The sequence below is a fragment of the Luteibacter sp. 1214 genome, assembly GCF_031455395.1.
GTDB lineage: Bacteria > Pseudomonadota > Gammaproteobacteria > Xanthomonadales > Rhodanobacteraceae > Luteibacter > Luteibacter mycovicinus.
Genome location: NZ_JAVDSQ010000007.1, coordinates 1 through 230,686, shown reverse-complemented (window position 1 = coordinate 230,686; position 230,686 = coordinate 1). Strand labels below are relative to the sequence as shown.

Annotated in this window: 198 protein-coding genes, 3 tRNA genes and 1 pseudogene (1 of these 202 cut by a window edge); 99 read left to right on the top strand and 103 right to left on the bottom strand. The window is 65.2% G+C overall.

From position 1 onward, the window contains the following. The 10 genes from J2X57_RS16335 to J2X57_RS16290 form a co-directional block, all read right to left on the bottom strand. Positions 1-283: the 5' portion of a hypothetical protein gene (locus J2X57_RS16335; RefSeq protein ID WP_309868765.1), read on the bottom strand. Its footprint begins 74 nt before the window's first position; only the first 283 of its 357 coding nucleotides appear in the window; its start codon is at positions 281-283; its stop codon lies beyond the left edge, outside the window. 431 nt (positions 284-714) lie between these two features. Then, positions 715-1,980 (bottom strand): glutamate-5-semialdehyde dehydrogenase, encoded by a 1,266-nt coding sequence (locus J2X57_RS16330; RefSeq protein WP_309868761.1) that lies wholly within the window; start codon positions 1,978-1,980, stop codon positions 715-717. An 11-nt stretch (positions 1,981-1,991) separates the two neighbouring features. Continuing rightward, complete coding sequence (gene proB / locus J2X57_RS16325) at positions 1,992-3,107, bottom strand: glutamate 5-kinase (protein WP_079522911.1); 1,116 nt, start codon at positions 3,105-3,107, stop codon at positions 1,992-1,994. Positions 3,108-3,220: 113 nt separating this feature from the next. Next, a complete protein-coding gene (locus J2X57_RS16320; protein ID WP_309868757.1) occupies positions 3,221-4,513 on the bottom strand; it encodes an argininosuccinate lyase in 1,293 nt (430 codons plus the stop codon). Between the two features lie 10 nt (positions 4,514-4,523). Beyond that, a complete protein-coding gene (gene argC / locus J2X57_RS16315) occupies positions 4,524-5,471 on the bottom strand; it encodes an N-acetyl-gamma-glutamyl-phosphate reductase (protein ID WP_036111775.1) in 948 nt (315 codons plus the stop codon). Between the two features lie 6 nt (positions 5,472-5,477). Further along, entirely contained in the window at positions 5,478-6,794 is a 1,317-nt protein-coding gene (locus J2X57_RS16310) for an acetylglutamate kinase (protein ID WP_309868754.1), read from the bottom strand. Beyond that, positions 6,784-7,881, bottom strand: a complete 1,098-nt coding sequence (locus tag J2X57_RS16305; RefSeq protein WP_036111770.1) for an acetylornithine deacetylase — start codon at positions 7,879-7,881, stop codon at positions 6,784-6,786. The genes J2X57_RS16310 and J2X57_RS16305 overlap by 11 nt, the downstream gene beginning before the upstream one ends. A 9-nt stretch (positions 7,882-7,890) precedes the next feature. Next, positions 7,891-9,096: an argininosuccinate synthase gene (locus J2X57_RS16300; protein WP_036111768.1), complete on the bottom strand. Its 1,206-nt coding sequence runs from the start codon at positions 9,094-9,096 to the stop codon at positions 7,891-7,893. A 37-nt stretch (positions 9,097-9,133) separates the two neighbouring features. Then, positions 9,134-10,168 carry an N-acetylornithine carbamoyltransferase gene (locus J2X57_RS16295; protein WP_309868749.1) on the bottom strand — a complete coding sequence of 345 codons (1,035 nt, stop codon included), beginning with the start codon at positions 10,166-10,168 and terminating at the stop codon, positions 9,134-9,136. Positions 10,169-10,905: 737 nt separating this feature from the next. Beyond that, positions 10,906-11,466, bottom strand: coding sequence for a glycine zipper 2TM domain-containing protein (locus J2X57_RS16290; RefSeq protein ID WP_036111763.1), 561 nt, complete (start codon positions 11,464-11,466; stop codon positions 10,906-10,908). Positions 11,467-11,670: 204 nt separating this feature from the next. Here J2X57_RS16290 and cysS point away from each other — a divergent pair, with 204 nt between their 5' ends. After that, the gene (gene cysS, locus J2X57_RS16285) at positions 11,671-13,050 is read left to right on the top strand and encodes a cysteine--tRNA ligase (protein WP_309868746.1); all 1,380 of its coding nucleotides are present in this window, start codon (positions 11,671-11,673) and stop codon (positions 13,048-13,050) included. Continuing rightward, positions 13,047-13,565, top strand: coding sequence for a SufE family protein (locus tag J2X57_RS16280; protein ID WP_309868742.1), 519 nt, complete (start codon positions 13,047-13,049; stop codon positions 13,563-13,565). The genes cysS and J2X57_RS16280 overlap by 4 nt, the downstream gene beginning before the upstream one ends. Positions 13,566-13,662: 97 nt before the next feature. Here J2X57_RS16280 and dksA read toward each other — a convergent pair whose 3' ends face one another. Next, positions 13,663-14,679, bottom strand: a complete 1,017-nt coding sequence (dksA, locus tag J2X57_RS16275; protein WP_308847869.1) for an RNA polymerase-binding protein DksA — start codon at positions 14,677-14,679, stop codon at positions 13,663-13,665. Between the two features lie 113 nt (positions 14,680-14,792). Between dksA and yidD the strand changes: the two genes are divergently transcribed. The 3 genes and pseudogenes from yidD to J2X57_RS16260 all read left to right on the top strand — a co-directional run. Continuing rightward, positions 14,793-15,056 (top strand): membrane protein insertion efficiency factor YidD, encoded by a 264-nt coding sequence (gene yidD, locus J2X57_RS16270; protein ID WP_239709171.1) that lies wholly within the window; start codon positions 14,793-14,795, stop codon positions 15,054-15,056. Further along, positions 15,049-16,413 carry a dihydroorotase gene (locus J2X57_RS16265; protein WP_309868737.1) on the top strand — a complete coding sequence of 455 codons (1,365 nt, stop codon included), beginning with the start codon at positions 15,049-15,051 and terminating at the stop codon, positions 16,411-16,413. Before yidD ends, J2X57_RS16265 begins: the two co-directional genes overlap by 8 nt. 38 nt (positions 16,414-16,451) lie before the next feature. Continuing rightward, positions 16,452-17,201 (top strand): annotated as a pseudogene (locus J2X57_RS16260) (M23 family metallopeptidase); the annotation flags it as partial. 122 nt (positions 17,202-17,323) lie between these two features. Here J2X57_RS16260 and folE2 read toward each other — a convergent pair. From folE2 to efp, 7 genes are all read right to left on the bottom strand, one after another. Further along, entirely contained in the window at positions 17,324-18,247 is a 924-nt protein-coding gene (folE2, locus tag J2X57_RS16255; protein WP_079522921.1) for a GTP cyclohydrolase FolE2, read from the bottom strand. A 97-nt stretch (positions 18,248-18,344) separates the two neighbouring features. Beyond that, positions 18,345-19,181: a squalene/phytoene synthase family protein gene (locus J2X57_RS16250; protein WP_309868733.1), complete on the bottom strand. Its 837-nt coding sequence runs from the start codon at positions 19,179-19,181 to the stop codon at positions 18,345-18,347. After that, positions 19,178-19,858, bottom strand: a complete 681-nt coding sequence (locus J2X57_RS16245) for an HAD hydrolase-like protein (RefSeq protein ID WP_079522923.1) — start codon at positions 19,856-19,858, stop codon at positions 19,178-19,180. Before J2X57_RS16245 ends, J2X57_RS16250 begins: the two co-directional genes overlap by 4 nt. Beyond that, positions 19,855-20,568, bottom strand: a complete 714-nt coding sequence (ubiG, locus tag J2X57_RS16240) for a bifunctional 2-polyprenyl-6-hydroxyphenol methylase/3-demethylubiquinol 3-O-methyltransferase UbiG (protein ID WP_036111733.1) — start codon at positions 20,566-20,568, stop codon at positions 19,855-19,857. Before ubiG ends, J2X57_RS16245 begins: the two co-directional genes overlap by 4 nt. Positions 20,569-20,571: 3 nt before the next feature. Then, positions 20,572-20,853 (bottom strand): YciI family protein, encoded by a 282-nt coding sequence (locus tag J2X57_RS16235; protein WP_036111730.1) that lies wholly within the window; start codon positions 20,851-20,853, stop codon positions 20,572-20,574. Beyond that, on the bottom strand, positions 20,846-22,189 hold the full coding sequence (locus J2X57_RS16230; RefSeq protein WP_309868721.1) for a TRZ/ATZ family hydrolase: 1,344 nt from the start codon (positions 22,187-22,189) through the stop codon (positions 20,846-20,848). Before J2X57_RS16230 ends, J2X57_RS16235 begins: the two co-directional genes overlap by 8 nt. A 120-nt stretch (positions 22,190-22,309) precedes the next feature. Further along, the gene (gene efp, locus J2X57_RS16225; protein WP_036111726.1) at positions 22,310-22,888 is read right to left on the bottom strand and encodes an elongation factor P; all 579 of its coding nucleotides are present in this window, start codon (positions 22,886-22,888) and stop codon (positions 22,310-22,312) included. An 87-nt stretch (positions 22,889-22,975) separates the two neighbouring features. On the opposite strand from efp, the gene epmB reads away from it, so the two are divergent. Both epmB and J2X57_RS16215 read left to right on the top strand, forming a co-directional pair. After that, a complete protein-coding gene (epmB, locus tag J2X57_RS16220) occupies positions 22,976-24,001 on the top strand; it encodes an EF-P beta-lysylation protein EpmB (protein ID WP_309868718.1) in 1,026 nt (341 codons plus the stop codon). A 98-nt stretch (positions 24,002-24,099) separates the two neighbouring features. Further along, positions 24,100-26,163 (top strand): EAL domain-containing protein, encoded by a 2,064-nt coding sequence (locus J2X57_RS16215; RefSeq protein WP_309868715.1) that lies wholly within the window; start codon positions 24,100-24,102, stop codon positions 26,161-26,163. Between the two features lie 56 nt (positions 26,164-26,219). On the opposite strand, the gene rplS is transcribed toward J2X57_RS16215, so the two are convergent. The 5 genes from rplS to ffh all read right to left on the bottom strand — a co-directional run bounded on the left by rplS (position 26,220) and on the right by ffh (position 29,683). Further along, positions 26,220-26,624, bottom strand: a complete 405-nt coding sequence (gene rplS, locus J2X57_RS16210; protein WP_036111719.1) for a 50S ribosomal protein L19 — start codon at positions 26,622-26,624, stop codon at positions 26,220-26,222. Between the two features lie 10 nt (positions 26,625-26,634). Beyond that, on the bottom strand, positions 26,635-27,417 hold the full coding sequence (trmD, locus tag J2X57_RS16205) for a tRNA (guanosine(37)-N1)-methyltransferase TrmD (RefSeq protein ID WP_036111718.1): 783 nt from the start codon (positions 27,415-27,417) through the stop codon (positions 26,635-26,637). Positions 27,418-27,434: 17 nt separating this feature from the next. Further along, on the bottom strand, positions 27,435-27,950 hold the full coding sequence (rimM, locus tag J2X57_RS16200; RefSeq protein ID WP_036111715.1) for a ribosome maturation factor RimM: 516 nt from the start codon (positions 27,948-27,950) through the stop codon (positions 27,435-27,437). After that, positions 27,950-28,201 carry a 30S ribosomal protein S16 gene (rpsP, locus tag J2X57_RS16195; protein ID WP_036111712.1) on the bottom strand — a complete coding sequence of 84 codons (252 nt, stop codon included), beginning with the start codon at positions 28,199-28,201 and terminating at the stop codon, positions 27,950-27,952. Before rpsP ends, rimM begins: the two co-directional genes overlap by 1 nt. 99 nt (positions 28,202-28,300) lie before the next feature. After that, complete coding sequence (ffh, locus tag J2X57_RS16190; protein WP_036111710.1) at positions 28,301-29,683, bottom strand: signal recognition particle protein; 1,383 nt, start codon at positions 29,681-29,683, stop codon at positions 28,301-28,303. Between the two features lie 128 nt (positions 29,684-29,811). On the opposite strand from ffh, the gene ccsA reads away from it, so the two are divergent. Beyond that, the gene (gene ccsA / locus J2X57_RS16185; RefSeq protein ID WP_036111707.1) at positions 29,812-30,609 is read left to right on the top strand and encodes a cytochrome c biogenesis protein CcsA; all 798 of its coding nucleotides are present in this window, start codon (positions 29,812-29,814) and stop codon (positions 30,607-30,609) included. A gap of 27 nt (positions 30,610-30,636) precedes the next feature. On the opposite strand, the gene radA is transcribed toward ccsA, so the two are convergent. From radA to J2X57_RS16135, 10 genes are all read right to left on the bottom strand, one after another. Beyond that, positions 30,637-32,031, bottom strand: coding sequence for a DNA repair protein RadA (gene radA, locus J2X57_RS16180; protein WP_036111704.1), 1,395 nt, complete (start codon positions 32,029-32,031; stop codon positions 30,637-30,639). Between the two features lie 78 nt (positions 32,032-32,109). Further along, complete coding sequence (alr, locus tag J2X57_RS16175; protein WP_036111702.1) at positions 32,110-33,198, bottom strand: alanine racemase; 1,089 nt, start codon at positions 33,196-33,198, stop codon at positions 32,110-32,112. Positions 33,199-33,293: 95 nt separating this feature from the next. Next, the gene (locus tag J2X57_RS16170) at positions 33,294-34,262 is read right to left on the bottom strand and encodes a CsgG/HfaB family protein (RefSeq protein WP_309868704.1); all 969 of its coding nucleotides are present in this window, start codon (positions 34,260-34,262) and stop codon (positions 33,294-33,296) included. A gap of 157 nt (positions 34,263-34,419) precedes the next feature. After that, positions 34,420-35,178 carry an SGNH/GDSL hydrolase family protein gene (locus J2X57_RS16165; protein WP_309868702.1) on the bottom strand — a complete coding sequence of 253 codons (759 nt, stop codon included), beginning with the start codon at positions 35,176-35,178 and terminating at the stop codon, positions 34,420-34,422. Between the two features lie 41 nt (positions 35,179-35,219). Next, positions 35,220-36,650, bottom strand: coding sequence for a replicative DNA helicase (locus J2X57_RS16160; protein ID WP_036111694.1), 1,431 nt, complete (start codon positions 36,648-36,650; stop codon positions 35,220-35,222). A gap of 120 nt (positions 36,651-36,770) precedes the next feature. Beyond that, on the bottom strand, positions 36,771-37,997 hold the full coding sequence (locus tag J2X57_RS16155; protein ID WP_309868699.1) for an alginate export family protein: 1,227 nt from the start codon (positions 37,995-37,997) through the stop codon (positions 36,771-36,773). Between the two features lie 396 nt (positions 37,998-38,393). Next, entirely contained in the window at positions 38,394-38,840 is a 447-nt protein-coding gene (gene rplI, locus J2X57_RS16150) for a 50S ribosomal protein L9 (protein WP_036111689.1), read from the bottom strand. Between the two features lie 78 nt (positions 38,841-38,918). Beyond that, a complete protein-coding gene (rpsR, locus tag J2X57_RS16145; protein ID WP_029214018.1) occupies positions 38,919-39,149 on the bottom strand; it encodes a 30S ribosomal protein S18 in 231 nt (76 codons plus the stop codon). A 15-nt stretch (positions 39,150-39,164) separates the two neighbouring features. Further along, positions 39,165-39,587 carry a 30S ribosomal protein S6 gene (rpsF, locus tag J2X57_RS16140; RefSeq protein ID WP_036111682.1) on the bottom strand — a complete coding sequence of 141 codons (423 nt, stop codon included), beginning with the start codon at positions 39,585-39,587 and terminating at the stop codon, positions 39,165-39,167. Positions 39,588-39,847: 260 nt separating this feature from the next. Then, positions 39,848-40,174 carry an iron-sulfur cluster assembly accessory protein gene (locus J2X57_RS16135; protein ID WP_036111679.1) on the bottom strand — a complete coding sequence of 109 codons (327 nt, stop codon included), beginning with the start codon at positions 40,172-40,174 and terminating at the stop codon, positions 39,848-39,850. A gap of 124 nt (positions 40,175-40,298) precedes the next feature. Between J2X57_RS16135 and asnS the strand changes: the two genes are divergently transcribed. From asnS to J2X57_RS16105, 6 genes are read left to right on the top strand one after another with little or no spacing between them, the layout of a single operon-like run. Continuing rightward, positions 40,299-41,702, top strand: a complete 1,404-nt coding sequence (gene asnS, locus J2X57_RS16130) for an asparagine--tRNA ligase (protein WP_043694993.1) — start codon at positions 40,299-40,301, stop codon at positions 41,700-41,702. 20 nt (positions 41,703-41,722) lie between these two features. After that, on the top strand, positions 41,723-42,535 hold the full coding sequence (locus tag J2X57_RS16125) for a MalM family protein (protein WP_051943425.1): 813 nt from the start codon (positions 41,723-41,725) through the stop codon (positions 42,533-42,535). A gap of 7 nt (positions 42,536-42,542) precedes the next feature. Next, the gene (locus J2X57_RS16120) at positions 42,543-42,875 is read left to right on the top strand and encodes a hypothetical protein (RefSeq protein WP_036111675.1); all 333 of its coding nucleotides are present in this window, start codon (positions 42,543-42,545) and stop codon (positions 42,873-42,875) included. Positions 42,876-42,903: 28 nt separating this feature from the next. Further along, positions 42,904-43,692, top strand: a complete 789-nt coding sequence (locus tag J2X57_RS16115) for an SDR family oxidoreductase (protein WP_309868682.1) — start codon at positions 42,904-42,906, stop codon at positions 43,690-43,692. Positions 43,693-43,699: 7 nt separating this feature from the next. Beyond that, complete coding sequence (locus J2X57_RS16110; RefSeq protein WP_309868679.1) at positions 43,700-45,151, top strand: aldehyde dehydrogenase; 1,452 nt, start codon at positions 43,700-43,702, stop codon at positions 45,149-45,151. Continuing rightward, complete coding sequence (locus J2X57_RS16105) at positions 45,126-45,563, top strand: RidA family protein (protein WP_239739770.1); 438 nt, start codon at positions 45,126-45,128, stop codon at positions 45,561-45,563. The genes J2X57_RS16110 and J2X57_RS16105 overlap by 26 nt, the downstream gene beginning before the upstream one ends. Positions 45,564-45,579: 16 nt before the next feature. Here J2X57_RS16105 and hutG read toward each other — a convergent pair whose 3' ends face one another. From hutG to J2X57_RS16090, 3 genes are all read right to left on the bottom strand, one after another. Continuing rightward, the gene (gene hutG / locus J2X57_RS16100; RefSeq protein WP_090350909.1) at positions 45,580-46,374 is read right to left on the bottom strand and encodes an N-formylglutamate deformylase; all 795 of its coding nucleotides are present in this window, start codon (positions 46,372-46,374) and stop codon (positions 45,580-45,582) included. Between the two features lie 16 nt (positions 46,375-46,390). Next, entirely contained in the window at positions 46,391-47,752 is a 1,362-nt protein-coding gene (gene gorA / locus J2X57_RS16095; protein ID WP_309868673.1) for a glutathione-disulfide reductase, read from the bottom strand. A gap of 67 nt (positions 47,753-47,819) precedes the next feature. Continuing rightward, entirely contained in the window at positions 47,820-49,079 is a 1,260-nt protein-coding gene (locus tag J2X57_RS16090) for an FAD-dependent oxidoreductase (RefSeq protein ID WP_309868670.1), read from the bottom strand. Positions 49,080-49,207: 128 nt separating this feature from the next. Here J2X57_RS16090 and J2X57_RS16085 point away from each other — a divergent pair, with 128 nt between their 5' ends. Then, a complete protein-coding gene (locus J2X57_RS16085) occupies positions 49,208-49,789 on the top strand; it encodes a C40 family peptidase (RefSeq protein WP_052191346.1) in 582 nt (193 codons plus the stop codon). Between the two features lie 127 nt (positions 49,790-49,916). Beyond that, positions 49,917-50,369, top strand: coding sequence for an organic hydroperoxide resistance protein (locus J2X57_RS16080; protein WP_308846473.1), 453 nt, complete (start codon positions 49,917-49,919; stop codon positions 50,367-50,369). Positions 50,370-50,511: 142 nt separating this feature from the next. Here the strand turns inward: J2X57_RS16080 and J2X57_RS16075 are convergent, their stop codons facing one another. Together J2X57_RS16075 and J2X57_RS16070 are read right to left on the bottom strand one after the other, a co-directional pair. After that, a complete protein-coding gene (locus tag J2X57_RS16075; RefSeq protein ID WP_079522256.1) occupies positions 50,512-51,000 on the bottom strand; it encodes a peptidylprolyl isomerase in 489 nt (162 codons plus the stop codon). Between the two features lie 53 nt (positions 51,001-51,053). Beyond that, positions 51,054-52,289: an MFS transporter gene (locus tag J2X57_RS16070; protein WP_309868662.1), complete on the bottom strand. Its 1,236-nt coding sequence runs from the start codon at positions 52,287-52,289 to the stop codon at positions 51,054-51,056. Positions 52,290-52,417: 128 nt separating this feature from the next. Here J2X57_RS16070 and J2X57_RS16065 point away from each other — a divergent pair, with 128 nt between their 5' ends. The 3 genes from J2X57_RS16065 (at position 52,418) to J2X57_RS16055 (ending at position 55,059) form a co-directional block, all read left to right on the top strand. Then, positions 52,418-52,693, top strand: coding sequence for a hypothetical protein (locus J2X57_RS16065; protein ID WP_036111659.1), 276 nt, complete (start codon positions 52,418-52,420; stop codon positions 52,691-52,693). 62 nt (positions 52,694-52,755) lie between these two features. Continuing rightward, complete coding sequence (locus J2X57_RS16060; protein WP_036111657.1) at positions 52,756-53,418, top strand: class I SAM-dependent methyltransferase; 663 nt, start codon at positions 52,756-52,758, stop codon at positions 53,416-53,418. A 228-nt stretch (positions 53,419-53,646) separates the two neighbouring features. Then, on the top strand, positions 53,647-55,059 hold the full coding sequence (locus J2X57_RS16055) for a DEAD/DEAH box helicase (protein ID WP_036111655.1): 1,413 nt from the start codon (positions 53,647-53,649) through the stop codon (positions 55,057-55,059). A 42-nt stretch (positions 55,060-55,101) separates the two neighbouring features. On the opposite strand, the gene rimJ is transcribed toward J2X57_RS16055, so the two are convergent. Both rimJ and fghA read right to left on the bottom strand, forming a co-directional pair. Next, positions 55,102-55,656 (bottom strand): ribosomal protein S5-alanine N-acetyltransferase, encoded by a 555-nt coding sequence (gene rimJ / locus J2X57_RS16050; RefSeq protein WP_036111652.1) that lies wholly within the window; start codon positions 55,654-55,656, stop codon positions 55,102-55,104. Beyond that, positions 55,653-56,501, bottom strand: coding sequence for an S-formylglutathione hydrolase (fghA, locus tag J2X57_RS16045; protein WP_309868651.1), 849 nt, complete (start codon positions 56,499-56,501; stop codon positions 55,653-55,655). The genes rimJ and fghA overlap by 4 nt, the downstream gene beginning before the upstream one ends. A 148-nt stretch (positions 56,502-56,649) precedes the next feature. Between fghA and J2X57_RS16040 the strand changes: the two genes are divergently transcribed. Next, the gene (locus J2X57_RS16040; RefSeq protein WP_043698114.1) at positions 56,650-58,515 is read left to right on the top strand and encodes a DEAD/DEAH box helicase; all 1,866 of its coding nucleotides are present in this window, start codon (positions 56,650-56,652) and stop codon (positions 58,513-58,515) included. Positions 58,516-58,586: 71 nt separating this feature from the next. Here J2X57_RS16040 and J2X57_RS16035 read toward each other — a convergent pair whose 3' ends face one another. Then, entirely contained in the window at positions 58,587-58,931 is a 345-nt protein-coding gene (locus tag J2X57_RS16035) for a YkgJ family cysteine cluster protein (protein WP_036111645.1), read from the bottom strand. A 10-nt stretch (positions 58,932-58,941) separates the two neighbouring features. Next, on the bottom strand, positions 58,942-59,832 hold the full coding sequence (locus tag J2X57_RS16030) for a neutral zinc metallopeptidase (protein WP_036111642.1): 891 nt from the start codon (positions 59,830-59,832) through the stop codon (positions 58,942-58,944). A gap of 103 nt (positions 59,833-59,935) precedes the next feature. Here J2X57_RS16030 and J2X57_RS16025 point away from each other — a divergent pair, with 103 nt between their 5' ends. After that, positions 59,936-60,367, top strand: a complete 432-nt coding sequence (locus tag J2X57_RS16025; RefSeq protein ID WP_051943421.1) for an MAPEG family protein — start codon at positions 59,936-59,938, stop codon at positions 60,365-60,367. A gap of 43 nt (positions 60,368-60,410) precedes the next feature. Here J2X57_RS16025 and J2X57_RS16020 read toward each other — a convergent pair whose 3' ends face one another. Then, entirely contained in the window at positions 60,411-61,988 is a 1,578-nt protein-coding gene (locus J2X57_RS16020; RefSeq protein ID WP_036111640.1) for a TerC family protein, read from the bottom strand. 122 nt (positions 61,989-62,110) lie between these two features. Here J2X57_RS16020 and J2X57_RS16015 point away from each other — a divergent pair, with 122 nt between their 5' ends. Further along, positions 62,111-62,890: a CPBP family intramembrane glutamic endopeptidase gene (locus tag J2X57_RS16015; RefSeq protein ID WP_309868641.1), complete on the top strand. Its 780-nt coding sequence runs from the start codon at positions 62,111-62,113 to the stop codon at positions 62,888-62,890. Here the strand turns inward: J2X57_RS16015 and J2X57_RS16010 are convergent. Next, positions 62,887-63,483, bottom strand: coding sequence for a class I SAM-dependent methyltransferase (locus tag J2X57_RS16010; RefSeq protein WP_036117284.1), 597 nt, complete (start codon positions 63,481-63,483; stop codon positions 62,887-62,889). The two genes, J2X57_RS16015 and J2X57_RS16010, sit on opposite strands and share 4 nt — an antisense overlap. Positions 63,484-63,581: 98 nt before the next feature. Here J2X57_RS16010 and J2X57_RS16005 point away from each other — a divergent pair, with 98 nt between their 5' ends. From J2X57_RS16005 to J2X57_RS15995, 3 genes are all read left to right on the top strand, one after another. Beyond that, entirely contained in the window at positions 63,582-63,881 is a 300-nt protein-coding gene (locus tag J2X57_RS16005) for a hypothetical protein (RefSeq protein WP_036111635.1), read from the top strand. A gap of 100 nt (positions 63,882-63,981) precedes the next feature. Next, a complete protein-coding gene (locus J2X57_RS16000; protein WP_036117282.1) occupies positions 63,982-65,490 on the top strand; it encodes a DUF1800 domain-containing protein in 1,509 nt (502 codons plus the stop codon). An 8-nt stretch (positions 65,491-65,498) separates the two neighbouring features. Further along, positions 65,499-66,689 carry a DUF1501 domain-containing protein gene (locus J2X57_RS15995; protein WP_309868634.1) on the top strand — a complete coding sequence of 397 codons (1,191 nt, stop codon included), beginning with the start codon at positions 65,499-65,501 and terminating at the stop codon, positions 66,687-66,689. Here the strand turns inward: J2X57_RS15995 and J2X57_RS15990 are convergent. From J2X57_RS15990 to J2X57_RS15980, 3 genes are all read right to left on the bottom strand, one after another. Next, positions 66,686-68,488, bottom strand: a complete 1,803-nt coding sequence (locus tag J2X57_RS15990) for a glycoside hydrolase family 15 protein (RefSeq protein ID WP_036111630.1) — start codon at positions 68,486-68,488, stop codon at positions 66,686-66,688. The two genes, J2X57_RS15995 and J2X57_RS15990, sit on opposite strands and share 4 nt — an antisense overlap. Positions 68,489-68,563: 75 nt before the next feature. Beyond that, positions 68,564-70,792, bottom strand: a complete 2,229-nt coding sequence (locus J2X57_RS15985; protein ID WP_309868631.1) for a DUF5916 domain-containing protein — start codon at positions 70,790-70,792, stop codon at positions 68,564-68,566. Positions 70,793-70,873: 81 nt separating this feature from the next. Further along, the gene (locus J2X57_RS15980; RefSeq protein ID WP_309868630.1) at positions 70,874-71,761 is read right to left on the bottom strand and encodes a LysR family transcriptional regulator; all 888 of its coding nucleotides are present in this window, start codon (positions 71,759-71,761) and stop codon (positions 70,874-70,876) included. Between the two features lie 98 nt (positions 71,762-71,859). Here J2X57_RS15980 and J2X57_RS15975 point away from each other — a divergent pair, with 98 nt between their 5' ends. Both J2X57_RS15975 and J2X57_RS15970 read left to right on the top strand, forming a co-directional pair. Next, the gene (locus tag J2X57_RS15975; RefSeq protein WP_309868628.1) at positions 71,860-73,284 is read left to right on the top strand and encodes an aldehyde dehydrogenase family protein; all 1,425 of its coding nucleotides are present in this window, start codon (positions 71,860-71,862) and stop codon (positions 73,282-73,284) included. An 88-nt stretch (positions 73,285-73,372) separates the two neighbouring features. After that, entirely contained in the window at positions 73,373-74,293 is a 921-nt protein-coding gene (locus tag J2X57_RS15970) for a peptidylprolyl isomerase (RefSeq protein ID WP_043695034.1), read from the top strand. 106 nt (positions 74,294-74,399) lie between these two features. Here the strand turns inward: J2X57_RS15970 and J2X57_RS15965 are convergent, their stop codons facing one another. Beyond that, positions 74,400-75,239 (bottom strand): DUF3014 domain-containing protein, encoded by an 840-nt coding sequence (locus tag J2X57_RS15965; RefSeq protein ID WP_036111615.1) that lies wholly within the window; start codon positions 75,237-75,239, stop codon positions 74,400-74,402. Between the two features lie 221 nt (positions 75,240-75,460). Here J2X57_RS15965 and J2X57_RS15960 point away from each other — a divergent pair, with 221 nt between their 5' ends. Then, positions 75,461-75,868, top strand: a complete 408-nt coding sequence (locus J2X57_RS15960; protein ID WP_036111614.1) for a biopolymer transporter ExbD — start codon at positions 75,461-75,463, stop codon at positions 75,866-75,868. Here the strand turns inward: J2X57_RS15960 and J2X57_RS15955 are convergent. The 4 genes from J2X57_RS15955 to J2X57_RS15940 form a co-directional block, all read right to left on the bottom strand. Continuing rightward, the gene (locus J2X57_RS15955; RefSeq protein ID WP_036111611.1) at positions 75,865-76,674 is read right to left on the bottom strand and encodes an alpha/beta hydrolase-fold protein; all 810 of its coding nucleotides are present in this window, start codon (positions 76,672-76,674) and stop codon (positions 75,865-75,867) included. The two genes, J2X57_RS15960 and J2X57_RS15955, sit on opposite strands and share 4 nt — an antisense overlap. A gap of 81 nt (positions 76,675-76,755) precedes the next feature. Beyond that, the gene (locus tag J2X57_RS15950) at positions 76,756-80,208 is read right to left on the bottom strand and encodes a methylmalonyl-CoA mutase family protein (protein WP_309868619.1); all 3,453 of its coding nucleotides are present in this window, start codon (positions 80,206-80,208) and stop codon (positions 76,756-76,758) included. A 111-nt stretch (positions 80,209-80,319) separates the two neighbouring features. After that, positions 80,320-80,817: a DUF2199 domain-containing protein gene (locus J2X57_RS15945; RefSeq protein WP_036111605.1), complete on the bottom strand. Its 498-nt coding sequence runs from the start codon at positions 80,815-80,817 to the stop codon at positions 80,320-80,322. Positions 80,818-80,852: 35 nt separating this feature from the next. Continuing rightward, positions 80,853-81,731, bottom strand: a complete 879-nt coding sequence (locus J2X57_RS15940) for an alpha/beta fold hydrolase (RefSeq protein ID WP_051943413.1) — start codon at positions 81,729-81,731, stop codon at positions 80,853-80,855. Positions 81,732-81,921: 190 nt separating this feature from the next. On the opposite strand from J2X57_RS15940, the gene J2X57_RS15935 reads away from it, so the two are divergent. The 3 genes from J2X57_RS15935 (at position 81,922) to J2X57_RS15925 (ending at position 83,900) form a co-directional block, all read left to right on the top strand. Further along, positions 81,922-82,263, top strand: a complete 342-nt coding sequence (locus J2X57_RS15935) for a YXWGXW repeat-containing protein (RefSeq protein ID WP_051943411.1) — start codon at positions 81,922-81,924, stop codon at positions 82,261-82,263. Between the two features lie 191 nt (positions 82,264-82,454). Then, a complete protein-coding gene (locus J2X57_RS15930) occupies positions 82,455-83,558 on the top strand; it encodes a Glu/Leu/Phe/Val dehydrogenase dimerization domain-containing protein (RefSeq protein ID WP_036111602.1) in 1,104 nt (367 codons plus the stop codon). Positions 83,559-83,708: 150 nt separating this feature from the next. Beyond that, entirely contained in the window at positions 83,709-83,900 is a 192-nt protein-coding gene (locus J2X57_RS15925; protein WP_309868616.1) for a hypothetical protein, read from the top strand. Between the two features lie 176 nt (positions 83,901-84,076). On the opposite strand, the gene J2X57_RS15920 is transcribed toward J2X57_RS15925, so the two are convergent. After that, a complete protein-coding gene (locus J2X57_RS15920; protein WP_275041276.1) occupies positions 84,077-84,208 on the bottom strand; it encodes a hypothetical protein in 132 nt (43 codons plus the stop codon). 494 nt (positions 84,209-84,702) lie between these two features. On the opposite strand from J2X57_RS15920, the gene J2X57_RS15915 reads away from it, so the two are divergent. The 18 genes from J2X57_RS15915 to J2X57_RS15830 all read left to right on the top strand — a co-directional run bounded on the left by J2X57_RS15915 (position 84,703) and on the right by J2X57_RS15830 (position 102,041). Next, a complete protein-coding gene (locus J2X57_RS15915; RefSeq protein WP_051943409.1) occupies positions 84,703-84,972 on the top strand; it encodes an acyl carrier protein in 270 nt (89 codons plus the stop codon). A gap of 8 nt (positions 84,973-84,980) precedes the next feature. Beyond that, the gene (locus J2X57_RS15910) at positions 84,981-85,766 is read left to right on the top strand and encodes a glycosyltransferase family 2 protein (protein WP_051943407.1); all 786 of its coding nucleotides are present in this window, start codon (positions 84,981-84,983) and stop codon (positions 85,764-85,766) included. After that, entirely contained in the window at positions 85,766-86,374 is a 609-nt protein-coding gene (locus J2X57_RS15905; RefSeq protein ID WP_043695050.1) for an outer membrane lipoprotein carrier protein LolA, read from the top strand. The genes J2X57_RS15910 and J2X57_RS15905 overlap by 1 nt, the downstream gene beginning before the upstream one ends. Further along, the gene (locus J2X57_RS15900; RefSeq protein ID WP_309868614.1) at positions 86,371-88,722 is read left to right on the top strand and encodes an MMPL family transporter; all 2,352 of its coding nucleotides are present in this window, start codon (positions 86,371-86,373) and stop codon (positions 88,720-88,722) included. The genes J2X57_RS15905 and J2X57_RS15900 overlap by 4 nt, the downstream gene beginning before the upstream one ends. Further along, complete coding sequence (locus J2X57_RS15895) at positions 88,719-89,981, top strand: beta-ketoacyl-ACP synthase (RefSeq protein WP_308846492.1); 1,263 nt, start codon at positions 88,719-88,721, stop codon at positions 89,979-89,981. The genes J2X57_RS15900 and J2X57_RS15895 overlap by 4 nt, the downstream gene beginning before the upstream one ends. After that, entirely contained in the window at positions 89,981-91,207 is a 1,227-nt protein-coding gene (locus J2X57_RS15890) for a beta-ketoacyl-[acyl-carrier-protein] synthase family protein (protein ID WP_309868612.1), read from the top strand. Before J2X57_RS15895 ends, J2X57_RS15890 begins: the two co-directional genes overlap by 1 nt. Then, positions 91,204-91,938 carry a beta-ketoacyl synthase chain length factor gene (locus J2X57_RS15885; RefSeq protein WP_309868610.1) on the top strand — a complete coding sequence of 245 codons (735 nt, stop codon included), beginning with the start codon at positions 91,204-91,206 and terminating at the stop codon, positions 91,936-91,938. The genes J2X57_RS15890 and J2X57_RS15885 overlap by 4 nt, the downstream gene beginning before the upstream one ends. Continuing rightward, on the top strand, positions 91,935-92,702 hold the full coding sequence (locus J2X57_RS15880; protein ID WP_308846494.1) for a lysophospholipid acyltransferase family protein: 768 nt from the start codon (positions 91,935-91,937) through the stop codon (positions 92,700-92,702). Before J2X57_RS15885 ends, J2X57_RS15880 begins: the two co-directional genes overlap by 4 nt. Further along, entirely contained in the window at positions 92,699-92,968 is a 270-nt protein-coding gene (locus J2X57_RS15875) for a phosphopantetheine-binding protein (protein ID WP_036111583.1), read from the top strand. The genes J2X57_RS15880 and J2X57_RS15875 overlap by 4 nt, the downstream gene beginning before the upstream one ends. Beyond that, on the top strand, positions 92,956-94,128 hold the full coding sequence (locus J2X57_RS15870; protein WP_309868608.1) for a hypothetical protein: 1,173 nt from the start codon (positions 92,956-92,958) through the stop codon (positions 94,126-94,128). Before J2X57_RS15875 ends, J2X57_RS15870 begins: the two co-directional genes overlap by 13 nt. Then, complete coding sequence (locus J2X57_RS15865) at positions 94,121-95,074, top strand: glycosyl transferase (protein WP_309868606.1); 954 nt, start codon at positions 94,121-94,123, stop codon at positions 95,072-95,074. Before J2X57_RS15870 ends, J2X57_RS15865 begins: the two co-directional genes overlap by 8 nt. Further along, complete coding sequence (locus tag J2X57_RS15860; protein WP_036111577.1) at positions 95,064-95,504, top strand: acyl-CoA thioesterase; 441 nt, start codon at positions 95,064-95,066, stop codon at positions 95,502-95,504. The genes J2X57_RS15865 and J2X57_RS15860 overlap by 11 nt, the downstream gene beginning before the upstream one ends. 18 nt (positions 95,505-95,522) lie before the next feature. Next, positions 95,523-96,245 carry a class I SAM-dependent methyltransferase gene (locus J2X57_RS15855; RefSeq protein WP_036111575.1) on the top strand — a complete coding sequence of 241 codons (723 nt, stop codon included), beginning with the start codon at positions 95,523-95,525 and terminating at the stop codon, positions 96,243-96,245. Further along, the gene (locus J2X57_RS15850; RefSeq protein WP_309868604.1) at positions 96,242-97,420 is read left to right on the top strand and encodes a beta-ketoacyl-ACP synthase; all 1,179 of its coding nucleotides are present in this window, start codon (positions 96,242-96,244) and stop codon (positions 97,418-97,420) included. The genes J2X57_RS15855 and J2X57_RS15850 overlap by 4 nt, the downstream gene beginning before the upstream one ends. Continuing rightward, complete coding sequence (locus J2X57_RS15845) at positions 97,417-97,893, top strand: hotdog family protein (protein ID WP_043695068.1); 477 nt, start codon at positions 97,417-97,419, stop codon at positions 97,891-97,893. Before J2X57_RS15850 ends, J2X57_RS15845 begins: the two co-directional genes overlap by 4 nt. After that, complete coding sequence (gene fabG / locus J2X57_RS15840; RefSeq protein WP_308846499.1) at positions 97,890-98,618, top strand: 3-oxoacyl-ACP reductase FabG; 729 nt, start codon at positions 97,890-97,892, stop codon at positions 98,616-98,618. The genes J2X57_RS15845 and fabG overlap by 4 nt, the downstream gene beginning before the upstream one ends. A 70-nt stretch (positions 98,619-98,688) precedes the next feature. Then, positions 98,689-100,803, top strand: coding sequence for a YccS family putative transporter (gene yccS / locus J2X57_RS15835; RefSeq protein WP_309868601.1), 2,115 nt, complete (start codon positions 98,689-98,691; stop codon positions 100,801-100,803). An 80-nt stretch (positions 100,804-100,883) separates the two neighbouring features. After that, positions 100,884-102,041 (top strand): isovaleryl-CoA dehydrogenase, encoded by a 1,158-nt coding sequence (locus J2X57_RS15830; RefSeq protein ID WP_309868599.1) that lies wholly within the window; start codon positions 100,884-100,886, stop codon positions 102,039-102,041. A gap of 9 nt (positions 102,042-102,050) precedes the next feature. Here J2X57_RS15830 and J2X57_RS15825 read toward each other — a convergent pair whose 3' ends face one another. Further along, positions 102,051-104,885 (bottom strand): S8 family serine peptidase, encoded by a 2,835-nt coding sequence (locus J2X57_RS15825; RefSeq protein WP_309868597.1) that lies wholly within the window; start codon positions 104,883-104,885, stop codon positions 102,051-102,053. A 262-nt stretch (positions 104,886-105,147) separates the two neighbouring features. Between J2X57_RS15825 and J2X57_RS15820 the strand changes: the two genes are divergently transcribed. From J2X57_RS15820 to J2X57_RS15800, 5 genes are all read left to right on the top strand, one after another. Next, positions 105,148-106,323, top strand: coding sequence for an acetyl-CoA C-acyltransferase (locus tag J2X57_RS15820; RefSeq protein ID WP_036111556.1), 1,176 nt, complete (start codon positions 105,148-105,150; stop codon positions 106,321-106,323). 162 nt (positions 106,324-106,485) lie between these two features. Then, positions 106,486-106,872 (top strand): hypothetical protein, encoded by a 387-nt coding sequence (locus J2X57_RS15815; RefSeq protein WP_036111552.1) that lies wholly within the window; start codon positions 106,486-106,488, stop codon positions 106,870-106,872. Positions 106,873-106,996: 124 nt separating this feature from the next. After that, positions 106,997-108,604 carry a carboxyl transferase domain-containing protein gene (locus J2X57_RS15810; RefSeq protein WP_309868593.1) on the top strand — a complete coding sequence of 536 codons (1,608 nt, stop codon included), beginning with the start codon at positions 106,997-106,999 and terminating at the stop codon, positions 108,602-108,604. A 98-nt stretch (positions 108,605-108,702) separates the two neighbouring features. Then, positions 108,703-110,049, top strand: coding sequence for an exodeoxyribonuclease VII large subunit (gene xseA, locus J2X57_RS15805; RefSeq protein WP_309868591.1), 1,347 nt, complete (start codon positions 108,703-108,705; stop codon positions 110,047-110,049). 54 nt (positions 110,050-110,103) lie between these two features. Next, positions 110,104-111,534 (top strand): phospholipase, encoded by a 1,431-nt coding sequence (locus J2X57_RS15800; protein ID WP_309868589.1) that lies wholly within the window; start codon positions 110,104-110,106, stop codon positions 111,532-111,534. A 5-nt stretch (positions 111,535-111,539) separates the two neighbouring features. Here J2X57_RS15800 and J2X57_RS15795 read toward each other — a convergent pair whose 3' ends face one another. Both J2X57_RS15795 and J2X57_RS15790 read right to left on the bottom strand, forming a co-directional pair. Then, positions 111,540-112,922: an FAD-containing oxidoreductase gene (locus J2X57_RS15795; RefSeq protein WP_309868587.1), complete on the bottom strand. Its 1,383-nt coding sequence runs from the start codon at positions 112,920-112,922 to the stop codon at positions 111,540-111,542. Positions 112,923-112,949: 27 nt separating this feature from the next. Beyond that, positions 112,950-113,026: transfer RNA gene (locus tag J2X57_RS15790), tRNA-Arg, on the bottom strand. Between the two features lie 200 nt (positions 113,027-113,226). Between J2X57_RS15790 and J2X57_RS15785 the strand changes: the two genes are divergently transcribed. The 6 genes from J2X57_RS15785 (at position 113,227) to J2X57_RS15760 (ending at position 127,805) form a co-directional block, all read left to right on the top strand. Then, positions 113,227-114,243 (top strand): hypothetical protein, encoded by a 1,017-nt coding sequence (locus tag J2X57_RS15785; protein WP_309868585.1) that lies wholly within the window; start codon positions 113,227-113,229, stop codon positions 114,241-114,243. Positions 114,244-114,297: 54 nt separating this feature from the next. Beyond that, positions 114,298-119,508: an RHS repeat-associated core domain-containing protein gene (locus tag J2X57_RS15780; protein WP_309868583.1), complete on the top strand. Its 5,211-nt coding sequence runs from the start codon at positions 114,298-114,300 to the stop codon at positions 119,506-119,508. 198 nt (positions 119,509-119,706) lie between these two features. Continuing rightward, positions 119,707-120,726: a hypothetical protein gene (locus J2X57_RS15775; protein ID WP_309868581.1), complete on the top strand. Its 1,020-nt coding sequence runs from the start codon at positions 119,707-119,709 to the stop codon at positions 120,724-120,726. Positions 120,727-121,015: 289 nt separating this feature from the next. After that, positions 121,016-125,977, top strand: coding sequence for an RHS repeat-associated core domain-containing protein (locus tag J2X57_RS15770; RefSeq protein WP_309868579.1), 4,962 nt, complete (start codon positions 121,016-121,018; stop codon positions 125,975-125,977). A 75-nt stretch (positions 125,978-126,052) separates the two neighbouring features. Beyond that, the gene (locus J2X57_RS15765; protein ID WP_309868577.1) at positions 126,053-127,246 is read left to right on the top strand and encodes a hypothetical protein; all 1,194 of its coding nucleotides are present in this window, start codon (positions 126,053-126,055) and stop codon (positions 127,244-127,246) included. A 10-nt stretch (positions 127,247-127,256) separates the two neighbouring features. Beyond that, on the top strand, positions 127,257-127,805 hold the full coding sequence (locus J2X57_RS15760) for a hypothetical protein (RefSeq protein ID WP_036111527.1): 549 nt from the start codon (positions 127,257-127,259) through the stop codon (positions 127,803-127,805). An 11-nt stretch (positions 127,806-127,816) separates the two neighbouring features. On the opposite strand, the gene J2X57_RS15755 is transcribed toward J2X57_RS15760, so the two are convergent. Beyond that, a complete protein-coding gene (locus J2X57_RS15755) occupies positions 127,817-128,080 on the bottom strand; it encodes a hypothetical protein (RefSeq protein WP_309868575.1) in 264 nt (87 codons plus the stop codon). A gap of 176 nt (positions 128,081-128,256) precedes the next feature. On the opposite strand from J2X57_RS15755, the gene J2X57_RS15750 reads away from it, so the two are divergent. From J2X57_RS15750 to J2X57_RS15725, 6 genes are all read left to right on the top strand, one after another. After that, the gene (locus J2X57_RS15750; RefSeq protein WP_309868571.1) at positions 128,257-129,792 is read left to right on the top strand and encodes an aldehyde dehydrogenase family protein; all 1,536 of its coding nucleotides are present in this window, start codon (positions 128,257-128,259) and stop codon (positions 129,790-129,792) included. 15 nt (positions 129,793-129,807) lie between these two features. Further along, entirely contained in the window at positions 129,808-130,575 is a 768-nt protein-coding gene (locus J2X57_RS15745; protein ID WP_309868569.1) for a class I SAM-dependent methyltransferase, read from the top strand. Further along, the gene (locus J2X57_RS15740; RefSeq protein ID WP_309868567.1) at positions 130,575-131,603 is read left to right on the top strand and encodes a quinone-dependent dihydroorotate dehydrogenase; all 1,029 of its coding nucleotides are present in this window, start codon (positions 130,575-130,577) and stop codon (positions 131,601-131,603) included. The genes J2X57_RS15745 and J2X57_RS15740 overlap by 1 nt, the downstream gene beginning before the upstream one ends. After that, the gene (gene murB / locus J2X57_RS15735; protein ID WP_309868565.1) at positions 131,600-132,640 is read left to right on the top strand and encodes a UDP-N-acetylmuramate dehydrogenase; all 1,041 of its coding nucleotides are present in this window, start codon (positions 131,600-131,602) and stop codon (positions 132,638-132,640) included. The genes J2X57_RS15740 and murB overlap by 4 nt, the downstream gene beginning before the upstream one ends. Before the next feature lie 98 nt (positions 132,641-132,738). After that, the gene (gene ppk1 / locus J2X57_RS15730) at positions 132,739-134,898 is read left to right on the top strand and encodes a polyphosphate kinase 1 (protein WP_036111513.1); all 2,160 of its coding nucleotides are present in this window, start codon (positions 132,739-132,741) and stop codon (positions 134,896-134,898) included. Between the two features lie 155 nt (positions 134,899-135,053). Next, positions 135,054-136,775 (top strand): diguanylate cyclase, encoded by a 1,722-nt coding sequence (locus J2X57_RS15725; RefSeq protein ID WP_309868563.1) that lies wholly within the window; start codon positions 135,054-135,056, stop codon positions 136,773-136,775. 13 nt (positions 136,776-136,788) lie between these two features. Here the strand turns inward: J2X57_RS15725 and J2X57_RS15720 are convergent, their stop codons facing one another. The 3 genes from J2X57_RS15720 to J2X57_RS15710 all read right to left on the bottom strand — a co-directional run bounded on the left by J2X57_RS15720 (position 136,789) and on the right by J2X57_RS15710 (position 140,842). Further along, a complete protein-coding gene (locus J2X57_RS15720) occupies positions 136,789-139,062 on the bottom strand; it encodes a thiamine pyrophosphate-dependent enzyme (RefSeq protein WP_309868561.1) in 2,274 nt (757 codons plus the stop codon). 63 nt (positions 139,063-139,125) lie between these two features. Then, positions 139,126-139,662, bottom strand: a complete 537-nt coding sequence (locus J2X57_RS15715; protein ID WP_036111508.1) for a GNAT family N-acetyltransferase — start codon at positions 139,660-139,662, stop codon at positions 139,126-139,128. A 10-nt stretch (positions 139,663-139,672) separates the two neighbouring features. After that, the gene (locus tag J2X57_RS15710) at positions 139,673-140,842 is read right to left on the bottom strand and encodes an acyl-CoA dehydrogenase family protein (protein WP_309868553.1); all 1,170 of its coding nucleotides are present in this window, start codon (positions 140,840-140,842) and stop codon (positions 139,673-139,675) included. Positions 140,843-140,981: 139 nt separating this feature from the next. On the opposite strand from J2X57_RS15710, the gene J2X57_RS15705 reads away from it, so the two are divergent. The 3 genes from J2X57_RS15705 to J2X57_RS15695 all read left to right on the top strand — a co-directional run bounded on the left by J2X57_RS15705 (position 140,982) and on the right by J2X57_RS15695 (position 145,534). Beyond that, positions 140,982-141,857 carry a DMT family transporter gene (locus J2X57_RS15705; RefSeq protein WP_036111503.1) on the top strand — a complete coding sequence of 292 codons (876 nt, stop codon included), beginning with the start codon at positions 140,982-140,984 and terminating at the stop codon, positions 141,855-141,857. Positions 141,858-141,929: 72 nt separating this feature from the next. After that, positions 141,930-144,296 carry a hypothetical protein gene (locus J2X57_RS15700; RefSeq protein ID WP_309868550.1) on the top strand — a complete coding sequence of 789 codons (2,367 nt, stop codon included), beginning with the start codon at positions 141,930-141,932 and terminating at the stop codon, positions 144,294-144,296. 38 nt (positions 144,297-144,334) lie between these two features. After that, complete coding sequence (locus J2X57_RS15695) at positions 144,335-145,534, top strand: hypothetical protein (protein ID WP_309868549.1); 1,200 nt, start codon at positions 144,335-144,337, stop codon at positions 145,532-145,534. A 25-nt stretch (positions 145,535-145,559) separates the two neighbouring features. Here J2X57_RS15695 and J2X57_RS15690 read toward each other — a convergent pair whose 3' ends face one another. The 3 genes from J2X57_RS15690 to J2X57_RS15680 form a co-directional block, all read right to left on the bottom strand. Beyond that, positions 145,560-146,495 carry a 5'-nucleotidase gene (locus J2X57_RS15690; protein WP_036117261.1) on the bottom strand — a complete coding sequence of 312 codons (936 nt, stop codon included), beginning with the start codon at positions 146,493-146,495 and terminating at the stop codon, positions 145,560-145,562. A gap of 63 nt (positions 146,496-146,558) precedes the next feature. Next, a complete protein-coding gene (locus J2X57_RS15685) occupies positions 146,559-147,317 on the bottom strand; it encodes an NAD kinase (protein ID WP_036111490.1) in 759 nt (252 codons plus the stop codon). Positions 147,318-147,519: 202 nt separating this feature from the next. After that, on the bottom strand, positions 147,520-152,439 hold the full coding sequence (locus J2X57_RS15680; protein ID WP_309868547.1) for an NAD-glutamate dehydrogenase domain-containing protein: 4,920 nt from the start codon (positions 152,437-152,439) through the stop codon (positions 147,520-147,522). Between the two features lie 270 nt (positions 152,440-152,709). Between J2X57_RS15680 and J2X57_RS15675 the strand changes: the two genes are divergently transcribed. From J2X57_RS15675 to J2X57_RS15665, 3 genes are read left to right on the top strand one after another with little or no spacing between them, the layout of a single operon-like run. Then, entirely contained in the window at positions 152,710-153,366 is a 657-nt protein-coding gene (locus J2X57_RS15675) for a TetR/AcrR family transcriptional regulator (protein ID WP_309868545.1), read from the top strand. Continuing rightward, the gene (locus J2X57_RS15670) at positions 153,363-154,583 is read left to right on the top strand and encodes an efflux RND transporter periplasmic adaptor subunit (RefSeq protein ID WP_036111486.1); all 1,221 of its coding nucleotides are present in this window, start codon (positions 153,363-153,365) and stop codon (positions 154,581-154,583) included. The genes J2X57_RS15675 and J2X57_RS15670 overlap by 4 nt, the downstream gene beginning before the upstream one ends. A gap of 12 nt (positions 154,584-154,595) precedes the next feature. Beyond that, on the top strand, positions 154,596-157,922 hold the full coding sequence (locus tag J2X57_RS15665) for a multidrug efflux RND transporter permease subunit (protein WP_081907401.1): 3,327 nt from the start codon (positions 154,596-154,598) through the stop codon (positions 157,920-157,922). Between the two features lie 128 nt (positions 157,923-158,050). On the opposite strand, the gene J2X57_RS15660 is transcribed toward J2X57_RS15665, so the two are convergent. Next, complete coding sequence (locus J2X57_RS15660; protein WP_309868540.1) at positions 158,051-159,217, bottom strand: acyl-CoA dehydrogenase family protein; 1,167 nt, start codon at positions 159,215-159,217, stop codon at positions 158,051-158,053. A 165-nt stretch (positions 159,218-159,382) separates the two neighbouring features. Between J2X57_RS15660 and J2X57_RS15655 the strand changes: the two genes are divergently transcribed. From J2X57_RS15655 to metH, 3 genes are read left to right on the top strand one after another with little or no spacing between them, the layout of a single operon-like run. After that, positions 159,383-160,321: a metalloregulator ArsR/SmtB family transcription factor gene (locus tag J2X57_RS15655; RefSeq protein WP_036111480.1), complete on the top strand. Its 939-nt coding sequence runs from the start codon at positions 159,383-159,385 to the stop codon at positions 160,319-160,321. Beyond that, positions 160,318-161,400, top strand: a complete 1,083-nt coding sequence (locus J2X57_RS15650; protein WP_043695147.1) for a homocysteine S-methyltransferase family protein — start codon at positions 160,318-160,320, stop codon at positions 161,398-161,400. Before J2X57_RS15655 ends, J2X57_RS15650 begins: the two co-directional genes overlap by 4 nt. Continuing rightward, entirely contained in the window at positions 161,397-164,096 is a 2,700-nt protein-coding gene (metH, locus tag J2X57_RS15645) for a methionine synthase (protein WP_309868537.1), read from the top strand. Before J2X57_RS15650 ends, metH begins: the two co-directional genes overlap by 4 nt. A gap of 24 nt (positions 164,097-164,120) precedes the next feature. On the opposite strand, the gene J2X57_RS15640 is transcribed toward metH, so the two are convergent. The 9 genes from J2X57_RS15640 to pilV all read right to left on the bottom strand — a co-directional run bounded on the left by J2X57_RS15640 (position 164,121) and on the right by pilV (position 173,992). Next, on the bottom strand, positions 164,121-164,453 hold the full coding sequence (locus J2X57_RS15640) for a lipid-A-disaccharide synthase N-terminal domain-containing protein (protein WP_036111467.1): 333 nt from the start codon (positions 164,451-164,453) through the stop codon (positions 164,121-164,123). A 98-nt stretch (positions 164,454-164,551) separates the two neighbouring features. After that, positions 164,552-164,626: transfer RNA gene (locus tag J2X57_RS15635), tRNA-Val, on the bottom strand. Between the two features lie 70 nt (positions 164,627-164,696). Continuing rightward, positions 164,697-165,302 carry a GspH/FimT family pseudopilin gene (locus J2X57_RS15630; protein ID WP_051943399.1) on the bottom strand — a complete coding sequence of 202 codons (606 nt, stop codon included), beginning with the start codon at positions 165,300-165,302 and terminating at the stop codon, positions 164,697-164,699. Further along, the gene (locus J2X57_RS15625; RefSeq protein WP_036111465.1) at positions 165,302-165,736 is read right to left on the bottom strand and encodes a DUF4124 domain-containing protein; all 435 of its coding nucleotides are present in this window, start codon (positions 165,734-165,736) and stop codon (positions 165,302-165,304) included. The genes J2X57_RS15630 and J2X57_RS15625 overlap by 1 nt, the downstream gene beginning before the upstream one ends. A 1-nt stretch (position 165,737) precedes the next feature. Next, positions 165,738-166,160 (bottom strand): type IV pilin protein, encoded by a 423-nt coding sequence (locus tag J2X57_RS15620; protein ID WP_036111464.1) that lies wholly within the window; start codon positions 166,158-166,160, stop codon positions 165,738-165,740. A 2-nt stretch (positions 166,161-166,162) separates the two neighbouring features. After that, entirely contained in the window at positions 166,163-171,658 is a 5,496-nt protein-coding gene (locus J2X57_RS15615) for a PilC/PilY family type IV pilus protein (protein ID WP_309868530.1), read from the bottom strand. A gap of 20 nt (positions 171,659-171,678) precedes the next feature. Next, positions 171,679-172,359 carry a PilX N-terminal domain-containing pilus assembly protein gene (locus J2X57_RS15610; protein ID WP_036111462.1) on the bottom strand — a complete coding sequence of 227 codons (681 nt, stop codon included), beginning with the start codon at positions 172,357-172,359 and terminating at the stop codon, positions 171,679-171,681. A 5-nt stretch (positions 172,360-172,364) separates the two neighbouring features. Continuing rightward, a complete protein-coding gene (locus tag J2X57_RS15605; protein ID WP_309868528.1) occupies positions 172,365-173,498 on the bottom strand; it encodes a PilW family protein in 1,134 nt (377 codons plus the stop codon). Positions 173,499-173,509: 11 nt separating this feature from the next. Beyond that, positions 173,510-173,992, bottom strand: coding sequence for a type IV pilus modification protein PilV (pilV, locus tag J2X57_RS15600; RefSeq protein WP_255358870.1), 483 nt, complete (start codon positions 173,990-173,992; stop codon positions 173,510-173,512). Between the two features lie 207 nt (positions 173,993-174,199). On the opposite strand from pilV, the gene J2X57_RS15595 reads away from it, so the two are divergent. Then, positions 174,200-174,382, top strand: coding sequence for a hypothetical protein (locus J2X57_RS15595; protein WP_036111460.1), 183 nt, complete (start codon positions 174,200-174,202; stop codon positions 174,380-174,382). Positions 174,383-174,495: 113 nt separating this feature from the next. Next, complete coding sequence (locus J2X57_RS15590; RefSeq protein WP_051943396.1) at positions 174,496-174,756, top strand: hypothetical protein; 261 nt, start codon at positions 174,496-174,498, stop codon at positions 174,754-174,756. Positions 174,757-174,916: 160 nt separating this feature from the next. On the opposite strand, the gene J2X57_RS15585 is transcribed toward J2X57_RS15590, so the two are convergent. Together J2X57_RS15585 and J2X57_RS15580 are read right to left on the bottom strand one after the other, a co-directional pair. Next, positions 174,917-175,465: a GNAT family protein gene (locus J2X57_RS15585; RefSeq protein ID WP_309868526.1), complete on the bottom strand. Its 549-nt coding sequence runs from the start codon at positions 175,463-175,465 to the stop codon at positions 174,917-174,919. 36 nt (positions 175,466-175,501) lie between these two features. Next, the gene (locus J2X57_RS15580; protein ID WP_079522215.1) at positions 175,502-175,927 is read right to left on the bottom strand and encodes a helix-turn-helix domain-containing protein; all 426 of its coding nucleotides are present in this window, start codon (positions 175,925-175,927) and stop codon (positions 175,502-175,504) included. A 113-nt stretch (positions 175,928-176,040) separates the two neighbouring features. Between J2X57_RS15580 and J2X57_RS15575 the strand changes: the two genes are divergently transcribed. Together J2X57_RS15575 and J2X57_RS15570 are read left to right on the top strand one after the other, a co-directional pair. Beyond that, positions 176,041-176,805: an SDR family oxidoreductase gene (locus J2X57_RS15575; protein WP_309868524.1), complete on the top strand. Its 765-nt coding sequence runs from the start codon at positions 176,041-176,043 to the stop codon at positions 176,803-176,805. Between the two features lie 96 nt (positions 176,806-176,901). Continuing rightward, positions 176,902-177,339 carry a hypothetical protein gene (locus J2X57_RS15570; RefSeq protein WP_309868522.1) on the top strand — a complete coding sequence of 146 codons (438 nt, stop codon included), beginning with the start codon at positions 176,902-176,904 and terminating at the stop codon, positions 177,337-177,339. A 101-nt stretch (positions 177,340-177,440) separates the two neighbouring features. On the opposite strand, the gene J2X57_RS15565 is transcribed toward J2X57_RS15570, so the two are convergent. The 6 genes from J2X57_RS15565 to murJ form a co-directional block, all read right to left on the bottom strand. Then, a tRNA-Thr gene (locus tag J2X57_RS15565) sits at positions 177,441-177,516 on the bottom strand. 43 nt (positions 177,517-177,559) lie between these two features. Continuing rightward, positions 177,560-178,501 (bottom strand): 4-hydroxy-3-methylbut-2-enyl diphosphate reductase, encoded by a 942-nt coding sequence (gene ispH, locus J2X57_RS15560; RefSeq protein ID WP_036111451.1) that lies wholly within the window; start codon positions 178,499-178,501, stop codon positions 177,560-177,562. Positions 178,502-178,549: 48 nt separating this feature from the next. Continuing rightward, positions 178,550-179,056 carry a signal peptidase II gene (lspA, locus tag J2X57_RS15555; RefSeq protein WP_036111449.1) on the bottom strand — a complete coding sequence of 169 codons (507 nt, stop codon included), beginning with the start codon at positions 179,054-179,056 and terminating at the stop codon, positions 178,550-178,552. Positions 179,057-179,131: 75 nt separating this feature from the next. After that, on the bottom strand, positions 179,132-181,990 hold the full coding sequence (ileS, locus tag J2X57_RS15550) for an isoleucine--tRNA ligase (protein WP_043695174.1): 2,859 nt from the start codon (positions 181,988-181,990) through the stop codon (positions 179,132-179,134). Between the two features lie 48 nt (positions 181,991-182,038). Then, the gene (locus tag J2X57_RS15545; protein WP_043695177.1) at positions 182,039-182,995 is read right to left on the bottom strand and encodes a bifunctional riboflavin kinase/FAD synthetase; all 957 of its coding nucleotides are present in this window, start codon (positions 182,993-182,995) and stop codon (positions 182,039-182,041) included. Positions 182,996-183,095: 100 nt separating this feature from the next. Then, a complete protein-coding gene (gene murJ / locus J2X57_RS15540) occupies positions 183,096-184,703 on the bottom strand; it encodes a murein biosynthesis integral membrane protein MurJ (RefSeq protein WP_309868519.1) in 1,608 nt (535 codons plus the stop codon). A gap of 210 nt (positions 184,704-184,913) precedes the next feature. On the opposite strand from murJ, the gene rpsT reads away from it, so the two are divergent. After that, complete coding sequence (rpsT, locus tag J2X57_RS15535) at positions 184,914-185,177, top strand: 30S ribosomal protein S20 (protein ID WP_036111443.1); 264 nt, start codon at positions 184,914-184,916, stop codon at positions 185,175-185,177. A 212-nt stretch (positions 185,178-185,389) separates the two neighbouring features. Here the strand turns inward: rpsT and cgtA are convergent, their stop codons facing one another. The 4 genes from cgtA to J2X57_RS15515 all read right to left on the bottom strand — a co-directional run bounded on the left by cgtA (position 185,390) and on the right by J2X57_RS15515 (position 188,015). Continuing rightward, positions 185,390-186,457, bottom strand: coding sequence for an Obg family GTPase CgtA (cgtA, locus tag J2X57_RS15530; RefSeq protein WP_036111440.1), 1,068 nt, complete (start codon positions 186,455-186,457; stop codon positions 185,390-185,392). 90 nt (positions 186,458-186,547) lie between these two features. After that, positions 186,548-186,805 carry a 50S ribosomal protein L27 gene (gene rpmA, locus J2X57_RS15525; protein WP_036111438.1) on the bottom strand — a complete coding sequence of 86 codons (258 nt, stop codon included), beginning with the start codon at positions 186,803-186,805 and terminating at the stop codon, positions 186,548-186,550. A 20-nt stretch (positions 186,806-186,825) separates the two neighbouring features. Continuing rightward, on the bottom strand, positions 186,826-187,140 hold the full coding sequence (rplU, locus tag J2X57_RS15520; protein ID WP_036111437.1) for a 50S ribosomal protein L21: 315 nt from the start codon (positions 187,138-187,140) through the stop codon (positions 186,826-186,828). Between the two features lie 356 nt (positions 187,141-187,496). Further along, complete coding sequence (locus J2X57_RS15515; protein WP_309868510.1) at positions 187,497-188,015, bottom strand: DUF2059 domain-containing protein; 519 nt, start codon at positions 188,013-188,015, stop codon at positions 187,497-187,499. Positions 188,016-188,216: 201 nt separating this feature from the next. On the opposite strand from J2X57_RS15515, the gene uvrA reads away from it, so the two are divergent. From uvrA to J2X57_RS15495, 4 genes are all read left to right on the top strand, one after another. Further along, positions 188,217-191,204: an excinuclease ABC subunit UvrA gene (gene uvrA / locus J2X57_RS15510; protein WP_309868508.1), complete on the top strand. Its 2,988-nt coding sequence runs from the start codon at positions 188,217-188,219 to the stop codon at positions 191,202-191,204. Next, positions 191,201-191,626 carry a thioesterase family protein gene (locus tag J2X57_RS15505; RefSeq protein WP_090350781.1) on the top strand — a complete coding sequence of 142 codons (426 nt, stop codon included), beginning with the start codon at positions 191,201-191,203 and terminating at the stop codon, positions 191,624-191,626. The genes uvrA and J2X57_RS15505 overlap by 4 nt, the downstream gene beginning before the upstream one ends. A gap of 65 nt (positions 191,627-191,691) precedes the next feature. Continuing rightward, positions 191,692-193,152 carry a DUF4139 domain-containing protein gene (locus J2X57_RS15500; RefSeq protein ID WP_309868505.1) on the top strand — a complete coding sequence of 487 codons (1,461 nt, stop codon included), beginning with the start codon at positions 191,692-191,694 and terminating at the stop codon, positions 193,150-193,152. Positions 193,153-193,166: 14 nt separating this feature from the next. After that, positions 193,167-193,922, top strand: a complete 756-nt coding sequence (locus J2X57_RS15495) for an enoyl-CoA hydratase/isomerase family protein (protein WP_309868503.1) — start codon at positions 193,167-193,169, stop codon at positions 193,920-193,922. Positions 193,923-194,008: 86 nt separating this feature from the next. On the opposite strand, the gene J2X57_RS15490 is transcribed toward J2X57_RS15495, so the two are convergent. The 3 genes from J2X57_RS15490 to J2X57_RS15480 all read right to left on the bottom strand — a co-directional run bounded on the left by J2X57_RS15490 (position 194,009) and on the right by J2X57_RS15480 (position 195,921). After that, positions 194,009-194,941: a Nudix family hydrolase gene (locus J2X57_RS15490; RefSeq protein ID WP_309868501.1), complete on the bottom strand. Its 933-nt coding sequence runs from the start codon at positions 194,939-194,941 to the stop codon at positions 194,009-194,011. Next, positions 194,941-195,429: a dihydrofolate reductase gene (locus J2X57_RS15485; protein WP_036111413.1), complete on the bottom strand. Its 489-nt coding sequence runs from the start codon at positions 195,427-195,429 to the stop codon at positions 194,941-194,943. The genes J2X57_RS15490 and J2X57_RS15485 overlap by 1 nt, the downstream gene beginning before the upstream one ends. A 108-nt stretch (positions 195,430-195,537) precedes the next feature. After that, on the bottom strand, positions 195,538-195,921 hold the full coding sequence (locus J2X57_RS15480) for a helix-turn-helix domain-containing protein (protein ID WP_036111412.1): 384 nt from the start codon (positions 195,919-195,921) through the stop codon (positions 195,538-195,540). 83 nt (positions 195,922-196,004) lie between these two features. On the opposite strand from J2X57_RS15480, the gene J2X57_RS15475 reads away from it, so the two are divergent. Beyond that, the gene (locus J2X57_RS15475) at positions 196,005-197,063 is read left to right on the top strand and encodes an SDR family oxidoreductase (protein ID WP_309868498.1); all 1,059 of its coding nucleotides are present in this window, start codon (positions 196,005-196,007) and stop codon (positions 197,061-197,063) included. 109 nt (positions 197,064-197,172) lie between these two features. Here J2X57_RS15475 and J2X57_RS15470 read toward each other — a convergent pair whose 3' ends face one another. Together J2X57_RS15470 and J2X57_RS15465 are read right to left on the bottom strand one after the other, a co-directional pair. Further along, positions 197,173-197,388 carry a DUF2945 domain-containing protein gene (locus J2X57_RS15470; protein WP_309868497.1) on the bottom strand — a complete coding sequence of 72 codons (216 nt, stop codon included), beginning with the start codon at positions 197,386-197,388 and terminating at the stop codon, positions 197,173-197,175. Between the two features lie 87 nt (positions 197,389-197,475). Further along, the gene (locus J2X57_RS15465; protein ID WP_309868495.1) at positions 197,476-199,596 is read right to left on the bottom strand and encodes a TonB-dependent siderophore receptor; all 2,121 of its coding nucleotides are present in this window, start codon (positions 199,594-199,596) and stop codon (positions 197,476-197,478) included. 133 nt (positions 199,597-199,729) lie between these two features. Between J2X57_RS15465 and J2X57_RS15460 the strand changes: the two genes are divergently transcribed. Next, positions 199,730-200,638, top strand: coding sequence for a hypothetical protein (locus tag J2X57_RS15460; protein ID WP_309868493.1), 909 nt, complete (start codon positions 199,730-199,732; stop codon positions 200,636-200,638). 32 nt (positions 200,639-200,670) lie between these two features. Here J2X57_RS15460 and J2X57_RS15455 read toward each other — a convergent pair whose 3' ends face one another. After that, positions 200,671-201,465: a thymidylate synthase gene (locus J2X57_RS15455; RefSeq protein ID WP_309868491.1), complete on the bottom strand. Its 795-nt coding sequence runs from the start codon at positions 201,463-201,465 to the stop codon at positions 200,671-200,673. A gap of 13 nt (positions 201,466-201,478) precedes the next feature. Next, positions 201,479-202,306 carry a prolipoprotein diacylglyceryl transferase gene (gene lgt / locus J2X57_RS15450; RefSeq protein ID WP_036111397.1) on the bottom strand — a complete coding sequence of 276 codons (828 nt, stop codon included), beginning with the start codon at positions 202,304-202,306 and terminating at the stop codon, positions 201,479-201,481. 131 nt (positions 202,307-202,437) lie between these two features. Between lgt and J2X57_RS15445 the strand changes: the two genes are divergently transcribed. The 5 genes from J2X57_RS15445 (at position 202,438) to J2X57_RS15425 (ending at position 212,612) form a co-directional block, all read left to right on the top strand. Beyond that, positions 202,438-204,387 (top strand): prolyl oligopeptidase family serine peptidase, encoded by a 1,950-nt coding sequence (locus J2X57_RS15445; RefSeq protein WP_052191357.1) that lies wholly within the window; start codon positions 202,438-202,440, stop codon positions 204,385-204,387. Between the two features lie 95 nt (positions 204,388-204,482). Further along, positions 204,483-207,362: a TonB-dependent receptor gene (locus J2X57_RS15440; protein WP_309868487.1), complete on the top strand. Its 2,880-nt coding sequence runs from the start codon at positions 204,483-204,485 to the stop codon at positions 207,360-207,362. 256 nt (positions 207,363-207,618) lie between these two features. After that, complete coding sequence (locus J2X57_RS15435; protein WP_043695207.1) at positions 207,619-210,651, top strand: TonB-dependent receptor; 3,033 nt, start codon at positions 207,619-207,621, stop codon at positions 210,649-210,651. Positions 210,652-210,927: 276 nt separating this feature from the next. Continuing rightward, a complete protein-coding gene (locus tag J2X57_RS15430; RefSeq protein ID WP_309868484.1) occupies positions 210,928-211,791 on the top strand; it encodes a hypothetical protein in 864 nt (287 codons plus the stop codon). Between the two features lie 560 nt (positions 211,792-212,351). Next, complete coding sequence (locus J2X57_RS15425) at positions 212,352-212,612, top strand: hypothetical protein (protein WP_309868482.1); 261 nt, start codon at positions 212,352-212,354, stop codon at positions 212,610-212,612. Between the two features lie 336 nt (positions 212,613-212,948). Here the strand turns inward: J2X57_RS15425 and J2X57_RS15420 are convergent, their stop codons facing one another. The 4 genes from J2X57_RS15420 to J2X57_RS15405 all read right to left on the bottom strand — a co-directional run bounded on the left by J2X57_RS15420 (position 212,949) and on the right by J2X57_RS15405 (position 215,444). After that, positions 212,949-213,443, bottom strand: coding sequence for a TPM domain-containing protein (locus J2X57_RS15420; RefSeq protein WP_309868480.1), 495 nt, complete (start codon positions 213,441-213,443; stop codon positions 212,949-212,951). Between the two features lie 5 nt (positions 213,444-213,448). Beyond that, positions 213,449-214,351: a YgcG family protein gene (locus tag J2X57_RS15415; RefSeq protein ID WP_309868477.1), complete on the bottom strand. Its 903-nt coding sequence runs from the start codon at positions 214,349-214,351 to the stop codon at positions 213,449-213,451. Continuing rightward, on the bottom strand, positions 214,351-215,001 hold the full coding sequence (locus tag J2X57_RS15410) for a LemA family protein (RefSeq protein WP_036111381.1): 651 nt from the start codon (positions 214,999-215,001) through the stop codon (positions 214,351-214,353). The genes J2X57_RS15415 and J2X57_RS15410 overlap by 1 nt, the downstream gene beginning before the upstream one ends. Before the next feature lie 68 nt (positions 215,002-215,069). Next, positions 215,070-215,444, bottom strand: a complete 375-nt coding sequence (locus J2X57_RS15405; protein ID WP_036111379.1) for a diacylglycerol kinase — start codon at positions 215,442-215,444, stop codon at positions 215,070-215,072. A 285-nt stretch (positions 215,445-215,729) separates the two neighbouring features. Between J2X57_RS15405 and J2X57_RS15400 the strand changes: the two genes are divergently transcribed. From J2X57_RS15400 to J2X57_RS15390, 3 genes are read left to right on the top strand one after another with little or no spacing between them, the layout of a single operon-like run. Then, positions 215,730-217,265 carry an oligopeptide:H+ symporter gene (locus J2X57_RS15400; RefSeq protein ID WP_036111376.1) on the top strand — a complete coding sequence of 512 codons (1,536 nt, stop codon included), beginning with the start codon at positions 215,730-215,732 and terminating at the stop codon, positions 217,263-217,265. A gap of 58 nt (positions 217,266-217,323) precedes the next feature. Continuing rightward, positions 217,324-218,604 (top strand): ATP-binding protein, encoded by a 1,281-nt coding sequence (locus J2X57_RS15395; RefSeq protein ID WP_239709097.1) that lies wholly within the window; start codon positions 217,324-217,326, stop codon positions 218,602-218,604. Then, on the top strand, positions 218,601-219,182 hold the full coding sequence (locus tag J2X57_RS15390) for a response regulator transcription factor (protein WP_036111373.1): 582 nt from the start codon (positions 218,601-218,603) through the stop codon (positions 219,180-219,182). The genes J2X57_RS15395 and J2X57_RS15390 overlap by 4 nt, the downstream gene beginning before the upstream one ends. Positions 219,183-219,228: 46 nt before the next feature. Here the strand turns inward: J2X57_RS15390 and J2X57_RS15385 are convergent, their stop codons facing one another. From J2X57_RS15385 to J2X57_RS15375, 3 genes are all read right to left on the bottom strand, one after another. Then, positions 219,229-220,221, bottom strand: coding sequence for a HAMP domain-containing sensor histidine kinase (locus tag J2X57_RS15385; protein WP_309868473.1), 993 nt, complete (start codon positions 220,219-220,221; stop codon positions 219,229-219,231). A gap of 26 nt (positions 220,222-220,247) precedes the next feature. Then, on the bottom strand, positions 220,248-220,976 hold the full coding sequence (locus J2X57_RS15380) for a response regulator transcription factor (RefSeq protein ID WP_036111366.1): 729 nt from the start codon (positions 220,974-220,976) through the stop codon (positions 220,248-220,250). Between the two features lie 118 nt (positions 220,977-221,094). Further along, positions 221,095-221,706, bottom strand: coding sequence for an arylesterase (locus tag J2X57_RS15375; RefSeq protein WP_309868469.1), 612 nt, complete (start codon positions 221,704-221,706; stop codon positions 221,095-221,097). On the opposite strand from J2X57_RS15375, the gene J2X57_RS15370 reads away from it, so the two are divergent. Further along, positions 221,705-222,391 carry an ATP-binding cassette domain-containing protein gene (locus J2X57_RS15370; protein ID WP_036111359.1) on the top strand — a complete coding sequence of 229 codons (687 nt, stop codon included), beginning with the start codon at positions 221,705-221,707 and terminating at the stop codon, positions 222,389-222,391. The genes J2X57_RS15375 and J2X57_RS15370 overlap by 2 nt on opposite strands. Beyond that, positions 222,388-224,871 (top strand): FtsX-like permease family protein, encoded by a 2,484-nt coding sequence (locus J2X57_RS15365; RefSeq protein ID WP_309868467.1) that lies wholly within the window; start codon positions 222,388-222,390, stop codon positions 224,869-224,871. The genes J2X57_RS15370 and J2X57_RS15365 overlap by 4 nt, the downstream gene beginning before the upstream one ends. A 6-nt stretch (positions 224,872-224,877) precedes the next feature. On the opposite strand, the gene rimI is transcribed toward J2X57_RS15365, so the two are convergent. The 3 genes from rimI to pssA are packed head-to-tail and all read right to left on the bottom strand — an operon-like array spanning position 224,878 to position 226,614. Next, positions 224,878-225,351, bottom strand: a complete 474-nt coding sequence (gene rimI / locus J2X57_RS15360; protein ID WP_309868465.1) for a ribosomal protein S18-alanine N-acetyltransferase — start codon at positions 225,349-225,351, stop codon at positions 224,878-224,880. 7 nt (positions 225,352-225,358) lie between these two features. Continuing rightward, entirely contained in the window at positions 225,359-225,823 is a 465-nt protein-coding gene (locus J2X57_RS15355) for a hypothetical protein (protein ID WP_309868459.1), read from the bottom strand. After that, the gene (gene pssA / locus J2X57_RS15350) at positions 225,823-226,614 is read right to left on the bottom strand and encodes a CDP-diacylglycerol--serine O-phosphatidyltransferase (RefSeq protein WP_036111350.1); all 792 of its coding nucleotides are present in this window, start codon (positions 226,612-226,614) and stop codon (positions 225,823-225,825) included. Before pssA ends, J2X57_RS15355 begins: the two co-directional genes overlap by 1 nt. 159 nt (positions 226,615-226,773) lie before the next feature. On the opposite strand from pssA, the gene J2X57_RS15345 reads away from it, so the two are divergent. Both J2X57_RS15345 and J2X57_RS15340 read left to right on the top strand, forming a co-directional pair. Further along, a complete protein-coding gene (locus tag J2X57_RS15345) occupies positions 226,774-227,187 on the top strand; it encodes a DUF4124 domain-containing protein (RefSeq protein ID WP_036111348.1) in 414 nt (137 codons plus the stop codon). 59 nt (positions 227,188-227,246) lie between these two features. Continuing rightward, positions 227,247-228,947 carry a proline--tRNA ligase gene (locus J2X57_RS15340; protein ID WP_079521101.1) on the top strand — a complete coding sequence of 567 codons (1,701 nt, stop codon included), beginning with the start codon at positions 227,247-227,249 and terminating at the stop codon, positions 228,945-228,947. Positions 228,948-229,014: 67 nt separating this feature from the next. On the opposite strand, the gene J2X57_RS15335 is transcribed toward J2X57_RS15340, so the two are convergent. After that, positions 229,015-229,920, bottom strand: a complete 906-nt coding sequence (locus tag J2X57_RS15335; protein WP_309868456.1) for a hypothetical protein — start codon at positions 229,918-229,920, stop codon at positions 229,015-229,017. Positions 229,921-230,112: 192 nt separating this feature from the next. Here J2X57_RS15335 and J2X57_RS15330 point away from each other — a divergent pair, with 192 nt between their 5' ends. Beyond that, positions 230,113-230,436, top strand: coding sequence for an H-NS histone family protein (locus J2X57_RS15330; RefSeq protein WP_036111342.1), 324 nt, complete (start codon positions 230,113-230,115; stop codon positions 230,434-230,436). The last annotated feature ends 250 nt before the right edge of the window (positions 230,437-230,686 follow it).

Here is a 230,686-nt window from a genome sequence, read left to right as displayed (position 1 = left end):
AGACAAAGGCTGCCCCGATCGGCAGCACATAGTGCACTCCCACGAGGGCCGGTGCGAACATGGCGGCCAGCGCAAGCGGCCCCATGACCCACCACCTCGGAACGACCACGAAGGCAAAGATAATTGCCGCAAGAAAGACCGCGTATGCCGACACCAGCTTGGCGAAGTTGGCGTTATCGAGATACCACATGAAGCGATAGGCGTAGACAAGGTAATGGACTACCAATGCGCCGAGCAGCGCAGCGATCGCGGGTGCAATGCTTCTATTTTCACCGGCACCCACTGATAGCCTCCACCTGTAAAGCTACGACAATACGGCGACGAGCAACGATTCGACGGGGCTCATACGAGCGCCTTCAACAATATCTACCGCACTTGCTCGCGCCTGATTTCTCTGTGCGACAGGTTGACAGCAATCAGGTGGACCTAGCCAAAGTAGAGAAGCACAACAGCAAGGATCGCCAACTCTGTCAGGAAAAAGGAAATTAGTCGAATAACCAGGACATCGTCACCTTTCTTGCAAAGTTTGTAAGCGAGATAAAAATTCGCAAAGGGCCACACCATGAAAAACGCATAGCTTGCCGGTGACCCTGTTTTGAACAGGATGGTCGACAACGTGTGACCCAACGCAATCATGGGAAGCCACAAGACAATCCATAGAAAATTCTGCATTGGTCGCTTCTGACTGTACGGACAGAGCTCGTGTCCTGGCGATCATTTAGCAGGATGAGGATGACGCACCTGACCGTCGCCACGCACGACGAAGCGCTCCACCGTCAGCGACTCGGCGCCCATGGGCCCGTAGGCATGCAGTCGCGTCGTCGATATCCCGATTTCAGTGCCAAGACCCAGTTCACCGCCATCACTGAAACGCGATGAGGCATTGACCATGACCACGGCGGAACGAATCGCGCGAATGAAGCGATCCGCAGCCGCCGCGTCACGCGTCGCGATGACCTCAGTGTGGTCAGAACCAAACCGCCGAATATGAGCAATCGCCACGTCGATGTCGTGGACCACGCGCACCGCGATCACGAGATCGAGAAACTCCGCCGCATAGTCATCTTCACTCGCAAGCGTCACATCACCGACCAGCGCACGCGTCCCTTCATCACCGCGCACGTCGACCCCAAGTTCTCGCAGGCGTGCAATGGCCCGTGGAAGAAAGGCGGCTGAAGCATCCCGATGAACAAGCAACGTCTCGAGCGCATTGCACACACCCGGACGACTGGTCTTGCCGTCGATCAGCAGGCGCAACGCGAGATCATGATCGGCGTCACGATCCACGTAGAGGTGGCAGACACCCTTGTAGTGTTTGATCACCGGCACGCGCGCATGTTCAGTGACAAAGCGAATCAGCCCCTCCCCGCCGCGAGGAATGGCTAGATCGACGATATCGACCAGCTGCAGCAACTCGACCATCGTGTCGCGGCGCGGATCGTCGATCAGCGTCAACGCCGCTTCGGGCACGCCTTGCTCACGCATCGCACGACGCAAAGCCGTCGCGATGGCAACGTTCGAATGCATAGCATCGGAACCTCCACGCAGGATCACGGCATTCCCAGCCATCAGACACAACGCAGCCGCATCGGCGGTCACGTTCGGACGCGCCTCGTAGATCATCGCGATGACGCCGAGCGGGATGCGTACGCGCTCCACGTCGATGCCGTTGGGCCGGACCTCGCGCCGCGTAGCGATGCCCACGGGATCCGGCAACGTGGCGACCTCGCGGATGGCGTTGGCGATCGCCGCGACACGCGCGTCGTCCAGACGAAGGCGGTCGAGCATGGCGGCACTGGTGCCGTTATCCCGCGCTGCCGCCATATCGACGGCGTTCGCTTCGAGCACGGCGGAGACGTCGGCATCCAGCGCGTCGGCCATGGCACGCAGCAGGCGTTGCTTCGCCGCTGTATCGAGAGAGGACACGGCCGTCGATGCGTCGCGGCAGGCCAGGGCACGTTCGCGCAGGGTAACCGTCATCGTGGCCTCGTTTATTCGGGAAGGACGACCAGGTCGTCGCGGTGGACGACGTTTTCGCCATAACTGTAGCCCAGCGCCGCCTCGATATCGCGCGTATGACGGCGCGCTATCCGGCGGACGTCGACGGCGGCGTATTGCGCGATGCCTCGTGCGAAGACGGCGTCGCCATCGGCGATCTCGATGACGTCGCCGCGGGCGAAGTCGCCTTCGGCCGCCGACACGCCGCCGGGAAGCAGCGAGGCACCCTTGCCGCGCACCGCGTTGGCGGCGCCGTCGTCGACGACGATGCGGCCTGCCGGCGGCGCGTGTCGGAGCCAGTACTTACGGGCGGCGAGGCGCGTGCTGGGAGCCTTGAGGCGCGTGCCGGTCAGGCTGCCCTCGCCCAACCGCGCGACGCAGGCGCTGTCGCGACCGTCGAACAGTACGGTTTCGATACCCGCGGCGGCCGCCTTGCTTGCCGCTTCGAGCTTCGTGCGCATGCCGCCCGTGCCGGCGGCGGTGCCCGCCCCGCCCGCGCTGGCCAGATGTTCGGGCGTGACGACATCGACGGTATCGAGGGGCCGTGCCTGCGGATCGGTACGCGGATTGGCCGTATAGAGGCCTCCGATATCCGAGGCGATGAACAGAACGTCGGCATCGACCAGCGCCGCGACGATAGCCGCCAGGTTGTCGTTGTCGCCGAGCTTCAGTTCGTCGACGGCGACGGTGTCGTTTTCGTTGATGACCGGGATGGCACCAAGCGCCAGCAGTTCGCGCAGGGTCGAGCGTGCGTTGAGGTAGCGACGTCGGTTGCGGAGGTCGTCGTGGGTGAGCAGCACCTGGGCGACCGGGGAGTCGAAGAAGCTTTGCCAGAGGCCGATGAGGCGGGTCTGCCCGAGCGCGGCAAGTGCCTGGCGACCGGTGAGGCCGGCGGCGCGCTCGGGGGCGGCGAAACCGCGGCCGGCGGCGACGGCGCCCGAGGAGACGATGATGACTTCACGGCCGGCGCTGCGGCTCGCGCGGACGAAGGCGGCGAGGCCATCGGCGTGTTCGTCGGTCAGGGCGCCTGTGGCGGTAGTGAGGAGGCTGCTGCCGACTTTGAGGACGGCGCGGTGCCAGTCTGGGAGCGGTTGGGGCGTGAAGTGCATTGGTGTTACCCCTGGCTTTCGTGCATCTGGGGTCGCCAGCAGGGCTGGCTCCTACAGGAGCGGAAGCATTACGGTGTCCGCACTCGTGTAGCAGCCAGCCTTGCTGGCGATGGTCAGGTCAGGGCTGTGAGCCTGGCCCGCAACGTATCCAGCATCAGATCGTGGCCCGATCCCGGCGATGTACGAGCAGCCAGGCTCGACTCCGGCGAACGCCCCTCACCCGCCGAGGCCGCCGTCTCCGCCGCCGCACGGTACGCGTCACGGAACGGCACGCCCGCGACGGCCTGCTCGATCGCCACGTCCGTGGCATACATCGCCGGCTCGATGGCGGCGCGCATCTTCTCGGCCTTCCACTCGAAACGGGCGAGCATGTCAGGCAGCAGCTCAAGCGCACCGAGACCCATGGAGAAGCCGTGGAACAGCGAACCCTTCGAGAACTGCAGATCGCGCTGATAACCCGACGGCAGCGACAGCAGCTGCTCGATCTCGGTGCGCGCGGCGGCGACGCTGGCGTAGCTCGCGCGGAGCAACTCGACGACGTCCGGGTTGCGCTTGTTCGGCATGATCGACGAACCGGTGGTGTACTCCGCCGGCAGCTTCACGAAGTCGAATTCGGCCGTGGTGAACAACGAGAGATCCCACGCCAGACGACGCGTATCGAGCAACGCGGTGCCGACGGCATCCAGCGCGGCCATCTCGAACTTGCCGCGCGACAGCTGCGCGTAGATCGGCGATACCTGCATACGCGAGAAGCCGAGTGCCGCTGTCGTATGCGCACGGTCGAGTGGCACATTGACGCCATAGCCCGCGGCCGTACCGAGCGGATTCGCATCGATCAGCTCGAGCGCCTGGCGCGCACGCAGCGTGTTGTCGATGAAGGCCTCGGCGAACGCCGCGAACCACATGCCCGTCGAGGACACGACGGCACGCTGAATGTGCGTGTAGCCCGGCATCGGCAATGCGCCGCTGGCCGCACGCTGGAGGCAGACCTCGGCAATCTCGCGGCACAGCGTCTCGAGCGTCGAGAGCTTTTCCTTCAGCCACAGGCGCGTCGCCACGAGAATCTGGTCGTTGCGGCTACGCCCCGTGTGCACGCGACGACCGGCATCGCCGAGGCGCTCGGTGAGACGTGCCTCGATCGCCGAGTGGCCGTCTTCGAAGCGATCGTCGAGCACGAACGCACCGGCCGAAAAGTCAGCGGCCAGCGCATCGAGTTCGCGCAAGAGCGCATCGCGCTCGTCGCCCGAGACGACACCGATATTGGCGAGGCCTTCGACGTGCGCCTTGCTGGCGGTGATGTCGTGCAGGAAGAATTCGCGGTCGAGCACCACGTCGTTCCCGGCGAGGAAACGCATGATTTTCGCGTCGACCTGAATACCGGATTTCTGCCAGAGCGGCTGGGTCATCGTCAGGTCCTTAAAGCGGGATGGCGGTCAGCTCGTCGAAGCCGAGCGCACGGTTGACGTTCTGCATGGCCTGGGTGGCCGCGCCCTTAAGCAGGTTGTCCAGCGTAGCGACAACCACCACGCGACGACCGTCCACGGACAGCGCGAAGCCACCCACGTCCAGATGATGCTGGTTGGCGATCTGGCTGACCCACGGCGCTTCGTCCACGACATGGATGAGCTTCTCTTTCTCGAAGCGGGCTTCAAAGCGACGGACGATGTCCTCGCGCTTCGCCTGCTTGGCCAGATAGAGATTCGTGGTCACCGTCAGGCCACGGAAATGCGGCGCGACATGCGGCATGAATTCCACGGGCATGCCCAGATGACGGCTGGCTTCCTTCTCGTGCATATGCCCGGTGAGGGAATACGGCATGAGGTTGTCGCGCAGCTTTTCGGGATCGTTGCGGTCCGACGGCGTCGTGCCCGCGCCCGAGTAACCGGACACACCGAACGACACCGGCGGCGCGGCCAGCAGGTCCTTGATCGGTGCGATCGACACCTGGATGGCCGTGGCATAGCAGCCCGGATTGCTGATGCGCTTCTCGCCCCGCCAGCGATCGCGATACAGCTCGGGCAGGCCGTAGTACCAGCGCTCGTCGAAGCGGTAATCGGCCGAGAGGTCGACAATCACCGTCGATCCGGCCGCCTTATCGATCGCCTCGACGTACGGTGCCGCCTTGCCGTTGGGCAAGGCGAGGATCACGACATCGGCACCCTGCTCCGCCACGGCGGACGGATCGAGGTTGCTGTACGTAAGGTCGCCGCTGTACGCGTCGCTGTGATCGGCCAGTCGCTGGCCGTCGAGCTCACGCGACGAAACGAACGCCAGTTCCAGGTCCGGATGACCGGCGATGAGTTTGATCAGTTCGGCGCCCGTGTGTCCACGTGCGCCGACGATGCCGATGGTCTTGCTTGCCATGACCGCTCAGTCCTGCAGGGTGGGGACGCGCGACGCGCTATGCGTGACGCAGCGTTCGATATCCGCGAAGTTGTCCAGGCCGTACCAGAACACCTTCCAGAGCGACTGCTTGTAGCAGCCGTCCGACTCCGCGTAATAGAAATGATTGATGACGTTGCCGTGGCGCGAACGCCAGAACAGTTTCGGATTCTCGTCGCGCATCACCTGCCACACCGCACGCCCGAGGCCTTCGCCCTGGGCGTCGTCCAGCACGGCGAACTTGTCGAGGTACGCGAAACCTTCTTCCTGCGTGAGCACCATCGCGGCGCGATAGTTCTCCGACACGTACAACCGGTAGAGATCGGTACGGTCGAAGTAGTCCGGCACGGTCTTGCGGCCGAAGCTGGACTCGATCAGCTCACGCAGGCGCTCCTTGTCGACGCCTTCCCACGAATCGAACCGCAGCACGCGCTCGCCGCGACGAACGAGCGTGCCCGAACCCTTGTGGGTAAACAGCTCCTTGGCCAGTTCCGAAGGACGCGTGATCGAGACCGACGAAGTGAGCGGCAGGTCGTCCAGCAGATCCTTGATCTGCTCGATTTTCAGCCGCATGCCCGAATGCAGCCACGGCTGCTTGAGCAGCTGGTCGTACTCGGTCGACAGGTTGATCGAGTCGATGACTTTGCCGTCGCCATCGAGCAGACCGCCCGTGCCGGTGAGGAAGACGATCTTGTACGGCTGCAGCACGCGAACCAGTTCGTTCGCGGCGAAGTCGGCGTTGATGTTGAGGATCTGACCCGATTCGGTCTCGCCCAGGCTGGCGATGACCGGGATCGATCCCGCGCGCAGGCTGGCTTCGATCGGCGCGAGGTTGATTTCGCGCACGCGGCCAACAAGACCGAAGACTTCCTGATCGAGGAATTCGGCGGTGAACACGCCCGAGGGCACCGACGTGGCACGCGTATCGGCTTCCTGCAGGGCTTCGACCAGACGCAGGTTCTGTGCCTGGAACACCTTGCGGACGATCGCCAGGGCTTCGGGCGAGGTCACGCGCAGGCCGTTCACCGTCTTCTTCTCGATACCGGCGGCCGAGAGCTCTTCGTCCAGCTGCGGACCCGCGCCGTGCAGCACGATCGGCGTCAGGCCGACCTGCTGCAGGAAAGATAGCGACGAGGTCAGTGCCGGCAGGTCGTCGCGCAGCACGGCGCCACCGACCTTGACCACGGCGAAGCGCGCCGCGTCGAGCTGCGAAAAGCGCTTGAGGTATTGCTGAATTTCGCGCGCGCTGCCCATCGAGGACAGCAGGCGCACGATGGTCTTGCGGGTGTGCTTGTTAGATTCCACTGTCGACGATCCGATGGATGGTCCTGGCGTAATCCGCCAGTTGTTCGAGAAGGACCCACTCGTCGGCGCTGTGCGCCTGAGCGATGTCACCGGGGCCGTAGACGAAGGTGTTGTAGCCCGCCTTGGAGAACAGCGCCGCTTCGGTCCAGAAGTCCACGGCGTTGCCCACCGGGATACCGAGTTCATCGGCGAGGTCGCGCGCGGCAAGGCGACGCGTCTCCGCCGTGGCGGTGTCGCCCGCCGGCAGGGAATCGCCACGGAAGGTTTCGCCGTACTCGACCGGTGCCGGCTCGACCAGCGTGCGGAACGTCTCCAGCAGCTGATCCGCGTCCATCGACGGCAGCGGACGGAAGCCGAAACGGACATCCGCGGTGGGCGCGACCATGTTGGCCTTGATCCCGCCTTCGACCTTGCCGATGTTGAAGCGCAGACCGGTCAGACCACCGAAGCGCTCGTGCGACAGGGCCTGCACGTGATCGAGCGCGGCCGCGCCCCAGCGAATCGCCTGGTGCAAGGCGCTGTCCGAGGGCTTCTGCTCGCCCGAGGCATGCCCTGCCCGGCCGAGGAAACGCATCTGCACCGAATGGATGCCGCGATGCGCCAGCACCGCCTCACCCCTGGTCGGCTCGGCGACGATGATCGCCTCGTAGTCGCGCGGCGTCTTGAGAAAACCGTCGATGCAACGCGCGTCGTTGGCTTCCTCATCGGTCGACAGCAGCAACGCCATGTCGCCCTGCGTCGCGTTGGCGACGGCGACGAGCGCCGCTGCGGCACCCTTGATGTCGCAGGCGCCGAGGCCGATCGCACGGTCTTCCGTCACCCGCAGTTCGTGCGGGTTGGCGGTCCAGTGCGGGGAATCCGGCACGGTGTCCATGTGTACGTTGAACAGGTACTTTGGCTTACCGCGCACGGCGTACAGATTGACGGCACCGGCGCCGAAATCCGTCACCTGCACGTCGAACCCGGGAAGGTTCGCGCGCAGGTAGTCGAAGATGCCATCGGTACCGATGGTTCGTGGCGGATTGCGCGTGTCGAAACCGACCAGCGCACGCAGATGGGTAAGGGTGTCTTCGAGAAGCTTTTCCATGAGCCTGGATCAGTTCCCGTTGGCGCGGTCGACTTCCGCCCAGATCGTCGAGCTCATGCCGTAGAGCTTGATGAAGCCCTCGGCCTCGGCGACGCCCCAGTCGGCAGCCTGCGCGTACGTCGCCTTGGACGAGTGCAGCAGGTTCTTCGATTCGACCTTCACGGCGTAGATGGAACCGCCGCGGGTCTCGACGATGACCTTACCGTCGACCTTGCGCTGCGTCGACACGAGGTAGGCCTCGAGGTCGGCCTTGATCGGGTCGTTGAAGAAGCCTTCATAGGCGACTTCCGTCCACTTGCGGCCGATCTCCGGCTTGAAGCGGTTCTGCTGCTTCGACAGCACGGTTTCTTCCAGCGCGCGGTGCGCGGTGAGCAGCGCGGTCAGTGCCGGTGCCTCGAACACGATGCGGCCCTTCAGGCCGATGTTGGTATCGCCGGTGTACAGGCTCCGACCCACGCCGTACTTCGCCAGTTCGCGATTGAGGAAGGCGAGGATCTCGGGACCGGTGGCGGCCTTACCGTTGAGCGAGGTGGCTACACCCTTCTCGAAGCCGAGTTCGATACGCAGCGGTTCGGACGGCCATTCGGCACGCGGTGCGCACCAGCCGATCGCGCCTTCGCCCGGAATTTCCCAGGCGTCGATCTCGCCGCCGGAGATGGTCACGCCCAGCACGTTCTCGTTGATCGTGTAGTGCTTGGTCTTGGCGCGGACTTCGAAGCCCTTGTCTTCCAGATACTTCTGCTCGTACGCGCGGACCTGAGTGTGTTCGCGCTGGATCTCGCGGATCGGCGCGACGATCGTGTAATCGCCAAGGGCGCGAACGGTCAGGTCGAAGCGCACCTGGTCGTTGCCCATACCCGTGCAGCCGTGGGCGAACAGCTTGGTGCCGAGCTCGTCGCAACGCTCCAGCGAGGCCTTCACGATCAGATAGCGATCGGACACCAGCAGCGGGTACTGGCCCTGATAGAACTCGCCGGCCCAGATCAGCGGGGTAACGAAGGTGTCCCAGATCGCCTGCGAGGCATCGACGGTGCGATGCGAGGCGGCGCCCAGTTCGGTCGCGCGCTGCTCGATGTACTCACGCTCTTCCGCCGAAACGCCGCCGGTGTCGACGAACACGGTGTGCACGGCATAGCCGCGCTCCATCAGGTACGGAACGCAGAAGCTGGTGTCGAGGCCGCCGGAAAACGCGAGAACGATATCTTTGCTGGACATGCTGGCTCCAAAAATAAGGGAAAAGGGAAAGAGCGAATCAGAAACCGAGGCCGGACTTCGCGCCCGACGCGTGCGAGATGAGCGAAGCCATCACCGCCTTCTGCACGTGCAGGCGGTTTTCGGCTTCGTCGATGGCGATGCACGCCGGCGAGTCCATCACCGCGTCCGTCGCCTTGATGTTCCGGCGCAGCGGGAGGCAGTGGCTGAACAGGCCGTTGTCGGTGAGCGCCATCTTGGCCTCGTCTACGATGAAGTGCTTGTTGGCGTCACGAATGGCCTTTTCTTCGTCCCAGCGACCGAAGTAAGGAATCGCCCCCCAGCTCTTCGCGTAGATCACGTGCGCGCCGCTGTATGCCGCTTCGATGTCGTGTGACACCTGCAGCGAGCCGCCGTTCTCGGCCGCGTTCTGCTTCGCGAACTCCATGTAGCGCTCGTCGAGAATGTATTCCGGGGTCGGGCACAGCAGGGTCACGTCCATGCCCATCCTGGTCGCGATCATCAGCGCCGAGTTGGCCACCGCCGTGTTCAGCGGCTTCGGATGATAGGTCCACGTCAGCACGTATTTCTTGTTCTGGAGATCGCCCAGATGCTCCTTCATGGCCAGCGCATGGGCCAGCTCCTGGCAGGGATGGGTGATCGTCTCCATGTTGATCACCGGCACAGTGGCATAGCGCGCGAACGCCTTCAGCACGATGTCCTGACGATCCACCTGCCAGTCGACGAATTTGGGGAAGGCGCGCACGGCGATGATGTCCGCGTAGCGCGACAGCACCTGGGCGACCTCGGCGATGTGCTCTTCCGTATCGCCGTCCATCACCGTACCGACCTCGAACTCGATCGGCCACGCGTCCTTGCCCGGGGAAAGCACCACGGCGTGCCCGCCCAGCTGGAACGCGCCCAGCTCGAAGCTGGTCCGGGTCCGCATGGAGGGGTTGAAGAACATCAGCGCGATCGACTTGCCAGCCAGCTGCTGACCCTGCGGCGAGCGCTTGAATTCGGCGGCCTGCTCGAGCAGGGCGTCGATCTCGGCGCGGCTGTAGTCCTGGGTATTGAGGAAGTGGCGAACGGTCATGGCGGTCCAGATCGGTCGGTGGCCCGGGGGCCGTGGGTGGAATATCAGGAATCGGAAACGAAAAAACCCGGCACGGGGCCGGGTTTTTTAGTCGATGCGAATGAAATGCGCGCGACAGCCTACCCGGCCGAATGTCCGATGTACGGTCGACGAGCACGCGACGTCATCCCAGCGGCCATACGGGCGCTAGTGAAGACAACGGCGGTGTAGACAGTATGGGACACGGCAGGGTCGGCAAAGGCAGAACCCCGATCATGCCGGGATTTGGTGCGTTGCGCAACATGGGCTCTGGCTCGGCTTCGCCATCGCATGGGGGTGCTTGCGCTGAGGCACGGGAGCGGTCGGCTGCCATTCTTGTCGCTAAGTCCTCCTACGGCCTTCGCCTTCGTGCGGAAGCGCTCCAAGAACGGCAGCCGACCGCTCCCTTCCAACGCGACGGGGCACGTGGAAGACGAGCAAATCGCGGAACCTGCGCGCGCCGCGGTGATCGACATCGTGGCAGCACCGCACGCACGGATCACACCTCATGCTGCTCGCCGCTTTCCCCACCCGCAACCTCTTGGCTGGGAGGGCGGGGGCGGGTGTCGTTCTCGGAGCGCTTCCGCACGTAGGCGAAGGCCGAAGGAGGACTTAGCGACGAGAACGGCACCCGCCCCCGCCCCCCGCCCGTGCCCCACCGCGCGCCCAAAAAAAGGCCGCGATCGCTCGCGGCCTTTCTCGACGTCATGGCGAGGCGGTCAGTCCGCCGGCGCCACGTTGACGCGGACGCGCAGACGCTCGCCCGGGTCGTAGTTCAGGCGCGAGACGTAGACCTCACCGCGGTAGCGGTATTCGACATCGTAGCCGGCGATGCGGCGCTGCTCGGAGACCGAGCTGACGTCGCGGCAGCGGGTTTCGGTGCTCTCGTAAGTGCGGTCGCCGTTGTGGGAGATGTTGTTGCCCACGGCGCCGCCGGCCACCGCGCCGACCACGGTGGCGGCCTTGCGGCCGTCGCCCTTGCCGACGGTGTTGCCCAGAACACCACCGACCACCGCACCGAGGATGGTGCCGGCGGTGCTGTTGCCACTGGACTCACGACGGACGACTGGCTGGTCGTAGCACTCCTGACGCGGCGTCTCGACACGGGCGACGCCGTAGACGGGGTCCACGCGCAGCACGTCGGCCCAGCCGAAATGGGTGTTGTCATCCGGACCCACGGCACCCGGGGGTGGCGGCGGTGGCGCATAACGGCCGTCCTGGGCGCTGGCGCCAGAGGCGAAAACGGCGAGGATGAGCGCAGGGATAAGCAGGCGAGACATGTAGGAAAACCTCCAGCCAGGCGCACGGGCGCGCCTACTCGTACGCATTTCATCAAGTTCACGCTGAATCCACGCTTAGAACCTCGCGCGGGCGAATTCACGCACGATGTCAACGGATTCGCGGCACGTGCGTGCGCCCGGGAAGGCGGCGGGCTTGTTACTATCTGCGACCGGCCGCCCGCCGCGCCCGTCCACGGATCCACGATGCCGATCTCGCTCTACAACACCTTGTCGCGCCGCACGGAGGCGTTCACCCCGATCGATCCGAACCGGGTGACGATGTACGTCTGTGGGCCGACCGTCTACAACTACATCCATATCGGCAATGCCCGGCCGCCGGTCGTGTTCGACGTGCTGGCGCGGCTGATCCGCCGCCACTACCCGAATCTCGTGTACGCGCGGAACATCACCGACGTCGACGACAAGATCAACGCCGCCGCGTCCGCCGCGGGCGTGCCGATCGGTCAGATCACCGAGCGATTCACTCAGGCCTATCGTGAGGACATGGCCCGGCTGGGCGTCGCGGCGCCGGACGTCGAACCCCACGCCACGGACCACATTCCACAGATCGTGGCGATGATCGAGCGCCTGATCGCCTCCGGCCACGCCTACGAGGCCGAGGGCCATGTCCTCTTCCATGTGGAGTCGTATGCCGAGTACGGCGCCCTTTCCGGTCGCGACCCGGAGGACCTGATCGCCGGCGCCCGCGTCGAGGTGGCCCCTTACAAGAAGAGCCCCGGTGACTTCGTGCTCTGGAAGCCCTCCGACGCTACCCTGCCCGGCTGGGACAGTCCCTGGGGCCGTGGCCGTCCGGGCTGGCACATCGAGTGCTCGGCCATGAGCGAAGCCCATCTGGGTGAGACCATCGACATCCATGCCGGCGGCGTCGACCTGACGTTCCCGCACCACGAAAACGAAATCGCCCAGAGCGTCTGCGCGCACGGCGGCAAGACCTTTGCGCGCTACTGGCTGCATAACGGCATGCTGACCTTCGACGGTCGCAAGATGTCGAAGTCGCTGGGTAACGTGCTTCAGCTACACGAACTGCTGGGCAGACACCCCGGCGAAGCGCTGCGCCTGATGCTCCTGCGCGGGCACTACCGCCAGCCGCTGGACTGGTCGGAAAGCGCACTCACCCAGTCCGTGCGTACGCTGGACGGCTGGTACGGCGCCCTGCGCGACATGGCGGATGTCGACGCCAGCGATGCGGTCGTGCCGGCGGCCGTCGAAGCGGCCCTGTGCGACGACCTCAACACCCCGCAGGCCCTGGCCGAGATCTCCCAGCTCGCCGACGCGGCGCGCCGCGCCACGGGCGACGAGCGTGCCGCCGCCAAGGCGGCGCTGCTGGGCGGCGCCGGCCTGCTCGGTTTGCTGCAGGAAGACCCGGAAACCTGGTTCCGTCAGGGCAACCCGGGCGAATGCATCGACGAGGCCGCCATCGAGGCCTTGCTGGAGGAGCGCCGGGCCGCTCGCGCCGCGAAGGACTTCGCGCGCTCGGACGCCATCCGCGACCAGCTCAGGGAACTGGGCATCGCCATTGAAGACAGCGCACAGGGCACGCGGTGGAGTGTGGTGAAAGCATGAGCGAGCCGATCGAATCCACCGCCCTCGAGGCCCAGGCGGCCATCGCCGAAGAGTTCGCCTTTTTCAGCGACTGGACGGAACGCTACCAGTACCTGATCGACCTCGGTCGCCAGCTGCCCGCCTTTCCCGATGAGCGCAAGACGGAAGAGAACCGGGTCCACGGCTGCCAGTCCATGGTCTGGCTGATTCCCTCGGGCGATGCCTCGAAGATGCATTTCGACGCGGCCAGCGATTCGGCGATCGTCTCGGGCCTCATCGCGCTGGTGCTGCGCGTGTACTCCGACCGGTCGGCCCGCGAGATCGTGGACACCGAGCCGAGCTTCATCCAGGACATCGGGCTGGCCAAGCATCTGTCGCCCACCCGGTCGAATGGCCTGGCGGCGATGCTGGTCAAACTGAAGGCCTACGCGGCCGCAACGCTGGGGGCCCCTGGCGGCGGCCCCGCGCCCTGTCGTCCACTGCCCCGGGCCCGCCCGCGGCTCACGACACCTGTCGGCCCGCCCCCTGCGCGCTAGCCCTTTCGCGCGCAGGGCGCGCTCCTACGACAGCAGGCAAGAAAAAACCCTCGCGATCGCTCGCGAGGGTTTTTTTATACCGCGGCAAAACAGGCAATCAGTCGCCCATCTGCTTCTGCAGGTGCTCGCGGCGCTCCTGTGCATCGAGCGTCAGCGTGGCGATCGGGCGGGCGTCGAGACGCTCCACGCCGATTTCCTCGTCGGTCTCTTCGCAGAAACCGTAGCGGCCTTCTTCGATCCGGCGCAGGGCCTTGTCGATCTTGGAGATCAGCTTGCGGTAGCGGTCGCGGGTGCGCAGCTCGAGCGAGTTCTCGGTCTCGCGCGTGGCGCGCTCCGCTTCGTCACCCACGTCGCGGACTTCCTCACGGAGGTTGTCCATGGTCTGGCGGGATTCTTCGACCAGCTGGTCGCGCCAGTCCTTCAGCTTGTTGCGGAAATAGGCCAGGTGACGAGGACTCATGTACTCCTCGTCGGGACCCGGCTTGTAACCCTTCGGCAGGTCGATGACAGTCGAAGCCGGCAGCGCATAGCGGCCGTCTTCGCGCGTGATGCCGTTGTCGGCGGTGTGGGAAGTGGTGCTGTTCATGCTGGAGTGCGTGGAATTCTCGTTACTGGATGAGGTAGCGCTACCCACCGCGGAGGCACTCCGCGGCGGTGTAGCGGCAACGGCCGATGCCGTCCTGCCCTGGGCGGGCGTCGGTACATCGTGGGCCGGGGCGGATGACTTCGCCGCCGGCGTTGGAGCGGGAGCCGGCGCGGCCTTGGCCGGCGTCGGCTTGGTCTTGGCCGCTGCCGCCTTACTTACGGCGGGAGCGGTGGATTTCGTCGCGGCGGGAGCCGCATGGGAAGCCGCTGGTTTTGTCGCCGTTTTAACGGGCGCCTTTGCCGCCGGCTTGGCGTTCTTGACGGGCGCGGCCTTGGCGGGTGTCTTCGCCACGGCCTTTTTCGCGGGCGCGGCGGATTTCACCGGCGCGGCCTTGACCGCTGCCTTCTTCGCCGGCGCCTTGGCCGCCTTTACCCCGGCCACAACCGTTTTGGCCGTCTTCACGTCGCCCGCGCCGCCCTTCTTGGCGGCGCCCTTGGCGGCTGCGGAACTGCTAGCGTTTTTCGCCATAATCCTTCACCTCGGTGGCCGTGGCGGCGGGGTGTTATAGCCCAGAAGCGTTACCCCAGCAACCTCTCTTCTGGGATACTGTCTTCTGGCTTACGCCGGTCGACACCGGACTCATAGTGACCCGCCTCCTCTTAATCCTGATTTCCTTCTACAAACGGTGGCTCAGTCCCCTCCTTGGGGCCCGATGCCGCTTCCATCCATCCTGTTCCGATTATGCCCGCGTCGCCATAGCCCGTTTCGGACCGGCACGTGGCACGGTTCTGGGAACCTGGCGCATCCTGCGCTGCCAGCCGCTGTGTGAAGGCGGCCACGACCCCGTCCCCGACCAATTCGTCCTGCGCCGATGTGGCGCCCAAGGAGCTGATACCCATGACTGATGCCTGGCTCATCAAGAACGCCGAACTGATCAACGAAGGCCGCCGGTTCACCGCCGACTTACGTGTCCGTGACGGAAAAATCGCGACGATTGCGCAGCATCTGGCAACGGAACGTGACGAACAGGTTATCGACGCCACGGGCCTCTGGCTGCTGCCCGGAATGATCGACGATCAGGTGCACTTCCGTGAGCCGGGTCTCACGCAGAAGGCGGACCTGGCGCACGAGTCGCGCGCCTGCGCGGCAGGCGGCATCACCAGCTTCATGGAAATGCCCAATACCAAGCCGCCCGCACTGGACCGCGATTCGCTGGAATACAAGTACGAGCTCGCCGCCAAGTCCTCCGTGGTCAACTACGCCTTCTACATGGGCGCCAGTAACGACAACCTCGAGGCGATCCGCGCGCTCGATCCGAAGGCCGCACCGGGCGTGAAGGTCTTCATGGGTGCGTCGACCGGCAACATGCTGGTGGATAACCCGGAGACCCTCGACGGTATCTTCCGCGACACCCCGGTGCCGATCATCACGCACTGCGAAGACACGCCGATGATCGACGAGAACCTCGCCAGGGCGCACGAACAGTACGGCGACGACATCCCGATGTGGGAGCACCCGCACATCCGCTCGCGTGAGGCTTGCATCAAGTCCACCCGTCTGGCGATTTCCCTGGCGAAAAAGCACAACACCCGCCTGCACGTGCTGCATATCTCCACGGCCGACGAACTGGCGCTGTTCGAGCCGGGCCCGATCGAGGGCAAGCGCATCACGGCGGAAACCTGCGTGCACTTCCTGCACTTCGGCGGCAAGGCCGACTATGACGCGAAGGGTTCTTTCATCAAGTGCAACCCCGCGATCAAGGACGAGGCCGATCGCGACGCGATTACCAAAGCTCTCGCCGAAGGCCGACTCGACGTCCTGGCCACCGACCACGCGCCGCATCTGCCGGAAGAAAAGGCACAGAAGTACGACAAGGCGCCGTCGGGCCTGCCGCTCGTGCAGTTCGCGCTGCAGGCCGCTCTCGAGCGCGTGCATGAAGGCAAGCTCACGCTCGAGCGTGTGGTCGAGGCGGTTTGTCACGCACCGGCCAAGCTGTTCGACGTCGAGAAGCGCGGCTTCCTGCGCGAGGGCTACGCGGCCGATCTGGTCCTGGTCGACCCGAAGAAAAAGCACACGGTGACACGCGAGGAAGTTCTCTCGAAGTGCGGCTGGTCGCCGTTCGAGGGTGAGACGTTCTCGAGCAGCATCGTGTCGACCTTCGTCAATGGACAGCGTGTTTTCGACGGCAAAACCGTCGACGGCGATGTCCGTGGCCAGCGCCTGACGTTCGACCGACCGGCGAGTGGTGCGGCCAAGGCATGAGGAAAATCGCAAGCGCTGCACTCGCTCTGTGGATGACCGCGGCCGCCGCGGCCGCGGTCCCCGACCTGCCCTCGACGGTGTCGCAGGGCGGGCTGGTCATCGGCCACGCGCCCCGGGGCTCTCACGTCACCGTCGCCGGCAAGCCCGTGCATGTCGGCGACGACGGCATCTTCGTCTTCGGTGCCGGACGGGATGAGAAAGGTCCCATCGTCGTCACTGTCGGCACGGAGAAACGGGTGGTCGAGGTCACCCCTCGCGACTGGCCGATCGAGCGCGTCGAGGGTGTGCCGCCGAAGACGGTGAACCCGCCGCCGGACATCGCGGCGCGCATCGAACGCGAGCAGGCCGGGGTGGTCGCGGCACGTAACCGTGACGATACGCGCGAGGACTTCGCCCACGGCTTCATCTGGCCGGTGACGGGTCGTATCAGCGGGCGTTTCGGCAATCAGCGCATCTACAACGGCGACCCGAAGGCGCCGCACTCGGGCATGGACATCGCCGTACCTGAAGGCACGCCGGTGAAAGCACCCGCGGACGGCATCATCACGTTCGCCAGCCCGGATCTCTATCTCACCGGCGGCACCGTGCTGCTCGACCACGGCTTCGGCCTGTCGTCGAACTTCCTGCACCTGTCACGGATCGACGTGCGGGTCGGTGAGCATGTGCGTCAGGGGCAGATCATCGGTGCGGCCGGGAAGACCGGACGCGCGACGGGACCCCATGTGCACTGGGGCTTCAACTGGTTCGGAACACGGCTGGATCCGTTGCTGCTGCCTGGGATTCACTGACAGGTCGCCTATAGCCGCGTCCATTGTAGGAGCGAGCCCTGCTCGCGACCGACGTTCGCGCGGGTCTGCGCGAGCGGGGCGAAGAGCTTCGCGAGCAGGGCTCGCTCCTACAACGCAAGGCGCTAGCGCGCCTTGCTGGCAAACGCCACGGCGTCGTGCGGGTGCAGGCTCTCGTGATGGGCCACGCGGACGTGGAAGTCGGCGACATTGCGGTCGGCCTCCAGCGTCTTCTGGATACGACGGGCGGCGTCTTCGCAGAACATCAGGTTCTGGCCATTGGCCAGTGCGAACGCCTGCTCGTCCGCACGCTTGACCGCCGTCTGGACGGGAGTCCCGAGCGCGGCCTCCACGTTGTCGATCAGCGTGATCAGCGGGAAGACGCCGTCGCCGGCGGGACGCACGCGGATCGTAGCCGTGCTGCGCTGGGCATGCGGGGTCGCCACGATGCCCTTCTCCGTGCCCAGCCAGGCGAGGATCGTTTCCCGGTCCAGCGGCTGACCGGCCGCGAACGTGCTGGCGAAATTGTCCTGGATAAGCTGGCGTGACAGCGCGGCGGAGGCGGGACAGGTCGACGAGTAGACCACGTCGGTGACGATCTCGAGGCGGAAGGTCTCTCCCGTGAGCGTCGCATCGATCGTGATCGGATAGGAGCGCCAGCCGCTGTTGTCGCTGCGCAACGCATGGCGACGGACGAGGTGGTCGAAGCCGATCGTGATCCGCGCGTGGTCCGACAGCCCCTCATGCGAACTCAGGAAGTCGTTCAGCAGACGCCTGATGCCGTCGATCGTCAGCGGTCCGGCCGATAGCGCCTCGGAGACCAGCAGGTAGAGGCGTGACATGTGGATGCCGCGCGCCTCCGCTTTGGTGAGATTGACGAAGGCACCGACGCGGGCGCCGGTGGACCGCACGTCGCCGTCGCCGGCATCGAACGCGACCGGCATTTCCATGCCGTCCATACCCACCCAGTCGAGCGTACCGAGGGCGAGCGCGTGTTCCTGAGAGGCGACGTCAGGCAGCAGGCGAGTGGGGGAATCGTGGATGTACATCGGGGAATATCCTAGGGGGCCAGTCGTATCCGGCCTACCGTGCCGAGATGGGGGCCCGACTCACGGGCTCAATGGTGGGTGCCGGGAAACGGTGCGTTCAGCCCAACCGACCCGCGCGACGGGCCGCGCGCCAGGCCCGCAGAGCCGTCGCCGGTCCCGTGCGCGACTGCCGACGGTGCAGTTCGGCGAAAGGTTCGGCGGCTTTGGCCGCGCCTCGGGCCGTCGCCAGGGCCGTACGGCCCTCGAGTCCGCGGAACGTGCTCAGCGGCTGATTCAGGGCCAGCGCGGCCTTCAGACCGGCGGCGAGTTCGGTCAGCTGGGCGCGGATGGCGTCGCGCCGGGCCGGCGTATCGTCTTTCAGCTGACCTCGCGACAGGCTGTGCCGCGCCAGGCGCGACATCGGCAACGGCAGGCGTTCGCGCTCCGCATCGAGTTCCAGGCGCGAGAGCGCGAAGACCAGGTGCGACAGCGTGGCCACCCGTGACGCCGCCTCGGCAGATGCATCAGGGCCGAACCACCACGCGGTTTCGAGCGTCGCCAGCGCGCCATGCAGACCGCTGGCCGCCGTCACCTGGGCGCCGAAGTCCGACGAGGTGCCCTGCTCGAGCTGGGCCATCGCGGCCAGCACGGGAGCAATCCAGACCGACGCAGGTATACGACGCGCGCGCTCGCTCGCGAACAGTTGCTTGGTCAGCGGATGCCGGCCGCCACTGGCGGGCGCGCCGGAGAGTTCTTCGGCCCACCACTGCAGCTTGGCCGCAGCCACCTGCGGCTCGCGGATGCCGTAAGCGGACGCGATCAGTTCCTGTTCGAAGGCGGCAAGCGCCACGTGCTCATCCCGCACGCGCTCGTCGACGAAACCGAGCGCGATGCGCTGCTGCGGCTGCACCGCCAGCCACTTGTCGATATAGCTCTGGGTCGCGCCGTCGCTCACGCCACCGCCTCCCCGACGCCCAGCAGCGCGGCCAGTTCGCCCGGGTGATCGATGACCGCGTCCGCACCCCAGCTGTCGGGATCGCCACCATCGAGGTAGCCCCAGCGCACAGCCACGGTGAACGAGCCGGCCGCCTTGCCGGCAAGGATGTCGCGACGATCGTCGCCGACGAAGACCGAACGGGCGGGATCGCAGCCGGCGATCGCATACGCGTGCAATACGGGCGCCGGGTCGGGCTTCTTCACCGGCAGCGTATCGCCGGAGACCACCGCGGCGGGCTTCCAGTGCGGTACCGCCTGAGGCAGCAGCGCATCCGTCAGGAACCCGGGCTTGTTGGTCACTACGCCCCAGCGGATACCGGCCGCGTCGATACCGGCGAGCAGCGGTTCGACGCCGTCGAACGGAATCGTGTGGCGGGCCATGTTCGCTTCGTAGATCGCGAGGTAACGCGGCACGAGCCGCATGATCGCGTCGGCGTCGAGCTCCGGAAAAGCCACCGCGATGATCGCGCGCGATCCACGCGACACCACCGGGCGGACGTCGTCGTAAGACGGTGGCGTCACGCCCTGCTCCGCACACAGATCGACGGCGGCGGCGTACAGATCGCGCGCGCTGTCGAGCAAGGTGCCATCCAGATCGAAGAACACACCTTCCGGCTTGAACGGCAGTCCGCTCACGCGACCTTCCTCGCCGCCAGCACGTAGTTCACCGACGTATTGGACGACAGGCTCGCGTTGCGCGTGAGCGGGTTGTAAGCGAGGCCACGCAGGTCTTCGAGCTCGAGGTCGAAGCGGCGCAGCATGCCCGCGACTTCCGACGGCTTGAGGAACTGCGCGTAGTGATGCGTACCGCGCGGCAGCAGACGCATGAGGTATTCCGCGCCGACGATCGCCGCGCCGAATGCGGCCGGCGTGCGATTGAGCGTCGACAGAAAGAGCTGGCCGCCCGGCTTGAGCATGCCGGCGAGGTCCCGGATCAGCACCAGCGGATCGGGCACGTGCTCGATCATCTCCATGCAGCAGACCACGTCGAACGAGGCAGGTTCGGCCGCGGCCAGGGCATCGGACGACTGCACGCGATAATCGACCTGAAGGTTGGACTCGAAGAGGTGCAGCTTCGCAATCTCGATCAGCTTCGCGCCGAGATCGATCGCGGTGACATGGGCTCCCGCGCGCGCCAGCGCTTCGCTGAGCAATCCGCCACCGCAGCCCACGTCGGCGACCTTAGCGCCGCGCAGGTTCGCACGGCCACCGACATACGCGGCACGCACCGGGTTGAGGTCGTGCAGCGGGCGCGATTCACCATCGGGATCCCACCAGCGCGCAGCGAGCTTTTCGAAGCGGGCGATCTCTTCCGGACTGACGTTGGCGGTGGTTTCGGTTTGCATGATTCAAGCCTCCGGAAAACGGCGGAAACGCCATTCGTGGACGGTGAGCGTGGAAGAACCGGTGATGTGCAACGGGTCGGCGTGCGCGATGCGTGTCGCCTCGTCGAGGCTGGCGGCACGCAGCAGGTAGGCTCCGCCGGACCCGTCCGTGAACGGGCCGGTCATGTCGAGTTCGCCGCGCTCGATCAGTCCGGCGAGGAACGTCTGGTGCGCCTGCCCCGCCTCGGCCTGGAAGGTCGGGTTGCGCATCGCCATCACGAGGTAGAGGTGGGTCGCCTCACTCATCGGGCTGATCCCCGGCGGCGATACGCTGGCGCCAGAAACGCGCTTTTTCGCGGATCGCGGCGGTGTCGATGCCGACGAGCTCGCCGGCGACGAGCTTGCGCTGGCCGTCGATCCACACGTCGCTCACCTGATGACGGCCGGTGGCGTACACGAGCTGCGAGGCCACGTGGTAGAGCGGCTGCGTCTCGAGGGCATCCAGGCGAACCGCGGTCAGGTCGGCGCGCTTGCCCGGCTCGATGGAGCCGACGCGGTCGCCGAGGCCGATGGCCTTTGCGCCGTTGAGCGTCGCGGCGCGAAGCGCGAAGGCGGCGTCGAACGCCGCGGCGTCCTGCGCGACGGCCTTGGCCAGCATCGCCGCCGTGCGCATCTCGCCGAACATGTCGAGATCGTTGTTGGACGCGCAGCCATCGGTGCCGATGCAGACGTTGACGCCCGCGGTGCGCAGCTTCTCCGCCGGGCAGAAGCCGGATGCCAGCTTGAGGTTGGACTCCGGACAATGCACGACCGACACGCCCGCCGCGGCACACGCCGCGATCTCGCCATCGGTGAGCTGGGTCATGTGCACGGCGACCAGCCGCTCGTTGACGATGCCGAGCTTACGCAGACGTTCGAACGGACGCATGCCGTCCTTCGCGACGGCCTCCTCCACTTCCTGCGCGGTCTCGTGCGTATGCAGATGCACCGGGATATCGAGCTGGTCGGACAGCACGCGGATGCGCTCGAAATTCTCGTCCGACACCGTATACGGCGCGTGCGGCACGAAGGCCGTGGTCAGCAGCGGCTCGCCTTGCAGGGAATCGTGGACCTCGACCGCGCGACTGAAGTAATCATCGGAGGTCTTCGCCCAGGGCGTCGGGAAATCGATGACCGGCAGGCCGATGACGGCGCGAAAGCCCATCTTGCGATAGGTCGCGGCGATCACGTCGGGGAAGAAATAGTTTTCGTTGGCGCAGGTGGTGCCGCCGCGGATCATCTCGGCCACGGCCAGTTCCACGCCGTCACGGATGAAGTCGTGTCCCATCACGCGCGCTTCGGCCGGCCAGATGTGCTCCTGCAGCCAGGTCATCAGCGGCAGGTCGTCGGCCAGACCGCGCAGCAGAGTCATGGGGTTGTGCGTGTGGGCGTTGATCAGGCCGGGGATCAGCGCGTGTTCTTCGAGGATGACGCGCTCTTCGGGCGCGTACGCCGCGCGGGCCTCGTCGGCAGGCAGGATCGCGACGATCTCGCCGCCGTGCACGGCGACGGCATGGTCGTCGAGGACCACGCCATGCGGCTCGATGGGAACGACCCAGCGGGCTTCGATAAGAAGGTCGATCGGTGTGGGGCTGGAAGTCATTTCTGCCTCAGGGATGCGGGGTACCAGGACTCTCGGAACATATCGGGCGCAAACCCCATAAACAAATCGGCACGGCGCCTGGAAGGCAGCCGTGCCGATTCGACCAACAGACGCCGTGCCTTACTTGACGCGGCTGTCGTACTCGCCGGTGCGGGTATCGACCTTGATGATTTCGTCCTGATTGACGAACAGCGGCACGCGGACCACGGCACCGGTCTCGAGCGTGGCCGGCTTGCCGCCGCCGCCCGAGGTATCGCCACGGACGCCCGGATCGGTCTCGGTGATCTTCAGCTCGACGAACTTCGGCGCCTGCACGGCGATGATATTGCCGTTGAAGAGGGTGATGACGCACTCTTCGTCGCCCTTGAGCCACTTCCACGCGTCGCCCATCGCCGCCAGGCTGGCGCGGTGCTGGTCGTAGGTCTCGCTCTGCATGAAGATCCATTCGCGATCGTTGCCGGTGCCCTCGACGTACGAGAAGCTGGCATCCGTATCGACGGCATCGGCCTCTTCGTACGAGTCGCTCGACTTGAGCGTCTGCTCGGTCGTGCGACCGTCCTTGAGGTTGCGGATACGGATACGGGTAAACGCCTGGCCCTTACCCGGCTTGATGAAGTCCGCTTCGGTGATGATCCAGGGATCGCCGTTGTGGATGATCTTCTTGCCCGTTTTGACGTCGTTGAGGCCCAGCATGCCCATCTGTATCTGCTCCAGAGTTATATCCGCCCCGCTGGGCGGCTAAAATAGGGTCTGTCACGGGCCACAGCGCCCGATCCAAGGTCCACAATGATAACCGCAAGCCCCACTTCCCGCCTATCGTCGCCTTCCCCGGGCTGGCGCGAGCTGTGGCGGGACGCCATCACGGACGCCGGCGAGCTCCTGCGGGCCGTCGGCCTCGGCGGGCGCACCGACCTTCTGCCCCCCGACGACGCCGGGTTTCCCATGCGTGTGCCCCGCGGTTTCGCGGCCCGGATGCGTCAGGGGGACGCCAGCGACCCCCTCCTGCTCCAGGTGCTCCCGCGCCGCGCCGAGCACGATATGGCCGAGGGCTTTACCGTGGACGCCGTGGGCGACATGGCCTCGCGGACGGGCCACGGGGTGCTGCACAAGTACGATGGACGGGCCCTGCTGATCGCCAGCGGCAGCTGCGCGGTCAATTGCCGGTACTGCTTTCGCCGGCACTTCCCGTACGGAGAAGAAATCGCCGCCGCCGCCCAGTGGCGGGAGGCCCTCACGCATGTGAAGGCCGACCCGTCGATCCGGGAGCTGATCCTGTCCGGCGGCGATCCCCTGTCACTGGCCACGCACAAGCTCGCCGAGCTCACCCGGGGCCTGGCGGAAATGCCTCACGTCATCCGCCTGCGCATCCACACGCGCCTGCCGGTCGTGTTGCCGGAGCGGGTGGACGACGAGTTCACGACCTGGCTGTCAAGCCTGCCGCTGCAGAAGGTCGTGGTCCTGCACGCCAACCACGCCAACGAGTTCGACGCCTCGGTCGATGCCGCCTGCGCGCGCCTTCGCGATGCTGGCGCCACCCTGCTCAACCAGTCGGTCCTGCTTCGCGGCATCAATGACGATGCGGATATTCTCACTGACCTGTGTGAGCGGTCCTTCGCCGCCGGGGTGCTGCCCTATTACCTGCACCAGCTGGACAAGGTGGCGGGGGCCGCCCATTTCGAGGTCGACGATGAGACGGCTCTGCGCCTCGTCGACGCCCTGCGTGCAAGGCTCCCCGGGTACCTCGTCCCAAAACTCGTGCGTGAATTGCAGGGCGACCCTTCGAAGCGCCCCATTGCCGATTTCGCGCGCTAGTATGTCCCCTACCCGGTACGAGAGTGACCGGGCCGCGACAAGGGGGGAGCGGGCCGGTTCACGGGTTCGTCGGGTGGAACAGCGGTAAGCGGAACGGCATGAAACACGACAACGTCATCAGGATCCTCTTCATCGAAGACTCGGTGGAAGACGCCGAGCTTTTGATCAACGTACTGCGCAATGGCGGCATCGCCGTGCGCCCCGCCCGGGCGGTCGACGCGGCGGGCATCCAGGCCTCGCTCGACGAGCTCGTGCCCGACCTGGTGCTTCTGAATCCGAACGTGCCCGGCATCGATGCCGGCGCCGTCATGCGTCAGCTCGATGCCAGCGGCCGCGACCTCGCGCTCATCGCCATCGTCGATGGCCTGCAGGACGATGCGGTCGCCGATCTCTTCGCCAACGGCTGCCGCGGCGTGGCGTTGCGCAAGCGCCCGGACCAGATCCTTGCGATTGTCCTGCGCGAGTTCGAGTCGCTCTCGACGCGGCGCCAGGTGCGTCGCCTCGAGACGTCGCTGCGCGAGACCGAGCGACGCTGCGACTCCCTGCTCGATTCGTCGCGCGATGCCATCGCCTACGTGCACGAAGGCATGCACGTGCGTGTGAATCAGGCCTACCTCGATGCCTTCGGCTTTGCCGACTTCGACGATATCCTGGGCCTGCCCATCCTCGACCTGATCGCCGGTACGCACGCGGACGACTTCAAGACGACGCTGCGCGGCCTTTCCAGGGGCGACAAGTCGCCCCCGCCGATCGAACTGCTGGCGCGCCGCGATGACGGCAGCACCTTCACCGCGATGGTGGAATTCGCCCACGCCACCTTCGAAAGCGAAGCCTGCCTGCAGATCGTCTTCCGTCAGCAGATCGTCGACGCCGCACTGGTCGCCCAGCTGCAACGCGACCCGGTCACCGGCCTGTTCAATCGCGCGCGCACCCTGGAGCACGTGGATGAAGCCGTGGCTGCCGCGGCCGCCGGCCGCGAGGGCCAGGCCGTCCTGCTCATCGAGCCGGACAACTGGAAGGACATCGTCACCAGCGCCGGCATCGGCAACGCGGATTCCCTGCTGGCGGCCATCGCCACGCGCATCGCGGAATCCATCGACGACGAGGACGTCGCCGGCGTCCTTGGCGACCACACGCTCGGCCTGATCCTCGGGCCGCGCGGCGATCTGGAACACGCGGCTCTCACCGAGCGCCTGCGCACCGCGATCTCCGAGCACATCTTCGATGCGGGCTCCCGCTCGCTGACCGTCACGATCACCATCGGCGGCACCCTGCTGGCCGAGAAGAACGCCAACAGCGACACCGTGCTCGACCAGGCCAGCGCAGCGCTTCGCAACGCCCAGAACCAGGGCGGCAACCGGGTCGAACTGCACGACCCGAGCGCACGCGAGAAGGCCGACGCCGAGCGCGAGCAGTACTGGCTCGACCTGGTCCGCGACGCGCTGGCGAAAGACGGCCTGCGCCTCTATCACCAGCAGATCATCAGCCTGCAGGATGCCGCCGGCGAGTTCTACGAGATCCTGGTCCGCATGCGCGGGCCCAAGGGCGATGTCCTGCCGTCGTATTTCTTCCCGGTGGCGGAGCGTAACGGCCTGCTGCCCGCGATCGACCGCTGGGTTCTGGGGCACGCGATCGACGCGCTGGTGCATCGCGAAAACGACGGTCTGACGACCACGTATTTCGTGAAGATGACCCAGCAGTCGCTGGAAGACCGCGATCTGCTGCCCTGGCTCTGTCGGCGTCTCGATACGGCCAGGCTACGTCGCAGCACGCTGGTCATCGAGATGCCGGAATCCAAGGTGCTCACCAGCCTGCGCCCGACCCAGGAATTCGTCTCGGCGTGGCGCAAGGCGGGCGGCAAGTTCGGCATCGAACAGTTCGGCTCCGGCCTCAACTCGTTCCAGATGCTCAATCACATCGAAGCCGACTTCCTCAAGATCGACCGCAGCTTCATGACGGATCTCCCGCAGCATCCGGAAAATCAGAAGAAGATCGCGGAGATCTGCAAGGAAGGCCACACTTCGGGCAAGCAGACCATCGCCGAATGGGTCGAGGACGCGGTGAGCACCTCACTGCTGTTCGCCTGCGGCGTGGACTTCGTGCAGGGCAACTTCCTGCAGGAGCCCGCCAAGGTGCTGGCCGAGGAATACATGCCGGTCTGACAACGAAAAAGCCCGCGATCGCTCGCGGGCTTTTTCGTGTGCCTTGCGGCAGCCGATTACTCGGCGGCGGCAGCGGCGGCAGCGGCCTTCTTGGCGACCTTCGCAGCGGCGGCGGCGGCGATGTCTTCCTTGATGCGGGCAGCCTTACCTTCGAGACCACGCAGGTAATACAGCTTGGCGCCGCGGACCTTACCCTTGCGCTTCACTTCGACCGAGTCGATGGCGCGGCTGTGCGACTGGAACACGCGCTCCACGCCGGTGCCGTGCGAGATCTTGCGCACGGTGAAGGCGGAGTGCAGGCCGCGGCTGCGCTTGGCGATGACGATACCTTCGAACGCCTGTACGCGCTCGCGGTTACCTTCCTTCACCTTGACGTTGACGATCACGGTGTCGCCAGGACCGAAATCCGGCAGCTGGCGGGTGATCTGCTCGGCTTCGAACTGTTGGAGGAGTTTGTTCATGGCACACCTGTCAATTTTTGTTACGGCGGTCGTTTCCGGCCGCACCGTTTGGCCGTTCGTATTCACGGCGGAATTCATCAAGCAATGCCCTCGATTCATCATCGAGCGCACGCTGCGTTAGCAGATCCGGCCGGCGCAGCCAGGTACGACCCAGCGACTGTTTTCGACGCCAGCGGCGAATAGCCGCGTGATCGCCGGAAAGCAGCACCTCCGGCACGCCGCCCCAGGCATCGTGATGCTCGGGACGGGTGTAATGCGGGCAATCCAGCAGACCATCCGAGAAGGAATCCTGCTGGGCGGATTGCGCGTCGTTCAACGCACCTTCCTGAAGACGACCCACCGCGTCGATAACCACCGCTGCGGCAAGCTCCCCGCCAGACAGCACATAATCGCCGATTGAAAGCTCTTCGTCGACCTCGTGCTCCAGCAGGCGTTCGTCCACGCCCTCGTAACGTCCGCAGATCAGGGCGATTCGCGGCATGTTTGCCAGCGCCTCGGTCCTCTTCTGCGTCAGCCGCGCACCTTGCGGGCTGAGATAAATCACGTGCACCGGTTCCGGTGCCGCCTCACGAACCGCTGCGAGCGCCGCTCGCAAAGGGTCGATCAGCATCACCATGCCCGGCCCACCGCCAAAAGGGCGGCCGTCCACGGTGCGATGCCTGTCGGGAGCGAAATCGCGGGGGTTCCAGGTTTCCACCTGTAACAACTCGCGTTGCTGCGCCCTTCCGACCACCCCGACCGCGGCCGACTGGCGGACGAAATCGGGAAACAACGAAACCACATCGATACGCATGACCTGGATTCGTCGCCTTAGAACTCGGGGTCCCAGTCCACCACGATGCGGGCGCTGTCGAAATCGATAGCGTGCACGTAAGGGCCCTGGACGAACGGAATCAGGCGTTCCTTGTCACCATCCTTCACCACCATGACGTCGTTGGCGCCGGTGGCGAACAGGTGATTCACCCGACCGAGAACGACGTTTTCCGTGGTAACGACCTCGAGGCCTTCGAGGTCGGTCCAGTAGAACTCGCCCGGAGCGGGAGGCGGCAGCACATCGCGCGAGACCGTGATCTCACAACCGATGAGGGCTGTCGCCTGATCGCGATCCTCGACGCCCGGAAGGCTGGCCACGAGACCTTTGCCCTGCGCGCGTCCACGGACTCCGCCGATTTCCTTTTCCACACCCGGCGCGGTGAGCAGCCATGGCTGGTAGCGGAAGATCTGGATGCGGGGCTCGGTCCAGCTTTCGAGCTTGACCTGGCCCTGCACACCGTAGAGCCCGACAATGCGCCCCAGACGGACGCGCTTACCGGACTCCGTCGACATCAAGCAGCCAGCTTGCCGGCTTCCTTCACGAGGGCACGGACCTTGTCGGTCAGCTGCGCACCCTTGCCGACCCAGGCCTGGACCTTGGCGACGTCGAGCTCGAGACGCTTATCAGCGCCCGAAGCGACCGGGTTGTAGTAGCCGACACGCTCGATGTTACGACCGTCGCGCGGGCTGCGCTGGTCGGTCACAACGATGTGATAAAACGGACGGCCCTTGGCGCCACCGCGCGAAAGACGAATCTTAACCATATTACGAGCTCCAGAATGCCGTGTGCCGGCAAGGCGCGCGCGAGAAGCGGGCGCGGTAAACCCGGCATTTTAGCGAAAGTTGTAGAAAATGGAAGGGGTTTAGCGCATCGGCGGCAAACCGCCGCCCATACCGCCCATACCCTTCATCGCCCCACGCATCTGACGGAGGAGACCCTTGCTGCCGCCCTTGGACAGCTTGGACATCATCTTTTCCATCTGCATGTACTGCTTCAGCAGGCGGTTGACGTCCGCCGGCTGCGTGCCCGAACCACGCGCCACACGGGCTTTGCGCGATCCGTTCAGGAGATCGGGGTGCCGACGCTCCTTCTTCGTCATCGAGCCGATGATAGCGACCATGCGCTTCAGCTCGTTGTCGTTGACCTTGGACTTGACGCTGTCCGGGATGTTGCCCATGCCGGGCAGCTTGTCCATGAGACCGGCCAGGCCGCCCATGTTCGACATCTGCTCGAGCTGGTCGCGCATGTCGTTCAGATCGAAACGCTTGCCCTTGATGACCTTCTCGGCCAGCTTCTGGGCTTTTTCCTGGTCGACCTTGCGCTCGACTTCCTCGACCAGCGACAGGACGTCGCCCATGCCGAGGATGCGCTGCGCGAGGCGATCGGGATGGAACGGCTCGAGGGCGTCGGACTTCTCGCCCGCACCGAGGAACTTGATCGGGCGACCCGTGATGTAGCGCACCGACAGGGCGGCGCCGCCACGGGCGTCACCGTCCGTTTTGGTCAGGATCACACCGGTCAGCGGCAAGGCGTCGGAGAACGCCTTGGCCACATTGGCCGCGTCCTGACCGGTCATCGAGTCGACCACGAACAGGGTCTCGATGGGGTTCAGGGCGCCGTGCAGCGCCTTGATCTCGTCCATCATCGCGTCGTCGATATGCAGACGGCCCGCGGTATCGACCAGCAGCACGTCCATCACTTCGCGACGGGCGGCGGCAACCGCGGCCTTCGCGATATCGACCGGATTCTGGCCGGCTTCCGACGGGAAGAAGGTGACGTCGACCTGCTCGGCCAGCGTGCGCAGCTGCTCGATGGCGGCGGGACGATACACGTCGCAGCTGACCACCATGACGCGCTTCTTCTTCCGCTCCCTGAGGAAACGGGCCAGCTTGCCGACCGTGGTGGTCTTACCCGCACCCTGCAGACCGGCCATCAGAACGATGGCGGGAGGCGTGGCGGCGAGATTCAGCTCGGTGTTGGCCTGACCCATGACCGCGGTCAGTTCGTCGCTGACGACCTTGATCAGCGCCTGGCCCGGCGACAGGCTCTTCAGAACGTCCTGCCCGACGGCGCGGACCTTTACCCGCTCGATCAGCGCCTTCACCACCGGCAGGGCCACGTCGGCCTCGAGCAGGGCGATGCGGACTTCGCGCAGGGTTTCGCGAATGTTTTCCTCGGTCAGCCGGCCGCGACCACGCAGGCGGTTGACGGTATCGGAGAGGCGATTACTGAGCGATTCGAACATGGCGAGTCGGGTCGGCGATGCTGTAAACGACGAATTATAGCTGACGCGGGACGCGCAAAGGGCTTGGGCGAGCAAATGCCACTGTGTCGCATTCACGACCCCGGGCGGCTATGCCACACTCCGCAGTCATGATCGTCACCGCCCTTACGCTGGCCGCCATCGCCCTCTACCTGTCCGCCGCCGGTGTCCTCGCGCGGCCACTGGTCACGGGCGGGCAGCCGCTCGCCCGTGCGGGCGCCCTGCTGGCGACCGTCGCCGCCCTTGCCCACGGCGCCGTCCTGCTCAGTGCCCACCGCGGGACGCTGGATCTGCATTTCTTCGCCGCCCTGTCGCTGGTCGCCTGGATCGCCTCGGCACTGACGCTGGCGGTCAACCTGTCCCGGCCGGTCGCGGGGCTGGGCATCCTGATCTTCCCGCTCTCCGCGATCTTCCTGGCGGTCGATACGTTTCTGGCGCCTCACACCGCGCCCGGCATCATGACCTGGCAGATCGAGCTGCACGTCACCATCGCCGTGCTGGCCTTCGGCATCCTGTCGATCGCCGCCGCCCTGGCCATCCTGCTGGCGATTCAGGAGCGCGCACTGCGCCGGAGCAAGTTCGGCCACTGGCTGCGCGCCCTGCCCCCGCTCACGCTGACCGAAGTACTGCTGTTCCGTCTGATCGCGGTCGGCTTCGTGCTGCTCACGCTGACCCTGGTCACCGGCGCCCTGTTCGTCGGCGACCTGTTCGGGCAGCACCTCGTCCATAAGACGGTGCTCTCGATCATCGCCTGGATCGTCTTCGGGGTCCTGCTCTGGGGACGGTGGCGCTACGGCTGGCGCGGCATTCGTGCCGTGTACTGGACGCTGGCCGGCATGGCGTTCCTGCTGCTGGCGTTCTTCGGCACCAAAGCGGTGCTGGAGCTCATCCTGCACCGCACGGCATAAGCGCGCGCGTCCTTGCGCCCTCGCGGCTTACGTGTCCCGGCTCGCATCCAGGGCCTGTGACAACCGCTCGACTCCGATGACTTCCATGTCGCCCACGCGACCACGCCTGGGCGCGTTGGCGGCCGGCACGATGGCACGACGAAACCCGTGCGTCGCCGCTTCCTTCAGCCGCTCCTCGCCATTGGGCACCGGGCGGATCTCGCCGGACAGACCGACTTCACCGAAGGCGATGGTCTTTTCGGGCAGGGGACGATCGCGCAGGCTGGACAGCACCGCCATGATCACCGGAACATCGGATGCCGTCTCCTGAACACGAATACCGCCAACCACGTTGACGAAGACGTCCTGGTCATATGCCGCCACACCGCCGTGGCGATGAAGGACGGCGAGCAACATGGCCAGACGATTCTGCTCCAGCCCCAGCACCACGCGCCGGGGGTTACCCAGTGACGACTGATCGACCAGCGCCTGGACCTCGACCAGCAACGGCCGTGTGCCTTCGCGCGTCACCATGACCGCACTGCCGGGCGTAGGGCCCGCATGGGCGGAAAGAAAAATGGCCGAAGGGTTCGGGACTTCGCGCAGACCTTTCTCGGACATGGCGAACACGCCGAGCTCGTTGACGGCGCCGAAGCGGTTCTTGAACGCGCGCAGCACGCGGAAACGGCTGCCCGACTCGCCTTCGAAATACAGGACGGCGTCGACCATATGCTCAAGCACGCGCGGTCCGGCGATGCCGCCCTCTTTCGTCACATGGCCGACCAGAAAGACCGAGGTGCCGGTTTCCTTGGCGAACCGCGTGAGCTTGGCGGCGGACTCGCGCACCTGGCTGACGGATCCCGGTGCGGCGGTGAGCATCTCGGTCCAGATCGTCTGGATCGAGTCGATCACCAGGACGCGCGGCCGCGCAGTCACCGCCTGCTCGAGAATCCGCTCGATGCAGGTTTCCGCCAGCGCATGCAAAGGCGCCAGCGGCAAATCGAGGCGCTGCGCGCGGCTCGCCACCTGACTCAGCGATTCTTCGCCCGTGACATACAGGCTTGGCAACACGGCACCCAGCGTGCCGAGCATCTGCAGCAGCAGGGTCGACTTGCCGATCCCCGGATCGCCGCCGATAAGCACCACCGACCCGTCGACCAGACCGCCGCCGAGCACGCGATCGAGCTCGCCTATGCCGGTATTCGTGCGGGCTTCGGCCGTCAGCAGGACCTCGGTGAGTGGCGTGATCCTCGGCGCGCCCGCGGCATCCCCCGCATAACCGCCGCGCCGGGCACCCGGCGATGACACCGCCGCGGGCTTGGCGGGCTGCACGACGAATTCGGTGAGAACGTTCCATTCGTTGCATTCAGCGCACTGGCCTTGCCATTTGCTGTGCTCGGCACCGCACTGGGTGCACACGTAAGCGGTCTTGGCCTTGGCCATCGTCGGGGAATTCCGTGAAGTGGATGAGGCTGTATCGCACAGCGCTGTCGCAGGGACCGATACGCGGGTGACGCTCGCTCAGGTTTCGTCTTCGACGAACAGTACCCGACGGGTCATGCCACAGGTCAGGTCATACGAGATCGTACCCGCCGACGCCGCCACCGTCTCGACCGGAAGCTCGTCACCCCACAACGTCACGCGGTCGCCGGTACGCGCTTCGGGTATGCCGCGCAGGTCGATCGTGATGAGATCCATGGAGACCCGGCCGATCAGCGGCGCCAGGCGGCCATGGATCGACACCGGCGTGCCGGGGGCGGCACTGCGTGGATAACCATCCCCGTAGCCGATGGCGGCCACGCCGACCGGCATGTCTTCAGGGCACTCGTAGGTGCCGTTGTAGCCGACACGCTCCCCCTTTGCGAGGCGATTGATCGCTACGAGACGGGTGGCGAGGGTCATGACGGGACGGAAGCCGAAATCGCTACCGGATTTGCCCTCGACCACGGAAAGTCCGTAGAGCAGGCCGCCTGTGCGAACCCAGTCGGCGCGCGCATCCGGCCAGCCGAGCACCGCGGCGGAGTTGGACAGCGCTCGCGGGCCGTCGAGTCCTTCGGTCGCCGCGCGGAACCGGGCGATCTGCAAGGCGGTCTCGCGCCCCTCGAATTCCTCCGACGACGCGAAATGCGTCATCAGTCCCAGCTCAGGGTCGATGGCTGGCATGGCCGACAAAGCCGCATGCACCTCACGTGCACGCACCGGATCGAAACCGAGCCGGTGCATGCCCGTGTCGACCTTGATCCAGACCCGCAGCGGACCTCGCGAAGGATCGGCTTTCGCCAGCCAGGGCAGCTGGGCATCGTGATGAATCAGTGCGTCCAGCCGAAGGCGCTGCATTTCCGCGATATCGGACGACGTGTCGGGGCCGGAGAGAACGACGATGCGCTGCCGGTGACCGGCCGCGCGAAGCCGCAGACCATCCGCAATGGCCGCGACCGCAAAGGCCTCGGCCTCGCCATCCAGTGCGCGGGCCACGCGCTCGAGGCCATGCCCGTACGCGTCGGCCTTCACCACCGCCATGACTTTCGCGGTACCCGCCAGTGCCCGCACGCGAGCGAGGTTATGGCGCAGGGCACCGAGATGGATGGTGGCGACGGTGGTACGGCTCATGGGCTTGAATGCGGCGACGCTGACGAAGAAGACTGCCCAGTCTAGCCGGATCGACCGGGCAGCCGTGTGGCGCGAGGGTGGCGGTTACCGGCCGGTCAGCGCGCCAGGTCGAAGTTTTCCGACGAGATCCAGCCACGGTTGCCGTGCTCGTCCTCGACCTCCCAGATGACTCCGACCTTGTCGCCCGTCGGATAGACCGTCATGCCGGGCTCGAGCGAGCGCACGGCCTTGCCCTTCATGCTGGACGTGGCGAACATGCGCGTCGCCACGCGAACCGTGCCGGACTGCCGCACATTCGCTGCGGACGCGTTGCCCGGCATGCCGCCCATTTCGTTGACCAGCTTGGTGTAGGCATCGAGGTAGGCCATGGTGATGACCTGGCCGATCGTGGTGTCGGCGTAGCCACCGATGCCGGCGCCGCCCATACCCTGACTGCCGAAGAACGAGCCGCGGGCCCCGAGGCCGATGTCATTCTTCTCCCCATGGCCTTCCGCCATCGCGACCTGCTCGGACGAGCGCACATCGGTGACGGTGAGCACCACGTCCGACGTTTTGGAACTGATGTTGATGGAACCGACGAGGCGCCCGGCACCGCCCCCGATCAGACCACCCGCCAGCGCGCCGAGCGCGCTGCCGCCGGCATTGCCGTTGGCCGAGACCAGATCGGGGACCATGACATAGTCCGCCGCCTTGACCTGCCCCTTGCCGACGTTGGCGCCACCACGGAGTTCACCTCCGGCCGCAAGCGCACGCTCGCGCATCGCCGCGCTCATGCCCGTGCCGCGATCCACCAGTGTGAAGCAGCCGGACTTATTGACGAACACCTTGATGAGTTTGGTCGGCGACGGCAGCTGCTGCTGCGTCCACCAGTGCACGTCACCCTCGGGCTCGAGCACCGAGATGCTTCCGAGCTTGCGTGCGCATTTGGGAATGGCGGCGACCTTCGCTTCGTGCTCCTTCTGCGTTTTGGCGACGAGCGGGTTGGTGGCGGCGCACGCGGAAAGCGTAAGGGTGAGGCCAAGCGCAAGCGACGCCACACCGGCGTGCCTGAAGGTAATTTCCATGATGGATTCTGTCCTGATGCGTCCGGCCCTGAACGACCTTGACCCTGCCCGGACGCACGCGGGAAAAGGCCGTCGAATGAGCGGACGATGCTAGCGATCAGGCAGGCGTGCGTCTGTTGGGCGTTGTCCTAAAATGCTGTAGGAATTTGCCAACGCGTTAATCAGTCGCCGCCGCCAAAGCGGCATTGACGGCTTTCTGAGCAAGCGGCGCCATCACGGCGTAGCCCTTCGCGTTCGGATGCAATCCATCGTCCGTCAAGTCGACCTTCAGGGCACCCGCGCCGTCCGACATCGCCGGCGCGTAATCGAGCAACACGAGATGCTCCGCTCCCGCGTACTGACGGATCCATGCATTCAGGGCGAGAATCGCCGAGGGCGGCCGGCGCACCGTCTGATCCTTGATGACCGCATCGCTGACGGGCAGCAACGAAGCGAGGACGACATGGATACCATGCGCCCGGGCCAGCTCGGTCATCGACGACAGATTGTCCTCGATCATGCCCAGCGACGACGCGCCGGTGTTACCCGCGATGTCGTTCGTCCCGGCGAGGATCACCACGACCGCCGGCTTCAGGGCGATCACGTCGGCGCGAAAGCGCACCAGCATCTGTGCCGTCGTCTGGCCGCTTATCCCGCGGTTGATGTAGCCCCGTCCCGGGAAGAACTCGCCGATGGGCCGACCCCAGAAATCGGTGATCGAGTCGCCGAAGAAGATGACGCGCTTCTCCCCGGCTCTGGGCGGCGGATAAGTTGCGTTGTCCTTCGCGAACCGCGCCAGCAGCGGCCAGTCGTTGAGGCGCTGCTCGATGTCCGCGCGCTGGTCGGCCGTGGGGTGGTCGGGCAGTGCGATACGTTCGGCCGCCGACACGTCGGTGGCGAGCATGAGCAGCGACATTCCCCAGAACCTAAGCCTCATGACCCCATCCCCGACACATGAAAGACAACCAAAGCAGCAAGCTAGTCGAACGACCCCACGTAGGATTCCGGCGTCCAGTTCTCGAACTTGGTGTAGTGACCGAGGAAGGCCAGCTTCACCGTGTCCGTCGGACCGTTACGCTGCTTGCCGATGATGATTTCGGCCAGGCCCTTATCGGGCGATTCCTTGTTGTAGTACTCGTCGCGGTAGATGAACATGATGACGTCGGCATCCTGCTCGATAGCGCCGGACTCGCGAAGATCGGACATCATCGGACGCTTGTCGGCGCGCTGCTCCAGTGAGCGGTTCAGCTGCGACAACGCGATCACCGGCACGTTGAGTTCCTTCGCCAGCGCCTTGAGGCCGCGGGAAATTTCCGAGATTTCCGTCGCGCGGTTTTCGCTGTTGCCGGGCACCTGCATCAGCTGCAGGTAATCGATCACGATCAGGCCCAGCCCGTGTTCGCGCTGCAGACGACGCGAACGCGAGCGCATTTCCACCGGCGACATGGCTGGCGTGTCGTCGATGAAGATCTTCGCATCGGAGAGCATGGTGATCGCCGACGTGACGCGCGGCCAGTCTTCTTCGGCCAGATCGCCGTTTCGCAGGTGCTGCGCATGCACGCGACCGAGCGACGAGATCAGACGGAAGGCCAGCTGTGAGGCCGACATTTCCATCGAGAACACCGCGACGGCCTTCTTGCCGCGCATCGCCGCCGCTTCGGCGAGGTTGAGTGCGAACGCCGTCTTACCCATCGACGGGCGAGCCGCGATGATGACCAGGTCGGACGGCTGCAAGCCCGAGGTCAGTTCGTCGAGATCGGTAAAGCCGGTGGACAGACCGGTCAGCTGGCCGCGCTTTTCATAGCGCTCGGTCAGCATGCGGAAGGCCTCGCCCACGGCTTCGCGTACGGAGACGATGTCTTTCTTGCCGCGCGCGCCCGATTCCGCGATACGGAACACGCGCTGCTCGGCGAGCTCCATCACCTCCTGAACGCTTTTGCCTTCGGGACGGAAACCGTCCTCGGTGATCGACGTACCCGCGTCGATCAGCATGCGCAGTACCGACTTTTCGCGCACGATATCGCCATAAGCGGCGATATTGGCTGCGCTGGGCGTGGAGTTGGCCAGTTCCATCAGGTAGCTGGCACCACCGACCATCTCGGCCATTTCGTTGGCGACGAACCAGTCGCCCAGCGTGATGGCGTCGCAGGGCATGCCCTTGTTGGCCAGCTCGTTGATGGCGCGCCAGATCAGACGATGATCCTTACGGTAGAAGTCGTCGTCGGTCAGCTTGTCGGCCACCTTGTCCAGCGAGTCCGGAGACAACATCAGGCCGCCCAGGACGGCCTGTTCCGCCTCGATGGAGTGCGGCGGGATGCGAAGGGACTCGAAAGCGCTGGGCTCGCGCTCGCGGCGGCGCTTGCGGTCGCCGCGCTCACCGCGCTCGCCACGCTCTGGATTGAAGGACATCGTTTACCTCGTCATGCGGTCGGCTGATGACCCGGGCCCGGGTCGCCGTGACGCCATGATACGCGCCCCTGTCGCAAACCTTGAGAGGATAAGTCTGTGGATAACTTGTGGGTTATCCGATCAGCGCGGCGCCTGGCCAAAGCGGTATTCACCGATGAGCCAGAGTTTTCGCTCGTCGACGCCGTGCGTCGCGGCACGGTAGTCGCCGTATTGGATGTCCAGCGTCAGGCCCCTGGCCAGCCCCACCAGCACGCCCGCATCCAGTTCACGGCCCAGCAGCGCACCGCCCTTCTCTGCCCGGAAATGGCGCGACGTGACCTGCCAGCTTATCCGGCGGCCCGCATCGACGCTGCCGAGAACACCGACGTAGCGTTCGCGTAAGCCGGTGCGGGGAATGCGGAAGGCCACCACCCAGCCGTTGAAGGCGCGAGCCGCGCCGTAGGCGACGTTGACCGCGTTGCGCCCGTTGCCGTCAAGCTTCTCCTCACCGGCGCGCCCGGAAAGTGCTGGCCGGCCGTAGCTCACCTCGAACAGGTGGTAGCCCAGACTGAACCGCGCGGGGTTATTCGCGTAGTCGTACTGACGGGCCACGTCCACGGTCCAGCCCAGTTTCGCCGCGCTGGCAGCGGGCTGGTAGGAGCCCGTCCAGCGCGCGCCAACCGTTTTGGTGGAGTTGGCGGACACCGTGTCGTTGCGGATGAAATAACCGTAGGCGGCCAGCTTACCTACCGGCAACGCCTGATCCAGGTGCAGCAGGTGCGCTGCGAGCTTCCACCGACGCTGGTCACGGTCGTGAAAATCGAACCCAGGCGTACGGTTCGCGCGGCCCAGCCAGTAGTAGCGCAGGTCGGCTCCCTGCCACGCTTTCCAGGACAGCTGCACACCGTCGTAGGATTGCAGGTTCTGCCGCCATGGGTTGTTGCTTATGAAACGGCCGGCATCGAGAAGCACGTACTGGCGTCCAGCGCGCGCGGCGAAAGCATCGTCGCGGTACTCCGCCCACGCATTGGACACGCCGGTGGAGGCGGGATCCGCTTCGGTGGGATAGGGGGTGATACGGGCCGAGCCATCATCGTATTGCTGACCGAACAGCGCCCACGTGCGGGTGCCTTCGCCGTAAACGCTCCAGCCGTTGCCGATCACCCAGTGATAGCCAAGCTGCGTGCGCAACGTGTTGGCGTGACCTCGCTTAGGCGCACCGTCGGAATGGAGATTGCTGTAACGGTAGCGTGCCTCGATGTAGGGCGCGCTTTCCGCCTCGACCGGCGCATCGGCAGCCCAGGCCGACATTCCCATGATCGAACCGCCAGCCACGCCCATGCATGACCGCCACCACCACTTGCCCATGACCGCTCGCTTGCTGACTGCGCAAAGGGCGTGACTTTAGGTGGGGGAGTTGGCGGGAGCCAATGGGAGGTGGACGGGGTTTGGCGGAAGCCGCGCTGGGTGGGGCTTTGGCTGGGGGAGGCGGACGCTCGACGATGACGGATGCTGCGTTGGCTTGTGAGATGTTACGCAAATTGAGGGTTGCCGCTTCGCCGCTTCGTTGGCTGTCGCCAGCAGGGCTGGCTCCTACAGGAGCGCGGAAGGACTGGCGCCTGCCGGAGCACGGAACGGCGGCTCCTGCCGGGGCACGGAAGGGCTGGCTCCTGCCGGAGCGCGGCGCGGCTGAGTCCTTCGGCGCGGGGCAAAAAAAACGGGCGCCACAAGGGCGCCCGCTTCGGTGTTGCCGGTAGCCGGTGCTTACGCGCCGACGACCTTGACCTTGACCGTCTGCTGGATATCGGCGTGGAGCACGATGGTGACATCGTATTCGCCGGTATTGCGGAACGGGCCTTCGGCCTGGATCACTTCGCTCTTGTCGACTTCGTAGCCCTTGGCGACGAATGCCTCGGCCACGTCACGCGGGGTCACCGAGCCGAACAGCTTGCCTTCCGGCGAAGCGTTGACTTCGATGGTGACTTCCGCGCCGTCGAGCTTGGCGGCACGACCCTCGGCGCCGGCCAGCTGTTCCTTGGCCTTGGCTTCGTACTCGGCACGACGTGCTTCGAACGCTTCGAGGTTGGCGGCGGTCGCGCGAGCGGCCTTGCCGGTCGGGAGGAGGAAGTTACGACCGTAACCCGGCTTGACGCTGACCTTGTCGCCGAGGTTGCCGAGGTTCTTCACCTTCTCGAGGAGAATGAGTTCCATAAATATTCCTTACTTTCGTTAGCACGGGTTGGGCCCCATGCAGCCAGGACGGTTGTCCGAAATGAGACGCCTGAAAAATCAGACGTCGTGGTTGTCGGTGTACGGCAGCAGCGAGAGGAAGCGAGCGCGCTTGATCGCGGTCGCCAGCTGACGCTGGTAGCGGGCCTTCGTGCCGGTGATGCGGCTCGGGACGATCTTGCCGTTCTCGGTCACGTACTGACGCAGGGTGTTGAGATCCTTGTAATCGATCTCTTTCACGCCTTCAGCGGTGAAGCGGCAGAACTTACGGCGGCGGAAGAACTTGGACATGTCTGTGATCCCCGATTAGTCGTCGCTGTCGCGATCGTTGTCGTTGTCGCGACCACCACGGCGGTCGTCGCCGTCGCTGTCGTCGTCACGGCGACGCGAACCCTTCTGCTCATCCTTTTCCTTGCTCTTCAGGATGAAGGACGGCTCGGTGTCGGCTTCGTCGCGGCGGACCACGAGGTGGCGCAGGACAGCGTCGTTGAAACGGAAGCCCGTCTCGAGCTCGTTGAGGGCGTTCTGCGAAACCTCGATGTTCAGCATCACGTAGTGAGCCTTGGCGAGGTTGGCGATCGGGTAAGCCAGCTGACGGCGGCCCCAGTCTTCCAGACGGTGGATCGTGCCGTTGTCGCCTTCGATCAGCGCCTTGTAGCGCTCGATCATGGCGGGCACCTGTTCGCTCTGGTCCGGATGGACCAGGAACACGACTTCGTAATGACGCATGGTGACTCCTTGTGGATGCACCCCTTCCGGGGATGGCAGCCTCCCGCGACGTGCGGTGAGGCAAGAAGACCCTCCTTTGGGGAGGGCCAGCCGCGCATTGTAAGGAGATTCAGGGGGCTACCGCAAGCGGAGGCGCAGCCGCCGCTGGGCAGGAGCGAGCCCTGCTCGCGAAAATCCCGTCCCCGTCCCCGGGCCCGGGAGCTGGCGCGGACGGCTTGGCATGAGGCATCGCGCGCGGGGCGCGCTCCTACCGGCGAGGCTTACGAGACGGTGAAGCTTTCGCCGCAGCCGCATTCGCCGGTGGCGTTGGGGTTGTGGAAGACGAACGAGGCGTTCAGCCCCTGGCGCTGGAAGTCGATCAAAGTGCCGTCGACCAGGGGCAGGCTCTTCGGGTCGACCACGACGCGGATCCCATCGATATCGAGCACCTGGTCCTCGGCGGCGATGGCGCCGGCCAGGTCGACCACGTAGCCGAAGCCCGAGCAGCCCATTCGCTTGACGGAAAAACGCACGCCCGCGGCCTCAGGTGCCCGGGACAGGAAGGCTCGCATGCGGTCGGAGGCGGCGGGAGTGATCTGGATGCTCATGAAATCGTTTTATTACCGTGATATACCCGGGAACGGTGCCGTTCACGTGACCCTTACATTATCATGCAAGGTCGCGTCCCACGCGCCCTCCCTATGTGCGGCGCCTTTTCTGGAGTTTCAATCGATGACGGTGGTAAGCGTCAAGCAGGCCCTCGCCGGCGGTACGACCGCAGGCGAACACGAAGTCACGGTCCGCGGCTGGGTGCGCACCCTGCGCGAGTCCAAGGGTGGCCTCTCCTTCGTTAACGTGAGCGATGGCTCCTGCTTCGCCCCCATCCAGGTGGTCGCCACCTCGGATCTCGCCAACTACGAGACCGACGTTAAGCATCTTTCCGCCGGCGCCGGCGTGATCGCCACCGGCAGGCTCGTGCCTTCGCAGGGCAAGGGTCAGGCGTTCGAGATCCAGGCCACCCGCATCGAGGTCACCGGTTTCGTCGAGAACCCGCTCACCTACCCGATCCAGCCCAAGCAGCACTCGATGGAGTTCCTGCGCGAGGTCGCCCACCTGCGCCCGCGCACCAACCTGTTCGGGGCCGTCACCCGCGTCCGCCACACCATGATGATGGCGATCCACCGGATCCTGACGGAGCAGGGCTTCTTCTGGATCAACACGCCGATCATCACCACCTCCGACGCCGAAGGCGCCGGTGACATGTTCCGCCTTTCCACGCTCGACCTGGCCAACCTGCCGCGCGACGACAAGGGCGGCATCGACTGGAAAAAGGACTTCTTCGGTCGCGAGGCCTTCCTCACCGTGTCCGGCCAGCTCAACGTCGAAGGCTATGCCATGGCGATGAGCAAGGTGTACACGTTCGGCCCCACCTTCCGCGCCGAAAACTCCAACACCACGCGCCATCTGGCCGAGTTCTGGATGGTCGAGCCCGAAGTGGCCTTCGCCGACCTGAACGACAACGCCGATCTGGCCGAGCTGTTCCTCAAGGGCATCTTCAAGGCCGTGCTGGACGAGCGCCAGGACGATATGGCGTTCTTCGCCGAGCGCGTGCAGCCGGACGCCATCACGCGCCTGGAAGCGTTCATCGCCAAGCCGTTCGAGCGCATCCAGTACACCGAGGCCGTCGAGATCCTGCAGAAGTCCGGAAAAAAATTCGAACACCCGGTCGCCTGGGGTATCGACCTGCAGACCGAGCACGAGCGTTACCTCGCCGAGGAACATATTGGCCGTCCCGTGGTCGTCATGAACTACCCCGAAGAGATCAAGGCGTTCTATATGCGCCTCAACGACGACGGCAAGACCGTGGCGGCCATGGACGTCCTCGCACCCGGCATCGGCGAGATCATCGGCGGTGCTCAGCGCGAGGAACGGCTGGACTACCTCGACCGCCGCATGGACCAGTTCAAGCTCGATAAGGACACCTACAACTGGTACCGCGACCTGCGCCGCTACGGCACCGTGCCGCATGCCGGCTTCGGTCTGGGCTTCGAGCGCCTGCTGGTCTACGTCTGCGGTCTGGCCAACATCCGTGACGCCATCCCCTACCCTCGCGCGGCAGGGAGCGCCGAGTTCTGATCATTCCCCGACTGAAGACCATGCCCCCACACGTCGTACGTCCCCTGTTGATCGCCGTGGCCCTGCTGGGCCTCGCCGCCTGCCATACGATGGGCGCGATCGTGCCGCCGAACTTCCGTCCGCCGGAAAAAACGACGGCCGCGATCGACGCCGCACGCAAGTCGCTCGAAGACGCCTCGCCGTGCTGTGGCAGCTTCGCCGACCTCTCCTACCAGGACATGCTGCCCTGGCAGCCGCAGCGGTTCGAACTGACGAAGGACAGCCCGGTCGCCAATCTCAACGGCGACCGTAGCTACTTCCTCGCGTTCCGCCTGCCGGCGGGCGCGCAGATGCCGTACACGATCGCGCTGAAAGCCGAACTCAACGGTCGCTGGCTCAGCTCCAGCTACCTCTTCGCCCCGACCATGGTGCTGCTGGACGATGCCTTCCAGCCGCTGCACGCGGAAGACATCCAGCTCTGCGAGTACATGGGCTGGACCAACGAGACGACGGGCGCCTTCGGCAAGTTCAAGGTCGAAGACGACAAGGCGCGCTACCTGGTCGTGTATTCGTCGGCCAAGCAGCAGAAGAGCCAGACCTACTGGGAGCAGTCGCCCAGCAGCTTCTCGGCGGAAGCGCCCGTCAAGATGAGCTCGGCGGGAAGCTTCAAGATCCCGCACGGCCCGGACGGCGTGCTGTTCCTGGGCATGCAGAACGATACGTACAAGAAGGCGATCGGCAACGCCGTCTGCTCGAAGGCGTCGCAGGGTAACGGCGTCATATCGACCATTCGCGATGTGGTGACCACCGATCTTCTCGGCACCGACGCGAAGAAAAAAGACAAGGACAGCTGACCCGATCATGCAGACCGCGGTTCTCTTCTATCTTCTTCTCTTGCTGGGCGCCGTCGCGTTCTTTGTCCTGCACATCGTTGCGCAGTGGCGCTTCACGGCGACACTGCGCAAGCGCTATCCGGACCAGTGGAAAACCATCGTCGAGGCCGACTCCGGTCGCCCGAACGGCTTGTCCAACTGGCTGCGCGTGCGCCGCGTCCTGCGCTCGGACGCTCCCGCCCTGTTCAACGATGACCAGCTCAACCGCTGGCAGGCCTTGTGGCGACGTGCCCCCTGGCTCGCGTGGCCGTGCTGGTTGGCCGCGATGGCGTTACAGTGGTGGGCGATGAAGCAACACTAATTCCCTTCACCCGCCGCAGGGAGTTCGCATGGATCTTCGCCTCACCGGTCGACACGCGCTGATCTGCGGCGCATCGCAAGGCATCGGCCGCGCCACCGCCTTCGAGCTGGCCGAACTGGGCGCCAGCGTCACCCTGCTCTCCCGCTCCGCGGATGCGCTCGCCGCCCTCGCCCGCGAGCTGCCCGCCCGGTATGCCGGCCAGTCCCACGACCACCTCGCCGTCGACATGCTCGACACCGCCGGCCTGACCACGGTTATCGCGCGAGTGGTCAGCCTGCATGCCGTGCATATCGTGGTGAACAACAGTGGCGGGCCACCGCCAGGCCCCGCATGGTCCGCCGCGCCGGACGATTACCTGACAGCCTTTCGCCAGCACGTGCTGGCGGCCCAGGTCATTACCCAGGCCTGCCTGCCCGGCATGCGCGAGGCGCACTACGGCCGCGTGATCAATGTGGTCTCCACCTCGGTCAAGGCGCCGATCCCGAACCTGGGCGTGTCCAATACCGTACGTGCCGCCACGGCCGGCTGGGCCAAGACGCTCGCATCGGAGGTGGCCGCCGACGGCATCACGGTGAACAACGTGCTGCCGGGCTATACGCGCACTGCGCGCACCGAGGAACTGATCGAGGCCAGGCGCGGGAACGGTCGCAGCCGCGAGGACGTGGAGCGCGATCTGCTCGCCAGCGTTCCCGCGGCGCGCTTCGGCGAACCGGCCGAGGTGGCCGCCGCGATCGCCTTCCTTGCCAGTCCGGCCGCTGGCTACGTCAATGGCGTGAGCCTGGCTGTCGACGGCGGGCGCACCCGAAACCTCAACTGAGGCAGCCATGATCGTTCTCGCCAACCTCATCGACGGGAAGGCACGCGCGCCGCGGGGCGATCGCTATCTCGACGTCATCGACCCGGCCACGAGCCACGTCTTTGCCCGGTGCCCCGATTCCGATGCGGCCGACGTCGCGGACGCCGTGAGCGCCGCCTCACAGGCCGCCGCCGGATGGGCGTCGACCCCGGCCGACGCGCGCGCCGCGTGCCTGTCCCGTCTTGCCGATCGGATCGAAGCGCGCCTCGCCGCCTTCGCCGCGGCGGAGTCGCAAGACAGCGGCAAGCCGCTCGCTCTCGCACGCACGCTGGATATCCCTCGTGCGATCGCCAACCTTCGTTTCTTCGCGGCCGCCGCGACGCAATGGAGCAGCGAGTCGCACGCGATGGAGCGCGGCGCCATCAATTACACGCTACGGCTTCCCCTGGGCGTCGTCGGCTGCATCAGTCCGTGGAATCTTCCGCTCTATCTGTTCACGTGGAAGATCGCCCCCGCGCTGGCCGCCGGCAACACCGTGGTGGCCAAGCCTTCGGAAGTGACGCCGTATACCGCGTGGCTGCTCGGCACACTGGCCTGCGACGCGGGCTTCCCGCCTGGCGTCCTCAACATCGTCCATGGGACGGGGCCCGCCGTCGGCGAGGCGGTCGTCACGCACGAGGGCGTCAAGGCCGTCTCGTTCACGGGCAGCACGCGCACGGGTGTCGCCATCGCCTCCGCGGCGGCGGCGCAGCTCAAGAAGGTGTCGCTGGAGCTCGGCGGCAAGAATCCCACCGTCGTCTTCGACGATTTCGATTTCTCCGACGCGGCGATGAGCACGATCGTCCGCTCGGGCTTCGCGAACCAGGGTGAAATCTGCCTCTGCGGATCGCGCCTGCTGGTGCAGCGAAGCATCTACGAGCGTTTTCGCTCGGCCTACCTGGAGCGTGTCGGCGCACTGCGTACCGGCGATCCGAACGACGCGACGAGCGATCTCGGCGCACTGGTCTCGCGGGCGCACTTCGACAAGGTCATGGGATGCATCGAACGTGCGCGCCAGGAAGGCGGACGTGTGCTGACAGGGGGAGAGCGCGTGCAGGTGGACGGTCGCTGCGCAGAGGGCTGGTTCGTCGCACCCACGGTCATCGAAGGGCTGCCGCCGGAGGCGGCGACCAATCAGGAGGAAATCTTCGGCCCGGTCGTCACGCTGATCCCCTTCGACAGCGAAGACGACGCCCTGGCGATCGCCAACGGTACGCCTTATGGGCTGGCCGCCTCGGTATGGACGCGGGATGTTTCGCGGGCACACCGGTTTTCGGCGCGGCTGCGGTTCGGCATCGTCTGGGTCAACTGCTGGATGCTGCGCGATCTGCGCACGCCTTTCGGCGGCTCGGGTCAGTCGGGTATCGGCCGCGAAGGCGGCATCGAAGCCATGCGTTTTTTCACAGAGGCCAGAAATGTCTGCATCGACCATGGGTCATGACGTCATCCGTGTCGGGGGCGCACCGAAGCCCGTCGGCGCTTATCCGCACGCCCGGCGGGTGGGTTCGTTGCTCTTCCTCTCAGGCATCGGCCCGCGTGTACCCGCGGACAATTCGATCCCCGGCAACGTGGTCGATGCGGACGGAACGCTCGTCGGCCACGACATCGAAGCGCAGTGCCGCCAGGTGTTCGCCAATGTTCGCGCGGTGCTTGAAGCCAGCGGCGCCCGGTTCGAGGACCTGGTCGATGTGACGGTTTACCTGACCGATATGGCGGGCGATTTTGAAGCGTATAACCGGCTCTACGCGGAGGCGTTCGCGGGGGTGGATGCGTGCCGCACCACCGTGGAGGTGAATGCGTTGCCTACGGCGATCGCGATCGAGCTGAAGTGTGTGGCCGCATTCGCTTCGTAGGCGTTCGCCAAAAGGTTCAGGAAACCGCGGGAACCGAAGCCAGGCACACCTTCAGCATGTCGCCGATCAACGCCTGCACCCCGGCCGCCTTCCTGGGCAGATACTCGAACGATTCCTCGTCCATGTAGTTGATCTGCGACAGCTCGAGCTGGATCGCGTCGATGCCCTTGTCCGGTCGTCCGTAATGACGGGTGATGTGGCCGCCCTTGAAGCGCCCGTTGACGGCAAAGCTGTAGTCGCCCTGCCCCTCGAGCACGCCGACCAGCGCCTCCTGCAACCCGGGCGAGCAACTGGCGCCATCCGCCGTACCGATGTTGAAATCCGGCAGGCGCCCGTCGAACAGCATCGGCACTTCACTGCGGATCGAATGGCCTTCCCACAGCACGACACGCCCGAACTGCTTGCGCAGGCGGGCGATCTCGTCGCCCAGAGCCTGGTGATAGGGCTTCCACCAACGCGTCACGCGGTCGGCGATCTCGGCGGCGTCGGGCTCGGCACCCGGCCGGTAGATCGGGCTGCCGTCGAACATGACCGTCGGCGCCAGGCCGGTCTCGGCCTGCCCGGGATACAGGGCATGCCCGTCAGAGGGACGGTTGAGGTCGACCACGTAGCGGGACGCGAAGGGCTTGATGACGCTGGCGCCCATGCTCCGGGCGAAGTCATAAAGCTCGGCCACGTGCCAGTCGGTGTCCACCGAACGGCGTGCCCGGCGCTTCATGCGGGCGCCGATATCGTCGGGAATGGCGCTGCCGTTGTGCGGCAGGCTGATCAGGAGCGGCGCGTTGCCGCGATGAAGGGTGTACGGAATCATGGGCTCAGTGTAGCGCTCAACCGGGCACGCGATCGCCCATGGTCACCATCTCTTCGGCCGATGTCGGATGCACGGCCAGGGTCGCGTCGAAATCGTCCTTGGTGGCGCCCATCTTGATGGCCACGGCGAAGCCCTGGAGGATCTCGTCCACGCCGGGACCCAGCATCTGCATGCCGACGATGCGCGAGTCCTCGCCGGTGCAGATCAGCTTGAAGCGGACCTTCATCGGCCGCTGCGCCAGGGCGAGCTGCATGGGCACGAACGATTGCTTGTACAGGTGCACGTCCGCGCCATAGGCCTCCCGGGCCTGTTCCTCGGACATGCCGACGGTGCCCAGTGGCGGATGCGAGAACACGACGGTAGGTACGTTCCGGTAGTCGAGACGCGCGTTCGGTTTTCCTCCAAACAACCGGTCGGCCAGCTTGCGCCCGGCGGACACGGCCACCGGGGTCAGCGCCAGCCGCTGGGTCACGTCGCCGACCGCATAGATCCCGGGTACGTTGGTGTTCTGGAAATCGTCGACTTCGATGTGACCCTCGTCATCGGTCGCCAGACCGATGACGCCGATATCGAGCGACTCGGTATTCGCCTCGCGACCCACCGCCCAGACCAGCAGATCGTAGGGACCGGGATGACTGCCCTTGTCGCAGTCGAGCAAAAGAACGCCGTCCTTTTCATGCACGGCGTCGATCTGGCACGTGTAATGGATACCGATGCCATGCTTCTGCATCTCCTCACCCAGCTGGTACGAGATTTCCTCATCGAAGCCACTCATCAGCCTCCCGCGGACGAACAGGTCGACCTCGCTGCCCAGGGCGCGAAGCACACCCGCGAGCTCGACGGCGACATAGCCACCGCCGACGATCGCCGTGCGTTTCGGGCATTCGCGCAGCTGGAAGAACCCGTCCGATGTCACACCGAGGTCGAAGCCGGGCTTATCGAGCTTCTTCGGTGTCGAGCCTGTGGCGATAACGATGTGCGGCGCGGTGAGTTCCCGTTCGCCCGCGCGGACGCGACCCGGCGCGATGAAGCGTGCGCGCTCGTGGACCAGCGTGACGTGTGCCTTGTCGAGCGACTGACGGTAACTGGCGTGGATATGCTCGATATAGTCATCGCGCCGGTCGATGAAGCGAGGCCAGTCGAGACTGCCGGGTTTCTCATGGAAGCCATAGTCCACAGCGATGTACTGGGCCTCGGACATCTGCGCCGCGTACCACATGGCCTTTTTGGGCACGCAGCCCGCGTTGACGCACGTGCCGCCCAGTTTCGACGGTTCGACGAGCGCCACCTTCGCGCCATGTTTCGCCGCGCGTATCGCCGCCGCGAGGCCGCCCGATCCGCCGCCGATCACGATGAGGTCGAAGGTTTCCACAGTCATAAGAGCTCCCAGAAATCAAACGGCGAGGCTAGCGCCGCGGGAGTGAAGTTGACGACTGCGCGTCGGTTCACAGGTTGAAACGCGAGGGCGCATAGGGGGTCGGATCGAGTGACGGCGCGGGCCCGGAAAGGAGGTTCGCCACCAGCTCGCCTGTGGCGGCCGACATGCTGATTCCAAGCATGCCGTGCCCCGTGGCGTAAACCAGATTGGACCAGCGCGAGCTCGGACCGATGATCGGCAGCTCGTCGACGCTCATGGGCCGCCAGCCCCACCAGGGGGTGACTTCGCCGCGCCCTTCTGGCTCGCGCAGGTAGGTGGCCGCGCCACGACGCAGGGCGTCGAGGCGAACCGGATTGAGCCCTTCGTCGAAGCCCGAAAACTCCATGGTGCTGCCGAGCCGGAAACCGGTCGCCCAGGGGGTGACGCACACCGCCGCCTCACGTAGCACGAGCGAATGCGTGGGCGACTGCGCGGGCGGCGTGTCCCAGGTCAGCGAGTATCCCTTGCCGGGCTGCATCGGCAGACGGATGTCGAGCAGTCTGCCGAGCAACGGCGACCACGCGCCCAGCGCCATCACCACGCGATCCGCGTAGAAAACACCACGCGTGGTCCTGACGTGTGAAATGCGGGCCCCATCGAAGCCGAACTCGTCCACGCGCGCGCCCGTCTCGATCGCGCCGCCGAGTTCGCGCACGCGCCGTGCGAGTTCGGCGACGAAGCGGTCGGGTCGCAGACGCGCATCGCCCGGATGCAGCAGGCCGCCCACCACGCCGTCACGCAGGGAAGGCTCCAGCGCGAGCACGTCGTCACCCAACAGCACGCGGACGTCCATGCCCAGGCGCCGCAGCAGTTCCACATGGGGCCGGTCAGCCTGCACGCTCCGCTCGTGGCGATAGACATAGAGCTCACCGACCTCTTCGAACTCGCAGGCCATGCCGTCGCCTGCGACCAGATCGGCCAGCAGGGCGCGCGATCGGGCCAGGATGGCGCCACGCGCTTCGCCGGCCTGCTGATAGTCACGCCACGTGCAGCGCCGCGCGAAGCCCAGCAGCCACCGCGCGCGCGCGATGTCCGGCCGGGGGCTCACGTAGAGCGGCGCATCGCGGTGCCAGAGCGAACGCAACGCGGTGCCGACCATGCCCGGCATGGTCAAAGGGCCCGCATGGCTGGGGGTGATCGTGCCGCAGTTGCCGTGGGAGCTGCCGTTGCCCGGCAGCCCCTGTTCCAGCACCCGCACGCTGGCTCCGGCCTTCAGCAGGTACAGCGCGCAGGCCAGGCCGATCACGCCGCCGCCCATGACCAGCACATCGCTTCGGGATCTATCCATGCACGTAGTTTAACGGTGTGAATGGCCGCGGCCGGCCTGTCCGGAACATAAACTCGTGCGCTTTAACAGGTATTCCCTGTAAGCCATTGGTTTTGCTAGTCTGACCCATGCCGATCCTTACAGGGGATATGCCCGTGCATCCCGCTTTACCTACATCACCTCGCCTGTCGCGCTTTCTTGGCCCGGTCGTGCTTGGCGTTTGCCTCAGCCTGCTGGCCGCGTGCGGCAGCGCCCCGCCGAAGCGCTCGTCCTCCCAGCAGCGCAATCCCGCGTCGGCGGTTCCGCTAGCGAAGAACCTCGAATGGTCGACGCGTCCCGCCGATGCGCCGCCGGCCGATGCCGCCAACGATGTGCTGTTCCGTGCGATCGGGCTCGTCGGCACGCCTTACCGCTGGGGCGGAAACACCCCGCAGGGCGGCTTCGACTGCAGCGGACTGATCAACTACATCTATCTGACCTCGACCGGCCTTCGCCTGCCACGCACCTCCCAGGAAATGGCGGCGCTGGACAAGCCCAAGGTCGATGAGTCGGCTCTCGCAAGCGGTGACCTCGTGTTCTTCGGCCGTGGCCATGTCACCCATGTGGGCGTCTACGTCGGCAAGGGGCGTTTCGTCCACGCACCGAACTCCGGCGGCACCGTGCGGTTGGACGACCTGGACGGCACTTACTGGAAGCAGAACTTCGTCTACGGACGCCGCGTCCTTAACTGAACGAACGACAACAAGCCTGGCAAAGCCGCATCAATTAGATTGCGCACGATTTAATTGCGTGCTTATATACGTTCCACGCCCGGCAACCCCGGGCACCCGATTCCCTTACACGACAAAGGAACACGCCATGAGCAACCTCTCGAAAGTGCAGAAGATCGTCTACACCGCCCATGCCAAGGTCGCCGGCGGCCGCGAAGGCCACGTCGAGAGCGACGATGGCCTGATCAAGCTCGACCTCCGCCTGCCGAAGGAAATGGGCGGCAACGGTGGTGGCAGCAATCCGGAGCAGCTGTTCGCAGCCGGCTATGCCGCCTGCTTCGAGGGCGCGGTCCGCTTCGTCGCCGGCCAGAAGAAGGTCAAGGTCGACGGCGCGTCGGTCGCCAGCAGCGTCGGTATCGGCCCGCGTGAAGGCTCCGGCTTCGCCATCCAGGTCAAGCTCGAGGTCACCCTGCCCGGTGTCGACGACGCCACCGCGCAGGACATCGTGAAGACCGCGCACGAAGATGTCTGCCCGTACTCCCACGCTACGCGCGGCAACGTCGATGTGGACGTGTCGGTGAATGGCAAGTCGCTGGCGTAATCGCCGCGCGGACGTGATCGAGAAAAGACGGCGCCTCCAGAGGGCGCCGTCTTTTTTTGTTCTCCGGCTGATCCGGCCTTGCCCCGGGGGCAAGAAAAAAGCGCCCGAAGGCGCTTTCGTCGTAACGCACTGAAGCAAAAGCTCAGTGCTCGCCGTCACCCTTCGGGTGGGCGTGGCCATGGGCCAGTTCTTCTTCGGTCGCGTCACGGACGACCTGCACGTCGACGTTGAAGGTCAGGTGCTTGCCGGCCATCGGATGGTTGAGGTCGATGTCGACCACGCTGGAGCCGATCTTCTGCACCACGACAACGCGGTTGCCGCCTTCCTTGAGGGAGAGCACGGTCGAGTCGCCGACCTTGAGGCCCTTGCCCTGCTGAGGGAAGTACTTCTTCGGCACGCGCTGGGTCATGCCTTCCTGACGCGGGCCGTAACCCTGCTCCGGGGCGATTTCGATGTCGAACGTATCACCCACCGACTTGCCCTCGAGACCCGATTCCAGGCCCGGGATGAGCTGGCCATGGCCCAGCAGGATCCACAACGGTTCGCCGCCCTCGACCGAGCTTTCGACTTTCTCGCCGTCGACGGTGAGCGTGTAGTGGAACGAGATGACCTTGTCCTTACCAGCCTGCATGTTGGTTTCTACCGGATGAAAACGCGGCATTTTACCGGCCGCGGGCCCCGGCGTCACGCGGCGTCACGGTCCTTGCCGAAGCCGACACCGCGCGCTTCGGGTCCCAGCCAGGTCAGCAGGGCCAGCACGGCCGCCACGACGGCGATCCAGGTCGACATGGCGAAGGCGAAATCGCCCCCGCGCTGCTCGGCCAGCCAGGTCTGCGCGGTGGCGGTGATCGCCGCGAGCAGGTTGCCCATCTGATAGGCGAAGCCCGGCAAGGTCCCGCGGACGGCGTCGGGCGAGAGCTCGTTGAGATGAGTCGGAACGACACCCCAGGCGCCCTGCACCATCACCTGGATAAGGAACGCGCCGAGGCCGAGCAGCAGCAACGAGCCGCCGTAGGTCCACAACGGAATGACCGGGATGGCCAGCACCGCCGCGATGATGATCGCCTTGCGCCGCCCGATCCGCTCCGAGAGCGAGCCAAAGGTCAGACCGCCAAACAAAGCGCCGAGGTTGAGCAGCGCCGTGAGCATGAAGGCGGTGCCGGAGCCGGCCGGAATCCTCAGCGTCTCCTGCACGAAGGTCGGATACATGTCCTGCGAGCCGTGGCTGAACATGTTGAACGCCGCCATCAGCAGCATCAGATAGATGAAGAGCTTCCAGTGACCGCGCATCGAGACGAACACGCTCTCCCTGGCCTTGGACCGGCGACCTTCCCAGACCGGGGACTCGGGCACCTTGCGGCGGATGTACAGCACGAGGAAGGCCGGGAGGGCACCTACGATGAACAGCCCGCGCCAGCCGATATGGTCGACCAGCAGCCAGTTGACCAGAGCGGCGAGAAAGAACCCGCACGGGTAGCCACTTTGCAGCAGCCCTGACACGAAGCCTCGCGACCTGGCGGGAATGGACTCCATGGCCAGCGAGGCGCCGATGCCCCACTCACCGCCCATGGCGATTCCGAACAGAAAGCGCAGGCCAAGCAGGATGCCCAGACTGGGCGCGAAGGCGCAGGCGACCTCGAGCACCGAAAACAGGACGATGTCGAACATCAGGACAGGACGGCGACCGTAACGGTCGGCCAGTCGTCCGAAGATCAGAGCGCCGATCGGACGCGCGGCCAGCGTAAGGAACAAGCCGTACGTGACCTCCTGCTTGGGCACGTTGAACTCGTGAGCCACGGCAAGGATCACGAAGGTCAGCAGGAAATAGTCGAACGCATCGAGCGTCCAGCCCAGGAAGCTGGCCAACACGGTGTGTCGCTGTGTATGGTCCAGATCGCGCAGGGCGGCGGGGAGCGGCATGAGAATTTCCTCAACGAGATTCGGGCCGCGCCGAGGCTAGCACAGCGCGAAAATCCAACGGGCACCTCACGATCCGGCGACGGGTCATCGCTAAAACTGGTGCTCTCGCCACGACAGACGGAGGACTCATGAAGTACTCGCGATCCATCGTTTCATTTGCCGTTCTGACCGCGTTCTGTGCCGGTACCGCCATGGCCCAGAGCGACAGCGGCGCGCCCTCGTTCGCCGATCTCTCGAAAGACGGCAAATCCATCAAACGCAGCGACCTCCCCAAGGACAACGATGCGCTGAAGGAAATGCGCGCCCATTTCAACGAGGCCGACACCAACCATGACGGCAAGGTCGATAAGGGTGAGTACGACGCCTACATCGCCAAGGGTAGCCAGCGACCTCAGCAGAACTAGCCGTCGCGACCGGGTGCCGCGTATGGTGCCCGGTCCTCCTTCAGGAAAGGACACCTCGCCGCATGAGTTCCGACACCCGGATCCGACGCCGGATCGCTTCACGCTTCAGCCGCCGTGGCGACCGCCTCTACATCCACGGCAAGCTGGCCAGCGATCCCGTCTATGCGGCCACCGCCCAGGCCATTTCGGGACGTCGCCTGCCGTTGCTGGATATCGGTTGCGGGCTTGGTCTCCTCGGCCACTATCTCCATGCCTGTGACGCGCTCGATGGTTATGTCGGCATCGACCACGACCCGCGCAAGATCGCCACGGGTCGGGACGCGGCGGAACGGGCCGGACTTGGCGACGCCATCGCGCTGCGCGAAGCCGACGCCACGGCGGCACATCCCCTGCGCGGACATGTCGCCATGCTCGACGTGCTGCACTACCTGCCCAGGGAACGTCAGGCGGACCTTTTGTCGTTCGCCGTCGACCACCTCGCCGAAGATGGCGTGCTGATCCTGCGCAACGTCATCCGGGACGGTACGTGGCGGTACCGGGCTACCGTGCTGGAGGAAAAATTCATCAAGGCGGTCGGCTGGATTCCCGGTGGGGCTCAGTACTTCCCGACCGAGGCGGATATTCGCGGGGTGCTGGAGCCCAGGGGGATCCGGGTGGATTTCCGCCCCTTGTTCGGGCGGACGCCCTACAACAGCTACCTGATGACGGCCTCGCGGCGGAGCTGAATCGCCGATCCCCATTTGTGCACCGCAATAAGGTATACTGCGCGAGTTGAGAAGCGCTCCGACTCCCTTGCGGACCCCCGGCGTGGAGATTCTCCCGCCCGTTCCCCCACCCCCGGAAGCGCGCTCGACACCGGCCAGCCTGCTGTCTTCGTCATGGTTAGCGGCCGCCAATCCATAACTCGCAGCGCGGTTCCAGGGAACGCTCGAGTCAAGCAGGAGCTCCACCCCATGTCTTTCGATTCGCTGGGCCTTGCGCCCGCGTTGCTGCGTGCCCTTTCCGAAGCCGGCTACGAGAAGCCGACGCCGATCCAGGCGGCCGCCATTCCCCAGGTCATCGCCGGCCACGACCTCATGGCCGCCGCCCAGACGGGTACCGGCAAGACCGCCGCGTTCGCTCTGCCGCTTCTGCAGCGCATCGCCAACGAAGTGCGTGGCGAGAAGGCGCGCCCGATCCGCGCGCTGATCCTCACCCCGACCCGCGAGCTGGCCGCCCAGGTGCAGGACAACCTGCGTGACTACGGCAAATATCTTCCGCTCTCCAGCACCGTCATCTTCGGCGGCGTCGGCATGGGCAACCAGCTGCACGCCCTGCGTCGCGGCGTCGACATCGTCGTGGCCACGCCCGGCCGCCTGATCGACCACATGCAGCAGCGCTCGGTGAACCTGTCCAAGGTCGACGTGCTGGTGCTCGACGAAGCCGACCGCATGCTCGACATGGGCTTCCTGCCGGCGCTCAAGCGCATCCTCGCCGCCGTGCCGAAGGAGCGTCAGACGCTGCTGTTCTCGGCCACCTTCGCGCCGGAGATCAAGGCGCTCGCCCAGCAGTTCATGCGCAACCCGCGCGAGATTTCGACCGCTCCGGCCAACACCGTCGCCAACACGGTCACGCACCGTGTGCACCCGGTCGACGCCGCGAAGAAGCGCGACCTGCTCCTGCACATCCTCTCGCAGGACAGCCGTCGCCAGACGCTGGTCTTCAGCCGCACCAAGCACGGCGCCGACAAGCTGGTCCGTCACCTGGAGCAGTTCGGCATCAAGTCCGCCGCGATCCACGGCAACAAGAGCCAGAATGCCCGCACCCGCGCCCTGTCCGACTTCAAGACCAACCGCATCACGGTGCTGGTCGCGACGGACATCGCCGCCCGCGGTATCGATATCGATCAGTTGCCGGTCGTGATCAACTTCGACCTGCCCATGGTCGCCGAGGATTACGTGCACCGCATCGGCCGTACCGGCCGCGCCGGCGCGACGGGCGAAGCCATCTCGCTGGTCAGCCATGATGAGTCGGGCCTGCTGCGCGATATCGGCCGCCTGCTCAAGACGGATCTCGAGATCGCCAATATCGCCGGCTTCGAGCCGAGCACCCCGCTTCGCCTCGACGCCGGTGCGCCGCGTCCGAAGCAGGGTGGCGGCCAGCAGCGCCAGCCGCGTGCGCAGAGCGGCGGCAACGGTAGTGGTCGCCCGGCCGGCAACGGCCAGGCACGTCAGGGCGGCGGCGGTACGGGTGGTGGCAACGGTGGCGGTCGTCCGCCGTCGCATCGTCCGCATGGTCATTCGGCTGCCGGCACCGGTGAGAACACCGGCAGCCACAAGCGTCGCCGTCAGGGCCGCGGTGGCCGTCCGGCGACCAACAAGGCCTGACCGGTCGCGCGGGGATAAGCCTGGCCGGACAGCCGGTCCTGCTTATCCCTGCGCCCTGACCTTCGCGGTCAGGACATGGTCTTCCCACAGGCCATCGATCTTCAGGTAACGCTTCGCATAACCCTCTTTCTCGAAACCCAGGCGCTGCAGAAGGCGTCCGCTTCGCTCGTTGCGCGGCATGTGGTTGGCCATCACCCGATGGAAGTCCAGAGGGCCAAACGCATAGCGGATAGCCGCATCCAGCGCTTCGAACATCAGGCCCTGCCCCTCGTGGCGCCGGGCGATGCCATACCCCAGGTGACACGCCTGAAACACGCCACGGACGACGTTCGCGAACGTGAAACTTGCGATCATCTCCGCGCTATCCGGGGTCAGTACCGCGAAGGGATAACCGCGATCGGCACGGGCCGCTTCCAGTCCGGCTTCAATCGCCAGCCGGCATCCGTCGAGCGTGTAATGCGACTCCGTGCGCAGGGGCTCCCAGGGAGCCAGGTGCTCGCGGTTCTCGGTCCGGTAACGTCGCAAGACGTCAGCCTCCTCGACATCGAGCAGGCGGATCACCGTGCGCGACGTGCGCATGCGGATCGGCTCGCTCATGCGGTCAGTGCTTTCGCGTGGTGACGGAGGTGGTCTTCGACGAAGCTCTGGATGAAGTAGTAGCTGTGGTCGTAACCCGGCTGCATACGCAGCTTCAGTTTCTGACCGGCCTCTTCGCAGGCGGCTTCGAAGCGCTGCGGCTGGAGCTGGCTGACGAGGAAGCCATCGGCTTCGCCCTGATCGATGAGGATCGTGCCGTCGAAGCGCGCGCCAGCGGCGACCAGTTCGGTGGCATCGTGCTTCGCCCAGGCCTTGCGGTCGGCGCCGAGGTAGCGAGGAAACGCCTTCTCACCCCAAGGCACGGAGCCCGGGGCGACGATCGGAGCGAATGCGGAAACCGAGCGATAACGGCCCGGATTGCGCAGCGCGATGGTCAGCGCGCCGTGACCACCCATGGAATGACCGAAGATGCCTTGCCTGCCCATGTCGAATGCGAATCGTTCCGCCAGAAGGCGCGGCAATTCGTCCACGACATAGGTGTACATGCGGAAGCGGGACGACCAGGGCGCCTCCGTCGCATCGAGATAGAAGCCTGCGCCTTCGCCGAACTCCCAGTCGCCGGTGGCGCCGGCGATGCCGGTATCGCGCGGACTGGTATCGGGCATGACCAGCGCGAGGCCCAGTTCCGCGGCGATACGCTGGGCGCCGGCCTTGATCGTGAAGGTTTCGGCCGTGCACGTGAGCCCGGCAAGAAAACAGACCACCGGCACCGGCCCGTTTTCGGCAGCCGGCGGCAGATACACCGCAAAGCGCATGGGGCCGCCGCACGCCTCGGATTCATGCGAATAGAAGCCCTGCAATCCACCGAAGCAGCGCTGCTCCGACAACGTTTCGATCGCCGACATGCATCTCTCCTATCCGAAAACTGACCGGGAAGTGTAACGCCGGCGTGACAAGTGGCCACATACCACAACGAACAGCGCACATCGCTGCTACAATAACGCTACTGCCGGCGCGCGAATGTCGCCGTCGCGCCCCCTCTTCGAGGTCGCCATGTCATCCCCTGAAACAGACAACGCTCCGGCATCGCCCGGCTTCAGCGCGCTCGCGCTCGACGCTAACGTCGTGCGCGCCCTGACCGAGGTGGGTTATGAAACCCCCTCCCCCATCCAGGCCGCGACCATCCCGGCCCTGCTCGAAGGCCGCGATGTCATCGGCCAGGCCCAGACCGGTACCGGCAAGACCGCGGCGTTCGCGCTGCCGGTGCTGTCGCGTATCGACCTGCGGGCGGGCAACAAGCCGCAGGCCCTGGTGCTCGCCCCCACGCGCGAACTGGCCATCCAGGTGGCCGAGGCGTTCCAGAAGTACGCCACCTACCTGCCTGGCTTCCAGGTCCTGCCGATCTACGGCGGCCAGAGCTACGGGCCGCAGCTGCAGGGTCTCAAGCGCGGTGCCCAGATCGTCGTCGGTACCCCCGGCCGCGTCATCGACCATCTCGACAAGGGCACGCTGGATCTTTCCGCGCTGCGCTTCCTCGTGCTGGACGAAGCGGACGAAATGCTCCGCATGGGCTTCATCGACGACGTCGAGAAGCTGCTCCAGGCGACCCCGGAGGGCCGTCAGGTAGCCCTGTTCTCCGCGACCATGCCGGCGCCCATCCGCCGCATCGCGCAGACCTATCTGAAAGACCCGGTCGAAGTCACGATCAAGAACAAGACCACCACCGCGGCCAACATCCGCCAGCGTTACTGGTGGGTCAGCGGCGTGCACAAGCTGGATGCGCTCACCCGCATCCTCGAAGCCGAAAGCTTCGACGCCATGATCGTGTTCACCCGTACCAAGTCGGCCACCGAAGAACTCGCCAGCAAGCTGCAGGCGCGTGGCTTCGCCGCAGCGGCGATCAACGGCGATATCGCGCAGGCCCAGCGTGAGCGCGTGATCGACCAGCTCAAGACCGGCAAGCTCGACATCCTCATCGCGACCGACGTCGCGGCGCGCGGTCTCGACGTCGAACGCATCAGCCACGTGCTGAACTACGACATCCCGCACGACACCGAGTCGTACGTGCACCGCATCGGCCGCACCGGCCGTGCCGGTCGCAGCGGCGAGGCGATCCTGTTCGTCACCCCCCGTGAGAAGAACCTGCTCCGCCAGATCGAGCGCGCCACGCGCCAGCCGATCGAGCAGATGCAGCTTCCGACCATCGAGGCGGTCAACGACACGCGCGTCAACAAGTTCAACCAGAAGATCTCCGACACGCTGGCCACCGGCGACCTCGGCCTGTTTCAGCAGCTCGTAGAAAAATACGAGCAGGAGCACAACGTGCCGGCGATCGAGATCGCCGCCGCGCTGGCCAAGATCGCCCAGGGCGACCAGCCGCTGCTGCTCGAGCCGCCCGCCAAACGCGAATACACCGAGCGCCCGCCCCGCGACTTCGATCGTGAGCGTCCCTCGCGCGACGATCGTCCGCCCCGCGACGGCGGCGACTTCAGCGACCGTCGCCCGGTCCGCGAAGGCATGCGCCAGCCACGTCCGCATACCACGGAAGCCGGCAAGCGTACGTACCGCATCGAAGTGGGCCACGAGCACGGCGTGAAGCCGGGCAACATCGTCGGTGCCATCGCCAACGAGGGTGGTGTCGAGGCCAGGTTCATCGGCCGCGTCAGCATCCGTGACGACTACAGCCTGATCGACCTCCCGGACGGCATGCCGGCCGAGACGTTCACGCACCTCAAGAAGGTGTGGGTCGCCCAGCAGCAGCTGAAGATCGCCGAGTGGGACGGCAAGGAAACCCCGCAGAGCGGTGCTGGTGCCGGCGCCGGTGGCGCTTCGCGTCCGCCGCCGCGCGGTGGCAACTTCCGTCCGCAGGGCAACCGGCCCAGCGGCGGTAAGCCGCCGCGGAAGAAGCGCGATTTCTGATGAATGAAAAAAGGCCCTGGAGACGGGGCCTTTTTTATGGTGTTTCTCCAGCGACTGCTTCAGCGAATCGCTTAGTGCCCGAAGTCCGCCGGCGTCAGCGGCGACATTCCATGCTTCACCCGCGCCTTGTCGCATTGCGGACTGGGCTGCCCGTTTTCCCACGCCGGCTGCAGGTCGTGGCATGGCGAGGGGCGAACTTCGTATACACCGCAATGCGCGGCAATGCCGACCTCACCCACGAGCGATTTGCAGCGCGGCTCGTACGCGTTCGTGCCGTGCATGTTCACCCGGTGCGGATCGAGATGCTCGGTCAGCGCCGACGGCACGATGCCGCCGGCGAGATCGGTTTCCATCCAATGGAAGGCCACGCGGAAGGTCGCGCAGCAGGCGCCGCAGAGAAGACAGGGGTGCGTCATGTGAGGACGGTCAGATCGTTCCGGAGAAGGTGTTGCACTTGCCGATGTCACCGGATTCGAGGCCCGTCCTGAACCACTTCACACGCTGCGCCGAGGTGCCGTGCGTGAACGAATCGGGCACGACGCGCCCCTGCGACTGTTCCTGCAAGGTGTCGTCACCGATGGCCGAGGCCGCGTTGATCGCCGACTCCACATCGCCCGGCTGCAGCCACTGCTGACGCTGGTTGGACCGGTTCGCCCAAACACCGGCGAAGCAGTCGGCCTGCAGCTCCTGACGAACGGACAGGCCGTTGGCCCCTTCCATGGCGGCACCGCGGCGGCGTGCGTCGCTGACCTTGTCGAACACGCCCACGAGGTTCTGCACGTGGTGGCCGACTTCGTGCGCGATGACATAGGCCCGGGCGAAGTCGCCGGCCGAATGAAAGCGCTGCTGCATCGTCTGGAAGAACCCGAGATCCAGATAGACCTTATGGTCACCGGGGCAATAGAACGGTCCCACCGCCGATGACGCCGAACCGCAGGCCGTGCGCACGCCATCGCGGAACAGCACCAGCTTCGGCCGCTCGTACTGCTGACCGTTGGCGGCGAAAACCTCGCCCCAGGTGTCCTCGGTCTCGCCCAGAATGGCGCGGACGAAGTCCACCTGCGGGTCATTGGCCGCGGCCTGGTCGCCCACCTGACGGGCCGGTTCCTGGCGGGTCTGCTGCTGCGACGTCGTCCCCGGGTCGCCTTGGCCGCCGAGCAAGGCCGTCGGATCCTTGAAGAACACCATGCCGATGATGGCCAGGATGATGATGCCGCCGATACCCAGGCCGCGGCCTCCGAAGCCACCTCCACCGCCACCACTGCCCTGGCCGGCGTCTTCCACGTTGTCGCTTCTACGGCCTTTTTGCCAGAGCATGGGCATCTCCTCGGTTGAAAGCGTCTCCAGCGAGACGCGGTCGGCATGATCGCATGGACCATTGCCGGTAAACTTGCGGGTTATTCAGTCCCCGGATCGCTTCATGACAAGCCAGCTTCCTGCCGTCGTCACCCTGCTCACCCTGCTACTGATGTTCTATACGGTATGGATGGTAGGCCGTGCGCGTGAACGCTATGGCATCAAGGCGCCGTCCATCTCCGGCGACCCGGCGTTCGAGCGGGCCTGGCGGGTCCAGATGAACACGCTTGAGAACGCCGTGATGTTCATCCCGGCGCTGTGGCTTGCCGCCCAGTACGTCGATCCGCTGTGGGCGGGCATCGCCGGCCTGGTCTGGCTCGCGGGGCGTGTGTGGTATGCGCTGGCTTACGTACGCGATGCCTCGCGCCGCGGTCCGGGTTACCTGGTCTCGATGGTCGCCTGGGCCGCGCTGATGCTGATGGCGGCCGGTGGCATGGGCATGGCGATCATGGAAAACAACGCGTCGCCGCCGGTGGACGATACGACGGGCGCATAAACGGCAAATCCGGGAAGGGAGGATCCGTCCCCGGACGCGCTGCTCAGTCTTCGTCGTCCCGCGCCAGCGCCAGCACCCGGACGCGCTGGATGCGGGCACCTTCCATCGCGGTCACCTCGAACTCGAAGCCGTCGACCTCGAAGCGGTCGCCGGCGGCCGGCAGGCGGCCCAGCTGCGACAGCACGAAGCCGGCCAGCGTGGAGAAGTTGCCGTCGGCCGAGCCCGGCAAGCGATGGCTGAGCAGGTGCTCGACCCGACGCACGTCGAGACTGGCATCGAGCAGCCACGCCCCGTCCGGCTCGCTCACCGCGGAAGGATCGCCCTCGCGGGTCTCGTCCGGGAATTCACCGGCAATCACTTCGAGGACGTCGGCCGGGGTCACGAGGCCGAGGATGCTACCGTACTCATCGACCACCAGCGCCATCTGGAGCGGCGCGCGACGGAACTCGTCGATCAGGCGGAGCACGCTCAGCGATTCCAGCACCGTGATCGGCTTGCGGACGAACTGCGCCGTCTCCAGTCGCCCGTGATCGGCCAGGCTGGCCAGCAGGTCGCGGGATGAAACCACGCCCACGAGCTGGTCGAGATCGCCCTCCGCCACCAGCATCCAGTGGTGCGCGGACTCGCGCGCCTCGGTGAGCAGTGTCGTCAGGTCTTCGCCCGGGTCGACCCAGACGATCTCGGTGCGCGGCGTCATGATCGAACGCACCGGTCGCTGGGACAGGTCGAGTACCCCCTGGACCATTTCCAGTTCGTCCTGACCGAACACCGCCGCCTCGGACGCCTCCGTGCGCGCCTCGTGCTTGCCGTTCTCGCCCTCCTCGTCCGACCGACCACCTAGCAGGCGCAGGACGGCCTTGGCGGTGCGGTCGCGCATGGCGCGCCCGCCGACCAGGAGGGAACGATGACGATTACGCCGCATCGTCTGGTTGAACACCTCGATCATGATCGAGAAGCCGATCGCGGCGTACAGGTAACCCTTGGGGATGTGGAAGCCGAAACCTTCCGCGATCAGGCTGAAACCGATCATCAACAGGAAGGACAGGCACAGGATCACCACCGTCGGACGCGCGTTGACGAAGGTGGTCAGCGGCTTGCTGGCGGTGATCATCAGGGCCATGGCGATGACCACGCCGACCATCATGATCGACAGATGGTCGACCATGCCGACGGCGGTGATGACGGAATCCAGTGAGAACACGGCGTCGAGGATGACGATCTGCGCCACGACCAGCCAGAAGCTCGCCCGGCGGCCGGCCTTGCCGCCATCGTCGTCGTCGGCTTCGAGCCGCTCGTGCAGCTCCAGCGTGGCCTTGAACAACAGGAAGGCGCCGCCGATCACCAGGATCAGATCGCGCCAGGACAGGCCGAAGCCGTTCCAGTTGAAGAGGGGTGTCGTCAGCGTCACCAGCCAGGACATGGCGGCGAGCAGGCACAGGCGCATCACCAGCGCGAGGCCAAGACCCAACAGCCGCGCGTGGTCGCGCTGACGGGCGGGCAGTTTGTCGGCGAGGATCGCGACAAAGACGAGGTTGTCGATACCGAGCACGATCTCCAGCACGATCAACGTGAGAAGACCCGCCCAGGCCGAAGGGTCGGCAAGCCAGTCGAATGCGAACATGGGACGGCGCGTCGAGGCGCCAGTTTTCCTCCTTTAGGGACGAAACACTATACAGGTGCCACGTGACGGTCTGTGCCGGAAGCGCCGTTGCTTTTGTCGCGGGGCGTCCGCTAGGGTGCCGCATGCCTCACGACTCCCCCTCGTCCGCCGCCCCGGCCGTCCTTCCCGCCAGTCCCGCCCAGGCCCCCGGCCTGCTTGAGGCGGTTCTCACGATCCTCGGTTATTTCATCCTGCAGCTGGGCTTCGGGATGGGCTTCAAGCTGCTGTCCGATGCCCTGGCCCGCTGGTTCCCGGACGGTGTCCCCGACGCTCCCGACCGGATCATCGTGGTGGTGATGCTCACCGTCGTCGCCTCGGCCTGGCTGACGATTCATGTGGTGGTACGCCGCTGGGGCAGCCTCACGCGATCAGGCGGTGTACTCGGGCTGGGCTTCACCGAGCCAGCCGGGCGCTTTATCGCCGCGGGCACCGTACTGGGCCTCGTCGCGCCGCTGCTGGGCGGGCTGCTCACCCAGTGGCTGGCAGGCGATCATGCCGTCTCGCAGACCGTTTCCGAGATCGCGGACAAGGCGCACATCGGCATGCGCGTCGCCCTCGTTCCCGTCGCGGTCCTTGTCGGCCCTCTGGTCGAGGAAGTGCTGTTCCGTGGCGCATTGCTTGCCCGGCTGCGCCACCTGACAGGCGACGGCTGGGCTATCGGCATCTCCGGTGTCCTTTTCGGCGCCGTGCACCTGCCCGACCTGGGCTGGCTCTGGTATGCCGTGCCCAACCTCGTGCTCGTGGGCATTTTCTGCGCGTGGCTGCGCGTGCGCAGCGGCTCGATCTGGCCGTCCTATATCGCGCATGCGTCCAACAACGGGCTGGCCGTCATGGCCTGGTTTTCGGCCTCGACCGGTAGTTAAAGCGTCTCCAGAGCCGCCACGTGCCGGGCCAGACGCGGGCTGGCGTAGCACTGCGAGCCGACCGGAATCAGCCCGACCTCGTTGAACGCGTCCCGGTAGAAGCGGGCGGGACGCCCATGGAAGCCGACCCGGTCACCGCCGGGATCGTCCTCGCGGGTATAGACCTCGAGGAAGACGAGCCCTTCGGCCATCTCACCGATGCCGGTCAGCCCCGCGCGGATCTCGGCGGGCTTCAGGTAGTGCAGCACGTCGGTGCAGACGATCAGGTCGAAACGCGTGTCGAAGCGCAACTCGGCAAGCTGGCCGAATCGCGCCAGCCCGATATTGCGGGTCCGGCCATAACGGGCCACGGCGTATTCGCTGGCCTCCAGCCCCCGGTACTCGATGCCTGGACGCAGGCGCCGCAGGACCGCCCTCCAGGGGGCCTCGCCGCAGCCGACGTCGAGGACGTTGCGCACCGGCCGCCCCAGGTAGAACTCCGCCTGCCCCAGCACCATCGACACCTTGCGCGTGAGCTCGGCCGGCGAGCGCACGGCGTGCTCCGCGCTGCGGTACCACTTGTCGAAATAGGCCTGGTCGTAGGTCTTGGTCATGGGCGAGGCGCCGCGGAAAACGCCCATGGTAGCCCGCCGTACACTTCGGGCATACATGCCTCACCGCAGCATCGGACCTTATCGAAAAGGAGACTCTCATGCCCCGTATCCAGCTTCGCATTACCGGCGACCGCGACATCTTCGACGACGTGATGAACGCCATCCATGGCGTCGACCGCGTCGAGCGCGTCGAGGAAATCGACGACCTGATGATGGGCGTCCGCGATGATTCCAGTTCCAGCGAGTTGTCCGACGACGTCGGCTCGCGCACCTTCACCCTGGAAGTGGAAGTGCCCAATGAGAAGGTCGGTGAGCGCGTGCGTGAGATCGCCGAAGAAACCGCGGGAACCCGCGAAGCGGCCATCGAGTTCATCGGTCCGGACGAAAGCGAGATCTGAATCACGAACATGAACGTTGCACGACACCGCGACGTTCATGCGTAAACCCCATGAAAGGCTCCCCGTTTAAGGTGACATGCGCACCGAGAACGGAGGTTTCATGCGATCCATGGCCGCGGCCGTCCTGCTCGCTCTCGTCACGCTGCCTGCCATGGCACGTGACGGCACGCTTTCGAAAGACGATGTCGCCTGGCTGGACCGGGTGACCTTCGGCGTGGATTCCGCGACGGTGGCGCACTTTCGCGATGTCGGCAGACGCCGCTTCCTCGACGAACAGCTACATCCAAAGGCCGATGGTCTGCCGCCCGCCATCGCGGCGCAGATCGCCTCATTCGACGTCATGAAAACCCCTGCCCCCGCGCTGCTGGCGCAGGTTCGCGATCAGTATCGCGATATCAAGGACCTGCCCGATGGCGATGCGAAGGAGACCGCCAAGAAGGCGCTCCAGAAGCAGGGTAACCAGTACGCTCAGCAGGCCCAGGCTGCCGAGTTGCTGCGCGCGGTCTATGACGAAAACCAGCTGCGCGAGCAGCTCGTGTGGTTCTGGATGAACCATTTCAGCGTGTTCCAGAACAAGGGACGCGTGCGCTGGCTGGTGGCCAGTTATGAACAGGACACGATCCGTCCGCATGCGCTGGGCAAGTTCCGCGATCTGGTCATCGCCACGCTCAAGAGCCCGGCGATGCTCGAATACCTCGACAATGCGCAGAACGCCCGCGACAAGATCAACGAGAACTATGCGCGCGAGCTGATGGAGCTGCATACCCTGGGTGTGGGTTCGGGATACACGCAGGACGACGTACAGAACCTCGCCCGCGTCCTGACCGGCGTGGGTGTCAATTTCGACGGACAGCCGCGCAAGATAAAGCAGGACCTGCAGCGGTATTACGTCCAGGACGGTGTGTTCGAATTCAATCCAAACCGACACGACTTCAGCGACCAGAAGCTGCTCGGCAGGAACATAGCGGGCGGGGGTTTCGACGAAGTGGAGAGAGCCGTCGACCTGATTGTCAGCCAGCCGGCCTGCGCGACCTTTGTATCGACGAAGCTGGCCAGATATTTCGTCGCCGACGACCCGCCGCCGGCGCTGGTCAAGGCCATGGCGAAGACGTTCAGCCATACCGATGGCGACATTGCCGCGGTGATGAAAACCATGCTCGAGTCGAAGGAGTTCAACGCATCGCTGGGCAAACGCTACAAGGACCCCACACAGTTCCTCGTCTCCACGATGCGTCTCGCCTATGACGGAAAACCGGTGGCCAATCCGCGCCCGCTGGTGAACTGGATCAACCAGCTGGGCCAGGCACCGTTCGGCCGCATCACCCCCGATGGCTGGCCCACCTCGGATTCCGAATGGTCCAGTTCCGGTCAGCTGGCGAAGCGTTTCGAGATCGCGCGTTCGATCGGCAGTGGCGCCAACCATCTGTTCGATGTCGACGAGGATGGCAAGGTGCAGCGCGGTGGCTTCCCCCAGCTGACGACGCCGACGTACTACGCCACGATCGAGCCGTGGCTCGGTCAGAAGACACGCGACGCGCTGGCCCAGGCCACCTCGCAACAGGAGTGGAATACCTTCCTGCTCTCCTCCCCCGACTTCAACTACCGCTGAGGCCTCCCATGGATCGCCGCCAGTTCCTCCTCGCTCTCGCCGCCACCGCGCCCGCGCTTACGCTGGGCGGCAAGGTTTTCGCGGCTCCGGCCAGTTCACCACGCTTTCTGCTCGTGTTTCTACGCGGCGGGTACGACGCCAACAACCTTCTCGTGCCGTATTCCAGCGACTTTTACTACGAGTCGCGCGCGACCATCGCGCTGGCACGACCCACGGCGGGCGATCCGAAGTCGGTGCGTGCCCTGGACGCGACCTGGGGCCTCGCACCCGCTGTCGCGCAGAGCATGGGACCGCTGTGGGACCAGCGCCAGCTGGCGTTCGTTCCGTTCGCCGGCACCGACGATCTTTCGCGAAGCCACTTTGAAACGCAGGACAACATCGAGTCCGGCGAATCGGGCGACGCCCGGGACTACGGCTCCGGATTCATGGGCCGGCTCTCGTCCGTCCTGCGCGGCATACCGCCCATCGCGTTCACTGATGCCCTGCCCCTGTCGTTCCGCGGCGCGGGCGACGTGCCCAACATCTCGCTGAAGGGCGACAGCAAGGCGGTGTTCGACGACAGGCAGTCGAAGATCCTCGCCGGCATGTATCAGGGCACACCTCTGCAGGCCGCCGCGACGGACGGGCTGCAGCTGCGCCAGCAGGTGGCCCAGGACCTGCAATCGGAGATGGTCGCGGCGAGCCGGGGCGCCGTGAATGCACGCGGTTTCGCGCAGCAGGGCCAGCGAATGGCCACGCTGATGCGTGACCGCTACCGACTCGGCTTCGTCGATGTCGGCGGCTGGGACACGCATGTCAACCAGGGCGGCGCGGATGGCCAGCTCGCCAACAATCTCGACAACCTGGGCCAGGGTCTGGCGGCATTCGCCGAGGGACTGGGCGAGGCGGAATGGAACAACACCGTCGTGGTGGTCGTGTCGGAGTTCGGCCGCACGTTTCGCGAGAACGGCAACAAGGGCACCGATCACGGCCACGGTACGACGTACTGGGTGCTTGGCGGAAAGGTGCGCGGTGGCCGGATCGCCGGCCAGCAAGTGGCGGTCAATGCACAGAACCTCCTGCAGAATCGCGACTACCCGGTGCTCAACAACTATCGCGACGTACTCGGCGGCATGCTGCGTCGCATGTACGCCTTATCCGACGCCGAACTCGCACGGGTCTTCCCCGGTGCGAAGCCGCGGGATATGCAGCTGGTCTAAGGCTGCCAGACCTGCCCCTCCGGATCGGTCAGCTGGCGATCGAGATAGTAAGCCGCGCTGATGAAGGCCAGATGCGTGAGCGCCTGAGGAAAATTACCCAGCTGCTCCGCGCGGAGGCTCAGTTCTTCCGAGAACAGTCCGAGGTGATTCGAGTACAGCACCCCGCGCGCCATGACCTCGCGCGCTTCGTGCAGACGGCCGGCACGTGCGAGGCACTCGACGTACCAGAAGGTGCACGTCGTGAACGCGCCTTCTCCCCCTTCCAGGCCGTCGGCATTGCGATAGCGGAAGACCAGGCCATCGTCGGTCAGCTGGTCGCGAATCGCATCCAGCGTCGCCAGCCACACCGGGTCGGTCGCCGAGACGAAGCGGACCAGCGGCATCATCAGCAGCGCGGCATCGAGATCCTTACCGCCCTTGGTCTGCACGAAGTAGCCATGCTCGGGATGCCGGAAATTGTTCCAGATATCCTCGGCGATACGATCCCGCTCCGTCGCCCATTCGACCATGGGCCCTGGCAGGGAACGTTTACCGGCCAGGCGCACCGCGCGATCCAGCGCCACCCAGCACATCAGCCGCGAGTGCAGGAAATGCTGCTTGCCGCCACGCATTTCCCAGATGCCCTCGTCGGCATCCTTCCAGTGACGACTGACATGGTCGACCATGCGGACGACGTGCAGCCAGCCGGCACGGCTGATGGCGCGGCCGTATTTGTTGGCCAGATACAGGCTGTCCATCAGCTCGCCGAAGATATCCAGCTGCGTCTGTGTGCGCGCGGCGTTGCCGATGCGCACCGGCTGCGACCCCGCATACCCCGCGAGGTGATCGAGCACGTCCTCGTCCTCGGCTTCCTCACCGTCGATGGCATACATGATGCGCAACGCCGAATGCCGATCCAGATCGGCCAGCCGCGCTTCCATCCAGCGGCGGAAATGTTCGGCCTCGTCGATGTAGCCGAGTCGCATGAAGGCGTACACGGTGAAAGACGCGTCGCGTATCCACGTCGCGCGGTAGTCCCAGTTGCGCCCCGCGCCGGTGGCCTCCGGCAGGCCGAACGTGGCCGCGGCGGCAACGGAACCATGCCGGTGCGACGTCAGCAACTTGAGCACCAGCGCTGAACGGTCGACACGCTCGCGCCAGCGGCCGCGATAGGTCGAGCGACGCGTCCATCGGCGCCAGGCCTCCGCCGTGCTGTCGAAGGCGGCGCGGCACTCGGCTTCATCGTAGGGGTCATGGGCTTCGTCGCCCAGCATGAACCAGACTTCTTCGCCGGGGTTCAGCTCGAACTCGGCGTGCACGGCGCCCTCGCCCTCTTCGATCAGAAGCGGCACGCTCGCGGCGAGGCGCAGCGACTGAGGCCCATCGTGAAATACCACCGAATCACCGTATTCCGAGACCTCCGGGACATGCCTCGCATACGCAAGGCGCGGCCGGCAGCGCACACGGATCACTACCTTGCCCCGAGGCACGCGAATGCATCGGAGGAGGCAGTTGGCCACGCGCGGCTGCGTGTCCGGGTGCGGCATGAAATCCGTAAGCTCGACGCTTCCCGCTTCCGCCATCCAGCGCGTAATAAGGATGTTCGTTTCCGGGACATAGAGCTGAATCGTGCGCGCATCGGAAAGGTCGGGCGTCACGGTGAACTCGCCACCTTTCTCCGGATCGAGCAGTCCGGCGAACACCGTGGGACTGTCCATATGCGGCCAGCACATGAAGTCGATGGTGCCGTCGCTGGCGACCAGCGCGGTGGTATCGAGGTTCCCGACGATACCGTGCTCGCCGATGGTCCGGCCGGGCACGGGATTGAGTGACTCGGATGGGGTCGTGTGTCGTGGCATAGCCGGAGGAGGCCACAACCCATGTGAAGGCGAGGCTCAGAACTCGAGGCGGTAAGCCACCTTGATCAGCCCTTCCTCAACGTCCTTGAGGCCAAAACCACGACGAAACTGCCCGTCGAGTTCGTCATCCGTGTCCTCGGCGTAGCCGCCGCGGTTATAGACGACGTAGAGGTTCGACAGCGGCGCGATCTCGTAGCGATAGCGGATCTGGAAGCCGAGGTTGGCCACGCCGAGACCGTCGACCGGTTCATCACTGTCGACCGCCGCGCCGGTGGGCGTGATCTCCAGGCGACGACGAAGCTTGGCGCCCACCGCCAGGGTCTGCAGTTTGACGCGGAGCTCCTGCTTGTTACCGAGATTCCAGTTGAGGCCGCTGTCGAGGCCGACGGTACGGCCGTCATACGCGCCGACGAGGTTGTCGTGTTGCCAGATCAGCCAGTTCGGGTCCCATTCGTAACTCGCGCCAGCGAAGACGCTGAACGCATCGGTGACGAAGTACGTCGGCGTGAACTTGAAGTAGTAGCCCAGCCGGTGATAGCCGGTGAGCTGGTTGCCGCTGACGAAGCCCTCCGCTTCCCACGCCCAGCGGCCGATACGCGGGCGGGTGCGATCGTAGGTCAGCTTCGCGCTCGGTGGCGTGTGCTGGTTGTTGCCACCGCGGGTAAGCAGGTCGTCATACGCGGCCGTGAAGGCATCGAGCCGCCACAGTTCGTCGCCGCCATCGCGACGCTGGCTGTTGCGCTGAATGCGAAGACGCTGCCGCACGACCACGCCCTCGGTGTTTTTCTGCTCGGAGATACGATACCGCCACAGATGCGAGGCGTAGGTCGAGTCGGCCGGCAGATTGGCCTGACGCTGCCTTACTTCCCAATGCAGATACTCCATGTCGCTGCGTGGCAGGTAGCCGAAGTCGTCGATGTCCAGTCGCTTGCCGAAGTACATGCCCAGCCACTGCTGGCTCCAGACATCGTTCATTTCCCAGAACGCGATGCTGGTGGCGCCCAGGCCGTCGCTGTTGTTGCGCGGCTGGTCGATCTTGCTGCCGACCACGTTGCTGGTGATGGTGAAACGCTCGTTCGGCTGCCAGCGATGATCCAGGCCAAGCACGTTGGCGTCGCGGTCGAGATACGGGTGGTTGACCCGCGTGGCGAGCAGACCGAATGACTGGGTGCCCGCATTCTGCAGCAGACGGAACGCGCCGAACGTGCGGCCCGCGTCGCCTTTTTCCTGCGCGGCGAGGATGCCGTAACTGGTCGAACCCACGCTGCCGTTCACCTTCACCGCCGTGGAAATATCGGCCGCACCGTTGCCGTCATCCGCCGCACCACCCACCCGGCGCGTGTAGACCAACTGCGAATAGTCGTCGAGCAGGCTGAAGTCGAAGATGCCCTGGTTCTCGGTGAAGAACGGGCGTTTGTCGGTAAAGAAGGTTTCTTCGGGCGAGAAGTTGACCACCAGGTCGTCGCTCTCGACCTGGCCGAAATCGGGGTTGATCGTGGCCGTGAGCTGCGTCTGGCCATTGGGTTTCCAGAGAATGTCCGCGCCCTGCTCGAACGACGTGCCGCCGTGCGCGCGATCCACCTTGCCGACCACGTAAGGCGTGATGGCGAACAGCGACTGCGAATATGCCGGCACCTCGATGCGCTGAAAACTGGAGAGAAACCTGCCGCGATCGAACGCGATCGCCGGCCATGCCATGCGCTCTCCCGTGGCGGCGATCACACGGTCGACATACAGACCGATCGTGCGCGTATCGCCGCTCGCCTTGCGCATCGGCGCGATGTACCAGGGGATGAGGATCTCCACCGAATAACCGTCCGCGTCCTCACTGACCGCGTGATCCCAGCGCCCGTCCCAGTCGTAACTGAAATCGGATTCGTTCGTGATCACCTCGTCGGCCACGCCGCCCTGCGACCGCACCTCGAAGTCGTAACCGACACGGCCGTCCGCGTCGAAGTCGACCATGACATTGACGCGATCGACCATCGCATCCTCGTCGCGCCGGGTCTGCTGACGCGAGCGTGGGATGTCGGCGGACTGGGTGACCCGGATAGCCACGGCCAGTCCTTTGGGCGTCGACATCACCCAGGCCTCGGTCGGCTGGCTACCCGGCTTGCCGTTCATCGGCTGGGTGTCGCGGAAATCCGTGATCCGCTTCGCCCCCGCCCATTCGGCCGGGTCGATATGACCGTCGATCGTCACCTCGGCATGGGCGGCCGCCGCAGCGAAGAGGAGCGTGGCAAACAGGGCGAGGCGACGGTGCATGCGGGGTCCGGATCGTGACATCTTGCGGCATAGGATGCCGCCCGCGTCGCAAAGGTTTGCCGTGACCCCTGGCTCATGCGCTCAGCCGGTTTCCCTGATGAGGTCGATCAGCGCGCGCAGCGCGCCGGGTACGTGGCGCCTGCCGGAGTAATACAGGCACAGCCGGTCGAACGGCGGGGTCCAGTCCTCGAGCACCCTCACCAGGCTGCCGGACGCAAGATCTTCCGCCACGTTGAACTCGGTGAGGTAGGTCAGGCCCAGGCCGGCGCGGGCCGCTTCGAGCATCAGGTTCGGCTCGTCGAGCGTCAGCACGCCCGGCACGTCGACCTCGATCGCTTCACCGTGCCGCTCGAATTCCCAGTGGTAGATATGGCCGGAGCGCATACGCGCCCGGATGCAGCGGTGGCTGGCGAGATCCGACGGATTGCGCGGCGTGCCGTTCGCCGCGAGGTAGCCGGGTGAGCCGACCACGGCGAACCGGATCGGCTCCCCGAAAGGGACGGCGATCATGTCGCCCGGCACGATGTCCGCGGTGCGGAAGCCCGCATCGAACCCGTCACGCACGATGTCGACAAGCCTGTCGTCGGTGACCAGATCGAGCCGCACGTCGGGATAGCGCGTCAGATAGGGCACCAGCAGCGGCGCCATCACACGCCGGGCGGCCCCGGTAGACGTATTGATCCTCAGCGTCCCGCGCGGTGCATCGCCCTCGTCGCTGGCCCGCTCGATCGCCACACCGAGGCTTGCGATGGCGGGGGCCACATCGGCCACGAAGCGCTCGCCGGCTTCGGTCAGCCGGACGCTGCGTGTCGTCCGGTGAAAAAGCCGCGTGCCGAGCCGGGCCTCCAGCGAGGCGACGGACTGGCTAAGGGCTGAGGTGGAGAGATTCAGCTCACCCGCCGCGGCGCGAAAGCTACCGTGCCGCGCGACCGCCAGCACGGCTTCGAATTCCGTAAGACCGGTACGCATTGTCCTCTCCCGCTTAATGACTCATCCGCCGTTGTCCGTCTTATCAGACTAATGGGTCGGGCACATGCTGGGAACCGTCCCCACGACGGAAGCCTCTCATGCACACGATCGACCACATTTATATCGATGGCGCGTTTGTCACTCCCCACGGTGAGGAACGTTTCGACCTGTTCAATCCGGCGACCGAGGAAGTCATCGGGACGGTACGTCTGGCCGATGCCGAAGACGCCCGGCAGGCCATTGCGGCGGCGAAGCGGGCTTTCCCCGCGTTCTCGCGGACGACGATCGAGGAGCGCATCGCCCTGCTTCAGCGCATGCATGACGCGATCGTGGCGCGGGAGGACGACCTCTTCGCCGCGATCGTCGAGGAGTACGGCGCACCCGTATCGCGCGGACGCTGGATGACCGGGCACACGTCCGGCGTCTTTCTGGACGTCATTGCGACGCTCCGGGAGTATGACTTCGAACCGCGCATGGGCAGCGCCACCGTGCGCATGCAGCCTGTCGGTGTGGCGGGACTGATCACGCCCTGGAACAGCAATGCGGGTTTCATCTGCGGCAAGCTGGCGTCGGCGCTCGCCGCAGGTTGCACCGCCGTCATCAAACCCAGCGAGATGAGCGCGCTGCAGACACGCATCGTCACCGAAGCGCTGCATGAAGCCGGCGCGCCAGCGGGCGTGTTCAACATCGTCACGGGACGCGGCGACACGGTCGGCGCCGAGATCGTCGGCAGCCCGGATATCGCCAAGGTGTCGTTCACCGGTTCGACCGCCGTCGGCAAAGGCATCGTCCGGGCGGCGGCGGATACGCTGAAGCGCGTCACGCTGGAACTCGGTGGCAAGTCGCCGTCGATCTTCCTCGACGACGCGGACTTCGCGGTCGCGTTGCCGCTCGCCGTCATGGCGGGTTTCAACAACAGTGGGCAGGCGTGTATCGCTGGTACACGTCTGCTGGTGCCGCGGGCGCGTCTTGCCGAGTTTGAAGCAATGGTCGTAGCGGCAATCGACGATATCGTGTCAGGCGATCCGTCCGATCCGGCCACGACGGTCGGACCCATGGTCAGCCGCAAGCAGTGGGATCGTGTGCAAGGCTATATACGCCGCGGTATCGACGACGGTGCGCGCCTGATCGCCGGCGGTGAGGGACGGCCGGACGGCTACGAGCGTGGCTGGCTGGTGAAACCGACCGTGTTCGCCGATGTCCGCAACGACATGGCCATTGCCCGCGAGGAGATCTTCGGACCGGTGCTCTCGATCATCGCGTATGACGGCGACGAGGATGCAATCGCCATCGCCAATGACACGCCGTATGGATTGCAGGCATACGTCTTCTCCGCGGATGAGGCACGCGCACGCCGCGTCGCGGAACGCATCGACGCGGGTCGTGTCGCGATCAATTCGCTGAAGCACGATCCGAAGGCGCCGTTCGGTGGGTTCAAGCAATCGGGCTGGGGACGGGAGTACGGCGTGCTCGGACTGGAGGCCTATCTTGAGCCGAAGGCCCTGTTGGGATTGTCGGGCTAAAGCCCTTTTCCCCGATATCGACGGCGATAAGCGGAACTCGCCGGGCTCTGCTACTTTCACCCCGTTAGCAATCACTGACGGGGAACCCATGCTCGCTCGTACCTGCCTCGCGCTCGCCCTCACCATCGCCCTGCCCGCGATGGCTGCCGATGAGGCCAAGAAGGCCCATACCCCCACGCCGAAGGAGCTCCTGGCGAAGTCCACCCCGGCGGAATGGCGCACGCCCGACCCCGAGAATCTGGTCTACATGGACCTGCCGCAGGGCCGCGTGGTCATTGAACTGGCCCAGGACTGGTCGCCGCTGCATGCCGCGAACATCCGCACGCTGATTCGCGAACACTATTTCGACGGCACCCAGGTGATCCGCGTTCAGGACAACTTCGTCACCCAGTGGGGCGATCCCGACGGCGACGACAAGAAGAAGGCCAAATCGCTCGGTACGGCGAAGGAAACCCTGCCACCCGAGTTCACCCGCAAGGACGGCAAGGCGTTTCCGTTTACGAAACTTCCCGATGGCGATGTCTACGCACCGGAAGTCGGTTTCTCCGAAGGCTTCCCGGTCGCACGCGACAAGGGCGAGGCCTGGATCACCCATTGCTACGGGACCGTGGGCGTTGCACGCGACGTCGGCGCCGAGACGGGTAACGGCAGCTCGCTCTACGCGATCATCGGCCAGGCCCCGCGCAACCTCGACCGCAACCTCGCGGTAGCGGGCAAAGTCATCAAGGGAATGGATCTGCTGGCCGCCTACCCGCGTGGCGGCGAGCCGATGGGCTTCTACGACAAGCCCGGGCAGCGCGTGACGATCAAGAGCGTTCGCCTCGCGGCGGACGTTCCCGAAGCCGAGCGCACGCCGATCCAGGTGCTCCGCACCGACAGCAAGACGTTCTCGGCGGTGATCGAGGCCAAGCGCAATCGTAAGGACGATTTCTACACGCGCCCGGCGGGGAAGATCGACCTCTGCAATATCAGCGTGCCGGTGCGGGATCCGACGCAGAAGGCGCCTTGACCGATCGGCAGGTCTGATCGAGGGGCATCGCCGACAGGATTGGCTCCCACTCGAGCAGGCAGGGCTGGCTCGGGTAGGAGCCAGCCTGCTGGCGATTCAACCCGCCTCAGTCCTGAGCGGCCGAATCCCTCGCCTCGTCCTTCTGACTCACCACTTCAGCCCGCAACGCCCGCAGCTTAGCCTTCAACTTCGCCTCATTCTCCGGACCGACGCGAATCATGAACTTCTGCCCGACCGACAGCTGCTCCAGCGCGGGATTGGCGTAGACATACCCCACCTTCTCCGGAAGCAGCTGCTGATTGCCCTTCGGCTCCGGCGCGGCCAGCAGGTGATCGATCACCTCGACGAGGCGATCGTTGAAATAACCGCCCGTACCAAGGTCGCGATACGCCTGCTGGAATAACGGGTAGTTGTGCTTGTACCAGGCGGCCGCGGCCTTCGGACTTACACGATCGGCGACATACATGTAGGTCGCATAGCGATCCGCATTCTTTTTCGACGCGACGAAATTGCCGTCGTCGGAAACGACCTGAAACCGGCCTGTCGGCGTACGCAAGGGAAGGACGTTCATACCGACAGTCTGCTTCGGTAACGCATCGATGGTGGAAACCATCCGCGACACGATCGCATCCGACTTCAGCAGCGACTTCAACGCTTCGTCGCCGGTGAGCGCGAGCAACCCGGCCAGCACCTCGTCGTCGCTCTGATCGAGCGCGGGAAGCGCGGAAGTCGAACCACGGGCGGGATCGATCGGATGCTCCGGCAGCGCGGCGTCGTGCACGGACGTAGCGGGAGCGGATGCCGTCGAGGACGCGGAGGCGAAAGGTGGCGCGGTGACGGCATCGCGCGCCTGCTTCTCGCGCCAGACGAAAATACCCGCTACCACGAGGATCGCCACGATCAACAAACCTGCGACCCACTTCGAACCCGACGACTGACTGCTCAACGTAACGCTCCCACGAAAAAACGTCTCCATGGGACTACGAACGGTGCGGTTGGTTCAAGCCTCGAACCGGAATGGCGGCGATCGTCGGCGATCCGGCCATCATGAACCCGACGGCGGCCTTGTGGGAAGCCCCATCCGACACCTAGTCTGGCCCTGCCGGGCATCCCCCTATGGCCCGGCACCAGGGCACACCCACATCGATAACGTTTGGAGGAAGAACCATGGCTTTCTCTGCAAGGAACGACGCCGCCCCGATTTCGGGCATCAATGTCACCCCGCTCGTCGACGTGCTTCTCGTACTGCTGATCATTTTCATGATCTCCGCGCCAGTGGTCGCGCATAAGGCACGGGTCGACCTCCCCGCTCCCGGGTCATCGACGGACGTCGAGCCCGACCCGGCACGCGTCGCGATCGACGCCGACGGTTCGATTTTCTGGAACGGGACCCTCGTCACCGATGCGGCGCTCGAAAGGCAGATCGATATCGCCGCCGCCTCGGCGCAGCCGCCCCGCCTTGTCATCGCCGCGGCCGACAACGCAAGCTACGAGGACGTCACCAAGGTACTGACGGAAGCAAAAGTTCGTGGTCTTACGAAGATCGACTTCGGAAGCCGCCAGGCGACGGACTAGTTATCCATCGGCGGATACGCCCAGCGCAACGCCTGCGCCTCCGACTCGCGGTAGATCGTATCGTGATGCGCTGAAGGACGAGGCACGTATTCGATCGTCGCCGCGCGCCTGGGCAAGCTGGAACGCAACGTCCTGACAAGCTGCTCCACACCGGGAGCGATGTTTTCCTCGTCGGCTGACGTCAGGTAGATGCGGTGGGGCGATGGATCGCCCTCCGCCATGGCCACCGGCAGATCACGAATCAAGGCACCCGCGTTCCACCATACACTGGGGCTGATGGCGATCACCGTGTCGAACAGCTTCGGCTCCCGCTGAAGCGACTCCAGCGCGAAAAGTCCGGCCAGCGATTCACCGATGACACCTCTGTGGCCGTCGACCCGATATCGCTTGCCGACTTCGGACACCAGCTTCGTCGCGATGAAGGCTCGAAAGCCGGCCGATCCACCCACGCGGGGTGCGATCCGCCTGTCCGACGCGACCAAGGTCGGTCCGGTCATGTCGCGGCGACGTTCGGTGTTTTCGATGCCGACAAGAATCAGCGGCTGGATCTCGCCCTTGCGGATACCCTCGTCGAGCGCCCTGGCCACGTGCGGAAAATCTTCTTCCAGGCCGCCATCGGGCATGTAGAGGACCGGGTAGCGGGCTTTCGAGGCAGCATAGCCCGGCGGTGTGTAGACGTTGATGTGCCGCGTTTCGGCGGCAGTTACCCCGGGCATGGTGAAGCTGTCGTGCGGAGGGACATCGTCCGCCGCGCGCGCCTGGAAGGCGAGTACGACCAGACTGAGAAAGAAGAGGATCCGACGCATGAAAAGCTCCCTGGGAGAACCCGGAGCTTAACCGCAGAGCGGCTCTGGTGGGAGCCGATCCGGTTGGCGATGGGTGCCGCCTTACATATTCCGCCGATACTCGCCGCCCACGTCGTACAACGCGTGGCTGATCTGGCCAAGGGAGTTGTTCTTCACCGCGTCCATCAACTGTTCGAAGACGTTACGGCGATCGCGGGCGGTCTTCTGCAAGGTGGTCAGGCTGTCCGGGGCCAGGCCGTTGCGGGCCTTGCCGTAGAGCAGCACGTTGTCGATCTGCTGGCCCTTTTCTTCTTCCGTCGAGCGGATGAGTTCAATCTCCGTGGCGATCTCGCCGCCGTGATCCCGGGGCAGAAAGGTGTTGACGCCGATGAGGGGAAGCGAGCCGTCGTGCTTCTTGTGCTCGTAGTACATGGATTCTTCCTGAATCTTCCCGCGCTGGTACATCGTATCCATCGCGCCAAGCACGCCGCCGCGTTCGCTGATCGCCTCGAACTCCTTGTACACGGCCTCTTCCACCAGATCGGTGAGCTCGTCCACGACGTAGCTGCCCTGCCACGGATTCTCGTTGAAGTTGAGGCCGAGCTCGCGGTTGATGATCAGCTGGATGGCGACCGCCCGACGAACGCTCTCTTCCGTCGGTGTGGTGATCGCCTCGTCGTACGCGTTGGTGTGCAGGCTGTTGCAGTTGTCGAACAGCGCATACAGCGCCTGCAAGGTGGTGCGAATGTCGTTGAACTGGATCTCCTGCGCGTGCAGCGAACGCCCCGACGTCTGAATGTGATACTTCAGCATCTGGCTGCGCGCACTGGCACCGTAACGCTCGCGCATGGCGCGGGCCCAGATGCGACGGGCGACGCGGCCGATCACCGTGTATTCCGGGTCCATGCCGTTGGAGAAGAAAAACGACAGGTTGGGCGCGAAGTCGTCGATCTTCATGCCACGGGCGAGGTAGTACTCGACGATGGTGAAGCCGTTGGACAGCGTGAAGGCGAGCTGGCTGATCGGGTTCGCACCCGCTTCCGCGATGTGGTACCCGGAGATCGACACCGAGTAGAAATTGCGCACCTTGTGATCGACGAAGTACTGCTGAATATCGCCCATCATGCGCAGGGCGAACTCCGTGCTGAAGATGCAGGTGTTCTGGGCCTGGTCCTCCTTGAGGATGTCCGCCTGCACGGTGCCGCGCACGTTGGCCAGGGTCCAGGCCTTGATCCGCGCGTAGGTCTCGGCATCGACCACTTCTTCGCCGGACACGCCAAGCAGGCCGAGACCGAGGCCGTCGTTACCCTGGGGCAGCTCGCCGTGGTACCGCGGCCGGTCGCCGCCCGGGTACAGCCGGGCGATGTGCGCGTTGGCGGCCTCCCAGCGGGAGACGTCCTCGTTGAGGTACTTCTCGACGTTCTGGTCGATCGCCGTGTTCATGAACATGGCGAGGATGATCGGGGCCGGACCGTTGATCGTCATCGACACCGACGTCGAGGGCGCGGACAGGTCGAAGCCGGAATAAAGCTTCTTCATGTCGTCGAGCGTGGCGATGGAGACGCCGGAATTGCCGATCTTGCCGTAGATATCGGGACGCGGCGCGGGATCTTCACCATACAGCGTCACCGAGTCGAAGGCGGTCGAAAGACGCGCGGCCGCGCCACCCAGTGAGAGGTAGTGGAAGCGACGATTGGTGCGCTCCGGCGTGCCCTCGCCCGCGAACATGCGGGTCGGATCCTCGCCGGCGCGACGATATGGGAACACGCCCCCCGTGTACGGATAGTGCCCCGGCAGGTTCTCGCGCATGAGAAACGAAAGCAGCTCGCCCCAGTCTTTCGTCTTCGGCGGAGAGACCTTCGGAATCTTCTGGTGGCTGAGCGACTCGCGGTAGTTCTCGACGCGAATGACCTTGTCGCGCACCTGGTATTCGTTGAACTCCGCGGTGACGGCTTCAAAGCGCGACGGCCACTCGCGCAGCAGGTGGATCGCTTCGCTGGTGAGCTCGCGCACGGCCTCGTTGTAGCGCTGACGCAGGGTGGCCAGCGAACGGTCGCCGTCGACCGCGAGCAAGGCATGGTCGTAAAGATCGAACGCACGCGGCAGGGCGTCGTCGCCGATATCCTTCAGCGATTCGTAGTAGTGCTGCGCTTTGCTGGCCGCCTCGGCCTGCTTCGCGATGCCGCCGTTGACGCCTCTCCCCTGCTCCGCGATCTCCGCCAGATAACGCACTCGATTGCCCGGAATCAGCACCGTGGCACGCGGTTCGCGCAATGTCGTGTCGACATCGGGCGTCCAGACCGCGTCGGGCAACGAGAGCTTCTCGCGCAGCAGACGGCACAGGTTGTCGAACATCCAGGTGACGCCCGGATCGTTGAACTGGCTGGCGATGGTCGGGTAGACCGGCACTTTCTCGTCGGCCATCTGGAACGCGGTGCGGTTGCGCTTCCACTGCTTGCGCACGTCGCGCAGGGCGTCCTCGGCACCGCGCTTGTCGTATTTGTTGAGCACGACCAGTTCGGCGAAGTCCAGCATGTCGATCTTCTCGAGCTGGCTGGCGGCGCCGTATTCGCTGGTCATCACGTAGACCGGGAAATCGACGAGGTCGACGATCTCGGAGTCGCTCTGGCCGATACCCGCCGTTTCGACGATCACCAGGTCGTAAGCCTGGGCCTTGAGAAAATCGATGCAGTCGTGCAGCACGATCGAGGTGGCGGCGTGCTGGCGACGCGTGGCCATCGAGCGCATATACACGCGCGGGCTGCGCAGCGAGTTCATGCGGATGCGGTCGCCGAGTAACGCGCCGCCGCTGCGGCGACGGGTCGGATCGACCGCGAGCACGGCGATCCGCATCTGCGGAAACGCGTGCAGGAACCGCAGCAACAGTTCGTCCACCACGGACGACTTACCCGCGCCGCCCGTACCGGTCAGGCCAAGCACCGGGGTCTTGTTACCCGCCAGCTGCCATTCCTTGCGCAGGCGGGCGAGTTCGGCTTCGGGAAGCGAATCTTCTTCGATGGCCGAAAGCATCGCGCCGATGGAAATCTCGTTCTCGACGGCAACGTCGGCCGGCGCCGCTTCGACGCGCGACTGAACGGCGCTGCGAGTTCGCGCCATCACGTCCTCGATCATCTCGGTGAGACCGAGCTTCATACCGTCGTTCGGGTGATAGATGCGCTCGACGCCGTAATCCTGCAGCTCGCGAATCTCTTCCGGCGTGATCGTCCCGCCACCGCCGCCGAACACGCGTACATGACCCGCGCCACGCTCGCGCAGCATGTCGACCATGTATTTGAAATACTCGACGTGCCCGCCCTGGTAGGAGGACAGCGCGATGGCATCCGCGTCTTCCTGGAGAGCAGCCCGCACGACGTCTTCCACCGAGCGGTTGTGGCCGAGATGAATCACCTCGGCGCCCTGGCTCTGGATGATCCGGCGCATGATGTTGATCGCCGCGTCATGGCCGTCGAACAGGCTGGCCGCCGTGACGAAGCGCAGCGGCGTGGCCTCCGCGTCGGTGTGGCTGGCGGGGATGTGCTTGGGCTGCGAGCTCATGAAAACTCCGGGAAAACGCGACGTCTGGGGAGGGAACCGGTCGATTCTATCCCCGCCCGTGCCGGGACCTCTGACGCAGTGCAGCGATACGCCGCCGCACTGCGTAACGCCTCACGCCGCCCTGAGTCCGACCGAGTATTCGCTCGCCCGGTGCGCGCTGATGCCGTGCCGCTGCTCGGCACCCAGCGAATACGTCGCGTCACGCACGAACACCTGGGGGCGTGTCTTCGGTCCCGTGAGCTGCAGCAGCAAGGCCTGCCCGAGGCTGTCCGGATGCAGACGCACCTCGTTCGCCAGGGTCGCCGACATGGGAGGCTCGGCCGCCTGACCCGGGTCGGTCCAGAGTTTGCCGATCCGGTCGAAGTCGGAAGAAGCGACTTCGACCCAGACACCGATCTGGTAATTTCCGTTACGTCCGTTAACCGGCAGCGGCAACGTCGCGCGGACGAAAAAACGCTTCGCATCGATGACACAGAGGTCGTCGTTCTCGAATACGCCCGCGGCTCGCGTAGCGGCATCGAGATCGATCACGGCGTCCGGCCGGCGGTAGCCCAGTTCCAGTGCCTCTTCGTCGTGCTCCGTTCCACACACCGCACAGGTGGTCGTCATGGCTCGCTCCTCGAAGGGGGGACTATGTGGCGGGCTCAGCGAAGCTCCACGCCATCCAGAAAGGCTATCGCCGCGGTCATGACGCTTTCGTCATCGACGATCCGGCGATGGCCCAGTCTGCGGGTTTTCAGCAAGGTGGCATCGGGCCACAGCCGCGCGTAGAGCTCCCCCTCTTCCACCGGGACATCGCGGTCGAAGAAGTCGTGGAAGATCAAGGCGGGCTGGGTCCGCTTCGGCGCGTGATGCGCGATATGCAGATCGTCGATGAGTATGCCGGTGCGCTCGGTCAGCGCCGCATGCAGCGACGGACGCAGATGCTCGGCGAGGCGGACGAAGCGCGAGAAGCGCCGCGTGGCGCCCTGGGGGTCCGCCGCGGGAGCGATCAGCACCACCCGCTTCGCCGTCCACCCGTCCTCCAGCGCCAGCGTCGCGGCCGCGCCGCCCAGTGAATGGGCGACGACGCCGTGCGCGTCACCGTAGTGACAGCCCACCGCAGCCAGCGTCCGGACGAAATCGGGCAGCGTGCACAGATCGCCGCCGCTGTGACCGTGACCGGGCTGGTCGAAGGACACCGCGGCCCAGCCCTTGGCGAGAAGCCACGGTGCCCAGGACTCCCAGCGCAAGCCCAGACTCGACCAGCCATGAGCCAGCAGGATGTAAGGCTGCGTCGCAGGGTCGCCCCAGATGTAGGTTTCGATCGATTCGCCGCCCAGTCGCACCGTCTCACGCCGCGCCGACATCGTGGTCGCGGCGTAGGCGGCGCGAACCCGGCTGCTCGGCAGTGGAGTCTGGAAGGTCCGCGCCGCGTGGGCCACCGTGCGCGCAGGTGCCAGGCGACTGCCCAGCCGGTATGCGAAACGGATGCCCAGCAGGGTCGCGATGGTGCGCACGCCAAAACGGCGGGGAGGCTTCATGGGCGGGAGCGGGCCGGTGGCGGTAAGAGTGGGCATGTGGGTCTTGGAGCAGCGGAGCGTCGCAAGGTTCCCCCACGGGAAGCTTTCGCGAAGCTGAACATTACGCGCCCCGGCGGGTCAACCCGCTCGAAGGAACCCGCGTTCTGGCCCCCGAATCCGCATCCGCGGAACCTCGCGAAGGAGAACACCGATGACCAAGCTGACCCGTACCCTCGCCGCCGTCGCCGTCATGGGCCTGGCCGCCGGCGCCGCAAGCTACACCCCGCCGGTCGCGGCACGGGAATATGTCGAGGTCACCGTCGGCACCCGTCCGCCGCCGCCGCGCTTCGAGCGCGTCCCGCCCCCGCGCGCCGGCTATGTCTGGGCGCCTGGCTACTGGAACTGGTACGGCGGCCGCTACGTCTGGGTCGGCGGCCGCTGGGCCACGGTACGTCCCGGCTACGTCTACCGCCCGCCGGTGTGGCACCCCTACGGCCGGGGCTGGCGCGTCGAGCGTGAGACCTGGGTCCGCGACCCTCACTGGCACCGCTGAGCCTCATCTGCTGCGCCGCACCTACACGGACGCTCACAACGGTTTAAACTAGGCACCTGACACGACAGATCGCCCCCGCCCTTCCAGGCCGGGGCGATTTTTTTGGAACGTCATTATCGACCGGTGGTCCCCGCCGCCGGTCATCACCTAGAGGCGGTGCTGCTGCCGCTTGTCACTGGAGTTTGCGTTCGATGATTTTCGAAACCATCGCCAACACGGGCCACGAAGAAGTCGTCTTCTGCCATAACAAGGACGCGGGCCTGAAGGCCATCATCGCGATCCACAATACCGTGCTGGGTCCTTCCCTCGGCGGCCTGCGCATGTGGCCGTACAAGACCGAGCAGGATGCCGTCAACGACGTGCTGCGCCTGTCGCGCGGCATGACGTACAAGAATGCCGTGGCCGGCCTGAACCTCGGCGGCGGCAAGGCCGTGATCATCGGCGATCCCTCCAGGGACAAGTCCGAAGCGCTGTTCCGCGCCTTCGGCCGTTTCGTCAACTCGCTCAACGGTCGCTACATCACGGCCGAAGACGTGGGCATCGACGTCAACGACATGGAATACGTCTACCGTGAAACCGAGTACGTCACCGGCGTGCATCAGGTGCACGGCGGTTCGGGCGACCCTTCGCCGTTCACCGCGTTCGGTACGCTGCAGGGCCTGATGGCCGCGCTGCAGTCCAAGCACGGCAACGAAGACGTGGGTAAGTACAGCTACGCCGTGCAGGGCTGCGGCCACGTCGGCAGCGAGTTCATCAAGCTGCTCCGCGAGCAGGGCGCCAAGGTGTTCGTCACCGACATCAACAAGGATGCCGTGCAGCGTTGCGTCGACGAACTGGGCTGCGAAGCCGTGGGTCTCGACGAGATCTACGACGTCGACGCCGACGTGTACAGCCCCTGCGCGCTGGGCGGCACGGTCAACGAGCAGACCATCGACCGCATCAAGGCGAAGATCATCTGCGGCGCGGCCAACAACCAGCTGGCAACCGACGCGATCGGTGACGAACTCGCCCGTCGCGGTATCGTCTACGCACCGGACTACGCGGTCAACGCCGGCGGCGTGATGAACGTCTCGCTCGAGATCGACGGTTACAACCGCGAGCGCGCCATGCGCATGATGCGCACGATCTACTACAACGTCGGTCGCATCTTCGAAATCTCCTCGCGCGACAACATCCCGACCTACAAGGCCGCGGACCGCATGGCGGAAGAGCGCATCAGCGCCATCGGCAAGATCCGTCTGCCCCACATGGGCAACGGCGCGCCGCGTTTCCAGGGCCGCATGCGCGGTCAGTAAGCGTTTATCTGCGAGCCCACGAAAGCCACCGCGAGCAATCCGGTGGCTTTTTTTCTGCCGGATCGGCGCGTCTGGACACCCGGCACCATCGAGCGACACTGTTCCTGGCCCGGCATGTTGCCGAGCCGACCACCTGACAAGGAGCAAGTCATGCCTATCGGCACCCTGATTATCCAGACGACCGAGAAAGACAATTACAAGCGTGGAAGCGTTCGTCCGGAAGGACAGACCAGCAACATGCAGGATCTCTCCTTCGCTGGTTACACCACAGCGACCGATGGCCAGCGCGTAACGTATACCGGTAACCCTGGCGGGCCAGCCAGCAACGTCAAGCCCGCATGACCGTTCGCGAACCGCCTCTTTGCGGAACTGGCAAGACAAGGGCCGCCGGTGCGATCCGGCGGCTTTTTCTTTGCGGACTTCGACCTTGCATCGATTCCACACGTCGCCGGTCGGACGACGTTGGACCCTGCGACATTTGCGTGGTGCAGACGCCCTGAGGGAGCGATGCCCGGGCATCAGCGCCCAGTGGCCACCAGCGTCGGGCTGGCGATCGGGGTGCTGGTGCCGACCATGGCGCCGAAGGTAAGCAGGCAGGTCAGGACGGCGGCGACAAAAAAGCCCTTGAGCAGGATCGTTTCGAATTTCATGGTCGTTCTCCTTGGACGATGGGAAGTGCTTTCACCAGGGAGAGTGCATCGGTCGTGCCAACGGCCGATTTACCTGCCAGACCGCCCTGCGGCGCCATTCCGCGCGATGTGACGGAAAAATTTCCGTGTCCGCGGACGCGTGGTGTCCGCCGGCGCCGTGACCGGGCGGACGCGGCGGACGCCACCCGCCTATACGTCGCGAAGGGCCTGCGCCAACGGCTGCCGGGGAATCGGCGCGACGCGGCCGCCGATTCCCACGATTTCACACGATCGGCCTTGGCTCAGGGGCGCGATCTGTTACACTTTTGTCGCCCCTGGGGATCTTGTAAGGCTTTGCCTACACGGCGCTTTTGGGGCCCAGGGGATGCCGTCCGAGAGGCGGCGACAACCAGAGACTTCCGATCACCTTCATCGCCTCGGTGATGGCGCCGCCTCCCGCTTGCCCGCGCAACCGGTGGATCGCCCGTCCGGGGATGAAATGGACTTACCGAGCTATGAGCGCGATCCCAGCTGAAACCTTCACCTTCGACGATGTACTCGATCGCCTGCGCACCGTGCTGCAGGAGACGTTCGAGATCGACCCGGCCAAGGTGACGCCCGACGCCAACCTCTTCACCGACCTGGAACTGGACAGCATCGACGCGATCGATCTGGCGATCCAGGTGCAGGACATGACCGGCACCCGGATCAAGCCCGAGGACTTCAAGAGCGTGCGTACGGTCGGCGACGTGGTCGCCACCGTGCAGACGCTGGTCGCTCGCTGAGCCGACCGATGGGGGGCAGGCCCGGACCGCGCGACGACGCGGCGCGATCCTTCGCGCCCTGCGCGGTCGTACCGATCTACAACCACGGACACACCATCGGCGCGACGGCCAATGCGCTCGCGGCCCATGGCGTGCCCGTGCTGATCGTGGACGATGGTTCGAACGAAGAGACGCGGATCATCCTCGACGCGCTTGTCGGCGGTCGCGACGACCTTCGCCTCATCCGCCTGCCGGAGAACGGCGGCAAAGGCGCCGCATTGACGGCGGGTTTCGTTGCCGCGCACGACGCGGGCTACAGCCATGTGCTGCAGATCGACGCCGACGGTCAGCACGACACGGCCGATGTGCCTCGTTTTCTCGCGGCGGCGGAAGCCGCACCCGAAGCCATGATCTGCGGCAAGCCGATCTACGACGATTCGGTGCCCCGCGCGCGCCTTTACGGTCGATACCTCACACACGTCTGCGTCTGGGCGGAAACGCTATCCTTCGACATTCAGGACTCGATGTGCGGCTACCGCCTGTATCCGCTTGCCGAGACGCGTGCCGAAATCGCCCGCAAGCCGCTGCCGACGCGGATGGACTTCGACACCGAGATCGCGGTGCGCCTGTACTGGCGGGGCGTGCCGGTACGCAACCTGCCAACGCGGGTAATCTACCCGGAGAACGGACTCTCGCATTTCCGCATGTGGCGCGACAACGCGCGTATCACGGCGATGCACACGCGACTCCTTCTCGGCATGCTGCCACGTGCACCGCGCCTCCTCATTCGCAAGTTCCGCCACGGATCCCCCTGATGCACCGTCTGCTTACCCTGATCGCCCTGCTCTTCGTCACCTCCGTCCATGCCCAGGCGCCATCGCTCGCCAACGAGATCCTCGGCAGCCTGGCCAAACACCCCCAGGTGCGCGCCGAATTCAGCCAGAGCCGCGAAAACCCCGCCCTTGCGGAGCCGCAGGTCAGCAAGGGCGACCTGCTGTTCGTCATCGGACACGGCATGGTCTGGCACACGCGCGATCCGTTCGAGGACACCCTGGTACTCACGTCCGGCGATACGCGCCGCCTGAACGCGCAGGGCAAGCTGGAGCGGGTCCGTGACGGCAACCGTGGCGTGAGCCAGGTCTCGGGCATGCTGCAGTCGCTGCTCGCCGGTAAGTCCGAGGAAGCCGCTCGCCAGTTCACCATCACGGCCGACGGCAGCATCGACCGCTGGACCCTGACCTTCGTGCCGCGGCAGGCACGCGTGGCACGCGTCCTGGCCGGCATCACACTGAAGGGCGACGCGTTCCTCGAGTCCATCGAAGTGAACCTCGCGAGCGGCGAGCGCACCCTGATCACGTTCACGAATACGCGGGACGCCGACTCGCTGACCCCGGTCGAAGCGAAGGTCCTCGGCGTTCCATGAGGCCGTCCCCGACAACGCTGCGGGCCGGGCTCTTCACGCTCGTAGCGCTGGGCATCTGCCTGTTCTGCGCGTGGCTCCTCTTCGGTCGCGGCACCTCGCCGCTGCAGACCGACATCATGACGATCCTGCCCGCGACGGAACGCCACCCGCTGGCGGAGGACGCCGTCGAGCGACTGGCCCGCGCCAGCGGCGACCGCATGATCCTGCTGGTGTCGAACGATGACGACGACGCGGCCAAGACCGCGGCGCGCGAACTCGGTGAGGCGCTGGGCAAGGATCCGGTATTCGCCTCGGTGATCGCCGAACTGCCGCCGTTCGATCTCGATCAGCTGGTCACGCCGTTCCTCCCGTTCCGCTTCCACCTGCTCACCCCCGAAGACCGGGCCGCCCTTACCAGCCCGGGCTTCGATGCGGTCGCCGCGCTCAGGCGCCGGCTCAACGAGCCGTTCGGCGCGAACGTCGGCGCGAAACTGACCGACGATCCGTTCGGCTGGATGCAGCACTGGCTCGATCGCCAGCCGTGGAACCGCTCCACCCTCGTCCCCGAGGACGACATGCTCACGGCACACCAGGGTGACACCACTTATGTGCTGGTGATTGCCACGCTGAAGGGCTCCTCGTACGACGACGTGGTGCAGCGGAAGGCCCTGGCCACGCTGGCGACGGCGGAGTCCGCCATGCTCGCGAAGCACCCCGGCACCACGCTGCAGCGCACGGGTGCGATCTTCTACGCCGCCGCCGCCCGTGCGGGGGCCGAGCGCGACACGCACGTGGTCGGCATCGCCTCGTCGGTGGGCATCGCGGTGCTGTTGCTGCTCGTGTTCCGCTCGCTGCGTCCGCTGCTGATCGCCTTTCTTTCCACCGCGCTGGGCGTGGTCGGTGCGATCGTCGCCACCGTGCTGGTGTTCGGCCAGCTGCACCTGCTGACGCTGGTCTTCGGCGCCGCTTTGCTGGGTGAGGCCGTCGATTATTCGATCCAGTACCTGTGTGCGCGGGCCAACACCGGCGCCGCGTGGAACGCGGAGCGTGGCGTGCGCCAGGTGCGCCCTGCGTTGTTGCTCGCGCTGGCCACGTCGCTGCTGGGCTATGCCTTGCTCGGCATCGTGCCCTTCCCTGCCCTGCAACAGATGGCCGTGTTCGCCATGGCCGGTATGGCGGTGGCATGCGCCAGCGTCTTCTGGCTGCTTCCCGCGCTGGCGCAGAAACCCGCGCGTGCGCCGCTGTCGCCCGCGCTGGTCCGGCTGGCACTGGGCTGGCAGCGCGCCGCGTCCGGCCGGCGCGCCCTGGTCGTGCTCGCGGTGCTCGCTGTCGCCGCGATACCCGGCTGGCTGCGCCTCGGCCACGACGACGATATCCATCTGCTGATCTCCCCGCCGAAGACACTCGAAGCACAGACGGCCTCGATCCGAGACGTCGCCGGCTTCGGTGGCGGGACGCAGTTCTGGCTGGTCGAGGGTGCCAGCGCCGAGGAAGTGCTCCAGCGCGAAGAAGCGCTGACAGATCGACTGCGGACATGGATCGCGGACGGCAAGCTCACCGGTTTCACGGGCATCACCGCGATGCTGCCGTCGGCGAAGCGACAGGCGGAAAACATCGCGGCGGTCGCCCCGTTGTTCACACCGGCCGACCGTATGAACGCCTGGCTCGCCGCTGCCGGATTCAGGCCCGAGGGCATGGCATCGTTCGTCACCGCATACCCCGGGCGCGCCTTCACGCTCGATGACTGGCTTGCGATGCCGGCGTACACGCCCTTCCACTACCTGTGGCTGAGCGGTTCGCACGGCACCGGCAGTATCGTCGTACCGCAAGGCCAGGACGACGTCGCCCTGCTGCGCCAGGCGTCCGAAGGCCTGCCCGGCGTGTCGCTGGTCGACAAGCCGGCCAGCATTTCCGCCCTGTTCGGTCGCTACCGTGGTTATGCGGACGTGTGGCTCGGGGGCGCGCTCGCCCTCGTCGGTCTCGCTTTCCTGTGGCGCTACGGGCCACGCGCGGTCGGCCGCGTCTTGCTGCCGCCGCTGGCCGGCATCGTCTTCAGCGTCGCGGCACTCGGCTACCTGGGCCAGCCGCTGACGCTGTTCCACATCATGGCGCTGATGCTCGTCCTCGGCGTCGGCGCCAATTACGCGGTATTCCTGCGCGAAGGCGAGCCGCATGCCGCGCACATTCCCGGCGCCGCCTATGCCGGTGTTCTGCTGTCCGCCGTGACCGCCCTGCTCTCGTTCGGTCTGCTCGCGCTCAGCACGATGCCGGCGCTGCAACATTTCGGCCTCACCCTGCTCCTCGGGATCGGCTTCACGGCGTTGATCGCGCCGGTGAGCGTCCCCGCACCGAAGAAGTCATCCGCATGAACACCGCCGCACACGCACCGGTAGCGCGCACCCTCAAACGCGTCGTCGTCACCGGTTTCGGTGGCATCACGCCGCTGGGCCACGACTGGCATGCCATCGAGGCGCGGCTTCGCAGTTTCCACAATGCCGTTCGCCGCATGGGCGAATGGGATTATTTCGACGCGCTCAACGGTCGTCTGGGTTGCCCGGTCGATGACTTCGCGATGCCCGTGCACTGGTCGCGCAAGCACGTGCGCTCGATGGGCCGCGTGGCCCAGCTGGCCGTCGCCGCCAGCGAGCGCGCACTGATCGACGCGGGACTGATCAACGATCCCTCCATCACCGACGGCCGCATGGGTGTGGCGTATGGCTCGTCGGGCGGCAGCATCGCGCCGGCCAAGACCATCGGGCGCATGCTCGAGACCGGTTCGATGCAGGGCGTCACCGCGACCAGCTACATCCAGATGATGGCGCACACCACCGCGGTCAACGTGGGCGTGTTCTTCGGCCTGCGCGGTCGCATCATCACCACCTCCAGCGCATGCACCTCCGGCAGCCAGGCCATCGGCTACGGCTACGAGGCGATCCAGCAGGGCAAGCAGACGCTGATGCTCTGTGGCGGTGCCGAGGAACTCTCCGGCCCCGGGGCGGCGGTGTTCGACACCCTGTTCGCGACGAGCACGCGCAACGATTCACCCGAACTCACGCCTCGCCCGTTCGATGCCAAGCGCGACGGCCTGGTGGTCGGTGAAGGTGCGACGACGCTGATCCTCGAAGAATACGAACACGCGATGGCTCGCGGCGCGACGATCTACGCCGAGGTGGTCGGCTTCGGCACCAATTCCGACGGCCAGCACATCACGCAGCCCACGCGCGAAACGATGGCCGCCGCCATGCGCATGGCACTGGCCGATGCGGGCCTCACGCCCGACGCGATCGGCTACGTCAGCGCGCACGGCACCGCCACCGATCGCGGCGACGTGGCCGAAACCCATGCCACCGCCGACGTGCTGGGCGGCGGCGTGCCGATCAGCTCGATGAAGAGCTATGTCGGCCACACGCTCGGCGCGTGCGGCGCGCTCGAATCCTGGTGGGCGATCGAGATGATGCGTCGCGGCTGGTTCGCGCCGACCATCAATCTCGACACCCCGGACCCCGAGTGCGCGGCGCTCGATTTCGTCACGGGCCAGGGTCGCGAGATCCGCACGGGTTACGTGATGAACAACAACTTTGCCTTCGGCGGCATCAACACCTCGCTGATCTTCAGGGCGGTCGATTGATGAGACGCGTCGTCGTCACCGGCATGGGCGCGGTGTCCTGTCTGGGACCGGACCGTCGCGCGCTGTTCGACGGGTTGCGCGCGCAGCGCGCGGGTTTCCGCGAGATGCCCGACTTCGCGACGCTGGGCATGCGCTGTCGGGTGGGCGCGCCGGCGGATATCGCCGCGCTGGAACCACCGCACCGCAAGCTGCGTCGTTATCTGCCGCAAGCGGCCGAGTACGCGTGGCATGCGGCGCGCGAAGCCCTTGCCGAAGCCGGCCTCGACGAGGACCGGCTGCGCGAACGCGATGTCGGTATCGTCATGGGCGGCTCCGCCGCGCTGAGCGAATACGAAGCCGGTCTCGACATGTTCCACGCGCGCGGCATCTCGCGTCTGTCGCCCTTCATCGTTCCGCGCAGCATGGGCAGCGCGGTCGCGGCAACCCTCACGCACGCGTTCGGGTTCGGCGGTCGTGCCTTTACCGTCAGCTCGGCGTGCACCAGCGCCACGCATGCGATCGGCCAGGCGATGGAGTTGATTCAGCTGGGCCGGCAGGACGTCGTCATCTGCGGTGGCGCGGAAGAACTGCACGACAAAGCCGCGATGTGCTTCGACGTCATGAATGCGCTGTCGACGACGAGTGCTCCGGGCGAGCGCGTGTCCGCCCCTTACGAGGCCGACCGCGACGGCATCCTGCTGGGTGGTGGCGCGGGTGTACTCGTGCTCGAATCGCTGGAGCATGCGCAGGCGCGTGGCGCCACGATCCTCGCCGAAATGGCGGGCTACGGTGCCGCCTCCGATCCTGACGGGATGATCAGCCCGGAGGCCGGTGGCATGGCCGAGGCCATGCACCAGGCCATCGACCTGGCGGGAACGATCCCCGACTACATCAACACCCATGCCTGTGCCACGATCCAGGGCGACCTCGCCGAATGGCACGCGCTGTGCCGCGTGTTCGGCGACCGCGGGTTCGCCGTGCCGTGGATGTCCTCGATCAAGGGGCTGATTGGGCACGCGCCGGCCGCGGCGGGTGCGTTCGACACGATCGCGGGCATCGCGATGATGGAAGCCGGCGTGTTGCTGGGCGGCGCTCCCGTGCGCGAACTCGACGAGGCCTTCGCCGACGCGCCCCTGATCGAAGGAGAGCGCCCCGCGCGCATCGACAGCTTCCTGTCGAACACGTTCGGCTTCGGGGGCAGTTGTGCGGCGCTGGTCGTGCGCCGGTTCGACGGGGCCGGCGCATGATCGCCCTGCGTATCGACGACTGGCGCGCGTGGGCGCCCGGCATCGAGGACGCCGATGCATGGGCACGCTGGGCCTTGGCCCCGCATGTGCCCGCCGATACGGGCCAGCAGCCCGCCTGCGATTTCGTGCCGCCGATGCAGCGCCGGCGACTCAGCCGCCTTGCGCGCATCGTCATGCACACCGCGTGGCCGTTATGCGCCGAGGACGAGCAGTTGCCCTTCGTCTACGCCTCGCGCCACGGCGAAACCACGCATACCTTCGCCATGCTCGAGGAGATCGGCCGCGACGCCCCCCTGTCACCGACCCGCTTCGGACTTTCCGTCCACAACGCGATCGCCGGGCAGTGGTCGATCCTGCGCGGCCAGCGCGACGAATCCGTCGCCATCGCGGGTGAGGGCGATACCTTCGAGCACGCCATGGTGGAAGCCGCGGCGCTGCTCGATGACGGTGCCCCGACGGTCATCGTCGTCGTCGCGGAGGAGCGGCCGCCGGTCGCTTACGACGGCTGGATCGACGACGTGCCGTTCTCATACGCCGTCGCGTTGCGCGTGTCCCGGGCTGGTATGCCCGGGGACGGCGCGCGCTGGCAGCTGTCCCTGCGCGGCAACATCGACGCGACCGCGCCAGTGGACGGCCAGCATGCCCTGCGCTTTATCCGTGCGCTGCACCATGGCGCTTCCCTCGACCACCCGTGGAAGACACGACGATGGACCTGGCAGCCCATAGCGTGAAACGACGCCGCGACGCCTGGGCCTGGCGCTTCATCGGCACCGCGCTCAGCTTCGCGTTGTTCGGCATCGGCGGCCTCCTGCTCCGCGGGATCGTCCTGCCCGTGGTTCTGCGCTGGCCCGGCGAAGCATCGGTGCGACGCCGTCGTGCGCGGCGTACCGTCGGCCGCGCCTTCTGGCTCCACTCGCGGTTCATGTGCCGCATGGGCGTCGTCGATTTGCACTTCGAGGGCTGCGAGCGGCTGGGGAAGCCCGGCCAGATGATCGTCGCCAACCATCCATCGCTGATCGACGTCGTGTATCTGCTCGGTCACGTGCCCGACGCCAACTGCATCGTGAAACACAGCTTGTGGAAGAATCCGTACATGCGCGGACCGGTGACGGTTGCCCAGTACATCAGCAACGACGGCAGCGCCGAGATGCTGGAAAGGGCGGCGGGCGTGTTGCGTGAGGGCCAGACGCTCATCGTCTTTCCCGAGGGCACGCGTACCACGCCCGGGCAGGATCCGGTCTTCCATCGCGGCGCGGCGGCCATCGCCGTACGTGGCGCGCGGATCGTCACGCCCGTCTACATCACCGTCGAGCCGACCACGCTGACCAAGGCGGATCGCTGGTATCACGTGCCGGACCGGCGCGTGCACGTGCGTATACGCGTCGGTGACGACCTCGATGTGCGAGCCTTCAGCGAAGGCACCCCGGCGCCGATAGCCTCGCGCCGTCTCAACGAACACCTCCACAGCCTCTACGCCAGGGAACGGAAGCCATGAACGACCTGGAGCGGGATATCGCCCGCCTCATCATCGAGACACTCGCACTCGATCACCTGACGGTGGACGACATCGCAGCGGACCAGCCCCTGTTCGGGCAAGGGCTCGGCCTGGATTCCGTCGATGCGCTCGAACTCGCACTCGCCCTGCAGACCCGATATGGACTGAAGATCGCCTCGGATTCGCGCGATGCACGCCGACATTTCGAAACGGTCCACCGTCTGGCCCTCTACGTCAAAGCGAACGGCGAGTCATGCGTAAACTGAGCGACATGGTGCTGGTCATCGTCGGCATCCTCTTTCCGTTCATCGTCTATTTCGGCATGGACCACGTGTCCACACCGGTATTCGGCCTGATCCTGGGCGGCTTGTGGCTGATCCGCGCGCCGGCGCTCCTGCGTCAGCCCGGCGGCGGATGGATGCTCGGTATCACGCTGATCTATTGCACCGTCCTCGCCTTCGGAGGCGAAGAGCGCCTGCTGCGCTGGTACCCGAGCCTGATCTGCGCGCTGCTCTTCGGCGCGTTCGGCCTCAGCCTGAAGTTCGGGCCGCCGATGATCGAGCGGATCGCGCGCGTCACCGAGCCCGACCTGCCTCCGGTGGCTGTCGCGTATACACGCAAGGTCACCTGGGTGTGGGTGGGTTTTTTCTTTTTCAATGGCACCGCCTCCGCGCTGCTGGCGGGATGGGGGCCGCTGTCGTGGTGGACCTTCTACAACGGCATCCTGGCTTACTCGGTCATGGGCGTGCTTTTCCTCGGCGAGTGGATCCTGCGCCAGCGTCTGCGTCGGCGGATCAACAAGGCGCCCATGGACGCCGCCGCCTCACGGCTGCGTTCCCATCCCTGGGTTGCCGGTGCGGGGGGTGGCTACGCCGGCAAGAAGGGCCCGGGCATGGTCGTCGCGCTGAGTGCCACGGGCCGCACCGCCCTGCTTCGCCACGGACGCACCGGCCTGCTCAACGAGCTGGGCCAACAGGCCGCCGGCGACGACGCCCTGTCGACGCCGCTGGTCTGGCGTTTCGTCGCCGACTTGCCGGGCACGCAGCACGTCGACGACGCACTGCGGGCCGAGCTTCCGACGGAGCCCGTCGTGCTCGGCGAGCATCGCGACGATGAGGGCGTGGTCATCGATCTGGAGCTGCCGCTCGATCTGGCCTGCTTCGCCGAGCACTTTCCCGAGGCGCCGGTCGTGCCGGGCGTGCTGCAGGTCGGCTGGGCATTGTCTTTCGCCGCTGTCCGTCTGGGTACGCCGAAGACGTGTCGTGGCATGGACGCACTGAAGTTCCAGCGCCTGCTTCGACCGGGCGACCGGCCACAACTGCTGCTCCGCCACGATAAGGAGCGCGGTCGCCTGCAGTTCGTGTATCGCATGAACGGAGAGCCCGTCTCATCCGCGTATCTGCGCCTGGACGGCGCGCATGTCTGATTCGGCTGCCAGCGGACACTGGACCGCGCAGAAGGAGCGGGGCAGTTTCCTCGGCCTCAAGCTCACCGCGATCGCGGTGCGCCTGCTGGGTCGTGGCCTCGCCACGCCGGTCATCTGGCTGGTGGTGCTTTATTTCTACGTGACGGGGCGAACCACGCGACGCAACGTGGCCGACTACCAGCGGCGCCTCGCCGCCTGGAGCGGTCGTACGGATCTCTTCCCGCGTCGACGCGCGGCCTTCGCACAGTACCGTGCTTTCGGCGACTGCATGCTCGACCGTTTCGACGTCTGGCGCGGCAAGCTCCGCCTGTCATCCGTGGACATGGACGATCCCGATGGCGTACGCAACGCGCTGATTGGCGGCGGGCGCGGCCAGATCCTCATCTGCACCCATCTGGGCAACCTCGACGTGTGCCGCGCCATGGCCGAGATCGGAGAGGGCGTGGCGCTCAACGTGCTGATGTACCTGCCCAACGCGGCGCACTTCAACCGGCTGCTCGGTGAGTCCGGCGATCGGCGACTGCGGCTGATGCATGTGGGCGACCTGGACACCGCCACCATGATGGATCTGTCGCAACGGCTGGATCGCGGTGAGTGGATCGCCATCGCCGGCGACCGCGTGCCCCCACACGGTGCCCGCACGGTCGAGGCCGATTTCCTCGGCGCGCCAGCCCGCTTTCCTCAGGGCCCGTGGCTGATGGCCGCCATGCTGCGCTGCCCGGTCAACGTGGTCTGCTGTCTCAAGCACGCCTCGCGTTATCGCATTCATCTGCGTCGCTTCGAGGACGCCGCCGCCTGGGATCGTGCGCGCCGCGCCGGCCTCATTCAGGAGGCGGTCGCGCGCTATGCCGACTGGCTGGCCGCCCGTTGCCTCGATGCGCCGCTTCAATGGTTCAATTTTCACCCGTACTGGCAAGGTACGAACGGAGCTCCCCATGCGCGCTAACGGTGTGCTCGCGACCGAGATCGAGGTCATCGTGCCCTTCTTCGACGTCGATTCGATGGAAGTGGTCTGGCACGGCCACTACGTGAAGTACCTCGAGGTGGCGCGCTGCGCCCTGCTCGACGACGTCGGCCACAATTACGTGCGCATGAAGGAAACAGGCTTCGCCTGGCCCATCATCGACCTCCAGCTGCGCTACGCGCAGGCCGCACGCTTCGGCCAGAAGCTCACCGTGCGCGCCGACCTGATCGAGTGGCAGAACCGGCTCAAGATCCACTACACGCTCAGCGACGCCATCACCGGCGCACGGCTCACACGCGCCAGCACCATCCAGGTCGCGGTCAGCGTCCCCGATGGCGAAATGCAGCTCGTCTCGCCCCGCGTCTTCACCGACGACGTCGAACGCCGGCTGGCCCGCACGTCGTCACCCTGATCGAATGGAATGCCTGTCATGAAATACGCCAGCGCCACGTACGTCGAAGAAACCCGGATCGGTTTCGTCTTCCTGCGCACCCATACCTGGCAGCACCACGTGCTGCGTGTCGCCATCAACGACCACAAGCGCCTGATCGGTGAGCCGCTGCCGCAAGGCGGCACACTGCTCGACGTCGGCTGCGGCCAGGGGCGCTCGTTCCGATATCTGCGCGACGCGTTCCGCCCCGCGCGCATGCTGGGCCTCGACGCCGACCCGCACAGCATCGAGCTGTCGAGGGCGGAGGCCCGACGCGAAGACATCGACGTCACGCTGATGGTCGCCGACTGCGCGCGCATCGATCTGCCCGACGCCAGCGTGGACGTGCTGTTCTGTCATCAGACGTTTCATCACCTGGTGGAGCAGGAACGCGCCCTCGATGAATTCTGGCGCGTACTGAAGCCCGGCGGCCTGCTGCTGTTCGCGGAGTCGACCAAGGCGTACATCGATACGTGGGTGATTCGCTGGTTCTTCCGCCACCCGATGCACGTGCAGAAAACCGCCGACGAATACCTTGCGATGATCCGCGGGCGCGGCTTCCGCTTCGAACCGCGCAACGTCTCTCTGCCGTATCTGTGGTGGAGCCGGTCGAAGGACTTCGGCCTGCTGGAGCGCTGGGGTATCAGGAATCCGCCACCGCCGGGCAAGCGCGAGGAAACGCTGGTCAACGTGGCCGCGTGGAAGCCGCTCGACGCCGTATGAAGACCTATCTCAACGCACTGGGCGTGACCTGCTCGCTGGGCGCGGGCAAGGCCGCCGTCGCGGAGGCGCTGTTTGCCGGAGACACGCGCGGGCTGCGCGATATCGATGGCTGGGCGCCCGGCCGGACGCTTCCCCTCGGCGAGGTCGTCGATCCTCTGCCGTCGATGCCGCAGGGCATGGGAGCGCGTGACACGCGCAACAATCGCCTTCTGCTGCTCGCGGCACAGGAAATCGAAACCGAACTGCGTGACGCGATCGCCCGCTATGGTGCCGACCGCGTGGGCGTCGTGATCGGCACCAGTACCACGGGGATCGAGGAGGCGGCCGGCCATATCGCCACCCGCGCGCAGACCGGCACGTGGCCGGACGCTTACCGTTATTCCGATCAGGAACTGGGCGCACCCGCGGCCTTTCTCGCCGAATGGCTCGGCATCGCCGGTCCCGCCTACGGCATTTCGACGGCATGTACGTCAGGCGCCCGCGCGCTGCTCAGCGCGCGACGCCTGTTGCGCCTCGGCCTGTGCGACGCCGTGATCTGCGGCGGTGCCGACACGCTGTGCCGTCTGGCGACGCACGGCTTCCATGCGCTCGAAGCCACCGACGGACAGCGTTGCGTGCCCTTCTCGCTTTCACGGCGCGGTATCAACATCGGTGAGGCCGCCGCGCTGTTTCTCATGACCCGGGACGCCGCCGAGGTCGAATTCGTCGGCGGTGGCGCGAGCTCGGATGCATACCACATGTCCTCACCGGCACCTGACGGCCGTGGCGCGGCCGAGGCGATGCGTCGCGCGCTCGCGTCGGCCGGCATCGAGGCGAGCGCCATCGATTACGTCAACCTGCACGGCACGGCGACAGAACATAACGACGCGATGGAGAGCCACGCCGTCGCGCATACCTTCGCGCGGCCGGTTCCGTGTTCCTCGACCAAAGCCCTGACCGGCCACACGCTCGGCGCGGCCGGCGCCCTGGAAGCCGCCTTCTGCTGGCTGGCGCTGACCGATGCGGGACGCCGGCTGCCACCGCACATATGGGATGGCGGGACGGATCCCGCCCTGCCCCCGTTGCATTTCACAACGGTCGGTGACCGGTCGCCAGCGGGCACACGTCACCTGATGAGCAACTCGTTCGCGTTCGGCGGTAACAACGCGAGCCTGATCCTGGCGGACGCGACATGACGATCTGGCCTGTCGAAACCCTGCTGCCGCATGCCGGTCGCATGATCCTGCTCGACCGTGTCGTGGAATGGGATGCCGATCGTGTCGTCTGCGAACGTCTCGTCCGACGCGGGGATGCCTTTGTCGAAGCGACCGGTCTCCCCGCGTGGGCGGGCGTCGAGTTGATGGCCCAGACCATCGCCGCGTGGAACGGCTGCCAGGTGCTGACGGCGGGCGGTCAGGTCAGGCCCGGCTTTCTCCTGGGCACACGGGCCTACCGCGCGGATGTCGATACGTTCGCGACCGGGGCACTGCTGCGCATCGAAGCCGTACGCCACTTTCATGATGAGGAAGGCATGGGTGCGTTCGCCTGCCGTATCGACGCGGAAGGTCTGCATGCCGAGGCACGCCTGACCGTGTTCAGCCCGCCGGACCCGACACCCTTTCTCGATCCTCGCCATAATCGTCTCGACTCCAGAGGTGCTCCACCATGACCGACACCATCTTCGTCACAGGCTCCAGCCGTGGCATCGGCCGCGCGATCGCGTTGAATCTCGCGGACGCCGGTTACGACCTCGTGGTGCATTGCCGCTCACGCCGCGAGGAAGCCGACGCCGTCGTCGCGGAGATCGTCGCCAGGGGCCGCAACGCCCGCGTCGTGCAGTTCGATATCTCGGACCGCGCGGCATCCGCCGCCGCTCTCGAGGCGGACGTCGCCGGACACGGCGCGTATTACGGCGTGGTCTGCAACGCCGGCCTCACCCGTGACGGCGCGTTCCCCGGACTGACCTCCGACGACTGGGACCAGGTGCTGCGGACCAACCTCGATGGCTTCTACAACGTGTTGCACCCGCTGGTGATGCCGATGATCCGTCGGCGCAAGCCGGGCCGTATCGTCTGCATCACGTCGGTCTCGGGCATCATCGGCAACCGGGGACAGGTGAACTACAGCGCGTCCAAGGCCGGTGTCATCGGCGCGGCGAAGGCACTGGCCGTCGAGCTGGCCAAGCGCAAGATCACGGTGAACTGTGTGGCGCCGGGCCTGATCGACACGGACATGCTCGACCCCGAGGTGCCGGTGGAGCAGATTCTCAAGGTGATTCCCATGGAGCGTACGGGTACGCCGGAAGAAGTGGCGGCGGCGGTACGCTTTCTGGTCAGTCCGGAAGCGGGTTACATCACGCGACAGGTGCTGGCGGTGAATGGCGGGCTTTGCTGAGGAGCTCCGCGACAAAATATCGCCAGGAGGGCCGGCTCGCGCCGACGCGGTAGCGGGCTAAGCTAAGGCCATGCTCTCCTTTCGTCACCTGGCAGAATCCGACCGCTTCGCCGATGTCATGCGGGTGCTCCTCGCACTGACCGGCATTGCCTTATGGTGCACGCTCGCCGGCCCGGCCGAGGCGATCGTCCCCGCGCTGCTCGGCGCCATCGCCTGCGCTCTGGCCGAGACCGATGACGCCTGGCGGGGCCGCCTGCGCGGGCTGATCGTGACCTTGCTGTGCTTCGCGCTCGCCGCGGCCGCGGTGAAGGCCTGCATCGGCACGCCACCGCTGTTCGCGATACTGCTGCCGGTGGGCACGTTTCTTCTTGTCATGCTCGGTGCCGCCAGCGGGCGATACGCCACGATCGCCACGGCCACGCTGATCCTCTCGGTCTACACCATGATCGCCACCGACAGCGCAGGCGCGGCAGCTGGCGGCTGGCATGGCACGCTGGCGATCCTCGCCGGCGCGGCATGGTACGGATCGCTCTCACTGCTGTGGAGTGCGCTCGCACCTCAGCGTGCGGTCCGCCATGCACTCGCCCGGCTGTTCGAATCGCTGGCCGCGTTGATCGAGGCGAAGGCGGCGCTGTTCGAACCCGTACGCGGCCTCGATCGCGACGCGCTGCACATCGAGTTCTCGAAGCGCAACCTGCGCACGGTGGAAGCGCTGACCGCTGCGCGCATCGCGCTGCTCGATCGCATCGGACGCCGCCAGCCACGCGGGCGTTCCGCGGCTCGTCTGGGCATGTTCTTCGTCGCCCAGGACATCCACGAGCGGATCAGCTCGTCGCACTACCCGTACGACGAACTGGCAGGCGCGCTCTACCACAGCGACCTCATGTTCCGCTTCGGACGACTTCTGCGATTGCAGGCCATCGCCTGTCGCGAGCGCGCCGATGCGATTCGCGAGGTCGCTCCGCTGCGATCCATCGCCCTGCCGCGCGCCGCACTGGACGACCTGCGCGAGGCGCTGGCGTACCGCCGCCGCAGCGACCCGCCGGACGAAGCGATCGACGACGCGTTGTCGGCCTTGCTGAGCAACATGGACCGTCTCCAAGCCGGCATCGAAGACGAAGGCAGCCTGCGCGAGGACGCCGACATTTCGTTGCAGGGCAACGAGCCCGCGTCGATCCGCGAAGCATTGGCCAGGGTGCGCCTCCGTCTGAACCGCCGCTCGATGCATTTTCGTCATGCCATGCGCCTGGCGATCGGTATGCTCGCAGGTTACGCGTTGATGCTTGGCCTGCACCCGACCCACGGCTACTGGATTCTCCTGACGACGCTGTTCGTCTGCCAGCCCAGCTATGGCGCCACGCGACGTCGCATGGTCCAGCGTATCGCCGGCACCACGGCCGGGCTGGTCGTCGGCTGGGCGCTGCTGCGTCTGTTGCCGCCGGGCGACTGGCGACTGCCGGTGCTCGTGGCGACAGGTGCCGCGTTCTTCGCCTTCCGGCTGCGCCGTTATGCGCTGGCGACCGGCGTCATCACGCTGTTCGTGCTGCTCTGCTTCGATCGCGTCGGTGCCGGGTACGACGCCATCGGTCCGCGACTGCTCGATACCTTGCTCGGCGCGGTGGTCGCCGCCGCGGCCATTCGCTTCGTGCTGCCCGACTGGCGGGTGCGCCGGCTCGATGACATCGTGGCCGATGCCTTGCTGGCCTATGGACGCTATCTGGAGCGGATCGCCGACCAGTACGCTCACGGCAAGGTGGACGACCTGCCCTATCGCATCGCCCGACGGGATGCGCACGCGGCACAGGCCGCCGTGGCCGGGAATGTCACGGAACTACTGGGCGAACCCGGCCATTCGCGCGATCTCGGTGAGCGTGCCCTTCGCCTGCTCACGGCACTTCAGGCGGGACTGTCCCACCTGTCGACCCTGGGTGCACACCGGCAATCCCTGCCGGCGGACGACGCGCTGGCGCTGCAGGCGCTGGCTCGCCACATTACCCACGGCTTCGACGCCCTGGCGGGGCACATCCGCACCGGCACGGTCGCACCGCCGCTGGGCACGCCAGCGCTCCTGGTCGGCACGTCGATGCGGGTCACGTTGGGCGCCGAAACGGTACGCCTGGTCGATCGCCAGTGCCTGCTGCTGATCCGAGTGCACGACCGTATCGCGGCCATTCCGAAGGCCTGATTGCTGCGTCGCGCCGTGGCTTGACGGCGTGCGCACGCTACGATGGGCAGGTTTCCCCATCCCTTTTCCGGAGTTGCACCATGCGCCCGTTCTCCCTCGGCGACGACCTCGACCTCCTGCGTGAAAGCGTCCGCGCGTTCGCCGACAAGGAAATCGCACCGCGCGCGGATCGCATTGATCGCGAAAACGTGTTTCCGGAAGACCTCTGGCGCAAGTTCGGCGAGATGGGCCTGCTCGGTATCACCATTCCCGAGGAATACGGCGGCTCCGGCCTGGGCTTTCTTGCGCACATGATCGCGATGGAGGAGATCTCGCGCGCGTCGGCCTCGGTCGGTCTGTCCTACGGTGCGCACTCCAATCTCTGCGTGCAGAACATCTACCACAACGGCAACGACGAACAGCGTCGCAAGTACCTTCCGAAACTCGCGAGCGGCGAGTGGGTCGGCGCGCTGGCGATGAGCGAGCCGGGCGCCGGTTCGGACGTCGTGGGCTCGATGAGCTGCAAGGCCGAACTGATCGACGGCAAGTGGGTGGCCAACGGCACCAAGATGTGGATCACCAACGGTCCCGACGCCGACGTGTTGCTGGTCTACATGCGCACCGCCCCGCGCCCCGCGGGCAGCCGCTGCATGACCGCGTTCATCGTCGAGAAGGGCATGAAGGGTTTCTCGACGGCGCAGAAACTCGACAAGCTGGGCATGCGCGGCTCCAACACCTGCGAACTGGTGTTCGACAACTGCGAGATTCCCGAGGAAAACATCGTCGGCGAAGTGAACGAAGGCGTGCGCGTGCTGATGGGCGGCCTGGACACCGAACGCCTGGTGCTGTCCGGCGGTCCCATCGGCATCATGCAGGCGGCGGTGGATCTCGTGCTTCCGTATGTCCGCGAGCGAAAGCAGTTCAACGCGCCGATCGGTACGTTCGGCATGATGCAGGGCAAGGTCGCGGACATGTACACCGCGCTGCAGTCGTCACGCGGGTTCGCTTACATGGTGGCCCAGCAGTTCGACAACGGGGTGAAGTCGCGCATCGACCCCGCCGCCTGCCTGCTCAACGCCTCGACCAACGCGGTGAAGGTCGCCCTGGAAGCGATCCAGTCACTGGGCGGAAACGGCTACATCAACGAATTCCCGGCGGGCCGGTTGCTGCGCGACGCCAAGCTCTACGAGATCGGCGCCGGCACCAACGAGATCCGTCGCATGCTGATCGGCCGTGAACTGTTCCACGGCAAGTCGTAATCCGCCGGCCTACCAGTTCATCCGGAAACTCGCGTTCGCCGAACGCGAGTGATCGCGGTCCGCGAACCGCTGGTCGACGTTGAAGCCCAGCTGGGTGCTGGCCGTCATGTCCCAGCCGAGCGACACGCCTGCCGTGCCGGCCCGGCGCGACAGGCCGATGCCGTCGACCGGCGCCCACTGCGAAAAGCCCGTATAGCGTGCCGCGAAGACCTCGCCCTTCGTCGCGAACGCATTCTGCCAACCCAGCTTCGCATCCAGGTGCAGCGCACCGCGCGTGGTGAGCCACGAACCGCCCGCGCGAAGCCCGAACCCCGCCTGCCAGCGCGAGGTGGTGTGGCCATCGGCGGTCAGTCCGAAGCCGTCGCCACCGGTTTCCGAGAAACCATCGCGGCGGATGCTCGCGTACTCGACGTTGGCGAACGGCGTGAGCGTGAACGCGCCCGCATGGCTGCGGAAGCCGACCTCGCCGTAAGCGGACTGGTAGCTGCCGTTCTGGTCGCTGCCCGCGAACGCGGCCTGGTCGCCGAAACGCAGCAGGCGGCGCATGTCGCCACGGAAACTGCCGAAGCCGAACTGCCCCACCCCGTACCAGTTGGCGCCACGCGAGCCGGCATAGAGCATGCCGGCGGTGGAACGGCTGCGCTGGCGATCGAAGCTGCCGTCGAGCTGGCCGTGGCTCGACATCTGCGCGACGGCGACGCCGGCGAAGCCGTTGAGGCCGAGACGGATGTCGTTGCCGACCAGGCCACCGTTGAGGTTGAAACCGACGTTGCCGAACCCGCCGCGGCTCATGCCCCCGCGTGAATCGAGGGACTGCGTCCACGCACCGGAGCCTTGCTGGTCCAGGTGTGAGATCAGCGCGTCGTTGCTGGCATCGATACCGGCGAGCGTCACGGCGGTGCCAGCGGCATACAGCTGGCCGGAGAGAGACTCCAGCGAGGCCCTCGCCACCGCGTCCGTGCGCGACTGCTGGATCTGGCCGGCGGCGACGAGCGTCGTCACGGGCGGCGCGGATGCCGCCGCCACCGGGCCCGCCAGCGAGCCCTCGATCTGCTGGAAGGCTCCGTCAAGGCGCGTCGCCGAGGTCGTCGCCGCGGCCGAGCGCGCCATCACCGCATTCGAGTTCGCCACGGCGGTCACGCTCAGGCTGGTCGTGTCGAGCCAGATTTCCTTAGGTGCGTACTGGACCGTCGATGACAGGAAGACGCCTTGCGCGAACGTCGTGCTGGTGAACGTGCCGGTCACCGAATCAGCGGTGACCAGTGACTGGTGACTGGTCACCGTGTAGCCGGGCACGGCGCCGGCGACATACAGATCGCCGCCAAAAATCCGTACGGCGCCGGCGACGTTCACGGGAGCGCCGAGGAGCAGCGAAAGACGCGATGGCCCGTAAAGCCCGAGATCCGCCTTTATCTGGGTGGGATGCGCCGTCAGCTCCAGAGTGCCGTTGACGTCCACGCTGTCGCGGAGGCCGTTGGTCTGACCCTGCCCGAGATCGCCGTGAACGATGAGCTTCGCTCCCACGTCCTGCACGATGATTCGCGCCGCGGGAAGGTCTTTCATGACCTCTACGGTCGTCGTGTCTTCGGCGTTCAACGCGGAGAACGTATTCGTGCCGGTAATCGTCAGCTTGCCGCTACCGTAGACGTTGAGGCCATCGCCGGAGATGTCGTTCGAAAACGTCACGTTGGCCGAGCCGATGTCCGCGCGGAACGCATGATCGAGCCTCGCCGGGCCGAGCATCGCCTTGCCGAGGTTGAGCCGGCCGTGCCCATAAATGGCGTCGACGCCGGGATCGCCCAGATCGTCGGCCGTGCTGAACATGAGGTCGGCCAGCGCTTCGTTGTCGAAATGCGGAAAGGTCTGCAGGAGGACGGCCGCCGCGCCAGCGACCTGGGGGGCGGCGAGCGACGTGCCGGTCCACACCTGGTAGGCCGGCTTGGCGGCGGTCGACGACGCAGCCAGTGTCAGGAGCTCACCCGGCGCCGCGATGCAGAACGCCTTCGCGTCTCCACAACGGTTCGAATACGAGGCGATCTGGCTCGTGTCGTGGCTGTTCAGAGCGACGACGGCGATCCAGCCGCCCGCCACGGAAGGCGCGCGAAGCGGCAGCGCCGCGATATCGGACGGATTCGCCGCGCCATCGTTTCCGGCCGCGAATACGTAGACCGTTCCGCTGGAGGAAAGCGCAGCGTGTTTATACGCATCGGCAAAGCTGGCCGTGGTGGCCGCATCGGACGCGTCCCAGTACAAGCCGCCCCACGAGTTGTTGGAGATACGCGCTCCCGCCTGGAACACGGCTTCGTTGACCGTGCCGAGCGGATCCGCCGAAGTCACCTTGTTGCCCTTGCCCGAACCGTCGTCCTTCGGCGTCGTATCGCTGACGATACGCGCGGAGACGATCGTCGCATCGGGAGCGATGCCCCCGGCGAACTGGCCGAACGGCTTGCCCGCGGCGATTTCGGCCACGGCGGTGCCGTGTCCGACAACATCGTCGACCTTGAGGTTGTTGGTGCCCGGATCGACGTAAGTGAACTTGTTGGTCACCCGGCCGGAAAGCGCCGGGCTCGCCGCCGTGACGCCGCTGTCGACGATGCCGATGGCGACGCCCGAACCGGTCAGGCCCGCGGCATGCGCGGCGTTCGCACCTGTCGCGGTCAGCTGGATATCCACCGGTGGCTGGTCGACCGGAGGGCTTGGCGTCTGCGGCGTCTGGGGCGCCACCACCTGTGGAATGTTGCGGCTCGGCGCACTGCTGCCGCCGCCACCGCAGGCGGTCAGACCCAGGCTCACGCACACGGCCAGCGCAAGCTCGCGCTGACGCAGCAGATTCGTCGTATTCACGTTATACCCCTGATTTCAGACGTCAATGTCCCACGCCGACTCTGGCGGACGTGTGGCACGGATGGTGCCACACGACTTTGCGAAAAATCTCATCCAGTCGGCAAAATGTTGAACCCGTCCGTGAAAACTGCCGCCGGCACGGCATCGCGGGGCCGCCCAGGGGCGTGTCGCAGCGCAGATTGCCCCTCCCCTGCCGCCACTGCGATACTCGACCGGTTTCCGTCCTCCCCAGGGCGGCCATACGATGTCCCACGGAGTCCCCATGTCTGAGATCGTCATCGCGGGTGCCAAGCGCACCGCCATCGGTTCTTTCCTCGGTCAGTTCACCGGCGTCCCCTCGCCCACGCTCGGCTCGGTCGCCATCAAGGCGGCGCTCGAACAGTCCGGCATCGCGCCGGCCGATGTCAGTGAAGTGATCATGGGCTGCGTGCTGCCCGCGAATCTCGGCCAGGCGCCCGCGCGCCAGGCGTCTCTCCAGGCCGGCCTGCCGACCTCGGCGGGCTGCACCACCATCAACAAGGTGTGCGGTTCCGGCATGAAGGCCATGATGCTGGCCCACGACCTGATCAAGGCCGGTTCGGCGTCCATCGTCGTCGCGGGTGGCATGGAGTCCATGACCAACGCGCCGCACATGGTCAACGCGCGCACAGGCATCCGCTATGGCGACGGTCAGCTGGTCGACCACATGGCGTGGGACGGGCTGACCAACCCGTACGACGGTCAGTCGATGGGCGTGTTCGGCGAACGGTGCGCGGACAAGTACCACTTCACCCGCGAAGAGCAGGACGCCTTCGCGATCGCTTCGGTCGAGCGCGCGCAGGCGGCGCAGAAGGCCGACGCATTCGCTGGCGAGATCGTTCCGGTCACCGTGCAGGGTCGCAAGGGCCCACAGGACTTCGCCGAGGACGAACAGCCGGGCCGCTCCGATACCGCTAAAATACCGACCCTGCGCGCCGCCTTCCGCAAGGAAAACGGCACGATCACCGCCGCCAGCTCCTCCAGCATCTCCGACGGCGCCGCCGCGCTCGTGCTGCTTTCCGCCGATGAGGCAAAGGCGCGTGGCGTCACCGCGCTGGCTCGTATCGTCGCCCACGCCACGCATTCGCAGGAGCCGGAGTGGTTCACCACGGCGCCGGTCGGCGCCATTTCGAAGGTGCTCGCAAAGGCGGGCTGGTCCGTCGGTGACGTCGATCTGTTTGAAATCAACGAGGCGTTCGCCGTGGTGCCGATGGCGGTCATGCGCGAGCTGGACGTGCCGCACGACAAGGTCAACGTCCACGGCGGGGCATGCGCACTGGGCCACCCGATCGGCGCCAGCGGCGCCCGCATCGTGGTCACCCTTCTCAATGCGTTGACGGCCCGTGGCGCAAAAAGGGGTGTCGCCGCGCTGTGTATCGGTGGCGGCGAGGCAACGGCAATCGCCATCGAACTGGTGTGAAACCGGGGTCGAAGGGATAAAGCTCGCACCGAAACGTGATCACGCCAAATACATGGGCTTTAATGCCCACTGAAGCGGCACGATGAGGTTTATAGCTATGTCACGACAACTAGGCTATTAATACGCCCGCCTCACGGCATTCCACGGCTAAGGAGAAACACAATGAATTTTACGCGTACCCTTCTCGCCTCTGCGCTCGTCGCGCTTCTGGCAGCTTGCAGCAACGGCGCGCAGGATTCCGCGCAGGACGCCCAGAAGTCGGCTTCCGACGCCCAGCAGCAGGCTGACAAGGCCCAGCAGGCCGCCGACCAGTCGGCCAATGCCGCCACGTCGCAGGCTGCCGACCAGGCTCAGCAGTCCGCTGACCAGGCCAAGGACGCTGCCGCTCAGGCTTCGCAGGCCGCTTCGGCCTCGACCGCCGGTGGCGCTTCCGAGGCTGCCAAGGACGCCGCTTCCAACGCTGCTGATCAGGCCGACAAGTCGGCTGACCAGGCGAAGGACGCTGCTTCCAACGCTGACAGCGCTAAGGACGACAGCACCAAGAAGTAAGCCTCACGGCTTACGGACGAAAGAGGGTCGCCTTCGGGCGGCCCTTTTTTCTTGGCGCGTTGCAGCGTTTTCCTTCGGGTCCGCCCCGTTATGATGTTCGTTTAGTCCTCGCGCGAATGTCCCCATGCCCATTCTCGATTCGCAGCTCGATACCCGTTCTTCCGAGTTCCAGGCGGCAAGCCTCCGCCTGCGCGCACTCACCGACGACCTGCGCGACACGCTGAAGCGGACGGCGGAAGGCGGCGGCGCGAAGGCGCGCGAAAAACACGTGGCGCGCGGCAAACTGCTGCCCCGGGAGCGCATCCGCGCCCTGCTCGACCCCGGCTCTCCGTTTCTCGAAATCGCTCCGCTCGCGGCGCACGGCATGTACGACAATGCCGCACCGGCGGCGGGCGTCATCGCAGGTATCGGCCGGGTCATGGGACAGGAAGTCGTCGTACTGGCCAACGACGCTACGGTCAAAGGCGGCACCTATTTCCCGATGACGGTGAAAAAACACCTGCGCGCCCAGGAAATCGCGATGGAGAATCGCCTTCCATGCATTTACCTCGTCGATTCCGGCGGCGCGTTCCTTCCGCTGCAGGACGAAGTCTTTCCCGACCGCGAGCACTTCGGCCGCATCTTCTACAACCAGGCGCGCATGAGCGCGCAGGGTATCCCGCAGATCGCCGTCGTCATGGGCTCATGCACCGCGGGTGGCGCCTATGTGCCCGCGATGAGCGACGAGACCGTCATCGTTCGCGAGCAGGGCACCATCTTCCTCGGCGGCCCGCCGCTGGTCAAAGCCGCCACCGGTGAAGTGGTCGACGCCGAGGCGCTGGGCGGCGCGGACGTACACACCGCGGTGTCCGGCGTCGCGGATCACTTCGCGGAAAACGACGCGCACGCCCTGGCTATCGCCCGCGACATCGTCGGATCGCTGAACCGGGTCAAGAAGCAGCCGCTGGCCGTGCGCGCGCCTGTCGAACCGCGCTTCGCCGCGGACGAACTGTATGGGGTCATTCCGGAGGACACGCGGCGCCCGTTCGATATCCATGAAGTTATCGCACGCATCGTGGACGATTCCGAATTCCACGAATTCAAGGCACGCTACGGCAAGACGCTCGTCACGGGCTTCGCACATATCCACGGTTATCCGGTGGGCATCGTCGCCAACAACGGCATTCTGTTCGGCGAGTCCGCGCAGAAGGGTGCGCACTTCATCGAACTGTGCAACCAGCGCAACGTACCTCTCGTGTTCCTGCAGAACATCACCGGATTCATGGTGGGCCGCAAGTACGAGAACGCAGGTATCGCCAAAGACGGCGCGAAGATGGTGACCGCGGTGGCCTGCTCGCACGTGCCCAAGTTCACCGTGGTCATCGGCGGCAGCTTCGGCGCGGGCAATTACGCGATGTGCGGTCGCGCGTACGGCGCGCGTTTCCTGTGGATGTGGCCGAACGCGCGCATCAGCGTGATGGGTGGCGAACAGGCGGCGTCCGTGCTCGCCACCGTGCGCCGCGATGGCATCGAGGCCGGCGGTGGCTCGTGGAGCGCCGACGACGAAGAGGCGTTCAAGGCGCCCGTGCGTGACCAGTACGAACGTCAGGGTCACCCGTATTACGCCAGCGCGCGGCTCTGGGACGACGGCATCATCGATCCGGCCGACACCCGTCGGGTGCTGGGCCTGGCCATCTCCGCCTCGCTCAATGCGCCGATCGAACAGGGCCGGTTCGGCGTGTTCCGCATGTAATGGGTTAACCGTCACACGTAAGGCGCTAACCGAAAAGGCATTCCTGTTCACGATTCCGGGTTTACGGGTGGCCCGTTACGCTTTACGCTTCCCGGTCCATGCCCGCCTTCGACGACCGCTCCCCTCCCGAGATATTCACGCCATCCGGCCTGAACCGGCTGGTGCGCGATCTGCTGGAAGACGCCCTGCCCATGGGCGTCTGGATCGAGGGCGAGCTGTCGAATGTCGCGCGCCCCGCATCGGGCCATGTCTATTTCACGCTGAAAGACGCGGGCGCTCAGGTGCGCTGCGCCATGTTCCGCACGGCCGCATCGCGGCTCCGCTTTCGTCCCACGGACGGCATGCACGTGCTGATGCGGGCCAAGGTCGGGCTGTATGAGGCGCGCGGCGAGTTCCAGCTGGTGGCCGACCACATGGAGCCGGCAGGCGAAGGCGCCCTGCAGCGCGAGTTCGAGCAGCTGAAGGCGCGTCTCGGCGCCGAAGGTCTGTTCGACGCGGAGCGCAAGCGCGCGCTGCCTGCCTATCCGAAGCGTATCGGCGTCATCACCTCGCCCTCGGGCGCGGCGGTCCGCGACGTCCTCAGCGTACTCGGCCGTCGCTTCGGCCTCGCCGACGTGGACGTGTTGCCCGTGCCCGTGCAGGGCCGTGAAGCACCGCCCGCCATCGCCGCCATGCTGCGGCGGGCGTCGGCCAGCGGACGCTACGATGTGCTGCTGGTGACCCGTGGCGGCGGTTCGCTGGAGGATCTCTGGGCCTTCAATGACGAAGCCGTGGCTCGCGCCATCCATGCCAGTGCCGTCCCGGTCGTTTCGGCCGTCGGCCACGAGGTGGACTTCACCATCGCGGACTTCGTCGCCGATCTGCGCGCCGCCACGCCATCGGCTGCCGCCGAGCTCCTGGTACCGGACGCCGGCGACCTCGAACGTCGGCTCGATCGCCTGCGCCAGCGCATGGCCACGTTGATCGCTCGTCGCCTTCAGGCGGCCGCCCAGCGTGCGGATCACTGGCAGGCACGCCTCAATGCGCAACGTCCGCAGGCGCGCCTCGCGCGGGATGGCCAGCGGCTCGAGGCACTTCGTCGCCGACTCGTTATGGCGACCGCCCAGTCGAACGCGCTTCGCCGTGCCCGCCTCGACCGCCTGCAGGCGCGCCTGGCCGCCCAGCATCCGCGGCTTCGCCTCGCCCCCTCGCAGCGCCGCATCGCGGATCTGCGCCTGCGCCTGAGGACATCGATGGCACGTCGCATCGAACGCGATCGCGCACGCGTCACCGAGCAGGCGCGCACGCTGCACGCGGTCAGTCCTCTGGCGACGCTCGAACGTGGCTACGCGATCGTCTTCGACGAGCGCGACGCGGTGGTGCGCCGCGCGGGAGACGTCGCCGTCGGCGACCTTCTGCGCGTGATGCTCGGCGATGGCGAGCTCAAAGTCCGTCGCGAGGACTGATTCGCCCGTCCACCCCGGCTATGCTCAGCTGATCCGGTAATCAAGGAACGGGGCATGAGCGCGCTGGTTTTCGTGCATGGCTGGAGCGTTACCAACACGTCCACCTACGGCAGCCTGCCGAAGGCACTGGCTGACCGCGCCACCCAGGCGGAGTCGACGCTCCGCGTTCTCGACATCCACCTGTCCGAATACGTCACGTTCGACGACAGCGTGACGATGGACGATATCGTCCGCGCCTTCGATCACGCGTTACGCGGGCTTTCCCTGCCTGACGGCACGTTCGACTGCATCACCCATTCCACCGGTGGGCCGGTCGCCGTGGCCTGGCTGCATGCCCAGCGTGACCGCCCGACCCTGTTCGCTCCGATCCGGTTGCGGCGTCTGGTGATGCTGGCGCCGCCACACTTCGGATCCGCGCTGGCAACGCTGGGGAAGAGCGTCGTCGGCCACCTCAAGGCCTGGTTCGACGGTGTCGAGCCGGGGCAGCGCATCCTCGACTGGCTGGAGCACGGCAGTCCGGAATCCGTGGCGCAGGCGCTCGACGTGATCCATGGTCCGGACCCGGCCGCGCACGGCACGTGGTTGTTCAACCTGACAGGCGATCGACCGGACCGCAAGTTCTACGACTTCGTCAACTCATACACCGGAGAAGACGGGTCGGACGGTGTGGTGCGCATGGCGGCCGCCAATCTCAACGCGCGGCACTGCGTGCTTACGCAGCGAGCCGGCACGGCGACGCTCGACATGACGATCAGCAAGGCGCCGCGCAGTGCGTTCAAGCTGTTGCCCGGGCTCGCTCATTCCGGCGACGAGCACGGCATCATGGCGTCGGAGCCTCCTTCCACCGTGACGATCGACGCAATCCTGCGCTGTCTCGCCGTCACTTCGGCGGCATCGTACGCGGCATTGTGCGACGCCTTCGCCACGGAGAACGCGCAGCGCGACCGTGACAAGGTCGAGACGGAAAAAAAGCTTCTCACCTCGCGCACGCACATCCACGATCCGCGGAGCCTGCTCATATTCCGCCTGCTGGACGATCGCGGTGAACCGCTGCGCGATGCGCGGTTCCTCCTGACCGCCGGGCCCACCGCGTCGCCAAACGATCTGCCACCGGGCTTCTCGACCGACCGCCAGGCCAGTTCGCGCAGCGCGGCGACGGTCACGATGTTCCTCAATTACGCCTTGTTCGCCGGTGACGCCCCCGTGCCCGATCCGCGCCAGCCCGGCGGCGTCCTGCGCCCGGCGCAGCCGTCGCACCGGCCCTATGGCGTGCGCATCCAGCCCGCCGATGTCACCGGGCTGATCCGGCACATCGTCGCCGCCACGGCGCAGGACGACGACCTGCTCGACGCGCTGGGGCCGCATGAGACGACGATCCTTGATGTGGTGCTGTCGCGCCGCGTGGCGGAAGGCGTGTTTCGGCTGACGCAGAATCTGCAGGCTGTGGATTTCAGCCAGCCGGTGTCCGGGATGGATATCGTGTAAGCGCCTCAGTCCGCCGCCTTGAGATCCCCGATCAGGGTCGGAATCAATTCCGACACCGTCGGATGAATCGGCACGGCCCACTGATAGGTACCGATGTCCGCCTTCGCATTCATCATGTCCAGCACACCGTGCACCACCTCATCCCCGCCGACGCCGAGGATCGCCGCGCCAAGGATCTGCTTCGTTTCCGCATCGGCGACCATCTTCATGAAGCCACGCGTTTCGCCCTTCTCCACGGCACGCCCGACGCGGGTCATCATGCGTTTCGACACCAGCAAGGGCCGGCCCGACTGACGGGCCTGCGTCTCCGTCATACCCACCCGACCCAGCGGCGGATCGACGTAGAGAGCATATCCGGGGATGCGGTCGCTGACCTTGCGCTCTTCCCCGTCAAGCAGATTCGCGGCGACGATCTCGTAATCGTTCCATGCCGTGTGGGTAAAGGCGCCCTTGCCATTGCAGTCGCCCATCGCCCAGACGCCGTCGGCGCTGGTTTTCAGGTGATCGTCGACCTCGATGTAGCCGTGCTTATCCGTTGCGATGCCCGCCGCATCGAGACCGAGATCGTCGGTGTTGGGGCGACGACCCACGGCGAGCAGCACGTGGCTGCCGACGACCTGAGGCGCGCCTTCCGAACAGTCGACGCCCACGCGCACGCCGGCGGGGTCCTTATGCACGGTGATGCAGCATGCGCCCGTGCGCACCGTGATGCCTTCGTCCTCCAGGAACGACCGGACTTCAGCAGAAACGTCTTCGTCTTCGCGACCGATCAACCGCGGGCCCATCTCGACGACTGTCACCTCGCAACCGAAGCGACGGTACATCTGCGCGAACTCCAGACCGATGTAGCTGCCGCCGACCACGACCAGATGGCTCGGCAGCGATTCCAGCGGGATGATCGTGCTGTTGGTCAGGTAGTCCACCTCGTCCAGACCGGGGAAGTCAGGCACCCTTGCCCGACCGCCGACGTTGAGGAAAACCTGGGGCGCTTCGAGGGTTTCACCGTTGACCTCGATCCGGCGCGGCCCGACGAAACGTGCGTGCCCACGGATGAGCTCGAGCCCCGGCATGGAGGCCAGCCAGTCCTCGTTGCCTTTGCGCGAGTCCATGATCACCCTGCGCGCCCGTGCCGCGACCACCGGCATGTCGATGCTGACCTGGCCCACGCCCACGCCCACGCCATATTCGGCACCGCGACGCGCCAGATGCGCGGCATAGGCGCTGGCGACGAGGGTCTTGGTCGGTTTGCAGCCGGTATTGACGCAGGTTCCGCCGACCAGATGCCGTTCGATGATGGCGACGGTCTTGCCGGCGGCGGTCAGGCGGGCGGCGAGCGCGGGTCCGGCCTGACCGGCCCCCACGATGATGGCGTCGAAGGAACGGCTCATGGGGAACTCCGGGGGCGCTGAGAATGATGGTGACCCCGGCCCGATTCGAACGGGCGACCTTCCCCTTAGGAGGGGGACGCTCTATCCAGCTGAGCTACGGGGCCAACATTCGTCAGGATACCTGAGGCCGCCCTTCCAGCGAAAGCGCCCGCACGCCCACACCGAAACACCGTATCGGAAGAACGATGTGCGCCCCACCTGCCGATTAGGTGCCGCATGCGCCTACGACACACGTCCTATCGACATCAGGAGGGCCAGATCGTTGAATGTGACCGAAGCACGCAGCTCTGCACAAGGATGTGCCATGAAACGCAGCAAAGCCACCTCGACCACCGCTGCTCCCGACTGGAAAGTCACCCGTGTCGCCCTCTACGTCGATCACGATCTGCTCTATGCCAACGAGCACCAGCAGGTGCGTGTTCGCGCCTATATCGAGGCAAAAAACAACGGCAATCCCGTGCCCCTGACCCCGACCGAAATAGCGAGCGTCAGTCTCATCGATTACAACTCGCCGCGGAACGCCATACCGTTCTCGACGCAGGCTCGTGCCACGGCCTGGAAAGGCTGGTCGGCACAGCGCGTCTACAATAAATATGCCTATCACCCGGCCGCCGCGCGGAACGGCCATTCGCCTTCCACGCCCAGCGCCGGAGGCGATTACGTCGAACTCTACCTTTCGGCTGACGCCGAAGCATTGACCGGCCCACTGATGCTTGGCTTCACCATCACCGGGGATAATGGCTGGCGGTATCGCACGGACGGTTATGTCTTCGAGCCCGGCAGTGACGAAGGCGCATTCAACACCCTTTACGACACCGGACCGGATAAGGCCGTTCGCGCCGAGCCGCCGATCGTTTACGCGACTTCGGAATTCGTCCTCGACAGACGGGCGGGCTACCGACACCGCGACGCGCCCGATGTCACCATTTTCGACGACATCGTCACCGTGTCCATCGTCAACGGTGGGCGCGTCGTGGAGTTGCGCAGCATGAAATGTGAGCGGGCGGGGATGATCCACTGGATCGATGAGCGTCCGGACACCCACAACCCATGCTACACGGGCTATGCCGAGCCGGGCAGCACCGCGATCACATGGGATGACAAGGTACCTGTGGGCAGCCTCCCGAGGCCGACACTCAGCGTCGCCATACCCGGCAAGGGAACGATCATGCTGTGTGGCCGGAACGACATCCGGCGCGCCGACCATGGCGGCGCGCCGCAGGAGCCCGTCGAGGTGACGTTGCGCGATACCTACGGCAGCGAACAACATTGCCATATCGGGTTCGTCGCCGGCGAGCGCGACACGTTGAAGGTCAGCTGAAAGCGCGGCGGCACGCTCGGCACTTGCGCGGCACGTTCAACAGGAAGTCTCGTCATGCAGGAAAGGAACGGAACCAACCGCGGTGCCTCGCCGTTCGCCAGCGGTGACTTCTACTCCAGCGCCTTCAGCTTCTACAGCCATGTCAGCGGGGATGTCGATCCCCGCACCGGCATGTACTCGGCCGCGATCGATCTGCCCACCGGTAAGGGCAACCTCCTGCGCGGCCCGCACTTCGAATTTCGTCTCCACTACGACGCGCTCGGCATGAACGACGATGGCTTCGGTGTCGGCTGGCGGCTGGCCATCACCGAGCTCGATACGGACAGCGGCATACTGACGCTGGGCAGCGGCGACAGTCACCGCATCGAATGGTATTACCCTGGGCATGAGGCCACCTTTCCCGACCGCAAACTCGACAGTTTCCGGCTGACCCCGGCCTGGGACGGCTCCGCGGTGCTCGAACACGCGACCGGCGTGGTGGAGTACCTCAGGCCACTGGACGACCGCCCGTCGGTCCTGCGTCCCGCCCATATCGTCAATCCTGGCGGCAACGCCATCCATTTCCTCTGGCTACTCGGACCCAACGGCACGCCCGTACTGTCCCGGGTCGTCGACGACGATGGTGTCGACCTGCTTCGTCTGATCTATCCGGATCCCTCGCGCGTCCAGCTCGTTATCGCCACCGGACCATCGGCGCCGCTGGAGATGAACTTCGAGCGCACAGGCAGCCAGCTGGATCGCGTTCGCATTCCCGCACTCATGGAGTTGAACGCGACGCCTGTCCGTGAGGAGGAAGAGCCGGTCTGGGCGTTCGAGTATCGCAACAGTCTCGATCCGCCCTACCTGCCCCTGCTCGCCGCGGTGACCTCGCCCGATGGCGTACGCGATCAGGTGGAATATACGGAAACCGCGCTGCGCCTGCCGACAGGCGCACCCATGACTTACATGCCCGCTGTCTCCGAACGCAGCCGCGTGCTCGACGCCGATCGCAGCCGCGTGTTGCAGACCAGTCGCTACACCTACGACGTGCATGGCGACAAAAATTTTTACGGCTTCGGGCTGGTGTCGGTATGGGAGAACCGTAACGACCAGCTACTGCACCATGGCGCTGCCAGTTCCTTCTTTTACGGCTCGAAGGAAACGCAACTGGACGATCATGGCGTTGCCCTGTGTACCATCGAGCGCACCTATAACCATTTCCACCTGTTAGTAAACGAGGTGACCACCCGGGGCCATGTGGTGCAGGACGTTGCCACGGAATACGGCGAGGTCCCGGGCGAGCCGTTCGCGCGCCAGCCCAAAAGCTTTCAGCTGCCGCACAAGGTCGTCACCACGCTTTACGACGCGCGCCACGATGACGTCCGCCGGACCGTCGCTGTCGAAAGCCGTTACGACACCGAAGGCGACGTCGTTTACCGTCATGACGATGGCACGGGCGTTACGGAGCGATTCGAGTATTACCCGCTCGACGGCGACGGCGACCGTTGTCCACCCGATCCCTTACGGCTCACGCGCCGGATCGCGAGCGAGGTCGCGATACCTGGGCCGGGCGCCGGCCCCACGCTGATCACGCGATACCGGTATACGGCGCTGCCCGTCCGCCGAACGAACGCCGTGCCGGCGTACACGCCAGAGGTCTACGTGCAAGCGTGCGCCGAAGCCGTGCATATCGAGGGCGTCGCCGAGCCGCTATGGGAAAGCGAGCAGGCGTTCATTGTCGACCAGGGCGAACAGCATGGCGCAATCCTCTGGGAAACGCGCGTTCAGGACAACCTGATGGCACGCGTCGACTACAGCTATGAACTCGACACGGCCATGAGGACGCTGACCACCCAGACGAAGCGGACCACACACGACGGCATCGTCCAGATCGAGCGGGAAACCCGCATGCTGCTCAGCGGCTTCGTTGTGAGCAACATGGAAGGCAACGGCATCTACACGAACTTCCGCTACGACCGGCTGGGACGCATGACCGAAGCGCTCCGATACCGGGACAGGTCCAACGAATTCTCGGTGACGCGCTGGCGGTTCCAGCTGTCGACGCGGGAGCGCTGGGTTGAGCGCATCGGCACCACCGACCTGCCGCACAGGTCGTGGCTGGACGAGCTGGGGCGCGTCGTCAGAGAAGACGAACCGCTGGCCGACGGTCAGCTGGTGACGGTGCGCACGCTGACCTACGATCCCCTCGGCGAGGTCGCCGGGGAGACACGTTTCGATCGCCTCGCGGACGACAGGACGCTGAAGCTGACCACGTGCTACGCCTACGACGACTGGGGCCAGTGCGCCAGGGTGACATCCCCCGATGGCAGTCATGTCCGGAGCGAGACCGTACTGGTCCGGCTCGACGGCGAGGTATTCACCCGGACAACCGTGTGGCGGGAAGCGAACGGCGAGCGCATAGGTGGCTGGCAGTCGACCGACACCGACGCCGCCGGGCGGCAACGCCGTAGCCAGGTCGGCGAGTGGGACGGGCTCGGCAACGCCGTCGAGGGGCCCTTCGCGCAATGGCGGTATGACGGCCTGGGCCGCTGTGTCCGGACGGTCGACGCGCTCGGCCGGATCACCGGGCAAAGCTGGGATGCCTTCGACCGCCAGCTCGACACCACGCTGCCCGATGGCGCGGTCGTCCGGCGCACCTATGCTCCCGGGCACGAGGGTGAATTGCTCGCCACGATCGGCCTCGTACCTGCCGGGGGCGGCGATACGATCCCGCTGGGCAGCCGGTACTGGGACGGATGGGGTCGGCTCACCCACGAAACCGCCGGCAGCCTGACCCGTCGGTATGCCTATGTGCCGGGTCAGTTCAACCCCGAGCGGGAGTACCTGCCAGCCGGCGGCGAGATCCAGCGTACCTACGAACCCTGGCTCAACGAGGCCCTGCTGACCGAAACGCTCCTGACCGATCCACCCGTGCCGCTGAAAAAGGCCAATTACCATCCACGCGTCGGCGTGCCGGTGTCGCTCAGCAGCGACATCGGCGTCATGGACATCCGGACTGACTATCTCGGTCGCATGACCGGACAGGACATACGCATGGACGACTCCACGCGTTTCTGCAACGTCGAGGTATCCCCGGGTGGCCTGGAGCTGGCCAGGACCGGCGTCGACGGCGTGCGTCGGGTGTCCGTCTACGACGATCTGGGGCGCGTCGTCCGCGTGGACCACCTTGCCGACGACGACCTGCGGATCGTCGGAATCACCTTCGACTACGACGCACTGTCACGACCGTCGACGTGCACGATCGCCGATGCCCGCGGCTCGCTGACCGAGCGCGTGACCTACGACGGACGCGGCCGCGTGTCGGGCACGACCTGGCTCATCGACAACAAGGCCGGAGCGACGCGACGAGCGCTCACCCTGCACTGGCGCGACGACGACAAACTGGCGGGCCGACGGTGGTACGACGCCGAGGATCGACTGCTGCGCGAGGAAACCATGGACTATGACCTCCGGGGCCGGCTCGAGACCCATACCATCGCCATGGCCCTCGCCGGTGAATACCCGGTCGACGAGGCAGGCAACGCGTATCGCACCCAACGTTTCACTCACGACGACATCGACAACCTGCTTGCGGTGGAGACCACGCTCGTCGACGGACGCGTCAACCGCACCGGTTACGCTTACGACACGATCGACCGCGATCGTCTGGTCGGTGTCCACAGCACGCTCGCCGGGTATCCCGGATACGGCACGGCGCTCCGCCTTGGCTACGACGCCAACGGTCACCTCGTCGACGATGGCATGGGGCGCAGCATCGACTGGGATGGCGCCGACCGGCTGATCGGCGTACGCCAGGCCGACGGCGTCCGGACCGACTACGGCTATGGGCCTGACGCCCGGATCGGGCGGATACGACGGGCGGGGCAAACCACCTACCGGTACTTCGACGACGGCCTGGTCTATGGCGAGTTCAACGACACGGATCAACGTCGCTACCTGCGTGCCGGAGGTACCGTGGTCGCCGAGAGCGTGCTCGCGGGTGCCCTGCGCACCACCTGGCTCGTCGGCAGCGATCCGCAAGGCTCGGCCATCGTCGAAAGCGGCGCGAACGCGACGACGATGCGTACCTATGGCGCGTTTGGCTATCGGGATACGACCGACGACGGTGCGCGCACCGGCTTCGCGGGCGAAGCCCGCGACGATGACATCGACGGGTACATGCTCGGCGACCGACCGTATTCGCCCAGGCTGCAACGCTTCCTCTGCCCCGACCGGGCCAGCCCCTTCGGCGCCGGCGGCCTCAATCGCTACGCCTATTGCGCGGGCGATCCGGTCAACCGGATCGATCCCGGTGGCAACGCCTGGTGGGACTGGCTGGGCGCGGCCCTGGGTATCATCGGCGCGGTCGTAGCCACCGTCGCCACCGGCGGCGCACTGCTAGGCGTGGTCGGAGCCGCCGCCGCCGGAAGCCTCACCGCAGCCGTGTCCACCCCAACGATGGTCGTCATGGCCACCGCCACGATCCTGGAGGTTACCTCGGCCGCTGTCGAGATCGCCTCGCTCGCCGCGGTCGCCGCCGGCGACGAGGAAACCGCCTCCATTCTGGGCTGGGTCGCCTTCGGCACCGGCGTGGCCTCCGGCGCAATGTCCGTGGGACCTGCGGCGGGACGTGCCGCGACTCGATTTGTCGGCACGAAGCATGCCGCGGGAGCGCCAGGCGCACGTCGCTTGCCTCTCCCCACATGGCGAAGAAGCGGCGCCGGGCACTGGACCTTTCAATTCGATTACGGTGGACGCTCGGTCACGCTTCACCACGCAAAAAAAGGACCCAGGGGCCAGCTGCCTGACGGTCGAGTCATCCGGAGGGGCTATAAAGGACGCCCTGAAGTCGTACCTCGATGGTCGAGCAGACCGAACGGCAACGGTGGCATCGTGCATTTCAACGACACCCCCATTGATGGCGACGACCTCGTCGATGGCGTCATACGGGACATCGGCAAACTGAACGACTCGAAGAAAATCATCGTATTGACCGGAGTCCATGGCGACTTCGCGGGATTCAACTGGCTCGCCGGCTGGCGCCTCTGGAGGGAAAAGAAATTTTTTTTGCACGACAGAGCCAGCATACCGAGAATGTCGCTTTACTCGAGAAAAAACCAGAGCAACATCTCGGTCGTCGATATATCGGGGATGTCGAAATCCGAAGTCGAAAAGTACTGGAACATGAAAGATGCACACATCATCAACGCGTACTGCTTCAGCGGCGCCGACCGGCACCTGATGAAGCGGTTCAACATCTTTTCAATCACCCTCTACGCCGTGTGAGGGTGTACCTCGCGCTCCGTGGATACCACTGACGCCATGCCGACGGCGACTTGCATCGATCCTGCCGGTTAAGCGCCGGGCAGGCTTACAACCCATGCCATATCGACAACACGGCCAGTAAGCCGTCAACTGTGACAAGGCACTCGCTCGTTACCGTATGACGCGACCACCAGGGATTGAATTGCAAAGGGAGTAGCAATGAACGCGCAGACACCCAACGCCGCGGATGACAGCTGGAGAATCGCCCGGGTTTCGCTCCATGTCGACAGCCTTGTCTACACCAACGGCCGGCAACAAGCCTACGTCCGTCTCTACATCGAGGCCGAGTACAATTTCGAACCGGTGAAGCTGACGCAGAGCGAAAAGGACAGCGTACGCCTGATCGATTACGCGAAGCCGGAAGTCGAAATCCCCATCTCGGAAGATGGCGGCGAGCGACATCGGGGCTGGTCAGCACAACGCGATTTCCGAGGCTACGAGCCTCACCCCGGTCTTGGTCGCCGACCCGACACGACATTCGCGGGCGGGGACTACCTGGAATTCTACGTCGATGCGGCGGCCGACGCCTTGCGCGCGCCTCTTGCACTCGCTTTCCGCGTTACCGGCGACAACAAGTGGACGTATCGGACCGATGGCTACGTGTTGGACCCGGACGGCCAGGAAGGCCCGTACAACAGCAGACTCGACACGGGTGCGGACAAGCTGGTCCGAGCCGTGACCCCACCCGTTTATACGCCAGCCGAGTTCCGCCTCGGCCCGTCCGATACCCGTGGGACCGGGTCCTCGCGGGAGGGCATCTTCAATGAGGTCCACCTGCTGTTCCTGCAGCCCGCCGCCTCGCCTGGGCCGACCATCAGGTCCATGCGTTGCAGCCCGGCGGGAATGATCCACTGGAAAAACGAACTCCCTTTCACGGAGAACCCGTGTTTCACCGGCTATGCAAGTCCGGGAGAAAGCGAAATTCACTGGGACGACAGAGTACCTCTGGGAGGCCAGCCGCTTCCACTGCTCGATAAGGTGTATCCCGATCATGGGGTCATCATGCTTTGTGGACGCATCGATATCCCGCAACCCAGCGGCGACGATGTGCCGCAAGCCGACGACGAGCTCGTGCCGCGTGGCCCGGTGGACATAGAGGTGACCGACATGTACGGCAACAAGCATACGTGCCGACTCGGATTCGTCACGGGAACGCGCGATCAACTGAGGTTCCTCTGACGCGAAGGAGTGCACGCTCATGACCGGTCGGTCTCCCGAAACACAAGGCGCCCTCGCCAATGACGACTTCTACTCCGGTGCCTTCAGCTTCTACAGTCACGTCAGTGGTGACGTCGATCCTCGCACCGGGATGTACTCGGCAGGCATCGATCTGACCACCGGCAAGGGCAACCAGCTACGCGGTCCCTCGTTCGAGTTCCGCCTGAACCACGATGCGCTGAGCAGCAATGATGATGGTTTCGGCACGGGCTGGCATCTGGGTGTCACCCGGCTGGAACGCGACATCGGCATGCTGGTGCTCGGCAGCGGCGACAGTCACCGTTTCGACCGTCTGTCCCCCGGCACTCCTTCGGGCTTTCCCGACCGTAAGCTAAAGAGCTTTCGGCTCACCGCTGGCGATAACAGTACCGCGGTACTCGAGCACGCCACGGGTGTCATCGAATATCTCGCCCCCGCCGCCGGCTCTTCCAGTAGTCTGCGTCCCCAGCGTATCGTCAACCCCAGTGGCGACGCCATTCACCTGACATGGGAAAGCGGGCCACACGGCACGCCTGTTCTGACACGGGTCGTGGATGACGAGGGTCAGCCCTTGCTCATACTCTCCTACCCGGATCGCGGCAACATCCACCTGACCATCTTCACCGGGCTGACAGCGCCGGTGGAACTGCATTTTTCGCGCGTGGGCGACACCTTGCAGCGCGTTCGCATCCCCGCGCTCACGGAACTCAACGCTGAGCCCGTTCGCGACGAAGAAGAAGCCGTGTGGGCTTTCGGTTATAAGAACAGCCTGGAACCGCCCTATCTCGCACTGCTGCGTTCGGTCACATCGCCCGATGGCATCCTCGATGTCGTGGAGTATGCGGAGGAGTCCATTCAGCTTCCACCGGGGGCGGGGCGACGCTACATGCCCGCCGTCGCCGAACGCCGCCGCGTACTCGACGCCAATCGCACGACGGTGCTGCAAACCAGCCGGTATGCCTACAACACGCATGGTGCCAACAATTACCTCGGCCATCCCCTGGTCACGGCATGGGAAAACCGAAACGATCAGTTGCTGCACCACGGCGACGCCGAAGGATTCGTATACGGGTCGCGGGAAACCCAGGTCGCCAGTAACGGCGACACGCTTTGCACGATCGAACGCACCTACAACCATTTCCATCTGATCGTCCGCGAAACCACGACCCGGGGCACGGTGGTCCAGGAGGTGAAGACGGTCTATGGCGAGGAGCGCGGCGTCCCGTTCGTCCGACAGAAGACGAGCTTCCAGCTACCGCATTCGATCACTACCACGCTGTACGACAAGCGCAACCCGACCGTAAAACAGGTGACCATCGCCGATAACACCTACGATGACGACGGCAACCTGATCGCGCACCGGGACGGCGCCACCGGTATCGTGGAGCGCTCGGCGTATTTCCCCCTGGGCGGTGAGAGCGGTCTCTGCCCACCGGATCCGCTCGGACTGGCGTATCGGCTGAAGAGCGAAACCGTCGAGCCGGGACCGGGCGGCGGTCCGGTGCTCACGACGCGTTACCGGTACCGTGACGTGCCTGTACGGGTCGCGGCCGGCGCAGCGCGCGCCGTGGCATCCCCTCGCGCGCCGACGTTCTACGTGCAGGCTTGCGAGGAAACCCTCGTTGAAAAAGACCGCGACGACCCGCTGACCCGCAGCGAGCAGCATTTCATCCTGGATCACAGCGATCGTCACGGCGCGTTGTCGAAGGAATCGCGCACGCAGGACGGCCTGACCCTGACCCGCGAGTTCACATACCGAACCGACACAGGCAGGCAGACCATCGTCACAACGGTCACCGAAACCACCTTTGACGGCGTGACCAGTACCACGGAAGAAGAGGTCGCCCTTGTCGGCGGTCAGCTGCGGGGCAGCATGGACGCGCTGGGCAATCACACCTACACCATCTACGACAACCTCTCCCGGCCGAAAACACAAAGCCGCGCACGCGGTCGGGAACAGGAAGTGATCACAAGCGAGTGGCAATACCATGTGTCGACGACCAGCCGCTGGGTGCAACGCAGGGGAGTGACCGGCCTGCCACACCGGACGAGGCTGGACGAACAGGGACGGGTCACCACCGAGGAAGAGCCGCTGCCCGACGGGAGCATGATGACCGTCCGCGAGGTGAGTTACGACCACTTCGGTCAGGTGCTGGCCGAGGTCCTTTACGATCGTCTGGCGAGCGATGCGCCACTACGGCTTCGCACGGAATTCAAGTACGACGACTGGGGCCGATGCAGCGACCGGACGGCACCGGACGGAAGTCATGCCCGGAGCGAAACGGCTCTCGTCGAGGTGAACGGTGAGGTCGTCACCCGCACGACAGCGTGGCAGGAGGCCGATGAACGGCGCATCGGTGGCTGGCAGTCGACCGACACCGACGCGGCCGGCCGACAACGGCGGGCGGCATCCGGTATCTGGGACGACGAAGGCGCGGCCCGCGAAGTGGCCATGACCCAATGGCGCTACGACGGCCTGGGTCGTTGCATCGAGATCGTCGATCCGCTGGGCCTGGTGACGGCGCAGCACTGGGACGTTCTCGGACGGTTGACCGAGGTGACGCTCCCCGACGGAACGGCGGTCGCGTACACCTTCGCGGCCGGGCACGAAGAGGCACTACCGACCAGCATGTCCTTGACGCCCGCGGACGGGGCCCCTGCCCTGCGCCTCGGCCGCCAGGACTGGGACGGCCTGGGCCGTCTCCTCAGCGAAACCTCCGGCAGCCTGACGCGACGTTACGACTACGGGCCCGACCAGTTCAACGCCGCCAGCGAGCACTTGCCCGCAGGCGGCGAGATCCGCCGGACTTACGATCCCTGGCTCAACGAAGCGGTAGTGACGGAAACGCTCGCATCCGACCCGCCGGTCGTGCTGAGAACGGCTGCCTACCATCCGATCGGCGGCATGCCTAAGTCGATCAAGAGCGACAGCGGCGAGATGGGGATTGAGACCGACTACCTGGGCCGGATGACCAAGCAGACGGTGACCATGGGCGACACGTCCCGCTCGAGCGAAGTGATCGTTTCACCGTGTGGGGTCGAACTGGTCAAAAGCGGGATCGACGGAGCCACCCAGGTTTTTCACTATGACAAATGCGGGCGTACCGAGCGCCTCGAGCACGTGACAAAAGAAGGTCTTGGGCTCGTCGATGTGACCTTTGCCTACGACGGTCTTTCACGCCCGACCTCACGCACCGCGACGACCGACGCGGGCGGGTCGGTGACCGAGAGCCTTGAATACGACGATCTCGGCCGTGTGGCCGGCACTACCTGGCTGGCCGAGCGCGCCGGCAAGCGCACACGGCGGAAACTGGTCCTGGAGTGGCGCAGGGACGGCAAGGTGACCGGCAAGCGGTGGTTCGGTAACGACGATGTGTCGCCCCTGCGCGAAGAAAGCATGGAATACGACACCCGGGGCCGGCTCGTCGTCCACACTATCGACGCCATCGACGGGGAATATCCCGTCGACGAAGCAGGTCATGCCTATCGCACGCAACGCTTCGACTACGACAGCATCGACAATCTGCGCAGCGTCGAGACCACGCTTGTCGATGGCCGCTTCAACCGGACCGCCTACGGCTACGACGCCATCGACCTCGACCGCCTCGTCAGCGTGGAAAGCAGCCTCGCGAGTTACCCGGGCTACGGCACCCCGCTGGTCGTCCGCTACGACGACAACGGCAACGTGATCGAAGACGGGCTGGGCAATGTGCTGACGTGGGATGCGGCGAGTCGGCTCGCCTCGGTCACATCGGCCAGCAACGTTCGCACCGACTACGCCTACGGTCCCGACGGCCGGATAGGACAGGTCGTCCGGCAGGAACGCAGCACCCTCCGCTATTACGACGACGGACAACTTTACGGCGAATTCGACGACGAAGAGCAGAGGCGTTTCCTGCGTTCCGGCGGCACGGTCGTCGCCGAGTCCGTCCTCAGCCGTGACCTGCGCAGGACATGGCTGCTGGGTAACGACCCGCAGGGTTCGGTGATTCTCGAGGCCGGCGATGCCGTCGCGACGCGTACCTACGGGGCCTACGGCGATCGCAAAGCGACGTCCGACGCGGCGCGGTCCGGTTTCGCCGGGGAGGTCTGCGACGCAAATACCGGCTGGTATCTGCTGGGTGAGCGCCCGTATTCGCCAGCACTGCGGCGTTTCCTCAGCCCCGACCGCGCGAGCCCCTTCGGCGCGGGCGGCGTCAATCGCTACGCCTATTGCGCGGGCGATCCGATCAACCGCATCGATCCCACGGGGAGCGCGTGGTGGGACTGGCTCGGCCTCGCGCTGGGCGCCATCGGTGCCGCCGTCGCGGTGGTTGCGACCGGCGGCGCCCTGCTCGGCGTCGTCGCCGCGGCCGCCGCCGGAAGCCTTACCGCGGCGGTATCGACACCGACCATGATGGTCATGGCTGCCGCCGCGGTACTCGAGGTCACGTCCGTGGCCGTGGAGGTCGGCGCCCTGGCCTCGGCGGCGACCGGCGATGAACAGACCGCCGGCATCCTGGGATGGATAGCGTTCGGAACGGGGCTGGCGTCGGGTGCGATGTCGGCAGCACCAAAAATGGGAGCGCCGCGTGGGAGATTCGTGGGCGCCCGGCGGTCAGCGACGCAAGGGGCGACCGGGCGAACACCGACCGTGACAGCGACCACCCTTCATCCAGGAACTACCGACTCAGGCTTGATTGAGGCCGTCCATCCCTCGGGGAGAAAGGTTAACCACTACGTGGGCGCGCCCGCAGTAAGTGCTCAAATACCGAACCGGATCATGCCTGTCGATCCGGCCAAAATAAACATCACCCCCCGCTGGTTCTCATTTACGAACGCCGCTGGGGGCACTGTTCATGTCACGGACACCATGACGACCGGCTCAATCGTCGCCGACCGGTTACGCGTGGTCGCGAAACAAAGAGCAGCGCAAAAGGGCCCTCATAAAATACGCATGCTGGATGGCGGTCACGGAGACGCGCTCGGGGACAACTATAAAAATGGAATCAGGGTCCATGATGACAGCCGTTTTCAACCGGAAGACAACTTCGCGGCAGCTAAAACTTCCTTCGAATTTCAGGGCGCCGGCCTGAAAATCCGAACCAAAAATTTCGCTGGCAGAAGCCCAGGTACGATTCGAAAGTGGCTTAACAAGGAGGGCGACACCATCGTCGCGCACTGCTACTCCATCGCTGACCCGCTTGTTATGGACGCGCTCAACTTGCGGAGCGTCGATGTCTTTACCTACTAGCGGTTTTCGGATGCATATGGATCACCGGGCCGGCTGCAACCCGCTCGGCTTTGCCACCACAACAGGAGTGTTCCGATGAAAAAACACGTCACGACACCAGAGGCAGGTCGCTGGGTGGAGCTCGTGCTGTTCAGGATCTACAAGGATACGTTTAACGAAACAAGCCCCACACTGAAGCTGTTCAACAATACGCGACAGCAATGCGCCGTGAGGGTCATGCTGCAGGCGATCGACAGCGACCGCAAGCCGGTCGATCTCACGCAGGCGGACCTCGATACGATCGAACTGATCGACTACAGCAGCGGCGAACCCCTGCCCCGGCGCGATCCGGGCCAGCCCCACCCTGACTGGGCGTTTTCGACCCACGATGACGGCTACCTCTGGGACGAGTCGCTTATCGGCGCGGTGCAGCACGACACGGCTGCGTCCCCGGAGAGCACCCGTCCGCCATCGGCGGACGTCCAGCGCCCCGCGCCTCACCAGAGTGTCGTCACACTTTATGTGTCCACCTCGGCGCTGTCGTCGCGCCAGATCGCCGCGCGCATTCCGATCCCGTCATCGGACACACGCACCGCGACGCCGGTCTACATCACCACGAACAGCATCGGGGTCGACGACCCGGTGGGCAAAGGCGAAGATGGCCAGTTCAATTCCTGGGTGAACGTCAGGCCTTCCGCTTTTCCGACGCTGCCCATCACCAGCTACGGGGCCACCTCCGCCGACGGCCGCCTTGCGCCGGTGAAAGTCGGCAGCCCGGATTACTTCTATTGGGTCAACGAGCACTACATTTACGTCTCTTACAACGGCCGCGAACTGGGCCTCCGATCCGTCAGCAGAAGCGCCGGTAAGCAAGAGGGTTTTTCGATCTACGGTAACGGCAGCCTCAACGACCATGTGCAATGGAGCGTCGCCTATTACGCCCAGCCTGGCGCCGACAAACCGGAAAACTTTCCGCTTCCTCCCCTTGCGACCATCGAGGTACCGTCGCCTTCCGTCGAAAGCGGCGGGAATGCAGAGCCGCCCGCGTCGTACACGCCTCTGGAGATGTTCAACCGATGCGTGGGCAGGATCGAAGGCGCGTCGCCGGCACGCGTGGTCGTCGGGCTACTCATGGGCAACTTGGCAGGCCGACTCCTTGACAAGGAGAAGAAGCCAGTCGCCCCCGTGAGAAGCACGCCGATCCACATCGTGGACGCTTACGGCAACGATCACGCACTTACCCTGTCGTTCGTTGCGAAGGTCAATGAACTCACCATTGCCAAAATGTAGGGGAAGTGCCATGAAATATAACAACACGACGTTGCTCGCCCGCTTGCCGATCGCTTTGTCGATGCTTTTAGCCGCGAGCGCCGGTTATGCGGATCCAGTCCAACAGGCCAGAGGGTTCGTGTCAGCGCAACAGGAAGCCGACGGCACGGGCGACGCCAAGGTCATGCCGCCTTACGTTCGACTTTACGAGGGACACAACCTCACGCAGGACACCGTTTGTTCCGTCCCACTCACCATCGGAGCACACGCGCAGTACCACTTCCGGGATAAGGAAGGCCATTGCGCCAACGATGAAGCGAAGTCGATCGAGTTCGAACACGTGCCCGCCGGAACCGTTGTCGAACTGTACGACGATCCGAAGTGCGGAAAAGGCGACGACTGGGTGTCCTTCACCTTCCGGAAGCTGGTACCCCGCACCTACGCCTGGGGTTTCGAATACAGCCTAGAGGACACGGACTTCGGTAACGGCCAGGTGGTCTACTCGAAGGTCTACCACGAAGACAACGGTCTCGACGGCAAGGTGTCGTGCATGATCATCAACGTACCTCCCGAGCACTGAAGCCGCGCAGGTCATCGCACGGCGGAAAGGTGCCTCTGGGTCGGCAGTCCGGGGATCGTTACGGGGCGTTTGAAATCGGCTCCGAACGGTCGCCAGATGCCGTCGGCACCCTCCACGGCGATGCCGGTGTCACCGCCGTCGGCCGACGCGTGATCGACCGCCGCCCGCAGGGCCTCAACGCGCGAGTTGAAGCGCTCCATGACGCGCCCATGGGTGCGGAGGGTCCAGGCACCGGACGCGTCGGGCAGATAGGGAACCTCATAAATATGCGGCATGTGCGGCCTCCGACCCTTAAAGGATTGTGAGAGAGACCATAGACTTGCCGGTGTCTTTGCAGGGTGCTCGCAAGTTCGGACGACCGTGACGCGCCCGCGACATCCGTCCCGCGCCGCACAACAGGGTGTGAAGGACTCGTTTGCTAGAATCGCGGTTTTAGCTCCCGGAGTTCGTCATGTCCTCGAAGATCCTCGCAGCGCTCGATCTCAACGCCACGGAATCGGGCACCTACCTCGGTCGCGGCGAGTGGGCCGCCACCACGGATGCCGGCACCATCACGCCGGTGAACCCGGCCACCGGCGAGCGGATTGCGACGGTACAGGCCACGAGCGCCACGGATTACGAGACGATCGTGCAGCGCGCGCAGGAAGCCTTCGCGATCTGGCGGACCACGCCGGCCCCGCGCCGTGGCGAGGCCGTGCGCCTTTGCGGCGAGGCCCTGCGCCAGCATAAAGACGCCCTGGGTTCGCTGGTCGCACTCGAGATGGGCAAGATCAAGCCGGAAGGCGACGGCGAAGTTCAGGAAATGATCGACATCGCCGATTTCGCGGTGGGTCAGAGCCGCATGCTCTACGGCTACACGATGCATTCGGAGCGCCCGGGCCATCGCATGTACGAGCAGTGGCACCCGATCGGCCTGGTCGGCATCGTCAGCGCGTTCAACTTTCCGGTGGCCGTCTGGGCCTGGAACGCCTTCCTGGCGACTATCTGCGGCGACATCAGCATCTGGAAGCCGTCGCCGAAGACGCCGCTCTCGGCCATCGCCACCATGAAGATCTGCAACGCGGCGCTCAAGGAAGCCGGCTTCCCGGACATTTTCTTCCTGTTCAACGATGCGGGCACCGATCTGGCGCAGACTTTCGTCGACGACAAGCGCGTTCCGCTGATCAGCTTCACCGGTTCGACCCGGGTCGGTCGCATGGTCGGCGAGCGCGTCGCGAAGCGCATGGGCCGCAGCCTGCTGGAACTGGGCGGAAACAACGCCATCATCCTCGACCAGTCGGCCGATCTGAAGCTGGCCATTCCCGGCATCGTCTTCGGCGCCGTGGGCACCGCCGGTCAGCGCTGCACCAGCACGCGCCGGGTCCTGGTGCATCGTTCCATCCACGACCAGGTCGTCGACACCCTCGTCAAGGCCTACGGCCAGGTCGAGCAGAAGATCGGCGACCCCACGCTGGCGACCACCCTGATGGGTCCGCTGAACAGCCCCGAGGCCGTGCAGACCTTCGTCGCCGCGGTCGAGAAGGCCAAGGCCTCCGGCGGCACGGTGCGTACGGGCGGCAAGGCACTCACCGACCGCAAGGGCAACTTCGTCCTGCCGACGATCATCACCGGCCTGAGCAATACCGACGAGGTCGTGCAGACCGAGACCTTCGCGCCGATCCTCTACGTGATGCCGTTCGACACGCTGGACGAGGCGATCGCGGAGCAGAACGCCGTGCCGCAGGGCCTGTCCTCGGCGCTGTTCACGCAGGATTTGAAAGCCGCCGAACAGTATCTGTCGGCCGCCGGCTCGGATTGCGGCATCGCCAACGTCAATATCGGCACCTCCGGCGCGGAGATCGGCGGCGCCTTCGGCGGTGAGAAGGAGACCGGCGGCGGTCGCGAGTCGGGTTCGGATGCCTGGAAGGTCTATATGCGCCGCCAGACCAACACCATCAACTACTCCGATTCGCTGCCGCTGGCCCAGGGCATCAAGTTCGAGTTCTGACCCACGGACAACGACATGACCGACCTGCGCTCCACGGATCGCTTCTCCGACCGCGTGGCGGACTATGTCCGCTTCCGGCCGGACTACCCCCGGGCGCTCGTCGGCTGGCTTCACGAGCAGGGCGTGCGGCCGGACTGGACCGTCGCCGATATCGGCGCCGGTACGGGCATTTCCAGCAAGCTGTTCCTCGACGCCGGGCACCGCGTAACCGGCGTCGAACCGAACGCACCCATGCGCGCCGCGGCCGAGCAATGGCTGGGCACCGAAGGGCGCTTCCGGTCGCATGACGGGACCGCGGAAGCGACCGGCCTGCCCGACGGGTCGGTCGACCTGATCATCGCCGGGCAGGCGTTTCACTGGTTCGACAAGGAAAAGGTACGCACCGAGTTCACCCGCGTGCTCAGTGACCGCGGTCTGGTGGCGGTGTTCTGGAACACGCGCCGACTCACCGGCACGCCGTTCCTCGAAGGCTACGAGCGTCTGCTGCACGAGTACGGCATCGACTATGTCAGCGTGGCCGGGCGCTACGCCAATGACGAAGCCATGGCGCAGTGGTTCGGCCATGGCTATCGCGGCATGGCGTCGTTTCCGCACGGCCAGAAGCTGGACTACGAGGGGCTGCTCGGCCGGACCATGTCGTCGTCGTACATGCCGAAACCCGGCCACCCCAACCACGAACCGCTGTTGTTCGCCCTGCGCTCGCTGTTCGACGCCACGCAGGACGGCGGTACCATCGATTTCGATTACGACACCCGTATCTTCGCGGGACACCCGGACGCCTGATGTACGACCTGATCCGCCCCCTGCTGTTCGCCCTCGACGCCGAGACCGCGCACGGCCTTACGCTCTACGCGTCCGATGTCGCGCAACGCAGCGGCTTTTCCAGCCTGATAGCCAAGCCGCCGGCTGACTTGCCGGTGAAGGTGTTCGGTATCGACTTCCCGAACCCCGTCGGTCTCGCGGCCGGCCTCGACAAGAACGGCGAGCACCTCGACGGCCTTGCGGCCATGGGCTTCGGCTTCGTCGAGATCGGCACCGTGACGCCACGTCCGCAGGCCGGCAACGACAAGCCGCGCATGTTCCGGCTGCCGAATCACGAGGCGGTGATCAACCGGCTCGGCTTCAACAACGGAGGCATCGATGCGCTGGTGCGCAACGTACGGAAGGCATCCTTCCGCGGCGTGCTCGGCATCAACATCGGCAAGAACAAGGACACGCCCAACGAGCGTGCCATCGACGATTACCTGATCTGCCTCGATCGCGCCTACCCGCTGGCCAGCTACATCACGGTCAACATTTCCTCCCCGAATACACAGGGCCTGCGCGACCTTCAGGAGGAAGAGACGCTGCGCCGATTCATCGGCACGCTGCGCGAGTCGCAGGAGAGCCTTGCCGCGAAACACGGGGCACGCAAGCCGATGCTGCTGAAAATCGCTCCCGATCTCTCGGAAGGCGAACTCGACGCCATCGCCGACGTATTGCTCGCTTCCGGTATCGACGGCGTCATCTGCACCAACACCACGATCGACCGCGACACCGTCGCCGGCGATCCGCATGCCGGCGAAGTGGGCGGCCTGTCGGGACGGCCATTGTTCGAGAAGTCCACTCGCGTCCTGCGCGCCATGAAGGCCCGCGTGGGCGACCGGCTGCCCATCATCGGCGTGGGCGGCATTCTCGACGGCGACACCGCCGCCGAAAAAATCGAGGCCGGCGCATCCCTGGTGCAGGTCTATTCGGGCCTGGTCTACCGCGGCCCGAAGCTGATCGCCGAAGCCGTCACCGAAATCCGTCGCCGCGGGATCGTGGCATGAACAATGATCCCATCGACATGGGTGGTTTCCTGCTCACCAGCGACGCACCGCTCGCCGGACGGAACACGCTGCGCGTGGATGCCCGGGCGCGGCTGCTGGCCGAGGTGCACGACGTCGGCAAGCTGCCCGGGCTGCTCGCCTACCCTGCCGTTCGCGACGGCAAGGTGCTGGTCCTGGGCGAGGGCAGCAACATGCTGATCAGGGGCGACATCGACGCGACCGTCGTTGCCATCGCCAACCGCGGCGTCGAAACGTTTCAGCGCGACGATCGCGTACTGATCCGTGTCGCCGCCGGTGAACGCTGGGATGACTTCGTGCGGTGGTCGCTGGGCCAGGGCTACGCCGGCCTCGAGAATCTGATCCTGATCCCCGGCACCGTGGGTGCGTCGCCCATTCAGAATATCGGTGCGTACGGCGTCGAAGTGGCGGAGTTCATCGACACGGTCGAGGCCTGGGATACGCATAAGGGCGAGTTCGTCCTGCTCGACAAGGCCGCCTGCGCGTTCTCCTACCGCGACTCCGCGTTCAAGCGGCAACCGGGACGCTGGATCGTCGTGGCGGTGACCTTCGATCTCCCGCGTGAAAGGCCGCTGTCGCTCGACTACGCGGGCATCCGCGAAGAAATGGAAAAGATGGGCGCGCAGCGCGCCACCCCGTATCACGTGGCCGAGGCCGTCGTCAGGCTGCGCTCGCGCAAACTTCCCGACCCGGCCGTGATCGGCAATGCGGGCAGCTTCTTCAAGAACCCCATCGTCGGCGCCCATCAGGCCGACGCTCTGGCGCTCGCCCACCCCGGCCTGCCGGTGTGGCCGCATGCGGGCGGCACGGCCAAGCTTTCCGCCGGGTGGCTGATCGAAGCGGCTGGCTTCAAGGGCGCACGCGATGGCGATGCCGGCATGTCCAACCGCCACGCACTGGTTCTCGTGAATCACGGCAAGGCCAGCGGCCCCCAGCTGTGGAGCTTCGCGCAGAAAGTGATCGCAGGCGTCGAGGCGATGTTCGGCGTCACCCTCGAGCCCGAGCCGCTCGTGATCTGATCTCGTGTCACGGTGATGTAAGAGCCCGGTCATATCCTTCCCGGGCGGCGTACCATGGGGTCGTCGTAATTCGCCACGAGGACGACGCCCTGGACACGATGACGCCACCCAACGAGACGCCGACGGCACCCAAGAGCCCCGCCAGCAAAGCGGTGGCGCCGCCGGATCTGCCGGAAGTCGACCTTGGCGACAGCAGCCTCTACGTGCATCGCGAACTGTCGCAGCTGCAGTTCAACATCCGCGTCCTCGATCAGGCGCTGGACGAATCCAAACCGCTGATCGAACGCCTCAAGTTCCTGCTGATCTTTTCGTCCAACATGGACGAGTTCTTCGAGATCCGCGTCGCCGGCCTGAAGCAGCAGATCGCGTTCGACCACGAAGTGATCGGCGCCGACGGCATTCCGCCACGCCGCGTGCTCGCCGAGATCGCCGAGGTCGCTCACCGCCAGATCGACCGGCAGTACCAGATCCTCAACGAGAAGATTCTCCCGGCCCTGGCCGCCGAGGGCATCGCCATCGTCCGGCGCAACCAGTGGACGCATAAGCAGAAGCTCTGGGTACGCCGCTATTTCCGCCATGAAGTGGCGCCTCTGGTCACGCCGATCGGCCTCGATCCGACCCATCCGTTCCCCCGGCTGGTCAACAAGAGCCTCAACTTCATCGTGCAGCTGGAAGGCACCGATGCGTTCGGCCGGGATTCGGGCCTCGCCATCGTTCCCGCCCCGCGTATCCTTCCGCGTCTGATCCGCATGCCCCCGGAGATCTGTGAGGGCGGCGACAACTACGTCCTGCTCTCCTCGATCATCCATGCGCACGCGGACGATCTTTTCCCCGGCATGCGCGTTCTGGGCTCGTATCAGTTCCGTCTGACCCGCAACGCGGATCTCACGATCGATCCGGAAGACGTGGAAGATCTCGCGCGCACGCTGCGCGGCGAGCTCTTTTCGCGGCGCTACGGCGACGCCGTGCGTCTGGAAGTCGCGGATAACTGTCCCAAGCCGCTGGTCGACTATCTGCTGAAACAGTATTCGCTCGAGGCTGACTCCCTTTACGAAGTCAACGGCCCGGTCAACCTGGCTCGCCTTTTCGAGATGACCCTGCAGCCGCAGTACGCGCGCCTGCAGTTCCCGACCTTCATCCCGGCACTGCCCAAGGTGCTGGCCGAGGCCGAAGACATGTTCGCGGTCATCGGCAAACAGGACGTATTGCTGCACCACCCGTTCGAGTCGTTCTCGCCCGTCGTCGACTTCCTGCGCCAGGCGGCGAAGGACCCGCAGGTGCTGACGATCAAGCAGACGCTGTACCGGAGCGGAGCCAATTCGGAAATCGTCGACGCGCTGGTGGAAGCCGCGCGCTCAGGCAAGGAGGTCACCGCCGTGGTCGAACTGCGTGCGCGCTTCGACGAGGAATCCAACCTCAGCCTCGCTTCACGCCTGCAGCAGGCCGGTGCGGTGGTGACCTATGGCGTCGTCGGCGTGAAGACGCATGCCAAGCTCATGCTCGTGCAGCGTCGCGAGAACGGAAAACTGGTGAGCTACGCCCACCTCGGCACGGGCAACTATCACTCGGGCAACGCGCGCCTCTACACCGACTACAGCCTGCTGACCTCGGACGAGGCCTTGTGCGACGACGTGCATCGCCTGTTCCGTCTGCTCACGGGCATGGGCAAGGCACTAAAGATGAAGCGCATGCTGTATGCGCCGTTCACCCTGAAGAAGGGCCTGCTCGACCTGATCGCCCGCGAGGCGACGAACGCCGCCGCCGGTAAAAAGGCGGAGCTCGTCTTCAAGATCAACGCGGTCACGGACCCCAAGCTCATTCGCGCGCTGTACCGGGCGAGCCAGGCGGGCGTCCGCGTCGAGCTCATCGTTCGCGGCATGTGCTGCCTGAGGCCCGGCATTCCGGGTGTGTCGCAGAACATCCGCGTGCGCTCGGTGGTCGGCCGGTTCCTGGAACACAGCCGCGTCTACTGGTTCCACAACGATGGCGAGCCCGAACTTTTCCTGGCCAGTGCGGACCTGATGGAGCGCAATCTCGACCGCCGCGTCGAGACGTGCTTCCCCATCGAGGGCAAGAAGCTGCGCCAGCGTGTGCGCCGCGAGCTCGACCTCTACCTGACCGACAACCATTCGGCCTGGGTCCAGCAGGCCGATGGCGGTTACACGCTGCTCCAGCCGGCAACCGGGCAGCCGGTACGGGACGCGCAGACCCAGCTGCTCGAGCGATTCGGCGGTCTGGCCGCTCCGGCGGCCGCCTAGGCCCTTCACCTACCCCCAACGGCCAAGGCGACATGCTTGCCGAATAGCGGCACAATGTGGCTGCTGGTAAGGGAGACGGGCTTTCCTTGGAATGCCGCCGGATCCACGTCGCGCGCCCGGCTGGCGCGCCGCCGTACGTCGGATGCAGGACTGGCATGAGCTCGAGGGAAAGACAGTGGCAGTGGTTACATCGCCTGATCCAGGCGGTCGTCACCTGCCTGCTCTTCACCGTCATGGCGACACCCGCGGCCACCCTCACCGGTAACTGGCGTGAGGCCCATCCCGGCGATGTCCCGTCGGACGTCCTGCTCGAAGCCTACAACCGGCCGCTCGCCTCGTTCGACCCGGCGCGCATGCAGGTCTTCCCGGCCTCGGCCAACGGCACCTGGGTCATTCTGCGGCAACTTCCGCCCTGGACCGCCGGCGAACGCGTGCTCAGCATCAACACGCCCGGGCTCGGCGCCGTGTCCCTCTACGACGAACACGGGCGGGCGGTGTCCACTTCGCTCGAAGACTTCGGCCCCGGCGTGCATGGACATGGGCGCCTGATGTTCAGCCTGCCCGCGTCGATGCCCGCGTCGCACACGATCCTGCTCAAGTTCGAACCGACGACGATGCCCGCCGGAGCGGTCACCATGTCGACCAGCTCGTGGGCCGACTATCTTCGCGAAGACAGTGGCTGGGTCGCTTTCGCGACGGCCTGTTTCGCGGTCATCCTGACGATGGCACTGATGGCGATGTGCTTCGCCGCCATCCTGCGTGACATGACCTTCGGCTGGTACGCGGCTTATCTGGTCTGCTACGCGCTCATCCAGGGCGTAAAGACGGGCTACATCTTCCATCCCCTGGAGTTCGAGTCGCTGGCGGGCATGGGCGATACGCTCGGCGCCGCGGCGACGTCGCTCTCCGTCTCGTTCTCGGCGCTGTTCGTGCTTCGCTTCGCCAAGATCGATGACTACGCACCGCTGTTGCGCATGCCGGTACTGGCGTTCGCCGTCGGCATGCCCGTGCTGATCGTGCTGCGTGCGACGGGTATCGAGGTCCTCGTGCAGACGGCGGCCTTGCTGCTGCAGCCGTTGCTTCTGATCGGCGCATCGTTGCTGCTGGTCGCCGGCGCCATCGCCGCGGCCCGCGGCTCGCGACACGCCTGGTTCTTCCTCGTGGGCTGGACACCGTTGCTGTTGCTGACCGCGTTATGCGGTGCGCAGACACAGGGCATGCTTGCCGACGCGCCGTGGCTGCCCAACGCGGCGATCGCCTTCGGCGCCTTCGAAGCCATCGTGCTGTCGATCGGCTTGTCGGATCGCGCACTCACCATCCGCCACGATCGCGATCGCGCGCGGCAGCTGGCCGACAGCGACCCGCTGACCGGGGTGCACAACCGCCGCGCCTGGACGGATGCCGCGCTGGAGCGTCTGGAGCAAGGCTTGTCGCGTCCGATCGCCCTGCTCTTCCTCGACCTGGACCATTTCAAGGAACTCAACGACCGCTTCGGTCACGCCGCGGGCGACCGCGCGCTCGTGGCGGTGGCGGCGGCATTGCGAGACGAACTGAGGCCTTCGGATCTGCTGGGTCGGTTCGGCGGTGAGGAGTTCGTCGCCATGCTGCAGGGCGTGGATCGCGAGAACGCCATGCAGGTAGCCACACGGTTGTGCCGCCGCATCACACGACTGGATGCTCACCTGGGCGAGAACAGCGAACCGCTCACGGTGTCCATCGGCGTGGCCTTGCGCACGCCGGCGGATACGTTGCAGTCGTTGATCGAACGTGCCGACGCGGCGATGTACGCGGCCAAGCTGGCGGGTCGCAACCGGGTGGTGTGCTCGGGGCCGGCGGGGCCGGCCCTGGTGCGGCGCGAGGGTAAGGTCGCCAACTAGGCCGCGCTGCGGTCTACGTGCGCTCCCGCATCGATTCCGCCGCGGCCACGATATCGTCGTCCCCCGGCAATACGAGAAACGCCGCCCCCGCCAGCGGTGTGAACGTGTCCGCACCGACGACCCGGCGCAACGGCACGTGCCCGAGGCCTGCCTCGACGATCGCCGTGATCACTCCCTCGCCGACGCCCGCGCTCTTGCGCCCCTCGTCCACGACGAGGATCCGCCTGGCGTTCGCCGCCTGCGTCGCGATGAAACCATCGTTCAGCGGCACCAGCCAGCGCAGATCGACCACGCGTACCTTCCAGCCCTGCTCCGCCTCGATACGCTTCGCGGCACGCAGGCTCATCGGCACCCCGTTGCCGAACGTGAACACCACGAGGTCGTCGGCGTCGTCGCCATAAACCCGCCCCTCGCCCAGCGGCATGGCCTCACCGGGTGCCGGGTAGGGAAACTGCCACCGACCGTCGCCGGCCTCGTGGAGATCCTTGGTCATGTACAGCGCGATCGGTTCGAGAAAGGCCGTCACGCGACCATCCACCTTCGCCAGCGCCGCCATCGTGCGCAGCATCGTCGCGGCATCGTCCCCACGACTCGGGCAACCCACGACGAGGCCGGGGATGTCACGCAGCGCGGTGATCGAATTATCGTTGTGAAAGTGACCGCCGAAGCCGCGCTGATAACCCAGCGAGGCTACGCGCATCACCATCGGATTCCGGTACTGGTCGTTCGAGAAGAACTGCAGGGAAGCCGCTTCACCGCGGATCTGATCGCAGGCGTTATGGAAGTACGCCAGGTACTGGATCTCCGGCAGCGGCAGCATGCCCATGTTGGCATAGCCCTGCGCGAGGCCGAGGATCATCGTTTCGTCGAGCAGCGTGTTGAACACCCGCGTGTTGCGGAACGCCTTGTGCAGGCCCTTGGTGACCGTGTACACGCCACCCTTCTGCGCGACGTCCTCGCCGAACAGCAGGCTTTCCGGATACTTCGCCATGAGATCGTGCAGGGCCTGACCGATCTGGACGGCCAGATGCTTCGGCGGCTGCGCCTCGGGGAGCTTGTCGGCGCCGCCGAACACACGCTCCCGCTCGGCGGCATCGGCGGCCCGTTCCGCTTCCGCACGAACCGCGTCCGGCGTGTACGGCGCCAGCGGCGCCATGACTTCCTCCAGCGACGCGAGCCGCGGGCGGCGATCGGCATCCTCGGCCGCTTCGAAACAGCGGTTGCGCGTGGCGTTGTAAAGATTGAGCAAGCTGTCTTTGTCGTACAGACCCGAGGCCAGCGCGATCGCCGCGCTGCGTAGCAACGGATCGGTCGCTTCGAGAGCCACCAGCTCGTCGATCGAGCGCCACTCGATCTCGAAGTCGGTGCCGGCATGGCCCATGACGCGCGTGGTGGTCAGGTGCAGGAAGGTCGGACGCCGCGTGCGCCGGCAGTGTTCGACGGCGCGCTGGACATCGGCGTAACCGCCCGCCAGGTCCAGCCCGTCGGCATGGAAGTAATCCAGATCGGGGCGGTGACGGAAGTTGTTGGCGACCCAGCCGCCCGGCGTCTTCACCGAGATGCCGATGCCGTTGTCCTCGCAGACGAACAGCACCGGGGCGGGCAGCTTCTGGTACGCGGTCCACGCCGCCGCATTGAAGGCCGTCTGCGCGGTCGCGTGGTTCGAGGATGCATCGCCGAACGAACACACCGCGATCGAATCCTGAGGGATGGGCAGGGCATGCCCGATGCGGCGTCCTTGCTCGATCGCAATGGCCGTACCCAGCGCCTTGGGCAGGTGCGATGCGATGGTGGAGGTCTGCGGCAACACCCATAACGGCTTGCTGCCCCACACCTTGTGCCGCCCACCCGAGGCGGGGTCTTCGCGGCTCGCCGCGAACGACAACGCGGAATCCATCACCGGATCCATGCCCGGCAGCTTGCGGAACCGCTCGGCCATGAAACCACCGCTGCGGTAATGCAGAAAGGCCGGATCGGTGTGCCGCGTCAGCCGCGCCACCATCGCGTTACCCTCGTGCCCCGACGAGCCGATCGTATAGAACACCTTGTTCTGTACGCGCAGCACCCGTGCCATCAGATCGAGATGGCGGCTGATCAGCTGCGACTCGAGCAGTTCGCGAAAACCGCGTGCATCCAGCGCGCTGCCCGGCAATACCGGTTCATCGTCCTGCGGCGCGCGCGCGACGTCGCCCTGCCAGAACTGCACGTACTCGACGAAGTTCTGGTCGACGATCTCGGCGCGGTTGAAGCCCTTGTGCCGGGCGGGGATGGGATGTGGGACGGACATGGCGGATTACTCGTAAGAGAGAGAGCCGGGCGAGGCCACACACGAGCCCGCCCGGCGTATACGTCAGCGACGCCGGGCGAGCCACTGCTCGCGCGTCTGGCCCCAGAGGTCGACGACAACGTCCGTGGACGGCGCCGGCAGCGCGCCGGGCCCCTGCCAGCGAGAACCGAGCTTCTTCGCCACGGCGATGGACGCGATATTCGTCGGCGCGATCGAATGAATCACCTGGCTCCAGCCGAGATGGTCGAACGCCCAGTCCATCGACGCGGCGGCGCCTTCGGTCGCGTAGCCCTTGCCCCAGGTATCCCGCGCCATGCCCCAGCCGATCTCATGGCCCGGCCAGCCCTCGGGCTGCCAGGGACCCAGACGACCGATCCAGCGACCGCTCGCGCGCTCGATGACGGAGAACATGCCGAAGCCATTGATGCTCCAGCAGCCGGCCATGGTCATGAAGTTGCGCCAGGCTACGGCGCGTGGCTGCGGACCGCCCAGGAAGCGATTCACTTCCGGATCGCCCATGCACGCGGCCCACGCCTCGAAATCCTCCGCCGCGGTGGGGCGCAGGATCAGCCGGTCGGTCTCGATACGCGGGCCGTGCATGGCACGTGCCTCAGAATGCGTTGATGCCGGTGAGCTCCCGACCGACCACCAGCTGGTGGACGGTCTCGGTGCCTTCATAGGTGATGACCGATTCCAGGTTCAGCGCGTGGCGGATCGCCGAATGCTCGGTCGTGATACCCGCGCCACCGAGGATGTCGCGGCAGTCACGCGCGATATCGATCGCCATGCGCACGTTGTTCCACTTCGCCAGCGACACCTGCGTCGGCTGCAGACGGCCGGCATCCTTGAGGCGACCGAGCTGCAACGAAAGCAGCTGCGCCGTCGTGATGCGGCGTGCCATGTCGGCGACGCGGATCTGCACGGCCTGGTTGGCGGCCAGCGGGCGGCCGAACAGGATGCGCTGCGAGGCGTAATCGAGCACTTCCTTCAGGCAGGCCTGCGCGGCGCCGATCGGGCCCCAGGTGATGCCGTAGCGCGCCTGGTTGAGGCAGCCCAGCGGGCCCTTCAGACCCTTGACGTTGGGCAGCCGCGCGCTGTCGGGAACACGTACGTCGTCGAAGAACAGGCCCGACGTCACCGAGGCGCGCAGACTCATCTTCTTGTGGACTTCCTGCGCGGCGAAACCCCTGGTGTCCGTCGGCACGATGAAGCCCTGGATGCCGTCGTCGGTCTGCGCCCAGACGATGGCGATGTGCGCCAGGTTGCCGTTGGTGATCCACATCTTGGCACCGTTGATCACCCAGTCGCCGCCGTCCTGGCGGGCCACGGTTTTCATGTTGGCTGGGTCCGACCCGCCGTGCGGCTCGGTCAGACCGAAGCACCCGATCACCTCGCCCGCGGCCATGCGCGGCAGGTACTCGCGTTTCTGTTCCTCGGAACCGTAGGCGAAGATCGGATACATGCACAGCGAGCTCTGCACCGAGGCGAAGCTGCGCAGACCGGAATCGCCTCGCTCCAGCTCCTGGCAGATCAGGCCATAGCTCACGGCGTTCATGCCGGCGCAGCCGTATTCCTCGGGCAACGTGGCGCCGAGCAGGCCCAGCGAGGCGATCTCGGAGACCAGTTCCGCCGGGAAACGCCCCTGCTCGAACGCGTCGCCGATGATCGGCAACACCTTTTCGTCGACAAAACGGCCAACGGCGTCCTGCACGGCGCGCTCCTCATTGGTAAGCAGCGAGCGGACGTCGTAAAGATCGAGCGGGTCGAGACGGTGAGCCATGCGGGTACTCGTACGTGGGCAGCCGGAAAGCCCTCGATTGTAGACCCGCGCGGGGTCGGGGTCATGGCGTCCCGCAACATGCATACAAGGGCTGCAAACGTTTGCATAATGGGATGCCCCCGCCTTCAGGATTTTCCCCATGTTCAAAGGCGTCCTGCTCGGTTTCGCCTGCTACGCGGCTTACGCGTGGAGCGATGCCTTCGTGAAGTCCCTCGAGGGCTCCCTGCCGCCGTACGAAGCGGTGTTCTTTGGCGCCGTGCTCGCCATGGCGGCGTTTCCGTTCCTGAAGAAGCCGGGGGACCGCTGGAGCGAGGTCGTGGTGTCGAAGATGCCCGGCCTCTGGCTGCTGCGCGCCATGGCCGGCGCCATCGGCAACATCACCGCCGTCATGGCTTTTACGGCCCTGCCGATGGCCGAGGCGTTCTCGCTGATCTTCCTGCTGCCGATCTTCGTGACGATTCTCTCGGTGGTCTTCCTCCGCGAGCACGTGGGCTGGCGACGCTGGTCCGCGGTGGTCGTGGGATTTCTCGGCGTACTGGTCGTTCTGCGGCCCGGCTTCCGTCACCTGGGCCAGGGCCACGTCGCGGCGATCATCTGCGGAATCACCGGCGCCTTGTCGATCATCGCCCTACGCATGGCCGGAGCCACCGAGAAGCGCATCACCCTCTACGGCGCGGGCGTGATCGGGCCGATGATCGCCGGCTTCATCATGATGCTGCCGCACTTCGTGTGGCCGGACCTGCACCAGTGGTTCCTGGTGCTTGGCTACGGGCTGCTCGCGGCGGCGGGCGCGGTCCTGCTGATGCTTGCCACGCAGAACGCCCCGGCGGCGCGCGTGGCACCGACCCAGTACAGCCAGATGTTGTGGGCGATCCTGTTCGGGTATCTGATCTTCCACGATCATCTCGACTGGCCGATGCTCGTGGGCATCGTGCTGATTCTCGGCGCGGGGCTTTTCACCTTCGTGCGCGAAGAGAAGAAGACCGACTGGTGGCGGTGGACGAACATCGTCTGAGTCGCGTCGCAAGTTTGCCGTGGCCGTACCCATGCGATAATTCGACCCGGAAAACAATCACCAAGGAATGGCATGGAGCCATGGTTCTGGCGCGTCGGCGCGGCTGTTTCGGCCCTCGGCGCGTGTGCGATCGCCCCCTCCCTCGCGAGCGGATTGATCATTTTCTCACTGGGCCTGCCGACGTCGGCCTTCGCACCCGGCCTGTGGCACGACTACTGGCAGGTGCTCGATCAGCCGGCTTACCGCCCCTACGCAACGCGCATCGCGATCTGCGCGGGCGCAGGGCTGGTGCTGCCGCTATTGCTGTGGTGCCTGGGTATCGTGTTATGGCGGCACCGGGCTTCCTCGGTCCCGGTGTCCGGCCCATTCGACCGCTTATCAGCCTCGTCCCTCCTGCTTACCGCGATCAAGCCCGGTGTAATTCACGTAACGAAAGAGCGTGGGCGCACGCTGGGCGCACCCGATGCCGCGTCAGTCCTCGTATCCGCTCCGTATTACCCTGAGGCGCACGCCGTCGTCCTTGCGTCGCTGCGACACGCAGACGGGTCCACCCTCGTCATCGACTGCGGCTCCCGCAGCCTTGCCTTCGCACACGCGGCACCCGGGAGGACCGTCCTTCGGCTGAACCCTTTCGGAGGCGGCCCTGCCTGGAATCCGTTGGCCGGCGCGTGGGGACCGCAAGGTTTGTCGGCCGATGAGCTTCGACACCTTGCTGCGGCGTGGTTCCCCGAAGCGAACCGACACAAACGATTCATCGTCAGTCACACGCGAAACGCGTTCGTCAGCCTGGCGCATGTGGTCGCCGACGTGCTGCGGTCTGCGCACAACGATGCGCCGCCGGCCGCCCCGGGCGATATCCACCGGCTTTGCGCACAGGCCGTCCACTACGTATCCCGACGCGCCTTCCTGCAGACGCTGGCAGAGCGTCCTGAAGTCGGTTTCCAGGCCAGGGAAGGACTTCGTGGGTGGCTGGGGCTTGATGATGCCGGTATCGATATCGTTTGGAAGCGTGTCTCCGACGTTCTGGCGCCTTTTGCGGACCCGATCGTGGATGCCGCCACGCGGAGCGAAAGGCTGGCACCGGCATCCTGGCGGCGAGCGACTGTGTACCTGGATGTGCCCGATCGGTGGCGCACCGCGTCCGGCCCCTTTATCGAATCGGCCATACGCCAGTGGCAGGCGGCGCTGGACGAGGGCGAGTCGTCGTTACTGCTGGCCCATGCCCTCGACACGCTTCCGCCCATCGCCGCGCTGACCGACGCGGAATCGCCGTGGCGATGTCTTGCCACGACGCGGGGCCTGAGCGCCCTGCACGACCGCTACGGCAACAACGCCATCACGCTCGACCGCCGTTTCACGGCCTGCGTCGTCCATGCGCCACGGGATGAAGCGCTGGCGAGGCGTGAGTCCGATGCATTGAAGCAGTTCGTTGCCGCCCATCGCGGCGACGGCCACCTCGCGTCGACACCCGCATCGCCGACCGGCCTCATGTCCCTGCGGGCGGGCGAGCAGATCGTGGTGACCCCGTCGGTGCCGACACCCGTCATTTGCCGTACCTTGACCTCATCGCGGAAGCCGAACACGCCGCCGCCCCAGACGATCGACCAAGGAGAGGCCATGCCCGTTTCCAAGTCTTTGATTGCGTTTCTTGCGGCGCTCAGCGCGGCGCCTCTGCATGCTGGAGAGTCGGCATCGTTGCTTGCTCCGCTAGCTCCCCCCGATAAAACCGAAGCGGCCGTCCCGACTGTCGACGCGAAGCTTGGGCCTTACCTCTTTCGTTTTCCGAAAAACATGTACTACCAGCAATCGGGACCCGATGCGGATGGCGGGGTGATGCTCAACGTACAGTGGCCTTATCTGCGGCCGCTCCCCCTCGGCGTCGACTATCACGACAGCAACGCCAATTTCATCAATCACATAAGCATTGATCTATCGACAGTGGAGCATCTTTCGGATGACCAGTACCGCGCACTGCTCCGCCGAATGATCGAGCCATTAGACCCGGAAAAACCCACACCGAGCGAAAAGGTCGTTGACGATCTCAGCGCACGAATACAAGGCGAAACATCTCACGGCCTGACACGCTATTCGGTGGACTTCGAGAAATTTCGACACTTCTACATCAAAACCTACGGCACTCACGTCAGACCTCCCGACCCCACACAGAATGACGACTGGTATGTTTACATGGGCGTGGATGGCATTCCGACGACGGTAATCAAGTGCACGTCGGTCGCTCAAACGGATGGCGTGCGGATCGAATCCGGGAGAATTGTCGACATTCCAGGCCATTCGCGCCGCGCGACGTGTAAGCATCAATTTCTGGTGCCTGAGTACCGACTGCTCGTTTCGCTCAGCTACCCTCGGGTGATCCTGCCCGAGTGGCAAACAATGGAGATGTTTGTGCGTAAAACGTTGAAAGCAACGGAGGCGAAATAATGACTGGGCTGACGAGTAAAGATCTGGACGTCCTATCCATGTACGCTAATACGGGAAATCGTGAGCTTTATTGGAACTACCTCGCCGAACTTCCCGGAAACGACGGATATGGGCAATTAGCCCTCGGCGTGGTGCGCAACGACAACATGCCTGGCGCGACAGCGAATGCGTACGCTCAGAACTACGCCGAGAAACACGACGGCAAGCATTTAACTGAACGAGAATGGGATGATTTCGGTATAGACCTCATCCGCAACGACCTTGCTGCGCGTCGAGTCGAATTCAGAAAGGGGGACGCACTGGGAGCGCTCAACCTTTCCGGCAAGCTCGTGCAGGACGCTCACGACCTCTCGTTTAACGCAGTTCATATCGATCCCAATGCATGGACGCCGCGCAAGCTGCTCGAAGCCGCTCGCCATCACGGCGCGAATGGGCCGGAAGAGTCCGAGAAGATCTGGAAGACCATGCTGGACAACGATCTCATGGGAACCCGCCGCGGCGCAGCCACACTGGGTGACATGGCGCGCGCGACAGGCATGTCAGCAGCAGAGCGCGCCTCATACGGCGCAGACATGGCCGCGGCCTGGACCTCGGCCATCGGCGACAGGTCTCACATGGACCCCAACGTCATCGGGCGGAACGATCATTTCTTCGGGCGCGACCGCAACGGCGACTGGAGCGAATTCAGCAGTGCGCAACCGACCACGACCGTGTCGTTTACCGAGATGAAGGACGTTACCGATCCCAGGCTGCTGCGGGAGCTGGAGGATACGCGGAGTCTTCGCCTGGAAAGGGAGGGCGCTCGTAAGGACTTCCATCCCGACGACCCCGGCCGGCTGATCGGATCGCCTCATCCGATGGCAGACGCCCACCCGCGAACAAGTCTGCCGAGCGCCCATTCGGACCCGCTCTACGCGTCACTGCGCATGCAGCTTCCCATGGAAGTTTCAAACGATAAGGCGGCACAGATGGCGCTTGTCGCGCGTCAATCGAACATACGCGACGCAAGCGAGTTGTATGACGTCGAGGTTCAGGGGCGGAGCATCGTGTGCACGGGGATCCGTCCGGGGGCTGTAGCCACGCTCGACTTGGCCTCGCCCGCACCGCCTATGGAGCGGAGCCTCGCCCAAGGACAGCAATGGGATGCCGCCTTACAACAGCAAGCCCGCGATGCCTCCATGCAGCAAGCAAGTCAGCAAGCCTCCGTTACCCGGACAGGGCCCGTGATGGGTTTCTGATCCCGGCATCGCGGGAGAAGCGGACTCAGTTGTTCGACACGCCGTGCGGCACGTGCCCCGTCGCTACGTGCCGACGCGCCGACTCCACGTTGGCCGGGGAATCGTCGAAAAAGATATCGGCGCCAAAGGCATCGAGGAACGGCCCCTTGTCACGCCCACCGAGGAACAACGCCTCGTCGATACGCACACCCCAGCGGCGAAGCGTAAGAATCACGCGCTTGTGCGCCGGGGCGGAACGCGCCGTCACCAGCGCCGTACGAATCGGCGAGGTCTCCGCCGGGAACGCGGCCTGCAGGCGATGCAGCGCGGCCAGGAAACCACGGAACGGGCCGCCCGACAGTGGCTCGGCCCAAAGCTCCGACTCACTGCGATGAAACGCATCCAGGCCCTGCTCTTTCGAGACACGCTCACCTTCATCGCCGAAGATCACGGCGTCACCATCGAAGGCAATGCGAAGCTGTTCGCTGGAGCGCTGCGGCGCCGTCGACGGGAGGATCGTCGCGGCGGCGACGCCCGCCCGCAACGCGCGGCCCACATCTTCCGCATTGGCTGAGAGGAACAGATCCGCCCGGAACGGGGCGATGTAATCGGAGGTCGGCGCACCGCTGGTGAACGCCGCCCGCGAGATACCCAGCTTGTAATGCTGGATCGCGTTGAAGATCCGCAGGCCCGTGTCGCCGGAGTTGCGCGACAGAAGGATCACCTCGACCGGCGGGACGTCGCCGGACAATGCGTTCAGGCCGAGAAGCTTCTGCACCAGTGGAAAAGCCACGCCAGGCTTCAGCAGGTCGTTTTCGTGCTCGATCTGGAAGGCACGGTAGGCATCGAGGCCGTCGCGCTCGAACAGGTCGTGGCTGTCTTCCATGTCGAAGAGCGCGCGCGAGGAGATGGCGACGACGAGGCGGTTGTCGCTGACTGAGGCGTCGTTGTGGGCGTTCTGGCTTTCTTCGGGGGCGTTCATGGGATCGAGGTTGGGGCTAAAGGCCATCGCGCGCAAGGCGCGCTCCTACAGGTTCGCCTCCGGTCAGGGGGCGAATTGTTCGTCGAGGATGCGTTGCTGGAGATTGTGCTCCGGATCGAACAGGAGGCGGACCGCGTTCCGGCGCGACTGCTTGATCTCGACCGAGCGGACGTCGCGCACCTCGTGGAAATCCGCGGTGGCGCTGATCGGCCGCTTGTTCGGATCCTTGGTGTGCAACGTGACGCGGGTGGCGTGCGGCAGGATCGCGCCGCGCCAGCGCCGCGGACGGAACGGGCTGATCGGCGTCATGGCCAGCACGTTGGCGTCCAGGGGGAGGATGGGACCATGGGCGGACAGGTTATACGCGGTGGAGCCGGCCGGGGTGCAAACCAGGACGCCATCGCAGACGAGCTCGTCGAGTTTCATCTCGCCGTTGAGGCTGACCGTCAGATGAGCCGCCTGGTTGCTCTGGCGCAGCAGGGCGACTTCGTTGAAGGCCAGCGCGCGATGCTCGACGCCATCGCAGCAGACGCTGTGCATCTCCAGCGGATGCAAAACGGCTGGGTGGGCCCGCTCGATACGCTCGGGCAGGTGGTCGAGGTCGTGCTGGTTCATCAGGAAACCCAGGCGACCCAGCTTCATGCCGTAGAACGGCAGGCCGAGGGTGCGGTGGGCGTGGAGGGTGCGAAGCATGAAGCCGTCGCCCCCGAGCGACACGACGATCTCGGCGTCTTCGGGTTCGACGCCCTTGTAGCGTTTGACGAGCGCCGCACGGGCGCGCTGGGCCACTTCGGTTTCGCTGGCGACAAAGGCTAGGCGCATGAGGTGTGGGCTTCCGGATCCAGTCCGGAGCTTAGTCCTTAAATGGCGGGGTCGGATAGGCTGAAGTTGCCGCAGGTTCCTGTGGGGTTTCCCGCTGTCGCGGAATCGTCAGCAGGCGGCCTCCCACCGGACCGACGTGTTCCTCCGGTTATGCGGCTCCCACCAGGAGGGCAATGCCTTGCCCTGATGGGAGCCCGCCTTTTTACACCGGAATCTGCGCCAACTGCGCGAGACGACGGACCGCGACGGAGGCGATCGGGTAGTCCGCATTCTGGGTCAGGATCTCGGCCAGCATCGCGCGGGTGTACTTCAGCGTGGCATCGTCCCGCTCCAGCCAGGCCTTGACCGGGCTGATGTCCGTGCGGTCGCCGGCGACCGAAAGCACCTGCAGGGCCAGGGCACGATGCTGGGCGTTGAGCTCGTCCAGCAGCGAACCACGCGCCTGCGCATGCCAGGCACCTTCGACCGGCAGGGCCTCGATCTGCCCACGCAGCCAGTCGAGGTCCAGTGCCTCGGCCAGCTCGTAGAACACACGAGCGACCGTCGCCATGTCCTTACCGCTCTGCTTCGACACTTCGACCATGTCCAGCGCCGCACGCAGCACCGGTACGCGGGCAAGACGAACCGCCAGCTCACCGGGGACGCCGAGGCCTTCCCACTTCTCCTGGCTCGCGCCGAAGTCGCCACGGCCGGTATCGGTCAGGGCATCGGGCAGCGCCTTGCGCAAGACGGTCACTTCGCTGGCGAAACGATCGACGTTGGCGGCGATGTCGAGTGTGCCGCCCGGACGGTTGAGCAGCCAGCGGGTCAGGTGACGCAGCAACGACCAGATCTGCAGGATCGCGTCGATCTGGGTGTCTTCCGCGACCTTGCCGTCGAGCTTCTCGATCTCGGCCCACAGTTCTCGCGCATCGAGGATTTCGCGTGCGGCGGTGTACGCCTTGGCGATCGACGCCGGACCGTGGCCCGTGTCTTCCTGCATGCGCATCATGAACGTCGCGCCCATGCGGTTGATCGTCGAGTTGGTCACCGCGGTGGCGATGATCTCGCGCTTCAGGCGATGGCGCTGCATGTGCTCGGCGTACTTCTCGTGCAACGGCACGGGGAAGTAGCGGACCAGTTCGCGCGACAGATACGGATCTTCCGGCACGTCCGAATCGAGCAGCTGCTGGAACAGCCGGATCTTGTCGTACGACAGCAGCACGGACAGTTCCGGGCGGGTCAGGCCCTGACCGCGCAGCTTGCGCTCCGCCAGTTCGGCGACCGTCGGCAGCGATTCCACCGCACGGTCGAGCATGCCTTCGGCTTCGAGCGTGCTGATGAAGTGAGCCATCGAACCGAGACGACGCACCGACTGGTGCTCCATCACGGTGATGGCCTGGTTCTGACGATAGTTGTCCCACAGCACGAGGCGGCCGACTTCATCGGTCATCTCGGCCAGCTGCTTGTTGCGGCCCTCGAAGGTCAGCTCGCCGCGCTGGACGGCGTCGTTGAGCAGGATCTTGATGTTGACCTCGTGATCCGAGGTATCCACGCCGGCCGAGTTGTCGATGAAATCGGTATTGAGGAGCACCCCGGCCTGGCCGGCTTCGATGCGACCCTTCTGGGTCATACCCAGGTTGCCGCCCTCGCCCACCACCTTGCATCGCAGCTCGTTGCCGTTCACGCGCAGCGCGTTGTTGGCGCGGTCGCCGACGTCCGCGTGCGTCTCGCTGGTCGCCTTGACGTAGGTGCCGATACCGCCGTTCCAGAGCAGATCCACCGGCGCCTTGAGGATCGCCGAGAGGACGTCGGTCGGCGCCATGTGCGTCGCGTCGCTGCGAATACCCAGCACGGCCTTGATTTCCGGCGACACCGGGATCGACTTCGCCGTACGCGGCCAGATGCCACCACCGGCCGAGATCAGCGACTTGTCATAGTCTTCCCACGACGAGCGCGGCAGCGCGAACATGCGCGCACGCTCGGCGAAGGACGTCGCCGAGTCCGGGTTGGGGTCGAGGAAGATATGGCGATGGTCGAAGGCGGCCAGCAGGCGGATCTTTTCCGAGAGCAGCATGCCGTTGCCGAACACGTCACCCGACATGTCGCCCACGCCGACCACCGTGAAATCCTCGGTCTGGCAGTCACGGCCCAGCGCACGGAAGTGGCGCTTGACCGACTCCCACGCACCCTTCGCCGTGATGCCCATGCCCTTGTGGTCATAGCCGTTGGAGCCGCCCGAGGCGAAGGCGTCATCGAGCCAGAAGCCGTGTTCGGTCGAGATCGCGTTGGCGATATCGGAGAACGTGGCCGTGCCCTTGTCCGCGGCGACGACCAGATACGGATCGTCGTTGTCGTGGCGGATCACATCATGCGGCGGTAGCACCGCACCCTCGACGAGGTTGTCGGTGATGTCGAGCAGGCCGTTGATGAACATGCGATAGCACGCGATGCCCTCGGCGAGCTGCGCATCGCGATCGCCACCGACGGGCGGACGCTTCACGAAGAAGCCACCCTTGGAACCCACCGGCACGATGACCGTGTTCTTCACCATCTGGGCTTTCACCAGACCGAGGACTTCGGTACGGAAATCCTCGCGACGGTCGGACCAGCGCAGGCCACCACGTGCCACCGCACCGAAGCGCAGATGGATACCCTCGACACGCGGCGCGTAGACGAAGATCTCGCGGAACGGCACCGGCTTGGGCAGATCGGGCACCTGGTGCGAATCGAACTTGAAGCTGATGTACGGGCGGAACACGCCATCCCAGGCCTGGAAAAAGCTGGTACGCAGCGTGGCGTGCACCAGCGCGATGTAACTGCGCAGGATGCGGTCTTCGTCGAGGCTGGACACGTTGTCGAGCAGCGCGTTGATCGCTTCTTCGACCGCTGCCACCTGCTCGTCGCGCGGACGCGACAGCGATGCGATGAGGTTGCCGATGAGACCTGGCTGGGCCGACAGGATCTCCGCGCCGATCAGCGTGTGCATCTCGTGCGACAACATGCTCTCGGCCCACGCGCGCTCCGTGGCGTCGAGGCTTTCGCGGCGTGGGTCGAAGCGTGCGTTGAACAGCTCGACGATCAGGCCCGCGATGGCTGGATAGCGATTGAGTGCGTCTTCCATGTACGCCTGCGAGAACGCGACACCCGCCTGCTGGAGGTACTTGGTGTAGCTGCGCAGCACCGCGACCTGACGCCAGCCGAGCTTCGCGCCCAGGACGAGACGGTTGAAGCCGTCGTTCTCCGCGTTGCCGCGCCAGATCTGTTCGAAGGCGTCTTCGAACAAGGTGCCGACCTGCTCGACCTCGAAGGCGAGACGACCCACCGGCTGCACTTCGAAATCCTGGATGTAGAGGCGGCTGTCGCCGGCCTTCACTTCATACATGTGCTCGGTGAGCACGCGCAGGCCGAGGTTTTCCAGCTGCGGGAGGACCTCCGACAGCGCGATATCCGAACCCGAGCGATACACCTTGAAACGGAGTTCTTCCGGACGGTGCGACGGATGGTAGAACGACATGCTGATGGCATCGGGGCCGTCGAGGCCGGCCAGGGCGCGCACGTCGGCGGCGGCGACCTGCGGCGACACCTCGTCCACGTACCCGGCCGGCAGCAGCTTGCCGTAACGGTTGGCCAGGATGATCCCTTCCTGCTCGCCCACCGTCGCGATCAGACGATCGCGCAGGTCGTCGTACCAGTTGCGCGCGATCGACGCGATCTGCGACTCGATGCTCACGGCGTCGTAAACCGGGTGGTCGCCGATGCGCGGACGAACCACCACGTGCAGGCGAACCAGCGCGGCTTCACCCATGAGTACGGCGGAATCCACGTGTTCGCCGTGGAACGCGTCGCGCAGGACGTTCTCGACACGTTCGCGAACCGTCGTATTGAACCGGTCGCGCGGGATGAACACCAGGCACGAGAAGAACCGGCCGTAGCTGTCGCGGCGGATGAACAGGCGCGTGCGCGTGCGCTGTGCCAGCTCGAGCAGCCCGGTGGCCAGCGCGTAGAGCTCGTCCGTGCTGCACTGGAAAAGCTCCTCGCGCGGCAGGGTATCGAGGATGTGCCGCAGCGCCTTGCCCGAATGCGAATCGCGCTTCAGGCCCGAACGGTTCATCACCGCTTCGCACTTGTCGCGCACCAGGGGCACATGCTGCGGGTGCGCCATGTACGCGTTGGACGAGAACAGACCGAGGAAACGCTGCTCGGCGACCGGGCGCCCCTTGTCGTCGAACTTGAGGACGCCGATGTAATCCATGTAGCCCGCGCGATGAATCGGCGAACGGGCATTGGTCTTGGTCAGGATGATGGCGTCGGTGGAACCCGAGCGCGGCAGTTCGCTGGCCACCAGGGTGCGCAGCGATCGCGGCGCCAGCGAGCGCTCCGCGGCACGAAGAATGCCCAGGCCCGAGCCCTCGACGGTCTTGAGCACCTCGTCGCCCTGCCCCGGCGCCACTTCGTACTCGCGGTAGCCCATGAAGGTGAAATGGTCGTCGGCGACCCAGCGCAGGAAGTCGCTGGCCTCGCGGACCTCCTCGGCGGTGTACGGCAGGGAGCGCCTGCCAAGATCGTCGGCGATCTCGTTCATCTTGCCGCGCATGGCACGCCAGTCGTCGACGGCCTCGCGCACGTCGTGGAGCGCGGTCTCGACGTTGGCCCTGAGGTTCTCCAGTTCGGTGTCGTCGATGCGGTCGATTTCGAAACGCATGAGCGACTCGGTCTTCTCGCCGGCGCCGATCGACTCGAGCACCCCGGCGGCGGACCGGACCACAGGCACGACCGGGTGGATGATCGCGTGCACGTCGGCGTGCGCGGCGGCCACCATCGATACGGTGTCGACCAGGAAGGGCATGTCGTCGGTGACGACCTCGACCACGGCGCGGGTGCCGGACAGGCCCGGGTTGTAGACGCGGACCTTCGCTTTGCCCGGCGTGCGCTCACGCGCGAAGGTCAGCAGGTCGGCGATCAGGGCGGCCCAGCGGTCGGGGGCGTGCAGCGCGTGATCGGCCGGCGCGATGCGCTCGAAGAAGGCCTGGATAAAAAAGCGCGCCTCGTTGAGGCGCTCCGCGGGGTAGTCGATCTTTTTCAGTTCATCGAAGACGAGGGCTTCGAACTGGCCGCTTTCGGCGGTGCGAATCGCATTCATGGGCGGATATCGATGTGGGGACGGGAAAGAAATCCGTGAAAGCATAGCTCCCACACGTGGCATGTAGCCACACCGTCAGACATAACGGATAAGGTGCTTTTTCACTGCGCCGCGACATTATCCGTGCACTGTTTCGGAAAACGGACAGCATGGCTTCGGACTCGGGCGAAGCTGCAACGCAACAATTCGCGTGCGAATGGCGCTATTGCCCGTTGACGCTGGTCCGAGGGAGATTCTAAACTGGACGGTATAGTCCAGCAGGTAAAGTTAATGTCGCACCTGGAGTCACGCCCCGCTTCGGATCACCAGCAGCGGGTGCTTCAGGCGGCGTGCGCCCTTTTCCTGCGCGACGGTTACCGCGTCAGCATGGTGGCGGTGGCACGCGAGGCGGGCGTGTCCAAGCAGACCGTGTACGCGCATTTCGAGAACAAGGACACCCTGTTTCACGCCGCCGTCCAACAACTCGCCCACCCTTTGCACGCGAGCCTCGCACCCGAGAGCCGCGGTCTGGCCGACACGCTGTATGCGTTGGCAGAGGCGCACCATACCTACGTGATGGATCACGAGCACGTCGCGCTGGGCCGGATGCTGATCGCGGAAGCACCGCGCTTCCCGGCCGCTGCGAAGACGTTCTTCCGCACGGCGATCGGCACGGTCGCGGTGCGTTTGTCGCGTTGCATGGCCGAAGCGATGGACGCGGGGGACATGCGCCGGGACGACCCGGAGGTGGCCGCCGAGCTGTTCCTGGCCATGCTGCACGGGCTCGAGGGGGATCGTCGCCTCTTCGGCATGCGGGCGAGGAGCCAGAAGGCACAGGACGACTGGGCGAGACATGCGGTAACCGTATTTATGCACGCGTACGACATCCCCACGGATGGCCGGCCGCGAAAGATTAAGAAACCTGGAATAGGAACGGAGTTTTCATGAATCCCCTGCCTCTGCGCACGTCCCTGATGGCCCTCGGCCTCACCGCGGCGCTTGCCGCCTGCCACAAGCAGGAGGCGCCCCAGCAGCCGCCTCCGCCCGAAGTCGGCGTCATCACCGTCCAGCCTCAGGACGTTCCCCTCGTCCAGGATCAGGTCGGTCGCGTCTCGTCCTTCCGCACCGCCGATGTGCGCGCCCGCGTGCCGGGCATCCTGCTGAAGCGTCTGTATGACGAGGGCACGGACGTGAAGGCCGGCCAGAAGCTGTTTCAGATCGATCCGCAGCCGCTGACCGCCGAACTCAACGCCCAGCTTGCCGCCCTGGCTTCCGCCAAGGCCGCCGCGGCCAACTACAAGGCCACGGCCGACCGTTCGCGCGGGCTGATCGGCAAGAACTACATCTCCCGCCAGGATCTGGATACGGCCGAAGCCAACGAGCGCACCGGCAACGCCTCGGTCAAGCAGGCCGAAGCCAACGTCCAGTCGGCCCGGATCAACCTCGGCTTCACCGATGTGGTCTCCCCGATCGACGGTCGTGCCGGCCGCCAGCAGGTCACGGAAGGCGCACTCGTCGGCCAGAGCGACACCACCCTGCTGACCCAGGTCGACGAGATCGACAAGGTCTACGTGAACTTCAACATGTCCGTCAGCGACCTGGACACCATGCGCGGGGCCGCCGCCAAGGGCAATGTCACGCTCAGCGACACCAGCCAGTCCACGGTCCGCATCCAGCTCCCGGACGGTTCCGATTTCGGCGAGCAGGGCGCGATGGACTTCTCGTCCGCCACCGTGAACCCGCAGACCGGCACCGTCGACCTGCGCGCCCTGGTCAACAACACCGGCACGCGCCTGCTCCCGGGCCAGTTCGTGACGGTCAAGGCCAACCTCGGCAGCCTGCACAACGTCTACCTGGTGCCCCAGGCCGGCGTTCTGCGCGACGCCAACTCGGCCTATGTGATGGTCGTCGACAAGGCCACGGTGAAGGACGCGAACGGCAAGGAGCAGACCATCGACTCCGCCGCCGTCCGTCGCCCGGTCCAGACCGATCGCATCTCGGGCAGCAACTGGGTCGTCACCGGCGGACTGAAGCCGGGTGACAGGATCATCGTTCAGGGCGTGCCGAAGGCGAAGGAAAACTCGCCCGTGAAGGCCAGCCCCGCCCAGCAAGCTGCTGCACCGGCTCAGGCAGGCGCCCCCGCCGCGCCGGCCGGCCAGCAGTAAGGGAGTTTCGTCATGCCGAGTTTCTTCATCGACCGCCCCATTTTCGCGTGGGTGCTGGCGATCCTGATCAGCCTTTGCGGCACGATCTCCCTGTTGAACATGGGTATCGAGTCGTATCCGAACATCGCACCGCCGCAGGTCACCGTCACGGCGACCTACCCGGGTGCGAGCGCGGATACGACCGAAAAAACCGTGACGCAGGTGATCGAGCAGCAGCTGACGGGTATCGACCACCTGATCTACTTCAGCTCGCAGTCCAGCTCGTCGGGCACCGCCACCGTCACGCTGACCTTCGACACCGGCACCGATCCTGATATCGCGCAGGTCCAGGTGCAGAACAAGGTGTCGCTGGCGACGCCGCGCCTCCCGTCGGAAGTGACCCAGCAGGGCGTCGTGGTGGCCAAGGCCAACCCCGACTTCCTGATGTTCATCGCCCTGACCTCGACCAACAAGGCCATCGACAGCCATCGCCTGATGGATATCGTGTCCTCGCAGGTGCTCGACCAGGTCGCTCGTATTCCCGGCGTGGGCAGCACCCGCCAGCTGGGTGCCGAGTACGGCATGCGCGTCTGGCTCAACCCCGACAAGCTCCGCGGCTACGGCATGTCGGCCACCGACCTGCAGTCGGCACTGGCCGCGCAGAACGTGCAGTTCGCGGCGGGTTCGCTCGGTACCGATCCGGCGACCGACGGTCAGGGCTTCAGTGCCACCGTCTCGGCGGAAGGCCGTTTCACCTCGGCCGAAGAGTTCTCCAACGTCATCCTCCGTGCGAACAACGACGGTACCGTCGTCCGCCTGAAGGACGTGGCGCGCGTGGAGCTCGGACCGCAGACGTACGGATTCGCCACCGACTACAACGGCATCCCCACCGGCGCCTTCGGTGTGCAGTTGCTGCCCGGCGCCAACGCGCTGGACGTCGCCAATGCGGTTCGCGCGAAGATGGACGACCTGTCCAAGAGCTTCCCGGACGGCGTGACGTGGTTCGCCCCGTACGAGTCCACCAAGTTCGTGGTGATCTCGATCGAGGAAGTCGTGCATACCCTGGTCGAGGCGATCATCCTCGTCTTCCTGGTGATGCTGATATTCCTGCAGAACTTCCGCGCGACGATCATCCCCACCCTGGTCATCCCGGTCGCCCTGCTCGGTACGTTCATCGGCCTCTCGCCGCTGGGCTTCACGATCAACCAGCTGACCCTGTTCGGCATGGTGCTGGCCATCGGTATCGTGGTCGACGACGCGATCGTCGTGATCGAGAACGTCGAGCGCATCATGACGGAGGAGCACCTGCCTCCGAAGGAAGCCACGCGCAAGGCGATGGGCCAGATCACCGGCGCCATCGTGGCGATCACCGTGGTGCTGGCGGCGGTGTTCATTCCGTCCGCGCTGCAGCCCGGCGCTTCCGGCATCATCTACAAGCAGTTCGCACTGACCATCGCGGTCTCGATGGGCTTCTCGGCGTTCCTCGCCGTCACCTTCACGCCGGCCCTCTGCGCCACCCTGCTCAAGCATGAGCCGGACAAGCGCAAGAACGTCGTCTACCGCAAGTTCAACCAGGTCTTCGATTGGACCACGCATACGTACTCGGGTCACATCGACTCCGCCGTACGCCATGGTCCGCGCTGGATGATCGTGTTCGTGCTGATCGCGGCGCTGGCCGGCTTCCTGTTCACCAGGCTGCCGTCGAGCTTCGTCCCCGACGAAGACCAGGGTTATGCGCTGGCGATCGTGCAGCTCCCGCCGGGCTCGAGTCTTGCCCGTACGCAGAAGGTGCAGGAGCAGATCCGCAACATCATGCTGAAGAACCCGGAAGTCGAGGGTGTCTTCCAGATTTCCGGCTTCAGCTTCGTGGGTCAGGGCGAAAACGTCGGCATGGTCTTCATTCGCATGAAGGACTGGGCCGATCGCGACATCACCGTGCCGGAGTTCCTCGGCAAAGCGAATGGCCAGATGCAGGCGGTGAGCGATGCCACGATCTTCGTGGTCAACCTGCCCACCATCCGCGGTCTGTCGCAGTTCGGCGGCGTCGACATGTTCCTGCAGGCCCGTGCCGGTCAGGATCGTGCCGAGCTGACCCAGGCGCGTAACCAGCTGCTCGGTGCCGCGGCGCAGGACAAATCCCTGGTGGGTGTCCGTCCGAACACGCTGGAAGACGCTCCGCTGCTGCAGCTCAACGTGGACCGTACGCAGGCTCAGACGATGGGTCTGTCGGTCAGCGACATCTACACGGCCATCCAGCTCACGCTGGCGCCGGTCTATGTCAACGACTTCCAGTACGGCGGCCGCGTGAAGCGCGTGATGATGCAGGCCGACGCCCCCTACCGCATGGGTACGGACGCGTTCGCACACATCTACACCCCGAGCACGCTGACCTCCTCCACCAGCAGCACGTCCTCGACGACGAGCACGGTCGCCAGCGCATCGACGGCCACCGACAGCAGGATGATCCCGCTGTCCACCGTGGTTCATTCGAAGTGGACGATGGCCGCACCGACGCTGACCCGCTACAACGGGTACTCGGCCGTGGAAATCGTAGGTAACAACGCGCCGGGCTCGTCGACGGGTCAGGCCATGGCGACCATGGAGAAAATCGTCAACGACAAGCTCGGCAAGGGCATCGGTTACGACTGGAGCGGCCAGTCCTACCAGGAAATCCTGGCGGGTAATTCGGCCACCGCGCTGATGGTGCTGTCCATCGTCATCGTGTTCCTCTGCCTTGCCGCCCTGTACGAAAGCTGGTCCATCCCGGTGGCCGTGCTGCTGGTGGTGCCGCTTGGCCTTCTGGGTGTGGTGGTATTCTCAATGTTGCGCGGCCTGCCGAACGACATCTTCTTCAAGATCGGCATGATCACCGTGATCGGCCTGGCCGCGAAGAACGCCATCCTGATCGTCGAGTTCGCGGTCGAACAGCAGCAGGCCGGCAAGACGCTTCGCGACGCGGTGGTGGAAGCCTCCCGCCTGCGACTGCGCCCCATCCTGATGACCTCGCTGGCTTTCATCCTCGGCGTGTTGCCGCTGGCCATTTCCACCGGTGCGGGCGCCAACTCCCGCCACGCCATCGGTACCGGCGTGATCGGCGGCATGCTGTTCGCCACCATCCTCGGCCTGCTGCTGATCCCGGTGTTCTACACCTCGGTTCGCCGCATGCTGGGTGACAAGCTGGATGAGGTGTCCCACAAGATGCCGCACGTCGGTCATGACGACGACCACGATCCGCACGGCGGTGGCAACGGTGGTGGCGACGGCCCGAACGGCCCGACCAACCTCCACCCGCATGCTCCGAACGTCGGCGATGTCCGGGCCTTCGATTCGGATCCGCGACGCGGCACCGATCGACCGTAAGGTCGGAAGGCAAGTACCTATGAAAAGCCCGGCGAAAGCCGGGCTTTTTTTTCGTCGCCGCAGCGGCCTCAAAAAAAAGGCCCCGGAATAACCGGGGCCCGTTCGTGTCCGCTCGAGTCGATGATTGCTCAGCGCAACCCGGTCTCCGAGCGCGCAATCACCAGCCGCTGAATCTCACTCGTACCCTCGTAGATCTCCGTGATCTTGGCATCGCGGAAATAACGCTCCAGCGGCATTTCTTTCGAGTAGCCCATGCCACCATGGATCTGCACGGCCTGATGGGTGATCCACATGGCGGCTTCCGACGCCACCAGCTTGGCCATCGAAGCCTCGGTACCGAAACGGCCGCCGTTCTTGTCGGTCTGGGCCTTGGTCCATGCGGCACGCAGGGTCAGCAGCAGCGCCGCATCCAGCTTGCACTTCATGTCGGCGATCTTGGCCTGGGTCATCTGGAACGTGCCGATCGGGTGACCGAACGCCTTGCGGTCCCGCGACCACTGCAGGGTGGCTTCGTAGGCGGCACGCGCGATGCCCACCGCCTGCGACGCGATACCGATACGACCGGCATCCAGCACGCCCATGGCGATACCGAACCCCTTGCCCTCTTCACCGAGCATGTCTTCCTGCGGGCAGATGTAGTCGTGAAACTCGATCTCGCAGGTGGCCGAGGCGCGAATGCCGAGCTTCGGCTCCGTCTTGCCGGCAAGAAAACCCGCCCGCTTCGTGTCGATGATGAAGGCCGACACGCCACGCGCACCCATGCCGGGCGTCGTCACCGCGAACAGCACGATGTAGCGAGCGACCGGACCGGAGGTGATCCAGCTCTTCTTGCCGTTGATGACCCAGTCGCCGTCGGCATTCTTCACCGCGCGCGTGTGCATGTTGGACGCGTCGGAGCCGGACTGCGGTTCGGTCAGGGCATAGGCGCCAATGGCCTCGCCGGACGCGATGGCGCGCACGTACTTCTGCTTCTGGTCTTCCGTGCCGTTCTTGAGGATGCCGTTGCAGAACAGCGAATTGTTCACCGACATGATCGTCGAGGTGGCGGCATCGGCCGCGGCGATCTCCACCATGGCCAGCACGTAGGACACGGGATCCATGCCTGCGCCGCCGTATTCCTCGGGCACTTCGATGCCCATCAGGCCCAGCTGACCCATTTCCTGGATGTTTTCCAGGGGAAACTCACCCTTCGCGTCGAACTCGGCGGCGACCGGGGCGATGCGCTTCTGGGCGAAGTCGCGGGCAATGGACTGAATCGACAGCTGGTCGTCGGTAAAGCGGAAATCCATGGACATTCCTCGCGCCGGCCGGAAGGACGGCAAGTCTTGGGGTGGGGACTAGCCGGTCATTCTAACGGTCGTTCGAGAGCTTGCCGCTCTGCACTGCAACATGCGGCCTTGACGCTGGCCGGGGCGGGCCTCATCCTTACGCATCTTTCTATCGCGATATAAGGATGCAGGATGGACCTGTCGACGGCCTCCACGGTGCTCCGACTCCTGGCCGACCCGACTCGCGTCCGCCTGCTCGCCCTTCTGGACCGCGAGGAACTGACCGTCGCCGAGCTGGCGGCCGTGCTGCATCTGGCCCAGCCGCGCGTGTCGACCCATCTGGCCAAGCTCAAGGAGGCCGAGCTGGTGCGCGATCGCCGGGCCGGCGTGTCGGCCTATTATCGGGCCAACGCCGAGGCGGATCCTACGCTCGCCGCCCTGGTGGCCTCCCTGCGTGACACGCTTAGCGACGCCCTGCTCAAGGAGGATGCCGAACGGCTTCCCGCGGTTCTCGCCCAACGGGCCCGGGCCGAGGGCTGGGCGGATACCGTCGCCGGCGACATGGAGCGTCATTATTCGCCGGGTCGCACCTGGGAAACGCTGGCGCGCTCGCTGTTGCAGTTGCTGGCGACCGGCGATGTCCTGGATATCGCCTCCGGCGATGGCGTTACGGCGGAACTGCTCGCACCGCATGCCCACTCGATCGTCTGCATCGACAGTTCGGAACGCGTCGTCGACGCGGCGCGGCAGCGGCTGAGCACCTTCCGCAATGTCGACGTACGTACGGGCGACATGCACGCGCTGGACCTCGAGGACGGCCGTTTCGACCTTGTCCTGCTGCTGCACGCCCTCACGTATTCGGAGCGTCCCGAAGCCGTGTTCAGCGAGGTGGCGCGGGTGCTGAAGCCCGGAGGTCGCGTGCTGGCGTCCACCCTTGGCGAACACGACCACCGCGCGGTGGTCGAGCCGTTCGATCATCGCAACCTCGGCTTCACCTGCGATGCCCTGACCGCCCTGGCGCGGAACGCCGGTCTGGACGTGGTCAGCTGCGAGCGCCTGAGCCGCGAGCGCCGTTCACCCCATTTCGAAGTCATCAGTCTGCTTGCCCGCAAGCCCGGAGGCACCCCATGAGCACCCTGCCCTGGCTCCATCCCGATCGTGTCGCCCTGATCCAGAAGGGACTCGCCGAACGCATCATGATCCTCGACGGCGGCATGGGCACCATGTTGCAGGGCCACCGGCTCGACGAGGCCGGCTATCGCGGCGATCGCTTCGCCGGCGGCCTCGACAGCACGCACACGCACGAGCACGACCACCCGGGCGAATGCGATCTGAAGGGCAACAACGACCTGCTCCTGCTGACGCAGCCGGACATCATCCGCGGCGTGCACACCGCGTATCTCGAAGCGGGAGCGGACTTTGTCGAGACCAATACGTTCAACGCCACGCGCGTGAGTCAGGCCGACTATCATCTCGAACACCTCGTGCCCGAACTGAACCGCGAAGGCGCGCGCATCGCCCGCGAAGCCTGCGACGCGATGACCGCGATCACGCCGGACCGCCCGCGCTTCGTCATCGGCGTACTCGGGCCGACCAGCCGTACCGCGTCGATCTCTCCCGACGTGAACGACCCGGGCTTTCGCAACATCGATTTCGAGTCGCTCAAGGCCAACTACGTGGAAGCCGCGCGCGCGCTCATCGAAGGCGGCGCCGATACGATCATGGTCGAGACGATCTTCGACACGCTCAACGCGAAAGCCGCGCTGTTCGCCCTGAGCGAATTGTTCGACACGCTCGGCGCGCGCGTCCCCGTCATGATCTCGGGCACCATCACCGACCGCTCCGGCCGCACGCTGTCGGGACAGACGGCGGAGGCGTTCTTCTACTCGGTCGAACACATCCAGCCACTGTCCGTCGGCCTGAACTGCGCACTCGGCGCGGAAGATCTGCGCCCGCATGTGCAGATGCTCTCGCGCATTGCCGGCAGCGCCATCAGCACCCATCCGAACGCGGGCCTGCCCAATGCGTTCGGCGAGTACGACGAAAGCCCCGAGAGCATGGCCGAGACGATCCGCGGGTTCGCCGAGGAAGGCCTGATCAACATCGTCGGTGGCTGTTGTGGCACCACGCCGGCGCATATCGCCGCCATCGCAGCCGCTGTCGCGCCTTATCCGCCGCGTCAGCCCAGGGACACCGCGCAAGCCGCATGAGCATTCGATACACCCGCCTTTCCGGCCTCGAACCGCTGGTCCTCACGCCGGACCTGAACTTCATCAACGTCGGTGAACGTACCAACGTCACCGGTTCGGCGCAGTTTCGCAAGCTGATCAAGGAGGGCCGCTACGAAGAAGCGGTGGATGTCGCGCGCCAGCAGGTCGAAAACGGTGCGCAGATCATCGACATCAACATGGACGAAGGCCTGATCGATTCCGAAGCCGCGATGACGCGCTTCGTGAACCTGATCTCTTCCGAGCCGGACATCGCACGCGTACCGATCATGGTCGACTCCTCCAAGTGGAGCGTCATCGAGGCCGGCCTGCGCTGCATGCAGGGCAAGGGCATCGTCAATTCCATCTCGATGAAGGAAGGTGTCGACGCGTTTCTCGAGCATGCGCGCAAGGTGCGCCAGTACGGCGCCGCCGTGGTGGTCATGGCTTTCGACGAAGTCGGCCAGGCCGATACGAAGGAGCGCAAGATCGAGATCTGCTCGCGCGCCTACGAGTTGCTGGTGAACGAGGTGAACTTCCCGCCGGAAGACATCATTTTCGATCCCAATATCTTCGCCGTGGCGACCGGCATCGAGGAACACAACAACTACGCGGTGGACTTCATCGAGGCCACGCGCGAACTGAAAAAACGGTTTCCCGCGTCGCATATTTCCGGCGGCGTCTCCAATGTGTCGTTTTCGTTCCGCGGCAACAACCCGGTCCGTGAAGCCATCCACTCCGTGTTCCTGTATCACGCGATCGCCGCGGGCATGGACATGGGTATCGTCAACGCCGGCGGCCTGTCGATCTACGACGACCTGCCGGAAGAGTTGCGTGAGCGCGTCGAGGACGTCGTACTCAATCGCCGCGCCGATGCCACGGAGCGCCTGCTCGAGGTTGCCGACAAGTACAAGGGCGGCAAGGGGGAAGTCGCCGTGGAGACGGCGGCCTGGCGCGAAAAGCCCGTCATCGAACGCCTGACCCATGCCCTCGTGCATGGCATCGACCAGTACGTCGTGGAGGACACCGAAGAGGCGCGGCAGCTGTCGGCACGTCCGCTCGACGTCATCGAAGGTCCGCTGATGACCGGCATGAACGTCGTCGGCGACCTGTTCGGTGCGGGCAAGATGTTCCTGCCCCAGGTGGTGAAGTCGGCACGTGTCATGAAGCGCGCGGTAGCTCACCTCATCCCGTACATCGAAGAAGAAAAGAAGATCTCGGGGAACGCGACGAAGAACAACGGCAAGATCGTGCTGGCGACAGTCAAGGGCGATGTCCACGACATCGGCAAGAACATCGTCGGCGTGGTGCTCCAGTGCAACAACTTCGAGGTCATCGACCTTGGCGTGATGGTGCCGACGCAGAAAATTCTCGACGTCGCGCGTGCTGAGAATGCCGACATCATTGGCCTCTCAGGACTGATTACGCCGTCGCTTGAAGAGATGAGCCAGGTCGCGCGCGAGATGCAGCGCCAGGATTTTCATGTGCCGCTGATGATCGGCGGTGCCACGACCTCGCGCGCCCACACGGCGTTGCGTATCGAGCCGCACTACAAATCGCCCACCGTGTGGGTGAAAGACGCCTCTCGCGCCGTCGGCGTCGCACAGTCGCTGGTCAGCAAGGACCTCGTCGACGATTTCATGGCCAAGGTGCGCTCCGAATACGCCGAGGTGCGTGAGCGCCACAGGGGCCGTGGGACGGGTAAGCAGCTGGTACCCCTGACCAAGGCACGCGCGCAACGCTTTCAGGGCGACTGGGAGGCGTACACGCCACCGACGCCGCGTGCGCCCGGTATCACCGTCTTCGACGACTACGACCTGGCCGAGTTGCGTCGCTACATCGACTGGTCGCCGTTCTTCAACGCATGGGAACTCGCCGGCAAGTTCCCCGCCATCCTCACCGACGAGATCGTCGGCACCCAGGCGACGGAGCTCTACGACGACGCGCAGGCGATGCTCGATAAGCTCATCGCTGAGAAATGGCTCACCGCCAAGGGCGTCATCGGTTTCTGGCCGGCGGCGCAGAGCGGCGACAGCATCGAGGTTTACGCCGATCCCGGCGTGGGCAAGCGCAAGCCGGTAGCGATGCTGCACCACCTGCGCCAGCAGGTGGACAAGCCGGTGGAGCGTCCCGACTTCTGTCTGGCCGACTTCGTCGCACCGAAGGACAGCGGCGTACAGGACTGGGTCGGCGGCTTCGCCGTCACGGCCGGCATCGGCATCGATGAGCACGTGGCGCGCTTCGAGGCCAGTCACGACGACTATTCGTCGATCCTGCTCAAGGCGCTGGCCGACCGGCTGGCGGAAGCTTTCGCCGAACGCCTGCACGAACGCGTCCGCAAGGAGTTCTGGGGCTACGAGCCCGAGGAGTCGCTGGACAACGACTCCCTGATCGCCGAAGCCTACCGGGGCATCCGCCCTGCCCCCGGCTATCCCGCGTGCCCCGAGCACAGCGAGAAGCGCACCCTGTTCGATCTGCTGGACGCGACGACGCACACCACCGTGCAGCTCACCGACAGCTTTGCGATGTATCCCACCGCGGCGGTATCGGGCTGGTACTTCTCGCATCCGGCCAGCCAGTACTTCGTGGTGGGCCGCCTGACCCGCGAGCAGGTCGACGACTATGCGAAGCGCAAGGACTGGGACCGGACCGAAGCGGAGCGCTGGCTGGCCCCGTATCTGGACTACGACCCCGACTGAAAGAGGGGCGCGACCGCCGCCGCCTCAGTTGTCCTCGGCGCCGCCAGGCTTGACCCGTTCCTTCGTATCGCGGTTCCTGAGATGCGCGAAGACGTTGTAAAAGGAGACGAGCATGGGGAACGCGGTCTGGATGATACCGACCGAGTCGTTCTTGCCCCAGATGAAGTACGCCAGGGTAAGGATGCTGCCGCTGACCGACAGGTACCAGAAGGACATGGGCACGGTGACCTGCTTGTTCTTCCTGGTGGCGTAAAACTGGACGAACCACCGGGCCGTGAACAGGATCGTGCCCAGAAGGCCGATGATCTTCCAGGGCGTCAGGGTCAGCAGGTGAAGATCGGCGAGGGCTTCGTGCATGGCGGGATCCAGGGGCGGCAACCGGCGCATTGTACCGGCGGGAAGCACAGAGAAAGCCAAAAAAAACCCGGCGCGAGGCCGGGTTTTTCAGTATCCGATGGTGGGCGGTACAAGGATCGAACTTGTGACACCTGCCGTGTGAAGGCAGTGCTCTACCGCTGAGCTAACCGCCCATCGCGAGCCGGGGATTCTACGGATCCATCGGTCGATCGTCAATGGGGCGCCCGCGTTTCGCTATCCTTTTCACGTCGGCTTACAGTAAGCCTGGGCCTGGTCCGCGTCGGCCGATGAGGGCAACGGGGTTACTCCCGACCGTCCCGATGCCTGGATATCGAAACGGCGCCCTGTCGCACGCACGGTGCTCTGCCCGGCAGCGCCGCTGCCGCGTTTTGCGCAAAGGAAAAGACTCAGCGCGCCGGCGGGCGACGCACCGCGAGCGGTGAATGTGATGATCTTCCCGGAATTCTGCGCGAGCAACGATACGTTCGATACCGCCTGAGCCACGCGCACAAGCTTGTCGCTGGTCGCATAAGCCGCCCCGGACGTCGGCGATGTGTACATGATCCAGCCTACGCTGAAGTCGTTGCTGTCCTCGCATTGCGGCTCGGTAGCCGACGCGTTTCTGCTCGGGCACATCGACACGAAGCGGTTCTGGCTGATAGCCGTGGAACGGGCCAAACGCAACGCGCCGAGAAATTCATTTGCCTGTGACTCCACCGCATTACGTCGCATGAAATCGGCAAAATTCGGCGCAGCGAGAGCCGCGAGGATGGCGAGCACGGTCACTGTGACCACAAGCTCGATGAGCGTGAAACCGCGACTGGTACGCGGCATGACGTGAACGGTCATTACCGACCTCCCCCATCGCAGTAGTTACCGATATCCGTCTGCGCGGTACGAGTCGCCGCCTCGCGCTGGCCGGCGTCAAGCCGTTTCGCACTGGCTGGATCGTTTCCGTCGACCAGCAGGGCACCGCTGGAAAGCGTCGCAAGATTAGCTCGTGCACGTTCGCAGTTACGCTTACGTGCCTCAGCCTCGGCCTGCGCCAGAGCGCCGGATGAAGGCGCATCTCCGTCCTTCATGGCAACGGGTGAGGCGACCGGTGCCCTCGCATCCGCCTTGACCCTGATGGTACTGGCCGTCGCACCCGCAGAGGGAGGCTGGTCGGCGTAATGAACCGCCCCTTGGGCATCGGTCCACTTGTACACGCTCTGCGCCGTTGCAGCGGCACTGGTGAGCAGAAGCGCGAGCACAATCGTCGCTGGCATCAGCCGCATGCTCATGTCACTTGCTCCAGCAGGCCGGGTCATCGGCCTTGGTGCCCGTTGACCCCTGGGCGCCGAGGTTGTTGAGCGTCAGCGTGGCGCAGGCCACGTCGCTCTTCGCCTGATCCCCCTGAGCGTTGGCCCTTACGACGAAAGCACTGCTCGACGCGCTGGCGACCTCGATCGTGTAGCGATCGCCCGCCATGCCGGCGCTGCCGTTAAGGTCGCTTACGAGGTTTGCCGAGTACGCGTTCTTCGTGTAGTAAAAACGCTCCTCGCGAGCCGCCACGTCCACAAGCGCCGTCTGAGCATCCACACGGTGCGCACGTATCACGTAGCGTCGGTAGGAAGGGATCGCGACCGCGGCGAGAATCGCTACGATGAGCAAGGCAATCACGAGTTCGATCAACGTAAAACCACGCGCATTCCGTTGGTGCGTCATCATCAGTTCCCGAGAGGTTCGCGCCAGGACGTTTCGCCACTGGTGACGGGGTCGAGCGTCACGACGTCCTTGCAGACGATGGCGCCGGTGGAGGTCTGCGTGCAGGCCGTGACTTTCTTGCTGCCGTTGGGATCGTTCGAGATGTTACCTGCATGCAGGCTTGGCGACGACGGCAGACCCTGGCCCAGCGACTGCGACGGATTAGCAAGCTGCTTTCCGCCCGTCGTACCAAAGAAGGCCTGCGGATCGGCGGTGCCGGTCTTGTAGTTGAGCCCGAACAAATTAGCGGTACCCAGACCCGTACAGATCGATGTACCTGGGACATAGGTCGCTGTCAAAAGAAGCCCGCCGAGCAACGATTGTGCACTAACCACGCGCTCGGCCGGATTATTGGCGCTCGAGGAAAGCACCCGGTACCAGCCCGCGACTTTCGGATCGTCGAAGGCCTGCTGCAAGGTGGTGAAATTGTTTACGTCACCCGGAATCAGCCCATTCTTGGCCACGCCGTCGACCGCCGCGGAAGCGTAGACATTGAGTGCGCTCACATCGACCAGCGTGCTGGCGGAGGGTGCCGTCGACGCCTGCGGGTCAGTCTTGGCCAGCAAGGTGTTGTCGATGATGCCGTAGATCCGCTGGGCCATCGACGTCGCTTTATCCGCCGTGGTGAACATGCGACCCGTACCGAAGAAAATCATCGGTACGCCGCGATCGTTATTGCCGAGCGTCGGACGCACGGTCACCGGCAAACCATTAGGCGCCGCGTCGGTTTTCAGGGCGAGCATGACACCGCCCTTCCACTTATTGGCATCCGGCTCGCCATTGATGGCGATTTTCCATAAATCGCCGCCGAAGTCATTCGTACCGGCATCGCGCACGCTTCCGAAATACAAACCTTCCGACTTGCCGTCGAGGTTGAAATCGGACGCGATGAGATCGCCCGCAAAGCTCTTCGCACCGTCCGCGCCTGCGTCCCAGGACTTGGCTGGCGTGATCGAATGACTGCTGCCAGCCAGGTCGGCCACGTTGTAGATATTGACGCGCAAGTTAGCCGAGGACGCGACCCGCTTTGCATCCGTCGGACCGGATCCGATGGCCAGATAGAACTGGTTGGGCGCGTCAGTCGATGCGTCGCGGATGATGGCGACTGCAGGCGTCGACAGCGCACGTGCCCCGGCGAAGCGAAGCTCGGCCAGAACCTTGGGGGGATTTTCGGGATCGGTCACATCCATGACGACGTAAGCGGATTCGGATGTCACCGGCGCCGTGGTCTTCCCGTCGGTCGAGGTATCCACGGAGATCGTGCCGCCACCGAGACGGAAGGGCACCACGAGGAACGTGCCCCAGCCGCCGACGTGAACCGAATCGCCCGTTCCGGTCGGGAACACCTTGGCGTCGAACGCGACCGGCGTGCCATCCACGTAGTACGTGTGACGATACGACGGATCGGTCAGCCAGCGAAGATGCGGCAGCAAATTGCCCGGAACGTACGCCCACACCTCACCGCCCAGAGGATGCGCGGTGCGGGTCACGCCCGCGGGCTGCGGGCCGGTAGGGTCGCGATCGGTCGGCGTACACACCTTGGTGCTGGGCTGGGTGGTGAATGCCCGGCAACTGGTGTTATAGAACCCCCCATTAAAGGCATGCAGCATGCCGTCGTTGGCACCCACATAGACCATCTGTCGCCGGTTGCGATACGCCGTGCGATACGTCGCGTACGTCGTGTCGTTGTATAGCAAATCGTAGGACTCGGCCGGTGCCGAAACCACGAGCGGTGTCGAGTTGATGATGTCGCCCAGACGGCCGACACGCCCCTTCAGTGCCGCGGTCGTACCGAAGTCCACCGTACGGTTGCGCAGCGCCTTGCTCTCGGTACCTCGAATCCAGCTGATGATCGACTGCGCTTCCGTCACCTTGTCGGTATTGAGGAAGCGGTATGTGGTGGAGGTAAAACCGTCACTGCCCTTGGAATCCCACATGAACGGCTTGATTTCGCCATCGTCGACGATGCCGTTAGCGTTGGCATCGATCCAGGTAAAGATATAGCGCCCGTTTGCCGTGCTGAAAGGCGTGCCGTAGGCGCGCTGGGTGTCCGTGACCAGCGCCGGATCCCACAGGGCGCTCTCCGCGTTCCACAGGTAATTCAGATCCGACAGTTCCACCGTGGTCGTGGTACCCGGATCGAACTTGGTGTCGCTCTTGCTCGTGTAGCGAACGGCCTGGGTACGCTGCGTCGTCGCTTGGTAGGCGTACTGGATCACCGGATCCGTGTTGTAGTCATCCAGCTGACCGTTGTGATTGCCGTCCTCGCGCAGGAGGCCGAACTGGTCGGTCCACAAGCCGGTAAGCGAGCCCAGCCATGTGGCACGCTTGCCGTTCGTGTCGGTACGCTCCGCCTCATAAATCGCGGAATAAGTCACGCCTGTACCATTGGCACTCGAGGACACAGTCGCGGCAGCGGTGCCCGACGAGATCTTTGCAAGGATCTTGCGGAACAGGGCGTCCAGCGAGGACTCAAGTTTGCCCGGATCGCTCACCAGGAAGTAGTTATCCGGCGTACCGGCGCCCGTCGAATCCCACTTGCTGGTGTCTGTGGGATCCATGTTGTTGAATGGGGTGTCTGTGCCGTCCGCCTTGCTCGTGTCGACGCGAAAGCCACCCCACTTGGAGGCATACAGCAGCGGATCGCTCAGCGTGCCCGCACTGGTAGTACCGATGGCGTACTTGGCCATGGTGGCGGCGTTACTGACATCGCAGCTGGCGCACCCGCCCGAACCATTGATCACACCATTACCGTTGAGTTTTGTCGTGCCGGTAGCGTCGTACACGTCGATCGTCGCCGGGTCGGTAAAGCCGAAGCTATAGATGCCCGAGTGAAAGTGAGGGCCGTCCTTGGTCGTACCCGAGATGATGTAACCGAAGCCCTGACCATTGCTCGTCGATGCGGCCACGGGCCGGGTAGTCACCCTGACCTCGTTGGCGGTCACTTCGTAAGAGATGATGCCCCACATGTCCTGGTCGTAGTCACCACCGGCGAAACTGTCCTCCCAGTTGGCGTAAAGCGTACCCGTGTTCTTGGTGGCCGACGTGGTCTGGCTGAGCACCTTGAAATCGACCAGTGCGCCACCGCCGATCACCGTGTTGGTTACCCCGCCGGTCTTGATGCCATACGACAGACGATAGGCCGGAATGATTGTTACGGTCTTGCCATTGCTGTTTGGCACCGCGATGCGGATCTGCGGAGTGTTGGTCGCAAGCTGCACGCCGAACGTGTTGACTCTCAACGAAGTCTTGTCGGTCGACGCGACGATCGGATTGTTACTGGAATCGTTGCCGAGGTTACGGATCGGCATCACATGCGCGCCGTAAGCCGCACCGGCGATCAGGTAGCCACCCTTGAGCGCGGGGACCTCGGGGCAGATACCGTAAGCGGCGGACAGGCTCGAAATGGTCTTCGCCGAGCAGAGATCCGCCCCGGTCGTCGAGCCACTGACATTGCCGACAAAAAAGCTCTTCCCGGTGATGCCTTCCGAGGTGCCGAGGTCATCCGTCCACTTGGACACCGTCTTTCCGGTAGCAAGGTCATTGAAACCGGCAGTATCGTCGGTGTCGTAGCTCAGCGAGCTTGCATTGAAGTTGATGACGTTGAGGGCCGCGCAGAAGTTGGCTTCGCTGATCGGGTCCTGCCAGGTCGCGACGACGGAAAGGCCCAGGCTCTTGTCTTCCGCTCCGCTGGAAAAGGCCGAGTTAGGCTGCTTTCCGGCCAGGTAGCGAAGCGTCTCGACATAGCTCTCGGCCATGGGGTTACCCCAGGACGAACAGTTGCCCTCGGCGACGATGGCCTTGCTGGTGTCTGCCGTCTTGCCAATGCCGATCTGCTGATAGCCACAACCGTTATTGGAACCGCCGTAGTTGGCGTTACCGTCGTTGTAGTTGTATCCGTAGATGCGGAGGGCATTGATGTTCGAGATGATGCCCTTGTTCGTCGCGCCCGTCAGAAAGATGCCGGTGTTCGGATCGATTTCGTTGCTGATGAAGTCGCCTTCGTTTACTCCGGGCCCGGGCAGGGCCGCCCGAAGCACACCGCCCGACGCATTGTGGTCGAATGTCGGTGTAACAAGGCCGAATTTGATGTTGCCGGTCTCGGCGTACTTCTGCAGAAGACCGACCGGCTTGTTTGACGTGGCCGAACCGTTGACGTACTGCTTGCAGTTCTCGGTAGCCATTTTTCCGGCAACACAAACCTGCACGCGCGCGATGAACTCGCCGCTGTTGGTAGTCGACGTGTTGGCCGGGTTCTCGGCGGAAGAGTTCAGACCCGAGTAGGCGTTGCGGTTTCCGTTGCTCCGAAACCCATCAACGAATCCATTCTGCGTATTGCTGTCTTCGCTGAGCCAGCGGCACTGGCGCTTCTCATTGGAACCCCATAGCGCATAGTCACCGAACGCCATGCGGATCAGAGGATTCGCATTGGATGTCTGCGACAACTGATTGCCACTGGGCACGGGCGACGAGTTGCAGAACGAGATGCCCTGCTGGCTCATGTTGTACACCGTCCAGGTCGAGGCGTTGCGCAGGGTCGCGATCGTGGTGTCGCATTTGGCGCCCGTACAAGCCATGTTCGTCGTCACGCCCGCGCTGGTCGACGTCACCATGTTGCTTTCGATGTGTAACGTTATCTTGAAGCTGCCGTTCGAACCGGTGACCGACCGGACGGGGGCCAGGATGGTCTGATTGTCGCTCGTCACTACCTTGATCTGATCACCCACGGATGCAGTCAGTTTGCTACCCACAGACAACTGAAGAGACCAGATGGAAACGTTGCCGTAGTTTCCGTCCGCAGCGGTGCTGCCGTTGCTGGACGTCAGACTCGACGGACTCATTGCACCCGTCGATGGCGCGGCGGTGGCGGGATCGTAGGGCGTGAGCTTGGCGATATCCGCGCCATTGTAATATTTGGCGTACGAGTGCGCATCCGCAGGAAGGAATGCGCGTTCCAGCACGGTATTGCTCGTCGTATCGGTAGAGCGCAGACCGCCATACAGGATCTTGCGGACCTCGTCCATGCGCGTCATGGACACCCAGTTGAGGAAGTTGCCCGACCACTGCTTGCTACAGTAATTGGTCGAATCCACCGCATTGCCCGGTGTGAAATACCCATTTCCCGCGTCGTACGTATAGCAGCGCTTCGGATCGAAATAACCCGCATAAGTCAGGCTGTTCTTGTAGGTCGTGTCGAGCACCTGATCGCCGTCGAGGTCGGTGAAATCGTTGTACGCCTTGTAGAACAACTGATGGTCACGCGAGAGATTCAGCATGACCAGAGGCGCGGCACCGGCGATGCCCAGCGGCGGGTCGAGCGCGTAATTGGCGGCACGCTGCGTCGCCGCGTCGGAGATCGCATCGGCGCGCACGACCGGCACCGTGCCGAAACCGCTGGCTACCATGGCCACAAGGAATCCGATCAGCAGACCGCGACGGCCTGTGGGGGAACGTTTCATCGTCGATATCCTCGGCGCCATCAGTGGATCATCTGGTGGTATTGGGTATGCGTCGTCGCGGCACCGTCACCTGGTGCGGTCGCGACACTTCGAATTTCGAAGAACATTTCGGCACCGCCGTTGGCCGAGCCGACGCCCAGCCCGCGGTAGCCCGCGGCCTGCGCCCCGCCGGCGCCTTTGCTCAGAGTGGTGCCGTCCGGGACGATCGCCACCGATGCGCCGATGTTTCCGGCACAGGACTGCGTTCCGGTATCGCAGATGGCAACCACCATGTCGGGACGCCAGGTACTCGGGTCGTAGAGGGTTTCGGCTTTGGTGCTTCCGCATGCAGGCTGCAGTTGCCCGTAAAACAGCGATGGAGCATTGGTGGAGCAGTCTTTCTGCAGCGCCTTTTTCGCTTCGTCCAGAAGCGCCGATGGCACATCCGTCGTATAAGTGAACTCCGAGTCGGGCACATCACCCTTAAATGACACGGGCCAACCACGTGCATAAACGTGCTCGTCGAACAACGCAACGGGAATGCTTCGCAGAGCCTCCGATGCCTCGAAGGCGGTCTCGTGGCGTGCCGTGTTGGTCACCATGCGCATTTCCGAAAGCGTGCCACGCATCGCGATGACAGCGACGATCGACAACACCAGCAGAAAGATCATGCCCACGAAGAGTGCGATGCCTCGCTGGCGCGCCTTGGGAAGGAATGGCATCGGGATCATCCTCGTACTCTGTTACGGAGCAGCACGACCTGGGTATTCAGGCTGCGAAAGTACTGCTGCGGTTTGTCGCCATATGCACTGTCGGGCGCATTGCTGCAGAGGTTGGTCTCGGTGGTCGTCGGATGGCCGATCGAACCGTCGTTCTTGATTTCGTAGGCGCAGTGCGCGTTCAGGGTGAACGTACCCGCGTGCGGCAGGCGAACGTCGCGGGCGCTGGCGCGAGCAACGAAGGTCGCACGCACCTGTGTGACGGCGGGCCACACGGCATCCGACGCCTTCACCCATCTGCCGGGCTTGGTGGTAGGCGCACCGCCGACAGGCGACGCATACTCGAAGCTCAGCTGCTCAATGCCGTCCACGACGACTTCGGAAACAACGCCGCCCGCGGCATTCAGACGCAACCGGACCAGCGACGGTGACCGCGCTTGACGATCGCCGTCATCGTCCGTGCCACACACACCGTCGCTACCGGGGTCCGCGCAGGGGCGCAGGTAATACATCTCAAGCTGATACGGATAGACGTAGCGACCGGTCGGCTTAGGCAGGGTCGACGCCGGTACAGCATCGTCACGGCGTAGCAGCGCGGCCTGCTGGCCCACGCCCGACACGATGAAAATGCTGGTCTGGTTCGGGACGATGTTTGGATCGGTCGAATCGAACGACGGCGTATCAGCCCCCTTGGCGGGGTCGTAACCGTGCGTGTCCGCATAACGGACCACAACCACGTCCGATCCCTTGACATAGTTGGCGTCGTCGACGCAGCCTGCGATCGGGAATTTGTTGCCGCCGTCATAACCATAGATGCCATTCTGGTGGCTGGCATCTCCGACGTTCAGCACCCACGCGGCATCGCATCCGGTTTCGCCGATGCCAGTCGTGTTGGTCGTCGGTGAAATGGCACCCGGTTTGACGCCACCCCAGAAATCAGCCATTCGCAGGGACCAGGCGAGACGTGCCGCGGCGAAGCGGACGTTCTCCTGATTGAAGTTATTGCCCTGTTGCATGCTGTAGGCCTGGCGCGCACCCATCGTCACACTGATGATGCCGCCGACGATAAGCAGCCCCAGAACCAGGGAGATCATCATCTCGACCAAGGAAAAACCTTTCGAACGATAGGAATCGCTGCGCATCGGTCGGCCTGTCACTGGAGGTAGCTGAACGTGTAGGACTGGTTCGGATCGCCTGCGGTGTCGTCCCGAACGCCTGTCCATGACACCGTGACAATCAGCGTTCCAAGGGTGTTGTCGGCGGTCACGGTGGCCAGCGGTTTGTTATCGGCCGGCGCGGGCAGCGCATTGCCCAAAGCGACGCGCCAGCACGCGAGGTCGCGTTGGGCGACATTGGCTGGAGTGTCCAGTGTGGTGGAGGCGCAGTCGGCCGCCGTGTAAGCGGTTTTGCCGTCGTACAAGTAGGCGCTGTTAGCCACCCCACCCGCCGGATGAGCCCCGCCGGGATTGGCCCGCATCGCGTCCGCCAGGCTACGCGCCAGGATGATCGCGCTCGTGCGCGAGCCCGACTCCTTAGTGAACTGCGCTCCGCGCATCTGGAGCATGGCGATGCCCAGCAACCCGATGCTGAACACCAGGATCGCGACCATGACTTCGATAAGCGACACGCCTTCCACGGCGCGACGCGACGGCGACTTCCTCACCCTGAACCCCCTGCTGGACCCTATCCGGCACTTTGCAGACTAGTCGAGCCACTTCCGGCTGCAAGTTATCGCCGACACGCGGTCAGAAATTGCCGATAAGCGGCATCTCGACGGCCGCCCGACGCGGTGTTCACGCAGGTCGGCGCTCCATGGTGACATCACCTGCAGAGGATCCACCCCATGACCCACGACCGCCAGGACGTCACCCATCCCGACCACGGCCAGCCTGACCACAAGGAAACCGCGGCGGAAAAGCAGTCGCGCAAGGACAAGGCCAGCGACAACCTCGACCACGCCCTCGAGGAAAGTATGGATGGCAGCGATCCGGTTTCCCCGTTCGTCCCCGCGAAGGCACCGAAGTAGGCCCGACCAGGGTTCACAACGGGGTACGCGCCGACACCGCGACGTAGCCTCGGGATAACAAAGCGGTCACGGACCGGCGGCCACAATAGCGCCGGTCCACCTGGAGTGTTCCTGTGCTCGCGCAATACGTATTTACCGCCGCCAATGCCGTCTTTCGCATCGTCCGCCATGGACACCGTTGGCGTGCCCTGCGCGATACGACGGAAATCGGTCGCTTCGACACGGCGGAGGCGGCCGCGCTCAGCCTGCGAGACGCCTGGCGGGACGCACGCCTGCCCCGCCGCCTGACGGACTGGCGTTTCCTCCCGCCTGCCGCCCTGGGCCACCTCGCGCCCCCCAGCGCCGCCGTGCTGGCTCGCCTGGCCGCTGCCTGAGTCATCCGCCGCGTCATGAGAGCCCACGGCGCCCGAAAGTGCATATCGCACTGCCGTTTGGGCGCAAAAATGCATGGCCTCCGGCTATAGAACGGTAGCCGCGCGACCCGCCCAGGGACCCAAACGACTTGCTCGGCCTCATGCGCGACTGAGCGCCGGGTCAGGGACGTCCGGACCACTCGCGCGCCAGCAGCGCATAGATGACGTCATCGACCCACTCGCCGCGGAAACGGTAGCTTTCCACGTGATGGGCCTCCTGGCGAAATCCCAGCGACTGCAGCAAGGCAATGCTGCTGACGTTACGGGGATCGACCGAGCCGACGGCACGGCGGTAGCCCCACTCCCGGAAAGCACGATCGAGGGCGGCTGCCATGGCTTCGCGTGCGTAGCCCATGCCCTGTTTCTCGGGCCGGAGCGATATACCGAACTCGATCGGATCGTCCGTTCCCGCGGGAAAATGCACGCCGAGGTCGCCAAGAAGCTCCCGGGTGACACGATCGCGGATGGCCAGCTGGCACCAGCTGCCGGGCTCACCGAACACCTGAGCCGCTTGCCTGCGGATGAAGTCCGCCGCCTCGGCTTCGTCCGCAGGCCGCCAGCCCTGGTAACGCGCGACGGCCTCGTCGCCACGGTAGGCAAACAGTAGGGCGGCATCGCCGGATGTCAGGCCATCGACGTACAACCGCGCGGTTTCGAACCTGCCTTCCATGACTCACTCCCTGTGTGGAAAGCCAAGCGTAGCCGATCAGTCGTCCGATTCGCGCGCCTGGAAAGCGGCGCGCGACGCGACGATCGCGTCGTGATGCTCTTCGGCCCATAACCAGACGCTGCAGAACGCGGCGCCCAGGCTCAGACCGATCGGCGTCAGCTCGTATTCGACGCGTGGCGGCACGACGGGGTAGACGGTGCGAGTCACCAGGCCATCGGCCTCCATCTGGCGCAAGGTCTTGGTCAGCATTTTCTGGCTGACGTCACCCATGAGGTCGGCCAGCCGGCCAAACCGCAGGCGGCCATGGTCCGCCAGCACCTCGAGGCAGACCATGGTCCAGCGGTCGGCGACCCGACCGATGATGTCCCTCACCAATGCATCGAGTTCGGGCTCGGTGCGCTCTTCACCCAACGCACGACAGGGCTCGTCGTAGCGTGGCTTCGATTTCGATGTCGCGGACATGGCGCCATTCCTCATGGTTACCGGATGGTAAGTATGGAACTTTCGGGGGCCTACTTTCCATTGGTTCGTAACGAGTCTAGCCTGCCAACTCCCTTCCCACCAGCGAGAAACTCATGGACATCAAGGGCAATACGATCCTCATCACCGGCGGCGGCTCGGGCATTGGCCGAGCGCTGGCGGAGGCGTTCCACGCGCATGGCAATCAGGTCATCATCGCCGGGCGGCGCCAGTCGGTACTCGACGAGACCACGGCGGCGAACCCGGGCATGGCATCCGCCCTGCTCGACATCGAGGACCCCGCGGCGATCGTGCGTTTCGCCGAACAGGTGAAGCGCGAGCATCCGGCCCTCAATGTCGTCATCCACAACGCCGGCATCATGCGTCCCGAGGACACGAAGTCCGGTGCGACGGATACCGCCGAGTCGACGATCGCCACCAACCTGCTCGGGCCCATCCGGCTCAACGCCGCGCTGATCGACCACCTGCTGGCGCAGCCGAAAGCGACCGTCGTCACCGTGTCGTCGGGCCTCGCGTTCATGCCCCTGTCGCTGACGCCGACGTACTGCGCCACGAAGGCCGCGATCCATTCGTATACGAATTCCTTGCGATATCAGCTGAAAGACACGAGCGTGAAGGTGCTGGAGATCGTGCCGCCTTATGTCCAGACCGAACTGATGGGCGAACACCAGAAGAACGACCCGCACGCGATGCCGCTGGACGAATTCATCGCCGAAGTCATGACGCTGCTCGAATCGCAGCCGGAGGCGCACGAGATCCTGGTCGAGCGGGTCAAGCCGTTGCGGTTCGCTGAAGCAAGCGGCAAGTTCGACGGCTTCTTCAAGCAGTTCAACGACGAGATGGTCAGGCAGCGGACGTAATATTTACGACGTCGTTACCCGAAAAGCGCCCCGCTCGCGCAGCGTTTTTACGCACGACGCCCGGATACTGGCTTCCCCTCCATGGAGTCGCCACCGATGTCGATCGTCGTGATCACCGCACCGCGTCGCGGGCCCACCAACGCCACATGCGCCGAGCACGCCATGTGGCGTTTGTGGGAGCGTGCTCAGGCATCGGGCGTCGACCTTCTGTGGCGTCCGTGCAGCGACTTTCCCGAGCTGACGGGTCATATCGGGCGATCGTCGTCCGACCATGCGGACCTCGTGCTGATCGATGTCGACGCCAACGATGTACCCGACGGCGATGTCGCTCAGCTGCGCGATGCGCTCGCCGCGTTGCCCGTGCCCTACATCGAAGTGCACGACGACAGCGATGCATCGGACGCGTCGGAACTCGTCCCCGGCCATCCCTGCCTGGCAAGTGTCGTGGTACCGGGCGACACCATGGCCAGCTATGACATGGCGCTGGCGATCGGTCTGCGCTATCTCTCGAACGAATCGCGCCTCGCCGCATAGGCCCCGCGCAGGCGACGCGGGTCACGCAGGCACAAAAAAACCCGCATCAGCGGGTTTTTTGCTGTCCCCGGAACCGCTCGGCGGCAGTTCGGGAGAAATCATGGTGCCGGAAATAGGAATCGAACCTACGACCTCATCATTACGAATGACGCGCTCTACCAACTGAGCTATTCCGGCGAGAAGCGGAATTCTAGGGAAGCTTGGCCCGAGGCGCAAGCCCTCAACTGGCCAGACGCAGTTCCTTCGGCAGCGCGAAGGTGATGTTTTCGGCTTCACCGTCCAGCTCACGCACGCTGCCCGCGCCCCACGACTGCAGCCGCGCGATCACTTCCTGCACCAGTTTCTCGGGCGCGGACGCGCCCGCGGTGACACCGATGCGGGTCGTGCCCTCGAGCCACTGGCGATCGATGTGCTCGGCGCCGTCGATCAGATAGGAGGTGACGCCCTGCTTCTCCGCCAGCTCTTTCAGCCGATTGGAGTTGGAGCTGTTGATCGAACCGACCACCAGCACCAGGTCCACGGCGTCGGCGAGACGGCGCACGGCGTCCTGCCGGTTCTGCGTCGCGTAACAGATGTCGTCCTTACGCGGACCTTCGATGGCGACGAACTTCGCACGCAGCGCCGCGATGATGGCGATGGTGTCGTCCACCGAGAGCGTGGTCTGCGTGACGAAGGCGAGCTTGTCGGGCTGCGACGGCGAGAGATCGGCGACATCCTCGACCGACTCGACCAGATAGATACGACCCGCGTTCGCGCGGTTCCACTGGCCCATCGTCCCCTGCACTTCGGGGTGACCGGCATGGCCGATCAGGATCACGTCATGACCGGCGCGACCGAGCCGCGCGACCTCCATGTGCACCTTGGTGACCAGGGGGCACGTGGCGTCGAAGACATTCAGGGCGCGGCGGTCGGCTTCCTCACGGACGGCCTTGGGCACGCCGTGCGCGCTGAAGATCACCGTGGAGCCGTCGGGCACTTCGTCCAGCTCTTCCACGAACACGGCGCCATCGGCGCGCAGGCGCTCGACCACGAACCGATTGTGGACGACTTCATGGCGGACGTAGATTGGGGCGCCGTATGACTCCAGGGCGCGCTCCACGATCGCGATGGCACGATCGACGCCGGCGCAGAAACCACGGGGATTGGCGAGAAGGATGTCCAAGGGGACCTCGAGATGAGCGGTGGCGGCCGAAGCCGCCGGACCCCGCGATTATCGCACGTCGGGCTTCTGCGGGCCGCTGAACAGGCTGAACACGATCAGGGCCGCCGCTCCCACGCAGATGGACGAATCCGCGACGTTGAAGACCGGAAAGGGGTAGCTGCCGATGAATACCTGGATGAAATCGGTGACCTTGGCCGCATGGAGGCGGTCGATGACGTTACCGAGCGCCCCACCGACGATCAGGGCCAGCGGCAGCGCCGTGCGCCAGTCGTTCCGCGGCGTACGCGACAACCAGACCCCCAGCGTGCCGCTGATGACGGCGGCCAGGACGACGAAGAACCAGCGTTGCCACCCGGCGCTGTCCGCCAGGAAACTGAACGCGGCGCCGGTGTTGAAGGTCAGCGTCCAGTTCAGGATGCCGGGGATCACCGGATGCGGTGTCTCGGCCGGCTGCAGGGCCGTGAGGGCCCACCACTTGCTCAGCTGGTCGAGCACGATCATGGCGGCGGCGAGCCAGAGCCAGGACAAGGCGTTCGGTTTGGGACGTACAGTCATGCATTCAGCCATGTGAAACGGAGCGTCCCGTGCCGCCGGAGCGGCGGCACGGGTGGTTCGGGTCGGGCGGACTCGTCAGAACCAGCGGCGGTCTTCGCCCTGCCCCGTGACGTTCTCGACGCAGCGACCGCAGATCTCGGGGTGAGCCGGGTCGACGCCGACGTCGGGACGATGGTGCCAGCAACGGATGCACTTCACGTCCTCGCTGACCGCGGCGGCGACATACACCTCCGCCCCCTCGAGCTCGACGCGCTCCGCCGAGGCCGGCCGACCCTCGAGGTCCGCCAGCGTGACCGCCGAGGTGATGAAGAAGAACCGCAGCTCCGGAGCGGACGCGGCCAGAGCGACCTGGGTTTCCTTGTCCGCGTGCAGCGTCAGGGTCGCGTCCAGCGACGCGCCGATCTGGCCGGCCTTACGCATGCCCTCGAGCGCACGCGACGCGGTCTCGCGAATGGCGAGCAGCTTGCCCCACCAGCCGCGCGTTTCACCGTCCTGATGCGTGTCCAGACCCTCGTACCAGGTCTCGAACAGCGGCGATTCGTCACGCGTGCCGGGCAGCAGGACCCAGGCCTCTTCCGCCGTGAAGGTCATGATCGGTGCCAGCCAGCGGACCATCGCCTCGGCGATGCGATACATCGCACTCTGTGCGCTGCGGCGACCGCGGCTGTCGGTCGGCATCGTGTAGAGCCGGTCCTTGGTGATGTCCAGATAAAGCGCGCCCAGCTCGGTGGTGCAGAAGTTCTGCACGCGCTGCACGATCTCCGGGAAGTCGTAACGCTCGTACGCGGCGACGATCGCCGCCTGCGTATCGGCCGCCTGCTGCACCGCCCAGCGATCCAGATCGAGGCACGCGTCCGTGGCAAGCAGGTGCTTGTCCGGATCGAAGCCATCGAGGTTGCCGAGCAGAAAACGGACCGTGTTGCGGATGCGACGATACGTGTCCGCCACGCGCTTCAGGATCTCGTCCGACAGCGACATCTCGTTGCGGTAATCGGTCGAGCAGATCCACAGACGCAGGATGTCCGCGCCGAGGGTCTTCATGATGTCCTGTGGCTCGATGCCGTTGCCCAGCGACTTGGACATCTTGCGGCCCTGCGCGTCCACGGTGAAGCCGTGGGTGAGCACATGGTCGTATGGCGCGCGGCCGTGGATGGCCGCCGACGTGAGCAGCGACGACTGGAACCAGCCGCGATGCTGATCCGAGCCCTCGAGATACATGACCTTGTATTCGCTCGCGTCACCCGCCTGCAGTTCGGGACGCGCGCCGATCACAGCGAAGTGGCTCGTACCCGAGTCGAACCAGACGTCGAGCACGTCGGTCACTTTCTCGTAGTTGTCCGCGTCGTCGCCGATCAGCTCGCGCGGATCCAGCGTGAACCAGCAGTCGATGCCCTCCTGTGCGACCTTCTTCGCGACTTTCTCCATCAGCGCGACGGAGTCCGGATGCGGCTCATGCGTGTTCTTGTCGATGAACAGAGTGATCGGCACGCCCCACGTGCGCTGACGCGAGATGCACCAGTCGGGACGGCCATCGACCATGCCGGCGATGCGCTCTTCGCCCCAGCCCGGCACCCAGCGCACGGACTTGATCGAGCTCAGCGCGGTCTTGCGCAGGCCGGCCGTTTCCATACCGATGAACCACTGCGGGGTGGCGCGATAGATCACCGGCGTCTTGTGGCGCCAGCAATGCGGATAGCTGTGCGTGAGCTTGGCGAAAGCGAGCAGAACGCCATGGCCGCGCAGCAGCTCGACGATCTGGTCGTTGGCCTTCCAGATGTGCGTGCCGGCGAGCGACACGTCGCCGATCAGCGGCAGGTCGGCGCGATAGACGCCGCGACCGTCGACGTAATTGAGCGTACCGATGCCGTAGTTCTGGCCAACGGCGAAATCCTCCGCGCCGTGATCGGGCGAGGTGTGCACCGCACCGGTACCGTCTTCGTCCGACACGTGATCGCCGAGGATGACCGGCACCTGCTTGTCATAGAACGGATGACGCAGCGGCTTGTTCTCGAGCACGGCGCCCTGTACGTGGCCGAGCACGGTGGCGGTTTCGACGCCATAACGGGCGAGCGCCTTCGCGGCGAGCGCCGAGGCGATCACCAGCAGCACCCGCTTGCCATCGCGCGACGGGCCTTCGACCAGCGAGTATTCGATCTCGCCACCCAGCGACACGGCCTGGCTGGACGGCAGCGTCCACGGCGTCGTCGTCCAGATGGGCACGGCGACAATGGCGTCGCCCACGTCGACGCCAAACTCGGCACCGAGGTCTTTCGGGTACACGGCGTCATAGGCGACATCGACGGCCGGCGACGTGCGCTCGGCGTATTCGATCTCCGCCTCGGCCAGTGCGGAACCGCAGTCGAAGCACCAGTACACGGGCTTGGCGCCGCGCACGACATGGCCGTTATCGACGATGCGCGCCAGCGCGCGGATCATGTCGGCCTCATAGGTGAAGTCGAGGGTACGGTACGGCTTTTCCCAGTCGCCAAGCACACCGAGACGCTTGAAGTCGGCGCGCTGCAGGTCGATCTGCGCCATCGCGTACTCGCGGCATTTCTGCCGGAACGCGGCGGCGTCGAGCTTGTCGCCCGCCTTGCCGAACTTCTTTTCGATGGCGATTTCGATCGGCAGGCCGTGGCAATCCCAGCCCGGCACGTACGGGGCGCGGTAACCGGCCATCAGCTTCGACTTGACGACGACGTCCTTCAGCACCTTGTTGACCGCGTGGCCCAGGTGAATGGCGCCGTTGGCATAGGGCGGGCCGTCGTGCAGCACGAACACCTTGTCGCGACCCGCGGCCTTCGCCTGGATCTGCGCATAGCGGCCCACACGCTCCCAAGTGGCGAGCCAGGTCGGCTCGCGCTTGGGCAGGTCGCCGCGCATCGGGAAGTCCGTCTGCGGCAGGTTGATGGTGTTTTTGTAATCCTGGGTCATCGCTGGCAACCGTGGGTTTCGGGGCGGACGCGCGTCAGGCGCGTTCCGTCATGCATCGACAAGTATGGGGTTCATGCCAAGGGCCTGCCGGGCGGCGATCTCGTCCTGGCGCATTTGCGCGATCAGGGCGTCGAGGCCGTCGAATTTTTCTTCGTCACGCAGTTTCCGGACGAACTCCACCGCGATGCGCATACCGTAGAGGTCGCCGGAAAAGTCGAACAGATGCGCTTCGAGCAACGGCTCCGCCACCTCGTTCACGGTCGGGCGGACGCCCAGGCTGGCCACGCCGGGCCAGCTGCAAGGGCCCTCGCCCACCCCGATACGCACGGCGAAAATGCCGCGCACGGGACTGACCCGCTCGGGCAGGTGCACGTTGGCGGTGGGATAACCGAGCGTACGGCCCAGCTGCTTACCGTGCTCGACATGGCCTTCGATGATGAAGGGCCGTCCGAGCAGAGTCGCGGCGTCGGCGAAGCGGCTTTCCGCCAGCAGGGTGCGCACCTTGCTGGAAGACACGCGTTCGCCCTCGACCATCACCGGCGAGACCGCGTGCGCGGTAAAGCCGAGTTCGTCACCCATCGACCGCAGGAGGGCGAAGTCGCCGCCGCGGCGGTGACCGAAGCGGAAGTCTTCGCCCACCCAGACTTCACGGGCGGCCAGCCGGCCGACGATGACGCGGCGGACAAAATCCTCGGCGGACATCTGGGTCAGCGCTTCGTCAAAGCGAAGGGACAGAAGTTCGGCGATACCGGCGGCGGTCATGCCTTCCGCTTTTTCGCGGACGCCGGACAGACGTGGCACCGGCTCCTTCGAAAAGAAGGCGCGCGGCAGCGGCTCGAACGAGATGACGGCCGGCGTGAGGCCCTTTGCCTCAGCCCGTGTCCGGACCTCGGCGAGGATGGCCTGATGGCCGAGATGAAGGCCGTCGAACGCGCCGATCGCCACCACGCTGCCCTGGGGGGCGAGGCACGGTCCGTCGACGTCGCGGTGCAGTCGCAGCGTCATGCGTGAGCGCCCTGGAATCGATGCGGAATAAAAGCCATCGGGCCAGTATAGCGGCCCCATTGCGCCGCACAATGCGACGTGGAGACGCCGGATGAGCCGCTCAACGCGCGCGCAGGTCGCGCAGACGGAATCCGAGGGCGAACAAGGCCGTCACGTAGGCCCCGCCCCCTGCCACCACCAGGATGGCCAGGCGCCAGACGCGCACCCACTTCTCCACGCCGCTCCATTCCGGCCAGATATGCAGGCCGGTCAGCAGCACCGCGATCATCACCCCGCAGGCGACGGCCAGCCGCGCGATATGCCGGCCCCAGCCCGGCTGGCGGGTGTATACACCGGCCTTACCCAGCCAGCGCCAGAGCAGCGCAAGGTTGAGGTAGCTGGCCAGAGCGCTGGCCATGCCCAGCGCCATGTGCAGACCCGGGATGGCGGCGAGCGCCGCCATCCACGACCCGGCCTTCTGCTCCGGCGTGGCCCAGAGGAAGAACAGGAGTGCCAGGAAGCCGACATTGAAGACCATGTTGGCAACGAGCGACGCGACGCCCGCGCGGACGGGTGTCTTCGTGTCCTTGCGCGCGTAGAACGCGGGCAGCACCACCTTGACCAGGGCGAAAGCCGGCAGGCCGAAGCTCAGCGCGGTGATCGACATCGAGGCCATCTTGGTGTCGAAGGCGGTGAAACGGCCGTTCTGGAACAGCGTCGCCACGAGCGGGAACGACAGGAGCATCAACGCGAACATGGCCGGCACCGCGATCAGCAGCGTCGTACGCAGACCCCAGTCCAGTGCCCGGGAGAAGCCATCCTTGTCAGTGGCCACATGGTGGCGTGACAGCGAAGGCAGGATGACCGTGCCCAGCGCCACGCCGAAAACGCCCAGGGGAAGCTCGAGAAACCGGTCGGCCTGGGACAGCCAGCTCTGCGAACCGGCGATCAGCAGCGACGCGATCACGGTGTCCAGCAGAAGATTGATCTGAGCCACCGACGAGCCGAACAGCGTCGGCACCATCAGGGTCATGATCCGGCGCACGTCCGGCGACTTCCAGCCCCAGCGCGGCATGGACAACAGATCCAGGCGACGCAGCGTCGGCAACTGGAACACCAGCTGCAGGAAACCCGCGATCAGGATAGCCCAGCCCATCGCCATGATCGGCGTATGCAGATGCGGCGCCAGCCAGAGGGCGCCGCCGATCATGCACAGGTTGAGGATCACCGGCGTCAGGGCCGGCAGGCCGAAGCGATGGAAGCTGTTGAGCGCGCCACCACTCAACGCCGTCAGCGAGACGAACAGGAGAAACGGAAACGTCAGCCGCAGGAGGTCGACGGTGAGGCCGAATTTCGCGGGGTCATCCACCGCGCCCGGCGAAAACAGCGCCGTCACCTGGGGCGCGAAGATCACACCCAGCGCCACCACGATGAGCAGGATGCCGCCCAGCGTGCCGGAGGTTTTCGCCATGAGGTCTTTCAGGTCCTCATGCGTACGTGTTTCCTTGACCTCGGTGAAAACCGGCACGAACGCGGTCGAGAAGGAGCCCTCGGCGAACAGGCGGCGCATGAAGTTCGGAATGCGAAATGCGACCCAGAAGGCGTCGGTCGCGGCATTGGCACCGAAGGAGTGGCTGATCGCCATGTCCCGCACCAGGCCGAGCACGCGGGACACCATGGTCATGCTGCTGAAGGAGAGCATGCCGCGAAGAAGGCTAGGGGTTTTCATCCGGGGAGGGGCTGCCTTGGAGGCTGGATCAAACCCCTAGTTTGACAGCGAGCCCCCGGCGGAGGACAGTCCGCCGTCTGGAAATTCCCGGGCACCTCGCCCGATCAACCGTCGGGTACGCCCGTGCGGGCTCTAAGCTATTGACGCGCCCGGCGTTTGGCATCAAAATGGGCGTCTTTCTTAAAACCAACCGAACTCTGGAGCTTCACCTTGGCCAACATCAAGTCCGCGAAGAAGCGTGCGCGTCAGTCGGAGCAGCGCCGTCTGCGCAACGTCAGCGCGCGTTCCATGGTGCGTTCCGCACTGAAGAAGGTCGTCAAGGCGATCGACGCCAAGGATAAGGCTGGCGCAGTCAGCGCGTACGCCATCGCCGTGCCGGTGATGGATCGTTACGCTGCCCGCGGCCTGATCCACAAGAACAAGGCTGCTCGCCACAAGAGCCGCCTGAACGCGAAGATCCGCGACCTGGCGTAAAGCCTGCGCGACATCGCTGTTCGCAGAAAAGCCGGCTTACGCCGGCTTTTTTGTTTCCTGTTTCTTGCTTCCTGTAGGAGCGCGCCCCGCGCGCGACATCTTTTGAGGCCGAGCGCCGGGCGCTGGCGTGCAATCTTCCGGCGCCCGGTGAAGAGCTCGCGCGCAGGGCGCGCTCCTACAGGTCGGGCGGGCTCATCGAGCCCGCATGCCTTTTATTCCCCGCGCAGCCTCACGTCATCGCGCTCTTCGCTGCGATCGCGCTGCTTCGCCCGCTCGGCATCGAAGAACTGCTGCACCTGCAGGCACACATCACGCGTACCGATCTCGCCAGCTGCCGAGACCACGAACCACGGCGCCGTCCATTCCAGACGCGCGATGATCTCGTCGACTTTCGCCTTCAGCTCGTCCTCGTCATCAATGACGTCCGACTTGTTGATCACCAGCCAGCGCGGACGCTCGACCAGCTCGGCATCGAAATTGGCGAGTTCTTTTTCGATCGTACGCACCTGCTCCACCGGATCCGAGCCGTCGATCGGCTGGATGTCGACCACATGCAGGAGCAGGCTGGTACGCGATACGTGACGCAGGAACTGGATACCGAGGCCGGCGCCGTCGGCCGCACCCTCGATGATGCCGGGAATATCGGCGATCACGAAGCTCTGGTCGGTACCGATGCGCACGACACCCAGGTTCGGGTGCAGCGTCGTGAACGGATAATCCGCCACGCGCGGCGTAGCCGCCGATACCGCACGGATGAAGGTGCTCTTGCCGGCGTTGGGGAAGCCCAGCAGGCCGACATCCGCGAGCAGACGCAGCTCGAGCTTGATGTCGCGAACCTCACCCGGCGTACCCGGCGTGAACTTGCGCGGAGCACGGTTGACCGAGCTCTTGAAATGGATATTGCCCAGACCGCCACGACCACCCTGCGCCACCTTCAGACGCTGGCCATGAGCCGTAAGATCGCCAATGACTTCGTCGGTGTCGACGTTGATGATGATGGTGCCGACAGGCACGCGGACATCGACATCGTCGGCGCCCTTACCGTACATCTGACTACCCATGCCCGCCTGGCCGCGCTTGGCCTTGAACGAACGCATGTGACGGAAGTCGACCAGGGTGTTGAGGCCCTCGTCGGCCACCAGCCAGACGGAACCACCGCTGCCACCGTCACCGCCATCCGGCCCACCGAAGGGAATGAATTTCTCTCGACGGAAGCTGACGCAGCCGTTGCCGCCGTCACCGGCCGAGACTCTGATTTGCGCTTCGTCGACGAATTTCATGGAAGGGGAACCTGGGTGAAGAAGTGATGCCGCTTTACAAACGAAAAGCCCCGCCGTGGGCGGGGCCTTCGTTATCGCGTCGGGGAAGGCTTACGCCTGGACGACGTCGACGAACTTGCGACCCTTGTCGCCACGGGTCTTGAAGGCAACCGTGCCATCGACCAGCGCGAACAGGGTGTGGTCGCGGCCGAGGCCGACGCCCACGCCAGCGTGGAACTTGGTACCGCGCTGACGAACGATGATGTTGCCGGCTTCAACAGCCTGGCCGCCATAGATCTTCACACCGAGATACTTCGGGTTCGAATCGCGACCGTTACGGCTGGAACCTACGCCTTTTTTATGTGCCATGACTCATATCCTCCGGCAGATCAGGCGTTGATGCCCGTGATCTCGATTTCGGTGTAATGCTGACGATGTCCCTGCGTACGCTTGTAGTGCTTACGACGACGGAACTTGACGATGCGGATCTTATCCGCGCGGCCGTGGGCGCGAATCTTCGCGCTGACGGTGGCACCGGCGACCAGCGGGGCGCCGACGGTGATCGACTCGCCTTCGCCCACCAGGAGGACCTGGTCGAACTGGACGGTGGAATCGACTTCAGCGGTGAGCAGTTCGACGCGCAGGATTTCGCCCGCCATCACACGATACTGCTTGCCACCGGTCTTGATGACTGCGTAGCTCATGGTTATTTCCTGTTGCTGTTTATGTAGTTCTTTTTAGGGTGTTACGGGTCGTGCGAACTGCGAATTATAGCCAAGGGGAAAAGGCAAGGTCAATCAGGTGGTTAAGGGAGAAAGGGTGCAGCAGGGCCTGATCGGCAGCAAAATCTAAAAAACCTTGCCTGGCATAGACTTACTGTAGGAGCGCACCCCGTGCGCGACCCGCCGGGAACGTCCGGCTCGAAGCCTAAGCCGCTTCGTGAGACCGGACAGCCGGCTTGATGGTGTGCAAGGCATCGTTCGCCGGGGCGGGCCTGAGGGTTCGCGCGCGGGGCGCGCTCCTACCGCTTAGCGGGGCGCGCTCCGACGGCTTAGGGGGGTTATTTTTTCTTTGTGGCGGCGGGCGGTGCGGGAGTGGGCTTGGCCGCCGCACCGCTGGCCGGGCACTGGCCCTGCGGATTCAGGGTGCCCTGCGTCTGCAGCTGGGCGATCATCTGCTGGCCGCGCTCCTGACCCCACTGCTTACCGATCTGCATGCCCTCGGCCATGGTCGCCGGCATCTGCGTGATCACCTTCTGGCCAAGCGGCGAACGGTAGAACTTCAACAGGCCGTCGATATCTTCGGACGTGAAGTGCTTCTGATAGACCGGCACCATGCGGCCGATCAGCTGGTTGGTCGCGTTGGCGTCGACAAAGCCCTGCCAGTAGCTGGCCGGCACGCACGGAAGGGCGCTCTGCATCACACCCGCCATCTGGCTGTTCATCTGGCTGAGCATCCGGCCCATGCCGACCACGTCCATCAGCTGGCGCACCTGCTGTTCGGTCGGCGCCGCGGCGAACGCCTGACCCGTACAAGCCGCCAGCATCAGGCCGGCCGCGATCCCTGTCCACTTACGCATGCGTGTTTCCTCTTCGGATGGGTGACTCGCCCCTCCCCGGGGTGGCGGCCATGGTAGCCGACCTCCGCCATCGTGCAGACCCACCTTCGGCAGCCCCGACCCGTTGGGAATAACAAATGTGATGAACCGTCAAAAGTCGACGCGGAATGAAGGCGAAAAACCCTTGGTATAGTCGGGGGCTTCCCCCATTAATGTCGGCACATGGACAGCATACGCATCCGCGGCGCCCGCACGCACAATCTCAAGAACATCGACCTCGACCTGCCCCGTGACAAGCTCATTGTCATTACGGGGCTGTCCGGTTCGGGCAAATCCTCGCTGGCTTTCGACACGATCTATGCCGAAGGCCAGCGTCGCTACGTCGAGTCACTGTCCGCCTACGCGCGGCAGTTCCTCTCGATGATGGAAAAGCCCGACGTGGACACGATCGAAGGCCTCTCTCCGGCCATCTCGATCGAGCAGAAGTCGACCTCCCACAACCCCCGATCCACCGTCGGTACGATCACCGAGGTATACGACTATCTGCGCCTGCTCTACGCGCGGGTCGGCACGCCCCGTTGTCCGAATCACGGCATTCCGCTGGAGGCCCAGACGGTCAGCCAGATGGTGGACACGGCCATGGCGCTCGATCCCGAGAAGCGCTGGATGTTGCTGGCGCCGGTCATCCGCGAGCGCAAGGGCGAGCATGTGCAGGTCTTCGACCAGTTGCGCGCCCAGGGCTTCGTCCGTGCCCGCGTGGACGGCGAGGTCTATGACCTCGACGCCGTGCCGCCGCTGACGCTGCGCCAGAAGCACACCATCGAAGCCGTGATCGACCGCTTCCGTCCGCGCGACGACATCAAGCAGCGCCTCGCGGAGTCGTTCGAGACCGCCCTGCGCCTCGGCGATGGCATCGTCGTCCTCGTCGACATGGACGACAAGAAAGCCGACGAGCAGCTGTTCTCGTCGCGCTTCTCCTGCCCGATGTGCGACTACTCGCTGCCGGAGCTCGAGCCACGCCTGTTCTCGTTCAATTCGCCCGTCGGCGCCTGCCCGACCTGCGACGGCCTGGGCGTGACCCAGGTGTTCGACGGCACGCGCGTGGTCGGCCATCCGGAGCTCAGCCTGGCCGGCGGCGCCGTGCGCGGCTGGGACCGCCGCAATGCGCATTATTTTCAGCTGATCGTCTCGCTCGCCAAGCACTACGGTTTCGATCCCGAAACGCCGTGGCGCGAGCTGCCGAAGTCGGTGCAGAACGCCGTACTCAACGGCTCGGGCAAGGAAGTCATTCCGTTCCGCTATATCACCGAGCGTGGCGGCAAGGTCACCCGCGAGCACAAGTTCGAGGGCATCCTGCCGAATCTCGAGCGCCGGTATCGCGAGACCGAGTCCGCCGCCGTCCGCGAGGAACTGGCGCGTTACATCGCCGATCACCCCTGCCCGGATTGCGGCGGGCAGCGTCTGAATCCCTCGGCGCGCAACGTGTTCGTCGCGGACCACGCGATTCCCGAGCTGACCTCGCTTGCGATCGACCGTGCGCTGGCCTTCTTCGAAGGCCTCAAGCTGCCCGGCTGGCGCGGCGAGATCGCGGTCAAGATCGTGAAGGAAATCCGCGAGCGGCTGACCTTCCTCAACGACGTCGGCCTCAACTACCTCACGCTCGACCGTCAGGCCGATTCCCTGTCCGGAGGTGAAGCCCAGCGCATCCGACTGGCCAGCCAGATCGGCGCCGGTCTCGTGGGCGTAATGTACGTGCTCGACGAGCCGTCGATCGGCCTGCATCAGCGCGACAACGAACGCCTGCTGGGCACCCTGACCCGCCTGCGCGACCTGGGCAATACCGTGATCGTCGTCGAGCATGACGAGGACGCGATCCGCGCGGCCGACCACCTGCTCGACATCGGCCCCGGCGCCGGCGTGCATGGCGGTCACATCGTCGCCGAAGGCACGCTCGAGCAGGTGCTCGCCAACCCGGCGTCGGTGACGGCGAAGTACCTCACGGGCGAGCGCGGTATCGACGTGCCGAAGAAGCGCCGCGAAGCGCGCGACGACAAGTGGCTCGAACTCAAGGGCGCGACCGGTAACAACCTCAAGGACGTGGATGTGCGCATCCCCGTCGGTACGTTTACGTGCGTTACCGGCGTGTCCGGCTCGGGCAAGTCGACGCTGATCAACGACACGCTCTATCGCCTTGCCGCGATGGAACTCAACGGTGCGGGCGAGCAGCCGGCAGCGCACGAGTCCATCGAGGGCCTGGAGCTGTTCGACAAGGTCGTCGATATCGACCAGTCACCGATCGGCCGCACGCCGCGGTCCAACCCGGCGACGTATACCGGGCTGTTCACGCCGCTGCGCGAGCTCTATGCGCAGGTGCCGGAGTCGCGTCAGCGCGGTTACCAGGCGGGCCGTTTCAGCTTCAACGTGCGCGGTGGCCGCTGCGAAGCCTGCGAAGGCGACGGCATGATCAAGGTCGAGATGCACTTCCTGCCGGACGTGTATGTGCCCTGCGATGTCTGCCACGGCAAGCGCTACAACCGCGAGACGCTGGAGGTCCTCTACAAGGGCCACACCATCGCCGACGTTCTCGGCATGACGGTGGAAGACGCGTTCAAGCTGTTCGAGAACGTGCCGGTGATCGCGCGCAAGCTCGAAACCCTGCGCGCGGTGGGCCTGGATTACATCAAGCTCGGCCAGAGCGCGACCACGCTCTCCGGTGGTGAAGCGCAGCGCGTCAAACTGTCGAAGGAGCTGTCCAAGCGCGACACGGGCAGCACGCTGTACATCCTCGACGAACCGACCACGGGCCTGCATTTCCACGACATCGAACAGCTGCTCGACGTGCTGCACAAGCTGGTCGACCACGGCAACACCGTGGTGGTCATCGAGCACAACCTCGACGTGATCAAGACGGCCGACTGGCTGGTCGACCTCGGTCCCGAAGGGGGTGCCGGCGGTGGACGCATCCTGGTGAGCGGCACGCCTGAAACGGTGGCCGCGACAGCGGAGTCGCACACGGGACGGTTCCTCAAGACACACCTCAAACCGGCGCGCACCACGGCGAAACCAGCCACGGCGAAGCCAGCGGCCGGCAAGGTTCCTGCCGGCAAGGCGCCCGCCAAGGCCCCTGCGAAAACCGCCGCCACGAAAGCACCTGCCAAGACCTCCACGGCCAAGGCCGCCCCGGCGGCGAAAAAGAAGAAACGCGCATGACCACCGAAGCCTCGAACCCGCCCGCACCGACGCCACTCTTCATCACACCGATGGAAGTCCGTTGGCAGGATCTGGACGCGTACAACCACGTCAACAATGCCAATTATCTGGTCTATCTGCAGGAGGCCCGCATCAAGTGGCTGCAGCAGCTCCCTGATAAGTGGTACGGCGAGGACGGCGCGCCGGTGATGGCACACAGCGAACTCAACTACCGCCTGCCGATCGAATGGCCGGCGGACATCCAGGTCGAGCTGTACGTCAACCGGATCGGTACCAGTTCCATGACGGTGGGGCACCGCATCGTGACCAGCGACGACGCGACGAAGATCCATTGCGACGGCAGCGTCACCATGGTCTGGATCAATCCGAAGACCGGTCGGCCGGTGCCGATTCCGCAGGCGGTCCGGGATGCCGCGGGGTGATGTAGCAGCCCTGGTTCACTTCTCCCCGGTATGATCCGCGTGGGCAATCATGGAGAGAATGAATCATGTCGCGTCGCATCCTTGTCCTGGCGATCGCCAGTGCTGTCGCCTTCCCCGCCTTCGCCGCGGGTGAGCGCACCTCGCTCACGCTGTACCGCGCCGATGGCGACCAGCTGTTCGCGACCAACGGCGATGCCGTGTCCGCCGAAGGTTATGCCGTCGTCCACGAACGTCGCGTCTTCGACCTGAAGGGTGGCACGCAGGATCTCGCCATCGACGGGCTGCCCTCCGCCCTCGACAGCGAAGCGCTTTCCCTGCGCTTCCCCGACAAGGACACCCGCGTGGTCTCGCAGCGCCTGCTCCTGGGTCAGGGCTTCGAGGGTGCGGTGGCGGGCCTCGTGGGACGTAACGTCACCGCCATCGGTGACGGCGGCCAGACCATCGCCAGCGGCGTCCTCGTCCGCGGCGGCGATGCGCTGGTCATCCGCGAAGCCAGCGGACAGGCCAGCCTGATCCGGAACTACGCCGCCCTGCGTGCCGCCGACGCTACCGACTTCGCCCGCGGCTCGACCCTGCAGGTGCGCGTTGCGGGGTCGGCGGCGGGCAGCAGCACCGCCCATCTCGACTACCCCACCTCCGGACTGGGCTGGCGCGGCGCCTATGTCGCGACCCTGGCACCGGGCGACACCTGCAAGATGACTTTCGACGCCGCCGCCAGCATCGCGAACCGAAGCGGACGCGACTGGAAGGACGTCTCGCTCAAGCTCGTCGCCGGCGACGCCAACCGGGCGAAATCCGCGCCTCAGCCGAAGATGTTCATGGCCCGCGCCGCCGCGGCACCGGCTCCCATGGCCATGATGGATGCCGCGCCCCAGCAGGCTACGCTCGGCGACCTGCGCACGTACACGCTGCCGGCGGCAGTGGATCTGCCCGATGGCAGCGTCACGCAGACTCCGCTCTATGACAGTCGCACGCTGGCGTGCGAGCGCAAGGCGGTCTACGACACGGGCATACGCTATTACAACTCACGTCCTCGCCTGGAACGCGATATCGGCCAGCCGCCGGAAGGCACGCCGATCGTATCAACCGTGGGCTTCAAGGCCTTCGACGCGCTGCCGGCCGGCTATGTGCGCGTGCTGACCGTCGACCGCGACGGCAACGCCGAGCTGCTTGGCGAAGGTCGTCTGGATGACACGCCAAAGAACAAGGACGCGACGATCACGCTAGGCAATGCCTTCGACCTGACGGCAAAGCGCGAACAGACCTCCTTCACCGCGAGTGACACGGAGCGTCGGATCGACGAGGGCACACGGATCGTCCTGACCAATGCGGGCGATACGAAACGCACCGTGACCCTGCGCGAGCACCCCGCCCGCTGGCGCGCATGGACGGTCGTATCGTCGTCCGTCAAGCCGACGAAGAACACGCCCGACGGACTCGAGTTCGACGTGGACGTGCCGGCGAACGGTTCAGCCACGCTCGATTACACGCTGCGCTACACCTGGTCGCCCGGCGACGTGAAGTAAGAGGAGATACGACGATGCTCGATATTCTTCCGCACGACGGCGGTATCCACGAGATCCGCCTGGCGCGCGCGCCGGTCAATGCGCTCGACACCGGCCTCGTGCAGGCCTTGCACGAGGCCGTCGCCGCCGCGCCCGGCAACGGTGCGCGCGGCATCGTGCTGTCCGGCGCGCAGGGCATCTTTTCGGCGGGCGTCGACGTCCCTTCCCTGCTTCAGCGCGATCGCGCGGGTGTCACCGATTTCTGGAACGCGTTTTTCGCCCTCTGCGGCGCCATCGCATCCTCGCCGGCGCCGACCGTGGCGGCGATCACCGGCCACAGCCCGGCGGGCGGCGCGGTGCTCGCGCTGTTCTGCGACTACCGGATCATGGCGCATGGCATCTACAAGATCGGTCTGAACGAGGTTCAGGTCGGCCTGTCCGTGCCCGAGCCGATTCAGTTCGCGATGCGGCGCATCGTCGGCACGTATCGTGCGGAGCGCTTGCTGGTATCCGGCACGATGGTGGATGCGGAGCAGGCCCATGCGATCGGCCTGGTGGACGAGCTTTCCGCGGTCGAGCAGGTCGTGCAGCGTGCCGTGATCTGGCTTGGCGAGCTATTGAAGCTGCCGCCGAAGGCGATGCTGCGCACGCGTGCCATTGCGCGGGCGGATCTGCGGGAGGTATGGGGCGACACCACCGATCTGCTCGATCCGGGGTTTATCGACGACTTCTTCGGTGATGAGACGCAGGCGGTGCTGCAAGCCCTGGTGGCTCGGCTGAAGTCGAAATAAGAGCGTCGCGCGCAGAGCGCGCTCCTACCTGTAGGAGCGCGCTCTGCGCGCGATGCGGTGGCATGTACAAACGCGCGATGCCGCGATCACAAGAACCCGCGAATCCCCGCTACACCCTGCCCCGCATGCATCCGCGCGTCGGCCACATCATCCGGTCCCAGCCCACCCAAGGCATAAACCGGTAACGAAGCGGCTTCCGCGAGCCGCGCAAACCGCGGCCAGCCCATCGGTTCGGCATCCGGATGACTGCGCGTCGGCAATACCGGCGACAGTGTCGCGAAGTCGCATCCCAGCCGGGAAGCCAGCGCCAGCTCTTCGGCGTCGTGGCAGGACGCACCGACGACCTGCCCCAGCGGCAACGGTCGCTCGGTCAGCGAGCGCAACTGGGCGGACGAAAGGTGTACGCCCACGCCCGATCCCAGGCGCAGCGCACCCTCGATATCGCGATTGAGCAGCAGCGTGGCGCCGAATCGGCGCAGATCGTCCTGCATCGATGCAGCCAGCCCTCGCGTCGCTTCGACGGGCTGGTCGGGCAGCCGAAGCTGCAACAGCCGCTCTCCGCGCGCCAGAGCAGCATGCAGCGCCGCGGACGCGACGGCCGCCGATGCATCCGCCGACGTGATCGGATAGTGGGCGGGCAACCGGACGGCCGCGAGGATAGGACGATCGGCGGGCGCCAGACGCGCCTCGTCCAGCCGATGCGGATCGACCCACTCGATCGCGGAGGCATCCAGCGCCTGCGGCTCACCCGTCCAGGCGTAAACGCAAATCGCTTCGAGCAGCATGTCCCGATCGCCATAGCGCCAGGGAACGCGGATCAGCGCCTCGAAGGACAGCGGATCCGCCGCGATACCCAGCTCCTCGTCCAGCTCCCGCGCCAGGGCGACCGCGGGCGTTTCGCCGGCTTCCAGCTTGCCGCCGGGAAACTCCCACATGCCCGCCAGATGTTTACCGGGTGGGCGCTGGGCGATGAGGATCCGTCCGGCGCCATCGACGAGGACGCCGGCAACGACGTGCATCAGACGTTCCTGACGTATTCGACCATGTCGAAGGGGAACGCATGCTCCTTGTCCGCGGCGTGGTGCACGCGGGACACTTCAGCCCATTCCTTGAAATCGATACCCGGGAAGAACACATCGGCGCCGTCCACGGCGGCGTAGACCCAGGTCAGGTACAGCGTGCGCGCGTACGGCAGCGCCTCGCGGAACACTTCACCGCCGCCGATCACCATCAGACCGGAATGGTTGCAGCTGGCCTGGGCTTCGGCGACGGAGCGCACGGTGATCTGGCCGGGGAACGGCGCCTCGCCCTTGCGCGACAGCACGTAATTGACGCGATCCGGCAGCGCCTTGCCGATGGATTCCGCCGTCTTGCGACCCATCAGGACAGCCTTGTCCGTCGTCAGCTTCTTGAAATAGCGCAGGTCGTCGGGGAGGTGCCAGGGAAGGCCTCCCTGCTTGCCGATGGCAAAGTTTTCGTCGAGCGCGGCAACCAGGTGAACAGCCATGGAGCATCCTTCAAAAATGGGGAAATGGCGGGCGACGGCGCCCGTGCGGTGCGAATGGTAGTCCTCCCCGGCGAAGGGGGGAACTAACGCTCGTTTGATTCCGCAAGGCTAACGGCGCCGGGACGTGGCCCGGGGCCGCAGCGCGTCGAGGGCGCCTTCGTTGGCCCGGGCCCAGTCGTAGATCATTTCGATCGGCTCGACCAGCCGCTGGCCAAGCGGCGTCAGCGAATACATCACACTGGGCGGCACGACCGCCTCCTCAACCTCACGGTTGACCAGCCCACTATCGGCCAGCTCGCGCAACGTTTGCGTGAGCATCTTCTTCGAGATGCCGGGCAGGCTGCGCAGCAACACCCCCGAACGTGCGCTGCCGCCGTGCCTTGCGTGCAGCGCATGCAGAATCATGCTGGTCCACTTGGTCGCGAAAAGCTCCAGTACGCGCCGGGGCGCGCAGTCTTCGAGCCACTCACTGTCGGGGGAGCCGGGTTTCATCAGCGGGTTACCTTTTGGTGCCTTCTTGGAAGGGGACATCCGCGCCTTTATGGTTGGGGGATGTCCCTGCATAGAGTAACCCCATGAACCATGCACTCGTCGTCGGCGCCAGCGGCATCATCGGCAGCGCCCTGACCGAACTCCTCGTGGCGAACGGCTGGAAGGTCTCCGCCCTCGCCCGCCGCCCGGGCGCTCGTGACGGTGTCACGCCCATCGCGGCCGACCTGACCGATGCGGACGCGACGCGCGCCGCGCTGGAAGGCGTGACACCCACGCATGTATTCATCGCCACCTGGGCACGTCAGGCCAACGAACTGGAGAACATCCGTGTCAACAGCGCGATGGTCCGGCATCTGCTCGACGGACTGCGTCCGGCCGGAAGCGTGAAGCACGTCGCCCTCGTGACCGGCCTGAAGCACTACCTCGGACCGTTCGAGGCCTACGGCAAGGGCGTGCTGCCCGAGACGCCGTTCCGTGAGGAGCAGGGCCGTCTCGATGTCGACAATTTCTACTACGCCCAGGAAGACGAGGTATTTACCGCCGCGAAGCGCGACGGCTTCCACTGGAGCGTGCACCGTCCGCATACCGTCATCGGCGTCGCCGTCGGTAATGCCATGAACATGGCCACCACGCTTGCCGTGTACGCGTCGATCTGCAAGGCCACCGGTCGTCCGTTCCGCTTTCCCGGATCGGCCGCGCAATGGCAGAGCCTTACCGACATGACCGACGCGCGCCAGCTCGCCCGGCACCTGCTGTGGGCGTCGACGACGCCTGCCGCCGCCGACGAAGCCTTCAACGTGGTCAACGGCGACGTGTTCCGCTGGAGCTGGATGTGGTCGCGGATCGCGGCATGGTTCGGCATCGAGGCGGCGCCGTTCGACGGCAATGTCGTTCCGCTCGAACGGCAGATGGAAGCGGATGCGCCGGTCTGGGAGCGCATCGTGGCTGAGCATGGCCTCGCCGAACCGGACATGCATCGTCTCGTGTCCGCGTGGCACAGCGACGCCGACCTGGGTCGTCCCATCGAAGTGGTCACGGATATGTCGAAGAGCCGGCGCATGGGCTTTCTGGACTATCAGCCGACCGACGACGCGTTCTTCGATGCGTTCGCACGGTTACGGGCGGAGCGGTTCATTCCCTGAGCCCCGTGTGCGACGGCCCTCAACCTCCCGCGCCGACGGTGGAGATGCATCGTCGCATCGCCGCGCGGGAGGATCGTATGACGACAGAAGTAACGTGAGCAGGGCTCGCTCAGGAACCGCGCACCCTCTTCAGCGCGCCCGGTTTATGCGCCGCCTTCGCACCCGTTTTGTCGCTTGCTACCAGGTATTCCGGATTATCGGGTGAGGCGGCGACTTTATGCCCCTTGATGGTCGAGGGGCTCGTCAGTTTGCGAACGATTTTGCCTTTCGTCTTACCCTGCGAGGTGTCCCATTGCACGTTGTCGCCACGCTTGAGAGAAGCCATGCGCCACTCCTGATCGGTTCGGTGCGACAACGATCCCCTCGGCCGTGTGGATTGCGCGTCATCACGCCATGATTTATGCCTGAAACGTCAGAACCGATAGCCCACATTGAACATCGTGCTGCGGTCGTCGCCCAGCGCGACCGCGGCCGCAAGACCGCCGGCGTAATAATGCTTGTCGAAGACGTTCTTCAGCGACAAGGCGAGATGCCAGCGCTGCGCATCCCAGGCGATGCCGGCATCGGCAACGACATAGCCCGGCAGCGTGTACGAGTAGGCGAACCGTGAGCTTTCACCCCGGAATCCTCCGTTAAAGGACCAGGGCGAGCCGGGCGACTGGTACCGCGCGAACAACGTGGCGCTATGACGGGGCACATTGTTGATGCGCTGCCCGTCGGTCGAAGGCACTTCGCCGCCGTCGTCCGTAATCAGCCCCTGCGTATACGCATAGCCGCCGTTGAGGCTAAGGCCACCGCCCAGATCGGCCGTGACGCCGAGTTCGGCGCCGCGCGTGCGCTGCTCCCCGATGGCGATGGAATAGCCTTCGTTCACCGGGTCGTCCTGCAGGACATTCTGGCGGCGGAGGTCGTATAGCGCCGTCGTCACGAGCATCCGGCCCTGCATCAGATCGAACTTCAGGCCCAGCTCCCACTGCTTGCCTTTCTCAGGAGCGAAGGGCCGAGCCTGCACGTTCGTGCCGGTGTTCGGATAAAACGACGTGGCGTAGCTCAGATACGGATGCACGGACGAGGACAGGTCATACATCACGGCGAGTGAGCCGGTGTTGGCACTCGCGGGGTCGTTCTCGTGCGTACCGGTGAGATGGTTGTCGGTCGCCGTCCATGTGCGGTCGCGACGCAGACCCGCGGTAACGTGCCACGCCTCGCCCACCGTGAGCTGATCCCGTGCATACACGCCGACCATGTTGACGTCGGTACGCGTGTCGGTACGCGGTTTCGCCGGGCAGACGATGGCGGCACCGTAGACAGGCAGGTAGGCATCGAGGGCGGCGACCGTGCAGGTGCGCGATATCGCGTCCTCGCGTGAGTCCATGTAATCCACGCCCAGGGTGACCTCGTGCGACACATAGGTTGTTTCGAAGGTCCGCACCAGACGGGAGTCGACGACGAGTGTCCTGCCGCTGTAATGCTGGTCCGTGCCCGTCCGTTTCACCGTTCGCTGGTCGGCGTTCATCGCTCCGTTGGCCACGAGCTGGCCATCGAGGGTGAAATCCTGCACGCGCAGGTTGTTGGTCAATGTCCATCCCTCGCTGAAGCGGTGCGTCAACGCGTAGCCGACCCGCGTCTGACGCCCGTCGTAAGGCTCCTGACCGGGCTCGCCCATGAAGGTGTCGCGCGGGATGGCGCCGTACTTATCGGCCTTTATCGAGCCCACGAGCGGAAGCCCCTGCTGCCGGACATAATGGCGCTCCTGCAGACTCGTCAGAAGCACGAAGTCGGTGTCCTCGCCCAGATCGAGAGACAGCGATGGCGCGATCCATCGATTCCGGAACCACACATGCTGCGTGGCATCGTCGGAGTTCATCGCAAGGCCATTCACGCGCACGGCGCTACGTCCGTTGGCGGATAGTGGCGCTCCGACGTCGAAGCTGGCCTGCCGCAGCCCGTCGCTCCCTGCGGTGACGTCGACGCTGCCAAAGGCATCCGGCTGCGGTCGCCTGCTGACCATGTTCACCACGCCCCCGGGAAGCACGAGGCCATACATCAGCGATGCGGGGCCCTTGAGGACTTCCACCTGTTCGTACCCGAACAGCTGCTCGGCCACGCGATTGGAGGCCGCCGTGCGCAGCCCGTCGACGAACAGGGAGTCCGACGCGGTCTGGCCACGAATGATCAGGTCGTCCCAGCCCCGGCGACCGAAGTTGTTGCTGACGACACCGGGAACGTTGTGAAGCGCGTCGGCCAGCGTCTGCGCCTGTTGTACGTCGAGCAGGTCGCGCGTGACCACCGTCACCGTACGCGGCGTCTGCTCGATGGTGAGCGACGATTTATCGATCCCGGGCGGCGATTGGTTGCGAAAGCCACCTGACTGGCCTACGACGCTCACAGCGGTGAGTCGGGTGGTCGTCTTGTCTGAAGACGTATCTGGCGTGTCCTTGTCCGGCGCGGCGCTTGCCTGAAACGCCGTGGTGAGGCAAAACGCGCCCAGCAGGAAACGGGCGCGACGGGGCGCCAGGCGGTAACAGGTCACGGCAATCTCTAAATGCGAATAATTCGCAATAGCATATGTAAACCGTGGCGTCAGGGCAACCGCTGCGGTGCAGCACCGCTACACAGGAACGAGCGGCGTATAAATGCAGGCACCCTTGCCCGAGACATCCACCATGTCGCAGTCGTCCGCACTGTCCCAACGGGGTCAGTTCCGCCAGATGTACATGGGACTCAAGGCCCAGCATCGCCTCGACAGGATCCCGGTCATCCTGTGCGAGGGAGACTCGTGGTTCGCCACTCCCCTGGCCATGAACCTGCTGGACTGGATCGTTTCGCCCGCCCCGGCGGACGCGGAGAACGGCGTACCGCTACTGGGTCAGGGCGGCCTGTTCTTCCGGGTGGAGCGCAGTGGCGATCAGGCCGCACCGCAGACGGCGCATCCAGGACGCTCGATGTTCACCGAGGACAACGTCAGCGATCTGCTCGGCTGGTTCAGGCACTATGAGTTCGACATGGTGTTGCTCAGTGCGGGCGGCAACGATTTCGTCGACACCTGGCTGCATGCCGCGCTCGCCGGCAAATCGAACCTGAGCGCAAAAGCCGCATACGACGTCGTCGTGCAGACCGGCCGTTTCGAAGAGGTACGCAAGGCCTACGCGTACTTCGTCGGGGCCTTCCACGCCGCACGCCCGAACATTCCGATCCTCGCGCACACCTACGATTACCCGATAAAAATCGGCGTCGAGGCCAGGCTCGGACTGGATATCGGCGCGGCGGGCGTCCTGAAGAAATCGATCGGACCGTGGATCGGGCCGAACGTCGCCAACGTCATCGTCGGTGGCTTACCCGCATGGCAGCAGTTCGCGCGATTGCTGATCGACGGCTTCGTCGAGCGGGTACTGGAGCCAGTGAAACAGGATGCGGCGCTGGGCGGCGCCTTCGACTACGTGGACCTGCGAGGCAGCCTGACGGATCCCGCGTCGTGGCACGACGAAATGCATCCCACCGAGGCCGGCTTTCACCGGCTCGCCGGAATCTTCCGCGCCAGGCTGATCGCGAAGCTACCGCCCGCGAAGCGCTAGACCCATGCGGCGAAGCGCGATCGGCGAACCGCTCAGACCGCCACAGGCGCCTTGATCGCCGGATACGGATCGTAATCCGCAATCGCGACATCCTTGAAGCGGAAGTCGAAGATCGACTTCACCTCCGGGTTCAGCACCAGCTTCGGCAACGCGCGCGGTTCGCGCACCAGCTGCGTCGTCGCCTGCTCGAGATGATTCGAATACAGATGAGCGTCGCCCAGCGTGTGCACGAAGTCGCCCACTTCCAGCCCGGTGACCTGGGCGATCATGTGGGTCAGCAATGCGTAGCTCGCGATGTTGAACGGAATACCGAGGAAGATATCGCCCGAACGCTGATACAGCTGGCACGACAACTTGCCATTGGCCACGTAGAACTGAAACATCGTGTGGCACGGCATCAGCGCCATATTCGGCAATTCGCCGACGTTCCACGCCGAGACGATCAGCCGGCGCGAGTCGGGATTGCGCTTGATCTCTTCCACGACCCAGGCGATCTGGTCGACCACCTTGCCGTCGGCCGTCGGCCACGCGCGCCACTGGCGTCCGTAAACGGGACCGAGGTCGCCGTTGGCATCCGCCCATTCGTCCCAGATGCGGACGCCGTTGTCCTTCAGGTAACCGATATTGGTATCGCCCTGCAGGAACCAGATCAGCTCGTGGACGATCGACTTGATGTGCAGTTTCTTCGTCGTGACGAGGGGAAAGCCCTTCGACAGGTCGTAGCGCATCTGCCAGCCGAACACGCTGCGCGTGCCTGTGCCGGTACGGTCGGATTTCTCGGCGCCGTGGTCGAGGACATGGCGGAGGAGTTCGAGGTAAGGCTGCATGGCGTCGAGGGTATCAGGTGGCTGTCGCCGCTACCGGCGCGACAGGGGCATACGGTGCGCGGCGCGAGAGTGCCAGCAGCAGGATGCCAAGCGCGATCAGCGGCAGCGAGAGGATCTGGCCCATGGTCACCCAGCCGAAGGCGAGGTAACCCAGCTGTGCGTCCGGTACGCGCACGAATTCGATGATGAAGCGGAAGCAACCGTAAAGCAGGCCGAACATGCCGGAGACCGCATAGCGCGGGCGCGGCTTCATCGAGAAGATCCACAGCACCACGAACATCACCACGCCCTCGAGCGCGAATTCGTACAGCGGATTCGGATGCCGCGGCAAGGCGTCGGGTGCATGCGGGAAGATCATGCCGATCGGCAGGTCGGTCGGCTTGCCCCACAACTCACCGTTGATGAAGTTGCCCAGGCGGCCGAGACCCAGTCCCAGCGGCACCAGCGGCGCCACGAAGTCGATGGTGTCGAAGAGCTTGATGCCGTTGCGTCGCGACCAGAAAAGACCGGCCAGCACCACGCCGATCAGACCGCCGTGGAACGACATGCCGCCGTCCCAGACCCGGAACAGCGCCACCGGATCGGTCCAGATCCAGTTGATCGGCGTGTAGAACAGCATGTAGCCGACGCGCCCGCCCAGCACCACGCCCATCATCAGATAGAACATGAGGTCGCCCAGGCGCTCCGAGCTGACCGGCAGACGGCCCTGGCGACGGCGGTACTCACCCAGCGACCAGCCACCGAGAAAGCCTCCCAGGTACATCAGGCCGTACCAGTGGACCTGAAGAGGGCCCAGCGAGAGGGCGACGGGATCGAAATTGACGACGAACGGAGTGCTCATGGACGGCCTGGGTCAAACGCAGACGCCAAGTGTACCGCCTTGCCGTACCGGCGCGAATGGGCTATATCCCGGCGCGGGGCATCGTCCGGGGGGATGGTGCCGACATGGATGCATCACCAGGGGAGATTCCGATGAACCACCGTTTCGTGCGGCCGCTGCTGGCCGCGCTTTGCCTCGCCACGACCGCCGCCAGCGCAGCGAATCTGATTCCGGTAGCGGACTTCGCGCGCCGGATGCCGCTGACCGAGCCCAGCCTGTCTCCGGACGGGCAGTATGTCTCGATGGCGTATCACGATCCCGATGGCAAGAATCATGGCCTGGCGATCTATCGCGTGGGCGAGATGGGCAAGCCCGTCACGCTGATCCGCATGCCGCCGTACGAAATGCCCGCCGGCATGATCTGGGCAAGCAACACCCGGCTCGTGGTGGCGCGGGGCAAGGTCGACGGTTCGATCGGCGCCGCCTCGTACACGGGCGAACTGATGGCGATCGACGTCGACGGCAAGAATGCCGACTATCTGTTCGGCTACGAGAATTACGGAAAGCGCGCCGGCACGCGCTCGCTGGATCGCGGCTGGGGCACCATCGAAGGTGCGCCCATCGAAGCGAACGGCCATTTCTACATGCGCGCCACCCTCTGGAACGATCAGGGCCACAGCACGCTTTACGACGTGGACGCGCAATCGAGCGCACGCCGGCTGATGGCCGACATCGGCGACCGCGACATGCGTTTCATGATCGCGCCCGATGGCACGGCACACTACGCCTTCGGCACGGGCGACGACTTCAAGTGGACCGTGTACCACCGCGAGGGCACGGGCTGGGCGAAAGTGGCCCGTAACCCGGACCATCACGCGTTCCTGCCCGTCGCATCCGTCGCGAACAGCAGCAACCGCATCTATGCCGAGTACAGCCCCGGTGGCCAGGGCGGTGAATTCGTCGAGCAGGACGAGGACGGCGGCAACCTGAAGGTGATCCGCAAGGACGACTTCGGCTGGGTCTCCGCCAATGGCCTGTGGACGCCCGCCCCGCTCCGCCCCTTCGGTACCGTGACCGACACCGGCATCCCGAAGGCCGAATACATCGATCCGCAGGCGCCCATCGCCAAGCTCCATCTGGCCCTGTCGCAGAAATTCCCCGGCAGCTTCGTCAAGTTCGTCGACTTCAGCCGCGACGGCGGCCAGCTGATGTTTGCCGTCGTCAGCGATCGCGAGCCCGGCCGCTACATGCTGATCGACACGAAGACGTACAAGGTCAGCAAGCTGTTCGACGCCAAGCCGTGGATCGATCCCGCGCAGATGGCGGAACGCCGCCCGTTGCGCTTCAAGGCCAGCGACGGCATGGAACTCGAGGCGATCCTCACCTTTCCCAAGGGCCGCCCGGAAGCGAACCTGCCGATGGTCCTGCTGCCCCACGGCGGCCCGCACGGCATCTCGGACGACTGGTATTACGATACGGACGCGCAGTTTCTCGCCAACCGGGGCTACCTGGTCCTGCAGGTCAACTATCGCGGCTCGGGCGGCCGCGGCAGCGACTTCGAAAAAGCCGGCTTTCTGAAGTGGGGCACCCGCATTCAGGAGGACCTGATCGACGGCGTGAAGTGGGCGATCGGCCAGCACTTCGCCGACCCCGCCCGCGTCTGCGTGTTCGGCGCCAGCTTCGGCGGCTATTCGGCCCTGATGACGCCCATACGCGCGCCGGGGGTCTTCAAGTGCGCGGTCGCCTACGACGGCGTCTACGACCTCGACATGATGTACAACAAGGGCGACATCAAAACCGAAAAATCCGGCCGCAGCTACCTCACCACGGTGATCGGCCGCGATCAGGCCGACCTTGCCGCCAATTCGCCGACGCACCTGGCCGACAAGATCGACGTGCCCGTCTTCCTCGTCCACGGCGAAGACGACGAACGCGCGCCTTTCGCCCAGTTCAAGGCCATGAAGGCCGCCCTCGACGCGGCACACAAACCGTATGAAACGCTGACCAAGCCGGACGAGAAGCATGGTTTCGTCAAGCCCGAGAACATCGAGGAGTTCTACAACCGCCTGCAGGCGTTCCTGGCGAAGAACATAGGGCCGTGACTTCCGCCGGTTGCCCCCGTCACGTCGCACGCGTTATCTTCGCGTGATCGTCCGGCCCGAGTGGGGTGTGACGGGGGCTTGGGAGGCTTCAGGGTATGCAAGTGAGTTCCGGGCAGAGGCGCCACGTCGCAGGTCGACACGCGGCGCTCGCCATCGCGCTCGGGGCCTGCCTGCTCGCTCCGGCCGCCAGCGCACAACAAAGCTCGCCGTCCTCGGCGGAACTGCTGGCACCGGTCAATGTGACGGTGACCGGCTCGCGTATCCGCGGTACCGACGTCGAGACCGCGCAACCTGTCTTCACCCTCGACCGCCAGGCCATCCGTGCCACGGGGCTCACCAGCCTCAGGGACATCATCGCCCGGCTGCCCTCGGCGGGCACCCCCGAAGTCACCCCGCAGGACACCCTGTCCTCCAGCGGTGACGCCGGTGGTCGCTATGCAAACCTGCGCAACCTCGGCGCCGTGCGCACCCTGGTGCTCGTCAACGGCCGGCGCTGGACGACCAGCCTCGGTGGCCTCACCGACATCTCCACCATCCCGGTGTCGATCGTCGAGCGCATCGAAGTGCTCAAGGACGGCGCGTCGTCGATCTACGGGTCCGACGCGATCGGTGGCGTGGTCAACATCATCACCACGGACCGCTTCGAAGGCGCCACGGCCGACGTGCAGTACGGCGTCAACGGTCATGGCGACGGCGCGCAGAAGAACGGCACCTTCACCTGGGGCAAGAGCACGCAGAACGCCTCGATCATCCTCGGCGCCAGCTACGAAGACGGCGACGATCTCAGAGATGTCAAGCGTTCGCTCACCGCCTCGCCGGACGGCCCCCGCCATGCCGACAGCGGCTTCGGCATGGGTCCCTATGGAGGCGTGATCGACCCGCGTTCGCCCGGCACCGCGTATGTGATCAACCACGCCGGCGGCGTGGTCGGCGATACCGCGAACCTGGCCAACTACCATCCGTACGACGTCGACAGCAATGCGGACAAATACGCCACCACGCGCGACATGACGTTCCGGGCCGGCAGCAAGTTGCGCAACCTGTTCGGCACGGGTCGATACAACCTGACCGACGACATCACCCTGCGCGGCATGGCCAGCTACGGCGTGCGCGACACGCATTGGCAGGCTGCGGGCTATCCGCTGGAAAGCGGCTCGGGACGCGGCGACCCGCTGGTGATCGACGCGAACAACGCCTATAACCCGTTTCCGGGCTACGACACGTCTTTCTTTCGCCGCCTGACGGAAATTCCCCGGATCACCTGGGCGAAAAGCAAGACGATGCACCTGGACGGTGGCGCCGAAGGCACTTTCCAATGGGGTGAGCACACCTGGAACTGGGACGTGACCTATGCCTATTCCGAAGCGCGTGCCAGCCGGACCACCAGCGGCAACATCGACCTCGACCATGCGCGCAAGGCACTCGGCGCGACGACGACGGTCGATGGTCGGCTCGCCTGCGCGGACGCCGCCGATCGCGCGGCCGGCTGCGTGCCCTGGAACATTCTGGCAGGGCCCGGCGGCACACCGGACGCCGTATGGAACTACGTAACCTCCACCGGCACGTCACACCAGACCACTCGCACCAACGACGTCATCGCCAACCTCACCGGTGGCGTACTCGACCTTCCGGCAGGCACCCTGCGTGTCGCGGGCGGCATCGAGCACCGCAACGAGACCGGCCGATATACGCCCTACCCCGCCGACTCCGCCGGGCTGACCACGCAACTGGCCAGCGCTCCCACGGCGGGCGGCTACATCGCCAACGAAGCCTACGTCGAGCTCGACGTGCCGCTGCTCGCCGACCTGCCGCTTGCCCATGAGCTGGCGGTCAACGTGTCGTCGCGCTACTCGCATTACTCCGCGTTCGGCGGCCGGACCAACGACAAGTACAGCTTCCGCTGGAAGCCGTTCGACGATCTCCTGCTGCGCGGGACGTATGCGGAAGGATTCCGTGCGCCGACGGTGGCCGATCTCTACGCCGGCACCAGCGAGAGCTTCGAGAGCTTCCTCGATCCGTGCGACAGCGCGTACGGTGCCGCCGCGGGCAACGCCGCCGTCGCCGCGCGTTGTGTCGCCTCGGGCGTCCCGGCCAGCTATCGCCAGACCGATCAGTCGGGCGCGCAGATCAACTCGGCGACCGGCGGGCAGAACCCGAACGCGTTCAGCGCTGGCGCCAATCCCGCGCTCAAACCCGAGTCGTCGATCACCCGCACCGCCGGACTGGTCTACAGCCCCAGCCAGATCGACGGTCTGGATGTCACGCTCGATTACTACAAGGTCGACATCGAGGACGTCATCACCCCGATCCTGGCCGGTGACATCCTCAATTTCTGCTACGTCGGTAACGACCCGGCGTACTGCGGCCGCTTCACGAGGGCGACGAACGGGACCATCACCTCGCTCGACGAAAGCCTGGCCAACCTCGGCTCGCTGCGCACGGAAGGCTACGATCTGGGCCTGCATTACCGGTTCCCCGTCACCCACTTCGGCGAATTCGCCCTGCTTTCGGACAGCACCTATCTGAAGGACTACACGCAGGTCAGCAGCCCCGGCGCCGCGCCGCGCCACCTGGCCGGGTACATGGATGGGGTGCAGGGCCTCTACCGTGTGCGTTCCAACCTGTCGCTGGACTGGTCGCTGAAGCGCTTCGGCGCCACGTGGACGGTGCGATATTTCTCCGGACTCAACGACAGTTGCTGGTCGGCCGATGTCGAGTGCAATCGCCCCGAGAAGGTCAACGCACTGACGGGCGCCACCGGAATCAGCCATAAGGGCGGCGTCGCGTTCCACGATGCGCAGCTACGCTGGCAGGCACCGTGGAATGGCAGTTTCCGCGTCGGCATCAATAACGTCTTCGCCCGCAAGGGACCGTTGTTCTACAACGTTTCCGCGGCCGGCGGCGGCAGCCCGCCTTATAACCCGGCATACGATGTCGACCGTTATTTCTATGTGGGCTACCAGCAGCGGTTCTGAGCCACTCGCAAGATCCACCGCATTTCGAACGATCCAATCGCATCCGTAATTTCGGATAGGAATCGTTCTCAAATCCTTGCGGTCATATGACAGCCGCGTTATGTTCCCGTTACGTCGCATAGCGCCCAGGGTCGGCGCGACGTGAGTGTCCCCACACTCCAGGCCCTTCGATACCCCCATCAACGAGTGCCGTCAGCGGCGCTTCTACAAGCTGTTCAGCCTTGCCGCAAAGCAGGGCCAGGGAGAGTTTTACCTCATGAAAAGCAACACCCTGTTCGCGCGCTCCGGCGTGCTGAAGCGCACGGCGCTTGTCTCGGCGCTCGGCGCCTGCCTGCTGGCCGGTTCGGTCCACGCGCAGAGCACCGTCGGCGACATCTACGGCAGCGCCGCGGCCTCGCAGACCATCCAGATCCAGAACCTCGGCTCCGGCGCCTCGCGCACCGTGGTCGTGGGCGAAGACGGCCGCTATCGCGCGTCGTCGCTGCCGATCGGCAGCTACCGCATCAACGTGCAGCAGAACGGCCAGACCGTTTCGACGCGCGACATCAACGTCGTTGCCGGCCAGTCCGCGCAGGTGAACTTCAACGCGCCGTCGGCCGACACCAGCGCCGCCGCGCTGGACACGGTCACCGTGTCCGCTAACGCCCTGTCGGCCATCGACGTGGCCTCGGTCGAGTCGCGCACCAGCTTCACGGCCGACCAGCTGAACTCGCTGCCGGTCCCGCGCAACGTCGTCGACGTGGCCGCGCTGACCCCGGGCACCGTCAAAGGCGACTCCGCATTCGGCAACCTGCCGTCGTTCGGTGGCGCCTCGGTCGCGGAGAACAGCTACTACGTCAACGGCTTCAACGTCACCAACCTGTACAACAACCTGTCGTTCTCGGAAGTGCCGTTCCAGGCCATCCAGCAGCTCGACGTGCAGACCGGTGGCTACGGCGCGCAGTACGGCTTCTCGACCGGCGGCGTCACCTCGGTGATCACCAAGCGTGGCACCAACGAGTGGAAGGGCGGCGCCAGCTGGGTTTACACACCCGCGTTCGGCCGCGAGCAGCAGCCGACCACGTACACCAAGGACGGCGCGCTGTATCGCACGTACCAGAAGAACAGCGACAACGACAACGTCTACTCGGCATGGCTGGGCGGCGCGCTGATCAAGGACAAGCTGTTCTTCTACGGCATTTTCCAGTCGCATCGCGAGACGGAAACCAATTACCAGGCGACCACCTCGACCAAGCCGGCCGAGCGCAATACGTACAGCGATCCGTTCTATCTGATCAAGATGGACTGGAACATCAATGATTCGAACATCCTCGAGTGGACGGGGATGAACAACACGAAGCACACGACGAACCAGTACTACAACCAGGCCATCGGTGACGACGGCAAGCCGTCCACCACGGATTTCCTCGGTCGTCGCAACGTCAAGACCGGCGGTGCCGTCAACGTCTTCAAGTACACCAGCTACCTCACCGACGACCTGACGCTGTCCGCGCAGTGGGGCAAGATGAAGAGCAAGAACTCTTCGGACTATGTCAGCGCCGACGGCACCCGCACCACGTATGACGGCAACATCAACGGCGCCAACACCGGCTGCCCGTACGTCATCGACCGTCGCACGAGCACGGCCAGCGGCGTGACCGATCCGTACGCGTCGTGCTACCTGTCCAGCACCATCGACCGGTTCAACGGCGAAGACCAGCGCACGGCCTACCGCGTCGACCTCGACTGGAAGATCGGCGACCACGACCTCTCCGGCGGTTTCTCGCGCGAGAAGTGGAAGTCCGACTCCGGCCAGAGCTACGCGGGCGGCGCGCTGTACTACTACCGCACCGACACCGCCGGCAACCTCGGCCCGGCCGGTAACGACTACGTCTCGGTGTACAACTACCGCACCGGCGGTTCCGTCGCGATCGACCAGAAGTCCTGGTTCCTGCAGGACAACTGGCAGGTGAGCGACAAGGTCCTCGCGTACATCGGCGTGCGCAACGACTCGTTCAACAACAAGAACGGCGCCGGTGAAAACTTCGTCCGTCAGGGCAACATCTGGCAGCCGCGCCTCGGCTTCTCGTGGGACGTCTTCGGCGATTCGACCACCAAGGTGTTCGGTACCGCCGGTCGCTACTCGCTGCCGATCGCCGCCAACGTCGCCCTGCGCGCCGCTACCGCCTCGTACTACACCTCGCAGCCGTTCGCTTATTCGGGCGTCGACAGCGTGACCGGTGTGCCGACCCTGGGTGCCGCCCTCGGCCCGCAGCAGATCGTCAATGGCGAGAACGGCAGCACGCCGGACCCGCGCTCGGTCGCAACGAAGGACCTGAAGCCGTACTCGCAGGATGAGTACATCCTCGGCTTCCAGCACCGCATCACCAGCGACAACGACTTCTTCAACGACTGGGTGGTCGGCGCGAAGGCAACGTGGCGCAAGCTCAACAACGCGATCGACGACACGTGCGACTGGCGTCCGTTCTACGCGTACGGTCAGTCGCTCGGCCTGAACATGGACGCCAACGGCGACCAGTTCACCCCGCCGTCGACGATGCCGGGCTGCTTCATCTACAACCCGGGCAGCAAGGTCTCCGTGGACGTCGATCTCGACGGCAGCGGCCAGCTGCGTAACGTCACGCTCCCGGGCACGGCGTTCGGCACGAAGGCAAAGCGCACGTACGAGTCGGTGACCCTGTCGGCCGAGAAGGCGTCGGACAAGTGGTACGTCAACGCGTCGTACACCTGGTCGAAGAACCGTGGCAACACCGAAGGTCTGGTTAACTCGGACAACGGCCAGATGGACACGGGCACGACCAGCGCGTTCGATTACCCGGAACTGATGACCGGCGCCACCGGTTACCTGCCGAACGATCGTCGCCACAGCTTCAAGATCTACGGCGGCTACAAGATCACCCCGGAATGGTCGGTGGGCGTGAACGGTCTGCTCGAGTCCGGTCGTCCGACCAGCTGCTTCGGCGGCGGCGATGAAACCGTCGGCGGCATCCCGGGCTACAACTCCGAGTTCTTCTACTGCGAAGGCAAGATCTCGGGCCGCGGCCGCGCCAAGCGTCTGCCGTGGACCTGGACGCTCAGCCCGAACGTCGTCTACACCCCGGCCGCGGCCAAGGGTCTGACGGTTCAGCTGGACATGATCAACCTGCTCAACAACGACAAGCCGACGGCGATCAACGAGATCGGCGAGAGCGCGGGTCAGACGTTCTACTCGTCGACCTATCGTGTGCCGAGCTACTACCAGACGCCGCGTTACTTCCGTCTGATGGTGCAGTACGACTTCAGCCTGTAAGGGTTGGGTTGCGTCGCCGCTTCGGTGACGCGTTATGAAGAAGGGCCGTCCGGTTGGGCGGCCCTTTTTTTGTGGTCTGGCGGGCTCGGCTTCGCCGTCGCTTTTGCCTTTGCGCGCTGTAGAGAGGGAGCCGTCGGCTGCCATGCCTGTCGCTAGGTCCTCCTACGGCCTTCGCCTTCGTGCGGAAACGCTCCAGGCACGGCAGCCGACGGCCCCCTTCGGACGGTGCGCTGGGTTCACGGAAGAGCGAAAGCACGCGTCGAACGAGAGCGCGAGGTGCCCGACCTGCGCGGCATGATCGGTAGATATTTTGATAGCTTGTGTTGGTTGCTGGCGGAAACGAGCCCCACATTTTCGAACGAAACGGAGAGAGGCGATAGCTGGATGAATGCGAACACGATGATCGCTGGCGCGCTCGCGCTGGGCATGCTCGTTGTTGAGGTACCCGCGTCGGCACAGGCGAATCGCGACGACATCGATGGCTTGGTCAAAGCCGTGATGAATGAAACCTATGGCCAGACCTATGACGCGCAGAGCAACTGTTGGGCGTTTGCGTGGAAGAACGATCAGGGTGAATCAACGGACTACTGCATGCGTCCCGGCACGCCGCAGATCGTCGATGGCCCTCGTGGAAAGACCCTGTACCTGAATGCGTTCAGCGTTATCGTCATGCAAGGCGACAGCCCGTACCGCTACGCCCATGTCCAACCCGGCCTGATGGGCGCTTTCAAGATCCATGTCGGAGGTGCTCAGGGATGGACGTATGAGGCCTACGACAGCGGAACCGATTACGGCAGCATGGGTGATTGCGGGTGCTCACAGGCGCGACTGATCAAGCTGAGCAATGCGGGTGATTACGGCTGGATTTTCGTCAGCGGTGGCACGTGGCAGGACATGACTGTGGGGTTCTACAGCATCGTTACTGCCATCAAGGGTCGTATGACCGATGTCAGCAAGATTCCGCAGGTGACCGAAGACGCGCAAGGTGTCAGATACGACGTCAGCGTGAAGGAAGATCCGGCCGCAAAAGGCTTCTTTCCGCTGCATGTCGTCAAGACCACGAAAGGTGCGAAGGTCGAGGCATTCGACGTGCCCTTCAATACCACCCGATCATCGTACGCCTTGCCCGCCGGCCGCTGACGCGGCAGTAAATTGGCCGATATTCTCATGACGCAACGTCGATTTTTTTGCTAGCTTGTATCTGTTGCCTGCGGGATCGCAATCCACGCATCGCAGGCAACCATCGCTCAAAGCGGTGAGCGCGGACCAGGGGTGTACCACCACCACAAGGTCCGCTGACCCTAATCAACGCAGAAGGTTGACCATGGCTATGCCAAATACTAAGGCATTCTCACGCGTGCCGCTTCCCGGCGGCACTCCCCTCAACGGTTACCGGGCCGTCTGCCGATCTCGCAGACACGGTTGAAGAACCGCGGCGCCGGCCGTTGCTGGTTGAGTTTTTTCTTGCCGTAGCTATCCGGCGCGTTGCCGTGTGGCCGCAAGACAGCGACTGGCGTTGCGAACCACTTCTTGAACACACCGCCCGGCGTCCGGTCACGGACAGGCCGATGAGGCTCATCGTGCGAGCGATGGTGGCACGCCTTTGCGTTTTGGCGTGCCACAACTCGGGGCGGGGTGAATCGCCAACAGGGCTGGCTCCTACCAGAGCGGGGCTTTGTGCGGCATGCATGGAGATGACTATGGAAAAGTTTGGAACGGTTGGCGAAGGAAGTTTTTGTATCGACCCCGAGGCAGGTGTCAACGCGCTGTTGAACGATGCTACCGAGTTGTTGCAGTACGCGCGGGGCATCACCGATTTGCTCGTGGAGTCGCTGCAGGAAGACGAAATTCCCGAGCGTCAGCGCACGTTACTTGCGCTGGGAGGTGTCGGTGCGTTGATTACGATGGGTGTGCAGTGCGCGGCGCGGGCGCACGCGAAGATGCAGTGGGACAAGGTTTGATGTTGGAACCGCCGGCGCGGGTGGATGCAATGCTTCGTTCGCCATGTTGAGCGCTGAGGGGTCGCGAGCAGGCTCGCTCCTACATGAGCCAGGTGGCGTCAGCGTTCGGAGGGGCGTCGGCGTCTGGCGTTCCTGGAGCGATTCCGCACGGAGGCGAAGGCCGGAGGAGGACTTAGCGACAGGAATGGCAGGCGGCGACGCCCCCTGCCGCGAGGCCGGGCTTTGAAGCGAACGCGAAGGCGGAGCCGAGCCAGCCCGTAGGCACCCTCTCGTCGCTTCGTTGGCTATTCGCCCGCAGGGCGGGCTCCTACAGGTACGGCATCTTCGAACGTTTGGTCACAGGACCAACGGACGATCGGGGAGCTGGTTTTCGCGGGGTTTGCCGTCGCTGGGAAAGTGACGGGTGAGGAGTGCGCCGGCTTCGGCGACGCCGGTTTGTACGGCTTCGCGGTAGTGGCCGTTGGCGAACTCGTCGCGCATGTGCGCGGTGATGGCATCCCATTCGGCCGGAGCGACAACGCGCGAGATACCGCGGTCGGCGACGATCTCGATACGGTGTTCCGCCAGCAGCACGTAAAGCAGCACGCCCGAATTGTCCTCGGTGTCCCACACACGCAGATGCGAAAACAACATCGCGGCACGATGGCGCGCGGTGACGCCCGAGGCGACTGCGGAAACCGGCAAACGCGACTCGATCACCACACGCAACTCGCCGCGGTGCATGCCCTCGCCTGCCGCGACCGTCTTCGCGATCGCATCCAGCGCGGACGCCGGAAACTGCCGCCCGATCTGGAACCACGCACCGAAGAGATTGGTAACGATACGTTGCATGTCCATCACCAACTCCCCGACGATCCGCCGCCGCCGAAACTGCCGCCGCCTCCGCTGAAGCCGCCGCCTCCGCCGCCACCCCCGCCGAAGCCGCCACCACCGAATCCACCACCGCCGCCCCAGCCGCCGAAACCGCCCCACCCACCGCCGCCGATGTCACGGCCGCCACCGAGGGGCACGGCCATGAACAGCGCGCCGGCGACGAGACCGATGACGCCGCCAAGGAGTGTGCCAAGCAACAGCCACGCGAGGCCACCCGTGATCACGCCGCCCACCGGTGCGCGCACGCCGATTGACGCGCGGCCCAGGATGCCGCGAAGAAACAGTACGCCGAACAGCAATGGCAGCAACAAGCTGCCGCCTCCGCCGCGACGTCGCTCATGGCTTTCATCCGGCGCGACTGGCGCGGGCAACGCTTCGCCCTGCACGATCTGCGTGATCGCGTTGAGCGCTTCGGTGATGCCACCGTAGTAATCGTTCGTGCGCAACTTCGGCGCCATGTACTCGCGGATGATCCGCGATGCGATGGCATCGGGCAGCGCGCCCTCGAGGCCGTAGCCGACTTCGATGCGCACGCGCCGGTCGTTCTTGGCGAGCAGGAGCAGGACGCCGTCGTCGGTGCCCTTGCGACCGACCTTGTTCGTCTCGGCGACCTTGAGCGAATAACTCTCGAGGTCGTCCGGCTGGGTCGTCGGCACCATGAGCACGACGACCTGCGCGCCCTTCTGTTTTTCGAGGTCGGTCAGACGCGCATCGAGTTGCGAGACCTGATCGGCGGAAAGTGTGCCAGTCAGGTCCGTGACGTGCTTCGACAGGGTAGGCACCGCGGGGTCGTCCGCCGCCAGTGCCGCGACAGCCGGCGCCAGCAGGGAGACGGCGAGCAGGAGCCGCGCCGCGAACCGCCGCATCAGTGAGCGGCCGAGGCTGCCGGGGCCGGGTTCTGCTGGGCGGGCGTGGGAGCCGGTGCCGCGTTGAAGTCGACCGTCGGCGCTGTGGAAATGGCCTTCTCGTTCTCGACGCTGAAGTTCGGCTTGACCTTGTAACCCATGACCTTGGCCGTGAGGTTGTTCGGGAACGAACGGATCAGCACGTTATAGGACTGCACCGCCTGCACGTAGCGGTTGCGCGCCACGGTGATCCGGTTCTCGGTGCCTTCCAGCTGGGCCTGCAGATCGCGGAACGAACCGTCCGCCTTGAGCTGCGGGTAGTTTTCGCTGACGACCATCAGGCGCGAGAGCGCGCCGGAGAGCTGGCCCTGCGCCGCCTGGAACTTGGCCAGAGCTTCCGGATCGTTGGCCAGTTCGGGCGTGATCTGGGTCGAGCCGACCTTCGCGCGGGCGTTGGTCACCTCGGTGAGTACGCGTTCTTCGTGCTGGGCGTAGCCCTTCACGGTGTTGACGAGGTTGGGGACGAGGTCGGCGCGACGCTGGTACTGGTTGAGTACCTCGGACCAGGCCGCCTTGACGCCTTCGTCTTCACGCTGGATAGCGTTGTAGCCGCACCCGGACAGGAATCCGGCCAGGGTGACGAGGGCGAAAGCGCGGAGGATGTTTTTCATGGCGGTGGATTCCTTGGGGTGTGCGGGGCACAACTTAACCCAAAGCCGCAAGAAAAAGCGTGGACGAGTCAGCCCAGGTAGCGCGGTACCAGGACCAGAGCCCAGCTGACGGCGACCATGACCAGCAGCAGGAACACGGCCGCCGACCCCATATCCTTGGCTCGCCCGGCCAGTTCGTGGAATTCCGGGCTGACCTTGTCGACCACGGCCTCGATCGCCGAATTGAGCAGCTCTGCCGACAGGACGAGGATCGGGAAGGTGATCAGGACGATCTTTTCCACGCCGCCCTGCCCCAGCCACAGGCCCAGCGGGATGACCACGACGGCGAGAAAAACCTCAAGCCGAAACGAAGCCTCGTGCTTGTAGCAGGCTTTCAGGCCTTTCATGGACCACTGGAAAGCCGCGAAGATCTGCCGCGGCCCGCGCGGGACGGTGGTCGCCATGACGGGTCAGGCTCCGAAAACGGACGGAAGGATGAGGGTCGGGAGCACGGAGCCGGCCTGGGGCTGTGAGTCAGTCCCATATGATGCCACAGCCCGGCTTCGGCCCGACTTAGATGGGGCGGGGGCCGACTTGTCCGTGGCGAATCGCCGCGCCCCTCTGGCGCTGCAACACAACGGGGCGGACCATTTGTATTACGCTTGAACGGTTGTGACTCCGTTCAGGGTCACGGCGATGGGAGCGGGCTTACGGGCCCGTTCGCTGTTTCCAATGCGTCCGGAAAATACATGGCAACCCAGAACCCGCCCGTTTCACAGACCAAGTCTTTCAGCACGGTCTTCCTCATCGAGATGTGGGAGCGCTTCGGCTTCTACGGCATGCAGGTGCTGATGGTCACCTACATGGTGAAGAAGCTCGGCTTCCCCGATGTCGACGCCAATCTCGTCTGGGGCGCGGCTTCCGCCCTGATCTACGCGACCCCCGCCATCGGCGGCTGGATCGGCGACAAATTCCTCGGCACCCGCCGCACCATGCTGACCGGTGCCGTCGTGCTCATGGTCGGCTACGCGCTGCTGTGGATTCCGACCAACAACACCTATTTCCTGTACGTCGCTCTCGGTGTGATCATCCTCGGCAACGGCCTGTTCAAGCCCAACGCCGGCAACCTCGTGCGCAAGATCTACGAAGGCGACGAGGTCAAGATCGACAGCGCGTTCACCATCTACTACATGGCGGTGAACGTCGGCTCGACCATCTCCATGATCCTGACGCCCTGGATCCGCGACTACGTCGGCGAGCACTACGGCGACGCACTGGGCTGGCACACCGCGTTCGGCGTCTGCTCCATCGGCCTGATCCTCGGTCTGATCAATTACTTCTTCATGCGCCGCACCCTGGCCCACGTCGGCTCGGCACCGGACGAACACCCGCCGGTGGCGAAGAACGTGCTCGGCATCATCGGCGCGGGCATCCTGATCATCGCCGCGTCGTCGTACATCCTGCAGAACCAGAGCGTCGCGCAGGCCTGTGTCTATATCGCGGGCGTCGTCATCCTCGGCATTTTCGCGTACCTCATCTACGCCAGCGAAACCGGCGAGCGCGCCGGCCTCATCGCCGCACTGGTGCTGACCATTCAGACGATTTTCTTCTTCATCTTCTACCAGCAGATGTCGACCTCGCTGAACCTGTTCGCGCAGCGCAACGTCGACCTCGACTTCAGCCTGTTCGGCCTGCACATTCTCACGTGGATCCCCGAGCAGTTCCAGTCGCTCAACGCCATCTGGATCGTGGTTCTGTCGCCGATCCTGGTCTGGATCTACAACGCCCTCGGTCGTCGCGGGAAGGACTTTCCGGTCGCCGCCAAGTTCGCCCTGGGTTTCGTCGCCGTGGCCGTCGGCTTCTTCATGTACGGTCTGGGCGCCACCACCGCGATCGCCGGCAAGATCTCGTCCTGGTACATGGTGTGGGGCTACGGCTTCTATTCGCTGGGCGAGATCCTGGTCAGCGGCCTCGGCCTCGCCATGATCGCGCGCTACGTGCCGGCACGCATGGGCGGTTTCATGATGGGCGCCTACTACGTCGCCTCCGGCGTGGCCCAGTACATGGGCAGCGTGGTGGCCAACTATGCCGCCATCCCGGACAACATCACCGACCCACTGGAATCGCTGCGCATCTACACCAGCCTGTTCAACAAGCTGGGCTTCGTGGGCGTGGGTTGCGTCGCCATCGCCGTGGCCATGCTGCCGCTGATGAAGAAGCTGTCGTTGAACCACGCGCTGGCCAACGTGCCGCCGGTTCCGCCGGTTCACAACGAAGACCTGTAAAACGGTGAGGGCCGCCCCACGCGGGCGGCCCTCCTTCTTGCAACGAGATCGATAACCCGTGAGCGACACCCTGCATTCGCCATCGTCCCGCTCCGGTCCCTTCGCACTAGCGCGTACGCTCGCCTGGCTCCGCCTTTGCGCCATCGCGGGTCAGAGCGTAGCCATCCTCTCCTGCGTCACCCTGCTCCGCCTCGACGTGCCGCTGCTGCCGCTGATGATCGGTGTCTGCATTCTGGCCGTCTTTGCCGCCACCGCCGCGTTCCGCCTCGGTATGCCGTGGAAGGTGAGCGAGGGCGAGGCCATCGTGCACATCGCCGCCGATACGCTGGTGCTGGGTTACCTGCTCTTTTTCACCGGTGGCGCCTCGAATCCGTTCGTCGCGCTGCTGCTGGTACCGATCGCGCTGTCCGCGGCCGCCCTGTCCATCGCCGGCGTGTCCCTGGTGGCGATCCTGACCGGTGTGGCCTATGTGCTGCTGGTGCCCTATCACCTGCCGCTGCCGACGCTGGGCGATAAAGCCCAGGATTTCGACCTTTATGTCGCGGGTATGGGCGTCAACTTCGTAATCATGGCGGTCCTGCTGGGCGTCTTCATCAGCAATCTGGCCAAGGCGATCCGCGTGCAGCAAGGCGAAGTGCAGCGCGTGCGCGAACGTGCCCTGCGCGACGAGGGCATCCTCGCCATCGCCACGCAGGCCGCGGGTGCCGCGCACGAACTGAATACGCCGCTGTCGACCATGCGCACCCTGCTTCCCGAGATCCGCCGCGAGCATGCGGGCGACAACGCGCTGGGTGACGACCTCGACCTGCTCGACGGCCAGGTCGAACGCTGCCGTACCATCCTTCGCGAAATGGTCGCTTTCGGCCAGGCGCAGCTGTCCCAGGTGCCCGAACGGATCACCCTCGACCAGTTCATCCACGGCGTCATGGAGCGTTTTCAGCTGCTCCGGCCGGAGGCCGAAGTCAGCCTGTCCGTCGAACCCGGGGCCGGACGTGTCGCGCTGCGCTCGCCGCCCGGGCTGCGCCACGCCCTGATCAACCTGCTCAACAACGCCGCGGACGCCTCCGCCATGAACGAGAGTACGGCGGTCTCGCTGGCGATCGGCATCGTCGGCCCCTGGCTGGAGCTGGTCGTCACGGACGAGGGTCCGGGATTTGACGAGTTCGACGAACTGGGTACGCTCGGCCTGTCGCAGAAGGATACCGGCCTCGGCATCGGGCTCGCGCTGGCGGAAGCCACCGCGGAACGCCTCGACGGCGAGCTTGCCGCAAGCAACACTGGCCACGGCGCGCAGATGCGCCTGCGCCTTCCCCTTTCGGTCATCGGAGACCATACATGAACGATATCGCCCCACCCGGCGGCCGCCCCCTGCTGATCGTCGATGACGACGCGACGTTCGCCCGCGTGCTCGGGCGTGCGCTCACCTCGCGCGGCTTCGAGGTCATCGCCACGGACAACGTGGACGATGCGCGCGCGCTCACCCGCCGCCACCAGCCTCGCTACTGCGTTCTCGACCTCAAGCTGGGTGACGAGAACGGCCTGCGCCTGATTCCCGAACTGCAGTCGCTGGTTCCGGATATCCGCGTGCTTTTGCTGACCGGCTACGCGTCCATCGCCACGGCGGTCGAGGCGATCAAGCGGGGCGCGCATGACTACCTGGCCAAGCCCGTGGATGCGGACGCCGTCGTTCGCGCGTTGCTGGACGGCGATTCGGGTCCGATGGATGCCGACGATCTGGTCGACGCGCCGGACGCGCCGCTGCCGCTGCGTCGTCTGGAGTGGGAACACATTCAGCGCGTGCTGACCGAATGCGAAGGCAACATCTCTGAAACGGCGCGTCGTCTGGGCATGCATCGACGCACGCTGCAGCGCAAGCTGAGCAAACACCCCGTGCGCGAGCGGCCGGACGAGACGTGATTTAACGCGGGACGATCGTGGCGCGGCAGGAACGCGTGCCGACGCCTTACGCTTCGACCGCTTGTGGATTCGGGAAGCGGACACTCGAGACACGGCTCGCACCCGGCAACGATCGGGTTTCGAGGGGCCATTCGAAGCGGTCGGAAAGACGCCGGGCGATCGCCAGGTCGAAACCGTGCGGATTCACCGAAGCATGTCGACGCGTACCCGGATCGGGCGTCGTGTCGACGGCGGGGTTGATCACGCTGACGCTGCCCGGCATGACGGTGACCACGATCGTGCCGTGGTCGGTCTGCTGAAGCGCATGCCGGATCAGCTGTCCGCAGAGCACCGCGAATACCCGCGGCGACGCATGCAGGGCGAACGTCGCCGGTTCGTCGAGGATCAGCTCCACCGGACGGCCCGCGATGAGCTCCCGCGCGTAGTCCACTTCCTGGCGAAGCACGGTGTTGACGATGAAGTCTTCCTCGGCCAGACCCTGATCCGACTCGCGCGAGAGGATCAGGAAAGCCTCGACCAGCGCTTCGAGTTCTCGGGTCGAGCGGCGGATGCGTTCCAGTGACCGGTGGCCGAAATCCGACAGATCGGTTTCGTCGGCCAGCATGTCCGAGGACATCTTGATGACGGTCAGCGGGCTGCGCAGTTCGTGGCTGGCGTCACGGGTGAAGTTGCGCTCGCGTTCGCTGTAGCCTTCGAGCCGTGAAGCAAGACCGTGCAGTCCGCGCAGGAGCTTGGAGACGTCGCCGTCCGACTTCCTGCCCTTCTGCTCGTCCAGCGCCGCCATGTCGGGCCGTTCCGAATCCCAGCCATCGAGCAGTTTGGCGAGGGCCGCGACCGGAAGCCATTCGCGGGACACGGCCAGCCACGCCAGGCCGCCCGAAGAGAGCATGATGGCGATCGCGGCGCCGATCGGCGCGACGTTGTTCGCAGCCATCACCGAAGCGATGACCACGACGAGGGTCTGCAGAGTGAAGACCACCGCGATACGGGCCTTGAACGAGCCCCGCCGGGTGGTCCCCCGCGATTTGCTGCCTTCCATCGACTATGCCTGGTCCTGCACGTTCCTCATGCCGTCTGCGACGCGGCGACTTCGGAATCCAGGTCGGCCAGGCGGTAGCCGGCCGAATGGATCGTGTGCAGCAGAGGACGGTCGAACGGTTTGTCGATCACGCGGCGCAGGTTGTACAGGTGCGAACGCAGGGTGTCGGAATCGGGCAGCGTGTCGCCCCAGATCTCGCGCTCGATATCACGGCGGCTGACCACGCGCGGCGATTCGCGCATGAGGATGGCGAGCAGCTTGAGGCCGATCGGAGAGACGGTCAGTTCCTGCCCGCCGCGGGTAAGGCGCAGCGTGGCCGTGTCCAGTGTCATGTCGCCCACGTTGAGCACCTCGGACGAGACCTGACGGCGGTCGCGACGGATCAGTGCGCGAAGACGGGCCTCCAGTTCGCGAACCTCGAACGGCTTGACCAGATAATCGTCCGCGCCAGCCTCGAGGCCGACCAGCTTGTCTTCCAGGGTATCGCGTGCCGTCAGCATCAGGACGGGCGTCGACTTCTTGCCGTCCTTGCGCAATTTACGGCACACATCCAGACCGTCCATGCCCGGGAGCATCAGGTCCAGCACGATGACGTCGTAGCTGTTCGAAACAGCGAGGTGCAGGCCACTGACGCCATCCGCGGCGTAGTCGACCGAATAGCCCCTGCGCTCGAGGAACTCGCCGACCATCTCGGCAATCTGGCGGTTGTCTTCGACCAGAAGGATCAGGCCTGCCTGTTCATCGCGGTTGCTCATCGCTCCACTCCTACGCTGATTCACAAATGTGAAGAGTTAACGGCCGGACCAGTGAGTACCGTGTGAAGACCGAAAATGAGCATTCATTTTGCGTACGAGGACGTGCACGTGGCGTCGTCTACCTAAGTAGCGGCGTAAGCATTTTCCACACATTCTCCGCGACGCGAGGCTCGCCCTTTGCCGTCGGATGAAGGCCATCGTCCTGCATCAGGCTGGGGTCCAGCGCCACGCCGTCGAGCAGGAAGGGAAGCAGAGGCACCTTGTGCTTCGCCGCGGCGTCCACATACACCTTGCGCAAGCCGTCGCGGTATTGCGGGCCATAGTTGACCGGCAGTTCGATCCCCAGCAGGAGGACTTTGGCGCCCGCCCCCTTCGCCGCATCGATCATGACGTCGAGGTTGGCCGCCAGCTGCCCCAGGGGTAAGCCCTGCAATCCATCGTTCGCGCCCAGTTCGATCACCACCACGCCGGGACGCTGCGCCTTGAGCAGGCCAGGCAGGCGATTCCGGCCGCTCAGTGAGGTTTCGCCGCTGATGCTGGCATTGACCATCGTCCACGGCGTCGCCATCTTCGATGTGCGAGCGTCGAGGAGGCGCACCCATCCGGCATCCACCGGAATGTTGTGTGCCGCCGACAACGAGTCCCCGAGCACCAGCACCTTACGTGGCGCATCCGCCGCGGAGGCGATGGCGCAGCAAACCCATAGCAACAGGACCAGGCAACGACGCATGAGCGATTCTTCCCGTGTTCTTCTCGAAGTGGCCGATGTTAGCAAGTCGGTTTTCGGCCCGGAGGGACGACTCGACATCCTCTCCGGGGTCAACCTCCGCGTGGCCGCCGGTGAGAGCTTCGCCATCGTTGGCGCATCCGGTTCCGGAAAGACCACCCTGCTCGGCCTGCTGGCCGGTCTCGATGTGGCGACATCCGGCAGTGTGAGGATCGACGGGCAGGCACTGGAGGCGGTCGACGAAGAAGCTCGCGCCGCCATCCGCCGACGTCTGGTCGGTTTCGTGTTCCAGTCGTTCCATCTGCTCCCGGCGCTGACGGCCGAAGAGAACGTGATGCTGCCGCTGGAGCTCGAAGGCGACGACTCGGCGCGGGAACGCGCCCACGCCGCACTCGACTCGGTCGGCCTGGCCGCACGGCGCCGGCACTATCCCGCGCAGCTGTCAGGTGGCGAGCAGCAGCGCGTGGCGCTCGCACGCGCGTTCGTCCACCGGCCGCGAATCCTGTTTGCCGACGAGCCTACCGGCAATCTCGACCAGCACACGGGCGAACACATCGGCGACCTGCTCTTCGAAATGAACCGGCAGCATGCGACCACGCTCATCCTGGTCACCCACGACCCCCGCCTGGCGGCGCGCTGCGCCCGCTCGGCGGAACTGCATGAAGGCCGCCTCGGAGTTCCTGCATGAACGTCGCACGGCTCGCCCTGCGTACGCTGCGCCGCGAGTGGCATCTGGTCGAACTGCGCACGCTCGCCGCGTCGCTGGTGCTTGCCGTCATCGCGCTCGGCGTGGTCGCCACGCTGTCCACCCGCATCGAACGGGGCATCCTCGCGAGCGCCGCCGAACTGATCGGTGGCGATCTGGGCGTATCCGCGCCGGCGCCATTGCCTGAGCCCATGCTCCGTTCGGCGCAGGACGATGGCCTCACGGCATCGCGCGGCGCGGCCTTTCGCAGCGTGGCCTTTGTGGGCGAACACAGCCAGTTGCTCGATGTCCAGGCGACGGATGCGGCTTATCCGCTGCGCGGCACGCTGGAAGTCCGTGGTGCTGACGGCAAGGGCCGCAGTGCCCACGGCCCCGGACGCGGCGAACTCTTCCTCGATCACCGGGCCATGGTCGGCCTCGGCATCCGCGCCGGCCAGACCGTCCAGGTGGGCGGACGCGACCTTCGCGTCAGCGCCGAACTCGTCCGCCAGCCCGACGGCGGTGAACTGTTCGCTCTCGCGCCGCGTGCGCTGATGAATCTCGACGACGCGACGGAGGCCGGGCTCCTGTCTGTCGGCAGTCGCGCCCGTCACCGCCTGCTGGTCTCGGGTCCACCGGCGGCGGTCGCCACATGGCGCACGTCGCTGGAAGCGAACGCCCTGCCCCAGGGCGCCGACCTGATCACGCCGGAGAAAATGCAGGAGCGCATGCGCTCGGCATTCGATCGCGCCAGCGCCTTCCTGCGCCTGACCGCCCTGCTCTCCGCCCTGCTCGCGGGTGTCGCTATCGCGCTGGCATCGTCGCGCTATGCACGACGCAAGGCGTCCGAAGTCGCGCTGTTGCGCGCGCTCGGCACGCCGCGCCGACGCGTGGTCGCGCTGCTGGTCAGCACGCTGACCGCGCTGGCGCTGCCCGCGGCCGCCGTGGGCATGCTGATTGCGATCGGCCTCGCCCAGGGCGCGTGGTACTTCGCGCGCCAGCTGTTCGACAACATTCCGACCACCCTGCCGCTGGGACCGGTCTTTGCCGCCGCCGCGATGGGCCTGGCCGTGCTCGCCGGCTTCGCGCTGCCGCCGCTCGTGCGCCTCGCCGAAGTGCCGCCGGTCGCCGTGTTCCGCGAGTCGATGCAGCGACGCGTCCGCCGCTTCGACGCGCTGTACCTCATTCCGCTGCTGACCGCGATCGCGCTGGTGTGGGTGCAAAGCGATTCGGCCAGACTGGCCGGCATCCTCGCGGCGAGCCTGAGCGGCGTCGCCGTCGTCGCCGCGCTGCTTTCGGCCCTGCTGCTGGTCATCGCACGCCGCGTCGCCCCCGGCGCGCACCCCGCGCTTCGTCTGGGCCTTGCGGCGCTGGCACGCCGACGCGGGCTGTCGCTGATCCAGGCCACCGCTCTGTCGCTCGGCCTGTGCGCCCTCCTCCTGCTCGCCGTGATCGCTCCGTCGCTGCTCGACGGCTGGCGACGCGAACTGCCTGCCGATACACCCAACTGGTTCGCGCTCAACCTGCAGGACGACCAGCGCGACGCTTTCACCAACGCGCTGACTCACATGGGTGCGAGCCGGACCAACATGATGCCCCTCGCCGTGGGCAAGCTCACCGCGATCAACGGCAAGTCGATCGACACACTCACCTTCGACGACCAGCAGGGCCGCGATTCGGCCGATCAGCAGTTGCGCCTCTCGTGGAGCGCGGAGCTCCCGCCGTCGAATCAGATCGTCGCCGGCGAATGGCCCGGCGCCTCGCCGGCGCAGGCCGAAGTGTCCGTCGATACGTCGTGGCGTGACCGTTTCCAGCTGAAGCTCGGCGACACCCTTCGTTTCGAAGTGGGCGAAGGCAGCCTCGACGCGCGCGTCACCAGCATCCGCAAGGTCGACTGGAGCTCGTTCCGGGTCAACTTCTTCCTGATGCTCGATCCGGCCCATGCGGCCGATCTTCCGCACACGTGGCTGACCAGTTTCTATCTGCCCCGCGGCCACGCGGATGAGTTGTCGAAGCTGTCGCGCGACTACGGCAACCTCAGCCTGATCGACGTGGATGCGCTGCTCGACCGCGTCCGCGAGATCGTCGACCGCGTCGGTGGTGCCGTGCGCTGGGTACTCGGTTTCAGCCTGCTGGCGGGCGCGCTCGTGCTGACGGCCGCCCTGGCGGCGAGCGCACAGGAGCGGCGGAAGGAAGCCGCTCTGCTGCGCACGCTCGGCGCCACCCGCCTGCAACTGAGGGCGGCCGCGGCCTGCGAGTTCGCGTTGCTGGGTCTGGTCGCCGGCCTGACGGCGGCGCTGGGTGCCACGGGCGCGGGCATCTGGCTCGGCCAGGCGGTGTTCCGTATCGAAAACTTCGTGCCGCCGCTGTGGCCGCTCATCGGCGCCGCCGCGCTGGCGGCGCTGGTGGTCATGCTGATCGGCCTGTACGGGACGCGACGCGTGCTCAACACATCGCCGATGGCGCTGCTGCGGGAAGGCTGAGTCGGCTCAGTCCGGGCGGTGCATGTCGAAGGCCATCACGATGGCCTCTTCGCGCCCGTTTTCCGCAGGGTAGTAACCGGGCCGACGTCCGATCTCGTGGAAATCCAGCGAGTCGTAAAGCGCCCTGGCGACGGGGTTGGAGGGGCGTACCTCGAGGAACACTCGCTCCACGCCGTACCATCGGGCCAGATCGAGCAGCCGTCGCATCATGCGGCGGCCGTAACCGAGGCCGCGCCAGGCGTCACCGATGCAGACGTTGAGTACATGCGCTTCGCCTGCGGCCACCGAGAGAATGCCGTACCCGGCGATGTCGCCCTCGTGGACGATCACCCAGCAGTTATGACCGGCCTGCAGGCAGTCGCGGAAGATGCCCGCACTCCAGGGAAAGGGGTAGGACGCGTGCTCGATCGCCACGACGGCATCGAGGTCGTCGCGACGCATCGCGCGGACTTCGGTGGACGGGCGGGCGACGACGACCATGGCGGGCTCAGCTCCGTGCGAACGCGCGGCCCAGAGCGCGCAGGCCGTTCCAGAGACGGCGTTTGGCGGCCGCATCGGACACGATGGCTGACGGTGGGTCGACGAGGACGATCTGTGCCGCGGCGAGCGCGGCGGCCGGCAACTGATGGCCCAGGGCTCGCGCCTGAGCATCGCCGAAAACCAGATACGCCGAGGCGACCGGCACGTGCTCCAGGCCGCTGGGCCCGACCTCCAGCCGCGCCGCACGCGCGGTAACGGCGCCGAAGGCGCGCAGGGCGCGACCGAGCAGTTCCATTTCACGCTCGCTGCATCCCGCCGGCAGGACGACGACGCAGGCCACGCGCCCACCATCGACCGGGTCGTTGGCCGGCTCGAACGGCGACGACTCCACGGCTTCCGTGACACGCAGGCGCCATGGGGTTACACCCATGACCTTGAGCAGTCGCGCGTGGCGGGCGGGCATCGCGGCCATCAGCTGCCTCCCGGCGCCCGGGCATGGCGACGCACCCGACGACGGTGGGCCGCACGGCCCCACAGCGTCATCACCGGACCCGATATCGTGTAGATCACCGCGACGGCGAAGAGCACGCGCGCGGTGTCGATGAGCAACAGCACCACGATGAGCACCGCGGCGATCAGCCAGATGAAGGGCACGCGGTCACCCTTGGGCCACGCCTTGAAGCTGTAATAGCGCACGTTGCTGACCATCAGCAGCCCGGCGATCACCGCCATGGGCAGCGCGAAGAACGCGACCGTCGGCCCCGGCACGTCGAACTTGACCATGGTCCAGACGAAAGACATGCACAGGGCGGCCGCCGCCGGGCTGGCCAGTCCCTGGAAGTAGAGCTTGTCCGCCACGCCCACCTGGGTATTGAAGCGGGCAAGACGCAGCGCCGCGCAGACGGCGTAAATGAAGGCACCGGCCCAGCCGATCTTGCCCCAGACCTGTCCGTAATCAGCCAGGGATGACAATGACCAGGTATACAGCACCAGCGCGGGCGCCAGCCCGAAGCTGACCAGATCGGACAGCGAGTCGTACTGCACGCCGAACTCGCTCTGCGTGTTGGTCATGCGGGCGACGCGGCCGTCCATGCCGTCGAGGATCGCCGCGACGAACACGGCCAGCGCGGCCGTCTGGTAATCCCCGCCGATCGCGGAGACGATCGCGTAGAACCCCGAGAACATCGCGCCCGTGGTGAAAAGGTTCGGCAGCAGATAGATGCCGCGGTGACGCGGCCCCCGGGGTTGGATCGGATCGCTCATGGGCCATTCCGTGACATGGGCCGTCAGTGTAGCCCAGGCGCCGTGATGCGTCAGGCCGCCGCCGGTGCCGGGGTGCGTGAAACCGGGACAGGGGTCGCTTGCGTGGCAGGGGGCCCGGTGATACTTCTTGCGCCATCCACCCACCTGCCGGAATCACGCATGCGCCGCTGCCTTGTCCTCGCACTCCTCGTCACGGTCTGCCCCCTCGCGCTGGCCCAGGCATACAAGTGGAAGGACGCTCAGGGCGTCACCCATTACGCGGACACGCCGCCGCCGAACAACGCAAGATACGAGAAGGTGAAGACCAGCGGCACGGTCGAGGCACCGGCACCGGCCCCCGCCGCACCGGCGAAGCCGGAAGCCGCGCCTCCAGCACCCGGCACCCAGGTCGCCGACAACCCGGCCAACCGCGCCAGGCTCTGCGACCAGCTGCGGAAGAACATGGACGTGCTGGGCAAGGAACAGGTCATCTCCGTCGATGACGGCAAGGGCGGTTCCCAGCAGCTCGACGACGCCGGGAAGAAACGCCAGATTGAAACCACGCAGGCGCAAATGACGCTTTACTGCAAGTGATCGGCGCTGGCTGGGGCTTGCACCTATAATCGACGTCTTACTCCCGACGAATCGCCCGCATGCGCCTCAGCCAGTTTCATCTCGCCACCGTCAAGGAAGTCCCCGCCGACGCGGAAATCGCCAGCCACCAGCTGATGCTGCGCGCGGGCATGATCCGCAAGCTGGCGTCCGGCCTTTACACCTGGTCGCCGCTGGGCCTGCGCGTGATGCGCAAGGTCGAGGCCGTGGTCCGCGAGGAAATGGTCCGCGCCGGCGCGATCGAAGTGCTCATGCCTTCGGTGCAGCCGCGCGAGCTGTGGGAAGAAACCGGCCGCTGGGAGAAATTCGGCGGCCAGTTGCTGAAGATCAAGGATCGCAAGGAGCAGGAGTTCTGCTACGGCCCCACGCACGAAGAAGTCATCACCGACTTCGCGCGTAACGAGCTGAAGAGCTACAAGCAGCTGCCGCTCAACTTCTTCCAGATCCAGACCAAGTTCCGCGACGAGATCCGCCCGCGCTTCGGCGTGATGCGTGCGCGCGAGTTCCTGATGAAGGACGCCTACTCGTTCCACCTGACCCCGGAATCGCTCGGCGAAACCTACCAGGTCATGTATGACGCGTATTCGCGCATCTTCACCCGCCTGGGCCTGGAATTCCGCGCCGTCGACGCCGACACCGGCGCCATCGGCGGCAGCGCCAGCCACGAGTTCCAGGTCATCGCCGACTCGGGCGAAGACGCCATCGCGTTCTCCGACGGTTCGTCGTACGCGGCCAACATCGAAAAAGCCGAAGCGCTGGCACCGGCCATCGAGCGTCCCGCGCCGTCGGCCGAGCTCACCCGCGTGGATACGCCCACGCAGCGCACGATCGACGAGATCACCGCATTCCTCGGCGTGCCCGCTTCGCAGACGGTGAAGACCATCCTCGTTCGCGGCCTGGAAGGCCTGGTCGCGCTCGTCGTGCGCGGCGATCACGACATCAATGAAGTGAAGGCCGCCCACCTGCCGGAGCTGCCGGACGATTCCGAACTGGCCAGCGAAGCGGAGATCCTCGCCGCCACCGGCACACGCCCTGGCTTCATCGGCCCTGTCGGCCTGCCCGACTCCATTCCGGTCATCGTCGACCGCAGCGCCGCCGTGCTCGCCGACTTCGTGTGCGGTGGCAATCAGGACGGCACCCATTTCACCGGCGCCAACTGGCAGCGCGATGCACGCATCAACCGCGTAGCCGACATCCGCAAGGTGGTGGAAGGCGACGCGTCCCCGGACGGCAAGGGCACGATCCGTCTGGCCCGCGGCATCGAGGTCGGGCATATCTTCCAGCTCGGCCAGAAGTACGCGGAAGCCATGGGCGCGCGCGTGCTCGACAACAACGGCAAGATGGCCACCATGTACATGGGTTGCTACGGCGTCGGCGTCAGCCGCATCGTCGCTGCCGCCATCGAGCAGCGCCACGACGACGCCGGCATGATCTGGACCGACGCCATGGCGCCGTGGCGCGTGGTGGTCTGCGTCATCAATCCGAAGAACGATCCCGTCGTCACCGAGGCGGCCGAGTCGCTTTATCAGGAACTGTCGCAGGCCGGCATCGACACCGCATTCGACGACCGCGGTCTCCGTACCGGTCCGATGCTTGCCGACATGGAACTGATCGGTATTCCGCACCGCATCGTCGTGAGCGGCCGCGGCCTCGAGGCCGGGACGTTCGAATACCGCGCCCGCACTGAAGCCGAATCGCGCAACGTCACGCGCGAAGAACTGCTCGCCCTGCTCGAGGCGTGATGGTCCCTGCGTGACAGGCGCGACGGGAGCGCACGAGCCGCGCTCCCGTCGCGGTTACCGGCCGCCTCTACTGGACGGCGGCATTGATCGCGTTGGCGTAGTCCGCCGTCGTACGGCCTGGCGCCGAGCATTTCTGGATATCGTCGTACAGCCACATGAAGCCGCCCGGGATACCGGCGCTCTGTTTCCAGGCAGTCATCTTCGACTGCACGGTCGCCGGCGAATCGCCAGCGCTGCAGCCCGTGCCGTTCTTCGACCAGAGCCCCGGAATCACCGGCATGCCGAGCGCGCTCGTCCACTGCGCCGGATCGTTGCCCGTGCCACCCGCGTAGTCCTGCAGGTAGATCTTGTCCACGGCACTGCCCAGGTTGGCTTTGAGCGAAACCCAGAAGCTGCGATTGGTATAAGGCGCGAACGTGATCTTGTAACCGAGCCCCGCCAGCATCTGACCGAAGGCTGTCGCCGACGCCAGATCGTAGGCGCTCTCATCGTCGAAATTCGCCGCGTCCGCGCCCGTGATCTGTTTCAGCAACTGGAAGTTACGGTAAAGGATGCTGTCCGGCCCCGTACCCGCTCCCGCTCCGGTACCGTTGACCAGCGCCTGGATACTCTCGAAGTCCGTCGTGCCACCGGCACCGATCGACACCTCGATCCGGTTCACCGACGTCGGCGCCTGCTTGAGCGTCGCCAGCTCGGCTGACCAGCCCGTGTTCGGGCCAACGTAGTTGCCGTCACTGATGAGGGGCTCATCGTTGAGGTGCAGGTCGCCGTTGGTATCCACATGCACGCTCCACAGCATGACTGTCGTGAATCCCGATGCCCGGAGGTCATCCATGACGGGCGTACCGCCGCTGTAAAACGGGCCGCCACCGTAAACGGCGGATTCCGCCATACCCGGCGCGGAAAGGCTCACACCGCCGGCCAGGGCGACCGCGAGGGCAACACGTCGTACGCCAATGCTAATGATGGACATGAGTTATTCCATTCCAGTGAACGGCGCCGCTGTAGGGTTATTCCGATAATCGGCTCCGATTGCGCTGAGAGTCCCACGGTAAGCTGCCATTATTCCGCCACTTGGTTCACAATTCCGACCCGAGCGTGTGTGAAATTAATCGCATCGATTAATACGTCGATTTACTGTGAAACCAGAACAGGGAGAATGCCCATGGCCGTCGATATCAAGAACCTCAGCCACAATCAGCTCAACGAGCTGATCGCCAAGGCCCAGTCCCGCCAAACCGAGCTGCGCAGGGAGAAAGTTTCCGCACTGCGCGACAAAATCAATGAATTGATCCGCGCCGAAGGTTTCACCTTCGACGACGTTTTCGGCGCCCGCGCCCCGAAATCCAAACGCGCCGGCACGGTGGTTGCTGCCAAATACCGTAATCCGGATAACGAGGAACAGACCTGGTCGGGCCGCGGCAAGCGTCCGCGCTGGTTCAATGACGCGCTGAAGGCCGGTAAAAAGGAAAGCGATCTGCTGGTGTGATTTACATGCCGACATAAACCAGAAAGATGGCCTTGCGAATGCGAGGCCTTTTTTTTGGCGAGTTGGCGAGATGTTTGTTGGAGCCGGGGCTCGGCTTGCGCCTTCGCGTTTGGTTTTGTCGCGGCGTGTAGTGTCGCGTTGAAGAGCCGGCGGGCGCCACCCTCGCGTCCACGCCTGCGGCGACCCCTCAAGGAGGGCCGCTACCGCGGCCGTGTATCAATGGCCTTCGGCCGGGTCGGGCTCCGACTGG

Bases quoted from the DNA above. Each gene is read 5' to 3' on its own strand.
- J2X57_RS16330 (WP_309868761.1), bottom strand. From the start codon at position 1,980: ATGACGGTTACCCTGCGCGAACGTGCCCTGGCCTGCCGCGACGCATCG.
- proB (WP_079522911.1), bottom strand. From the start codon at position 3,107: ATGCACTTCACGCCCCAACCGCTCCCAGACTGGCACCGCGCCGTCCTC.
- J2X57_RS16320 (WP_309868757.1), bottom strand. From the start codon at position 4,513: ATGACCCAGCCGCTCTGGCAGAAATCCGGTATTCAGGTCGACGCGAAA.
- argC (WP_036111775.1), bottom strand. From the start codon at position 5,471: ATGGCAAGCAAGACCATCGGCATCGTCGGCGCACGTGGACACACGGGC.
- J2X57_RS16305 (WP_036111770.1), bottom strand. From the start codon at position 7,881: ATGGAAAAGCTTCTCGAAGACACCCTTACCCATCTGCGTGCGCTGGTC.
- J2X57_RS16300 (WP_036111768.1), bottom strand. From the start codon at position 9,096: ATGTCCAGCAAAGATATCGTTCTCGCGTTTTCCGGCGGCCTCGACACC.
- J2X57_RS16295 (WP_309868749.1), bottom strand. From the start codon at position 10,168: ATGACCGTTCGCCACTTCCTCAATACCCAGGACTACAGCCGCGCCGAG.
- J2X57_RS16290 (WP_036111763.1), bottom strand. From the start codon at position 11,466: ATGTCTCGCCTGCTTATCCCTGCGCTCATCCTCGCCGTTTTCGCCTCT.
- cysS (WP_309868746.1), top strand. From the start codon at position 11,671: ATGCCGATCTCGCTCTACAACACCTTGTCGCGCCGCACGGAGGCGTTC.
- J2X57_RS16280 (WP_309868742.1), top strand. From the start codon at position 13,047: ATGAGCGAGCCGATCGAATCCACCGCCCTCGAGGCCCAGGCGGCCATC.
- dksA (WP_308847869.1), bottom strand. From the start codon at position 14,679: ATGGCGAAAAACGCTAGCAGTTCCGCAGCCGCCAAGGGCGCCGCCAAG.
- J2X57_RS16265 (WP_309868737.1), top strand. From the start codon at position 15,049: ATGACTGATGCCTGGCTCATCAAGAACGCCGAACTGATCAACGAAGGC.
- folE2 (WP_079522921.1), bottom strand. From the start codon at position 18,247: ATGTACATCCACGATTCCCCCACTCGCCTGCTGCCTGACGTCGCCTCT.
- ubiG (WP_036111733.1), bottom strand. From the start codon at position 20,568: ATGCAAACCGAAACCACCGCCAACGTCAGTCCGGAAGAGATCGCCCGC.
- J2X57_RS16235 (WP_036111730.1), bottom strand. From the start codon at position 20,853: ATGAGTGAGGCGACCCACCTCTACCTCGTGATGGCGATGCGCAACCCG.
- J2X57_RS16230 (WP_309868721.1), bottom strand. From the start codon at position 22,189: ATGACTTCCAGCCCCACACCGATCGACCTTCTTATCGAAGCCCGCTGG.
- efp (WP_036111726.1), bottom strand. From the start codon at position 22,888: ATGGGCATGCTGGGCCTCAACGACGTCAAAACGGGCAAGAAGATCATC.
- epmB (WP_309868718.1), top strand. From the start codon at position 22,976: ATGATAACCGCAAGCCCCACTTCCCGCCTATCGTCGCCTTCCCCGGGC.
- J2X57_RS16215 (WP_309868715.1), top strand. From the start codon at position 24,100: ATGAAACACGACAACGTCATCAGGATCCTCTTCATCGAAGACTCGGTG.
- rplS (WP_036111719.1), bottom strand. From the start codon at position 26,624: ATGAACAAACTCCTCCAACAGTTCGAAGCCGAGCAGATCACCCGCCAG.
- trmD (WP_036111718.1), bottom strand. From the start codon at position 27,417: ATGCGTATCGATGTGGTTTCGTTGTTTCCCGATTTCGTCCGCCAGTCG.
- rimM (WP_036111715.1), bottom strand. From the start codon at position 27,950: ATGTCGACGGAGTCCGGTAAGCGCGTCCGTCTGGGGCGCATTGTCGGG.
- rpsP (WP_036111712.1), bottom strand. From the start codon at position 28,201: ATGGTTAAGATTCGTCTTTCGCGCGGTGGCGCCAAGGGCCGTCCGTTT.
- ffh (WP_036111710.1), bottom strand. From the start codon at position 29,683: ATGTTCGAATCGCTCAGTAATCGCCTCTCCGATACCGTCAACCGCCTG.
- ccsA (WP_036111707.1), top strand. From the start codon at position 29,812: ATGATCGTCACCGCCCTTACGCTGGCCGCCATCGCCCTCTACCTGTCC.
- radA (WP_036111704.1), bottom strand. From the start codon at position 32,031: ATGGCCAAGGCCAAGACCGCTTACGTGTGCACCCAGTGCGGTGCCGAG.
- alr (WP_036111702.1), bottom strand. From the start codon at position 33,198: ATGAGCCGTACCACCGTCGCCACCATCCATCTCGGTGCCCTGCGCCAT.
- J2X57_RS16170 (WP_309868704.1), bottom strand. From the start codon at position 34,262: ATGGAAATTACCTTCAGGCACGCCGGTGTGGCGTCGCTTGCGCTTGGC.
- J2X57_RS16165 (WP_309868702.1), bottom strand. From the start codon at position 35,178: ATGAGGCTTAGGTTCTGGGGAATGTCGCTGCTCATGCTCGCCACCGAC.
- J2X57_RS16160 (WP_036111694.1), bottom strand. From the start codon at position 36,650: ATGTCCTTCAATCCAGAGCGTGGCGAGCGCGGTGAGCGCGGCGACCGC.
- J2X57_RS16155 (WP_309868699.1), bottom strand. From the start codon at position 37,997: ATGGGCAAGTGGTGGTGGCGGTCATGCATGGGCGTGGCTGGCGGTTCG.
- rplI (WP_036111689.1), bottom strand. From the start codon at position 38,840: ATGGAACTCATTCTCCTCGAGAAGGTGAAGAACCTCGGCAACCTCGGC.
- rpsR (WP_029214018.1), bottom strand. From the start codon at position 39,149: ATGTCCAAGTTCTTCCGCCGCCGTAAGTTCTGCCGCTTCACCGCTGAA.
- rpsF (WP_036111682.1), bottom strand. From the start codon at position 39,587: ATGCGTCATTACGAAGTCGTGTTCCTGGTCCATCCGGACCAGAGCGAA.
- J2X57_RS16135 (WP_036111679.1), bottom strand. From the start codon at position 40,174: ATGAGCATCCAGATCACTCCCGCCGCCTCCGACCGCATGCGAGCCTTC.
- asnS (WP_043694993.1), top strand. From the start codon at position 40,299: ATGACGGTGGTAAGCGTCAAGCAGGCCCTCGCCGGCGGTACGACCGCA.
- J2X57_RS16125 (WP_051943425.1), top strand. From the start codon at position 41,723: ATGCCCCCACACGTCGTACGTCCCCTGTTGATCGCCGTGGCCCTGCTG.
- J2X57_RS16120 (WP_036111675.1), top strand. From the start codon at position 42,543: ATGCAGACCGCGGTTCTCTTCTATCTTCTTCTCTTGCTGGGCGCCGTC.
- J2X57_RS16115 (WP_309868682.1), top strand. From the start codon at position 42,904: ATGGATCTTCGCCTCACCGGTCGACACGCGCTGATCTGCGGCGCATCG.
- J2X57_RS16110 (WP_309868679.1), top strand. From the start codon at position 43,700: ATGATCGTTCTCGCCAACCTCATCGACGGGAAGGCACGCGCGCCGCGG.
- J2X57_RS16105 (WP_239739770.1), top strand. From the start codon at position 45,126: ATGTCTGCATCGACCATGGGTCATGACGTCATCCGTGTCGGGGGCGCA.
- hutG (WP_090350909.1), bottom strand. From the start codon at position 46,374: ATGATTCCGTACACCCTTCATCGCGGCAACGCGCCGCTCCTGATCAGC.
- gorA (WP_309868673.1), bottom strand. From the start codon at position 47,752: ATGACTGTGGAAACCTTCGACCTCATCGTGATCGGCGGCGGATCGGGC.
- J2X57_RS16090 (WP_309868670.1), bottom strand. From the start codon at position 49,079: ATGGATAGATCCCGAAGCGATGTGCTGGTCATGGGCGGCGGCGTGATC.
- J2X57_RS16085 (WP_052191346.1), top strand. From the start codon at position 49,208: ATGCCCGTGCATCCCGCTTTACCTACATCACCTCGCCTGTCGCGCTTT.
- J2X57_RS16080 (WP_308846473.1), top strand. From the start codon at position 49,917: ATGAGCAACCTCTCGAAAGTGCAGAAGATCGTCTACACCGCCCATGCC.
- J2X57_RS16075 (WP_079522256.1), bottom strand. From the start codon at position 51,000: ATGCAGGCTGGTAAGGACAAGGTCATCTCGTTCCACTACACGCTCACC.
- J2X57_RS16070 (WP_309868662.1), bottom strand. From the start codon at position 52,289: ATGCCGCTCCCCGCCGCCCTGCGCGATCTGGACCATACACAGCGACAC.
- J2X57_RS16065 (WP_036111659.1), top strand. From the start codon at position 52,418: ATGAAGTACTCGCGATCCATCGTTTCATTTGCCGTTCTGACCGCGTTC.
- J2X57_RS16060 (WP_036111657.1), top strand. From the start codon at position 52,756: ATGAGTTCCGACACCCGGATCCGACGCCGGATCGCTTCACGCTTCAGC.
- J2X57_RS16055 (WP_036111655.1), top strand. From the start codon at position 53,647: ATGTCTTTCGATTCGCTGGGCCTTGCGCCCGCGTTGCTGCGTGCCCTT.
- rimJ (WP_036111652.1), bottom strand. From the start codon at position 55,656: ATGAGCGAGCCGATCCGCATGCGCACGTCGCGCACGGTGATCCGCCTG.
- fghA (WP_309868651.1), bottom strand. From the start codon at position 56,501: ATGTCGGCGATCGAAACGTTGTCGGAGCAGCGCTGCTTCGGTGGATTG.
- J2X57_RS16040 (WP_043698114.1), top strand. From the start codon at position 56,650: ATGTCATCCCCTGAAACAGACAACGCTCCGGCATCGCCCGGCTTCAGC.
- J2X57_RS16035 (WP_036111645.1), bottom strand. From the start codon at position 58,931: ATGACGCACCCCTGTCTTCTCTGCGGCGCCTGCTGCGCGACCTTCCGC.
- J2X57_RS16030 (WP_036111642.1), bottom strand. From the start codon at position 59,832: ATGCTCTGGCAAAAAGGCCGTAGAAGCGACAACGTGGAAGACGCCGGC.
- J2X57_RS16025 (WP_051943421.1), top strand. From the start codon at position 59,936: ATGACAAGCCAGCTTCCTGCCGTCGTCACCCTGCTCACCCTGCTACTG.
- J2X57_RS16020 (WP_036111640.1), bottom strand. From the start codon at position 61,988: ATGTTCGCATTCGACTGGCTTGCCGACCCTTCGGCCTGGGCGGGTCTT.
- J2X57_RS16015 (WP_309868641.1), top strand. From the start codon at position 62,111: ATGCCTCACGACTCCCCCTCGTCCGCCGCCCCGGCCGTCCTTCCCGCC.
- J2X57_RS16010 (WP_036117284.1), bottom strand. From the start codon at position 63,483: ATGACCAAGACCTACGACCAGGCCTATTTCGACAAGTGGTACCGCAGC.
- J2X57_RS16005 (WP_036111635.1), top strand. From the start codon at position 63,582: ATGCCCCGTATCCAGCTTCGCATTACCGGCGACCGCGACATCTTCGAC.
- J2X57_RS16000 (WP_036117282.1), top strand. From the start codon at position 63,982: ATGCGATCCATGGCCGCGGCCGTCCTGCTCGCTCTCGTCACGCTGCCT.
- J2X57_RS15995 (WP_309868634.1), top strand. From the start codon at position 65,499: ATGGATCGCCGCCAGTTCCTCCTCGCTCTCGCCGCCACCGCGCCCGCG.
- J2X57_RS15985 (WP_309868631.1), bottom strand. From the start codon at position 70,792: ATGCACCGTCGCCTCGCCCTGTTTGCCACGCTCCTCTTCGCTGCGGCG.
- J2X57_RS15980 (WP_309868630.1), bottom strand. From the start codon at position 71,761: ATGCGTACCGGTCTTACGGAATTCGAAGCCGTGCTGGCGGTCGCGCGG.
- J2X57_RS15975 (WP_309868628.1), top strand. From the start codon at position 71,860: ATGCACACGATCGACCACATTTATATCGATGGCGCGTTTGTCACTCCC.
- J2X57_RS15970 (WP_043695034.1), top strand. From the start codon at position 73,373: ATGCTCGCTCGTACCTGCCTCGCGCTCGCCCTCACCATCGCCCTGCCC.
- J2X57_RS15960 (WP_036111614.1), top strand. From the start codon at position 75,461: ATGGCTTTCTCTGCAAGGAACGACGCCGCCCCGATTTCGGGCATCAAT.
- J2X57_RS15955 (WP_036111611.1), bottom strand. From the start codon at position 76,674: ATGCGTCGGATCCTCTTCTTTCTCAGTCTGGTCGTACTCGCCTTCCAG.
- J2X57_RS15950 (WP_309868619.1), bottom strand. From the start codon at position 80,208: ATGAGCTCGCAGCCCAAGCACATCCCCGCCAGCCACACCGACGCGGAG.
- J2X57_RS15945 (WP_036111605.1), bottom strand. From the start codon at position 80,817: ATGACGACCACCTGTGCGGTGTGTGGAACGGAGCACGACGAAGAGGCA.
- J2X57_RS15940 (WP_051943413.1), bottom strand. From the start codon at position 81,731: ATGAAGCCTCCCCGCCGTTTTGGCGTGCGCACCATCGCGACCCTGCTG.
- J2X57_RS15935 (WP_051943411.1), top strand. From the start codon at position 81,922: ATGACCAAGCTGACCCGTACCCTCGCCGCCGTCGCCGTCATGGGCCTG.
- J2X57_RS15930 (WP_036111602.1), top strand. From the start codon at position 82,455: ATGATTTTCGAAACCATCGCCAACACGGGCCACGAAGAAGTCGTCTTC.
- J2X57_RS15925 (WP_309868616.1), top strand. From the start codon at position 83,709: ATGCCTATCGGCACCCTGATTATCCAGACGACCGAGAAAGACAATTAC.
- J2X57_RS15920 (WP_275041276.1), bottom strand. From the start codon at position 84,208: ATGAAATTCGAAACGATCCTGCTCAAGGGCTTTTTTGTCGCCGCCGTC.
- J2X57_RS15915 (WP_051943409.1), top strand. From the start codon at position 84,703: ATGAGCGCGATCCCAGCTGAAACCTTCACCTTCGACGATGTACTCGAT.
- J2X57_RS15910 (WP_051943407.1), top strand. From the start codon at position 84,981: ATGGGGGGCAGGCCCGGACCGCGCGACGACGCGGCGCGATCCTTCGCG.
- J2X57_RS15905 (WP_043695050.1), top strand. From the start codon at position 85,766: ATGCACCGTCTGCTTACCCTGATCGCCCTGCTCTTCGTCACCTCCGTC.
- J2X57_RS15900 (WP_309868614.1), top strand. From the start codon at position 86,371: ATGAGGCCGTCCCCGACAACGCTGCGGGCCGGGCTCTTCACGCTCGTA.
- J2X57_RS15895 (WP_308846492.1), top strand. From the start codon at position 88,719: ATGAACACCGCCGCACACGCACCGGTAGCGCGCACCCTCAAACGCGTC.
- J2X57_RS15890 (WP_309868612.1), top strand. From the start codon at position 89,981: ATGAGACGCGTCGTCGTCACCGGCATGGGCGCGGTGTCCTGTCTGGGA.
- J2X57_RS15885 (WP_309868610.1), top strand. From the start codon at position 91,204: ATGATCGCCCTGCGTATCGACGACTGGCGCGCGTGGGCGCCCGGCATC.
- J2X57_RS15875 (WP_036111583.1), top strand. From the start codon at position 92,699: ATGAACGACCTGGAGCGGGATATCGCCCGCCTCATCATCGAGACACTC.
- J2X57_RS15870 (WP_309868608.1), top strand. From the start codon at position 92,956: ATGCGTAAACTGAGCGACATGGTGCTGGTCATCGTCGGCATCCTCTTT.
- J2X57_RS15865 (WP_309868606.1), top strand. From the start codon at position 94,121: ATGTCTGATTCGGCTGCCAGCGGACACTGGACCGCGCAGAAGGAGCGG.
- J2X57_RS15860 (WP_036111577.1), top strand. From the start codon at position 95,064: ATGCGCGCTAACGGTGTGCTCGCGACCGAGATCGAGGTCATCGTGCCC.
- J2X57_RS15855 (WP_036111575.1), top strand. From the start codon at position 95,523: ATGAAATACGCCAGCGCCACGTACGTCGAAGAAACCCGGATCGGTTTC.
- J2X57_RS15850 (WP_309868604.1), top strand. From the start codon at position 96,242: ATGAAGACCTATCTCAACGCACTGGGCGTGACCTGCTCGCTGGGCGCG.
- J2X57_RS15845 (WP_043695068.1), top strand. From the start codon at position 97,417: ATGACGATCTGGCCTGTCGAAACCCTGCTGCCGCATGCCGGTCGCATG.
- fabG (WP_308846499.1), top strand. From the start codon at position 97,890: ATGACCGACACCATCTTCGTCACAGGCTCCAGCCGTGGCATCGGCCGC.
- yccS (WP_309868601.1), top strand. From the start codon at position 98,689: ATGCTCTCCTTTCGTCACCTGGCAGAATCCGACCGCTTCGCCGATGTC.
- J2X57_RS15830 (WP_309868599.1), top strand. From the start codon at position 100,884: ATGCGCCCGTTCTCCCTCGGCGACGACCTCGACCTCCTGCGTGAAAGC.
- J2X57_RS15820 (WP_036111556.1), top strand. From the start codon at position 105,148: ATGTCTGAGATCGTCATCGCGGGTGCCAAGCGCACCGCCATCGGTTCT.
- J2X57_RS15815 (WP_036111552.1), top strand. From the start codon at position 106,486: ATGAATTTTACGCGTACCCTTCTCGCCTCTGCGCTCGTCGCGCTTCTG.
- J2X57_RS15810 (WP_309868593.1), top strand. From the start codon at position 106,997: ATGCCCATTCTCGATTCGCAGCTCGATACCCGTTCTTCCGAGTTCCAG.
- xseA (WP_309868591.1), top strand. From the start codon at position 108,703: ATGCCCGCCTTCGACGACCGCTCCCCTCCCGAGATATTCACGCCATCC.
- J2X57_RS15800 (WP_309868589.1), top strand. From the start codon at position 110,104: ATGAGCGCGCTGGTTTTCGTGCATGGCTGGAGCGTTACCAACACGTCC.
- J2X57_RS15795 (WP_309868587.1), bottom strand. From the start codon at position 112,922: ATGAGCCGTTCCTTCGACGCCATCATCGTGGGGGCCGGTCAGGCCGGA.
- J2X57_RS15785 (WP_309868585.1), top strand. From the start codon at position 113,227: ATGAAACGCAGCAAAGCCACCTCGACCACCGCTGCTCCCGACTGGAAA.
- J2X57_RS15780 (WP_309868583.1), top strand. From the start codon at position 114,298: ATGCAGGAAAGGAACGGAACCAACCGCGGTGCCTCGCCGTTCGCCAGC.
- J2X57_RS15775 (WP_309868581.1), top strand. From the start codon at position 119,707: ATGAACGCGCAGACACCCAACGCCGCGGATGACAGCTGGAGAATCGCC.
- J2X57_RS15770 (WP_309868579.1), top strand. From the start codon at position 121,016: ATGCTGGTGCTCGGCAGCGGCGACAGTCACCGTTTCGACCGTCTGTCC.
- J2X57_RS15765 (WP_309868577.1), top strand. From the start codon at position 126,053: ATGAAAAAACACGTCACGACACCAGAGGCAGGTCGCTGGGTGGAGCTC.
- J2X57_RS15760 (WP_036111527.1), top strand. From the start codon at position 127,257: ATGAAATATAACAACACGACGTTGCTCGCCCGCTTGCCGATCGCTTTG.
- J2X57_RS15755 (WP_309868575.1), bottom strand. From the start codon at position 128,080: ATGCCGCATATTTATGAGGTTCCCTATCTGCCCGACGCGTCCGGTGCC.
- J2X57_RS15750 (WP_309868571.1), top strand. From the start codon at position 128,257: ATGTCCTCGAAGATCCTCGCAGCGCTCGATCTCAACGCCACGGAATCG.
- J2X57_RS15745 (WP_309868569.1), top strand. From the start codon at position 129,808: ATGACCGACCTGCGCTCCACGGATCGCTTCTCCGACCGCGTGGCGGAC.
- J2X57_RS15740 (WP_309868567.1), top strand. From the start codon at position 130,575: ATGTACGACCTGATCCGCCCCCTGCTGTTCGCCCTCGACGCCGAGACC.
- murB (WP_309868565.1), top strand. From the start codon at position 131,600: ATGAACAATGATCCCATCGACATGGGTGGTTTCCTGCTCACCAGCGAC.
- ppk1 (WP_036111513.1), top strand. From the start codon at position 132,739: ATGACGCCACCCAACGAGACGCCGACGGCACCCAAGAGCCCCGCCAGC.
- J2X57_RS15725 (WP_309868563.1), top strand. From the start codon at position 135,054: ATGAGCTCGAGGGAAAGACAGTGGCAGTGGTTACATCGCCTGATCCAG.
- J2X57_RS15720 (WP_309868561.1), bottom strand. From the start codon at position 139,062: ATGTCCGTCCCACATCCCATCCCCGCCCGGCACAAGGGCTTCAACCGC.
- J2X57_RS15715 (WP_036111508.1), bottom strand. From the start codon at position 139,662: ATGCACGGCCCGCGTATCGAGACCGACCGGCTGATCCTGCGCCCCACC.
- J2X57_RS15710 (WP_309868553.1), bottom strand. From the start codon at position 140,842: ATGGCTCACCGTCTCGACCCGCTCGATCTTTACGACGTCCGCTCGCTG.
- J2X57_RS15705 (WP_036111503.1), top strand. From the start codon at position 140,982: ATGTTCAAAGGCGTCCTGCTCGGTTTCGCCTGCTACGCGGCTTACGCG.
- J2X57_RS15700 (WP_309868550.1), top strand. From the start codon at position 141,930: ATGGAGCCATGGTTCTGGCGCGTCGGCGCGGCTGTTTCGGCCCTCGGC.
- J2X57_RS15695 (WP_309868549.1), top strand. From the start codon at position 144,335: ATGTACGCTAATACGGGAAATCGTGAGCTTTATTGGAACTACCTCGCC.
- J2X57_RS15690 (WP_036117261.1), bottom strand. From the start codon at position 146,495: ATGAACGCCCCCGAAGAAAGCCAGAACGCCCACAACGACGCCTCAGTC.
- J2X57_RS15685 (WP_036111490.1), bottom strand. From the start codon at position 147,317: ATGCGCCTAGCCTTTGTCGCCAGCGAAACCGAAGTGGCCCAGCGCGCC.
- J2X57_RS15680 (WP_309868547.1), bottom strand. From the start codon at position 152,439: ATGAATGCGATTCGCACCGCCGAAAGCGGCCAGTTCGAAGCCCTCGTC.
- J2X57_RS15675 (WP_309868545.1), top strand. From the start codon at position 152,710: ATGTCGCACCTGGAGTCACGCCCCGCTTCGGATCACCAGCAGCGGGTG.
- J2X57_RS15670 (WP_036111486.1), top strand. From the start codon at position 153,363: ATGAATCCCCTGCCTCTGCGCACGTCCCTGATGGCCCTCGGCCTCACC.
- J2X57_RS15665 (WP_081907401.1), top strand. From the start codon at position 154,596: ATGCCGAGTTTCTTCATCGACCGCCCCATTTTCGCGTGGGTGCTGGCG.
- J2X57_RS15660 (WP_309868540.1), bottom strand. From the start codon at position 159,217: ATGTCCATGGATTTCCGCTTTACCGACGACCAGCTGTCGATTCAGTCC.
- J2X57_RS15655 (WP_036111480.1), top strand. From the start codon at position 159,383: ATGGACCTGTCGACGGCCTCCACGGTGCTCCGACTCCTGGCCGACCCG.
- J2X57_RS15650 (WP_043695147.1), top strand. From the start codon at position 160,318: ATGAGCACCCTGCCCTGGCTCCATCCCGATCGTGTCGCCCTGATCCAG.
- metH (WP_309868537.1), top strand. From the start codon at position 161,397: ATGAGCATTCGATACACCCGCCTTTCCGGCCTCGAACCGCTGGTCCTC.
- J2X57_RS15640 (WP_036111467.1), bottom strand. From the start codon at position 164,453: ATGCACGAAGCCCTCGCCGATCTTCACCTGCTGACCCTGACGCCCTGG.
- J2X57_RS15630 (WP_051943399.1), bottom strand. From the start codon at position 165,302: ATGACCGTTCACGTCATGCCGCGTACCAGTCGCGGTTTCACGCTCATC.
- J2X57_RS15625 (WP_036111465.1), bottom strand. From the start codon at position 165,736: ATGAGCATGCGGCTGATGCCAGCGACGATTGTGCTCGCGCTTCTGCTC.
- J2X57_RS15620 (WP_036111464.1), bottom strand. From the start codon at position 166,160: ATGACGCACCAACGGAATGCGCGTGGTTTTACGTTGATCGAACTCGTG.
- J2X57_RS15615 (WP_309868530.1), bottom strand. From the start codon at position 171,658: ATGAAACGTTCCCCCACAGGCCGTCGCGGTCTGCTGATCGGATTCCTT.
- J2X57_RS15610 (WP_036111462.1), bottom strand. From the start codon at position 172,359: ATGCCATTCCTTCCCAAGGCGCGCCAGCGAGGCATCGCACTCTTCGTG.
- J2X57_RS15605 (WP_309868528.1), bottom strand. From the start codon at position 173,498: ATGCGCAGCGATTCCTATCGTTCGAAAGGTTTTTCCTTGGTCGAGATG.
- J2X57_RS15595 (WP_036111460.1), top strand. From the start codon at position 174,200: ATGACCCACGACCGCCAGGACGTCACCCATCCCGACCACGGCCAGCCT.
- J2X57_RS15585 (WP_309868526.1), bottom strand. From the start codon at position 175,465: ATGGAAGGCAGGTTCGAAACCGCGCGGTTGTACGTCGATGGCCTGACA.
- J2X57_RS15580 (WP_079522215.1), bottom strand. From the start codon at position 175,927: ATGTCCGCGACATCGAAATCGAAGCCACGCTACGACGAGCCCTGTCGT.
- J2X57_RS15575 (WP_309868524.1), top strand. From the start codon at position 176,041: ATGGACATCAAGGGCAATACGATCCTCATCACCGGCGGCGGCTCGGGC.
- J2X57_RS15570 (WP_309868522.1), top strand. From the start codon at position 176,902: ATGTCGATCGTCGTGATCACCGCACCGCGTCGCGGGCCCACCAACGCC.
- lspA (WP_036111449.1), bottom strand. From the start codon at position 179,056: ATGACTGTACGTCCCAAACCGAACGCCTTGTCCTGGCTCTGGCTCGCC.
- ileS (WP_043695174.1), bottom strand. From the start codon at position 181,990: ATGACCCAGGATTACAAAAACACCATCAACCTGCCGCAGACGGACTTC.
- J2X57_RS15545 (WP_043695177.1), bottom strand. From the start codon at position 182,995: ATGACGCTGCGACTGCACCGCGACGTCGACGGACCGTGCCTCGCCCCC.
- murJ (WP_309868519.1), bottom strand. From the start codon at position 184,703: ATGAAAACCCCTAGCCTTCTTCGCGGCATGCTCTCCTTCAGCAGCATG.
- cgtA (WP_036111440.1), bottom strand. From the start codon at position 186,457: ATGAAATTCGTCGACGAAGCGCAAATCAGAGTCTCGGCCGGTGACGGC.
- rpmA (WP_036111438.1), bottom strand. From the start codon at position 186,805: ATGGCACATAAAAAAGGCGTAGGTTCCAGCCGTAACGGTCGCGATTCG.
- rplU (WP_036111437.1), bottom strand. From the start codon at position 187,140: ATGAGCTACGCAGTCATCAAGACCGGTGGCAAGCAGTATCGTGTGATG.
- J2X57_RS15515 (WP_309868510.1), bottom strand. From the start codon at position 188,015: ATGCGTAAGTGGACAGGGATCGCGGCCGGCCTGATGCTGGCGGCTTGT.
- uvrA (WP_309868508.1), top strand. From the start codon at position 188,217: ATGGACAGCATACGCATCCGCGGCGCCCGCACGCACAATCTCAAGAAC.
- J2X57_RS15505 (WP_090350781.1), top strand. From the start codon at position 191,201: ATGACCACCGAAGCCTCGAACCCGCCCGCACCGACGCCACTCTTCATC.
- J2X57_RS15500 (WP_309868505.1), top strand. From the start codon at position 191,692: ATGTCGCGTCGCATCCTTGTCCTGGCGATCGCCAGTGCTGTCGCCTTC.
- J2X57_RS15495 (WP_309868503.1), top strand. From the start codon at position 193,167: ATGCTCGATATTCTTCCGCACGACGGCGGTATCCACGAGATCCGCCTG.
- J2X57_RS15490 (WP_309868501.1), bottom strand. From the start codon at position 194,941: ATGCACGTCGTTGCCGGCGTCCTCGTCGATGGCGCCGGACGGATCCTC.
- J2X57_RS15485 (WP_036111413.1), bottom strand. From the start codon at position 195,429: ATGGCTGTTCACCTGGTTGCCGCGCTCGACGAAAACTTTGCCATCGGC.
- J2X57_RS15480 (WP_036111412.1), bottom strand. From the start codon at position 195,921: ATGAAACCCGGCTCCCCCGACAGTGAGTGGCTCGAAGACTGCGCGCCC.
- J2X57_RS15475 (WP_309868498.1), top strand. From the start codon at position 196,005: ATGAACCATGCACTCGTCGTCGGCGCCAGCGGCATCATCGGCAGCGCC.
- J2X57_RS15470 (WP_309868497.1), bottom strand. From the start codon at position 197,388: ATGGCTTCTCTCAAGCGTGGCGACAACGTGCAATGGGACACCTCGCAG.
- J2X57_RS15460 (WP_309868493.1), top strand. From the start codon at position 199,730: ATGTCGCAGTCGTCCGCACTGTCCCAACGGGGTCAGTTCCGCCAGATG.
- J2X57_RS15455 (WP_309868491.1), bottom strand. From the start codon at position 201,465: ATGCAGCCTTACCTCGAACTCCTCCGCCATGTCCTCGACCACGGCGCC.
- lgt (WP_036111397.1), bottom strand. From the start codon at position 202,306: ATGAGCACTCCGTTCGTCGTCAATTTCGATCCCGTCGCCCTCTCGCTG.
- J2X57_RS15445 (WP_052191357.1), top strand. From the start codon at position 202,438: ATGAACCACCGTTTCGTGCGGCCGCTGCTGGCCGCGCTTTGCCTCGCC.
- J2X57_RS15440 (WP_309868487.1), top strand. From the start codon at position 204,483: ATGCAAGTGAGTTCCGGGCAGAGGCGCCACGTCGCAGGTCGACACGCG.
- J2X57_RS15435 (WP_043695207.1), top strand. From the start codon at position 207,619: ATGAAAAGCAACACCCTGTTCGCGCGCTCCGGCGTGCTGAAGCGCACG.
- J2X57_RS15425 (WP_309868482.1), top strand. From the start codon at position 212,352: ATGGAAAAGTTTGGAACGGTTGGCGAAGGAAGTTTTTGTATCGACCCC.
- J2X57_RS15420 (WP_309868480.1), bottom strand. From the start codon at position 213,443: ATGCAACGTATCGTTACCAATCTCTTCGGTGCGTGGTTCCAGATCGGG.
- J2X57_RS15415 (WP_309868477.1), bottom strand. From the start codon at position 214,351: ATGCGGCGGTTCGCGGCGCGGCTCCTGCTCGCCGTCTCCCTGCTGGCG.
- J2X57_RS15410 (WP_036111381.1), bottom strand. From the start codon at position 215,001: ATGAAAAACATCCTCCGCGCTTTCGCCCTCGTCACCCTGGCCGGATTC.
- J2X57_RS15405 (WP_036111379.1), bottom strand. From the start codon at position 215,444: ATGGCGACCACCGTCCCGCGCGGGCCGCGGCAGATCTTCGCGGCTTTC.
- J2X57_RS15400 (WP_036111376.1), top strand. From the start codon at position 215,730: ATGGCAACCCAGAACCCGCCCGTTTCACAGACCAAGTCTTTCAGCACG.
- J2X57_RS15390 (WP_036111373.1), top strand. From the start codon at position 218,601: ATGAACGATATCGCCCCACCCGGCGGCCGCCCCCTGCTGATCGTCGAT.
- J2X57_RS15385 (WP_309868473.1), bottom strand. From the start codon at position 220,221: ATGGAAGGCAGCAAATCGCGGGGGACCACCCGGCGGGGCTCGTTCAAG.
- J2X57_RS15380 (WP_036111366.1), bottom strand. From the start codon at position 220,976: ATGAGCAACCGCGATGAACAGGCAGGCCTGATCCTTCTGGTCGAAGAC.
- J2X57_RS15370 (WP_036111359.1), top strand. From the start codon at position 221,705: ATGAGCGATTCTTCCCGTGTTCTTCTCGAAGTGGCCGATGTTAGCAAG.
- J2X57_RS15375 (WP_309868469.1), bottom strand. From the start codon at position 221,706: ATGCGTCGTTGCCTGGTCCTGTTGCTATGGGTTTGCTGCGCCATCGCC.
- J2X57_RS15365 (WP_309868467.1), top strand. From the start codon at position 222,388: ATGAACGTCGCACGGCTCGCCCTGCGTACGCTGCGCCGCGAGTGGCAT.
- rimI (WP_309868465.1), bottom strand. From the start codon at position 225,351: ATGGTCGTCGTCGCCCGCCCGTCCACCGAAGTCCGCGCGATGCGTCGC.
- J2X57_RS15355 (WP_309868459.1), bottom strand. From the start codon at position 225,823: ATGGCCGCGATGCCCGCCCGCCACGCGCGACTGCTCAAGGTCATGGGT.
- pssA (WP_036111350.1), bottom strand. From the start codon at position 226,614: ATGAGCGATCCGATCCAACCCCGGGGGCCGCGTCACCGCGGCATCTAT.
- J2X57_RS15345 (WP_036111348.1), top strand. From the start codon at position 226,774: ATGCGCCGCTGCCTTGTCCTCGCACTCCTCGTCACGGTCTGCCCCCTC.
- J2X57_RS15340 (WP_079521101.1), top strand. From the start codon at position 227,247: ATGCGCCTCAGCCAGTTTCATCTCGCCACCGTCAAGGAAGTCCCCGCC.
- J2X57_RS15335 (WP_309868456.1), bottom strand. From the start codon at position 229,920: ATGTCCATCATTAGCATTGGCGTACGACGTGTTGCCCTCGCGGTCGCC.
- J2X57_RS15330 (WP_036111342.1), top strand. From the start codon at position 230,113: ATGGCCGTCGATATCAAGAACCTCAGCCACAATCAGCTCAACGAGCTG.